General features: G+C 71.5%; 216 protein-coding genes, 1 tRNA gene and 1 pseudogene. 130 read left to right on the top strand and 88 right to left on the bottom strand.

The window, feature by feature from the left end; all coding sequences use genetic code 11:
- Positions 1 to 91 precede the first annotated feature (91 nt).
- The gene (locus ABD714_RS14920; RefSeq protein WP_344813173.1) at positions 92 to 3460 is read left to right on the top strand and encodes a PAS domain-containing hybrid sensor histidine kinase/response regulator; all 3369 of its coding nucleotides are present in this window, start codon (positions 92 to 94) and stop codon (positions 3458 to 3460) included.
- On the opposite strand, the gene ABD714_RS14915 is transcribed toward ABD714_RS14920, so the two are convergent.
- The 4 genes from ABD714_RS14915 to ABD714_RS14900 all read right to left on the bottom strand — a co-directional run bounded on the left by ABD714_RS14915 (position 3450) and on the right by ABD714_RS14900 (position 8678).
- Complete coding sequence (locus ABD714_RS14915; RefSeq protein ID WP_344813172.1) at positions 3450 to 4730, bottom strand: hypothetical protein; 1281 nt, start codon at positions 4728 to 4730, stop codon at positions 3450 to 3452. The two genes, ABD714_RS14920 and ABD714_RS14915, sit on opposite strands and share 11 nt — an antisense overlap.
- A gap of 131 nt (positions 4731 to 4861) precedes the next feature.
- Positions 4862 to 6199 (bottom strand): pyridoxal phosphate-dependent decarboxylase family protein, encoded by a 1338-nt coding sequence (locus ABD714_RS14910; RefSeq protein WP_344813171.1) that lies wholly within the window; start codon positions 6197 to 6199, stop codon positions 4862 to 4864.
- A gap of 85 nt (positions 6200 to 6284) precedes the next feature.
- Complete coding sequence (locus ABD714_RS14905; RefSeq protein WP_344813170.1) at positions 6285 to 7142, bottom strand: response regulator transcription factor; 858 nt, start codon at positions 7140 to 7142, stop codon at positions 6285 to 6287.
- Between the two features lie 72 nt (positions 7143 to 7214).
- On the bottom strand, positions 7215 to 8678 hold the full coding sequence (locus tag ABD714_RS14900) for a GuaB1 family IMP dehydrogenase-related protein (protein WP_344813169.1): 1464 nt from the start codon (positions 8676 to 8678) through the stop codon (positions 7215 to 7217).
- 45 nt (positions 8679 to 8723) lie between these two features.
- Here ABD714_RS14900 and ABD714_RS14895 point away from each other — a divergent pair, with 45 nt between their 5' ends.
- Positions 8724 to 9761: a glutathione S-transferase family protein gene (locus ABD714_RS14895; protein WP_344813168.1), complete on the top strand. Its 1038-nt coding sequence runs from the start codon at positions 8724 to 8726 to the stop codon at positions 9759 to 9761.
- A gap of 85 nt (positions 9762 to 9846) precedes the next feature.
- Here the strand turns inward: ABD714_RS14895 and ABD714_RS14890 are convergent, their stop codons facing one another.
- Together ABD714_RS14890 and ABD714_RS14885 are read right to left on the bottom strand one after the other, a co-directional pair.
- Positions 9847 to 10422, bottom strand: coding sequence for a histone deacetylase (locus tag ABD714_RS14890; protein ID WP_344813167.1), 576 nt, complete (start codon positions 10420 to 10422; stop codon positions 9847 to 9849).
- Positions 10415 to 11635 (bottom strand): MFS transporter, encoded by a 1221-nt coding sequence (locus ABD714_RS14885; protein ID WP_344813166.1) that lies wholly within the window; start codon positions 11633 to 11635, stop codon positions 10415 to 10417. Before ABD714_RS14885 ends, ABD714_RS14890 begins: the two co-directional genes overlap by 8 nt.
- A gap of 100 nt (positions 11636 to 11735) precedes the next feature.
- On the opposite strand from ABD714_RS14885, the gene ABD714_RS14880 reads away from it, so the two are divergent.
- The 8 genes from ABD714_RS14880 (at position 11736) to ABD714_RS14845 (ending at position 17153) form a co-directional block, all read left to right on the top strand.
- The gene (locus ABD714_RS14880) at positions 11736 to 11975 is read left to right on the top strand and encodes a hypothetical protein (protein ID WP_344813165.1); all 240 of its coding nucleotides are present in this window, start codon (positions 11736 to 11738) and stop codon (positions 11973 to 11975) included.
- A 2-nt stretch (positions 11976 to 11977) separates the two neighbouring features.
- Positions 11978 to 12274, top strand: a complete 297-nt coding sequence (locus tag ABD714_RS14875; protein ID WP_344813164.1) for a hypothetical protein — start codon at positions 11978 to 11980, stop codon at positions 12272 to 12274.
- 57 nt (positions 12275 to 12331) lie between these two features.
- A complete protein-coding gene (locus ABD714_RS14870; protein ID WP_344813163.1) occupies positions 12332 to 12634 on the top strand; it encodes an urease subunit gamma in 303 nt (100 codons plus the stop codon).
- A gap of 13 nt (positions 12635 to 12647) precedes the next feature.
- Entirely contained in the window at positions 12648 to 12986 is a 339-nt protein-coding gene (gene ureB, locus ABD714_RS14865; protein ID WP_344813162.1) for an urease subunit beta, read from the top strand.
- On the top strand, positions 12983 to 14686 hold the full coding sequence (locus tag ABD714_RS14860) for an urease subunit alpha (protein WP_344813161.1): 1704 nt from the start codon (positions 12983 to 12985) through the stop codon (positions 14684 to 14686). The genes ureB and ABD714_RS14860 overlap by 4 nt, the downstream gene beginning before the upstream one ends.
- 229 nt (positions 14687 to 14915) lie before the next feature.
- A complete protein-coding gene (locus tag ABD714_RS14855; RefSeq protein ID WP_344813160.1) occupies positions 14916 to 15680 on the top strand; it encodes an urease accessory protein UreF in 765 nt (254 codons plus the stop codon).
- Positions 15673 to 16431 carry an urease accessory protein UreG gene (gene ureG, locus ABD714_RS14850; RefSeq protein WP_344813159.1) on the top strand — a complete coding sequence of 253 codons (759 nt, stop codon included), beginning with the start codon at positions 15673 to 15675 and terminating at the stop codon, positions 16429 to 16431. Before ABD714_RS14855 ends, ureG begins: the two co-directional genes overlap by 8 nt.
- 32 nt (positions 16432 to 16463) lie before the next feature.
- Positions 16464 to 17153, top strand: coding sequence for an urease accessory protein UreD (locus ABD714_RS14845; RefSeq protein ID WP_344813158.1), 690 nt, complete (start codon positions 16464 to 16466; stop codon positions 17151 to 17153).
- 13 nt (positions 17154 to 17166) lie between these two features.
- On the opposite strand, the gene ABD714_RS14840 is transcribed toward ABD714_RS14845, so the two are convergent.
- From ABD714_RS14840 to ABD714_RS14815, 6 genes are all read right to left on the bottom strand, one after another.
- Positions 17167 to 18057 (bottom strand): hypothetical protein, encoded by an 891-nt coding sequence (locus ABD714_RS14840; RefSeq protein WP_344813157.1) that lies wholly within the window; start codon positions 18055 to 18057, stop codon positions 17167 to 17169.
- Positions 18058 to 18282: 225 nt separating this feature from the next.
- Positions 18283 to 20070, bottom strand: coding sequence for a cytochrome bc1 complex cytochrome b subunit (gene qcrB / locus ABD714_RS14835; protein ID WP_344813156.1), 1788 nt, complete (start codon positions 20068 to 20070; stop codon positions 18283 to 18285).
- On the bottom strand, positions 20070 to 21173 hold the full coding sequence (gene qcrA / locus ABD714_RS14830) for a cytochrome bc1 complex Rieske iron-sulfur subunit (RefSeq protein ID WP_344813155.1): 1104 nt from the start codon (positions 21171 to 21173) through the stop codon (positions 20070 to 20072). Before qcrA ends, qcrB begins: the two co-directional genes overlap by 1 nt.
- On the bottom strand, positions 21170 to 21985 hold the full coding sequence (qcrC, locus tag ABD714_RS14825) for a cytochrome bc1 complex diheme cytochrome c subunit (RefSeq protein WP_344813154.1): 816 nt from the start codon (positions 21983 to 21985) through the stop codon (positions 21170 to 21172). The genes qcrA and qcrC overlap by 4 nt, the downstream gene beginning before the upstream one ends.
- Before the next feature lie 101 nt (positions 21986 to 22086).
- On the bottom strand, positions 22087 to 22797 hold the full coding sequence (gene ctaE, locus ABD714_RS14820) for an aa3-type cytochrome oxidase subunit III (protein ID WP_486348154.1): 711 nt from the start codon (positions 22795 to 22797) through the stop codon (positions 22087 to 22089).
- A 143-nt stretch (positions 22798 to 22940) separates the two neighbouring features.
- Entirely contained in the window at positions 22941 to 23480 is a 540-nt protein-coding gene (locus ABD714_RS14815) for a hypothetical protein (RefSeq protein ID WP_344813153.1), read from the bottom strand.
- Positions 23481 to 23526: 46 nt separating this feature from the next.
- On the opposite strand from ABD714_RS14815, the gene ABD714_RS14810 reads away from it, so the two are divergent.
- Both ABD714_RS14810 and trpD read left to right on the top strand, forming a co-directional pair.
- The gene (locus ABD714_RS14810; RefSeq protein WP_344813152.1) at positions 23527 to 23994 is read left to right on the top strand and encodes a response regulator transcription factor; all 468 of its coding nucleotides are present in this window, start codon (positions 23527 to 23529) and stop codon (positions 23992 to 23994) included.
- A 1-nt stretch (position 23995) separates the two neighbouring features.
- A complete protein-coding gene (trpD, locus tag ABD714_RS14805) occupies positions 23996 to 25048 on the top strand; it encodes an anthranilate phosphoribosyltransferase (protein WP_344813151.1) in 1053 nt (350 codons plus the stop codon).
- 142 nt (positions 25049 to 25190) lie between these two features.
- On the opposite strand, the gene ABD714_RS14800 is transcribed toward trpD, so the two are convergent.
- Positions 25191 to 26030: a DUF2510 domain-containing protein gene (locus ABD714_RS14800; protein WP_344813150.1), complete on the bottom strand. Its 840-nt coding sequence runs from the start codon at positions 26028 to 26030 to the stop codon at positions 25191 to 25193.
- Positions 26031 to 26139: 109 nt separating this feature from the next.
- On the opposite strand from ABD714_RS14800, the gene ABD714_RS14795 reads away from it, so the two are divergent.
- Positions 26140 to 26556, top strand: coding sequence for a pilus assembly protein CpaE (locus ABD714_RS14795; protein ID WP_344813149.1), 417 nt, complete (start codon positions 26140 to 26142; stop codon positions 26554 to 26556).
- Here the strand turns inward: ABD714_RS14795 and ABD714_RS14790 are convergent.
- The 3 genes from ABD714_RS14790 to ABD714_RS14780 form a co-directional block, all read right to left on the bottom strand.
- Positions 26520 to 27254, bottom strand: coding sequence for an A24 family peptidase (locus tag ABD714_RS14790; protein WP_344813148.1), 735 nt, complete (start codon positions 27252 to 27254; stop codon positions 26520 to 26522). The genes ABD714_RS14795 and ABD714_RS14790 overlap by 37 nt on opposite strands.
- Before the next feature lie 13 nt (positions 27255 to 27267).
- On the bottom strand, positions 27268 to 27768 hold the full coding sequence (locus ABD714_RS14785; RefSeq protein ID WP_344813147.1) for a hypothetical protein: 501 nt from the start codon (positions 27766 to 27768) through the stop codon (positions 27268 to 27270).
- A gap of 138 nt (positions 27769 to 27906) precedes the next feature.
- Entirely contained in the window at positions 27907 to 28950 is a 1044-nt protein-coding gene (locus tag ABD714_RS14780; protein ID WP_344813146.1) for a hypothetical protein, read from the bottom strand.
- A 201-nt stretch (positions 28951 to 29151) separates the two neighbouring features.
- Here ABD714_RS14780 and ABD714_RS14775 point away from each other — a divergent pair, with 201 nt between their 5' ends.
- A complete protein-coding gene (locus ABD714_RS14775; protein WP_344813145.1) occupies positions 29152 to 29667 on the top strand; it encodes a peptidylprolyl isomerase in 516 nt (171 codons plus the stop codon).
- Positions 29668 to 29686: 19 nt separating this feature from the next.
- A complete protein-coding gene (locus ABD714_RS14770; RefSeq protein WP_344813144.1) occupies positions 29687 to 30526 on the top strand; it encodes a rhomboid family intramembrane serine protease in 840 nt (279 codons plus the stop codon).
- Between the two features lie 38 nt (positions 30527 to 30564).
- On the opposite strand, the gene ABD714_RS14765 is transcribed toward ABD714_RS14770, so the two are convergent.
- From ABD714_RS14765 to ABD714_RS14750, 4 genes are all read right to left on the bottom strand, one after another.
- The gene (locus ABD714_RS14765; RefSeq protein WP_344813143.1) at positions 30565 to 30723 is read right to left on the bottom strand and encodes a hypothetical protein; all 159 of its coding nucleotides are present in this window, start codon (positions 30721 to 30723) and stop codon (positions 30565 to 30567) included.
- Entirely contained in the window at positions 30720 to 30998 is a 279-nt protein-coding gene (locus ABD714_RS14760) for an Lrp/AsnC family transcriptional regulator (protein ID WP_344813142.1), read from the bottom strand. The genes ABD714_RS14765 and ABD714_RS14760 overlap by 4 nt, the downstream gene beginning before the upstream one ends.
- Positions 30999 to 31163: 165 nt before the next feature.
- Positions 31164 to 32882, bottom strand: a complete 1719-nt coding sequence (locus ABD714_RS14755; RefSeq protein WP_344813141.1) for a DEDD exonuclease domain-containing protein — start codon at positions 32880 to 32882, stop codon at positions 31164 to 31166.
- Between the two features lie 118 nt (positions 32883 to 33000).
- Positions 33001 to 33819: a methyltransferase domain-containing protein gene (locus ABD714_RS14750; RefSeq protein WP_344813140.1), complete on the bottom strand. Its 819-nt coding sequence runs from the start codon at positions 33817 to 33819 to the stop codon at positions 33001 to 33003.
- Positions 33820 to 34025: 206 nt separating this feature from the next.
- On the opposite strand from ABD714_RS14750, the gene ABD714_RS14745 reads away from it, so the two are divergent.
- The 6 genes from ABD714_RS14745 to ABD714_RS14720 all read left to right on the top strand — a co-directional run bounded on the left by ABD714_RS14745 (position 34026) and on the right by ABD714_RS14720 (position 39521).
- Positions 34026 to 34262: a hypothetical protein gene (locus tag ABD714_RS14745; protein ID WP_344813139.1), complete on the top strand. Its 237-nt coding sequence runs from the start codon at positions 34026 to 34028 to the stop codon at positions 34260 to 34262.
- 76 nt (positions 34263 to 34338) lie between these two features.
- A complete protein-coding gene (locus tag ABD714_RS14740) occupies positions 34339 to 35433 on the top strand; it encodes a C40 family peptidase (RefSeq protein ID WP_344813138.1) in 1095 nt (364 codons plus the stop codon).
- Between the two features lie 215 nt (positions 35434 to 35648).
- On the top strand, positions 35649 to 36743 hold the full coding sequence (locus ABD714_RS14735; RefSeq protein ID WP_344813137.1) for a hypothetical protein: 1095 nt from the start codon (positions 35649 to 35651) through the stop codon (positions 36741 to 36743).
- Positions 36740 to 37906: a glycosyltransferase family 4 protein gene (locus tag ABD714_RS14730; RefSeq protein ID WP_344813136.1), complete on the top strand. Its 1167-nt coding sequence runs from the start codon at positions 36740 to 36742 to the stop codon at positions 37904 to 37906. The genes ABD714_RS14735 and ABD714_RS14730 overlap by 4 nt, the downstream gene beginning before the upstream one ends.
- A 44-nt stretch (positions 37907 to 37950) precedes the next feature.
- On the top strand, positions 37951 to 38379 hold the full coding sequence (locus ABD714_RS14725) for an SRPBCC family protein (protein WP_344813135.1): 429 nt from the start codon (positions 37951 to 37953) through the stop codon (positions 38377 to 38379).
- Between the two features lie 95 nt (positions 38380 to 38474).
- A complete protein-coding gene (locus ABD714_RS14720) occupies positions 38475 to 39521 on the top strand; it encodes an ROK family glucokinase (RefSeq protein ID WP_344813583.1) in 1047 nt (348 codons plus the stop codon).
- On the opposite strand, the gene ABD714_RS14715 is transcribed toward ABD714_RS14720, so the two are convergent.
- From ABD714_RS14715 to ABD714_RS14705, 3 genes are all read right to left on the bottom strand, one after another.
- Positions 39466 to 39945 (bottom strand): hypothetical protein, encoded by a 480-nt coding sequence (locus tag ABD714_RS14715; RefSeq protein WP_344813134.1) that lies wholly within the window; start codon positions 39943 to 39945, stop codon positions 39466 to 39468. The two genes, ABD714_RS14720 and ABD714_RS14715, sit on opposite strands and share 56 nt — an antisense overlap.
- Before the next feature lie 83 nt (positions 39946 to 40028).
- The gene (locus ABD714_RS14710; RefSeq protein WP_344813133.1) at positions 40029 to 40955 is read right to left on the bottom strand and encodes a C40 family peptidase; all 927 of its coding nucleotides are present in this window, start codon (positions 40953 to 40955) and stop codon (positions 40029 to 40031) included.
- A 151-nt stretch (positions 40956 to 41106) separates the two neighbouring features.
- Positions 41107 to 41967, bottom strand: coding sequence for an alpha/beta hydrolase (locus ABD714_RS14705; protein ID WP_344813131.1), 861 nt, complete (start codon positions 41965 to 41967; stop codon positions 41107 to 41109).
- Positions 41968 to 42026: 59 nt separating this feature from the next.
- Between ABD714_RS14705 and ABD714_RS14700 the strand changes: the two genes are divergently transcribed.
- The 6 genes from ABD714_RS14700 to ABD714_RS14675 all read left to right on the top strand — a co-directional run bounded on the left by ABD714_RS14700 (position 42027) and on the right by ABD714_RS14675 (position 47766).
- The gene (locus tag ABD714_RS14700) at positions 42027 to 42860 is read left to right on the top strand and encodes a lysophospholipid acyltransferase family protein (RefSeq protein WP_344813130.1); all 834 of its coding nucleotides are present in this window, start codon (positions 42027 to 42029) and stop codon (positions 42858 to 42860) included.
- Positions 42861 to 43030: 170 nt separating this feature from the next.
- Entirely contained in the window at positions 43031 to 43738 is a 708-nt protein-coding gene (locus ABD714_RS14695) for a lysophospholipid acyltransferase family protein (RefSeq protein ID WP_344813582.1), read from the top strand.
- Between the two features lie 64 nt (positions 43739 to 43802).
- Positions 43803 to 45197 carry a class II 3-deoxy-7-phosphoheptulonate synthase gene (locus ABD714_RS14690; protein ID WP_344813129.1) on the top strand — a complete coding sequence of 465 codons (1395 nt, stop codon included), beginning with the start codon at positions 43803 to 43805 and terminating at the stop codon, positions 45195 to 45197.
- A 35-nt stretch (positions 45198 to 45232) separates the two neighbouring features.
- Positions 45233 to 46255 carry a threonine aldolase family protein gene (locus tag ABD714_RS14685; RefSeq protein WP_344813128.1) on the top strand — a complete coding sequence of 341 codons (1023 nt, stop codon included), beginning with the start codon at positions 45233 to 45235 and terminating at the stop codon, positions 46253 to 46255.
- 166 nt (positions 46256 to 46421) lie between these two features.
- Positions 46422 to 47075, top strand: a complete 654-nt coding sequence (locus tag ABD714_RS14680) for an MBL fold metallo-hydrolase (protein ID WP_344813127.1) — start codon at positions 46422 to 46424, stop codon at positions 47073 to 47075.
- Complete coding sequence (locus tag ABD714_RS14675; protein WP_344813126.1) at positions 47065 to 47766, top strand: SDR family oxidoreductase; 702 nt, start codon at positions 47065 to 47067, stop codon at positions 47764 to 47766. Before ABD714_RS14680 ends, ABD714_RS14675 begins: the two co-directional genes overlap by 11 nt.
- Here the strand turns inward: ABD714_RS14675 and ABD714_RS14670 are convergent.
- From ABD714_RS14670 to thiO, 6 genes and pseudogenes are all read right to left on the bottom strand, one after another.
- A complete protein-coding gene (locus ABD714_RS14670) occupies positions 47763 to 48632 on the bottom strand; it encodes a DMT family transporter (protein ID WP_344813125.1) in 870 nt (289 codons plus the stop codon). The two genes, ABD714_RS14675 and ABD714_RS14670, sit on opposite strands and share 4 nt — an antisense overlap.
- Positions 48633 to 48648: 16 nt before the next feature.
- Entirely contained in the window at positions 48649 to 48840 is a 192-nt protein-coding gene (locus tag ABD714_RS23095) for a PASTA domain-containing protein (protein WP_425562406.1), read from the bottom strand.
- A 30-nt stretch (positions 48841 to 48870) separates the two neighbouring features.
- Positions 48871 to 50700 (bottom strand): annotated as a pseudogene (gene pknB, locus ABD714_RS14665) (Stk1 family PASTA domain-containing Ser/Thr kinase); the annotation flags it as partial.
- A 137-nt stretch (positions 50701 to 50837) separates the two neighbouring features.
- Positions 50838 to 51617, bottom strand: a complete 780-nt coding sequence (locus ABD714_RS14660) for a thiazole synthase (protein ID WP_344813123.1) — start codon at positions 51615 to 51617, stop codon at positions 50838 to 50840.
- A 28-nt stretch (positions 51618 to 51645) separates the two neighbouring features.
- On the bottom strand, positions 51646 to 51849 hold the full coding sequence (gene thiS / locus ABD714_RS14655) for a sulfur carrier protein ThiS (protein WP_344813122.1): 204 nt from the start codon (positions 51847 to 51849) through the stop codon (positions 51646 to 51648).
- A complete protein-coding gene (gene thiO, locus ABD714_RS14650) occupies positions 51843 to 53060 on the bottom strand; it encodes a glycine oxidase ThiO (RefSeq protein ID WP_344813121.1) in 1218 nt (405 codons plus the stop codon). Before thiO ends, thiS begins: the two co-directional genes overlap by 7 nt.
- A 204-nt stretch (positions 53061 to 53264) precedes the next feature.
- Between thiO and thiE the strand changes: the two genes are divergently transcribed.
- From thiE to ABD714_RS14635, 3 genes are read left to right on the top strand one after another with little or no spacing between them, the layout of a single operon-like run.
- Positions 53265 to 53999 carry a thiamine phosphate synthase gene (gene thiE / locus ABD714_RS14645; protein ID WP_344813120.1) on the top strand — a complete coding sequence of 245 codons (735 nt, stop codon included), beginning with the start codon at positions 53265 to 53267 and terminating at the stop codon, positions 53997 to 53999.
- A 14-nt stretch (positions 54000 to 54013) separates the two neighbouring features.
- Complete coding sequence (locus ABD714_RS14640; protein ID WP_344813119.1) at positions 54014 to 54541, top strand: guanyl-specific ribonuclease; 528 nt, start codon at positions 54014 to 54016, stop codon at positions 54539 to 54541.
- On the top strand, positions 54538 to 54930 hold the full coding sequence (locus ABD714_RS14635) for a barstar family protein (protein ID WP_344813118.1): 393 nt from the start codon (positions 54538 to 54540) through the stop codon (positions 54928 to 54930). The genes ABD714_RS14640 and ABD714_RS14635 overlap by 4 nt, the downstream gene beginning before the upstream one ends.
- 189 nt (positions 54931 to 55119) lie before the next feature.
- Here ABD714_RS14635 and ABD714_RS14630 read toward each other — a convergent pair whose 3' ends face one another.
- Positions 55120 to 56256 (bottom strand): polyprenyl synthetase family protein, encoded by a 1137-nt coding sequence (locus tag ABD714_RS14630; protein WP_344813117.1) that lies wholly within the window; start codon positions 56254 to 56256, stop codon positions 55120 to 55122.
- A 48-nt stretch (positions 56257 to 56304) separates the two neighbouring features.
- Here ABD714_RS14630 and metF point away from each other — a divergent pair, with 48 nt between their 5' ends.
- Positions 56305 to 57222 (top strand): methylenetetrahydrofolate reductase [NAD(P)H], encoded by a 918-nt coding sequence (metF, locus tag ABD714_RS14625; protein ID WP_344813116.1) that lies wholly within the window; start codon positions 56305 to 56307, stop codon positions 57220 to 57222.
- 84 nt (positions 57223 to 57306) lie between these two features.
- Here the strand turns inward: metF and ABD714_RS14620 are convergent, their stop codons facing one another.
- Together ABD714_RS14620 and ABD714_RS14615 are read right to left on the bottom strand one after the other, a co-directional pair.
- Complete coding sequence (locus ABD714_RS14620; RefSeq protein WP_344813115.1) at positions 57307 to 59466, bottom strand: HelD family protein; 2160 nt, start codon at positions 59464 to 59466, stop codon at positions 57307 to 57309.
- Positions 59467 to 59546: 80 nt separating this feature from the next.
- Complete coding sequence (locus ABD714_RS14615) at positions 59547 to 60887, bottom strand: FAD-dependent oxidoreductase (RefSeq protein WP_344813114.1); 1341 nt, start codon at positions 60885 to 60887, stop codon at positions 59547 to 59549.
- A 94-nt stretch (positions 60888 to 60981) separates the two neighbouring features.
- Between ABD714_RS14615 and ABD714_RS14610 the strand changes: the two genes are divergently transcribed.
- The 6 genes from ABD714_RS14610 to ABD714_RS14585 all read left to right on the top strand — a co-directional run bounded on the left by ABD714_RS14610 (position 60982) and on the right by ABD714_RS14585 (position 66200).
- Positions 60982 to 61965: a carbohydrate kinase family protein gene (locus ABD714_RS14610; protein WP_344813113.1), complete on the top strand. Its 984-nt coding sequence runs from the start codon at positions 60982 to 60984 to the stop codon at positions 61963 to 61965.
- A gap of 23 nt (positions 61966 to 61988) precedes the next feature.
- Positions 61989 to 62267 (top strand): Rdx family protein, encoded by a 279-nt coding sequence (locus ABD714_RS14605; protein ID WP_344813112.1) that lies wholly within the window; start codon positions 61989 to 61991, stop codon positions 62265 to 62267.
- Positions 62268 to 62388: 121 nt separating this feature from the next.
- The gene (locus tag ABD714_RS14600; RefSeq protein WP_344813111.1) at positions 62389 to 63141 is read left to right on the top strand and encodes a PIG-L deacetylase family protein; all 753 of its coding nucleotides are present in this window, start codon (positions 62389 to 62391) and stop codon (positions 63139 to 63141) included.
- Between the two features lie 381 nt (positions 63142 to 63522).
- Positions 63523 to 64236 (top strand): class I SAM-dependent methyltransferase, encoded by a 714-nt coding sequence (locus tag ABD714_RS14595; protein ID WP_344813110.1) that lies wholly within the window; start codon positions 63523 to 63525, stop codon positions 64234 to 64236.
- 73 nt (positions 64237 to 64309) lie between these two features.
- Positions 64310 to 65587: a DNA polymerase IV gene (dinB, locus tag ABD714_RS14590; protein WP_344813109.1), complete on the top strand. Its 1278-nt coding sequence runs from the start codon at positions 64310 to 64312 to the stop codon at positions 65585 to 65587.
- A gap of 202 nt (positions 65588 to 65789) precedes the next feature.
- On the top strand, positions 65790 to 66200 hold the full coding sequence (locus ABD714_RS14585) for a DUF3040 domain-containing protein (protein WP_344813107.1): 411 nt from the start codon (positions 65790 to 65792) through the stop codon (positions 66198 to 66200).
- A 416-nt stretch (positions 66201 to 66616) separates the two neighbouring features.
- Here ABD714_RS14585 and ABD714_RS14580 read toward each other — a convergent pair whose 3' ends face one another.
- The 4 genes from ABD714_RS14580 to ABD714_RS14565 all read right to left on the bottom strand — a co-directional run bounded on the left by ABD714_RS14580 (position 66617) and on the right by ABD714_RS14565 (position 72593).
- Positions 66617 to 67579, bottom strand: a complete 963-nt coding sequence (locus ABD714_RS14580) for a DUF559 domain-containing protein (protein WP_344813106.1) — start codon at positions 67577 to 67579, stop codon at positions 66617 to 66619.
- Between the two features lie 579 nt (positions 67580 to 68158).
- The gene (locus tag ABD714_RS14575) at positions 68159 to 70375 is read right to left on the bottom strand and encodes a transglutaminase TgpA family protein (protein ID WP_344813105.1); all 2217 of its coding nucleotides are present in this window, start codon (positions 70373 to 70375) and stop codon (positions 68159 to 68161) included.
- Positions 70375 to 71655 carry a DUF58 domain-containing protein gene (locus ABD714_RS14570; protein WP_344813104.1) on the bottom strand — a complete coding sequence of 427 codons (1281 nt, stop codon included), beginning with the start codon at positions 71653 to 71655 and terminating at the stop codon, positions 70375 to 70377. The genes ABD714_RS14575 and ABD714_RS14570 overlap by 1 nt, the downstream gene beginning before the upstream one ends.
- 17 nt (positions 71656 to 71672) lie before the next feature.
- Entirely contained in the window at positions 71673 to 72593 is a 921-nt protein-coding gene (locus ABD714_RS14565; protein WP_344813578.1) for an AAA family ATPase, read from the bottom strand.
- A gap of 426 nt (positions 72594 to 73019) precedes the next feature.
- On the opposite strand from ABD714_RS14565, the gene mraZ reads away from it, so the two are divergent.
- From mraZ to ABD714_RS14385, 36 genes are all read left to right on the top strand, one after another.
- On the top strand, positions 73020 to 73448 hold the full coding sequence (gene mraZ, locus ABD714_RS14560; RefSeq protein ID WP_344813576.1) for a division/cell wall cluster transcriptional repressor MraZ: 429 nt from the start codon (positions 73020 to 73022) through the stop codon (positions 73446 to 73448).
- Between the two features lie 310 nt (positions 73449 to 73758).
- The gene (rsmH, locus tag ABD714_RS14555; protein WP_344813103.1) at positions 73759 to 74754 is read left to right on the top strand and encodes a 16S rRNA (cytosine(1402)-N(4))-methyltransferase RsmH; all 996 of its coding nucleotides are present in this window, start codon (positions 73759 to 73761) and stop codon (positions 74752 to 74754) included.
- The gene (gene ftsL / locus ABD714_RS14550; protein WP_344813102.1) at positions 74751 to 75461 is read left to right on the top strand and encodes a cell division protein FtsL; all 711 of its coding nucleotides are present in this window, start codon (positions 74751 to 74753) and stop codon (positions 75459 to 75461) included. Before rsmH ends, ftsL begins: the two co-directional genes overlap by 4 nt.
- Positions 75461 to 77446, top strand: a complete 1986-nt coding sequence (locus ABD714_RS14545; protein ID WP_344813101.1) for a peptidoglycan D,D-transpeptidase FtsI family protein — start codon at positions 75461 to 75463, stop codon at positions 77444 to 77446. The genes ftsL and ABD714_RS14545 overlap by 1 nt, the downstream gene beginning before the upstream one ends.
- Positions 77447 to 77503: 57 nt before the next feature.
- A complete protein-coding gene (locus ABD714_RS14540) occupies positions 77504 to 79138 on the top strand; it encodes a UDP-N-acetylmuramoyl-L-alanyl-D-glutamate--2,6-diaminopimelate ligase (protein WP_344813100.1) in 1635 nt (544 codons plus the stop codon).
- Positions 79135 to 80607 (top strand): UDP-N-acetylmuramoyl-tripeptide--D-alanyl-D-alanine ligase, encoded by a 1473-nt coding sequence (locus tag ABD714_RS14535; protein ID WP_344813099.1) that lies wholly within the window; start codon positions 79135 to 79137, stop codon positions 80605 to 80607. Before ABD714_RS14540 ends, ABD714_RS14535 begins: the two co-directional genes overlap by 4 nt.
- A 2-nt stretch (positions 80608 to 80609) precedes the next feature.
- Positions 80610 to 81695, top strand: coding sequence for a phospho-N-acetylmuramoyl-pentapeptide-transferase (gene mraY, locus ABD714_RS14530; protein ID WP_344813098.1), 1086 nt, complete (start codon positions 80610 to 80612; stop codon positions 81693 to 81695).
- A gap of 10 nt (positions 81696 to 81705) precedes the next feature.
- Entirely contained in the window at positions 81706 to 83145 is a 1440-nt protein-coding gene (murD, locus tag ABD714_RS14525) for a UDP-N-acetylmuramoyl-L-alanine--D-glutamate ligase (RefSeq protein WP_344813097.1), read from the top strand.
- A gap of 11 nt (positions 83146 to 83156) precedes the next feature.
- Positions 83157 to 84473, top strand: coding sequence for a putative lipid II flippase FtsW (gene ftsW, locus ABD714_RS14520; RefSeq protein ID WP_344813096.1), 1317 nt, complete (start codon positions 83157 to 83159; stop codon positions 84471 to 84473).
- A complete protein-coding gene (locus tag ABD714_RS14515; protein ID WP_344813095.1) occupies positions 84470 to 85618 on the top strand; it encodes a UDP-N-acetylglucosamine--N-acetylmuramyl-(pentapeptide) pyrophosphoryl-undecaprenol N-acetylglucosamine transferase in 1149 nt (382 codons plus the stop codon). The genes ftsW and ABD714_RS14515 overlap by 4 nt, the downstream gene beginning before the upstream one ends.
- Positions 85618 to 87036 (top strand): UDP-N-acetylmuramate--L-alanine ligase, encoded by a 1419-nt coding sequence (gene murC, locus ABD714_RS14510; protein WP_344813094.1) that lies wholly within the window; start codon positions 85618 to 85620, stop codon positions 87034 to 87036. Before ABD714_RS14515 ends, murC begins: the two co-directional genes overlap by 1 nt.
- 28 nt (positions 87037 to 87064) lie before the next feature.
- Positions 87065 to 87793, top strand: coding sequence for a cell division protein FtsQ/DivIB (locus tag ABD714_RS14505; RefSeq protein ID WP_344813093.1), 729 nt, complete (start codon positions 87065 to 87067; stop codon positions 87791 to 87793).
- Between the two features lie 411 nt (positions 87794 to 88204).
- Positions 88205 to 89386: a cell division protein FtsZ gene (gene ftsZ / locus ABD714_RS14500; RefSeq protein ID WP_344813092.1), complete on the top strand. Its 1182-nt coding sequence runs from the start codon at positions 88205 to 88207 to the stop codon at positions 89384 to 89386.
- Positions 89387 to 89584: 198 nt separating this feature from the next.
- Complete coding sequence (locus tag ABD714_RS14495; protein ID WP_344813091.1) at positions 89585 to 90154, top strand: cell division protein SepF; 570 nt, start codon at positions 89585 to 89587, stop codon at positions 90152 to 90154.
- 50 nt (positions 90155 to 90204) lie between these two features.
- Positions 90205 to 90495, top strand: coding sequence for a YggT family protein (locus ABD714_RS14490; protein ID WP_344813090.1), 291 nt, complete (start codon positions 90205 to 90207; stop codon positions 90493 to 90495).
- 354 nt (positions 90496 to 90849) lie between these two features.
- Positions 90850 to 91761: a DivIVA domain-containing protein gene (locus ABD714_RS14485; protein ID WP_344813089.1), complete on the top strand. Its 912-nt coding sequence runs from the start codon at positions 90850 to 90852 to the stop codon at positions 91759 to 91761.
- Positions 91762 to 92024: 263 nt separating this feature from the next.
- On the top strand, positions 92025 to 92486 hold the full coding sequence (locus tag ABD714_RS14480; RefSeq protein WP_344813088.1) for a TraR/DksA family transcriptional regulator: 462 nt from the start codon (positions 92025 to 92027) through the stop codon (positions 92484 to 92486).
- A gap of 35 nt (positions 92487 to 92521) precedes the next feature.
- Positions 92522 to 93100, top strand: coding sequence for a signal peptidase II (locus ABD714_RS14475; protein WP_344813087.1), 579 nt, complete (start codon positions 92522 to 92524; stop codon positions 93098 to 93100).
- Between the two features lie 35 nt (positions 93101 to 93135).
- Positions 93136 to 94059, top strand: coding sequence for an RluA family pseudouridine synthase (locus ABD714_RS14470; protein WP_344813086.1), 924 nt, complete (start codon positions 93136 to 93138; stop codon positions 94057 to 94059).
- A gap of 66 nt (positions 94060 to 94125) precedes the next feature.
- On the top strand, positions 94126 to 95541 hold the full coding sequence (gene pyk / locus ABD714_RS14465) for a pyruvate kinase (protein WP_344813085.1): 1416 nt from the start codon (positions 94126 to 94128) through the stop codon (positions 95539 to 95541).
- A gap of 169 nt (positions 95542 to 95710) precedes the next feature.
- Positions 95711 to 95793, top strand: a tRNA-Leu gene (locus tag ABD714_RS14460).
- A gap of 124 nt (positions 95794 to 95917) precedes the next feature.
- On the top strand, positions 95918 to 96538 hold the full coding sequence (locus ABD714_RS14455) for an ANTAR domain-containing response regulator (RefSeq protein WP_344813084.1): 621 nt from the start codon (positions 95918 to 95920) through the stop codon (positions 96536 to 96538).
- Between the two features lie 177 nt (positions 96539 to 96715).
- Complete coding sequence (locus ABD714_RS14450) at positions 96716 to 97924, top strand: branched-chain amino acid ABC transporter substrate-binding protein (protein ID WP_344813083.1); 1209 nt, start codon at positions 96716 to 96718, stop codon at positions 97922 to 97924.
- A gap of 128 nt (positions 97925 to 98052) precedes the next feature.
- Positions 98053 to 98988 carry a branched-chain amino acid ABC transporter permease gene (locus tag ABD714_RS14445; RefSeq protein WP_344813082.1) on the top strand — a complete coding sequence of 312 codons (936 nt, stop codon included), beginning with the start codon at positions 98053 to 98055 and terminating at the stop codon, positions 98986 to 98988.
- Complete coding sequence (locus tag ABD714_RS14440) at positions 98985 to 100703, top strand: branched-chain amino acid ABC transporter permease (protein ID WP_344813081.1); 1719 nt, start codon at positions 98985 to 98987, stop codon at positions 100701 to 100703. Before ABD714_RS14445 ends, ABD714_RS14440 begins: the two co-directional genes overlap by 4 nt.
- The gene (locus tag ABD714_RS14435; RefSeq protein ID WP_344813080.1) at positions 100700 to 101560 is read left to right on the top strand and encodes an ABC transporter ATP-binding protein; all 861 of its coding nucleotides are present in this window, start codon (positions 100700 to 100702) and stop codon (positions 101558 to 101560) included. The genes ABD714_RS14440 and ABD714_RS14435 overlap by 4 nt, the downstream gene beginning before the upstream one ends.
- On the top strand, positions 101553 to 102260 hold the full coding sequence (locus ABD714_RS14430) for an ABC transporter ATP-binding protein (protein WP_344813079.1): 708 nt from the start codon (positions 101553 to 101555) through the stop codon (positions 102258 to 102260). Before ABD714_RS14435 ends, ABD714_RS14430 begins: the two co-directional genes overlap by 8 nt.
- 448 nt (positions 102261 to 102708) lie before the next feature.
- Entirely contained in the window at positions 102709 to 105453 is a 2745-nt protein-coding gene (gene polA, locus ABD714_RS14425) for a DNA polymerase I (protein WP_344813078.1), read from the top strand.
- A 148-nt stretch (positions 105454 to 105601) separates the two neighbouring features.
- Positions 105602 to 105733: a hypothetical protein gene (locus ABD714_RS14420; protein WP_344813077.1), complete on the top strand. Its 132-nt coding sequence runs from the start codon at positions 105602 to 105604 to the stop codon at positions 105731 to 105733.
- Between the two features lie 146 nt (positions 105734 to 105879).
- Positions 105880 to 107223 carry a dicarboxylate/amino acid:cation symporter gene (locus ABD714_RS14415; RefSeq protein ID WP_344813076.1) on the top strand — a complete coding sequence of 448 codons (1344 nt, stop codon included), beginning with the start codon at positions 105880 to 105882 and terminating at the stop codon, positions 107221 to 107223.
- Between the two features lie 287 nt (positions 107224 to 107510).
- On the top strand, positions 107511 to 109004 hold the full coding sequence (rpsA, locus tag ABD714_RS14410; RefSeq protein ID WP_344813075.1) for a 30S ribosomal protein S1: 1494 nt from the start codon (positions 107511 to 107513) through the stop codon (positions 109002 to 109004).
- A gap of 146 nt (positions 109005 to 109150) precedes the next feature.
- The gene (gene coaE, locus ABD714_RS14405) at positions 109151 to 109753 is read left to right on the top strand and encodes a dephospho-CoA kinase (protein ID WP_344813074.1); all 603 of its coding nucleotides are present in this window, start codon (positions 109151 to 109153) and stop codon (positions 109751 to 109753) included.
- 89 nt (positions 109754 to 109842) lie between these two features.
- Positions 109843 to 111204 carry a PrsW family glutamic-type intramembrane protease gene (locus ABD714_RS14400; RefSeq protein ID WP_344813073.1) on the top strand — a complete coding sequence of 454 codons (1362 nt, stop codon included), beginning with the start codon at positions 109843 to 109845 and terminating at the stop codon, positions 111202 to 111204.
- Positions 111201 to 112316, top strand: a complete 1116-nt coding sequence (locus ABD714_RS14395) for a hypothetical protein (protein ID WP_344813072.1) — start codon at positions 111201 to 111203, stop codon at positions 112314 to 112316. Before ABD714_RS14400 ends, ABD714_RS14395 begins: the two co-directional genes overlap by 4 nt.
- 463 nt (positions 112317 to 112779) lie before the next feature.
- The gene (gene uvrB / locus ABD714_RS14390) at positions 112780 to 114879 is read left to right on the top strand and encodes an excinuclease ABC subunit UvrB (protein WP_344813071.1); all 2100 of its coding nucleotides are present in this window, start codon (positions 112780 to 112782) and stop codon (positions 114877 to 114879) included.
- Between the two features lie 473 nt (positions 114880 to 115352).
- The gene (locus tag ABD714_RS14385; RefSeq protein ID WP_344813070.1) at positions 115353 to 116366 is read left to right on the top strand and encodes a TerC family protein; all 1014 of its coding nucleotides are present in this window, start codon (positions 115353 to 115355) and stop codon (positions 116364 to 116366) included.
- Positions 116367 to 116456: 90 nt separating this feature from the next.
- Here ABD714_RS14385 and lon read toward each other — a convergent pair whose 3' ends face one another.
- Positions 116457 to 118826, bottom strand: coding sequence for an endopeptidase La (gene lon / locus ABD714_RS14380; RefSeq protein ID WP_344813069.1), 2370 nt, complete (start codon positions 118824 to 118826; stop codon positions 116457 to 116459).
- Between the two features lie 155 nt (positions 118827 to 118981).
- Here lon and ABD714_RS14375 point away from each other — a divergent pair, with 155 nt between their 5' ends.
- The 4 genes from ABD714_RS14375 (at position 118982) to ABD714_RS14360 (ending at position 124378) form a co-directional block, all read left to right on the top strand.
- Positions 118982 to 119866 (top strand): aminoglycoside phosphotransferase family protein, encoded by an 885-nt coding sequence (locus ABD714_RS14375; RefSeq protein WP_344813068.1) that lies wholly within the window; start codon positions 118982 to 118984, stop codon positions 119864 to 119866.
- 128 nt (positions 119867 to 119994) lie between these two features.
- Entirely contained in the window at positions 119995 to 120939 is a 945-nt protein-coding gene (locus ABD714_RS14370; RefSeq protein WP_344813067.1) for a phosphotransferase family protein, read from the top strand.
- A 113-nt stretch (positions 120940 to 121052) separates the two neighbouring features.
- Positions 121053 to 122561 carry an ABC transporter transmembrane domain-containing protein gene (locus ABD714_RS14365; RefSeq protein WP_344813066.1) on the top strand — a complete coding sequence of 503 codons (1509 nt, stop codon included), beginning with the start codon at positions 121053 to 121055 and terminating at the stop codon, positions 122559 to 122561.
- On the top strand, positions 122558 to 124378 hold the full coding sequence (locus ABD714_RS14360) for an ABC transporter ATP-binding protein (RefSeq protein ID WP_344813065.1): 1821 nt from the start codon (positions 122558 to 122560) through the stop codon (positions 124376 to 124378). Before ABD714_RS14365 ends, ABD714_RS14360 begins: the two co-directional genes overlap by 4 nt.
- Positions 124379 to 124572: 194 nt before the next feature.
- Here ABD714_RS14360 and ABD714_RS14355 read toward each other — a convergent pair whose 3' ends face one another.
- Complete coding sequence (locus ABD714_RS14355) at positions 124573 to 126513, bottom strand: glycoside hydrolase family 127 protein (RefSeq protein WP_344813064.1); 1941 nt, start codon at positions 126511 to 126513, stop codon at positions 124573 to 124575.
- Between the two features lie 222 nt (positions 126514 to 126735).
- Between ABD714_RS14355 and ABD714_RS14350 the strand changes: the two genes are divergently transcribed.
- Together ABD714_RS14350 and ABD714_RS14345 are read left to right on the top strand one after the other, a co-directional pair.
- Positions 126736 to 127707, top strand: coding sequence for an RNA polymerase subunit sigma-70 (locus ABD714_RS14350; protein ID WP_344813063.1), 972 nt, complete (start codon positions 126736 to 126738; stop codon positions 127705 to 127707).
- On the top strand, positions 127677 to 127823 hold the full coding sequence (locus ABD714_RS14345) for a hypothetical protein (RefSeq protein WP_344813062.1): 147 nt from the start codon (positions 127677 to 127679) through the stop codon (positions 127821 to 127823). The genes ABD714_RS14350 and ABD714_RS14345 overlap by 31 nt, the downstream gene beginning before the upstream one ends.
- A gap of 221 nt (positions 127824 to 128044) precedes the next feature.
- Here ABD714_RS14345 and ABD714_RS14340 read toward each other — a convergent pair whose 3' ends face one another.
- The 5 genes from ABD714_RS14340 to ABD714_RS14320 all read right to left on the bottom strand — a co-directional run bounded on the left by ABD714_RS14340 (position 128045) and on the right by ABD714_RS14320 (position 132414).
- Positions 128045 to 128401 carry a VOC family protein gene (locus ABD714_RS14340; protein WP_344813061.1) on the bottom strand — a complete coding sequence of 119 codons (357 nt, stop codon included), beginning with the start codon at positions 128399 to 128401 and terminating at the stop codon, positions 128045 to 128047.
- A 49-nt stretch (positions 128402 to 128450) separates the two neighbouring features.
- A complete protein-coding gene (locus ABD714_RS14335; RefSeq protein ID WP_344813060.1) occupies positions 128451 to 129029 on the bottom strand; it encodes a GNAT family N-acetyltransferase in 579 nt (192 codons plus the stop codon).
- A 63-nt stretch (positions 129030 to 129092) separates the two neighbouring features.
- Entirely contained in the window at positions 129093 to 130664 is a 1572-nt protein-coding gene (locus ABD714_RS14330; RefSeq protein WP_344813059.1) for a hypothetical protein, read from the bottom strand.
- Positions 130665 to 130751: 87 nt separating this feature from the next.
- Entirely contained in the window at positions 130752 to 131990 is a 1239-nt protein-coding gene (locus ABD714_RS14325) for an RNA polymerase sigma factor (protein WP_344813058.1), read from the bottom strand.
- Positions 131991 to 132021: 31 nt separating this feature from the next.
- Positions 132022 to 132414, bottom strand: coding sequence for a YciI family protein (locus tag ABD714_RS14320; RefSeq protein WP_344813057.1), 393 nt, complete (start codon positions 132412 to 132414; stop codon positions 132022 to 132024).
- 154 nt (positions 132415 to 132568) lie between these two features.
- Here ABD714_RS14320 and ABD714_RS14315 point away from each other — a divergent pair, with 154 nt between their 5' ends.
- The 3 genes from ABD714_RS14315 (at position 132569) to ABD714_RS14305 (ending at position 134988) form a co-directional block, all read left to right on the top strand.
- Positions 132569 to 133249, top strand: a complete 681-nt coding sequence (locus ABD714_RS14315) for a M23 family metallopeptidase (RefSeq protein ID WP_344813056.1) — start codon at positions 132569 to 132571, stop codon at positions 133247 to 133249.
- Between the two features lie 54 nt (positions 133250 to 133303).
- A complete protein-coding gene (locus ABD714_RS14310) occupies positions 133304 to 133960 on the top strand; it encodes a DsbA family oxidoreductase (protein WP_344813055.1) in 657 nt (218 codons plus the stop codon).
- Positions 133961 to 134121: 161 nt separating this feature from the next.
- Positions 134122 to 134988, top strand: a complete 867-nt coding sequence (locus ABD714_RS14305) for a phytanoyl-CoA dioxygenase family protein (protein WP_344813054.1) — start codon at positions 134122 to 134124, stop codon at positions 134986 to 134988.
- Between the two features lie 19 nt (positions 134989 to 135007).
- Here the strand turns inward: ABD714_RS14305 and ABD714_RS14300 are convergent, their stop codons facing one another.
- The 6 genes from ABD714_RS14300 to ABD714_RS14275 form a co-directional block, all read right to left on the bottom strand.
- Positions 135008 to 137452, bottom strand: coding sequence for an ABC transporter permease (locus ABD714_RS14300; RefSeq protein WP_344813053.1), 2445 nt, complete (start codon positions 137450 to 137452; stop codon positions 135008 to 135010).
- Position 137453: 1 nt separating this feature from the next.
- Positions 137454 to 138221, bottom strand: coding sequence for an ABC transporter ATP-binding protein (locus ABD714_RS14295; RefSeq protein ID WP_344813052.1), 768 nt, complete (start codon positions 138219 to 138221; stop codon positions 137454 to 137456).
- A gap of 111 nt (positions 138222 to 138332) precedes the next feature.
- Positions 138333 to 138998, bottom strand: a complete 666-nt coding sequence (locus ABD714_RS14290) for a response regulator transcription factor (protein ID WP_344813051.1) — start codon at positions 138996 to 138998, stop codon at positions 138333 to 138335.
- Positions 138995 to 140257 carry a sensor histidine kinase gene (locus ABD714_RS14285; protein WP_344813050.1) on the bottom strand — a complete coding sequence of 421 codons (1263 nt, stop codon included), beginning with the start codon at positions 140255 to 140257 and terminating at the stop codon, positions 138995 to 138997. Before ABD714_RS14285 ends, ABD714_RS14290 begins: the two co-directional genes overlap by 4 nt.
- A 91-nt stretch (positions 140258 to 140348) precedes the next feature.
- Entirely contained in the window at positions 140349 to 141038 is a 690-nt protein-coding gene (locus ABD714_RS14280) for an HAD family hydrolase (RefSeq protein ID WP_344813049.1), read from the bottom strand.
- 31 nt (positions 141039 to 141069) lie between these two features.
- The gene (locus ABD714_RS14275) at positions 141070 to 141480 is read right to left on the bottom strand and encodes a hypothetical protein (RefSeq protein ID WP_344813048.1); all 411 of its coding nucleotides are present in this window, start codon (positions 141478 to 141480) and stop codon (positions 141070 to 141072) included.
- Between the two features lie 166 nt (positions 141481 to 141646).
- Here ABD714_RS14275 and ABD714_RS14270 point away from each other — a divergent pair, with 166 nt between their 5' ends.
- Positions 141647 to 143236, top strand: a complete 1590-nt coding sequence (locus ABD714_RS14270) for a molybdopterin-dependent oxidoreductase (protein ID WP_344813047.1) — start codon at positions 141647 to 141649, stop codon at positions 143234 to 143236.
- Positions 143237 to 143313: 77 nt separating this feature from the next.
- Here ABD714_RS14270 and ABD714_RS14265 read toward each other — a convergent pair whose 3' ends face one another.
- Genes ABD714_RS14265 through ABD714_RS14255 form a run of 3 tightly spaced genes read right to left on the bottom strand, consistent with a single transcriptional unit; the run spans position 143314 to position 145654 of the window.
- Positions 143314 to 144210, bottom strand: a complete 897-nt coding sequence (locus ABD714_RS14265) for an LLM class flavin-dependent oxidoreductase (RefSeq protein WP_344813046.1) — start codon at positions 144208 to 144210, stop codon at positions 143314 to 143316.
- A gap of 59 nt (positions 144211 to 144269) precedes the next feature.
- Positions 144270 to 144872, bottom strand: coding sequence for a GNAT family N-acetyltransferase (locus ABD714_RS14260; RefSeq protein ID WP_344813045.1), 603 nt, complete (start codon positions 144870 to 144872; stop codon positions 144270 to 144272).
- Between the two features lie 20 nt (positions 144873 to 144892).
- Complete coding sequence (locus ABD714_RS14255; RefSeq protein ID WP_344813044.1) at positions 144893 to 145654, bottom strand: HpcH/HpaI aldolase family protein; 762 nt, start codon at positions 145652 to 145654, stop codon at positions 144893 to 144895.
- A 254-nt stretch (positions 145655 to 145908) separates the two neighbouring features.
- On the opposite strand from ABD714_RS14255, the gene ABD714_RS14250 reads away from it, so the two are divergent.
- Both ABD714_RS14250 and ABD714_RS14245 read left to right on the top strand, forming a co-directional pair.
- Positions 145909 to 147054: a sensor histidine kinase gene (locus tag ABD714_RS14250; RefSeq protein ID WP_344813043.1), complete on the top strand. Its 1146-nt coding sequence runs from the start codon at positions 145909 to 145911 to the stop codon at positions 147052 to 147054.
- Positions 147051 to 147698 (top strand): response regulator, encoded by a 648-nt coding sequence (locus tag ABD714_RS14245; RefSeq protein WP_344813042.1) that lies wholly within the window; start codon positions 147051 to 147053, stop codon positions 147696 to 147698. The genes ABD714_RS14250 and ABD714_RS14245 overlap by 4 nt, the downstream gene beginning before the upstream one ends.
- Positions 147699 to 147827: 129 nt before the next feature.
- On the opposite strand, the gene ABD714_RS14240 is transcribed toward ABD714_RS14245, so the two are convergent.
- The 3 genes from ABD714_RS14240 to ABD714_RS14230 form a co-directional block, all read right to left on the bottom strand.
- Positions 147828 to 148685, bottom strand: coding sequence for a PHP domain-containing protein (locus ABD714_RS14240; RefSeq protein ID WP_344813041.1), 858 nt, complete (start codon positions 148683 to 148685; stop codon positions 147828 to 147830).
- 192 nt (positions 148686 to 148877) lie between these two features.
- On the bottom strand, positions 148878 to 149015 hold the full coding sequence (locus ABD714_RS14235) for a hypothetical protein (protein WP_344813040.1): 138 nt from the start codon (positions 149013 to 149015) through the stop codon (positions 148878 to 148880).
- A 166-nt stretch (positions 149016 to 149181) separates the two neighbouring features.
- Positions 149182 to 149832: a DUF305 domain-containing protein gene (locus ABD714_RS14230; RefSeq protein WP_344813039.1), complete on the bottom strand. Its 651-nt coding sequence runs from the start codon at positions 149830 to 149832 to the stop codon at positions 149182 to 149184.
- A gap of 1022 nt (positions 149833 to 150854) precedes the next feature.
- Here ABD714_RS14230 and ABD714_RS14225 point away from each other — a divergent pair.
- The 7 genes from ABD714_RS14225 (at position 150855) to ABD714_RS14195 (ending at position 157697) form a co-directional block, all read left to right on the top strand.
- The gene (locus ABD714_RS14225) at positions 150855 to 152861 is read left to right on the top strand and encodes a heavy metal translocating P-type ATPase (RefSeq protein WP_344813575.1); all 2007 of its coding nucleotides are present in this window, start codon (positions 150855 to 150857) and stop codon (positions 152859 to 152861) included.
- Between the two features lie 44 nt (positions 152862 to 152905).
- Complete coding sequence (locus ABD714_RS14220; RefSeq protein WP_344813038.1) at positions 152906 to 153064, top strand: ribbon-helix-helix domain-containing protein; 159 nt, start codon at positions 152906 to 152908, stop codon at positions 153062 to 153064.
- Positions 153061 to 153843: a VOC family protein gene (locus tag ABD714_RS14215; protein WP_344813037.1), complete on the top strand. Its 783-nt coding sequence runs from the start codon at positions 153061 to 153063 to the stop codon at positions 153841 to 153843. The genes ABD714_RS14220 and ABD714_RS14215 overlap by 4 nt, the downstream gene beginning before the upstream one ends.
- A gap of 270 nt (positions 153844 to 154113) precedes the next feature.
- Positions 154114 to 154485, top strand: coding sequence for a hypothetical protein (locus tag ABD714_RS14210; RefSeq protein WP_344813036.1), 372 nt, complete (start codon positions 154114 to 154116; stop codon positions 154483 to 154485).
- 106 nt (positions 154486 to 154591) lie between these two features.
- Positions 154592 to 155521 (top strand): alpha/beta fold hydrolase, encoded by a 930-nt coding sequence (locus ABD714_RS14205; protein ID WP_344813035.1) that lies wholly within the window; start codon positions 154592 to 154594, stop codon positions 155519 to 155521.
- Between the two features lie 99 nt (positions 155522 to 155620).
- Positions 155621 to 156937: an LssY C-terminal domain-containing protein gene (locus ABD714_RS14200; RefSeq protein WP_344813034.1), complete on the top strand. Its 1317-nt coding sequence runs from the start codon at positions 155621 to 155623 to the stop codon at positions 156935 to 156937.
- Position 156938: 1 nt separating this feature from the next.
- Positions 156939 to 157697 carry an ABC transporter permease gene (locus ABD714_RS14195; RefSeq protein WP_344813033.1) on the top strand — a complete coding sequence of 253 codons (759 nt, stop codon included), beginning with the start codon at positions 156939 to 156941 and terminating at the stop codon, positions 157695 to 157697.
- Between the two features lie 13 nt (positions 157698 to 157710).
- On the opposite strand, the gene ABD714_RS14190 is transcribed toward ABD714_RS14195, so the two are convergent.
- Together ABD714_RS14190 and ABD714_RS14185 are read right to left on the bottom strand one after the other, a co-directional pair.
- The gene (locus ABD714_RS14190) at positions 157711 to 158376 is read right to left on the bottom strand and encodes an MBL fold metallo-hydrolase (RefSeq protein ID WP_344813032.1); all 666 of its coding nucleotides are present in this window, start codon (positions 158374 to 158376) and stop codon (positions 157711 to 157713) included.
- 67 nt (positions 158377 to 158443) lie between these two features.
- Positions 158444 to 159181, bottom strand: a complete 738-nt coding sequence (locus ABD714_RS14185; RefSeq protein ID WP_344813031.1) for a maleylpyruvate isomerase family mycothiol-dependent enzyme — start codon at positions 159179 to 159181, stop codon at positions 158444 to 158446.
- Positions 159182 to 159207: 26 nt separating this feature from the next.
- On the opposite strand from ABD714_RS14185, the gene uvrA reads away from it, so the two are divergent.
- A complete protein-coding gene (uvrA, locus tag ABD714_RS14180) occupies positions 159208 to 162351 on the top strand; it encodes an excinuclease ABC subunit UvrA (protein WP_425562400.1) in 3144 nt (1047 codons plus the stop codon).
- Between the two features lie 106 nt (positions 162352 to 162457).
- Here the strand turns inward: uvrA and ABD714_RS14175 are convergent, their stop codons facing one another.
- Both ABD714_RS14175 and ABD714_RS14170 read right to left on the bottom strand, forming a co-directional pair.
- Positions 162458 to 163792 carry an ABC transporter substrate-binding protein gene (locus ABD714_RS14175; protein WP_344813030.1) on the bottom strand — a complete coding sequence of 445 codons (1335 nt, stop codon included), beginning with the start codon at positions 163790 to 163792 and terminating at the stop codon, positions 162458 to 162460.
- Between the two features lie 73 nt (positions 163793 to 163865).
- Positions 163866 to 164645 (bottom strand): phytanoyl-CoA dioxygenase family protein, encoded by a 780-nt coding sequence (locus ABD714_RS14170; protein ID WP_344813029.1) that lies wholly within the window; start codon positions 164643 to 164645, stop codon positions 163866 to 163868.
- A 155-nt stretch (positions 164646 to 164800) separates the two neighbouring features.
- On the opposite strand from ABD714_RS14170, the gene ABD714_RS14165 reads away from it, so the two are divergent.
- From ABD714_RS14165 to ABD714_RS14110, 12 genes are all read left to right on the top strand, one after another.
- Positions 164801 to 165616 carry a helix-turn-helix transcriptional regulator gene (locus tag ABD714_RS14165; RefSeq protein WP_344813028.1) on the top strand — a complete coding sequence of 272 codons (816 nt, stop codon included), beginning with the start codon at positions 164801 to 164803 and terminating at the stop codon, positions 165614 to 165616.
- Positions 165617 to 165703: 87 nt separating this feature from the next.
- Complete coding sequence (locus ABD714_RS14160) at positions 165704 to 166279, top strand: Rieske (2Fe-2S) protein (protein WP_344813027.1); 576 nt, start codon at positions 165704 to 165706, stop codon at positions 166277 to 166279.
- 62 nt (positions 166280 to 166341) lie between these two features.
- On the top strand, positions 166342 to 168339 hold the full coding sequence (gene uvrC / locus ABD714_RS14155; protein ID WP_344813026.1) for an excinuclease ABC subunit UvrC: 1998 nt from the start codon (positions 166342 to 166344) through the stop codon (positions 168337 to 168339).
- Between the two features lie 96 nt (positions 168340 to 168435).
- Positions 168436 to 169284 carry an RNase adapter RapZ gene (rapZ, locus tag ABD714_RS14150; protein WP_344813571.1) on the top strand — a complete coding sequence of 283 codons (849 nt, stop codon included), beginning with the start codon at positions 168436 to 168438 and terminating at the stop codon, positions 169282 to 169284.
- A gap of 4 nt (positions 169285 to 169288) precedes the next feature.
- A complete protein-coding gene (locus ABD714_RS14145; RefSeq protein ID WP_344813025.1) occupies positions 169289 to 170293 on the top strand; it encodes a gluconeogenesis factor YvcK family protein in 1005 nt (334 codons plus the stop codon).
- A gap of 126 nt (positions 170294 to 170419) precedes the next feature.
- Complete coding sequence (gene whiA / locus ABD714_RS14140; protein ID WP_344813024.1) at positions 170420 to 171406, top strand: DNA-binding protein WhiA; 987 nt, start codon at positions 170420 to 170422, stop codon at positions 171404 to 171406.
- Positions 171407 to 171578: 172 nt separating this feature from the next.
- Positions 171579 to 172574, top strand: coding sequence for a type I glyceraldehyde-3-phosphate dehydrogenase (gap, locus tag ABD714_RS14135; protein WP_344813023.1), 996 nt, complete (start codon positions 171579 to 171581; stop codon positions 172572 to 172574).
- Positions 172575 to 172718: 144 nt separating this feature from the next.
- Entirely contained in the window at positions 172719 to 173945 is a 1227-nt protein-coding gene (locus tag ABD714_RS14130) for a phosphoglycerate kinase (protein WP_344813022.1), read from the top strand.
- Positions 173942 to 174730 (top strand): triose-phosphate isomerase, encoded by a 789-nt coding sequence (gene tpiA, locus ABD714_RS14125; protein WP_344813021.1) that lies wholly within the window; start codon positions 173942 to 173944, stop codon positions 174728 to 174730. The genes ABD714_RS14130 and tpiA overlap by 4 nt, the downstream gene beginning before the upstream one ends.
- Positions 174731 to 174818: 88 nt before the next feature.
- The gene (gene secG, locus ABD714_RS14120; protein ID WP_344813570.1) at positions 174819 to 175064 is read left to right on the top strand and encodes a preprotein translocase subunit SecG; all 246 of its coding nucleotides are present in this window, start codon (positions 174819 to 174821) and stop codon (positions 175062 to 175064) included.
- A 91-nt stretch (positions 175065 to 175155) separates the two neighbouring features.
- Positions 175156 to 175512: an RNA polymerase-binding protein RbpA gene (locus ABD714_RS14115; protein ID WP_344813020.1), complete on the top strand. Its 357-nt coding sequence runs from the start codon at positions 175156 to 175158 to the stop codon at positions 175510 to 175512.
- A gap of 131 nt (positions 175513 to 175643) precedes the next feature.
- Positions 175644 to 176603, top strand: coding sequence for a hypothetical protein (locus ABD714_RS14110; protein WP_344813019.1), 960 nt, complete (start codon positions 175644 to 175646; stop codon positions 176601 to 176603).
- Between the two features lie 35 nt (positions 176604 to 176638).
- Here the strand turns inward: ABD714_RS14110 and pgl are convergent, their stop codons facing one another.
- The 5 genes from pgl to tkt form a co-directional block, all read right to left on the bottom strand.
- Positions 176639 to 177379, bottom strand: a complete 741-nt coding sequence (gene pgl, locus ABD714_RS14105; protein ID WP_344813018.1) for a 6-phosphogluconolactonase — start codon at positions 177377 to 177379, stop codon at positions 176639 to 176641.
- A 3-nt stretch (positions 177380 to 177382) separates the two neighbouring features.
- A complete protein-coding gene (locus ABD714_RS14100; protein ID WP_344813017.1) occupies positions 177383 to 178555 on the bottom strand; it encodes a glucose-6-phosphate dehydrogenase assembly protein OpcA in 1173 nt (390 codons plus the stop codon).
- Complete coding sequence (gene zwf / locus ABD714_RS14095; RefSeq protein ID WP_344813569.1) at positions 178552 to 180036, bottom strand: glucose-6-phosphate dehydrogenase; 1485 nt, start codon at positions 180034 to 180036, stop codon at positions 178552 to 178554. Before zwf ends, ABD714_RS14100 begins: the two co-directional genes overlap by 4 nt.
- Positions 180037 to 180092: 56 nt before the next feature.
- Entirely contained in the window at positions 180093 to 181211 is a 1119-nt protein-coding gene (gene tal / locus ABD714_RS14090) for a transaldolase (RefSeq protein WP_344813016.1), read from the bottom strand.
- A 71-nt stretch (positions 181212 to 181282) separates the two neighbouring features.
- A complete protein-coding gene (gene tkt / locus ABD714_RS14085; protein WP_344813015.1) occupies positions 181283 to 183487 on the bottom strand; it encodes a transketolase in 2205 nt (734 codons plus the stop codon).
- Between the two features lie 248 nt (positions 183488 to 183735).
- Between tkt and ABD714_RS14080 the strand changes: the two genes are divergently transcribed.
- Both ABD714_RS14080 and ABD714_RS14075 read left to right on the top strand, forming a co-directional pair.
- Positions 183736 to 184707, top strand: coding sequence for a heme o synthase (locus tag ABD714_RS14080; protein WP_425562399.1), 972 nt, complete (start codon positions 183736 to 183738; stop codon positions 184705 to 184707).
- Between the two features lie 9 nt (positions 184708 to 184716).
- On the top strand, positions 184717 to 185232 hold the full coding sequence (locus ABD714_RS14075; protein ID WP_344813014.1) for a 2'-5' RNA ligase family protein: 516 nt from the start codon (positions 184717 to 184719) through the stop codon (positions 185230 to 185232).
- Here the strand turns inward: ABD714_RS14075 and ABD714_RS14070 are convergent.
- The 5 genes from ABD714_RS14070 to ABD714_RS14050 are packed head-to-tail and all read right to left on the bottom strand — an operon-like array spanning position 185229 to position 189049.
- Entirely contained in the window at positions 185229 to 186218 is a 990-nt protein-coding gene (locus tag ABD714_RS14070) for a COX15/CtaA family protein (RefSeq protein WP_344813013.1), read from the bottom strand. The two genes, ABD714_RS14075 and ABD714_RS14070, sit on opposite strands and share 4 nt — an antisense overlap.
- The gene (locus ABD714_RS14065) at positions 186215 to 186988 is read right to left on the bottom strand and encodes an ABC transporter permease (protein ID WP_344813012.1); all 774 of its coding nucleotides are present in this window, start codon (positions 186986 to 186988) and stop codon (positions 186215 to 186217) included. Before ABD714_RS14065 ends, ABD714_RS14070 begins: the two co-directional genes overlap by 4 nt.
- The gene (locus tag ABD714_RS14060) at positions 186985 to 187701 is read right to left on the bottom strand and encodes an ABC transporter ATP-binding protein (protein ID WP_344813011.1); all 717 of its coding nucleotides are present in this window, start codon (positions 187699 to 187701) and stop codon (positions 186985 to 186987) included. Before ABD714_RS14060 ends, ABD714_RS14065 begins: the two co-directional genes overlap by 4 nt.
- Positions 187702 to 187720: 19 nt before the next feature.
- On the bottom strand, positions 187721 to 188806 hold the full coding sequence (locus ABD714_RS14055; protein ID WP_344813010.1) for an ATP-dependent DNA ligase: 1086 nt from the start codon (positions 188804 to 188806) through the stop codon (positions 187721 to 187723).
- 45 nt (positions 188807 to 188851) lie between these two features.
- A complete protein-coding gene (locus tag ABD714_RS14050) occupies positions 188852 to 189049 on the bottom strand; it encodes a hypothetical protein (RefSeq protein ID WP_344813009.1) in 198 nt (65 codons plus the stop codon).
- Positions 189050 to 189312: 263 nt separating this feature from the next.
- On the opposite strand from ABD714_RS14050, the gene ABD714_RS14045 reads away from it, so the two are divergent.
- From ABD714_RS14045 to ABD714_RS14010, 8 genes are read left to right on the top strand one after another with little or no spacing between them, the layout of a single operon-like run.
- A complete protein-coding gene (locus ABD714_RS14045) occupies positions 189313 to 190044 on the top strand; it encodes a helix-turn-helix transcriptional regulator (protein WP_425562405.1) in 732 nt (243 codons plus the stop codon).
- 1 nt (position 190045) lies between these two features.
- Positions 190046 to 191536, top strand: a complete 1491-nt coding sequence (gene sufB, locus ABD714_RS14040; protein WP_344813007.1) for a Fe-S cluster assembly protein SufB — start codon at positions 190046 to 190048, stop codon at positions 191534 to 191536.
- A 43-nt stretch (positions 191537 to 191579) separates the two neighbouring features.
- Positions 191580 to 192836: a Fe-S cluster assembly protein SufD gene (gene sufD, locus ABD714_RS14035; protein WP_344813006.1), complete on the top strand. Its 1257-nt coding sequence runs from the start codon at positions 191580 to 191582 to the stop codon at positions 192834 to 192836.
- Positions 192833 to 193177 (top strand): non-heme iron oxygenase ferredoxin subunit, encoded by a 345-nt coding sequence (locus ABD714_RS14030; protein WP_344813005.1) that lies wholly within the window; start codon positions 192833 to 192835, stop codon positions 193175 to 193177. The genes sufD and ABD714_RS14030 overlap by 4 nt, the downstream gene beginning before the upstream one ends.
- A gap of 3 nt (positions 193178 to 193180) precedes the next feature.
- A complete protein-coding gene (gene sufC / locus ABD714_RS14025) occupies positions 193181 to 193972 on the top strand; it encodes a Fe-S cluster assembly ATPase SufC (protein ID WP_344813004.1) in 792 nt (263 codons plus the stop codon).
- 47 nt (positions 193973 to 194019) lie between these two features.
- Complete coding sequence (locus tag ABD714_RS14020) at positions 194020 to 195258, top strand: cysteine desulfurase (RefSeq protein WP_344813566.1); 1239 nt, start codon at positions 194020 to 194022, stop codon at positions 195256 to 195258.
- Entirely contained in the window at positions 195255 to 195713 is a 459-nt protein-coding gene (gene sufU, locus ABD714_RS14015; RefSeq protein WP_344813003.1) for a Fe-S cluster assembly sulfur transfer protein SufU, read from the top strand. Before ABD714_RS14020 ends, sufU begins: the two co-directional genes overlap by 4 nt.
- Complete coding sequence (locus tag ABD714_RS14010; RefSeq protein ID WP_344813002.1) at positions 195710 to 196144, top strand: metal-sulfur cluster assembly factor; 435 nt, start codon at positions 195710 to 195712, stop codon at positions 196142 to 196144. Before sufU ends, ABD714_RS14010 begins: the two co-directional genes overlap by 4 nt.
- 31 nt (positions 196145 to 196175) lie before the next feature.
- On the opposite strand, the gene ABD714_RS14005 is transcribed toward ABD714_RS14010, so the two are convergent.
- From ABD714_RS14005 to ABD714_RS13990, 4 genes are all read right to left on the bottom strand, one after another.
- Positions 196176 to 196595 (bottom strand): DUF1810 domain-containing protein, encoded by a 420-nt coding sequence (locus ABD714_RS14005; RefSeq protein ID WP_344813001.1) that lies wholly within the window; start codon positions 196593 to 196595, stop codon positions 196176 to 196178.
- Positions 196596 to 196624: 29 nt separating this feature from the next.
- The gene (locus ABD714_RS14000; RefSeq protein WP_344813000.1) at positions 196625 to 197197 is read right to left on the bottom strand and encodes a hypothetical protein; all 573 of its coding nucleotides are present in this window, start codon (positions 197195 to 197197) and stop codon (positions 196625 to 196627) included.
- Positions 197198 to 197233: 36 nt separating this feature from the next.
- Positions 197234 to 198982 (bottom strand): HNH endonuclease, encoded by a 1749-nt coding sequence (locus tag ABD714_RS13995; protein ID WP_344812999.1) that lies wholly within the window; start codon positions 198980 to 198982, stop codon positions 197234 to 197236.
- 332 nt (positions 198983 to 199314) lie between these two features.
- Positions 199315 to 200163 (bottom strand): oxygenase MpaB family protein, encoded by an 849-nt coding sequence (locus tag ABD714_RS13990; RefSeq protein ID WP_344812998.1) that lies wholly within the window; start codon positions 200161 to 200163, stop codon positions 199315 to 199317.
- Positions 200164 to 200255: 92 nt separating this feature from the next.
- On the opposite strand from ABD714_RS13990, the gene abc-f reads away from it, so the two are divergent.
- The 3 genes from abc-f (at position 200256) to ABD714_RS13975 (ending at position 203663) form a co-directional block, all read left to right on the top strand.
- Positions 200256 to 201854 carry a ribosomal protection-like ABC-F family protein gene (abc-f, locus tag ABD714_RS13985; RefSeq protein ID WP_344812997.1) on the top strand — a complete coding sequence of 533 codons (1599 nt, stop codon included), beginning with the start codon at positions 200256 to 200258 and terminating at the stop codon, positions 201852 to 201854.
- Positions 201855 to 202068: 214 nt separating this feature from the next.
- Positions 202069 to 202848, top strand: coding sequence for a helix-turn-helix domain-containing protein (locus ABD714_RS23090; protein ID WP_425562398.1), 780 nt, complete (start codon positions 202069 to 202071; stop codon positions 202846 to 202848).
- A gap of 20 nt (positions 202849 to 202868) precedes the next feature.
- A complete protein-coding gene (locus ABD714_RS13975) occupies positions 202869 to 203663 on the top strand; it encodes an enoyl-CoA hydratase/isomerase family protein (protein WP_344812996.1) in 795 nt (264 codons plus the stop codon).
- Here the strand turns inward: ABD714_RS13975 and ABD714_RS13970 are convergent.
- The 4 genes from ABD714_RS13970 to ABD714_RS13955 are packed head-to-tail and all read right to left on the bottom strand — an operon-like array spanning position 203644 to position 206371.
- Positions 203644 to 204495 (bottom strand): putative RNA methyltransferase, encoded by an 852-nt coding sequence (locus ABD714_RS13970; protein ID WP_344812995.1) that lies wholly within the window; start codon positions 204493 to 204495, stop codon positions 203644 to 203646. The genes ABD714_RS13975 and ABD714_RS13970 overlap by 20 nt on opposite strands.
- Entirely contained in the window at positions 204492 to 205253 is a 762-nt protein-coding gene (locus tag ABD714_RS13965; protein ID WP_344812994.1) for an SDR family oxidoreductase, read from the bottom strand. The genes ABD714_RS13970 and ABD714_RS13965 overlap by 4 nt, the downstream gene beginning before the upstream one ends.
- Positions 205254 to 205294: 41 nt before the next feature.
- On the bottom strand, positions 205295 to 206071 hold the full coding sequence (locus ABD714_RS13960; RefSeq protein WP_344812993.1) for an SURF1 family cytochrome oxidase biogenesis protein: 777 nt from the start codon (positions 206069 to 206071) through the stop codon (positions 205295 to 205297).
- Positions 206072 to 206080: 9 nt separating this feature from the next.
- Complete coding sequence (locus tag ABD714_RS13955; RefSeq protein ID WP_344812992.1) at positions 206081 to 206371, bottom strand: DUF6457 domain-containing protein; 291 nt, start codon at positions 206369 to 206371, stop codon at positions 206081 to 206083.
- 45 nt (positions 206372 to 206416) lie between these two features.
- On the opposite strand from ABD714_RS13955, the gene fdhD reads away from it, so the two are divergent.
- The 3 genes from fdhD to moaA are packed head-to-tail and all read left to right on the top strand — an operon-like array spanning position 206417 to position 208950.
- Positions 206417 to 207262, top strand: a complete 846-nt coding sequence (gene fdhD, locus ABD714_RS13950) for a formate dehydrogenase accessory sulfurtransferase FdhD (protein ID WP_344812990.1) — start codon at positions 206417 to 206419, stop codon at positions 207260 to 207262.
- Between the two features lie 35 nt (positions 207263 to 207297).
- Complete coding sequence (locus ABD714_RS13945) at positions 207298 to 207849, top strand: DoxX family membrane protein (protein ID WP_344812988.1); 552 nt, start codon at positions 207298 to 207300, stop codon at positions 207847 to 207849.
- A 9-nt stretch (positions 207850 to 207858) separates the two neighbouring features.
- The gene (moaA, locus tag ABD714_RS13940) at positions 207859 to 208950 is read left to right on the top strand and encodes a GTP 3',8-cyclase MoaA (RefSeq protein WP_425562397.1); all 1092 of its coding nucleotides are present in this window, start codon (positions 207859 to 207861) and stop codon (positions 208948 to 208950) included.
- Here the strand turns inward: moaA and ABD714_RS13935 are convergent.
- Positions 208947 to 209231 (bottom strand): acetone carboxylase, encoded by a 285-nt coding sequence (locus tag ABD714_RS13935; protein ID WP_344812987.1) that lies wholly within the window; start codon positions 209229 to 209231, stop codon positions 208947 to 208949. The genes moaA and ABD714_RS13935 overlap by 4 nt on opposite strands.
- On the bottom strand, positions 209215 to 209658 hold the full coding sequence (locus ABD714_RS13930) for a DUF3099 domain-containing protein (RefSeq protein ID WP_344812986.1): 444 nt from the start codon (positions 209656 to 209658) through the stop codon (positions 209215 to 209217). Before ABD714_RS13930 ends, ABD714_RS13935 begins: the two co-directional genes overlap by 17 nt.
- Before the next feature lie 89 nt (positions 209659 to 209747).
- Here ABD714_RS13930 and ABD714_RS13925 point away from each other — a divergent pair, with 89 nt between their 5' ends.
- The 3 genes from ABD714_RS13925 to ABD714_RS13915 all read left to right on the top strand — a co-directional run bounded on the left by ABD714_RS13925 (position 209748) and on the right by ABD714_RS13915 (position 213096).
- Positions 209748 to 210494, top strand: a complete 747-nt coding sequence (locus ABD714_RS13925) for a beta-ketoacyl-ACP reductase (RefSeq protein ID WP_344812985.1) — start codon at positions 209748 to 209750, stop codon at positions 210492 to 210494.
- A 78-nt stretch (positions 210495 to 210572) separates the two neighbouring features.
- Positions 210573 to 211343, top strand: a complete 771-nt coding sequence (fabI, locus tag ABD714_RS13920) for an enoyl-ACP reductase FabI (RefSeq protein WP_344812984.1) — start codon at positions 210573 to 210575, stop codon at positions 211341 to 211343.
- A 4-nt stretch (positions 211344 to 211347) separates the two neighbouring features.
- Complete coding sequence (locus tag ABD714_RS13915) at positions 211348 to 213096, top strand: Mur ligase family protein (RefSeq protein WP_344812983.1); 1749 nt, start codon at positions 211348 to 211350, stop codon at positions 213094 to 213096.
- A 48-nt stretch (positions 213097 to 213144) separates the two neighbouring features.
- On the opposite strand, the gene cphA is transcribed toward ABD714_RS13915, so the two are convergent.
- From cphA to ABD714_RS13900, 3 genes are all read right to left on the bottom strand, one after another.
- Positions 213145 to 215964, bottom strand: coding sequence for a cyanophycin synthetase (cphA, locus tag ABD714_RS13910; RefSeq protein ID WP_344812982.1), 2820 nt, complete (start codon positions 215962 to 215964; stop codon positions 213145 to 213147).
- A 131-nt stretch (positions 215965 to 216095) separates the two neighbouring features.
- Positions 216096 to 217046 (bottom strand): cyanophycinase, encoded by a 951-nt coding sequence (locus ABD714_RS13905; protein WP_344812980.1) that lies wholly within the window; start codon positions 217044 to 217046, stop codon positions 216096 to 216098.
- A 31-nt stretch (positions 217047 to 217077) separates the two neighbouring features.
- Complete coding sequence (locus ABD714_RS13900; RefSeq protein ID WP_344812979.1) at positions 217078 to 217797, bottom strand: hypothetical protein; 720 nt, start codon at positions 217795 to 217797, stop codon at positions 217078 to 217080.
- Between the two features lie 76 nt (positions 217798 to 217873).
- On the opposite strand from ABD714_RS13900, the gene ABD714_RS13895 reads away from it, so the two are divergent.
- The 4 genes from ABD714_RS13895 to ABD714_RS13880 all read left to right on the top strand — a co-directional run bounded on the left by ABD714_RS13895 (position 217874) and on the right by ABD714_RS13880 (position 221292).
- The gene (locus ABD714_RS13895; protein ID WP_344812977.1) at positions 217874 to 218659 is read left to right on the top strand and encodes an ABC transporter ATP-binding protein; all 786 of its coding nucleotides are present in this window, start codon (positions 217874 to 217876) and stop codon (positions 218657 to 218659) included.
- Between the two features lie 71 nt (positions 218660 to 218730).
- A complete protein-coding gene (locus ABD714_RS13890) occupies positions 218731 to 219207 on the top strand; it encodes an NfeD family protein (RefSeq protein ID WP_425562396.1) in 477 nt (158 codons plus the stop codon).
- A 100-nt stretch (positions 219208 to 219307) separates the two neighbouring features.
- Positions 219308 to 220528 carry an SPFH domain-containing protein gene (locus tag ABD714_RS13885; protein WP_425562404.1) on the top strand — a complete coding sequence of 407 codons (1221 nt, stop codon included), beginning with the start codon at positions 219308 to 219310 and terminating at the stop codon, positions 220526 to 220528.
- Positions 220525 to 221292 (top strand): sulfite exporter TauE/SafE family protein, encoded by a 768-nt coding sequence (locus ABD714_RS13880; protein ID WP_344812975.1) that lies wholly within the window; start codon positions 220525 to 220527, stop codon positions 221290 to 221292. The genes ABD714_RS13885 and ABD714_RS13880 overlap by 4 nt, the downstream gene beginning before the upstream one ends.
- A gap of 98 nt (positions 221293 to 221390) precedes the next feature.
- Here the strand turns inward: ABD714_RS13880 and ABD714_RS13875 are convergent, their stop codons facing one another.
- The 3 genes from ABD714_RS13875 to ABD714_RS13865 form a co-directional block, all read right to left on the bottom strand.
- Positions 221391 to 221939 carry a YbaK/EbsC family protein gene (locus ABD714_RS13875; RefSeq protein WP_344812974.1) on the bottom strand — a complete coding sequence of 183 codons (549 nt, stop codon included), beginning with the start codon at positions 221937 to 221939 and terminating at the stop codon, positions 221391 to 221393.
- A 92-nt stretch (positions 221940 to 222031) separates the two neighbouring features.
- Positions 222032 to 222598, bottom strand: a complete 567-nt coding sequence (locus tag ABD714_RS13870; RefSeq protein WP_344812973.1) for a hypothetical protein — start codon at positions 222596 to 222598, stop codon at positions 222032 to 222034.
- Positions 222595 to 223230 carry a hypothetical protein gene (locus ABD714_RS13865; protein WP_344812972.1) on the bottom strand — a complete coding sequence of 212 codons (636 nt, stop codon included), beginning with the start codon at positions 223228 to 223230 and terminating at the stop codon, positions 222595 to 222597. The genes ABD714_RS13870 and ABD714_RS13865 overlap by 4 nt, the downstream gene beginning before the upstream one ends.
- A gap of 102 nt (positions 223231 to 223332) precedes the next feature.
- Here ABD714_RS13865 and ABD714_RS13860 point away from each other — a divergent pair, with 102 nt between their 5' ends.
- Positions 223333 to 224163 carry a TrmH family RNA methyltransferase gene (locus tag ABD714_RS13860; RefSeq protein ID WP_425562395.1) on the top strand — a complete coding sequence of 277 codons (831 nt, stop codon included), beginning with the start codon at positions 223333 to 223335 and terminating at the stop codon, positions 224161 to 224163.
- An 87-nt stretch (positions 224164 to 224250) separates the two neighbouring features.
- Here the strand turns inward: ABD714_RS13860 and def are convergent, their stop codons facing one another.
- Entirely contained in the window at positions 224251 to 224871 is a 621-nt protein-coding gene (gene def, locus ABD714_RS13855; protein ID WP_344812971.1) for a peptide deformylase, read from the bottom strand.
- A complete protein-coding gene (locus tag ABD714_RS13850) occupies positions 224868 to 225938 on the bottom strand; it encodes a lactonase family protein (RefSeq protein ID WP_344812970.1) in 1071 nt (356 codons plus the stop codon). The genes def and ABD714_RS13850 overlap by 4 nt, the downstream gene beginning before the upstream one ends.
- 49 nt (positions 225939 to 225987) lie before the next feature.
- Here ABD714_RS13850 and ABD714_RS13845 point away from each other — a divergent pair, with 49 nt between their 5' ends.
- A complete protein-coding gene (locus ABD714_RS13845; RefSeq protein WP_344812969.1) occupies positions 225988 to 226923 on the top strand; it encodes a tyrosine recombinase XerC in 936 nt (311 codons plus the stop codon).
- Positions 226924 to 226992: 69 nt separating this feature from the next.
- Here the strand turns inward: ABD714_RS13845 and ABD714_RS13840 are convergent, their stop codons facing one another.
- Positions 226993 to 227958 carry a M23 family metallopeptidase gene (locus ABD714_RS13840; protein WP_344812968.1) on the bottom strand — a complete coding sequence of 322 codons (966 nt, stop codon included), beginning with the start codon at positions 227956 to 227958 and terminating at the stop codon, positions 226993 to 226995.
- Positions 227959 to 228160 lie beyond the last annotated feature (202 nt).

Below are 228160 nucleotides of genomic sequence, written 5' to 3'. Positions count from 1 at the left end.
GGCCCGATGAGAGAAGAGTTCTGACCGTATGGATCGCACTGGTCCGTCACTCGATCGTCCGCCGCGCCCTGGCACCGTCGCCGCGACGCCGGTGGCCCTGCTCCTCCGGCTCGGCCTCGGCTGGCTCGTCGTCATCGCGGGAGTCACTGCGCTGCTGGCCGTCGGCGATCCGTCGTCGATGCAGTCCCAGCTCCTGAGCAGCGTCGCCGTCCTCGGGGCGATCACCTTCGGTCTCGTCTGCAGCATCCGTGCGGCCCGCCGGCGCACCGCGGCGCGTACCGCCTGGACGCTGATGTCCGTCGGGTTCGGCCTCGGTGCCCTGGGCCAGCTCGGCTGGGTCTCCAGCGCGCTGACCGCCGCCGAGGCCGCGCCGTCGGCGATCGGCGACACGATCGCGTTCCTGGGCTACTTCCTGCCCACGCTGATGGCGATGTTCGCCTTCCCCCGGCGGGCGGAGCTGCTGATCTCGCGCTACCGCCAGATCCTCGACGTGCTGGTCATCTCCCTCGGCGTCATCCTGATCAGCGAGGCGTCGGTGCTGGGGTCGGTCCTGGCCCGGACCGACTACAGCAGCCTGGCCGGCTGGTTGCACATGGCCTACCTGATCGCCGACATCACCATCTGCGCCCTGGTGCTCTGCCTGGGGATGCGTCAGCCGCCCGGCGACCGGTCGACCTGGTTCTTCCTCGGCACCGGGCTGCTGGTGGTGGCCGTCAGCGACAGCATCTACGTCCGTGCGCTCACCGAGGGCAGCGAGTACCTGATGTCCACCCCGCTGGCGGCGGGCTGGATGATCGGGCCGGTGCTGATCGGCCTGGCCACCTTCGTCCCGATGACCGGGCGGACGTCACGGGGCCGGGACTACACCCTGTTGCTCCAGCTGCTGCCGTACGTGCCGGTGGTGGGCGCCCTGGTGCTGGTCTTCTGGCGCGCGGGGGAGTGGCAGCCCTACTTCCTCGTCACGGCCGGGCTGCTGGTGGTCGCGGTGATGACCCGGCAGGTGATGATCGTGTACGAGAACGTGAGCCTGACCCGGGACCTGGAGGGCAAGGTCGCCAGCCGCACGGCGGAGCTCACCACGCTCGGCTCGATCGTGACCTCCTCGACGGACGCCATCGTGGGCATCTCCCGGGACAACCGCATCACCGCCTGGAACCCGGCCGCCGAGCGTCTCTACGGGCACCCGGCCGACACGGTGCTGCACTCCTCGCCCGACTTCCTGCTCGAGCGCACGGGCACGACCACCCGGGAGCTGCTCGACCGGGCCGACCAGGGTGACCGGCTCGACGGCTTCGAGATCGACTGGTCGGGACCCGACGGGAGGGTCGTCCCCGTCGCCATGACGGTGTCGCCGATCGTCGGGACCGACGGGGTGGAAGGCGTGTCGGTCTTCGCCCAGGACATCACCGAGCGTCGTCGGGAGGCGCAGGCGCTGGAGCAGGCCCGGGAGGACGCGCTGGCCTCCTCCCGGCTCAAGTCGGAGTTCCTGGCCACCATGAGCCACGAGATCCGGACGCCGATGAACGCCGTGATCGGTCTGACCTCGCTGCTGCTGGAGACCGAGCTCGACCCGACCCAGCGGATGTACACCGAGGGCGTGAACAGCGCCGGCGACGCCCTGCTCACGGTGATCGACGACATCCTCGACTTCTCCAAGCTGGAGGCCGGCAAGGTCGTGCTGGACCAGTCGGACTTCAGCCTCCGCCTACTCGTCGACGAGGTCGGCGCCCTGCTGGCGCCAGCGGCCTCGGGCAAGGGCCTGGAGCTGATCGCCTACTGCCACCCCGACGTCCCGGCCGCCGTGCACGGCGACTCGGGCCGGATCCGGCAGGTCCTGCTCAACCTGGTGTCCAACGCGGTCAAGTTCACCGCGACCGGTGAGGTGATCCTCAAGGTCGTCATGCTCAGCGGTGACCGGGACCGTGCCCGCCTGCGCTTCGAGGTGATCGACACCGGCATCGGGATCGCCGAGAAGGACCAGGGCCGTCTCTTCGAGTCGTTCTCCCAGGCCGACGCGTCGACCACCCGGCGCTTCGGTGGGACCGGCCTCGGCCTGGCCATCTCCCGGCGACTGGTGGAGGTGATGGGGGGCACGATCACGCTCGAGAGCGAGGTGGACGTCGGCAGCACCTTCGCGGTGGAGATCACGCTCCGCACGGCCACCAAGCCGCAGCCGTTCATCGACGCGTTCAGCGACGAGCTGCTCGTCGGTCTGCGGGTCCTCGTGGTGGACGACAACTCCACCAACCGCACCCTGCTCGAGACCCAGCTCGAGTCCTGGCGGCTGCTCCCCGAGGTCGCCGACACCGTGCCCCGGGCGTTCGAGATGCTGCGGTCCGCCGCGATGCTGGGGAAGCCGTACGACATCGCGGCCCTGGATGCCCACATGCCCGACACCGACGGGCTCGAGCTCGCGCGCCGGGTCACGGCCGACCCGGTGCTGCAGGGCCTGCCGATGATCATGCTGACCTCGGGCCTCTATCCCGAGCCGGCGGCGATGCGCAGCCTGGGCATCACGCAGTGGTTGCCGAAGCCGGTCCGCAGCGCGGACCTGTTCGACCGTCTGGTCCGGCTGATGGCGCCGCGGGAGAAGGAGCTGCACGCGCGCCGCAGCTACCTCCTGGACCCTCGGCCGCCGGTGGGTGCCGGGGCGGCGCTGCTGCTGGTGGAGGACAGCCTGGTCAGTCAGGTCGTCCTCACCGAGCTCGTCACCGGTCTGGGGTTCGTCGTCGAGTCCGTCCGGGACGGGGCCGCCGCTCTGGGTGCGCTGGCGACCAGGGAGTTCGCCGCCGTGCTGCTGGCCATGGACACACCGGGCGCCGACGGCTACGGGACGGTTCGGGCGATCCGCGAGCTCGACCGTTCCGGCCGCCGGACCCCGGTCGTCGGTCTCCTGACGCACGTGACGACCGAGGAGCGCGAACGGTGCCTGGCCGCCGGGGTCGAGCGGTTGCTGTTCCGACCCGTCGACAGCACGGACCTGGCGACCGTCCTGTCCGGGATACCGCGATCGGCAGTGGTCGAGCAGACGCCGCCTCCGCAGCAGCCGAGCGCCTCGCCGGAGGACGGGGTGATCGACACCAGCCGGCTCGACGACCTGGCGGAGCTGGTCGCCGCCGACGGCACGAGCCTGGTGGTCACGATGATCGACTCCTACGTGCGGCGGAGCGCCGAACGCGGCGACAGCCTGCAGCGGGCCGCCGCCGACAGCGACCGGGAGGCCGTCATCGCCATCGCGCACGAGCTGAAGGGTTCCTCGGGCACCATCGGGGCGCAGCGGGTGATGCGCAGCGCCTCCGCCGTCGAGCGGCACGCACGCGCCGGATCCGACCCCTCCCCCGAGGCGATCGCGGAGCTGTTGACCGAGATGGACGTGGCCGTGCAGGAGCTGACCGCCCGGGCCGGTCAGTTCGGTCAGCCCGGACCGCCCGACCTGCGGACGGCCTCGATCAGCGGGTGATCGGGTAGCGCAGCCAGATGTTGGCCTCGACGTACCGGCCGATGTCGGCCTCGTGGTCGACGTGCAAGGGGGACAGCCCGCCCTCGATCACGTACTCGCCGCTGCCCGGGAGCGGGGCGCCGAGCCAGCCCTCCCACTCGGCCACGGTGCCGGTGACGACCATCGACTCGTGGGCGATGCCGAGGACCTCGGCCCCGCGGCGCACGTGCAGCCGCAGCCACGGGTCGAGGTACTGGCCGTCCGACCGGGTCCAGCCGACGTAGTCCGCCATCGAGATCAGGGGGTAGTGCCTCTTCTGGGTGGGTCGCAGGGGCGCGATCACCGAGTGCCCCCCGAAGCGGGCCGCGCTCTCCTTCAAGGCGTCCATCAGCTGCTCGGCCAGACCACGACCCGTCCGGCTCGCCGCGACCGTGACCGACAGGGCGCACAGGGTGTCCGGTTCGCCGCCGGACGCGAGGAACCGGTGGCCCGACCTGATGGCGTCGTCCCAGCCCGCCGGCAACGACTCGGTCCGGCCGTCCCAGGCCAGCGGCAGCGAGAGACCGACGCCGCAGAGTGCGCCCTCGTGGTCGAGCAGCAGCAGCTGGTGGTCGGGGATGCTGAGCAGCAGGCCCTCGAGGTCGACGTCGTGCCCACCGGTCTCGGTCAGGGTGTAGGCCGGCCACTGCTCGGCGAGCAGCGCCCGGACGTCCTCCACCAGGTCCGGACGCTCGGCGAGCGAGGAGATGACGAACGGGCCCTCGGCGGGAGAGTGCCGGTAGTCGGCGACGAAGTAGGTCTGGGTGTCGCCGGGGAGGACGCCGACGCTGCCGGAGAACATGCGCTCGATCCGCCGACCGATCCCGCGCGCCATGCCCCAACCGCAGATGTCGAAGCCGATCACGCCGTGAGCCTTCGCCAGCCGCCGGTTGACGGCCCCCGCCATCAGGCTCAGCGCGGCGGAGCGTCGGTGCTCGACGTCCACGAACGTGTAGCCGAGGTAGAACAGCGTCCCGGCGGCCGCCTCGGCCGGGAAGCGGAGCCGGTAGAAGGTCGGGTTGATCCAGGGGATCGCGTCAAGCTCGGTGGTCAGCGTGGTCATGGCCACCACGCGGCCGTCGTCGTCGACGACGACGTGCTTCTCCAGGCGGCCGTCGCGCATCTCGTCGCGGAACTCCTCCAGACTCAGCACGTGCCGCGCGGCCGCCTCGACCAGGAGCACCTCCCAGGCGCCGGCGTACCGCGGGTAGAGGTCCTCGATGGTCTCGTGCGACAGGACGGGCATCATCATCGACTGCATCGCGGGTGGGAGCTCCTGGCTGGACGAGGATCGCGGGACTGCTTCGGGTGGGAGTGGCTGCATCGTCAGGCTATCGGTCCGGCCCCCTGCGGATCGTCGCCCGACGGTCGGTACGGAACCCATCAGCGGGTCTGCCGGAGGATCTCGCGGACGACGTCCATGGACGTGTCCGGATGCAGGAAGGCGAAGCGACCGACGGTCTCGCCCTCCCACAGCGACGGAGGGACGAATGCGGTCCCGTCCCGGTGCAACCGCCGCGACCAGACGAGGTAGTCGTCGGGTCCCCAGCCCCGACGGCGGAACAGCACGATGCCGAGCTCGGGCTCGCGGATCAGCTCGAGGTGGTCCTCCTGGGCGATCAGCTCGGCGGTCTCCCGAGCCAGGCGCACCGCGACCTCGACCGCGTCCCGGTAGGCGTCGACCCCGTGCACGGCCAGGGAGAACCACAGCGGCAGACCCCGCGCCCGCCGGGTCAGGTGGTAGGCGTAGTCGGTCGGGTTCCACTCGGAGTCCTCGGTCCGGAGGGCGTCCAGGTAGGGGGCGTGCTGGGTGTGCGTCGCCCGGGCGAGCACCGGCTGCCGGTAGAGCAGCGCGCAGCAGTCGTACGGGGCGAACAGCCACTTGTGCGGATCGAGGATGAAGGAGTCGGCCAGCTCCAGACCGCGGTACCGGTCGCGCAGCGACGGCGCGAAGATGCCGGCACCGCCGTAGGCGCCGTCCACGTGGAACCACCACTGGTGCTCGCGGGCCAGGGCTCCCACCCCGGCCAGGTCGTCGACGATCCCGGCGTTCGCGGTGCCGGCGGTGGCGACGACGGCGGCGACGTCGCTCAGGTCGGGGTCCTCGGCGAGGGCGGCGCTGACGGCCCCGGCGGTGAGCCGGTGGTCGGGGGTGCGCACGACGAGGGCGTCCATCTCCAGCAGCCGGAGTGTGCTGGTGATCGAGGAGTGGGCTTCGGTCCCGACGACGACCCGCAGGCGCCGGCGGCCGTCACCGGCCCGACGCTTGGCCGTCTCCCGTGCCACCGCCAGGGCGGACAGGTTGCCGGCGGACCCGCCGGAGACGAAGCAGCCACCCGCGCCGGTGGGGAGTCCGGCCTCGCCGGCGATCAGCCGCAGCACCGAGTTCTCCGCCGCCACGGCACCGGACGCCTCCAGCCAGGAGATCCCCTGCAGCGACGCGGAGGAGAGCAGCGCGTCGAACACCAGACTCGCCTTGGTCGGGGCCGCCGGGATGAAGCCGAGGAAGCGCGAGCTGTCGGTGGAGATCACGTTGGGGGCCACGACGGAGCTGTAGACGTCCAGCACCTCGTCGGGATCGCGGCCGTGCCGACCGATGACCCCGGCCAGCAGCCCGTCCAGCTCAGCCATGGTCTTCGTGCCCCGGTCCAGCGGCACCGGATCCCGGCGGAGGCGACCGTCCGCGTACGCCAGGACGTGGCGGATCATCTGGTCTGTCACGTCGTCGACGCGGTGCACCGGGCTGGACCTCTCTGGGTCAGGCGGGGGAGGGTGTGCCTCTGGACTGGTCGGGGGTTCGGGTCGGTCAGCCCGGGCGGGACTCGGCCAACCGGTAGCCCACGCCGCGGACGGTCTCGATGAAACGCGGCGAGCTGACCGGGTCGTTGAGCTTGCGGCGCAGGTTGGCCATGTGGACCTCCACGGCCCGCCGGTCCGCGTCGGCGACGTAGCCGCCGGGCGACTCGCCGCGCAGCTCCAGCGCGAGGGAGTCCTTGCTGATCACCCGACGCCGACCCTCCATCAGCGCCAGCAGCAGGTCGAACTCGCTCCGGGTCAGCTCGACGGCCCGCCCGCCGAGCTCGCACAGCCACATCTCCGGGTGGATCCGCAACCCGTTGTGGCTGATCCAGCCCTCCTCCGTGGAGTCACGTCCGGCGGCCGCCGTCGTGCCAGCGGTCCCCGGCGCCGGGGTGGACCCCGAGCCTGCGGTGCCGGTGCCGCTCGGTGCGGCGCCGGCGGCGGCACCCGTGGTGGGCGCGGCGTCGGCGCTCGACCCGGCGCCGCGGGGAGTCTGTCGGCGCAGCATGGCCTCGATCCGGGCGCGCAGCTCGCGGGGGCGGAACGGCTTGGTCAGGTAGTCGTCGGCGCCGGCGTCCAGGCCCATCAAGGTGTCGATCTCCTCGTCGCGGGCCGACAGCATGATCACGTACGTGTTGGAGAAGGCGCGGATCCGGCGGGCCACCTCGAAGCCGTCGATACCGGGCAGGCTGACGTCCAGGGTGGTGAGGATGGGCTGGTGCTCGCGGACCGCGTTGATGCCCTCGATCCCGGTCGCCGCCGCCACGCAGGTGAAACCCGCCTCGTGCAGGATCGCCATCAGCAGGTTCCGTACGTCGGCGTCGTCCTCGATGACCACGGCATGGCGGTCGGCACCCATCGACATGCGCCTACCGTACTAACCCGGGGCCGCCGGCCGGAGGGTGGTCACCGCTTCGACGCCGATCGCGTCTATTTCCTACCAGGACGCGTGCAGGGGCCGGCCCTCGTCGTAGCCGGTCGGCGACTGGACCCCGACCACGGCCAGGTCCGCGAACTCCTCCAGGCTGGTCGCGCCCGCGTACGTGCAGCTGCTCCGCACCCCGGCCACGATCGAGTCGATCAGGTCCTCCACGCTCGGCCGCTCCGGGTCGAGGAACATCCGGGAGGTGGAGATGCCTTCCTCGAACAGGCCGGCCCGGGCGCGGTCGTACGCCCCGGCGTCCTTGGTCCGCATCTTCACGGCGCGGGCCGAGGCCATCCCGAACGACTCCTTGTAGAGCCGTCCCTGGGCGTCGGTGAGCAGGTTGCCGGTGCTCTCGTACGTCCCCGCGAACCAGGAACCGATCATCACCGACCCCGCTCCGGCCGCCAACGCGAGAGCGACGTCACGGGGGTAGCGCACCCCGCCGTCGGCCCAGACGGAGGCGCCGACCTCGCGGGCCGCCACCGCGCACTCCAGCACGGCGCTGAACTGCGGTCGACCGACACCGGTCATCATCCGGGTGGTGCACATGGCTCCCGGTCCGACCCCGACCTTGATCACGTCGGCGCCGGCCTCGGCGAGGTCCCGGACGCCGTCGGCCGTGACCACGTTCCCGGCGGCCAGCGGGATGGAGCGACCCGTCCGGTCCCGGAGCCGGTCCCGGACGTCACGAACGGCCTTGAGCGCCTGCAGCATCTTCTCCTGGTGGCCGTGGGCGGTGTCGACGACGAGCACGTCGACGCCGGCGTCCAGCAGCCGCTCCGCCCGTCCCGCCACGTCGCCGTTGATGCCGACGGCGGCTCCGAGGATCAGTCGGCCCGCCGGGTCGACGGCGGGCTGGTAGAGGGTCGAGCGCAGGGCGTGCTTGCGGGTCATCACCCCGATCAGGCGGTCCTGCGACATCACCAGCGCCGCCTCGAGGTGGCTCGCGTTGAGAGCGGCGAAGATCTCCGTCGGCGACTGGTCGGCGTCGACGATCAGCACGTCGGCCGACATCACCTCGTGGACCTGGGCGAAGCGGTCGACCCCGGCCGCGTCGGCCTCGCTCAGCGTGCCCAGCGGCTTGTCGTCCTCGACCACCACCACCAGCCCGTGCGCCCGCTTGGGCAGGAGGGAGAGGGCCTGTCCCACCGGGGTGTGCGGCGTGACCCGGATCGGGGTGTCGAAGACGGGGTGCGAGCCCTTGACCTTGTCGACGACCTCGGCCACGACGTCGGTCGGGATGTCCTGCGGGATGATCGCCACCCCGCCGCGGCGGGCGACGGTCTCGGCCATCCGACGCCCGGAGACCGCTGTCATGTTGGCCACCACCAGCGGGATGGTGGTGCCGACGCCGTCGGTGCTGCGCAGGTCGACGTCGAGCCGGGAGGTGACCGACGACCGCCTCGGCACCATGAAGACGTCGGAGTAGGTCAGGTCGTACGTGGGCGGGGACTCGAGGAAACGCACGTCCCGCATTCTCGCCGACAACCTCCCGCTGGCCCAACCTCCTAGGCTGGCGGCATGGCTGACGATCAGTACTCGACCAAGGGCGCGTACGTGTCCGGCGGAGCCGAGTTCACCCGCGACACCAACTACATCCCGACCCGGATCACCCGGGACGGCCGCGACGGCTACCCGGTGGAGGCCGGTCGTTACCGGCTGATCGCTGCGCGTGCCTGTCCGTGGGCGAACCGGACGCTGATCGTGCGGCGCCTGCTCGGTCTGGAGGACGCCATCTCCCTCGGCCTGTGCGGACCCACCCATGACGTCCGGTCGTGGACGTTCGACCTCGATCCCGGTGGCGTCGACCCGGTGCTGGGCTACGAGCGGTTGCAGCAGGCCTACTTCGCCCGCTTCCCCGACTACCCCAAGGGCATCACCGTGCCGGCGCTGGTCGACATCCCGACCAAGGCGGTGGTCACCAACGACTACCCGCAGATCACCCTCGACTTCAGCACCGAGTGGGTCGAGCACCACCGGGCCGGCGCTCCGGACCTCTACCCCGAGCCGTTGCGGGACGAGATCGACGCGGTCAGCAAGCGCGTGTTCACCGAGGTGAACAACGGCGTCTACCGGTGCGGTTTCGCCGGCTCCCAGGAGGCGTACGACTCCGCGTACGACCGGTTGTTCACCGCGCTGGACTGGCTGTCGGACCGACTGGCCGACCAGCGCTACCTGGTGGGAGACACCATCACCGAGGCCGACGTGCGGCTGTTCACCACCCTGGCCCGCTTCGACGCGGTCTACCACGGTCACTTCAAGTGCAACCGGCAGAAGCTGGCCGAGATGCCGGTGCTGTGGGCGTACGCGCGGGACCTGTTCCAGACCCCGGGGTTCGGCGACACCACCGACTTCACCCAGATCAAACGGCACTACTACGTCGTGCACACCGACATCAACCCGACCCAGATCGTGCCGAACGGGCCGGACCTGTCGAACTGGCTGACCTCGCACGGCCGCGAGCAGCTGGGTGGGCGGCCGTTCGGTGACGGCACGCCGCCGGGACCGCCGCAACCCGCCGAGGTCGTGCCCGCCGAGGACTGGGTGCCGGTCGGCTGAGCGGCGTCGATCCCCGTGCGCCGGGCCGTCACCGCAGTCGTCGTGCTGGCCCGGTGGAAGGCGTGCTGAGCGCGCCGACGGCGGGTCAGGAGCCGCTGACGGCGCGGGCCGCGTCGAGGTAGGCCACGACGGTGTCGTCGCTCAGCCGGTGACACTCGCGCAGGCCCCGGGCGATGGTGGCCAGGTAGCCGGGTGCCGGTGGGTTCGGCGCGAGCCCGTGGTCGACGGGCGCGGTGAAGGTCAGCACCGGGTGCTGCTCCAGCTGGCCGACCAGGTGCAGGGTCTCGTAGCGGCCCGGACCGTACGAGTGCCGCCGCCCGGCGAGCACGGGAGCCAGATCGAGGTCCGTCCCGGGGTCGCGCCGCATCTCCTGCGCGGCCAGGTCGGAGAACTGCGCCGCCGAGAGGCGGTAGGCGCGGGCGTACACGGTGCCGGGGGCGTCCGGGTCGTAGAACGCCATGCCCCCGCCCCAGGTGAGCGACCGGCCGGCGAAGTAGATGCGCCCCGGCAGCAGCAACGGGCGGTCGTCGCTCGGCGGCCGCGGGTCCCGGGCGCCGGGGTAGTGCCGCGCCGCGCCCACGGGTCGCCCCCCGGACAGGTACGTGGTGAACCGGTCCCGGGCCAGGTTCGACCCGTACGCGGCGTACCAGAGATCAGTCACGCGCCGGACGCCTCTCGGCCGGAGCCAGCAGCCCGGCGAACGCGACCGCCAGCACCCCCAGGGCGGCGGGGACGACGAACGCCCAGCGCAGCCCGACGGCGTCGGCCACCAGCCCGATCAGCGGTGGCGTGGCCAGGAAGCCGAGCCGCATCATCCACCCCGAGACGGCCAGCCCGAACCCGCGGGGCAGCCCGGGAAGCTCGTCGGCCGCCTGCATGGCCAACGGGATCAGGACGGCGATGCCCAGACCGACGACACCGAAGCCGATCACCGCCGCGACGACGCTGGGAGTGGCCAGCACGACACCGAAACCGGCCACGGTCAAGATCCCGCCCACCCGGCTGACCCCGCGGGGCCCGAACCGGGTCACGAGGGGATCGCCGGCGAACCGGCCGACGATCATGGCCGTCTGCATGGCCACGAAGACCGCACCGCCCACCGCCGCCGTGGTCTGCAGGTCACCGGTCAGGTAGAGCGCGCCCCAGGTGTTGCCGGCGTCCTCACCGGCCGCGCCGGCCAGCCCGACCAGGCAGACGAGCAGCAGTCGGGCGACCACCCCGGGGGTGACGCGCGGCGTCCGGCCACCGGGATCGGTCCGACTCCCGTCGGTCTCCTCGTCCTGGAGGTGGGAGCGGCTCGGCCCGGCGGCCGGCTCGTGACCCGGCAGCAGCAGGCGGGCGACCAGCAGCAGGGCGACCGCGAACAGCACCCCGGTGAGCAGCAGGTGCCACCGGACCGGCACCCCCAGACCGGCGAAGAGCGAGCCGATCAACCCTCCGACGACGGCACCGACGCTCCACAGCCCGTGCAGACCGGTGATGATGGACGTCCCCAGCCGCCGCTGGACCCACAGGCCCTGGGCGTTGTTGGCGATGTCGATCAGAGCGTCGACCAGCCCGACGCACAAGAACACGGCGGCCAGCGCGAGCCAGCTGGACGCCCACCCCACCCCGACGAGCAGAGCGGACATGGCCAGCGACGCGACGACGATCACCCGCTTCGAGGTCCAGCGGGTGACTGCGACCCCGGCCAGCAGTCCCGAGAGCAGCGCGCCGAGCGGCCACGCCGCCACGGCTGCGCCGAAGGCCGTCTTGTCGAGGTCGAGCTCGGCCACGATCTCGGGATAGCGGGGGACCAGGTTGGCGAAGGTCAGACCGTTGATGGCGAAGGTCGCGCCCACGGCGTAGCGGGCTCGGCGTACACGGTCGACCATGTCCGCCATCCTCCCAGCCGGGCAGCGTGGCGACGGCCTCGTCGGGGATCGCCGGTCTCCGGAATAGAACCTGTGTTCACATCGGGTCTATCCTGACGCCGTGGACCTCCAGCCGCGTGCGCCGACCGGCTGGCACGTCTGGGTCACCGGCAACGGGGGCTACGGCGCACCCACCCCGGGGGTGGTGGTGCAGTGGCAGTACCTGCCGGTGCACAACGCGACCGCGACCGGCTGGGCGGCGCTGGTGGTGCACGTCCCGTTCGAGGGAGCCGTGGCGATGGAGTGGGTTCCCGCGGAGCGGATCGAGCCGATCGTCGATCCCGCCCCGCAGGAGCGCTGACGATGGCGGCGGGCCGACGGCACGTCTGGGTGGCGGTGCCGGGCGGGATCCGGCTGCCCGGGCTGGTGGTGGCGTGGCAGCGCGACGGGGACGGCTGGCAGGCCCACGTCGCCCTTGTCCGCGACGATGCCGTCCTGCTGCGCTGGGTCTCGGCGGCGGATCTCCGCCCGGTCGCCGACGATCGCTGGGGGTTGTCGGCGGCAGCCAGAACCGGCGCCCGCGACCACCGTCCGCCCGGCCGTACGGCTCCGGTGCCGGGCCGCGAGGGCCGCAACGCCGACGAAACAATCGGCGACTAGCGTGGCGCCTGCTGCGGGCGCCGACGGGCGCCTCCGTTTCGTCGAAGGAGACCGTGCATGAACCTGGCTCCGTCGGACACCGAGAAGCTGTTGATGGCGGTGGCGGGGATGATCGCCCGCGACCGGCTGGAGCGGGGTGTGAAGCTCAACTACCCGGAGTCGGTGGCGCTGCTCAGCACCTGGGTGATCGAGCGCGCCCGCGACGGCGTCGGCGTCGAGGAGCTGATGACCACCGGTCGCGAGGTGCTGACCCGGGCTCAGGTGATGGACGGGGTCGCGGACATGATCACCGACGTCCAGGTCGAGGCGACCTTCCCGGACGGGCGCAAGCTCGTCACCCTGCACGAGCCGATCCAGTGAGGGGGCGAGCCTGATGAGCGGGACGAGCAGCAGCGGACCGGGTGCGATCAGGGTGGCCCCCGGTGACCTGGAGCTGAACGCCGATCGCGGACCGGCCGAGCGGGGCGAGCTGACCTTCACCAACGTCGCCGACCGACCGATCCAGATCGGCTCCCACATCCACCTGCCGGACGTGAACCCCGGCCTCGAGTTCGACCGGTCCGCAGCCCAGGGGTTCCGCCTCGACATCGCTTCCGGGACGTCGGTCCGGTTCGAGCCGGGCGTCTCCCGCACGGTCGGGGTCGTCGCCCTGCGGGGACGGCGGCTGGTCCCCGGGATCCAGCTCCGTACGAGCGGGGGCGGTGCCGCGTGAGCCGGATCAGCCGGGACGACTACGCCGCGCTCTACGGGCCGACCGCCGGCGACCAGATCCGGCTCGGTGACACCGACCTGTGGATCGAGATCGAGACCGACCTCACCTTCGGTGGCGAGGAGTCGGTCTTCGGCGGCGGCAAGTCGATCCGGGAGTCGATGAACCAGTCGCTGGCGTCCTCGGCCGAGGGCGCCGTGGACACGGTGATCACCAACGCGGTGATCCTGGACCACTGGGGCATCGTCCGGGCCGACATCGGCATCAAGGACGGGCGGATCGTCGGCATCGGCCGCAGCGGCAACCCCGACATCGCCGACGGGGTGGATCCGGCGCTGGTGATCGGACCGGGCACCGACGTGATCTCCGGCGAGGGCAAGATCCTCACCGCCGGCGGCTTCGACTCGCACGTGCACTTCCTCTCGCCGTCGCAGATCGTCGAGGCGCTGGCGGCCGGGCTGACCACCCTGGGTGGCGGCGGCACCGGTCCGTCGGAGGGCTCCAAGGCCACGACCGTCACGCCCGGCGCGTGGCACCTGAAGCAGTTCCACCGCTCCCTGGACGCCTTCCCGGTCAACCTGCTGGTGCTCGGCAAGGGCAACACCGTGGCCGCGTCGGCGTTCGAGGAGCAGGCGCTGGCCGGCGCCGGCGGCTACAAGGTGCACGAGGACTGGGGGTCCACCCCCGCTGCCGTCGACGCGGCCCTGACCGGGGCGGAGCGCTGGGGGCTGCAGGTCGCCCTGCACTCCGACTCGCTCAACGAGGCCGGGTTCGTGGCGTCGACGATCGGGGCCTTCCGTGGCCGTACGATCTCGGCCTTCCACGTGGAGGGAGCCGGGGGCGGGCACGCGCCGGACATCCTGACCATCGCCGGGCTGCCGAACGTGCTGCCCGGTTCCACCAACCCGACGCTGCCGCACACGGTCAACACCGTCGCCGAGCACCTCGACATGCTGATGGTCTGCCACCACCTCAACCCGGCCGTGCCGGAGGACCTGGCCTTCGCCGAGTCGCGGATCCGGGCCACCACGATCGCCGCCGAGGACCACCTGCACGACCTCGGGGCGATCTCGATCACCTCCTCCGACGCCCAGGCGATGGGTCGGATCGGGGAGGTGATCACCCGGACCTGGCAGGTCGCGCACCTGATGAAGCAGGTCCGCGGCGACCTGGCCGGTGGCCTGCCCGCGGACAACTTCCGGGCGCGCCGCTACGTGGCCAAGTACACGATCAACCCTGCGATCTCCCACGGTGTCGACCACGAGATCGGCTCGATCGAGGTCGGCAAGCTGGCCGACCTCGTGCTCTGGGAGCCGAAGTTCTTCGGGGTCAGCCCCAGCGTGGTGATCAAGGGGGGCGGCATCGTGGTCGGCGCGCTCGGCGACCCGAACGCCTCCATCCCCACCCCGCAGCCCGTGCTGATGCGGCCGGCTCTGTACGGTCCGGGTGCGTCGCACCTGTCGCAGACGTACGTGGCTCCGGCCGCGCTGGAGGCGGGCCTGGCCGCCGAGCTGTGTCTGAGTCGCAGTCTGGTGGCGATCCGCCCGACCCGGGACGTGACCAAGGCGGACATGATCAACAACGACGCGCTGCCGGCCATCGAGATCGACCCGGAGACGCACGCCATCACCATCGACGGCGACCTCATCACCCCCGCCCCGGCCACCGAGCTGCCGCTCGCCCAGCTGTACAAGCTGTTCTGAGGGCGGGGTCCCTGATGACGATCGTGGCTGCGCGCAGCTCGCACGGCGCCGCGCCGGTGTCAGAACTTTCCGTCAGTCGACGGAATCTGCGGGCTGGGGTGGGGCCGGGTGCCGAGTTTTCCGTCAGTCGACGGAATCTGCGGGCTGGGGTGGGGCCAGGTGCTGAGTTTTCCGTCAGTCGACGGCATGTTCGTGCAGGCCGTCGCCGGGCGGGGTGCGGTGACCTGACATGAGTGCTGCCTACCTGAGCCTGCTGCTGGCCGATGGTCGGCTGCCGACGGGTGCTCACACCCAGTCGGCCGGACTCGAGCCGGCCCTGAACCACGGGCTGCGACTGGATCGAGTGCCGGACTACCTGGTCGCCCGGCTGAGCACCGTGACCGAGGTGGAGGCGGCCGCCGCGGTCATCGCCCGTCGGCACTGGCTGGCCGACCCGGCCGTACCGACCGACCCGGCCGTACCGACCGACCCGGCCGTACCGACCGACCCGGCCGTACCGACCGACCCGGCCGAACCGGCCGTACCGACCGACCCGGCCGTACCGACCATGAAGGTCGTGGACCGGGCCTGGCGGGTCCGGACGGCCTCGGCCGCTCTGCGGGACGCCTCGGACCTGCTGGGCCGCAGCTATCTGCGGTTGGCCGCGACGGTGTGGCCCCGACTGGCCCCGCTGACCGCGAACCGGGTCGCCTGGTGTCGGGCGGTCGTGATCGGGGCCACGGCGGCCGAGGCAGGTCTGGACGGTGCGCAGACCGCCCGGCTGATCGGCTTCGACGAGGTCCAGACGGTGATCGCCGCCGCGGTGAAGCTGCAGCCGTTCGACCCGTCCGTCGCGGTGGCCTGGGCGGTGGCGGCCGGGCACGTGGTCGAGGCGATGGTCGCCCGGGTCGCCGAGCTGAGCCAGGTGGACGAGATCCCCGCGTACGCCGCCCCGCAGATCGAGCACTGGGCCGAGCTGCACACCCGAACCGAGAGGCGCCTGTTCCGTGCTTGAGCACTCCCACCCCGATGTCCAGCGGTCCCTGCGGTTGGGGGTGGCCGGTCCGGTCGGCACCGGCAAGAGCTCGCTGATCGCGCTGCTCTGCCGCGAGCTCGGCACCGAGCTCAGTCTCGGTGTGATCACCAACGACATCTACACCGACGAGGACGCCCGCTTCCTGCGCTCGGCCGGGGTGCTGGCGCCGGAGCGCATCCGAGCGGTCGAGACCGGAGCCTGCCCGCACACCGCGATCCGCGACGACGTCAGCCAGAACCTGCTGGCGGTGGAGGACCTGGAGCAGGATTTCACCCCCGTCGACGTGGTGCTGGTCGAGTCAGGCGGGGACAACCTGACCGCCACGTTCTCACCGGCGCTGGTCGATGCGCAGTTCTTCGTGCTCGATGTGGCGGGTGGGGGCGACGTGGCGCGCAAGGGCGGCCCCGGGATCGCCGGGGCCGATGTGCTGATCGTCAACAAGACCGATCTCGCGCCGTACGTCGGGGTGGATGTCGAGCAGATGGTCCGGGACGCCTCAGCGGCCCGTGAGGGTCGTACGGTGATCGCCCTGTCACGGACGGACCCGACGTCCATCGCCCGGGTGCGGACCTGGGTGCTGGACACCTTGGCGGAGTTCCGGTCCGGCGCGCTCCGTCCCCGGGACCCGGGTCCGATGGCGCCCCACGCCCACGCGGACGGCACCGTGCACACCCACGCGGACGATTCCGTGCATCCCCACGGGGACGCCGGTCGGGGTCACGAGCACTGACGAAGCCGGTGCCGACCGTGACGACGACGAGGGTGAGCGTCGAGGTCCGCGACGGCCACCATCAGGTGCGCACCCGCGCCGGTCTGCTGCGGGCCCAGCGGCTGCACGGACCCGTCGACCGGGCCCGGGTCGCGCTCGTCGGACAGACCGCGCTGCTGCTGGGCGGGGACGAGGTCGGTCTGGAGATCGAGGTCGGCCCCGGGGCGACGCTGGAGCTGTCCGACATCGCGGGAACCGTCGCCTACCACGGGCGGGGGAGGGCGGCGTCCTGGCACACCGGCATCCGGTTGGGCCTGGGCGCTCGGCTGAGCTACGCCGGCGCCCCGTTCGTCCTCAGCGACGGGTCGGACGTGACCCGGACCCTGGCTGTCGACCTGGCGGACGGGGCCGCGGCCCGGTGGCGGGAGACGTTGGTGTTCGGACGGGCGGGCGAGCTCGGCGGCCGGTTGGACGCCACCACCGTGGTGCGCCGCGAGGGTGCCGAGATCTGTCGGGAGCGGCTGCTGCTCGACCCGGTGACGCGTGCGCGGCCCGGTGTTCTGGCCGACGTACACGTGATCGACTCGGTGCTGGTGTTCGGTGAGACACCGTCGACCGGGGCACCAGCCGCCGGGTCGGGCGAGCCCGGGCCGGACGGTCTGGTGACCTACCGGTTGCTGGAGGCCGGCAGCACCCTGTCCCGCTTCCTGGGGACGAGCCTGGCGGACTCACCGCTCGGCTGAGACCGGGGTCCGGTCAGCCGCCCGCGCCGTTGCCGGTGTCGCCGGGCTCCGCCGCCCCGCTGCTGGACGCCGACGGAGTAGCGGCCGAGCTCGGCTGCGTGCTGGTCGACGGCTCCGCGCTCTGGCTCGGCTCGGTCGTCGGCTCGGCGGACCCGGTCGGCTGGCTGGACGGTGCCACGCTGGGCTCGGCGCTGGCCGTCGTCGAGGGCTCGGCCGTCGGCGACGAGGAGGTCTCCGCGGAGGGGGCCTGGACCGGTGTGTCAGTGCCACCCGAACGACCCTCACCGACCTGGGTGAGGGTGGTTCCCTGGCCGCCGGAGACAGCCTGGCCACTGACCAGCTCGAAGGCCGTGATGCCGGCGACGGCCAGCAGGAAGACCGCGGCGATGCTGATCAGGATGGCCTTCCACGGTCGCCGCGCGACCGGCCGACCGGCCGCGTCGACGTCGGCGGCGGTGGCCTCCGGCTGGGGTGAGGGGGGAGCGATGGCTGCCGCCGGCTGCGTGACGGTCCAGTCGCCCCAACCGTCGGCCGCGCCGTCGCCCGCTGCCCGGAGATCGACCGGCCGGGCTTCTGTCGCGCCAGTCCCCACCGCGGTGGTGTCGGCCGGCACGGAGGTGACCGCTACCGCGGTTCCCCCGACCCGACCGACGAAGGCCGAGGAGAGCCTGTTCCGGGTGTGCTTGAGCGAGGCGGTGTAGAGAGAACCGGCCGTGCCGGCCACGACGCTGCCGATGGCCGCGCCGAACACGGTGCCGGCGACGCCGAGGCGGGCGCCGATCACGGCGGCCGTCATGGCCGCGAGGGCGCCACCGACCAGCTGCGTGGCCGACAGCTCCAGCAGGCGGGGTTTCGGCTCGGCCGGCTCCTGCGCGGAGGGGGTCAGGGTCTTGGTGTCAGTCATGGGTGAGGCGAGTTCCTGGGGATTCGGGAGTCGGGCTTCGGTCCTGCCCCGGAGGGCGGCGGACGCCCCTGTCCAACTTGACCAACGTGACCCACCTGCCGATCGTTACCCGGCGGCCGTCCGGGGTGACCAAACCCACACCCTACGCCGAACCGCGACGGAAGGACCGGAACGCAGCGACGCCCCGCCCGGAAGGGCGAGGCGTCACTGGTGGATCAGCTGCGATCAGTCCTGGGAGCGGGCTCCCGAGCCGGCTCCGACCTCGCGGGTGCCGTGACCGTTGCTGTGCCCGTTGCCGTTGCCGTTGCCGTGCCCGTTGCCGATCTCGCCGTGACCGTTGCCGTCGGCGTGGTCGTCGTCGTGGTGGTGGGCGGCCGCCTCGAGCTCGGCCCGGGTCGGCTTCCGCAGCGCGTCCAGGTACCAGAAGCGGCTGGCCTTGCGGCGACGCTGCTCGGCCTTGAGCTCCTTGTCGGAGAGGTCGCCCTGCTCCGAGACCGGGGCCAGGGCGAGCGGCGCGACGTGCTGGGTGAGGGTGTACGCCTCGTCCTGGCTGATCGGCTCGTGCGCCTCGGAGTAGCCGCCCGACGGGTCGCGCACGATGATGGCGCTCTCCGACCCGTGCAGCAACCGCTCCTCGTCCGAGCGCTGGAGACCGATGCAGATCCGCTTGGTGATGATGAAGGCGATCACCGGTCCGGCGAAGACCATCACCCGCAGGAAGTAGGTGACCGAGTTCAACGACACGTGGAACTGGGTGGCGATCAGGTCGTTGCCACCACCGATCCAGAACAGCCCGTAGCAGGTCATCGCGGCCACCCCGAACGCCGTCCGGGTGGGGACGTTCCGCGGGCGGTCGAGGATGTGGTGCTCGGCCTTGTCGCCGGTGACCCACTGCTCGACGAACGGGTAGACGATCATCGAGACCGCCATCAGACCCATCAGCCCGAGGCCGGGGATCGCCACGTTCCACGACCAGGTGGTGTTGCCGATGTGGGACTCCCAGTTCGGCATGATCCGGATCGCGCCCTCGACGAAGCCCATGTACCAGTCGGGCTGGCTGCCCGCGGTCACCTGGGCGGGGTTGTACGGGCCGTACGTCCACAGCGGGTTGATCTGCATCAGCCCGCCCATCAAGGTGATGACCCCGAAGACGATGAAGAAGAAGCCACCCGCCTTGGCCATGTAGACCGGGAAGACCGGGTAGCCGACGACGTTGCCGTCGTTGCGGCCGGGGCCCGGGTACTGGGTGTGCTTGTGGTAGACCACGAGCGCCAGGTGGGCCGCGATCAGACCGAGCAGCACAGCCGGGATGAGCAGGATGTGCGCCATGTAGAGGCGGGCCACGATCAGCGAGCCGGGGAACTCCCCGCCGAAGACGAACATCTCCGCCCAGGTGCCGATGATGGGAATCGCCCTGACCAGGCCGTCGACGAACCGCAGGCCCGTTCCGGAGAGCAGGTCATCGGGCAGCGAGTAGCCGGCGAAGCCCTCGATGAGGCCGATGAACAGGAGGCTGACCCCGATCACCCAGTTGATCTCGCGCGGCTTGCGGAACGCACCGGTGAAGAAGATGCGCAGGCTGTGGGCCAGCATCGCCGCGAGGAACAGCATGGCTGCCCAGTGGTGCATCTGCCGGATCAGCAGACCGCCGCGGATGTCGAAGGAGATCGCCAGCGTGGACTCGAAGGCCTCCGACATCTGCAGACCGCGGAGCAGCTGGTAGGTGCCCTCGTACTCGACCTCCGCCATCGACGGCTTGAACCACAGGGTCAGGAAGACGCCGGTGAGCAGCAGGATGACGAACGAGTAGAGCGCGACCTCACCGAGCAGGAACGACCAGTGGTCGGGGAACACCTTGCGGATGAAGGGTCGGCTGAGCTTGGCCACGCCCACCCGCTCGTCGGCCCACTTGGCGGGGCCGGCGGCGACCTTGAACACGGGTCCGAGCTGCTTGGGTGGGGTCTCGGCCGCCACGGACGAGCCGGCGGAGACGGTGGGTGCGGGCTTGGCCATCAGTTATCACCCTGCTGGAAGTCATTGCGGGAGTCCCGCTCGAAGTAGCTCGGGCCGGTGGGCACGTTGAAGCCGTCCCGGGCCACGAGATACCCCTCGGCGTCGACGGTGATCGGGAGCTGGGGGAGGGACCGGGCGGCGGGTCCGAAGACCACGACACCGGAGTCGCCCAGATCGAACGTCGACTGGTGGCAGGGGCACAGCAGGTGGTGCGTCTGCTGTTCCCACAGGCTGATCGGGCACCCGACGTGGGTGCAGATCTTGGAGTAGCACAGGATCCCGCCGACCTGCCAGTCCTGGCGCGAGTCGGGGATCTTGATCGTGTTCGGGTTCATCCGGACGACGATGATGGAGGCCTTGGCCTTCTCCTGCAGGAACTCGGTCCCGTGCAGGTCCTGCAGGTTCTCGGGCTGGGCGTTGATCAGCTGGCCGATCTGGATCTGGTCGGCCTTGATCGGGACGTACGTGACGTCGTTGACCAGCCGGATGCCCTCTTTCCAGATCGTCGTGGCGATGGTCCGGTCGATGAACTTCCGCGTCGGCCAGGGACCGAGGTCGGCCAGCAGGACGACGCCGGGCAGCGCGACGAGCCCGAGGGCGCCGAGCAGGCTGCGCCCCAGCACCTTGCGCCGGGTGATGCCGGACTCGGCGATCCCCTGCTCGAGGATCGCGACCGTCTCCTCGCGCTCCTCGTCGCTGGAGGACGCACCGTGGCGGTAGTCGACCGCCTCGTGGTCGTCCATCAGCTGGCGGGCCCACTGGATCGCGCCGACGCCGATGAGCACCAGCGCCAGCCCGAGCGTGAGTCCGAAGACCAGGTGCTGGAGGCCGGTGTGCAGCGGCCCGAAGTCGATGTAGGCGTCCTTCGGGATGGCGAAGTAGCTGACCACGAAGATGATCGCCAGCACCGGCACCAGGCCGAACATGGTGGCCACCTGCCGGGTCGCCCGGTCGGCGGCGTCCTCGTCGACGTCGGTGAGCCGGGGCAGGTGCTCCGGCTCGCCGGGGTCCGGCACGGGGAACCTGGGGTCGTCGACGGTGGTGGCCAGCTCGCGGCCACCGCCCCCGTGGCTGTCGCCGGTGCGGTGCTCCAGATCGGTCATCGCGCCTTCACTCCCTTCGCTGCGATCCAGATCGCGAACAGGACGAGGACCCCGAGACCGGCGACCCAGGCCCACAGGCCCTCGGCCACCGGGCCGAGTCCACCGAGCCCGAGACCACCGCGGTTGGGCTGCTCGTGCAGCTCGTTGAGGTAGCCGATGATGGCCCGCTTGTCCTCGACGGTCAGCACGCCGTTGGAGAACACCGGCATCTGCTGCGGGCCGGTCAGCATGGCCGTGTACAGGTGCAGGTTGCTGACGTCGAACAGGGACGGGGCGTACTTGCCGTTCGGCAGCGCACCGCCAGCACCCTCGAAGTTGTGGCAGGCCGAGCAGTTGGTGCGGAACAGCTCGCCACCGCGGGCGATCTCTTCCTCGCTGAGGCCGGCCGGGTCGTACTGCTCAGGCTCCGGGATGGCCGGACCCGGGCCGAGGGTGGCGACGTACGCCGCCATGGCCAGGACCTCGTCCTCGGTGAACTGGCTCGGCTTGACCTCCGCCTGCGGTCCGGGGTGGGCCATCGGCATCCGGCCGGTAGCCACCTGGAACTCCACCGCCGCGGCTCCGACGCCGACCAGCGGGGGACCCTGGATGGAGCCGGACACCTGGCCCTCGCCGTTCAGACCGTGGCACGAGGCGCAGGACACGGTGAACAGCGCCTTGCCTTCGGCCACCTGCTGGCTGGTGCCGGTGTCGGCCGCCGACTTCGTGCTCGGCGCCATGGCCGAGTAGAGAGCGCCCATGACGAGCAGCGCGAACACCAGCACCAGCCCGCGGGCTGCCGGGTGCCGTCGTCTTGCGGTCAGGAATCGCACGTGGGGGTCCCTCTCGGTTGTGCTGTCGAGGCGCTTCCGCGGACGGGAATTGCACTCGTCTGGTCATTCAGTTGTGCGGCCGGGCGTGGATGCGCCCGACGTCAGCGAAGCAGGTAGATCACACCGAACAGCGCGATCCAGACGACGTCGACGAAGTGCCAGTAGTAGGACACGACGACGGCGCTGACGGCCTGTTCGTGGGTGAAGGTGCGAGCCAGGTAGGTCCGCCCCAGGAAGAGGACGAAGGCGATCAGCCCGCCGGTCACGTGCAGGCCGTGGAAGCCGGTGGCCAGGAAGAAGGCCGACCAGTAGACGTTGGTCGAGATGGTGGCGCCCTCGGAGAACAGCGCCGCGTACTCGTAGACCTGACCGCCGATGAAGAAGGACCCCATCATGAAGGTCAGGATGTACCACTCGCGCAGGCCCCAGGTCTTGATGGCGGCCAGGGAGCCGGTCCGCTTGACCTGGCCCCGCTCGGCGGCGAAGACGCCCATCTGGCAGGTGAAGGAGCTGGCCACCAGGACGGTGGTGTTGACGACGGCGAACGGGATGTTCAGCATCTCCGTCGACGCCTGCCACAGGGGCTCGGTGCCGTTGAGAGCCGCCTGGCCGTTGGTCACGTTGCGGATCGTGAAGTAGGCCGCGAAGAGCGCCGCGAAGAACATCAGCTCCGACGCCAACCAGACGATCGTGCCGACGGCGACCATGTCGGGGCGGCCCTCGTGCCCCCGCAGGCGCGACTGGGGGATGCGATGCAGCGCGCCGCGCGGCTTGATCATCGAGCCGCTGACCTCGTGTGTATGAAGAGCCACGAGGTCATTATTGCCGTACGACACCACCAGGTCACTCCGGGGCACGCACAGGAGCCGCCGATGGGGCGTCCCGCCGCTCACGGACGCCTCTCACCGTGCCCCTTGGGACCCGTTCTGTGACCTCCCGGAGACCTCCGAAAGCCTCAGACGCCCCCGTAGCTGTCGATCCGGGTCCGGGCCCGGAAGGTCAGCGCCAGCAGCAGCAGCCCGGTGAGCGCCAGCACGGCCCAGGCGGGACCGAGGTGCGCGTCGACGCCCAGGGCGCCGAGGCGCACGGCGCCCAGCCAGAGCAGCGCGGTGGCGAGCACGAGCACCCAGCCGGCCAGGTGCAGCGGCCAGAAGAGGAACGTGTTGATCTCGTCCATCAGCAGGGCCACCAGGGTCACCAGGCCCACGACCACCCCGACCTGCTGGAGCGTCACGGCGACGCTGAAGACGTTCAGCCACGTACCCAGCGCACCGGGGTCGGCTCCGGTGTAGAAGCTGGGCATCTCGGTCGGGTCGAGGCTGCGAGCCAGCCCGGCGGCACCCCAGAGACCACGGGTCACGGTGACCGGCTCGATCTGGGTGTTCAGCGAGGTGATCGTCAGGTAGGGCAGCAGGCAGCCCAGGACACCGAGCCCGAGCGGCACGGCGACCTGGATCAGGCGGGAGCGGTCGATCGTGAGGTTGGCGACGGCCATTCGGCTACGATCCCATGGCACACCGCCGGAGGAGGACGTGGACACGATGACCGATGAGGCCCAGCACACCGACCCGAGCGTGGGAGCGGCGCGCGAGCTGGTGATCCTGCTCTACGCCTCGGACCGCACGGTCCGGGAGAACGTCCGCTTCACCCTGGGTCGCAAGGTGGCCGCCGACCTGGCGCCGATCCAGGTGCAGGAGGTGGCCACGCAGCCGGCCGTGCTGGCCGCGATGGACCGCGGCGGCATCGACCTGGTCATCCTGGACGGCGAGGCCGTGCCCGGCGGCATGGGTCTGTGCCGGCAGCTCAAGGACGAGATCTTCCCCTGCCCGCCGGTCCTGGTCCTGACGGCGCGGCGGGACGACGCCTGGTTGGCCACCTGGTCCCGGGCGGACGGCGTGGTGCCGCACCCGGTCGACCCGCTCCGCCTGCCCGCCGTCGTCGCCACGCTGCTGCGGACGCCCGACCGCACCAGCACGAGCACCGACGTCGTCCCGGTCGGTCCTGCCTGACATGCCGACTGCAGGCGGCCGCCCGGCGGAACTCACCTGGTCGCAGGTCCTCGGGCCGCTGGTGGCCGGGCAGGATCTTCCCGGTGAGGCGACCGCCTGGGCGATGGAACGGTTGCTGAGCGGGGAAGCCACACCGGCCCAGCAGGCGGCGTTCGTCGTGGCGTTGCGGTGCAAGGGCGAGACGGTGGCCGAGCTGGCCGGGCTGGCCGACACGATGCTCGACTTCGCCACACCCATCGAGGTGCCGGGTCCGGCCGTGGACGTCGTGGGTTCCGGGGGAGACCGGGCCAACACGGTGAACCTGTCGACCATGGCGGCCATCGTGGCGGCGGCGGCGGGCGGCCGCGTGGTCAAGCACGGCAACCGGGCCGCCTCGTCGGCCTGCGGCGCCGCCGACGTCCTCGAGGCGCTGGGCGTGGCCCTGGACCTGCCCCCCGAACGCCAGGCCGAGGTCGTGGCCGAGGTCGGGATCGGTTTCCTGTTCGCACCGCTCTACCACCCCGCCCTGCGACACGCCGTCTGGCGCCGGGAGCTCGGCATCCCGACCACCTTCAACTTCCTCGGTCCGTTGGCGAACCCGGCCCAGCCGGTCGCCCAGGCGGTCGGGGTGGCGGACGTGCGGATGGCCGGTCTGATGGCGGGCGTGTTCGCCGGCCGCGGTCAGCGCGGTCTGGTGGTCCACGGCGGCGACGGGCTGGACGAGCTGACCACGACCACCACCTCGACGGTCTGGGTCTACGCCGACGGGGAGGTCCGGGAGCGGGAGCTCGACCCCGCGCACCTGGGCATCGCGCGGGCCGAGGTCGCCGACCTGGTCGGGGGGGACGCCGCCACCAACGCCGCGGTGGTCCGCGACCTGCTCGCCGGCCGCACCGGGCCGGTTCGTGACATCGTCACCCTGAACGCGGCGGCGGCGCTGGTGGCCCTCGACGGCCCGGTGGCCGACGATCTCGACGCGCAGCTGGCCGGGGGTCTGGAACGCGCCCGCGCCGCGATCGACTCCGGGGCCGGGCAGGCCAAGCTGGAGGACTGGGTCGCCGCCACCCGGCGCTGACGGTGCTCGCTCCGCTCGGCCGCTCACGGTGCTCGCTCCGCTCGGCCGCCGACGGTGCTCGCTCCGCTCGGCCGCGGATCGCGCGCGGACCCGGCGGTGGTCGAGGGATCTGGGGTGCTGGCGTGGAGCGAGCACCAGGGGCTCAGTTGATGCGGAGGGACGCCAGTGAGCCGGCGGCGAGGGCACGGACCTGCTCGCTGGCGTCGTCGGGAACCGAGCTGAACGCGACCACGACCGAGCCGTCGTCCAGGCGGATCAGGATCGCGGTCACGTCGTCGTAGCGGCTGGGCAGCCCGGCGATGTCGTACGCCACCTGGGCCGTGACCCGGACACCGCCGTGGCCGTCGACCGAGTGGTCGGACACGTCGACGTCGCGGACCTCCGTCGGGCCCGAGCCGTAGACCTTGTCGGCCAGCTCGCGGACAGTGGTCTCGGAGTCCTCGTCCAGGTCGAAGTCGGCGGCCAGACGGTCGCTGACCGAGGCCAGGCAGGTCATCGCCGTCCAGCCGGCGCGCTGGTCGGTGGGTGCGTGCACGGTGGCCTCCGCGAGGAAGACGACGTCGAGGACGCCCGGAACCTGGTGCGTCCCGCCGGACACCTTGTAGGGCGCCGGGGGCAGATCCAGGGTGACCGGACCGATGCTGGCCCGGCGGGCGCGCTCGTCGAGCTGACCGCCGACGGACGCCGCCGCCTCGTCGGGTTCCCGCCCGGGGCCGGACGCCGGTCCGGACCACAGGAGCAGCAACGCCCCCGCGGAGGTGGTCAGCACGAGGGCGACGACGACGGTCCAGGCGACGGCACGCACCATCCGCGACTGCCGCCGAGGTGGGACGACCGGGCCGGTCCCGTCGGGTGCGGGAGCGTACGCGTGGTCGGCGGTGTGGTCGGTCCAGGTGGTGCCGTCCCACCAGCGGAAACCCTCGTCGACCGGGGCGTCGTCGGCGGGGTCGGGATACCAACCCGGTCGCGGCGTCGTGGTCACGGCACCGAGATTAGTTGGCTCTCCGCAAGGCTCCGGTCGGTCGCGGCACGACCAGGGCGGCGGGCCGCAGCGCCCCGACCGTCACGGACCGGCTGGCTAGGCTCGCTGCATGATCTCTCGAGAGCTCGCCCGTGAGCTCGGGCCGCACCTGTCCTGGCAGCCGCACAACGGTGACCTGTTCTTCATCCCGCGCCCGGAGATCGCGGACTCCGTGTTCTGCGTCAGCGACATGGTGGTGGAGCTGATCACCCGCAACGGTGAGACGCGCTTCCACTTCAACGGGACGGTCGAGTGGGCACTCGACTCGGTCGAGGTCGAGGACGTGGTCTGGCTCCCGCGCGAGGAGCAGCTGCGCGAGCAGCTGGGTGAGCACTTCCTGTCGATGGACGCCGGCCCGGACGGGTTCGTCGTCTCGGTCAGCGGACCGGGCCGTGCCCACCACACCGAGCCGGAGCCGTCGGCGGCCGACGCGTACGGGCGGGCACTGCTCTACGTGGTCAGCCAGGCCACCAGCATGGCCAGGTAGGCGCCGGCCAGGATCGCCGGCGCGTACGCGAAGGCGCCCCGCCGGCCCAGCGCCAGCCGGCCGACTCCCACCAGCGCGCCGACCAGGCTGCCGAGGACGAGCGCCCAGGCCAGCACCGACCAGTCCACCGACGCGGTGGCCGCCCCGACCAGTGGGGCGTACCGGACGTCGCCGAAGCCGAACCCGCCCCGGCTGAACCACCAGACCGCGCCGAACACCGCCCCGGCCAGGACGAACCCGGCGAGACCGCGCAGCAGCAGGTCCGCGCCGCCGAGCACCGCCCCGAGCGCGAGGGCGATCGCCGTGGCGGCCCAGGCCGGCCGGGTCAGCGGCAGCGGCAACCAGGTCGTCCGGGCGTCGACCGCCGCCAGCAGCACGCCGAACGTGGCCAGCACCAGCCAGCCGGGCAGGGTCGCCGGCGGCGCCAGCAGCGCGGCGGCCAACGCGGTCACCGCCCCCAGGGCGGCCACGACCGCGGCGAAGGCACGGGTGGCCAGAGCCGCGTACGGAACCTTCCGGTCCGGGTCGGTCCCCGCCGCGGAGGCCGCTGCCGGTGGCGGGCTCACGCCCGGTGCGGACGGCGCCGACGGTGCGGCCGGATCCGTGGGCTCCGGCAACCGGCGCAGGACCGCGGGTGTCGCGGCGAACAGGACCAGCCCCGTGACCAGCGCCAGCCCCAGCGCGACCGGCACCGTCATCGCGTCGGCCGGGTCAGGCGACGGCGATGTGGGGACCGGCGAGGTCCTGGTCGGTCTCCCACTGCTCGTACGCCGCCGCGACCGTCAGCGCGACCAGCTGCGAGCAGGTAGCCGACCCGCGGCCGATGACCCGCTCCAGGACCGGGATGGCGAGACCGAGGTCGTCGGCCAGCCGCTCCACCGACCAGCCGGCCGCGGTCATCGCCCTGAGCCGGTAGCGGCTCGCCCGCACGGGCACCGGCCGGTGGCGGATGGACCGTGCCTCCGTGACGGTGATGCGCAGCAGACGCCGACCGGTGTCGCCGCAGATCCGTCGCATCACGCGCCCCCGCCGACCGTGGGCCAGGTGCGCCACCGACCGCACGCTGACCCCGGCCAGGCGGGCCACCACGGGCTCTGTGAGCCCGGCGGCCAGCAGGAGCGTCAGGTGCGCCCGGAAGGGCGCGGCGTCGACCCACACGCCCTCGGCGTCGGGGTCGTAGGAAAAGAGAATCGGCTGCAGCGCTGGTGTCACGGTTCCTCCTGATCGGGCCTCTGTGAAGAGAAGGCCTTGTCGGAGGTGCCGCTGTGAGCGCTGCAGCCGATGTTTCTTGGCTCAGGTGTCGCCGGTTCGTGGGAGGTGTCGTCCCGGTCACCGACGTGTCGTCCGTCGCTACTTGGTGTTGTCGTCCTTGTTCTCGGTGTCGCCCGACGCGGATGCCTCGCCACCGTCGGTGTCGGCGTCCTCGGGGGGCTGGGTGCCCTCGGGGGCCTCGTCGTCGACGGCGTCGGGGTCGACGTCCTCGCCGCTCTCCGAACCCAGCTCGACCTCCGACTCGACCGGAGCCTGGTCGCTGTCGGCCTCGTCGGAGATCTCCTCCTCGAGTCCGTCGACGGCCGACGTGTCGTCGTCGGTCTCGACCGCGGTGACCGCGTTGGCGCTGGCGGCCGACGTGGGGTCGGTGGCCGCCGACCAGGTGCTGGCCGGTGACGTGGCCGGACCGGCGGGGGCCGAAGGCTTCGGGACGTACGGCGCAGTGGGGCGAGCTGCCTGCCAGTCGGCGTCGGAGCTGCCGAGCAGCTTGCGGGCGACGATGGCGGCGATGCCGCCGACGGCGAGCACGATGGCCAGCCGCTTCAGCCACCGGCTCTTCGGCTTCGGCGCGACGACCTCACCCCGGGCGGCGGCCACGACGGCCTTGCCCCGGCCACTGGCCTCCGCGACGACGGCCTTGCCGCGATCGGTCGCCTCGACCACGATCGGCGCCGCCGCCGCGGCCGCCAGGGCCTCGGCCAGCTTGGGGAAGACGTCGTCGTGCATCTTGCTCTTGGCGGCCTCCACGGCCGGCGGGACCTTGTCCAGGGCGTCCTCGAAGGCCGGCCCGAACTTCTCCACGGCGTCGTGGGCGACCTGGGCGCCACGCTGCCTGGCCGACTTGGCGTACGGGCCGACGGTCTCGCTGACCTGGTGCGCGTAGGGGCCGACCTTCTCGCCGACGGTCTCGCTGACCTGCTGGGCGTAGGGACTGACGGTGTCCACGACCCGGTCCCTGGCCTGCTGGGCGTAGGGGCTGAAGGCGTCCGCCGCCTGGTGGGCCAGAGGTCCGACCCGGTCCGCGGCCGCGCTGATCCGATCAGCCGCGAGATGAGCGAAGTCCTGCACCGCCGGCAGTACCTCCTCGGTCACCACCTCGGCTGGGCTGTTCTTCTTCCCCATCACATTCCTCCATCATCAAGTGCGGCAGTAGATCCCGTGTGCATGAGCGGGACGTCAGGCTCGAACCACCGTACCGGTCCACCGGTCGTCCGGTCAGGGCCGGTGGTCCTCTCCGTGCACGAGACGTCTTGTCCGCGCATGACAGGATGGCTGCCGATCTCCTCGACCGTCGACGGAGACTGACGGAAGGTACGACGACCGGTGCCCACCACGGCGACGCTGCACACCAACCACGGCGACATCACGATCAACCTGTTCCCCGATCACGCCCCCAAGACGGTGGCCAACTTCGTCGGTCTGGCGTCGGGCACCAAGGAGTACGCCGACCCGGAGACCGGTGCGCCGACCAAGGGCAAGTTCTACGACGGTCTGGTCTTCCACCGGGTCATCGACGGCTTCATGATCCAGGGCGGCTGCCCGCTGGGCACCGGCACCGGCGGCCCCGGCTACGCCTTCGCCGACGAGTTCCACCCCGACCTGGCCTTCAACAAGCCCTACCTGCTGGCCATGGCCAACGCCGGGCCCGGCACCAACGGGTCGCAGTTCTTCATCACCGTCGGCCCGACGCCGCACCTGAACCGCAAGCACACGATCTTCGGCGAGGTGGCCGACCAGGCCGGCCGCGACGTGGTCGACGCGATCGCCCGCGTGAAGGTCGGTCGGATGGATCGCCCGGCGGAGCCCGTGGTGATCGAGTCCGTCGACATCAGCGAGTGACCTCACCCCGACCAGCGTCGTGAGCGAGCCCGGGCCGAGCTTCACCGCCCCGAACTTCACCGGTTGCTACCGGCACCCGGATCGGATGACCGGCATCACCTGCCAGCGGTGCCGACGTCCGATCTGCGGGGAGTGCATGACGGAGGCGTCGGTCGGCTTCCAGTGCCCGCGCTGCGTGGGGCTGGGCCGGGTGACCGGCCGCCAGCCCCGGACACGGTTCGGTGCCAGCATCCGGCCCGGGGGTGCGCTGGCGACGAAGGTCCTGATGGGGACCTTCGTCGCTGTCTGGTTGATCGACCTGGTCACCGGCGGTCTGGCCTCCGGCCTGCTCGCGATGAGCAACAGCTACGTGTCCTTCGGTCAGTTCTGGCGGCTGGTGACGACCTCCTTCGTCTCGGGCCAGCTGCTCGGCGTGCTGATGAACCTGCTCGTGCTCTGGCTCGCCGGCCGCGCCCTGGAGTCGGAGCTGGGCAGCTGGCGTTTCAGCCTGCTGTTCCTGGCCTCGGGATTCGGGGGGGCGACCCTGTTCTTCCTGCTGGCACCGTCGTCGTCCTGGTCGATCGGCGCCGCGTCGGCGATCGTCGGTCTGCTGGCCGCCAACACGATCGGCAAGGCCAAGACCGGCGAAGACGTCCGACCCGACATCGGCCTGCTCGTCCTGCTCGTGCTCTACGCCGTGCTGGTCGGGTTCTCCAGCTTCGGCTGGGTCAGCCTGATCGGCGGCATCATCGTGGGCGGGGTGTCGGGCGCGATCCTGGCGTACGCCCCCCGTCAGAACCGGATGGCCGTCCAGCTCGTCGGCATGCTCGCGCTGGTGGCCGTCTGCCTCGGTCTCGTGGTGGCGAAGATCGCGCTCTGACCGCGCAGGTCGGAGGCCCACCCGGCCCGGACCGGGCCTCAGGTCCGGCTGACGCTCGGGACCGGGACCGGTTCGTAGGACGGTGGGCGCACCACCGAGAGCAGGATGACCAGCGTCGCGACGAACGCGACGACCAGGATGCCCAGCACGATCAGCAGGGCCCGCGGGAGACGCGCTGACGGGGCGGTGGGGCTCACGCGTCGCCGAGGGCGAACGCGGCTTCCAGGTCGTGGCTGGAGTAGGCCCGGAACGCGATGTGGGTCTCGGTCTCGCGCACGCCGACCACCTTGTTCAGGCGGTCGGCGACCACCTCGGCCACCTGTTCGTGCCCGGACACGCGCACCAGGACGATGAGGTCGATGGCGCCGGTGACGGAGTACACCTCACTCACCCCGGCCAGGGCCGCGATCTCCTCGGCGATCTCGGGGATCCGGGCCACATCGGCCTTGACGAAGACGATCGCGGTCAGCATGCCGCCATCTTATGGACACCCGGTCTGTCGGCACGGGGTCGGTCGCCACGGGTTGTCGACAAGGTCGATCACCGCAGGATGTCGGTCGAGCAGGGTCCCATCGACGGACCCCACCACCGATGGGCCACCACCTGACGTCGGGTTGTCGGTGCCGAGGCGACAGCTCTACGAGCCGACGCCGAGCTCGCTGACCAGGCCGGGGTGGTCGAGGGTCGCGTGCAGCGGCCAGGCCCAGTCGCCGGTGAGCTCCATCAGCCGCGAGCCTGGTTGCTCCAGCCACGCGGCGATGCGCTCGGTCTCCTCGATGCCCGCGGCCGGCAGCGGGCCCACCGGCGGGAGCACCGTCTCGGCGGTGGCCCGGACGGCCCGCGCGACCACCTGCGGCACGTCGCCGGGCCGAGCGACACCGGCGGCCGCCAACCGGCCGTACCGGATCACGTGGATCTCCCAGTCGTCGTCGGTCCGCCGCGCGGCGACGATCTCGGGGCAGGCGGCCAGGCTGCGCACCCGGTGGAACCGCACACCCGTCCGGATCAGCGTGTCGAGGCGCCCGCGGACGGTGGCCGCCTCCTCGAACCGCTGCTCCTCGGCCAGTCGGCGCAGCCGGTCGCGGAGGCCGTGCACCGCGGGCCGGACGTCCTGGGCGAGCGCCGTGCGGACCTGCTCGACCAGGTCGCCGTACCCGTCCACGGAGATCTTGCCCGTGCACGGCGCGGCGCAGCGGTCCATGTCGGCCAGGGCACAGGCCGGCGACGGCCGCCGGGTGCTGAGCCGCTGGGTGCACTGCCGGATCGGGAACCCGTCGTAGACCGCCAGCACCACCTCCTCGGCCGACTTCCGCCGGCGGAACGGACCGAAGTAGGTGGCGCCGTCGTCGCGTACGGCTCGCACCACGCTCAGCCGCGGGAACGCCTCCTCGGTGATCTTGATCCACAGGTTCCGCTCCGGGAACTTGGAGCGCCGGTTGTAGCGGGGGGCGTGACTGGCGATCAGCCGGAGCTCGACGACCTCGGCCTGCAGGGGGGTGGCGCAGGGGACGGCCTCGACCCCGGTGGCGACCCGCACCATCTCCTCCATCCGCGGCCGTTTCTCGGCGGCGGTGAAGTACGTCCGCACCCGGCGACGGATGTTGCGGGAGGTGCCCACGTACAGCACCTCGCGGGCGTCGTCCCGCTCGCTGACGAACAGGTACACCCCCGGCTGCTCGGGCAGGTCCTGGGCCCAGGTGCGCTTGGCCCGACGCTGCGGCGACACCCGACGGGTGAACTCCCGCAGGTCCTCGATGGTGTGCACGCCGAGGTTGCCGACCCGTTCGATCAGCGCGTGCAGCACGTCGACGGTGGCCTCGGCGTCGGTGAGGGCGCGGTGGTTGGGCCTCGTGGGGGACTTGACGTGCTGGGCGAGGGTCGACAGCCGGCAGTTGGGCACCTCGTCGCGCAGCAGGATGGCCCGCGCCAGGGCGGCCGTGTCGAGCACGGGCCACTTCGGGTACGGGTAGCCGAGAGCCTCGCACCCCCGGCGGAGGAAGCCGGTGTCGAACGGCGCGTTGTGGGCCACGATCACGGTGTTCTCGGCGAAGGCCAGGAAGGACGGCAGCACCTCGGTGAGCGGGGGAGCGTCGGCCACCATGGTGTTGGTGATGCCGGTGAGCACGGCGATCAGGGGCGGGATGTGGCTCTTCGGGTTGACCAGCGTCTGGAACCGGCCCAGCACCTCGCCGCCCCGGACCTTCACCGCACCGAACTCGGTGATCGAGTCCGTCTCGGCGCCACCGGTCGTCTCCAGGTCCACGACGCAGAAGGTCACCTGGGACAGGTGCGTGCCGAGATCCTCGAAGGAGTCCTGCAGGCTCGCCCCGGCTGCGGTGGCCCTCGTCGCGGTCATGGGCCGAAAACTAGAGGCAGCCTCCGACACTGCTGTCGTTCCTCGCTTCGCCGCACGGCCGCTCGCGACGGCGCCTGCCTCACTCGCTTCGCTGCCTGGCCGCTCGCGACGGGAGAGGTCAGGGGACCTCGGCCAGCAGCTCGCCGTGCAGGACGGCGAACCAGGCGTCGGGCTGGTCGCCCCACCACCGCCAACCGGCGGAGAGCTCGGCCAGCTCGGTCGCGTCGGACAGACCGGCCTGCAGCGCCTGGGCGGCGAAGTCGGAGCGGACCACCCGCTCGGCCCAGGTCTGCGACCACCAGGCCACGTCCCCGGGGTCGGCGAAGCACCAGGTCGATGCGGTGTACGTCACGTCGGAGAACCCCGCCCGCTGCGCCCAGTGCCGCAGTCGACGGGCCGCGTCCGGCTCCCCGCCCGCGGCGTGGGCGACCTGGTGGTAGAGCTCGAGCCAGCGGTCCAACCGGGGATCGGACGGGTACCACGTCATCGCTGCGTAGTCGGCGTCCCGGGCCGCGACCAGACCCCCCGCCCGGACGACCCGCCGCATCTCGGTCAGCGCGGCCACCGGATCGGAGAGGTGCTGCAGGACCTGGTGCGCGTGGGCGACGTCGAAGGAGTCGTCGGCGTACGTCAGCGAGTAGACGTTGCCGATCTCGAGGGTGATCCGGTCGATCTGCCGCTCCTCGGCCAGGGCCAGGGTCGCGGTGACGGCCTTCTCGGCGCTGTCGATGCCGGTCACCCAGCCGTCGCTCAGCCGCTCCGCGAGATCGACGGTGATGGTGCCGGGCCCCGTCCCGACGTCGAGCAACCGGTCCTGGGGCCGCAGACGGGGGAGGAGATAGCCCGCTGAGTTCTCCGCCGTACGCCACTGGTGCGACCGCAGGACGGACGCGTGGTGGCCGTGGGCGTAGCGATCGGGCTCCCGGACGTCGTTCATGCCACCAGTCTCTCGCCGACCGGCCGGCCGCCGGGGATCGTCAACGGATGCAGTTGTCACCGACATCGGGGACGAGATCATTCGTTGAGTGCCAGGCCCGCGGCGAGTGAGCAGTCCGAGCACTGTCAGAGGGCTCGGGCAGGGTGTGCCGCAGATCGGATCCTGCCGCGGGTGGGCCGGCAACGAGGTGGGATGAGGTGGGTGTGATGGACACGATGCACGTGGACTGCGACTCGTGCGTGGCGCGGGGACCGGCGTGCTCGGACTGCGTGGTCACGGTGCTGCTGGGGTCACCCCAGCACGGCGTGGACCTGGACGCCGACGAGCAGCAGGCGCTGGCCGAGCTCGCCCGAGCGGGACTCGTGCCGCCCCTGCGTCTGATCCCGGGGGCCCGTCGGGCCCAGGCGGTGCAGAGTCCGCTGGAGTGGACCGAATCGGGCTGATCGGAAACCCTGTCAGGATGCTGTGAAGTTCGCGGAACGATTTTGTGGTGACCATTCCGTGACCTAATCTGATCGGGTGACCTCACGGAGTTCCGAGGCCGTCCACGTCGGGGGACGTCTGCGCGGATATGCACGCACCGCCGCCCTCGGACTGTCGGCGTTGGCGCTGACCGGTGCCCTCGTGACCGCTCCTCAGCTCGCGCAGGCAGACCCGCCGCTGACGGTCGAAGAGGCCAAGGCCCAGATCGCTCAGCTCGAGACCGAGGCCGCTGCCATCGACCAGGAGTACGTGGGCGTCAAGCAGGGTCTGGCGCAGAGTCAGGCCACGCTCAAGCTGAAGAAGGCCGACGTCAAGACCCAGACCACCAAGGTCGAGCGTCTGCGCAAGCAGGCCGGTCAGGTCGCTCTGGCCCAGTTCCAGAACCGTCACCTCGACACGGCGGCGAAGCTGCTGCTCAGCGATGACACCGAAGACTTCCTGAGCCAGGTCTCCACGGTCGAGAAGCTCAGCGAGAACCAGAACGCCTCCCTCCAGGACTTCCAGGAGGAGCAGGCCAAGCTCACCGAGCTGGAGCGGTCGACCGAGACGGAGACGGCCCAGCTCACGAAGGAGCAGGCCGAGCTGGACAAGCTGCGGACCTCCTCCGACAGCAAGATCGCCGAGTCCAAGACCGTGCTGGCCAAGCTGACCGAGGAAGAGCGGCAGCGGATCGCCGCCGAGGAGCAGAAGGCGCGCGAAGAGGCGCAGGCTGCCGCCGAGGGCGGCGCCGTCAGTCCGGCCGGCACCTCCACGGCGACCGACACCGTCACCGACGGCTCCGGCAAGGGCGCTCGCGCCCTCGCGTTCGCGAAGTCCCAGCTGGGCAAGCCCTACCGGTTCGCCTCCGCCGGCCCGAGCTCCTACGACTGCTCGGGTCTGACCTCGGCGGCCTGGTCCAAGGTCGGCGTCTCGCTGCCCCGCACGTCTCAGAGCCAGATCGGTGTCGGTCGGTCGGTTGCGAAGTCCGATCTGCAGCCGGGTGACCTGGTCTTCTACTACGGGTCCAGCCCCACCCACGTCGGCCTCTACGCCGGCAACGGGCAGATCATCCACTCACCGCGCCCGGGCAAGAGCGTCGAGTACGCCTCGCTGGACTCCATGCCGTTCTCCGGCGCGCGCCGACCCGGCTGAGCGCCACCCTTCGTCGAGGAGCCTCCCCGCAGGGGCCCTCGGTCCTCCGGCTCACGTCGTGGGCGCTGGTCGTCGGTCTCCTGGTGGGCTGCTCCGTCGGCGTCCAGGGCGACCGTCCCCGCGCGTCGGACCCAGCCACCGCTAGCGCCGCCTCCACGGCCGCACCGATCGACCGCGGCCGCTCCGAGCGGACCCAGAGGCTGCTGGACGACTTCGTGGCCACAGCCCGACGGGGTGGCAGCACCGCCGCCCTGGTCTCCGCGCGTGATCCGGTGTTCGCCGCCCGGGCGGCCGTCTGGGCCGCCAACCTCGGTCGTGTCGACTGGTCGCAGATGAGCTGGACGGCGGGCACCCGCTCGACCGATCTCGCTCCGTCCTCGCGGACGGCTCCCGGCGCCTGGGTGCAGTCGGTCGTGGTCCGGTGGGCGCTCCCTGGTCAGGCGCGGGTGGCTCAGGAGGAGCTCTGGCTCACCTTCGCCGACGAGGCGGGGGCGGACGGTGGCCCAGCGACCATCGTGATCGCGGGGGACGGCGCCGGACCGCGCGGTGACGCCCCGGCCCCGATCTGGTGGCAGCAGGCGGTGACGCTGCAGCGCGCCGGCTCGACGCTGCTCCTGACCGCTCGTCCGGCCGGGACCTGGCTCGAGGAGGCGGCGGCGGCTCGCGACGCCGTACGGAAGCGAATCGGCACCGCCGACCGTGACCCGGACGGGCCGCTGGTGGTGGAGCTGCCGCAGAGTCGCGCGGTCTTCGAGCAGACCCTGGGGGTGACCAGCACCTCGTACGCGGGAGTGGCCGCCGCCGCCTGGCCGATGGGTCCGGAGACCTCGTCGGCACCGATCCACGTCGTCGTGAACCCGGAGCTGACAGCTCAGCTGAGCGACCTCGGACGCGAGGTGCTGCTCACCCACGAGGCCGTGCACGTCGCGACCCGGTCACCCGGGTCACCCGCCCCCACCTGGCTCGTCGAGGGCTACGCCGATCAGATCGCCTACCGCGCCCATCCGGCCGGCCGCGCTCCGGCGGAGAAGGCGGTCCGCGAGCTCGTCCGGGAGAAGGGGGCGCCGAGCACCTGGCCGACGGAGGCGGACTTCGCCCCGGACGCCGCCGATCTGGACCTCGCCTACGACCTGGCCTGGACGGCCGCCCGCTCCATCGCCTCGGCGTACGGAGACGACGCCCTGAACCGCTTCTACGCCGCCCTCGACCGCGGCGAATCGATGGAGGAGGCGGCGGAGCGGATCGGGACCACGCCGAAGCAGCTCCGCCAGCGGTGGCGGGCCGATCTGGCCGACCTGGCGGGCCGATGACGACACTCGTGGTCACCAACGACTTCCCGCCGCGGATCGGCGGCATCGAGTCGTTCGTGGCGCACGCCTGCCGCTTCCTCGACGACGACGTCGCCGTGCTCACCTCGACCGCCCCCGGCGCGGACGCGTTCGACGCCGCGGCAGGGTTCCCGGTCGAGCGCCTGCCCGGCCCCTTGCTGCCGGGACCGCGAGCCGCGTCCGAGGCCGTCGACCTGCTCCGGCGCACCGGCGCCGACCGGGTGCTCTTCGGCGCTGCTGCCCCCCTCGCGCTCCTCGCCCCCGCTCTCCGCGCCGCCGGCGCCGAGCGGATCGTCGCCCTGACCCACGGTCACGAGACCTGGTGGGCGACCCTCCCGGGCTCGCGCGCGCTGCTGCGACGGATCGGCGACGAGGTGGACGTGCTGACGACCATCTCCGACTACGTGACCGACCGGATCTCAGCGGCCCTGAGCCCGGCCGGGCGCGCGAAGCTCGTCCGGCTGCCCCCACCGGTCGACCTCGACGTGTTCCGCCACACCGCGCCATCTTCTGGAGCACCAGCGACGACCATCGCGGAGATCGGCACAGAAGTCGGGGCGGCCCGGGTGGTGGGGGTCGGGCGGATGGTCCGGCGGAAGGGGTTCGACACCCTGCTGCAGGCCTGGGCCCGCCTGCCGGGACCAGCTGTCCGGACGTCTTCGGCCCTCGGTCCCGAGCTGGTGCTGGTGGGGGACGGCCCGGAGCGGCCGCGACTGGAGCGCCAGGTCCGGCGGGAGGGTATCGCCGGGGTGGTCTTCACCGGGGCGCTCGACCAGGCCGGGGTCCTGGCCGCGCTGCGACGGTCCGACGTGTTCGCGCTGCCGTACCGCAGTCGGCTCGGAGGTCTCGACCCCGAAGGTCTCGGCCTGGCCGCCCTGGAAGCGGCGGCGTGCGGTATCCCGGTGGTGGTCGGACGCTCCGGTGGGGCGCCGGAGACCGTCCGGCACGGCCGCACCGGCTACGTGGTCGCGCCCGACGACCCGTACGAGCTGGCGGCCAGGCTCGGCGACCTGCTCAGCGACCCGCAGCACGCCCGAGCGCTGGGTGCCGCCGGGCGCGGCCTCGTCGCTGAGCGCTACGGTGCCGCGCAGGCGCGGCGCGTGCTCCGGGCGGCCCTCGATCTGCCCGACGTCGCTACTGTGTGAGGTCGAGTGCGGGTGCTCACGACCCGCTGGGGAAAGGGAGTCACGTGGCCGATCAGACCAGGGACAGCATCGAGATCGCGGCCTCACCCGATGAGGTGATGACCGTGATCGCCGACGTGGCGTCCTATCCGGAGTGGGTGTCGGCGATGAAGCAGGTCGACGTCCTGACCAGCCACCCCGACGGCAAGCCCGACCACGTCAAGGTCAACCTCGAGCACTCGGTCGTCTCCGACGTCTACACGCTGGCCTACCGGTGGCAGACCGACTCCGTGAGCTGGCACCTGGTCGAGGGTCAGCTGCTCAAGGCGATGGACGGGTCCTACGAGCTGGTCCCGTCGGCGAAGGGCACCAAGGTCACGTACGCGCTGTCGGTCGACGTCCGGATGCCGATGATCGGAATGTTCCGGCGCAAGGCCGAGAAGACGATCATCGACGGTGCGCTGAAGGACCTCAAGCGGCGGGTGGAAGGCTGAACGTCACGGCCGCGACGCCGGCCGAGGGACCTGCCGGACGACCGGGCCACCGGTCGCCGCCGGAGTCGTGGGTCGACGGTCCGCTCAGCGTCGGGATCGACATCGGCGGCACCAAGGTCGCCGCGGGGGTGGTCGATGCCCGCGGCACGATCCTCGAGCGGCTGCAGGTGCCCACGCCCTCGCACAGCCCGCAGGCCGTCGAGGACGCCATCGTCGACCTGGTGAGCCGGCTCCGGGCCGGTCACGCCGGGGTCGTGTCGGCCGGCATCGGCGCGGCCGGCTGGGTCGACAACACCCAGTCGATCGTCCGGTTCTCCCCGCACCTGGCCTGGCGGGAGGAGCCGCTCCGGGAGCGGCTGCGGGAGCGCATCGACCTGCCGCTGATCGTCGACAACGACGCGAACGCCGCCGCGTGGGCGGAGTACCGGTTCGGGGCCGGGCAGGGGTCGTCGGTGATGGTCTGCATCACCCTGGGCACGGGCATCGGCGGCGGGCTCGTCATCAACGGTGACCTGTTCCGCGGCACCTACGGCATGGCCGGTGAGTGGGGCCACATGATCAGCGTCCCCGGCGGGCACCGCTGCGAGTGCGGCAACCGCGGCTGCTGGGAGCAGTACGCCTCCGGCAACGCCCTCGTCCGGGAGGCCCGCGAGCTGGTGGGGAGCAACTCCCCGCTGGCCTACCGCCTGCTGGAGATGCTGGGTGGGGACCCCGACACGATCACCGGACCCGGTGTCACGGCCGCGGCGGTCGAGGGGGAGCAGACCGCGATCGAGCTGCTGGCCGACGTGGGTCAGTGGCTGGGTCAGGGGATCGCCAACCTGGCTGCGGCGCTCGACCCCGATCTGGTGGTCATCGGTGGCGGGGTCAGCGCCGCCGGGGACCTGCTGCTGCAACCCGCTCGACAGATGTTCGCCCGGACCCTGACCGGTCGTGGCTTCCGCCAGCAGGCGCGGCTGGAGCTAGCTCACTTCCGCAACGACGCCGGCCTGATCGGGGCGGCCGACCTGGCCCGGCACGCGATCCTCGACCCGCCGATGGCCGACCGGGGCGGCTTCTGGCCCGGCCGGGGACGTCGGCTCCGGCTCAGAGGACGGCGCCGTCTCCTGCGTCGGGCGGGCGTTGACGAGGCAGCCGACTGACCAGCAGCGCGAAGCCGCCGACGAAGCCGAGGATCCCGGCCCACACCGCCCAGGTCGGCAGCACGATCCCGACAGCCGTCGCGAGGACCGTCAGCACCGCGTAGCCCAGTCCGAGCCAGCCGACCAGCACGGGCCAGGCCGGCCGGGGGAGGGGCGGTGTCGGACCGGGCTCGTAGCTCTCGACCGGACCAGGATCCACCTCGTCGTCGGGGTCGGGAGCGGGCAGCGAGCGCGTGGTCGGGGAGCTCGCGGGTCGGTCGGGCGGGCGCGGTGCCGGGGTCTCGAACACCGATCCCGGGGCCGGTGTCCGGCCGGGGACCGGGCCCTCCCACTCGTGGTCGGGACGGTCCGAGGTCAGGTGGTAGCCCGCGATCAGCTCGGCGAAGGCCCGGTCCACCGACTCCTTGTCGTCAGGGTCGGTCATCGACGGGGCCTCTCACGACGAACGAGCGAGACCGCAGAGCGCGACCGGCCAGCTCGGTCATGGGCGGAGCCTCTCGGGAGTGGTCAGCCCGGTCGGACCGCACCGGCGTACGGCATCGAGCTGATCCTGCTGTAGGAGACGGTCTTGCCCGGGCGAGGGGCGTTGAGGACCATCCCGTTGCCAGCGTACAGACCGACGTGGCTGGGGCGGGAGCCGTAGAAGAACACCAGGTCGCCCAGCCGCAGGTCCGACCGCGCCACGCGCTGCCCGATCCTGACCTGCGTGTACGTGGTCCTGGGGATGCTGATCCCGGCGGCGCGCCAGGCGGCCTGGGTCAGACCCGAGCAGTCCCAGCGGTTCGGCCCGGTGGCGCCGAACACGTACGGCTCGCCGAGCTGGGCGCGGCCGAAGGCCAGGGCGATCTCGCCGCGGGTGGTGCCCGAGACCGGCGCGGGAGCGGCGATCGGGGAGGCGCCGGGAGGCGCGGCCGCCGTGCCGTCGAGCGACTCGGCGAGGTAGGCCGCTGACACCCACCGCAGGGTGCCGCGGTGCCGGAACTCGGCGTACCCCGCGACGTAGCGACCCGTCACGGTGATCGCGCTGCCGTCGGGGAGCTCGGACACCACACGGTGACGGGCGCCGGGGCCGGAGCGGATGTTGAGCTCGGCGGTGGCGATCCGGCTGCCGGCGGTGGGCAACGTCGTCGGGGCTGCGGGGCGCGCTCCGGTCCGGTCCAGGTACTCCCCGTCCATGTAGGCGGTGGCGCCTCGGAAGCGCACCTTCACCCAGTCGCCGGTGGCATGGCCTGTCACGGTGATCTTCTGGCCGCGGACCAGCCGGCCCAGCAACGACGCCGAGGTGCTCGCTCCGCCGCGGATGTTCACCGTGGTGGTGGCGACGCCCGAGCTGGACGCCGCCTCGGCCGGGGCGATCCCGGTGCCGAAGGACAGGGCCACGGCACTGGCCAGGGTGGCGATCGCGGCGATCGACCGTCGGCCGGTTGGGGCCATCGTTCAACTCCTAAGTCACATCAGTCACACGAGACTGAGATTTCCTCAGGAGATTAACCACGCCCCAGTGGTCACAACAAGATCACGGGCGGTATTTCGACCAACTATGCAACTCGACACGCCGTCGACGTCGACATGAGGTCGAGAGTTCTCAGGCGGACAGACGCCGGAAGAACGAGGACGACGCCGAGAAGATCTCCGCGGCCTCGTAGTCCAGCGTCGCGACGTGGAAGCTGCGCGTGAGCCGGCGGAACTCCGCGTCGGCGGATCCGACCCGATCCTTCAGGAGGGCGACCGAGGAGGGGTCGACCACGTGGTCGGCGTCGGAACGGAAGACCAGCAGCGGCTGGGTGACCCGGTCCAGGTGCGCGACCACGTCGGCCCAGAGCTTGGTCTGCGAGTGCAGCGCGTGCAGCGGGTTGCGGTCGTAGGCGATCTCCCGGGCCGCGGGATCGGAGACGTCGTTGCCGATCGCGGCCAGCGACGGCACCAGGTGGTGCAGCACCGGCAGGATCCGCATCCGCGGGTCGGTGATGTTGATGGCCGGGTTGACCAGCACCAGTCCCGCCACGGCGGCACCGTGCTGCTCGGCCAGCCGGAGGCCGAGGGCCCCGCCCATGGACAGGGCGGCGATGAACACCTGGTCGCACCGGTCCCGCAGATCGGCGAACGCGGCGTCGGCGTGCGCGTACCAGTCCGTCCAGGCCGTCTGGTTGAGCTCGCGCCAGTGGGTGCCGTGGCCGGGCAGCCGGGGCAGCGAGACGGTGAACCCGTCCGCCTCCAGGTGCTCGGCCCACGGGCGCAGCGACTGCGGGGTGCCGGTGAAGCCGTGGATCAGCAGCACCCCGACGGGGCCAGAGCCACCTTCGTACGGCTGCACCGCCGGGTCGTCGGCCAGGGCCGGTGGCAGGGGGCCGTCACGCCGCCCCGGCGGGGTGTCCTCCCGCCGACCACGGAGCCGGTCGAGCAGTCGGACGACGGGTCGGAGGGCCGAGCCCAGCACGGACGTCACGTGCGCATGGTGGCACAGATGGGATTAGGCTCACTCCGAATCTGGGCTTCGGAGGCGCGTTGTTCTACTGGATCTTCAAGTGGTCGCTGTTCTTGCCGGTCGTCCGGCTGGTGTGGCGACCCCGGGTGACGGGTCTGGAGAACATCCCCGAGTCCGGCCCGGCCGTCGTGGTCTGCAACCACACCTCGGCCGTCGAGACGTTCATCGTGCCAGCGGTGATCTCGCGCCGGCTCACCTTCCCGGCCAAGGCCGAGCTGTTCGCGGAGGGCGGCGGTCCGTTCACGCGGCTGGTCGCCTGGTTCCTCACCGTCGTCGGCCAGGTGCCGATGGACCGCTCCGGCGGACGGGCCAGTGCGGGCAGCATGGACAGCGTGCTGCAGGTGCTCAGGAACGGTGAGCTGCTGGCCATCTTCCCCGAGGGCACGCGGTCCCCGGACGGCCGTCTCTACAAGGGCAAGACGGGAGTGGCCCGTCTGGTGCTGCGGGCCCGGGTGCCGATCATCCCCATCGGCATCCGCGACACCCGCCTGCAGCGGACCAAGCGGCTCCGCATCCCCTACTACCGCCGCGCCAAGATCTCCATCGGGAAGCCGATCGACTTCGACCGCTACGCCAGCGTGGCGGCCGACCGCACCGTCCTGCGTCACGTCACCGACGAGATCATGGCCGCGGTGCAGCAGCAGTCCGGCCAGGAGTACGTGGACGCGTACGGCGCCTCGGTCAAGGCGGCGCTGGCCGACGGCCGGCAGCTGCCGTCGGCGGTCGTGGTGGCCCGGCCCGGTCTGGGTCGCCCCGTCCCGCCCGTGCCCTCGGACCCCATCGCCGGGACGCCGCTCGCGTCGGCCGAGCCCGCCTCCGACACCACCGCCACCGTCGAGGACGTGACCGCGTGAGCGATCCGGCGGGCGCCGACGACACGTCCGCCCGCCGGCGCCGGGACGCCGAGAAGCGGGCCCGGCTGGTGGCCCGGTCGCGGGCCCGGCGATCGGGGTCGGGGGCCGAGCTGGAGGTGGTCCGGGCCGACGAGGACGACAACGGGGAGGGCCGCGGCCTCTACTGGGTGATGCGCAACGTGCTGCTCGGCCCGCCGGTGAAGAGGATCTTCTCCCCGATCGTCGAGGGGGCCGACCACGTGCCGGCCAAGGGCGGTGCGATCCTCGCGGCCAACCACCTCTCCTTCGCGGACTGGGTGTTCATGCCGCTGGCGCTCGACCGCCGGATCACCTTCGTGGCCAAGTCCGACTACTTCACCGGCGAGGGGGTGAAGGGCTGGGCCCAGCGCCGCTTCTTCGCCGGCACCGGCCAGGTGCCGATCGACCGCAGCGGCGGTCGGGCGTCGGAAGGTGCGTTGCGGGCCGGGATGAAGGTGCTGGCCCGGGGGGACCTGTTCGGCATCTTCCCCGAGGGCACCCGCAGCCACGACGGACGGCTCTACAAGGGCCGGACCGGGGTCGCCCGGATGGCCCTGGAGGCCCAGGTGCCGGTGATCCCGGTGGCCGTGATCGGCACCGACGCGATAGCCCCGCCCGGCAAGCTGCTGAGCAAGGTGATGAGCCCGACGGTCCGTTTCGGCACCCCGCTCGACTTCTCCCGCTACGAGGGGATGAGCGGCGACCGGTTCATCCTGCGCTCGGTCACCGACGAGATCATGTACGCGATCATGGAGCTGTCGGGCCAGGAGTACGTCGACATGTACGCCCCGACGGCCAAGGAGCTGGCCGCCAAGCAGGCCAAGCAGGACGAGGCGGACGAGGTCTCGCCGCAGGCCTGAGGCGGCCGGTCCCACAGCCCGGTAAACCGGATCCGGCCGACGTCGGCACGTCTACAGTTGGCGGGTGCCCGACAACCCGCCCATTCCCACCCTGGACGAGCTCCACGCGCTCAAGCCGTTGCAGCAGCCCACGTACGACGACGCCGCCGAGGTCGACGAGGTCGTCGCCCGGCTGCGGTCGCTGCCGCCGCTGGTGTTCGCCGGGGAGTGCGACAACCTGCGCGACAAGATGGCCAGCGTGGCCGCGGGTGAGTCGTTCATCCTGCAGGGCGGCGACTGCGCCGAGACCTTCGACGGGGTGACCGCGGCCAACATCCAGGGCAAGCTGCGCACCCTGCTGTCCATGGCGGTCGTGCTCACGTACGCCGCCCAGGTCCCGATCGTCAAGATCGGGAGGATGGCCGGGCAGTACACCAAGCCCCGCTCGGCGGCCACCGAGACCCGCGGTGACGTGACCCTGCCCGCCTACCGGGGTGACGCGGTCAACGGCTTCCCGTTCACCGAGCAGGCCCGCCGGCACGACCCGCAGCGGCTGCTCGGCGTCTACAACGCCTCGGCGGCCACCTTGAACCTGGTGCGCGCCTTCGTCACCGGCGGTTTCGCCCACCTGCGCAGCGTGCACCACTGGAACGCCGACTTCGCCAAGAGCTCGGCCGCCAGCGTGCAGTACCAGACGCTGGCCGGGGAGATCGACCGGGCGCTCGCCTTCATGGTGTCCTGCGGCATCGACGACGACGTGTTCAACACCGTCGACTTCTTCGCCAGCCACGAGGCGCTCAGCCTCGAGTACGAGCACGCCATGACCCGGACCGACTCGCGGACGCACCTGCCGTACAACGTGTCCGGGCACTTCCTCTGGGTCGGCGAACGGACCCGTCAGCTCGAGGGCGCCCACATCGAGCTGTTGCGGCACGTGCGCAACCCGCTGGGGGTGAAGCTCGGTCCGACCACCACCGCGGACACCGCGCTGGAGCTCGCCGACCGGCTCGACCCCGATCACGAGCCCGGTCGGATCACCTTCATCACCCGGATGGGGGCGCACCGGGTCCGCGACCTGCTGCCCGACATCGTCGCCAAGGTGACCGCCAGCGGGCGCCAGGTCGCCTGGGTCTGCGACCCGATGCACGGCAACACGTTCGAGGCCCGCAACGGCTTCAAGACCCGGGCGTTCTCCGACGTGATCACCGAGCTCAACGGGTTCTTCGACGTGCACGAGGAGCTGGGCACCTGGCCCGGTGGTGTCCACGTCGAGCTGACCGGCGACGACGTCACCGAGTGCGTCGGGGGCAGCGACGACCTGGTCGAGGCCGATCTGGTCAACCGCTACGAGACGCTCTGCGATCCGCGGCTCAACCGCAACCAGTCGCTGGAGCTCGCCTTCCTGGTCGCCGAGCGGCTGACCACCGGGCGGATCCGTCGGACCAACGCCGTGCAGTCGTTCGTCCCGGTCTCCTTCTGAGGCCGGTCCTGCCCGTCCCGCCCGAGAGGCTTCGCGTGATCGACCTGCGCTCTGACACCGTGACCGTCCCCACCCCCGCCATGCGGGAGTCGATGCTCGCGGCTCCCGTCGGTGACGACGTGTACGGCGAGGACCCGACGGTGATCGCGTTGGAGCAGCGCACGGCCGAGCTCCTCGGCCACGAGGCGGGTCTGTTCTGCAGCACCGGGTCGCTGGCCAACCTGCTCGGCGTGCGGCTGCTGGTCGAGCCGGGCCAAGAGGTCGTCTGCGACGTCGGCGCCCACATCGCCCGCGCCGAGATGGGGGCCCATGCGGCCGTGCACGGGCTCACCATGCGCACGGTGCCGTCGGTCGCCGGTCTCGTCGACGTCGACGCGTACGCCGGGGTGGTTGCTCCGAACGCCGGCCCGTACCTGGTCTCGACCGCGGCGGTCGCGGTGGAGAACACCCACAACTTCGGCGGCGGGACCGTCCAGTCGTACGACAGGTTGGTGGCGCTGGGGGAGCTGTGCCGGGCCGAAGGTCTGAGCTACCACCTCGACGGCGCCCGCCTCTGGAACGCGCACGTGGCCACCGGGGTCTCGCTGAGCGCGTACGGCAGCCTGTTCGACACCGTCAGCGTCTGCTTCTCCAAGGGTCTCGGGGCGCCTGTCGGCTCGGTGCTGGTCAGCTCGGCGGCCCGGATCGCCCAGGCCCGGATCTGGCGCAAGCGCCTGGGCGGCGGCTGGCGGCAGGCCGGCATCCTGGCCGCCGGTGCGCTGCACGCCCTGGACCACCACGTCGACCGACTGGTCGAGGACCACGCCGCCGCCGCCGCCTTCGCCGCCGCGGTCGGCGAGGCAGCCCCGACCGCCGTCGACGTGGCCGCCGTGCAGACCAACATCGTGGTGCTGAACACCGGTGACCTCCCCGCCGCCCAGGTGGCCGCGGCCGCCAAGGACCAGGGGGTGTGGGTCTCGGCCCTCGGCCCCCGGATGGTCCGGGCGGTCACCCACCTGGACGTGACCGTCGACGAGGCCCGTACGGCGGGCGGGATCCTCGGCCGCCTGCTCGGCTGAGCCTCCTGGCGGGGACCGGTCCTGTGTCGACCGACCACCGTGCCACGCGACGTCCTCGGAAGGCCAGCACCGATGCCGAACCGATGTCTGGGGGAGTCCCGGCACCCTCATCGGTGACCAGATTCCCCCGTGGGGTCGGCTCCGACCGACTGGGTAGGTTGGCGGCATGCGGATCACACACCTCGGCCACTCGGCCGTGCTCGTCGAGACCGACGACGCACGCGTCCTGATCGACCCGGGCAACTTCTCGGACTCCTGGCACGGTCTCACCGACCTCGACGCGATCTTGATCACCCACAGCCACCCCGACCACGCCGACCCCGAGCACCTCCCCGCTCTGGTGCAGGCCAACCCCCAGGCGAAGGTCTACGTCGAGCCGTCGATCGTGCTGGCCGAGGAGTCGGGCAGCTTTCCCGGCATCGGTGCCGACGACCTCGCCGCCGGTGAGCAGGTGGTGATCGGCGACCTGCTGGTGACCGCTGTCGGCGGGCAGCACGCCGTCATCCACCGCGACATCCCGATGATCGGCAACGTCGGCTTCGTGCTCCGGTCCGAGGGGCAGCCCACGCTGTTCCACCCGGGCGACGCCCTCACCGCCGTCCCGAGCGGGGTCGACATCCTGGCCGTGCCGATGATGGGGCCCTGGGCCGCCATGAAGGAGACCATCGACTTCGTCCGCGAGGTCGGCGCGCTGGAGGGCTTCCCGATCCACGACGAGCTCCTCAACGACCGCGGCCGCGGACTCATCTACGGCCGGGTGGACGCCATGACCAGCACCCGGATGACCGACCTGCGAGGCGGCTCGACCCATGAGTTCTGAGACTTCCGAGACGGTGACCGTGCAGTCGGGAGAGCGGTCCGGACGGCGGGTCTTCTTCGCCGGCGGGCACGGTCAGATCGCCCTGCTCGCCCAGCGCCGGCTGGCCGCCGAGGGTCACCGTCCGGTCGGCCTGATCCGTCGGCCGGAGCACGCCGACGACCTGCGGGCCGTCGGCGCCGAGGCGGTCGTGTTCGACCTGGAGAGCCAGACCGCGGCCGAGCTGGCCGAGATCATCACCGGGGCCGACGCCCTGGTGTTCGCCGCCGGGGCCGGGCCGAACAGCGGCCCGGGGCGGAAGATGACCGTCGACCGTGATGGCGCGATCCTGCTGGCCGACGCCGCCGAGCTGGCCGGTGTCCGACGCTACGTGGTCATCTCCGCGCTGGAGGCGGACGACTTCGTCGTCGGCTCGGAAGAGGTGTTCCAGATCTACCTGCGGGCCAAGGCCGAGGCGGATGAGATCGTTCGGTCCCGCGAGCTCGACTGGACCATCGTCCGTCCCGGCGGGCTCACCGACGCCGACGCCACCGGCTCGGTGCAGGTCGCCGACCGCACCGGGCGCGGGCAGATCCCCCGCGACGACGTGGCCGAGGTCGTGACCCGGCTGGTGGTGGACGGCACCGGCGTACGCCGGCAGTTCGAGGTGATCTCCGGCGACACCCCCCTCAGGGAGGCCCTCGCCGCGCTCTAGCTTCTGACGACGCGGCGCTGGGGAGCGAGCTCCACCAGGTACATGGCTGCCAGGATCGCTCCGCCGCCGATGATCATGCGGCCGGTCACGCCCTCACCGCCGAAGGCGACCGCGAACGCGGCGGCCCAGACGGGTTCCATGGCCATGATCACGGCGGCCCGGGCTGCCTCCACCCGGGCCTGGGCCCAGGTCTGCAGCAGCATGGTGAGCGCTCCGGCGATCAGCGCGAGGTAGATCACGATCGCCCAGTCGGTGCCCGACGCGGGCAGCTGGATCCCTCCCGGCACGGCGGCGACACCGCAGACGACTGCGATGGTGGCCATCTGCACAGCACTGAGCGCCCACGCCGTACCCGGTTCGCTCATCCGCCCCAGCGCGACGATGTGCAGCGCGTAGACGACAGCGGACGCGACGGTGAGCAGCTCGCCGTAGCCGATGGCGAATCCCTGCAGGGACAGCACGCCCAGCCCGGCGGTGGCGAGCACCGACGCGGCCCAGACCGCCGGCGGGATCCGGGTCCGCAGGATCAGCGCGGAGAGCAGCGGTGTGAGCACCACGTAGAGACCGGTGAGGAAGCCCGACACGCTGGCCGCGGTCTGGGCGAGACCGAAGGTCTGCAGCAGCTGGGCGACGCCGTAGAGGAGCCCGAGCAGCAGACCGCGTCGCAGGGTGGTGGTCGACATCCGCAGCCGGGGTCCGGCGATCACGGCCAGAGCGACGGCGGCGATGGCGAAGCGCAGGGCCAGCAGATCCGGGACGGGGATCCGGGTGACCACGTCCTTGATCATGAAGAAGGTCGAGCCCCAGGCCGCTGTCATCGCCAGCAGGGCGATCAGCGGACCGAGCTCGTCCCGTCGCAGGGCCACCGGTGACGCGCTCCGGCTAGACGACGTACAAGGTGATCGTCGAGCCCTTCGGGGCCTCGCTCTTGGCACTCGGCTTGGAGTAGACCACGTAGCCGATGCCGATGTAGTTCACCGCCACGGCCTGCACCTTGGTCTTGAAGCCGGCGGCCGTCATCGCCTTCTTGGCCGCGTCGACGCCCATGCTGCGGACGTTCGGGATGGTCACCATGACCGGCCCGAGGGACTCCTTGACCGTGATGCTGTCGCCCTTCACCCCGGTGCCCTTGTCGGGTGACTGGCTGATCACCGCACCCTTGGTGACGGTGTCGGAGTTCGCGGTGGTGATCTTGACCTTGAAACCGGCCTCGGTCAGGGCCGCCTTGGCCGTGGCGGCGCTCTTGCCCGTGTAGTCGGCGATCTTGATCGGTTGGGGGCCCTTGGAGACGGTCAGCTCGACGGTGGCGCCCGACTTCAGCTTGGCGCCGGGCGCGTACGAGGCGCTGAGGACGATCCCCTTGGCGACCTTGGGTGAGAAGGACTGGTCGACGCTGCCGAGGGTCAGGTTCGCGTCCTTGATCGCGGCGGCGGCGGCGGCCTGGCCGAGACCGACGACCTTCGGCATCGCGTACCGCTCCGGACCCTTGGACACGACCGCGGTGATCGAGCCACCGTCCGGCACCTTGGTGCCGGCCACCGGGTCGGTGTCCATCACCAGCCCGGGCGCGACGGTCTCGGAGAACCGGTCCACGAAGTCGATCTGCAGACCCTCCTGCTGGGCGACCGTGGCGGCCTCGGTCTGGGGCAGTGCGGTCAGCGCCGGTGTGGCGGTGAACCGGCCCTCGGTCAGATACCAGCCCGCGAGGGCCGCGATCGCGGTCAGCATCAGCACCAGCAGCACGATCAGCCAGCCCCGCCGGCGACGGGCTCCCTCGCGGTCCCGCCGCGAGGCCAGCCGGTCGCCGGAGACGTACGTCGGGGCCGGGTTGTAGGACGACTCGCCCGCCGAGGCGCCGGGCACGGCGGGGGGCGGGGCGTCGCGCACGGTGGGCGGCGACGTCGGGGTCATCCCGCGCTGCTGCACGATCCGCGGCGGCCCGACCGGTGGCGCGCCGGGCGGCGGGACCAGCTGGGTGAGCTCGGCGTTCGGGTCGACCCCCGGCGGCAGGGCGGCCGAGAGGTCGGAGCGCTGCAGCACGCTGAGGTCCTGGGTCAGCTCCGGGTCGTCGGGCAGACCGTCGCGCAGCGCCGCCCGCACCCGGCGCACCTGGGACAGGAACACCTTGCCGTCGTGCGGCCGGGCGTCGGGGTTGCGGGCCGTGGCGCCGGTGACCAGCGCGTCCAGGTAGGGCGGGATCTGGCCGGCGGTGCAGAACTGCGACGGGGGCGGGACGTCGTTGTGGACGTGGGCGTACGCGACCTGGATCGGGGTGTCGCCGACGTGGGGCTTGCGTCCGGTCAGCATCTCGAACAGCACGACGCCGGCGCTGTAGACGTCGGAGCGCGGACCGGCCCGACCGGACAGCACCAGCTCCGGCGGCAGGTAGGAGACGGTACCGATGAGCAGTCCCTGGGTCGCGGTCGAGGTCTGCGCCGAGATGGCCTTGGCCAGCCCGAAGTCGACCACCTTGATCTGCCCGCGCTCGGACAGCAGCACGTTCTCCGGCTTGACGTCGCGGTGCACCAGACCGGCCTCGTGCGCGGCGGCCAGGGCCCCGAGCACCGGCTCGATGATGTCCAGCGCGCGCTCCGGCGGCAGCGGCGCCTCGTGGTTCAAGATGTCGCGGAGGGTCCGACCCTCGACGTACTCCATCACGATGTACGGCCGGCCGTCGTCGTGGCCCTGGTCGAAGACCGACACCACGTTGGGGTGCGAGAGCTTCGCGGCCGAGCGGGCCTCGTGGTCGAACTTCCGGGCGAACTCGGCGTCGTCGCCCAGACCGATGTGCATCACCTTGACCGCCACGGTCCGGGTCAGCCGGATGTCGGTGGCGATGTAGACGGTGGCCATGCCGCCGCGGGCCAACCGGTGGGTGATCTGGTAGCGACCGTCGAGCAGCTGACCCACCAGGGGGTCACCGACACTCGTCATGGTCACGCCTGCTCCGAACACGATGGGGGAAGTCGGCCCGGTGCTGGATGACACAGGGACCTTCGGCCGAGTTTAGGCACGGGGGAGGGTCGAGCCGGGGATGCCGCGCCGAGGCGAGGCTCCATGGCACGCGCCGGTCAGTCGATGCGTCCGGCACTCGTCGAGGACGCCTCGGCGTAGCGGCGGACCGGGATCCGACCCGCCCCGCGGGCCAGCCGACCCGCCCGGACGGCGTACCGCATGGCCTCGGCCATCGCCACGGGCCGCTCGGCCCGGGTGACCGCGGAGGCCAGCAGCACGGCATCGCACCCGAGCTCCATGGCCAGGGCCGCTTCCGACGCGGTGCCGATCCCGGCGTCGAGGATCACCGGGACCCTGGCCGCCTCGACGATGAGCTCGATGTTGTGCGGGTTGCGGATGCCCAGGCCGGAACCGATCGGAGCGCCCAGCGGCATCACCGCCGCGCAGCCCGCGGCCTCCAGCCTGCGGGCCAGGATCGGGTCGTCGTTGGTGTACGGCAGCACCACGAAGCCGTCGGCGACGAGCCGCTCCGCGGCGTCCAGCAGCTCGATCGGGTCGGGGAGCAGCGTGATCTCGTCGGCGATCACCTCGAGCTTCACCCAGTCGGTCTCCAGCGCCTCGCGGGCCAGCTGGGCAGTCAGCACCGCCTCGGCCGCGGAGTAGCAGCCGGCCGTGTTCGGCAGGATCGCGATGCCGTGCCGGTCCAGCACGTCCAGCACCGACCCGGGGGCGCTGGGGTCGACCCGGCGCATGGCCACGGTGGTCAGCTCGGTGCCGGACGCCAGCAGCGCAGCCTCCATCACCTCGAGGCTGGGTGCTCCGCCGGTCCCCATCACCAGCCGCGAGGTGAACGAGCGGCCGGCGATCACCAGCGGATCGGTCGGCTCGGCGGTCACCGGGTCCCTGCGTACGCCGCTCGTCAGCTCAACCACCCTGCACCGCCGTGACGATCTCCACCCGTGCTCCTTCGGTCAGGGCCGTCTCCGCCACCCGGGCCCGCGGCACCACCGTGCCGTCGACGGCGACCGCCACGCCCCGGCGGGGAGTCTCGTCCCCGTCGCCGACGACCTCGTGCAGCCTGGTGCCGGCGGACACCTCGCGCCGCTCGCCGTTGACGAAGATCAGCATCGGCGGTCCTCTTCGCGGTGACCGGCTGCGACCGGGTCGACGCGCCCGCGGTCGATGCGCTCGCGGTCGATGCGCTTTCGGTCGAAACGCTCCGGGCCGAACGGTGCGGCCACGTCGAGCACGCGGTCGTGCAGCACCAGCTCGGCCACCACGTCGGCGGTGATCGGGGTGAGCAGCACCCCGTTGCGGTGGTGACCGGTGGCCAGCACCAGGCCCTCCAGCACGCCCCGCCCGAGGATCGGCGCGTTGTCCGGGGTGCCCGGTCGGTAGCCGACGGACGCCTCCGCCAGCACGTACTCGGTGCTCATCGGGATGGCCAGTCGAGCGTCGCGCAACAGCTCGTACACCCCGCCAGCGGTCACCCGCCGGTCGAAGCCGAGCTCCTCGACGGTCGCGCCGACGACGACCTCGCGGCCGCCGTCCCGGGGCACCAGGTAGATCTCGGTCCCGCGGGTGAAGGCCCGGACCACGACGCCGGGCTGGGGGAAGCGCCCCGGATCCAGCCGGAGGATCTGGCCCTTGACCGGTCGTACCGGGACCGGCGGGATCCCGGTGACCTGACCCGCCCAGGCGCCGTTGGCCAGCACCACCGTCGGCGCCGACACCGACGTCCCGTCGGCCAGCACGACACCGGTGACCCGGTCGGCCGCACTGGCGACGTGGTGGACGAACCCGGCGGCGGCCCGCACGCCGACCCGTTCTCCCGCCGCCGTCAGAGCGGCCAGCAGCTGCCGGTTGTCGCAGCTGGCGTCGCCCGGGACCAGGAGGCCGGCGCGGACGGTGGGGGCGAGCAACGGCTCGATCGTGCGCGCCTCGCGGCTGGTCAGCCGGCTCGACTCCAGACCGAGCCGACCCAGGTAGGCCGCCAGCGTGGCCAGTCGCGCGGCGTCGTCGGCGTCGTAGGCGATCGAGAGGGTGGGGCCGGCACGGAGACCGCTGGGTAGACCACTGGCCTGCTCGACCTCGGCGGCGAAGGACGGGTAGCGCTGCATCGAGGCCAGGTTGAGACCGAGGAGGACCTCCTCGGTGAACGTGGTCTCGGTGACGGGGGCGAGCATCCCGGCCGCGACCGTGGACGCCGCGGCCGCCGTCTCGCCGCCCACCACGACCACGTCCAGACCGGCGGCGGCCAGCCGCCAGGCCGAGGCCCGGCCCATCAGCCCGCCGCCGATGACGACCACGTCGGCGGTCGCGGGCTGGGTGTCGGTCATGCCGTCAGTCTAGGAACCCCCGGCTCACGGCCCGGAGATCGGTAGGGTCGCGGACATGACGGTGATGTTCGGTCGCGCTCCGCGCTCGGCGGTCCCGCGCTCCGCGCCGTCTCGCTCGTTCGGCGCGATCCCGTACGACCAGGGACGCGTCGCCCGCCAGTACTCATCAGACAGGTGCTCCTGCCCTCCCGAGAGGCTCCACTCATGAACGTACTCATGGGGCTGCAAGCCCGGCTGCGCCTGGCCCGGCTCTACCTGTGCACGGACGCCCGGACCGAACGGGGTGATCTGGCCGAGTTCTGTGAGGCGGTGTTCGCCGGCGGGGTGGACATCCTGCAGATCCGGCAGAAGGACATGGACGCCGAGGAGGAGCTCGAGGCGCTGCAGGTGGCCCGGCGGGCGGCCGAGCGGCACCGGGCCCTGGTCTGTGTGAACGACTCAGCGCAGCTGGCCGAGCGCTTCTCGGCCGACGTGCTGCACCTCGGTCAGACCGACGGGTCGTCCCGTCGGGCGCGGCGGCGGCTGCACCGCTGGGCGATGATCGGTCGGTCCACCCACGCCCCCGACCAGACCGACCGGGCGATCGCCGACGACGACGCCGACTACTTCTGCGTCGGTCCGGTGTACGCGACGTCGACGAAGCCCGACTACGAGCCGGTCGGGCTTGACCTGGTCCGCTACGCCGCTCGGGTCGCTCCGCCGCACGACCTCGCCGCCAAGCCGTGGTTCGCCATCGGAGGCATCGACGAGGGCGTGCTCGACGACGTGCTGACCGCCGGCGCCCGCCGGGTCTGCGTGGTCCGCGCCCTCACGCTGGCCGACGACCCGGAGGCCGCGGCCCGCTCGCTGAGCTCCCGGCTGCGGGACGCCTGGCGGGCCGACCCGGCGATGGAGCAGTTCACCCTGGGCGCCGCCGGCTTCACCGGTCCCGCCCGGTGACACCCCCGGTGCCCGTGAACCGTACGGTCGCCAGGGTCGGCGCCATCCTCACCGCCGTCGCGGTGGTGGTGCTGCTGGTCTACGCGCTGCAGGCGGGCGGTCCGACGCCGACAGCGGGCCCGACGGACGCCGTTCCCACCGCGACCACCGCGAGCTCAACGGGACGGAGTGTCGACCGGACCCCGACGACGGGCCGGGCCACCGCGACGGCTCGGACGACGACGGCTCCCCGCTCGAGCAGCCTGCCCAGCCCCAGTGACGGGCTGGCGTGGGTGCGGCTCGCCGACCTACCCGTCCAGGCCCGCCAGACGGTCGCCCTGATCGACGCCGGCGGCCCCTTCCCGTACGCCAAGGACGGCGCCACGTTCAACAACTTCGAGGGCGTGCTGCCGAAGCGGGCCCGCGGCTACTACCGGGAGTACACGGTGCGGACGCCGGGGGAGCGGGACCGTGGCGCCCGGCGGATCGTCACCGGCGACCGGGACCGTGAGCTGTTCTACACCGCCGACCACTACGACACGTTCGCGCGGGTGCAGCGATGACGGCACCGGGGATGACGGCACCGGGCGGCGAGCCCGAGCGGACGGGTCTGGCCGCCGGGCGAGGCGGGGTCTACCGGGTCGTCGCGGCCGCCGACGACGTCGAGACGCAGCTGGCTTCTGACGGCTGGCGGGTGGCGGTGCTGCCCGAGGTGGCCCGGAGTCGCGACTTCTACGCCGCCCTGCGCACGAGCCTGGACCTGCCGGACTGGACCGGGGCCAACCTGGATGCCCTGTGGGACGTGCTCACCGACATGACCGAGCCGACCGCCCTGGTCTGGCCGAGCCACGCCATGTTCGCGGTGGCCCGGCCGGGTCCCTGGCGACGGATCCTCGACGTGCTGGAGGAGCGGGCGGCCCAGGACCCGCCGTTCGCGGTCGTCCTGACCTGAGGCGGCGGCGGTATCCGGGACAGACGCGGGTCTCGATCGCTGGGTGCACCCCGACACGCCTGGGTGCGGTCCATCGAGCCGCTGCTTTGGCCCGCCTCCGGTTCCTGACCGGGGCCCATACCTCCCCCCTCAGGTGCTCCGGTGGACCGCTGCCGCGGCTCAGGCGCTCCGGTGGACCGCTGCCGCGGCTCAGGCGCTCCGGTGGACCGCTGCCGCGGCCAGGGTGGTGAGTCCCTGCCGACCCGCGGGGCTGATCTCAGGTCCGGCCAGAGCCGCGACCGCCTCGTCGTAGTAGGTAGCGATCATCGACTCCACCGCTTCGTGCGCGCCGGAGTCCACGATCACCTGCTGCAGGGCGGCGACGCCGGCGGCGTCCAGGGCGGGGTCACCCAGGCGGTCGCTCAGCAGCCGCCGCCCGCTGTCGTCGGTGCGGGCCATGGCGGCAGCGATCAGCACGGTCCGCTTGCCCTCGCGCAGGTCGTCACCGACCGGCTTGCCGGTCAGCTCGGGATCGCCGAAGACACCGAGCAGGTCGTCGCGGAACTGGAAGGCGCGTCCGAGTGGCGACCCGTAGGCGGCCAGGGCATCCAGCAGCGTGGACGACCCGCCACCGATCACGGCGCCGAGCTGAGCCGGGCGGTAGACGGTGTACCGGGCGGACTTGTACTCCACCACCCGGTTGGCGGCGAGCAGCTCGGCGTCCGGGTCGGAGCCGAGGGCCAGCGACTGGGCGGCCACGTCCAGGTACTGCCCGCAGGTCACCTCGGTCCGCATCGACTGGGCGATCGCCAACGCCCCCGGGACCGACGCCGCAGGCAGCCCGGCGCGCTCCAGCATCTCCACCGACCACATCACCAGCAGGTCCCCGAGCAGGATGGCCCCGGCGCGACCGAAGGTCTCGGGGTCCCCGAGCCGACCGTCGGCCAGGTGCCGGCCCTCGAGCTCCCGGTGGGCCGACAGCGCCCCCCGACGGGTGTCCGAGCCGTCCATCACGTCGTCGTGCACCAGGGCACTCCCGTGCAACAGCTCCAGGCTCGCCGCAGCGGTGAGCAGGGGCTCGGTGGCGTCGGTCTGATCCCGCACCGGGCCCAGTCCGGCGGCAGCGACGTAGCCCCAGGCGCAGAACGCGGGCCGCAGCCGCTTGCCGCCGGCCAGCAGCCGAGCGGCCAGGTCCACGAGGGTCCCGACCTCGGGTTGCAGCTCACTCAGCCGGGACTCCTGCTCCTCCAGGAACGTCGTGATCCGGTCCTGGATCGCTGACCGGAACGGTTCACCGAGAGGGTGGCTGGGGTCCAGCAGGAGCGGGATGTCGGGGGCTTCGACCACATGGTGAGCCTACGGAGCGCGTGGGAGCCCCGTCGTTAGGGTGACGGAATGGCCGGTCCGCTCTCGTACGCGTCACGTCCGCCGACCGTGGCCGACCTGCTGACCGCCGGCGACCGGCCGCTCTTCTCCTTCGAGCTGTTCCCGCCGAAGGACGACGACCAGGCCCGGGTGCTGTGGGACACGGTGCGTCGGCTGGAGGCGCTGGCGCCCGACTTCGTCTCGGTGACCTACGGTGCGAGCGGGTCCACCCGGGACCGCACCATCGACGTCACCCGGGCCATCGCCGAGCAGACCACTCTGCGGACGATGGCGCACCTGACCTGCGCCAGCCAGGCCAGGGACCGGCTCCGGCGCGTGGTGGGCGCGTACGCCGACGCCGGCATCCGACACATCCTGACCATCCGGGGCGACATGCCCGGTGGACCGACGCAGCCGTGGGTCCGCGAGCCCGACGGGTTGGCCAACGCCACCGAGCTGGTCGAGCTGGTAGCCACCCTCGGCGACTTCTGCATCGGCGTGGCCGCCTTCCCCGACCTGCATCCCGAGCGCAAGGACGCCGCCCTGGACGCCCGGGTGCTGGTGGAGAAGGAGCGGGCCGGGGCGGGCTTCGCCATCAGCCAGCTGTTCTTCACTGCCGAGCGCTACTTCGAGCTGGTGGACCGGGTCCGGTCGTCGGGGTCGGACCTGCCGATCATCCCCGGCATCATGCCGGTCACCCGGCTGAGCCAGATCCAGCGGTTCGCCGAGCTCTCCGGAGCCGACCTGCCCCGCTTCGTGGTGGACCGGCTGAACGCGGCCGGCGACGACCCCGCCGCCGTCCGTCGGGTCGGGGTGGAGCTGGCCACCGAGCTCAGCCGGCAGCTGCTGGAGGGCGGTGCGCCGGGTCTGCACTTCATCACCATGAACCGCTCCACGGCGACGCTGGAGATCCTGCAGGGTGTCGACACCCTGACCCGGACGCGCTGAGGTCACGAGCGTGACCCACCCGGACCTGCGCGGGAGCGCCGCGTCCGGGGGCGTTCGTGACCAGCGGGGAGCAGGACCAGGGTGTCAGCCCAGGTTCCGCCGCCACAGCGGGTCGGGCCTCAGGTCGAGGGTGACCAGGCGCTGGGTCGGTCGGGTCAACGCCACGTAGAGCGAACGCAAACCGCCGGCCGACTCCGCCACGATCGTGTCCGGGTCGACGACCAGGACCCCGTCGTACTCCAGGCCCTTGGCCTGCAGGGCCGTCACCACGATCACCCGCTCGTCGGACCCCTCGGGGGCGTCCTGCAGGGCGCGGACCACGGCGGCCAGCCGTGACGGCGGGGCGACCACCCCGACAGTGCCTTCGACCGCCCCGAGCAGGGCCCGTACCGCGTCCCGGACGCCGTCGCCGAGGTCCGCGGCGGTGAGCAGCTCCGGAGCCACCCCGGTGGAGCGGACCGCCTGGGGCAGATCGGCCTCCGGGTAGGCGTGCACCACGACCTGTGCAGCCAGGTCGAACACCTCGGACGGAGACCGGTAGTTGGTGCTCATCCGGTAGCGACGGACCGGAGCTCCGCCCACCAGCTCGGTCAGGGCCCGCTCGGTCTCCCGGCCATCCGGCCAGGAGCTCTGGGCCGGGTCGCCGACGATGGTCCAGCTCGCGCTCGGTCCGCGGCGGCGCAGCATCCGCCACTGCATCGGCGTGATGTCCTGAGCCTCGTCCACCAGGATGTGCGCGAACGTGTCGTGCGGGGTGGCGAACGGGTCGATCTCGCGCTTCGGGGCCAGCCGCTCCATCGTGGTGACCAGCTCGGCGATCTCGGTGTCGTCGTCGGCGAAGAGGGAGATCTCCCGCTCCTCCGGCTCGGGCAGCGGACCGAGGCGGTGCACGAGCTCGTCCAGCAGGGCGGCGTCGGCGATGGTCCAGGCGCGTCCGTCGGGCCGGTCGCGGAAGGACGCGCTGAGCAGCTCGGCGTCGTCGGCGCTCAGGATGCCGGCGGTCACCCGCTCGGTCATGCTGCGGGAGGCGAGCCGGGCCAGGGTGTCGGTGGCGTCCACCCGCGGCCACCAGGCGTTGGTGAACACCGTGAAGGCGGCGTTGTCGGTGATCTTCTCGTCGAACTCGTCCCGCTCCAGGTCGATGTCGCCCCGCTTGCGCCACAGGGCGTTGAGGAGCGCCTTCTCCGCGGGCTCGCGCCCGGCGTTGAGCTTGGTGTGACCCAGCACATCGGCCCGGATCCGGCTGAGCTCGTCGGCCCTGAGACGGAGCACGTCGCCCTGCAGCGTGACGAACAGCTCCCGCGGCACGTCCTGCCACGGCTCGTTGACCAGCCGCTTCAGCACCGCGACCATCCGCAGGCTGCCCTTGAGGGTGGCGACCGCGGCGGTGTCGGTGCGCTCGCCGCGCAGGTCCACCACGTCGGCGGCGACCCCGCCGATCGAGCGCAGCGTGACCGCGTCCTCGCCCAGCGACGGGAGCACCCGCTCGATGTAGTTCATGAAGACCTGGCTCGGACCGACGACCAGCACCCCACCGTTCTCGAACCGGCGGCGGTGGGAGTAGAGCAGGAACGCGGCGCGGTGCAGGGCGACGACGGTCTTCCCGGTGCCGGGGCCGCCGGAGATCATCGTGAAGCCCTGCCAGGGCGCGCGGATGGCCTCGTCCTGCTCGGCCTGGATGGTGGCCACGATGTCGCGCATCTGCGGACCACGGGCCCGGCTCAACGCCGCCATCAGGGCACCCTCGCCGACCACCACCAGATCCTCGTCGGAACCCTCGCCGAGCAGATCGTCCTCGATGCCGATCACCCGGTCGCCCGAGCAGCGCAACACCCGTCGGCGGACGACGTCCATCGGGTTGACCGGGGTGGCCCGGTAGAACGGCTCGGCGGCGGGGGCGCGCCAGTCGATGACCAGCGGCTCGTAATCGGCGTCGCGGACCCCGATCCGGCCCACGTAGCGGATCTCGCCGTCGGTGCGGTCCAGTCGACCGAACACCAGTCCCTCGTGCTCGGCGTCGAGGACGGCCAGCCGCTTGGCGGCCTGGAACGCGAAGACGTCGCGCTCGTACAGGCCTGTGCCGTCCTCCTCGCGCACGAAGCTGCCTCGGTCGGACTTGTAGAGGTCGGCACCCTGGTCGGCCACGTGCTGGGCCGAACGGGTGGCCTCAGCGAGCCGCGAGTAGACGAGATCCACGTGCGCCTGCTCGACCGCCAGCTCGTGCTCCAGCGTCGATTGCTTCAAGAAGAACCTGGCCTCACTGCGGTACTGCCGAAAACGGACGACTCACTCTACTCGCGCGCCGTACCGAGTTCGAGCCGATGTCAGCCGATCAGATCGTGGGCCGCGTACGAGGCGAGGGCGCCCGACAGCACCGTGGCGGCCGGGCTGTTCCCGGCCGGGGACCACGGCCCGGCGAGCAGCAGCCGATCCACGCCGCTGCGGACGGGCGGGCGGTCCAGCCAGCTGTCGAATCCCCGCCAGGCGGCGCCGGCCCCGGGGTCGGGCGCTCGGTGCTGCCAGTCGTGCACCGAGTGCAGGGTCCCCGCCGTGACCGGTCGCCGGTAGGTCACGGTCGGGACGCCGCCGGCGTCGAGGGTGACCGTCTCCTGCACGCGTCCGCGGGACCAGTCGTCGGTGGCCGGCCGCAGCTCGTGGGTGACCTGCGGCGCCGCCGCCGGTGTCAGGCGGCGGAGGTGGCGACGCAGGGCGCGGGCCCGGAAGCGGGGGAGTCCCGCGGCCGGCAGCTGCCACGGGTCCGCGGTCCAGATCACGGCGGCGGCGGTCAGCCGCTCGTGGGTGGTGACCACACCCCGGGCACGCCCCTGGTCCAGGTCGAGCACGTCCACCCGTTCGTTCAGGCGGATGTCGACCCGGCGCACCCGCGCGCGTTCGATCAGGGCGTCCGTCAGGGTCGAGCTGCGCCCGGTGCGGTCACGGTGGTCGTCGACGCAGTCCGACTGCAGCGTCCAGCGACCGAAGCGGCGCTCGATGGACTGGGAGACCGCACACCAGGCCGGGGTGGTCTCCGGCTCTCCGCCCTGGCGGTAGGCGCCCGCGCGCAGCACCGCGGCGAGGTGCGGGTGGTCGATCTCCCGGGCCAGGTCGGCGACCGTCCGGTCCTGCTCGATCCGTCGACGGACGGGTCCGGTCAGCTCGGCCTTGCCGGTCAGCTCCGCCTCCCACCCCAGCTTGCGGACCGTCTGCCAGACGTCGTCCAGCTGGTCGACGAGGCGGCGCCACCGGTCGGCCACGGCCGTGCCGTACGCCTGCTCGTGCTCGGCGAACAGCTCGCCCCGGTCGGTGGGCCAACGGAGCTCGGCGCCGTCGGCGAAGACGTACGTGGCCGGCTCGGCTGCGGACAGGGCGACCGCCGAGCGGTCGAACTCCTCGACCAGGGTCCGGCCGCTCTTGCGGAACAGGTCGCGCCAGGGGGCCGGGAACTCCAGCACGGGGGGTGCGTCGTCGAGGACCACGCTGCCGCCGGGGAGCTCCAGCGTCCGCGAGGCCCATCGGCCGCCGAGCCGGTCGGAGGCCTCGTAGAGCCGGACCGGGTGGCGGGCCTTGGTCAGCCGCAGGGCGGCGGCCAACCCGGCGAGTCCGCCGCCGACCACGACCACCGGCGGCCCGTCGACCGTCCGCCGTGCTCTCGCCGTCGCTGTCACAGTCGGTCAGCGTAATGGCGGCGGTCCGGGCCGGACCGCGCCGGGGATCGCCCGCGTGCCGCCGTCGCCGGGAACGGGCCGTTACGCTGCCGCCGTGCAGATCGCCGTGACCGGATCCATCGCCATGGACCACCTGATGACCTTCCCGGGTCGGTTCGCCGAGTCGCTCGTGGTCGAGCACCTGGACAAGATCTCGCTGAGCTTCCTGGTGGAGGACCTGCAGATCAAGCGCGGCGGCATCGCGCCCAACGTGTCCTTCGGACTGGCCGCACTGGGCCTGAGCCCGCTGCTGGTCGGCTCGGTCGGGGAGGACTTCGGCGAGTACCGCGCCTGGCTCGACCGGCACGGCGTGCTGACCTGGCCGGTGCACGTCTCCGAGACCAAGCACACAGCCCGGTTCGTCTGCACCACCGACGCCGACAACGCCCAGATCGGCTCGTTCTACACCGGGGCGATGGCCGAGGCCCGGCAGATCGAGCTGGCCCCGATCGCCGCCAGGGTGGGCGGACTGGACCTGGTGATCATCTCCCCGAACGACCCCGAGGCGATGCAGCGGCACACCGACGAGTGCCGCTCCCGGGGCTACCGGTTCATCGCCGACCCGTCCCAGCAGATGGCCTGGCTGGACGGTCCGGAGATCATCCGCCTCATCGACGGCGCCGACTACTTGTTCTCCAACGACTACGAGGACACCCTGATCACCCAGAAGACCGGCTGGTCGCACGAGGAGATCGTGTCCCGGGTCGGGGTCCGGGTGATGACCCGGGGGCGCCGGGGGGCCCGGGTCGAGGTGGCCGGCCAGGAGCCGATCGACGTACCGATCGCGCAGGAGACGGCGAAGCGCGATCCCACCGGTGTCGGTGACGCCTTCCGGGCCGGCTTCATCGCCGGGCTCTCCTGGGGCGTCTCGCTCGAGCGCTGCGCGCAGATCGGCTCGATGCTGTCGGCGTACGCGGTCGCCGTGGTCGGCACCCAGGAGTACCGCTTCAACTCCTCGTTCGGCCGACGGTTCGCCGAGGCGTACGGCGACGAGGCGCTCGCCGACATCACGCCGCACCTGACCGGTCTGCGCCTGTGACGGACGCCGCGGACACCGGGTCGGTGGCCGCACCGCGCCTGGTGATCACGTACTGCACCCAGTGCCGGTGGCTGCTCCGGGCCGCGTGGGTCGCGCAGGAGCTGCTGACCACGTTCACCACCGACCTCGGCGAGGTCGCCCTGCGGCCGGGGGTCGGTGGCGTGTTCACCGTCGCGCTGGACGACGAGCTGCTGTGGGACCGTGCCCGCGACGGCGGCTTCCCCGAGATCCCCCCGCTCAAGCGGCTGGTCCGGGATCGCGTCGCCCCCGCCCGTTCCCTCGGTCACACGGACTCTGTGTGACGGCGCTGCTCGACTCTTCTTGACGGCGCTGCTCGCCCGCGCTTCGGGGCCTGAGAGATCGTCGCGGGCTTGTGCTGCGCCAGAGAATCGTTCCGGCCAGCGCCTGACTAGGCTCCGGGACATGACCGACGAGACCGCACCCGAACCGTTCAGCCCCGTCGACGAGAGCTGGGAGCGCGCCCTGTGCGTGGTCGCGCATCCGGATGATCTCGAGTTCGGCGCAGCCGCGGCGGTGGCCCGCTGGACGGACCAGGGCAAGACCGTCGCGTACGCGATGGTCACCAGCGGCGAAGCCGGGATCGACGGGATGAGCCCGGACGAGTGCCGGGTGGTGCGGGAGGCCGAGCAGGTCGAGTCCGGTCGGATCGTCGGTGTGGACGTGGTCGAGTTCCTCGGTCAGCCGGACGGCGTGCTCGAGTACGGCGTCGCGCTGCGGAAGGTGATCTGCGCGGCGGTCCGGCGGCACCAGCCCGAGATCGTCATCACCAACAACTTCCGGCCCACCTGGGGTGGCCGGTCGCTCAACCAGGCCGACCACATCGCAGTCGGCGCGGCCACCCTGGACGCCGTCCGCGATGCCGGCAACCGCTGGGTGTTCCACGACCAGATCGCCGCCGGGCTGCACCCCTGGGGCGGCGTCCGGCAGGTGTGGGCCGCCGGGTCACCCGAGGGGAAGCACGCTGTCGAGACGACCGCCACGTTCGACCGCGGGGTGGCGTCGCTCGAGGCGCACCGCGCCTACATCGACGGACTCGGCTGGGAGTTCTTCGATCCCCGCGAGTTCCTCGAGGGCGCGGCCCGGCCCACGGGAACCCGGCTCGGCGTACCCCTGGCCACGTCGTTCGAGGTGTTCTCGATGGGGTGGGGTGAGTGACCGGTCCGTGACCTGGGGAGCCGGCGTCGCAACGTTCGCATCACGAACGACGCGCCGCGATGTCGGTGCTCGACACCCTGTCGGTGGCGGCGTGTAGCGTAGGTCCTGGTTCGAACGCGATTTCGATTCAGGGCTTGGGGAAGACCTGACCAGAGATGTCGATCGAGCTGACGCAGTGATTCGCGCCTGCGTGCCCGGGCTGGTCCCGGCACGAACGGACCTCGACCCCCGTGCGTGCCGGGCCTCCCGATGGGCGACCTGGTCTCAGCCGCTCTCGTTCGAGGGCAGCAGAAGGCGACGGACGCCGGGACCGCGCCGCGGGCTCGGTGCGCGAGCGCGCCGGATAGCCTCACGGGAGAGCCAGTCACCGAGGAGGACCACGTGTCGGACCCGCGTCGCCGCCGATCCGTCTCCCAGACGCATCTGGACGACCTGCTCACCGCGCAGCTCGCCGCCTGGGCGCTGGATCACCCGGGCCGCGACGTGGTGGACCTCGGGGGCGGCACCGGGGGGATGGCGATGGACCTGGCGGCGGACGGCTACCGGGTCCGGGTGGTGGACCCCAGCCCGGACGCGTTGGCCGCGTTGGAGCGCCGTACGGCCGAGCGGGGGCTGGCCGACCGGGTCAGCGCGGTCCAGGGTGACGCCACCGAGCTGGTCGACCTGATCGGGACCGAGAGCGCCGACCTGGTGGTGTGCCACAAGGTGCTCGAGGTGGTGGAGGACCCGGCGGAGGCCCTGGCCGCCATCGCCAGCGTGCTGCGCCCCGGGGGTGCCCTGAGTCTGGTGGTGGCTCAGCGGCACGCGGCCGTGCTGACCCAGGCCCTGGCCGGTCACATCGCGCAGGCCCGGAGGATCTGGAACGACCCACGATGGTTCGACCGCGAGAGCGTCCTCGCCGCGGTCGCCGCCGCGGGTCTGGAGGTGCGGGCGACCCACGGTGTCGGCACCGTGGCGGGCCACGTCACCGAGTCGGTGCTGGAGGCCGCGTCGGGTGGGCAGGCCGAGCTCCTGGAGCTGGAGACCGAGGTGGCCGCCGACCCCGCCTTCCAGGCCGTCGCGCCGCACCTGCATCTCTTCGCCGTGAAGCGGTGAGCCCGCTTTGTCGACAAGAATCGGCGAACACCCGGGTCGTGACCGACGAATAGAACCTGTGTACGATAACTGTGTGACCGGCCGCATCATCATGCACGTCGACATGGACGCGTTCTACGCCTCGGTCGAGCTGCGCCGCCGGCCCGACCTGCGCGGGACCCCGGTCATCGTCGGCGGCTATCCCCGGGGGGTGGTGCTGTCGGCGACGTACGAAGCGCGCGCCTTCGGAGTCCGGTCCGGGATGGCGTCCTCGCAGGCCATGCGGCTCGCGCCCAACGCGACCTTCCTCAGTCCGGACTTCGACGCGTACAGCTCGGTCTCCGCCGGGATCGGAGCGGTGTTCCGCTCGATCACCTCCGTCGTCGAGGCGGCCTCGATCGATGAGGCCTACCTGGATGTGACCGGTTCGCGGCGGATGTTCGGGACGCCGGTCGAGATCGGCGAGCACGTGCGCGCCGTGGTCGCCGACGAGCAACAGATCTCCTGCTCCGTCGGCATCGGTCCCACCAAGTTCGTGGCCAAGGTGGCCTCCAAGCAGGCCAAGCCGGACGGCCTGGTGGAGGTCCTACCCGACGGGGTGGCGGCGTTCCTGCACCCGCTGCCGGTCGAGGAGATGTGGGGCGTGGGGGTCAAGACCGCCGAGCGCCTGCACAACCTCGGCATCAGCACCGTCGGGGATCTGGCCCACACCCCGCGCGGCGGGCTGCGACGGACGTTCGGTCCGCACGCCGGGGGGATGCTGCGGGAGCTGGCCTGGGGTCGCGACGGTCGCCGGGTGGTGGTCACCGAGCCGGAGCGGAGCATCGGCTCGCAGGAGACGTTCGGGGCCGACAGCGACGACGGTCACGTGGTGCGCCGCGAGCTGCTGCGGATGGCCGACAAGACCGCCGGTCGGATGCGCAAGGCGGGACTGGTCGGCCGGACCGTGTCGCTCTCGGTCCGGTTCGCCGATTTCGCCGAGCTGACCAGGTCCATCACGCTGTCGTCGCCGACGGCGGTCACCGACGAGATCTACGCCGCCGCCCTCGGTCTGTACGAGCGGCTGGCCCTGGACCGTCCGCGGGTCCGCCGGGTGGGGGTCCGGGTCGAGGGGCTCGTGCCGGCGGAGAAGGCCTGCGTCCAGCCGACCCTGATCGAGCCGGAGCAGGGTTGGCGGGAGGCTGACCGGGCGGTCGACGCGGCGGTCGGCCGCTTCGGACCCGGGGCGGTGCAGCGGGCCGTCCTGACCCGGCGGATCTCGCGCCCGCCGTCGCCGACCTGGCAACCGCGCGGAGGCCTGGCCGGCGAGGGCGAAGCGGACCCGGCCGTTCCTCCGGGGCCGCAGATCCGAGAGATCCGGAACGGTGTCTGAGGGATCCCGGGGAGTCCTCACAGGGTCTGGAGAACGAGTCGAGAGCGTTACCACAGGAGAGTTTCGCTCGACACCCACGACACATACACTTGCGACACCAATGGCGTTGCTCTCGGGGTCGTGAATCCGGATCCGGGGTCCGTGCCGAACACTGAGCGCGTACAGTCAGAGTAAGCGCACGACGAGACATGGGAGGTGGCCGATGGCCCTCTCAGAAGAAGAGCAGCGGCTTCTCGAGCAGATGGAAGCGGCCCTGGCCGCCGAGGACCCCAAGCTGGTGAACACGCTGCGCGGAACCGGGGTGCGCAAGCTCCATCGGCGCCGGGCCGCGATAGCGGGTGTCGGCTTCTTCGTGGGTCTTGCCCTGCTGGTCGTCGGCCTGTATCTGATGTCCAGCGGCCCGATCGGCTACGTCGGTCTCAGCCTCCTGGGCTTCGGCATCATGGTCGCCGCCGCCGTGACCGCGATCTACTCCTGGCAGCACGTGGGCACCAGCGCCCCGGCCCGGGGCGGCGAGCGTGCCCGAGCCCCGCAGGGATCCGCCACTGACGGATCGTTCATGGACAAGATGGAGGAGCGCTGGCGTCGCCGGCGCGACGAGTCCGGCTTCTGAGCCCTCTCCGTCTGCACCACCACCCAGCCGTCGGCTGAGCTCACCGCTCCCGGCGGCTGTCGTGCGTCTGGGGGCTGGTCGATCCTGGTGAGGTCGTCGATCCGGTCGATTCCGTCGATTCCGTCGGGCGTGACTGGGGCGATTCGCTGAACCGGGTGGACGTTGGTGGCTCGGTGGTGAGTTCTGGTGGCTGAGCGCGTGGCGGGTGTGCCGTTTGGCTCGGGGGCGGGTTCTGGCTGCCCTGGCGCGAGTCGGGTCTGCCGTTGGTGGCTCGGGGGTGGGTTCTGATGTCTGGGCGTGTGGCGATGTCTGCCCGTGAGTGGTCCCATGGTGGCCTCAGTGCGAGCCACTGATTGTCACCCGCGGGCGCCGCGATCCGTGCCGGGTGAGGGTTCTCGACCGGGCGCCAGGCTTACTCAGCCAGCGCCGTTACCCGCGAAACGCTCGGGGAAGTGCTGCTTCCACTCGGGCCGCCACCGGCCCGGCGGGTGGCCGCCGGCGTCGCGCAGGGCGTCAGCAACGCGCCGCAAGGTCCGTGCGGGGTCGCGGTAGATGCCGCGCGACGTCACCTGAACCAGCGTGTAGCCGAGTCGCTCCAGCTCCTCACGCCGGTGGATGTCCGAGTCGCGCTGGTCCAGCTCCCCGTGCTGCTCGCCGTCGTACTCGATGATCAGCTTCAGAGCCAGGTAGCACATGTCGAAGCGGCGATCCCACTCTCCGTGGAGGTCGCGCAAGATGACGTTGACCTTCGGTTCGGGAAGCCCGGCGAGGACGAGAAGCATCCGCAGGCGCGTCTCCATCGGGGAGTCGACACCGGCGCGGACGTAACCGAGGGCGCGCCTCGCTCTCCTCGCCCCAGCACCGGTCATGTCGCCCACCGACCGCTTGAGCGACTCGAGAGTGGCCCGGCCCTTCCTGAGCATCGCGTCGCCGGCGATGACGAGATCGACCAGACCGAGTCCGGCGGCGGCCAGCTCGCAGAAGACCTGGGCCGGCGTCGACAGCCGTATGCCGTTGCGGACCGTCGTCCCGCCTCGCACGGTCACGGGCTGGTGGGTGAGGACGCCGCGGCGGCGATTTCGGCCCTGGGACTTCGCCGTGGTCACATGCACGAGGCCGTCGACAGGCACCGGGATGCCCCACAGCTCGGCAGCCGTGTGATGACTCGCATAGGCGTCCGGCCCGGTGCGGTCCAGGGCTGCAGCCGTCCGTACCTCGGCGGTCACCGCGACCGACGAGCACACGTAGGTGTCGTGGAACAGCCGCTGGTACGCGGGCGTTCGCAGCTTGCCCTCGGCGATCCCAGCCGCGCGGGCGTCGGCGCGACTGAAAGGAGCGCGCGGATTGAACGTGGTCTTGGTTGGAGCCTTCGTCGTCACGTTCCTACAACTAAGGACGTTCGCGCCAATCGTTCACGATTGTCCACAGGCCGAGGCTCGGTGTGAGCGTCTGTGGACAACGCGCCCGTTCCTGGGTTCCGCAGGTTCGCTGTTCGACGATTCCGTACGTGCGGCTCGGAGGCCGGGTGACACCAATGAGTCACAACCGCCAGATACGCCGCGGCGGAACCACCCGATGTCGCCGGGAAGTCATGTCCGGTGGTCCGGCGGGCGGAGCCGGGGACCGGATGTCGCCGGGAAGTCAGGTCCGGTGGTCCGGTACGGGGAGCCCGGGACCGGATGGCGCCGGGAAGTCAGGTCCGGTGGTCCGGTACGGGGAGCCCGGGACCGGATGGCGCCGGGAAGTCAGGTCCGGTGGTCCGGTACGGGGAGCCCGGGACCGGATGTCGCCCGGAAGTCACGTCCGGTGGTCTGGGCAAGCGCACCCCGGGATCGGATGGCGCCGGGAAGTCACGTCCGGTGGTCCGGTACGTGAACCCCGGGACCGGATGGCGCCGGGAAGTCACGTCCGGTGATCCGGGCCAGCCGACCAACCGAGACCGAGACCGAGTCCTTGAGTCAGGCCCTCGGTCGCCGGAACAGCGACTTGGGTGCCACCGTGGCGAGCCAGCGGCGCCACCGGGAGGGCGGGGCCAGGCCGCGGCGGATCTGCCGGGTGACGGCGGGCAGGTCGTCGAGCGCGGCGCCGTCGAGCGAGCGGGAGTAGCGGCCCTGCTCGACCAGCACCGCGACCCGACCCATGGCCGCCGACTCCTCGGCGTCCAGCCGATGACCGACCGTCGAGCCGATCGAGCGTGGTGAGCCCTCCGGCCAGCTGCCGCCGTAGTCGATGACGGAGTCCCGGAGCTCGGCCCAGACGTCCTCGACGACGTCCTCGGGAGCACCTTCGCCCGTCAGCCGGGCCGAGCGCCGGCGGAAGCGGATGGTCGCCGGCGCCGCCAGGACCAGCAGCGCGAGCAGGCCGATGCCGGATCCGATCAGGGTCTGGCGCCAGGGCACGCCGGCTCCGGCGCCTGCATCCTCCGGACCGGCGGAGGGTGCGGCCGAGGGGGCCTCGCTGGGGGCGGCGGTCTCCGCCGACGGCTCCTCGCTCGGGTTCAGCGACTCCTCGTCGCTCGGGGCGTCCGACCCGGGCACGGTCCAGGCGGGTGGGGTGCCGGTGACGCTGGCCGGGGTCGGCTCGAAGCGCACCCAGCCGTACCCGGCGAAGAAGAGCTCCGGCCAGGCGTGCATGTCGCGGATCGACACCTCCCAGGTGTTGTCCTCGACCCGCTCACCGGGCAGGAAGCCGACGGCCACCCGCGACGGGATCCCGACCTCGCGCGCCATCATGGCCATCGACGCGGCGAACTGCTCGCAGTAGCCGCGGCGGTCGCGGAGCAGGAAGTTCTCCAGCGCCCGGTAGCCGCTGCCCGGCAGCGGCTCGGTGCTGTAGGTGAAATCGGGTCCGCGCAGGAACTCCTGGATGGCCCACGCCTTGGCTGCGTCGGTGTCGGCCCCCTTCGTCACCTCGCGGGTCAGTTCCTTCAGGTCGTCGGGCAGATCGGCCGGGAGGATGGAGGTGATGGTGCTGTCGGCCGGGGTGCCGGCCACGGCCCGGGCCAGCGCCGTGGCGTCCGGATCCAGGTCGACGCTCTGCACGTCGTACGAGAGGTTGCGGATGGCTTCGTCGCGGGCGTTCCGGGCGGACGACAGCATGATCAGCGAGTTCGGGTCGTAGGCCCAGTCGCCGGCGACGGACACCGACCGGGGCGCGTACGGGAGCGGGAGGTACTCCGAACCGAAGTCGAGCACCGAGATCTGGGTGTTCCGCACGTCGCCACCCTCACCGCTCACCCCGGGGATCTGCGGCAGCCGCGTGCCGCCCTCCAGCCGCATCTGCACGTTGCGCCAGCCGCTGGCGTCGAACTGGGGGAGCGAGGCCATCCGCAGGTAGAGCCCGCCCGGCCTGTCGCTGGTGTAGCGGATGACCACGGTGTCCGCACCCTGGTTGAGGTTGCGGCGCAGATCCAGCGTGGGGTCGGTCAGCTGCAGCGGCCCGTTCCCGCCGGGCCCGTTGCCGATCCCCAGACCGGGGAGGGCGAGCGTGGGCAGGGCGAGGCCGAGCACGGCGGTCACGGCCAGGGCCGGCGCCCCGATCAGACCGGCCGCCCGCCACACCATCGGCGTCGCGGTGCCGAAGCCGTCCGCGGAGTCGCGGGACAGCCCTCGGGTCCAGCGACCGGTCCGGTTGAGGCCGTCGGCCACCAGGATGCCGAGGTAGCCGAAGGCGAGGCAGGCGAAGGGCACGATGCCGGTGTCGATCCCCAGACCGATGGCCGGGACGACGAACGCGGCCGCCGGCGGGGCGATGCCCCAGGCCGGTCGTTCGAGCCCGCTGACCAGCAGGTCCGTCAGCACGAAGATCAACCCGATCACCGACACGAAGATGACTTTCACCCCGGCGTCGGTGTCCATCGGGGCCGCCTGCGTCTGCATGTGCTCGATGCCCTGGCGCCACAGGTCGACGTAGTGGGCGTACCACGCCTCGCCCCGACCGGGGGCGAACGACGACAGCACGAAGAGCAGCACCGCCAACAGGGCGAGCTGAGCGGCGAGCACGAACCCGGTGGTGAGCCGCGCCCGTCGCAGCCCCACGGTGACCGCGGCCAGCACCAGCACGACGAACCAGGACTGACCGAGGTAGGAGCTGTCGGTGGTGAGCGGACCCGCGGTGAAGCTGATCAGCAGCACGGCCACGGTGGTGGCCAGGATGAACCGGTCGCTGGAGCGCATCAGGCTCCCATCCCGGCCAGCGAACCGGCGCCGAGCCGGTCCAGGCCCGACCAGGCCTGGGCGACGCTCAGCCCACGCTCGACGCCGACGACCCGCCACTGGTTCTCGATCAGGATCTCGGTGGCCAGCTCGTGCTGGCGGCGCGTCCGCTCACTGGTCGGCTCGTCGCTGAAGGTGTCGATGTCGAGCACCATCGCCAGCCCCTGGGCGCGGTTGCGTCGCAGCCGGAGGAGGGAGTTCGCGTCCTCGGGCGTCATCCGGCCCATGATCGCCACCACCAGCTGTCCGGCCTTGTCCACGTCAGCGGCCTGCACCGCGTAGTGGATGCTGGACGTCGCCCGGCCGCGCAGATCGGTCAGCCGGCTGAGCGCGAGATCGCTCGAGGTGGAGCTGTGCTGACCCAGCTGACCCGAGATGTGCATCGAGCCGTCGGGTTCGTAGATCTCCACCCCGAACCCGTCGTCGAGGAAGTGCACCGCCACGGAGGCCGCGGCCGAGACCGCCCACTCCAGTGAGCTGTGCATGCCGCGCCCGGCGTGGGCGCCCACGCGCGCGTCCAGCAGCACGCTGGCGGTGGGGTCCCAGGCCTGCTCCTCGCGACGAACCATGAGATCGCCGCGCCGGGCGGTGGACCGCCAGTGGATCCGCCGCCGGTCGTCGCCTTGGCGGTACTCGCGGACCAGCACGTCGTCCTGTCCGGTGACACCGACCCGGTGCGGGCGGGCCTCGCCGGCGCTACCCGCCCCGCCGGCCGAGCGCATCGCGGGGAGGATCTCCACCACGGGGGTGATCATCACCTCCGAGGTGGCCTGGAAGTGGCGGTCCAGCTGCACCAGCCCGAACGGGTCGGTGGTGCGCACCATCAGGGGTCCGGTGCGGAACCGACCGCGGACCCGGCCGAGCATCGGGTACTCGATCTCGCGTCGCCAGCTGAGATCGGCCTTGTCCACCACGAACCGGGGCCGGTTGCCGAGCTCGGGTGGGACGGAGTCCTCGAGCAGCAGGATGCCGGCGGGCAGCCGCCCTTCCTGGCCGAGGGTGATCCGGCCGCGCATCGGTGACCCGAGGGGCACCCGGGAGGGCTCGACGCTGCGCTCGCAGGACAGCCGCAGCCGCGCCCGGGCGACCAGCACCGCCGCGATGGCCGGCAGCGCGAGCAGCAGCAGGCCGATGCGCATCACGTCGCGTTGACCGGCCACCATCGCTCCGAGGACGATCAGCAGGCCGATCACCAGGAAGACGTGCCCGCGGGCGGTGAACAGCCGCCATGGTCTGCGCATGCTCACCGTTCCGTGCTTCAGCGGTGGTCGGGCAGGTGCACCGAGGCGACCAGGTGGGACACCACCTCGTCGACGGTCCGACGGGCGAGCTGGGCGTCGGTGGACGGCAGCACCCGGTGCGCGAGCACCGCGGTGGCCAGTCCGGCGACGTCGTCGGGGCTCACGTAGTCGCGCCCGGCCAGGGCCGCTGCCGCCCGGCTGACCCTGAGCAGCTGCAACGTCGCGCGGGGGGAGGCGCCGAGCCGCAGCTCGCGGGAGGTGCGGGTCGCGTTGACCACCTGGACGAGGTAGTGCTTGACCGCCGGGCTCACGTAGACACCCTTGACCGCGTCGATGAGCCCCTTGACCGTCGCCCCGTCGGTGACCGGGGTGAGGTCGCCGAGCGGGTCGGACGTGCCGTGCGAGTCCAGCATGGCCAGCTCGGCGTTCGGGGTGGGGTAGCCGATGGCGATCCGGGCGGTGAAGCGGTCGCGCTGCGCCTCGGGGAGGGGGTAGGTCCCCTCCATCTCGATCGGGTTCTGGGTGGCGACCACCATGAACGGCCGTTCGAGCAGGTACGTCGTCCCGTCCACGCTGACCTGGCGCTCCTCCATCGACTCCAGCAGTGCGGACTGGGTCTTCGGTGAGGCGCGGTTGATCTCGTCCCCGACCACGATGTTGGCGAAGATGCCGCCCGGCTTGAACTCGAAGTCGCGGGTCTCCTGGTTGTACACGGAGACCCCGGTGATGTCGGAGGGCAGCAGGTCGGGAGTGAACTGCAGCCGGCGTACGGAGCAGTCGATGGAGCGGCCGAGAGCCTTGGCCAGCATCGTCTTCCCGACCCCGGGCACGTCCTCGACGAGGAGGTGGCCCTCCGCCAGGAGCACCGTCAGGGCCAGGTCGACGGCGGCGCGCTTGCCCTCGATCACGGACTCGATGGCGGTCCGCACCCGACCCATGACCTCGACGACGTCGCCCAGTGACAACTGGTCCGTCGCGCTGCGCTGGTAACTGAGTGTCACTCGGCCTCCCGCCCCTCGGCGCCCGGTGAACGCCGGACAGGTCATCTCGCACCTTACGTGCTGCTGCCCGGCAACCGTAGGGAGTCGAAGCAAGTGCTCGGCCATGCAGACAGCGGACCGCCCGCGTGGAGTGTGCGGTGCGGGCCAGGCGCGGAAACCGCCAGTGGTCGGGAAACGCACGCCGGGGGCCGGGTGCAGGGGGCGCAAGCCGTCAGTGGTCGGGAAACGCGCAGCTCCACGGGTGTGGGAGCGAGCGAAGGGGTCTGAGGGGGTCGAACCGGTGTCAAGTGGAGTGAAGTGGAGTACAGTGGCGCGAAGTGGAGGGAATAGGGCGGTAGGTGGAGCGAGGAGGTGCGGAACGGCATGTTCCTCGGCACCCACACACCGCGCCTGGACGAGAAGGGACGGCTGATCTTGCCCGCGAAGTTCCGTGACGAGCTGGCCCCCGGCCTGGTCATCACGCGAGGGCAGGACCGGTGCCTGGCGATCTGGCCGATGGAGGCCTTCATCGCCCAGACCAGTGATCTGCGAGCGGCGTCCTCCAGCAGTAAGCAGGTCCGGGACTACCAGCGGATGCTCGCCTCGGGGGCGTCCGACGAGGTGCCCGACAAGCAGGGGCGGATCACCATCCCGCCGCACCTGCGGGCGTACGCCGGACTCGACAAGGAGTGCGTCGTGGTCGGAGCGATGAACCGGGTGGAGGTCTGGGACGCGACGTCCTGGAGCGCTTACTCCACCCAGCAGGAGTCGGAGTTCGCCGACATGAACGACGAGGGTTTCCCGGGGCTGTGAGCCCGGACCGGGAGACGAGGCACGAGCAGGGCTGAGCAGCAGGACGCACGAACAGCAGGAAGCACGAACAGCAGGAAGCACGAACAGCAGGAAGCACGAACAGCAGGAAGCACGAACAGCAGGAAGCACGAACAGCAGGAAGCACGGAGAACGGCGCGTACGACGAGGCTTCAACCCGCAGGTCCTAGTGCCCTGGCACACCTTCCCCGGTGCCAGGTCACGATCCGCGGGTCTCGGGTTGAAACCTGGCCGTACGGGCCGTTCGTCATCGGCAGGGCACGAGCACGGCGCAGGACGACGAAGGGTCGAGATGGCAACCCCACCCATCCCACCGCGGCACGACCCGGTGATGCTGGACGAGATCGTGGCCGTGCTGGCCCCGGTGCTCGTGGAGCGTGATCCCGCAGACCCGCCTGTCCTGGTCGACTGCACCCTCGGTCTCGGCGGTCACGCCGAAGCGCTGCTCCGGGCCTGCCCCGACGCCCACCTGATCGGTCTCGACCGGGACCCGGCCGCCTTGGCGCTCGCGGCCGAGCGGCTCGCCCCGTACGCGGACCGGACGACGTTCGTCGAGGCGGTCTACGACGAGCTCGCCGAGGTGCTGGCCCGCCTCGGCCACCCCCGGGTACAGGGGGTGCTGCTCGATCTCGGACTGTCCTCCTTGCAGATCGACGACACCAGCCGCGGCTTCGCGTACGCGGTCGACGCCCCCCTCGACATGCGGATGGACGGCCAGCAGGAGCTGACCGCGGCCGAGGTGCTCAACACCTACAGCGCCCGCGAGCTGACCCGGATCCTGCGCACCTACGGGGAGGAGCGGTTCGCCGACCGGATCGCCCGCCGGATCGTCGCCGTCCGCACCGACCAGCCCTTCGACACCTCTGCCCGTCTGGTGGAGGTCCTCGACCGGTCCATCCCCGCCGCCGTGCGCAAGACCGGTGGGCACCCGGCCAAGCGGACCTTCCAGGCGCTCCGGATAGAGGTGAACGGCGAGCTCGACGCGCTGGAGTCGGTGCTGCCGCAGGCCGTCGCTGCCCTCGCCCTCGGCGGACGGATCGCCGTGCTCGCCTACCACTCGCTCGAGGACCGCCTGGTCAAGCAGGTGCTCGCCGCCGGCGCCCGGGAGACCGCGCCGCCGGGGCTGCCGGTGGTGCCGGAGGAGTACCAGCCGCGGCTGAAGCTGCTGACCCGCGGCGCGGCCAAGCCGACCGAGGCCGAGATCGCCGCCAACCGCCGGGCCGCCTCGGCCCGGTTCCGCGCCGCCGAACGGATCCGCGAGCCGCAGGGACGGAGGACCGTCGCGTGAGCGCCCTGTGGGCACCGCTCCAGGCGCCGGCCGACGACCGGTCCGACCGGGCCCCGAACGGCCGGCTCGGGCGGGGACTGCGATCGGTCCCGCCGCTGCCGGCCCGGATGGCCCGGATCCCGTTCATCACCGTGCTGATCGCCATCTTCGGGGTCGGCATGGTCGGTCTGCTGGTGGTCAACACCTCGCTGCAGAACCAGGCGTTCGAGTCCCGGGCCCTGAACCGGCAGGCCGTCCAGCTGGTCTACGCGGAGGCCGAGCTGCAGTCCCAGCTCAACCAGGCCCGGTCGCCCGATCAGGTGGCGGCCAAGGCCTCGGCGCTCGGGATGCGGGCGAACCCGTACCCGGCGTTCCTGGTCGTGCCCTCGGGCAAGGTGATCGGCGAGCAGCACCGGATCACCGGCGACGAGATGAAGGGGCTGATCGTCAAGACCCCCGCCCAGCTCGCCGCCGAGAAGGCGGAGCGGGAGGCCAAGGCGCGGGCCAAGGCGGCCGCCGCTGCGGCGAAGAAGAAGGCCGAGGCGGCAGCGGCGCAGAAGGCAGCCGCGGAGAAGGCGGCTGCCGACGCAGCGAAGAAGACGCAGGCCGAGGCCACTGCCCGCCAGCAGGCGGCCGCCGCGGCCGCCCAGCAGAAGGCCGCTCAGGCCGCGCAGCAGAAGGCCGCCGAGGCCGCGAAGAAGAAGTCCCGGCAGGGTGGGGGTAACTGATGGCCGAGCGGCGACCACACCCGGCGGCGGGCCGGCAGCTGCGGAGCGGCGCGACCAAGACCAGCACCACCGGTCGGGTCCGGGCGCGGGCGACCGAGCCACGGGCCGCTGGCGCGCGGGGCGACAGCCAGCCGCGTCCGAACCGGGCGACGACGCCGCGCACCCACGGCCGGCACGGTGACGCCGGTCGGACCCTCCGCGACGGCAGCGCCTCGCGTCCGGCCCCGCGCCGGCGGGGTCGCAAGAAGGTGCTGCGGGTCCCGCTGGCCAACGGCGGGCGTCGGCTGCACGTCGTGTTGATCATGCTCGCCATGGGGCTGTCCCTGTGTGCCGGACGGCTGCTGCAGCTGCAGGGGTTCGACTCCTCGGCGTACGCGGCGGAGTCGGCCGCGGCACTGACCCAGAAGCTGCCCCTGCTGCCGTCCCGGGGCGACATCACCGACCGCAACGGCACCGTGCTGGCCGCCACCGAGCCGGCCGTGGCCGTCACCGCCGATCCGGGTCTGACCAGCAAGCGCCCCGGCGAGTTCGCCGACGTGATCGCGCCCTACCTGGGGATGACGGTGAACGAGCTGAACCCGTTGCTGACCAAGCCGAACACCCGCTTCGTGTACCTGAAGAAGAAGGTGCCGGCGATGACGTACAGCCGGATGGCGGCGGCGCTGGCCGAACGCAACCTGTACGGCATCTTCCGCGAGAACGACCCGATCCGGACCTACCCGACCGGCACCCTGGCCGGCTCGATCGTCGGCTTCGTCAATCCCGACGGGGTCGGGGTGGAGGGGCTGGAGTACAAGCTGAACAAGCAGCTGGCCGGTGTCGAGGGCCAGGAGGAGTACGAGAGCGCCCCCAACGGCAGCAAGATCCCGTTGGGCACGAGCAAGATCACGCCGGCCCAGAACGGCTACGACTACCAGCTGACCCTGGACTCGGAGCTGCAGTGGGTGGCGCAGCGACGGGTCGCGCAGGCGGTCAAGGCCAACAAGGCCGACTTCGGGTTCGCGATCACCATGAACATCAAGACCGGTGAGGTCCTGGCGATGGCGCAGGCACCGAGCTACGACGCGACGAAGCCGTTGAAGGACCAGAAGTACCGCAACCTGCAGGCGCTCACCGCGCCGTACGAACCGGGCAGCGTGCAGAAGGTCCTGACCGCCGCCGCCCTGATCGACTCCGGCACGGTCAACGAGTCGACCCGGCTGGAGATCCCGAACCGGTTGCCGTCGGGCCCGTACGAGATCAAGGACCACTTCGAGCACGACGACGACTACAAGCTGAACATGCGCGGGGTGATCGCGAAGTCCTCCAACATCGGCACCGTGATGCTGTCTCGTCAGATGGCGACCGCGGACCTGCACGCCTACCTGCAGAGCTTCGGCCTGGGCGCCCGGACCGGGATCGAGCTGCCGGGGGAGGACATCGGCATCCTGCCCGGGGCGCAGATGCAGGGACTGACCCGCGACCGGGTCGCCTTCGGTCAGGGGCTCACGGTCACCGGCATCCAGGAGATCTCGGCCATCGCCGGCCTGGTCAACGGGGGCGTCTACAACCCGCCGACGATCATCAAGGGCGCCACCGACAGCAACGGCAAGCCGGTCGCGCTGCCGGTCAAGGACCCCCGTCGGATCGTGTCGAGCGACACCTCGACCCACGTCCGCGACCTGATGCGGGCCGTCGTGGACAACTCGGGCAAGACCGCCGCCCTGCGCCTCGACGGCTACACCAGCGGGGGCAAGACCGGCACCGCCCAGCGCGGCACGAGCAAGGGGTACAAGGGCTACATCACGTCCTACATCGGCTACGCGCCGCTGAACGACCCGCAGATCATGACGTACGTGGTGGTCAACAACCCCAAGGGCGCCGACCCCACCGGCACCCAGGTGGCGGCCCCGGTCTACCGCGACATCATGCAGTTCGCTCTGCCGCGCTACTCGGTGGAGCCGACCAAGACGTCGGTGCTGAAGCCGAAGAAGATCTCCTGGTGACCGGCGTCGTGAGCGGCTGTCGGGACGACTCCGCCGTGGACTCGGTACCGTCGGACCGTGGTCGGAGCTGACGGCAGCGGTGAGCCGCCGAGCCTGCGCCCCACCGGGCTGAGCGGGGTCGGCTGGTCCGACGTGTGCGACGTCCTGCAGCTGTCGACGGGTCCGGTGGCGCGGGCCACCGTCGCCGACCTCCGGGTGAGCGGCCTGACCGCGGACTCCCGGCTGGTCCACCCCGGGGACCTCTACGTCGCCGCGCCCGGCGCCACCGTGCACGGCGCGGACTTCACGGCGGAGGCGATAGACCGCGGTGCCGTCGCGGTGCTGACCGACCCCGCCGGCGTGGACCGGGCGCTGGCGGGGTCGGGGTCGGCTCCGGTGGCCGTCGTCGACCGACCGCGGGCGCTGATCCCGGCGCTGGCGGATCGGATCTACGACCACCCGAGCCGACGGCTGCGGCTGTTCGGGATCACCGGGACCAACGGCAAGACGACCACGGCCTACCTGCTGCAGGCGGCTCTGCGGGCCGCCGGGCTGCGGGTCGGGTTGATCGGCACCATCGGCTTCCAGGTCGACGACCGACCGCTGGCGGCACGCCGGACCACCGTGACCACGCCCGAGGCTGCCGAGCTGCACGCCCTGCTGGCGGTGATGCTGGAACAGGGGGCCGACGCGGTCGTGATGGAGGTGTCCTCCCACGCCCTTGCCCTGGGCCGGGTCGACGGGTTGCGCTTCGCGGTGGCCGCCTTCACCAACTTCGGCAGCGACCACCTCGACTTCCACGGTGACGTCGGCTCCTACTTCGCGGCCAAGGCGTCCCTGTTCACCGCCGAACGGGCCGACGGCGCCGTGATCAGCATCGACGACGCCCGCGGTCCGGAGCTCGTCGACCGGTCCCGCCGGGAGGGTCTGGACCCGGTGCGTTCGGTCAGCCTGGACGGTGCCGCCGACTACACCGTGCGGCTGCGCGAGGACGCCGCCGGAGGGCGGACGACCGTGACGGCCGGCACGCCGACGGCAGACGTACGCTTCGCGCTCGGTCTGCCGGGGGAGTTCAACGTCCGCAACGCCCTGACCGCGCTGGCCATGGCCGACCTGGTCGGCGTGGACCTCGAGCGCGCGGCGGCCGGGCTGGCCGACGCCGTGGTCCCGGGGCGGATGCAGCGGGTGGACTTGGGTGACGGCGCTCCCACCGTGTTCGTCGACTTCGCCCACACACCCCAGGCGGTCAGCGCCGTGCTGGCCGGGTTGGGTGGTCGGCGACGGATCGTGGTGCTCGGCTGCGGGGGGGACCGCGACCCCGAGAAGCGGGGTCCGATGGGGGCCGCGGCGGCCGAGGCGGCCGAGCTCGTCGTGGTCACCGACGACAACCCGCGCAGCGAGGACCCGGTGGCGATCCGCGCGCAGGTGCTGGCCGGCGCCCGGGCCGAGGCGGGGCGGACCGATCACGCCGTGCAGGTGGTCGACGGCGGCCCGCGGCGGGACGCGATCGCCACCGCCCTGGCCGCTGCCGGGCCCGGCGACGTGGTGGCCGTGCTCGGCAAGGGCCACGAGCGGGGCCAGGAGGTGGCCGGTCGGGTGCTGCCGTTCGCCGACGAGGACGCCATCCGTGAGGTCTGGACCGCACTCCACCCGTCCGCGGTGTCTGACCGGACGGCCACCGCGTCTGACAGCTCCGAACGGGTGCACCGATGATCCCGGTGACGGTCCGCGAGGTGGCCGAGCTGCTCGGCGCCGACGTCGTACGGGCGGTTGAGGCGCCCGACGCCCTCGACCGTACGGTCGCCGGCCTGGCTGTCGACTCCCGGCAGGTCGGTGACGGGACGTTGTTCCTGGCCCTTCCCGGCGAGCACGTGGACGGCCACGACTACGTGACCGCGGCTCTCGGACGGGGGGCCGCGGCGGCGCTGACCGCACGTCCGGTCGCCGGGGCTCCCGGTCCGTGCCTCGTGGTCGCGGACCCGCTGGTGGCCGCCGGTCGGCTGGCCCGTGACCAGGTCGACCGGGGCGCGGCCGCCGGGCTCCGGGTGGCGGCGATCACCGGTTCGGCGGGCAAGACCTCGACCAAGGACCTGCTGGCCCAGGTGCTCGAGCTGGACGGTCCGACCGTCGCGCCGGTCGGCAACCTGAACAACGAGCTCGGGCTGCCGCTCACCGTCGCCCGGATCACGCCGGACACCCGCTACCTGGTGGCCGAGATGGGTGCTCGCGGGGTGGGCCACGTGGCCTACCTGTGCACGATCGCGCCACCGCAGGTGGCCACCGTCCTGAACGTCGGCTCTGCGCACGTGGGCGAGTTCGGCAGCCAGCAGCTGATCGCTGTGGCCAAGGGGGAGATCGTCGAGGCGCTGCCGGCCGAGGGCACCGCGGTGCTGACCACCGACGACCCCCTGGTCTGGGCGATGCGGGAGCGGACGGCTGCGCGGCTGCTGGCCACCAGCGTGCGGGCCGAGCCGGCCGGATCCGATGCCGTCTGGGCGGGCGACGTGGTGGCCGACGCCTTCGGGTGCTGTGCGTTCACCCTGCACGAGAAGCGCGACGGTGTGGCCGCGGCGCCGGTGCGGGTGCAGCTCGGCGTCTCCGGTCGTCACCAGGTGGCGAACGCGGTGGCCGCCGCCGCCCTGGCCCGGGCGCTCGGGGTGCCGGCGGACACGGTGGTCCGCGGACTGGCCGGGGCCCGCCCTCGCTCCCGGTGGCGGATGGAGCTCGGCCGCCGGGCCGACGGGACCCTGGTCGTCAACGACGCGTACAACGCCAACCCGGAGTCGATGCGTGCGGCCCTGGACACCGTCGCCGGGATGCTCGCCGACCGACCCGGCGCCGTGGGGTGGGCGGTGCTCGGGGACATGCTCGAGCTGGGGGGCACCGCCGACGCGGAGCACCGGAGCCTGGGGGTATACGCGGCCGACCACGGGCTGTCCCGGGTGATCGCGCTGGGGGAGTTCGCCGAGGCGGTCGTGGCCGGCGCCGAGCACGCCGGGACGGCCGTCCGGGCCGAGGTGGCCGGCGACCGCGACGACGCCGTACGGCGGGTGCTGGCCGGGGTCGCGCCCGGTGACGTGATTCTGGTCAAGGCGTCCCGTGGCTTAGCCTTGGACACCGTGGCAGCCGCCCTGGTGGCCGCCGATCCGGTGGGTCCCGACGACGAACAGGGTGAGGGCTAAGCGTGAAGACGATCGTTTTCGCGGGCGGCCTGGCTCTCATCGGCACCCTGCTCGGCACCCGTCTCGCCATCCGGTTCCTGGTCCAGAAGGGCTACGGGCAGCTGATCCGCGACGACGGGCCCACGTCGCACCACGTCAAGCGCGGGACCCCGACGATGGGTGGTCTGGTGATCATCGCCGCCGTCCTGGTCGCCTACTTCGGCAGCCACCTGCTGACCTGGACGGGGCCGTCGGCGTCGGCCCTGCTGATCCTGTTCCTGTTCACCGGGCTGGGTGCTGTCGGCTTCCTCGACGACTGGCTGAAGATCCGCAACCAGCGTTCGCTCGGGCTGCGGAGCAAGGCCAAGATCGCCGGCCAGTCGCTGGTGGCCATCGTCTTCGCGCTGCTGTCACTGCAGTTCCCCGACGAGCGCGGCATCACCCCCGCCTCGCAGTACATCTCCTTCCTGCGCGACATCGACTTCCTCAAGCTGCCGGTGTTCCTGGTGGTCATCTGGGTGATCCTGCTGATCGCCGCCGCCAGCAACGGGGTGAACCTGACCGACGGGCTGGACGGTCTGGCCACCGGGGCGAGCACGATGATCTTCGGGGCGTTCACCCTGGTGAACATCTGGCAGTACAACCAGTCCTGCGCCTACACCGCGTCGGCCGGACCGAAGTGCTACGAGGTCCGGGACCCGTACGACCTGGCGGTGGTGGCGATCGCGCTCGCCGGTGCGTGCTTCGGTTTCCTGTGGTGGAACGCGGAGCCGGCCAAGATCTTCATGGGCGACACCGGTTCGCTGTCCCTGGGCGGAGCCCTGGCCGGGCTGGCCATCTTCACCCGCACCGAGCTGCTGCTGATCATCCTCGGCGGTCTGCTGGTGATCGAGGTGATGTCGGTGATCCTGCAGACCAGCTACTTCAAGGCGACGCGGCGGATGACCGGCACGCCCCGACGGCTGTTCAAGATGACACCGATCCACCACCACTTCGAGCTGCTGGGCTGGGCCCAGGTGACCATCGTGATGCGGTTCTGGATCATCTGCGGGCTGTTCGTCTCGGCCGCGCTGGGCATCTTCTACGCCGAGTGGGTCGCAGGAACGTGAGGACGCAGTCGTGACGAGCCTGCCGTGGCTGGCCACGGCCGACGGAGCCTCACCCTGGCCGCAGGCCACCGTGCTGGTGACCGGGCTGGGTGTCTCCGGTTTCGCCGCCGCCGACGGGCTGCTGGAGTTCGGTGCCCGGGTCGTGGTGGTGGAGGACACCGCCAGCGAGGTCAACGCCGACAAGGCCGAGCTGCTGCGCACGCTCGGGGCCGACGTCCGGCTGGGTCCCGGGTCGAGCGCGCTGCGACCCGACGACATCGACCTGGTGGTCACCACCGGTTGGAGCCCCCGCCACCCGCTGCTGGCCGCCGCGGCGGCGGCCGGGATCGGCATCTGGAGCGAGCCGGAGCTGGCCTGGCGTCTCGGCCGCCCGAAGCGGCCGGTGCCGTGGCTCGGCATCACCGGGACCAACGGCAAGACCACCACCACCCAGATGCTGGAGTCGATGCTGCTGGCCGCCGGTCTGCGGACCGCCGCCGTCGGCAACATCGGCCGACCGGTGATGGAGACGGTGCTCGACCCCGAGCCGTACGACGTGCTGGCCGTGGAGCTGTCCAGCCACCAGCTGCACTGGTCGCACTCGCTGTCGCTGCACTCCGCGGTGGTGCTGAACCTGCAGCCCGACCACCTCGAGTGGCACGGGGGAGCGGCGGGCTACCGGGACGCCAAGGCGCGCATCTACGAGCGCGTCCAGATCGCCTGCGTCTACAACGACGCGGACCCGGCCACCGAGCGGATGGTGGAGGACGCCGACGTGATCGAAGGGGCCCGGGCCATCGGCTTCACCCTCGGCATCCCGGGCCTGTCCATGCTGGGGGTGGTCGACGACCTGCTGGTCGACCGGGCGTTCATCGAGCAGCGCCGCGACTCGGCGCTGGAGCTGGCCTCGGTCGCCGACGTCAACCCGGCCGCGCCGCACAACGTGGCCAACGCGCTGGCCGCGGCGGCCCTGGCCCGCGCCTTCGGGGTCCGCGCCGGCGCGGTCCGCGACGGTCTGCGGGGGGTCCGGGTGGCGGCGCACAAGATCGAGACGGTGCTGGTCCGCGACGAGATCACGTTCGTCGACGACTCCAAGGCCACCAACCCACACGCCGCCGACGCCGCCCTGCGCGCCTTCGCCTCGGTGGTCTGGATCGCCGGCGGGCAGGCGAAGGGCACCACGTTCGACGACCTCGTGGTCGCGCACCGCGACCGGCTGCGCGGGGCTGTGCTGCTCGGCGTGGACCGGGCCGTGGTCGCCGACGCGCTGCGCCGACACGCGCCAGATGTCCCGGTGATCACGATCGAGGACACCGAAGATGGAGCGATGGCGCAAGCCGTAGCGGCCGCCGTCTCCCTGGCCCGTCCGGGGGACACGGTGCTGCTGGCTCCGGGATGCGCCAGCTTGGACATGTACCGCGACTACGCCGCCCGAGGGGACGCCTTCGCCGCGGCCGTACGCACTGGGTGAGGAGTGACCGCGTGGCGACTGTGACGCCGGGACGCACCGGACGGACCGCCGCGAAGAGCTCCCGCTCCAGCACGACGGCGGGGTCCCGCCCGACGAAGACCGACATCGCGCCGACCCCCACCCGGAGCCTGCGGCTGTGGCTGCAGGCGGTGCTGGACCGACCGCTGACCAGCTACCACCTGGTGCTCGGTTCGGCCTCGATCCTGGTGGCCCTCGGGCTGATGATGGTGCTGTCCGCCTCCAGCGTCAGCGCGTTCATGATCTACGACGACGCCTACTTCTACGTGAAGCGGCAGGCGATGTTCCTGGTCATGGGGGTCGTCGGGGCTATCGCGCTGGTCCGGATGCCGCACCACGTGCTCCGCGTGCTGGGCTGGTTCGGCGTGGCCCTGGCCACCCTGCTGCTGATCTTGACCTACACCGCCCTGGGCTTCGAGAGCGGTGGCAACCGGAACTGGATCGACCTCGGGTTCACCTCCATCCAGCCGTCCGAGTTCGCCAAGCTGGCCATGATCATCTGGGGCGCCGACGTGCTGGCCCGCAAGGACAAGCTGCTCGACCAGCCCCGGCACCTGCTCATCCCGTACCTGCCCGTCTGCGGCATCTTGATCCTGCTGGTGGTCTTCCAGGGCGACGCGGGCACGGCGGTCGTGATGGGGTCGATCATGGTCGGCGTCCTGTTCGTCGTCGGCACCCCGATGCGGGTGCTGGCGACCCTGGGGTTCTGCGCCGTCGGGGGCGTGGTCGCGCTCTTCGTCACCAGCCCCGTCCGGATGCGGCGGCTGGCGGCCTTCCTGGACCCGACCGCCGACCTGAACGGGGCCAACGACCAGGCCAACGCCGGCATGTGGGCCATCGCCTCCGGCGGCTGGTGGGGACAGGGCCTCGGCGGCAGCCGGCAGAAGTGGGGCGGTCTGCCCGTCGCCCACTCCGACTTCATCTTCGCCGTCATCGGGGAGGAGCTCGGTCTGTTCGGCAGCCTGATCGTGCTCGCCCTGTTCCTCGTGCTGGGCTACGCCGGGCTGCGGATCGCGTCCCGCAGCGACGACGCGTTCCGCCGGTACGCCGCCGCCGGGGTGACGATCTGGTTCATGGTGCAGGCCCTCATCAACCTGGCCGTGGTGCTGCGGCTGCTGCCCATCGCCGGTGTCCCGCTGCCGCTGGTCTCCTACGGCGGCTCGGCCCTGATCGCCAACCTGCTGGCGCTGGGCGTGCTGCTCTCCTGCGCCCGACACGAACCGGACGCGCGCACGCTGCTGGCGTCCCGTACCCGCTCGACCAAGCCCCGGGTCAGTGCCGTGGTCGGCTCCCGACGGAAGTCGGCATGAGTCCTGCGCGCCCCGCTGCTGAGGTCAGCGTCGTGCTGGCGGGCGGCGGCTCGGCCGGGCACACCTCGCCGCTGATCGCGACGGCGCACCAGATCGCCCGACTGGCTCCCGACGCGGTGGTGACGGCGGTGGGCACGGCCCGCGGTCTGGAGACCTCGGTGGTGCCGGCCGCCGGGCTGACCCTCGAGCTGATCCCGCCGGTGCCGCTGCCGCGCAAGCCGGGTCGGGACCTGCTGCTGGTGCCGGCGCGGATGCGGGGTGCCGTGTCCGAGGCGGGGCGGCTGCTCGACCGGCTCCACGCCGACGTCGTGCTCGGTTTCGGCGGGTACGTGTCCACCCCCGTCTACCTGGCGGCCCGGCGCCGCCGGGTGCCCATCGTCATCCACGAGCAGAACGCCCTGCCCGGTCTGGCCAACCGGCTGGCGGCCCGCTTCAGCGACCACGTGTTCACCGCGTTCCCCGACACGCCCCTGCCTGGCGCCACCTGCATCGGGCTGCCCCTGCGCAGCGACATCACCGAGCTCGACCGGGGGGCCGGGCGGGCCGCGGCCCGCGCGTCGTTCGGGTTGCCTCCGGACGGGCAGGTGCTGCTGGTCAGCGGGGGGTCGCAGGGGGCCGTGAGCCTCAACCGGGCCGTCCTGGGGGCGCGAGCGGCCCTGCTGGCCGCCGGGATCTCGGTGCTGCACGCGGTCGGACCGCGGAACCTGACCGACGACCTGGTCACGGCGGCCGACGAGGCCACCGGAGCCGTCTACCGACCCCTCGCCTACATCGAGGCGATGGACGTGGCGTACGCGGCGAGCGACCTGATGCTGGGCCGCTGCGGGGCCAGCACCGTGCTGGAGACCGCGGCGGTCGGACTGCCGGCGGTGTTCGTGCCCTACCCGCACGGCAACGGCGAGCAGGCCCGCAACGCCGCCGGCGTGGTCTCGTCCGGCGGCGGGATGCTGCTGGCCGACGCCGACTGCACCCCGGCGTGGGTCACCGACCAGGTCCCGAGCCTGATCCGTCCCGACGTGCTCCGGGGAATGTCGGCGGCCCTGGCCGGTGTTGGCCACAGGGACGCGGCGACCGTGCTGGCGCGCGAGACGCTGCGGGTGGCGGGCTGGGCCGGCGCCGACGACGCGGAAGGACGAACGAGCTGATGGGGTTGTTGACACCGGTCGAGCTGGTCGAGGTGAGCGAGCTGGGGGCTGTCCACTTCATCGCCATCGGTGGCTCGGGCATGAACGGGGTGGCCTCCGCCCTGGTCCAGCTCGGCGTCGAGGTGAGCGGCAGCGACCGGCAGGACTCGAAGTACCTCCAGGCGCTGGCGGCGCAGGGCGCCCGGGTGCACATCGGCCACGACGCCACCCAGCTCGGCGACGCCCGCACGGTGGTCGCCTCGTCGGCCATCCGGGAGGACAACCCCGAGCTGGCCGAGGCGCGCCGGCGGGGACTGCGGGTGCTGCACCGCAGCGCCGCGCTCGGCTCGATCATGCTCGGCCGACGCGGGGTCGCGGTCGCCGGCACCCACGGCAAGACCACCACCACCGCGATGGTGTCGCACCTGCTCACCCGCGTCGGGGCCGACCCGTCGTACGTGATCGGCGGCGCCCTGACCGGGGCGAGCACGGGTGGGCACATCGGCGGCGGTGACGCCTTCGTGGTCGAGGCCGACGAGTCCGACGGCTCCTTCCTGCAGTACCCGGCCGAGATCGCCGTGGTCACCAACGTCGACCCCGACCACCTGTCCAACTGGGGGAGCGCGGAGAACTACGCCGACGGCTTCCTCCGCTTCGCCACCGCCCCGTCGTTGCGTCTGCTGGTGGTCAGTGCCGACGACCCCGGCGCTGTCGCGCTGACCGAGCGGGTGCGCACCGCGGGCGGCACCGGACCGACGATCATCACGTACGGCGGGAGCCCCACCGCCGACGTCCGGATCACCGACGCCACCTTCGCCGGGACCGGATCCACCTTCACCCTCGACGGCGCGCCGGTCCGGCTGGACGTGCCGGGGGCCTACAACGTCTGGAACGCGGCGGCGGCGTACGCGGTGGCCCGCCACCTCGGGGTCGACCCTGCCGCGGCGCGGGCCGCGCTGGAGACCTACGGCGGGACCTACCGACGCTTCCAGCTGGTCGGCACCGTCGACGACATCCGGGTCTACGACGACTACGCCCACCACCCGACCGAGGTGGCGAACACGCTGCGGGCCGCCCGGACCGGTGTCGCCGACAGCGGCGGTCGGGTCGTGGTCTGCTACCAGCCGCACCTCTACACCCGGACCCGGGACTTCTGGCGGGAGCTGGCGGCCGCCCTCGAGATCGCCGACCAGGCGGTCGTGATGGACGTCTGCGGCGACCGGGAGGACCCGATCCCCGGCATCGACGGCGCGCTGGTGGCCGAGGCGGTCGCCCCCGGCACCGCCGAGGTCACCTACGAGCCGGACTGGGATGCCGCTGCGCCCGCCGTGGCCCGGATCGCCCGTCCGGGCGACCTGGTCATCACCGTGGGCTGCGGCGACGTGACGAAGGTGGCGCCGCTGATCGTGGACGCCCTCCGGCACGAGCGGGGTGCCTGATGGCCCGACACCGCCGGGTGCGTCTCTCATGAGCGCCGCCACCCAGACCCGACCGCCGTCCGTGGCCGACGGCAAGCGGCAGAAGCGACCCCGGGGCCGCCGGGTCTGGCCGCTCGTCCTCGTCGGCGTGCTGGTCCTCGCGCTGATCGGCGGTCTGGTCTGGCTGGTGGGCTTCTCGTCGGTGCTGGCCGCCCACCAGGTCCAGGTCAGCGGGCTGAAGACGCTCACCCGGGCGGAGGTGACCGTCAAGGCCGGCGTGCCGCTCGGGGTACCGCTCGCCCGGCAGGACCTGTCCGCGGTCGCCGGTCGGATCGCGACCTTCCCGCAGGCCGAGAACGTGGTGGTGGAGCGCTCGTGGCCGAACACCGTGTCCATCACCGTGACCGAGCGGACCCCCGTGTTCGCCGTCCGCTACGCCAACCTGTACGTCCTGGTGGACAAGCACGGCATCCCGTACCTGACCGTCAGCAAGCGGCCGTCCGACCTGCCGCTCGCCGCCGCCAGCCAGGACGACCGCGCCAGTCTGACCGAGATCGCCGTGGTGTCCCGCGAGCTGACCAAGAAGCTGCGCGACCAGGTCGTCACGATCCGCGCCGACTCCCCGTACGCGCTGGTGCTGGTGCTCGACTCGGGCGTGGAGATCGCCTGGGGCACGTCCGACCAGTCCGCGCTCAAGGGCCAGGTGGCCCTGGCGCTGCTGAAGCAGGACCCCAAGTCGATCGACGTCTCCGCCCCGCACAACCCGGCTGTGAGATGACGCGTTCGATGACGCCGCTCGCTGACGCCCGCGCCGGGTCCCGGCTCCGTCGTCGTCGTCGAGCAACGAAGAGCGTGTTGCTCTGCTCCTCCTCCGTTCGCCGGGGCGCGGTCGTCGGCCGCTCACGACGTCGGCTGACGCCGCTCGCTGACGTGATCTCCACCAGTTCGTGACCTTGTGAGACGCCTACATAACGATTGAGCCTCAAGGTCAACTTCAGGGTCAGCAATAAGGCCGTTTTCGGGACCCACTGGCGTGTCCGAGGGCCTCGTGTGGACAGTGGTTGAGCCCCCTGACTAGCGTGGCCGACGCGGCGTCATCACCTCTGTTTCCTTCCCCCGTAGACCTGAGGTCCCGACTTTCGCGCGCACGAAAGCGTCCACAGCTACAGCAACCAGAGGCAGGAACCACGTGGTCTCGGCATCACAGAACTACTTGGCCATCATCAAGGTCGTCGGCGTCGGCGGAGGCGGGGTCAACGCCGTCAACCGGATGATCGAAGCCGGCCTCCGTGGGGTCGAGTTCATCGCGGTCAACACCGACGCCCAGGCGCTCCTGATGAGCGACGCCGACGTCAAGCTCGACATCGGTCGCGAGCTCACCCGCGGTCTCGGTGCCGGCGCGGACCCGGACAAGGGCCGGCAGGCCGCCGAGGACCACGCCCAGGACATCGAGGACGCCCTCAAGGGCGCCGACATGGTGTTCGTCACCGCCGGCGAGGGTGGCGGCACCGGCACCGGTGGTGCTCCGGTCGTGGCCAGGATCGCCCGAGCGCTGGGTGCCCTGACCATCGGTGTGGTGACCCGCCCGTTCTCCTTCGAGGGCAAGCGCCGGTCCAGCCAGGCGGACCAGGGGATCAGCAACCTCCGCGAGGAGGTCGACACCCTGATCACCATCCCGAACGACAAGCTCCTCCAGATGGTCGATCACCAGATCGCCATCCTGGATGCGTTCAAGCAGGCCGACCAGGTGCTGATGCAGGGTGTGCAGGGCATCACCGACTTGATCACCACCCCGGGTCTGATCAACCTCGACTTCGCCGACGTCAAGGCGGTCATGTCCAACGCCGGTTCGGCGCTGATGGGCATCGGCTCCGCCCGGGGCGAGGACCGGGCCCGCGCGGCGGCCGAGATGGCCGTCTCGTCGCCGCTGCTGGAGGCCAGCATCGACGGCGCCCACGGTGTGCTGCTGTCGATCGCCGGTGGCTCCGACCTCGGTCTGTTCGAGGTCTCCGCGGCGGCCGACCTGATCCAGAACGCGGCCAGCGAGGACGCCAACATCATCTTCGGCACCGTGATCGACGACGCCCTGGGCGACGAGGTCCGGGTGACGGTGATCGCCGCCGGCTTCGATGGTGGCCAGCCACCGCGCCGGCAGCCCGGCATCAGCCGGGCCAGCGACCTGCGGAGCTCCCGGCCGGCCCCCGCGTCCAGCTACGCACCCACCCCCGAGCCCGAGCGGCCCGCTCCGAGCCCGGCGCCGACCGGGTCGAGCCCGCAGGCCGCACCGCGTCCGTCCACGCCTGCGAGCTCGTGGCCGCCGGCTCCGGCCGCCGACGACGACGACCTCGACGTCCCGGACTTCCTCAAGTAGTCAGCACCGGACGCGCCGGTACGGGACTCGTTCTCGTGCCAGCGCGTTCGTGCTCCCAGCGCTCGAACCCCACCCCGGCCGTTGCCGGCCGCGGTCGATCCGACCGCGTGTCGTCACCGGACGATCCCCGGACGACCGGTTCCGGACGGTAAGGTCGAGCGCGAACCTGGACCTGCACGGACGGTAAGGAACTCATCCATGGCCGAAAGACTGAAGCGGGCAGCTGCCTGGCTCGGACTGGTGACTGACGACCGGTACGGGCAGTACGACGAGGCCGACGGTGAGCAGACCGAAGGCATCAGCCGCGACGAGCTGGTCGGAGCCGACCAGACCGCAGCCAAGCCCACCGCGTCCGGCTGGAACGTCGGGCCCGAGACCGAGCCCCGGCCCGCCGGTGGCAGCGTCACCCCGCTCGAGACCAAGCGGCCCGTCGTCGCCTCGACGGTGGCGACTGCGGCCCCGATCGTGGCCCCGACCCCCCGGACGGACCCCATGTCGCGCATCATCACCGTGCACCCCCGGACCTACAACGAGGCTCGGACCATCGGTGAGCACTTCCGCGACGGCGTGCCGGTGATCATGAACCTGTCCGAGATGGAGGACGTCGACGCCAAGCGTCTCGTCGACTTCGCCGCTGGTCTCATCTTTGGTCTCCGTGGCAGTATCGAACGTGTCACCAGCAAGGTGTTCCTGCTCTCCCCGCCCAACGTGAACGTGACGGCGGAGGACAAGGAACGCATTGCAGGCGGGTTCTTCAACCAGAGCTGAGCTCCCGGCCGGTGACGACAACCGACACGGACTGAGGGACTCACGGACGCATGTTCATCATCGGAACGGTCATCGGCTGGGTGCTGTGGATCTTCCTCCTGGTGCTCTTCGCCCGGATGATCCTGTCCTGGATCCCCGTCCTGGTCCGCGACTGGCAGCCGCGCGGCCCGATGCTGGTCGCCGCTGAGGTCATCTACTCCGTCACCGACCCGCCGCTGCGGGCCCTGCGCAGGGTGCTCAAGCCCGTCCGGATCGGCAACATGATGCTCGATCTCGCCTTCATCGGTCTGGCCATCGGCGTCAGCATCCTGATGCAGGTCAACCGGGCTGTCTTCTTCTGAGCTATCGCTCTCGCTGCTCGGCCGCGCTCTTGACCGTTCGTTCGTCGTCGGCGGCGAAGGACGAAAAGCGTGTCCTCCACCCCCCCTCCTGCACGTCCGGTCGCGCGGCCTTCCGCTGCGAGAGCGATGTGCCGGACCACCACCGCTCCCGACTTCCGGTGAGCGACCCCACGGTTACTCACCTGCTCTGTCTCAACCTCTGCGCTGACGCGCCGACCGGGTGACTTCGGTCGCAGTCGGGCCGGTGGCTGTTGTCGCGGGGCGCGTTGCGGGTGGGGAGCGCTACGGTGGGGCGGGCTGATTCCCGGGGTTGGGGTCGGTCGATGTGATGACGAGAAACAACTGAGGTGGACGATGACGCTCTCGCTGGACGACGTACGCAACAAGCGGTTCCGGATGGCTCGCAAGTCGGGCTACGAGGTGCTCGAGGTGGATGAGTTCGTCGACGAGGTCGAGGTGGCCTTCGAGCAGCTCACCGAGGAGAACCAGAACCTCAAGAAGCAGATCGAGGCGTTGAAGGGCACGGCCGCCCCGGAGCCGGTGGCGGCTGCCTCCGCACCGACCGGGCCCGCGGAGCCGGAGACGATCGTCGTCACCACCGCTCCGGAGGCGAGCTCCGCGGTCGTCCGGCTGGTCAGCCTCTCCGCCGAGCAGGCCGAGCGGCTGGTCAGCGAGGCGACCGCCGAGGCCGAGGAGATCCGGAGCACGGCCACCACCGCCGCCCAGGAGCTCACCGGTGACGCCCAGGTGCGCGCCGACCGCATCCGGGCCGAAGCCGAGGAGGCCGCCGAGCGGGTCCAGGCCGAGGCCAGGAGCCGCGCCGACAACCTGGACGACGAGATCTCCGGTCGGCGCTCCGAGCTGCTGGACGGGTTGCACGCGGAGCGGGACGGCCTGCAGGCGGCGGTCGGACAGCTGCGTGACTTCGAGGCGACCTTCCGGGCCAACCTGGCGAACGAGCTGCGGGCCCACACGGCTGCGGTCGAGTCCGGCCACGCCCAGCCGTCCGAGGTGCCTTCGCTGGCCGAGCCGGCAGCCGTCAGCGCGGCCGCCGACCGGTCGTCCGGAACGGACACCACGACGAGCGACGCGCCCGCTGACACGGCCCCGGACGACTCTGCCGCGGACAGCGCCACCGCGACGGAGACCGGAGCCGACGCCGGGCAGGAGGCCTCGGTGTTCCCGTCCGACGACCCGTCCGACGAGGGCGACACGAAGACCAGCGACACCCCGCGGCTCGACGCGCTGCTCGGCGACCAGCGCTGAGCCAGCCCGGCTGAGCCAGCCCGTCAGGGCCAGCCCGTCAGGACGAGCGCCTCAGGGCGGCACGAAACCCCCCGAACCGCCCGGCCGATCCCGGCCGGGCGGTTCCTGCGTGCACACCGTCTGCGCGACGTCGTCGCGGCACCATCGCATTTGGGTAAGAATCCGGACCGGTCGTTGAAGAACCCCGTGGCAGGCCCTAAGGTTCGTGCGACGAACGCAGCAGCGCGGCTCCAGCCGCGTCGCTCCACCGAGGGGATGTACCCATGACCACGACGCGGGCCACCGCCGACGACAAGAACGCGGGCGAGAACCAGCCGGTTCCCGTGGACGCGGCGAGCCTGCCCGTGCGCGACGGCGAGGATCCCTGGACCGACGACGAGGTCGCCGAGGTCCGGCAGACCCTGGCCGAGGACATCGAGCGCTTCGCCAGCCAGCTGGAGATCTCCGAGGCCGAGCTGGTCGGGTTGCTGCGTGACGGCAACGAGGGCGCCGGTCGTGATCCCGCTGACGTCGGCTCGGCGAACTTCGAGCGGGACGCCGAGATGTCGCTGGCCAACAACGCCCGGGAGATGCTGGACCAGTCGCGTCTGGCGCTGCGTCACATCGAGCAGGGCGCCTACGGCCGCTGCGACAACTGCGGTCAGCCCATCGGCAAGGGTCGACTGCTGGCGTTCCCCCGCGCGACTCTGTGCGTCACCTGCAAGCAGCGGGAAGAGCGCCGATAAGCACGGATGCCCCGTCCGGCGCGTACCGGCGTCGGATGCGACTGATCTTCGTCGTCATCGCTGCGGGTGGCCTGTTGATCGACCAGCTGACGAAGATCCTCGCGGTCCGCTGGCTCGACCCCGCCGATCCGCCGGTCCTGCTGGGCGGGCTGCTCACGCTGCGGCTGATCCGCAACCCCGGAGCGGCGTTCAGCCTCGGGGAGAACTTCACCATCGTCTTCGCGCTGCTGGCGATCGCGGTCGTCTCCTTCGTGCTGGTCAGGCTGGCGCCCAAGATCAACCACCCGGGCTGGGCCGTCGCCCTCGGGCTGCTCGCGGCCGGGGTGAGCGGCAACCTGATGGACCGGATCTTCCGGACGCCGGGTTTCCTGCGCGGCCACGTGGTCGACTTCTTTCAGCTGCCCCGGTTCGCGATCTTCAACGTCGCCGACGTCTGCATCACCTCGGCCGCGGTCCTGATCATGATCCTGGCGGTGATCAAGAACGTCGGGATCGAGGGTGAGCGCTACACCAAGGAGGGTCCCGGCGACCGTGGTCGGCGCAGCGCCGAGCTGCGGACCGAGACCGCCGTCACCGGTGAGGAACCGCCCACGCGCCCGGACCGGGAGTCCTGAGTGAGCCGTACGGATTCTGCGACAGGACCGTCGACGTGACCGAGTCCCGGGTGCTGTTGGTCCCCGAGGGCCTGGAGGGGGAGCGGGTGGACGCCGCCCTCGCCCGGATGCTGGGGCTCTCCCGCAGCCGGGTCGCGGACCTGGCGGCGACCGGAGGGGTGCTGCTGGACGGCGCCGTGGCCGGGAAGTCCGATCGGGTCCATGCGGGCGCGCTGCTCGAGGTGACCCTGGACGAGCCGCGGACCGCGGTCGTGCAGCCGATGACCGCGCCGGGACTCACGATCGTCTACGACGACCACGACATCGTGGTGATCGACAAGCCCGTCGGCGTGGCCGCCCACCCGAGCGTGGGCTGGAGCGGACCGACCGTCCTCGGGCACCTGGCGGCCGCCGGGTTCCGGATCTCGACCTCCGGCGTCCCGGAGCGGCAGGGGATCGTCCAGCGCCTCGACGTCGGCACGTCGGGGCTGATGGTGGTGGCCAAGAGCGAGCTCGCCTACACCGGGCTGAAGCGGGCCTTCCGCTCCCGGACGGTCGACAAGACGTACCACACGCTGGTCCAGGGACATCCCGACCCGTTCGTCGGCACCATCGACGCACCCATCGGACGGCACCCCAGCGCGGAGTACAAGATGGCCATCACCGCGGGCGGACGGCACAGCGTCACCCACTACGAGACACTGCACGCGTTCGTCGGGACCACGCTGCTCGAGGTGCACCTGGAGACCGGCCGCACCCACCAGATCCGGGTGCACATGGCCGCCATCCGGCACCCCTGCGTCGGTGACCCGATGTACGGCGGCGACCCGGTCCTGGCCGCCCGGCTCGGGCTCGAGCGCCAGTGGCTGCACGCCGTCGGGCTCGGTTTCGTGCACCCGGTGCGCAACGAGCAGGTCACCTTCAGCTCCGAGTATCCCGCCGACCTGCGGAACGCCCTGGACGTCGTCGCCCGGGCCTGAGCCGACCGGCCGCCCACGGGGATGGGTGTGGCGACAGGGTCCAGGTCCCTTCTGTAGGGTCGCCTCGTGCGTAGAGCAAACATCGTGTGCACGCTCGGCCCGGCCTCGTCCGCGCCTGAGCGACTCGTCGAGCTGGTGGAGGCCGGGATGGATGTCGCCCGGCTCAACATGAGCCATGGCGACTATTCCGACCACAAGGCCAATCTGGACAACGTCCGGGCGGCATCGAAGTCGGTGGGACGTCCGGTGGGCGTGCTCGCCGACCTCCAGGGCCCCAAGATCCGTCTCGGCCGGTTCGCCAACGGCAAGGAGGTGCTGGTCGACGGTGCCACCTTCACCATCACCGTCGACGACATCCAGGGGACCGTCGACCGGTGCTCGACGACCTACAAGGGGCTGACCGGAGACGTGCGCCCGGGCGACAGCATCCTGATCGATGACGGTCGCCTCGCGCTCGAGGCCGTGGAGGTCACCGAGACCGACGTGGTGACCAAGGTCGTCGTCGGCGGTGCCGTCAGCAACAACAAGGGCATCAACCTGCCCGGTGTGGCGGTCAGCGTGCCGGCCATGAGCGAGAAGGACATCGCGGACCTGCGCTGGGCACTGCAGAACGGTGTCGACATGATCGCGCTGTCCTTCGTCCGCAGCGCCTCCGACATCGACATCGTGCACCAGGTGATGGACGAGGAGGGCAAGCGCCTGCCCGTCATCGCCAAGCTGGAGAAGCCGCAGGCCATCGACAACCTCGACGAGATCATCGACGCGTTCGACGCGTTCATGGTCGCCCGCGGCGACCTCGGGGTGGAGCTCCCGCTGGAGGAGGTGCCGCTGGTCCAGAAGCAGATCGTCACCGCCGCCCGCCGGTGGGCCAAGCCGGTGATCGTGGCCACCCAGATGCTGGAGTCGATGATCTCCGCACCGCGGCCCACCCGTGCAGAGGCGTCCGACGTCGCCAACGCCATCCTCGACGGCGCCGACGCCGTGATGCTGTCCGGCGAGACCAGCGTCGGGGAGTACCCGGTGCTGACCGTACAGACCATGGCCCGGATCGTGGCCAACACCGAGGACCACGGGTTGGAGCAGCTGCAGAACATCGACTGGGACCCGCACACCACCAGCGGGGTCATCACCAAGGCGGCGGCCGAGGTCGCGCAGCGGATCGACGCGAAGTTCCTAGTCGCCTTCACCCACTCGGGTGACTCCGCCCGCCGGCTGTCCCGGCTGCGGTCGCCCATCCCGATCCTGGCCTTCACCCCGATCGAGCAGACCCGCGCGACCCTCACGCTCAACTGGGGTGTGGAGTCGTTCCTGGTCCCGATGGTGTCCCACACCGACGACATGATCCGTCAGGTCGACAAGGCCCTGATGGAGAGCGACCTGATCGCTGAGGGTGAGCGGGTCGTCATCGTCGCCGGCTCCCCGCCCGGGGTCGCCGGGCACACCAACATGATCCGGGTCCGCCGGATCGGCGCCCCGCTCTGACCCCAGCCGGCGGCTGACGCACGCCTGCGGCTCCTGGCGCCCGTGGACCACCACGGGCGCGGGCGTACGCCGTGGTGCGTCGGCGCGGCCGGGGCGGGGATCGTGGGTCGCGACCGACCGGTGGCCCGTAGTAACGTACGACCCCGCGGCAGGCGCCGCAGCTGCTCCCGCCGGGGTGGCGGAATGGCATACGCGGACGGCTCAAAACCGTTTGTCCGCAAGGACATGGGGGTTCGACTCCCCTCCCCGGCACGCTCAGGTCCCCTTCCCGGTACGCGCAGGTCCCCGGGGCGGCGCGCCCGGTCGGCGCCCCTGGGGTAGACCACCGGGGTGCGAGGACTGCTGGCCGTCGGCCGTGCTGGCTAGAGTGACCCCCGTGACGACAGATGAAGCCAACACCGGCGAGACCGAAGCTCCGACGCGAGTGGTGGTGGCCGAGGACGAGGTGCTGATCCGCCTGGACCTCGTCGAGATGCTGACCGAAGAGGGCTACGACGTGGTCGGCCAGGCCGGCGACGGTGAGGCGGCCGTGGAGCTGACCACCCAGCTGCGCCCGGACCTGGTCGTGATGGACGTGAAGATGCCCAAGCTCGACGGCATCAGCGCGGCCGAGAAGATCGCCAGCGAGCGGATCGCCCCGGTGGTCATGCTGACCGCCTTCAGCCAGCGGGAGCTGGTCGACCGGGCCCGGCAGGCGGGCGCCATGGCCTACGTCGTCAAGCCGTTCGGCAAGGCCGACCTGATCCCGGCCATCGAGATCGCCCGCGCCCGGTTCGCCGAGATCACCGCTGTCGAGGCCGAGGTCGAGGACCTGACCGAGCGGTTGGAGTCGCGCAAGGCCGTCGACCGGGCGAAGGGCATGCTGCAGACCGGTCTCGGTCTGACCGAGCCCGAGGCGTTCCGGTGGATCCAGAAGACCGCCATGGACCTCCGCAAGTCGATGCGCGAGGTGGCCGAAGGCGTCATCGAGCACGGTGCCGGAGCCAAGAAGAAGTAGCGGATCGGCCCCCCGGGGCATTCAGTCGTGTAACGAACTGGCAACACGACCGCTAAACCTGACGTTCCGCTGAGATTCCGCGCTTACTGTGCAGATGCTCGCGGAATCGTCAGGCCGTCATCCAGTCGTTGTCCGGCCCGCGAGCACGCAGCGAACCCCTCCAGGAGGAGAACGAACGTGCGAAAGCATCGGCTCATAGCCGTCGGAGCCACCCTGCTCGCGGCCACCCTGTCCATGTCCGCTTGTGGCAGCCGCGCCGAAGAGGGCGGCACCACCGGAGAGTCCAGCAACAAGGTCGCCAAGATCGGCGTCATCGCTCCGCTGTCGGGGGATCTGTCAGCGCTGGGTCTGGGTATCCGCAACTCGGTGAACCTGGCCATCAAGCAGGCCAACGACTCGAACGCGATCCCGGGCTGGACCCTGGAGCTCGCGGCCGAGGACGACGAGGCCAAGCCCGACGTCGGCAAGAACGCCGCCACCAAGCTCGCCGGTGACGACGAGGTGGTCGGTGTGGTCGGCACGCTGAACTCCTCGGTCGCCCAGTCGGTGCAGCCGGTGCTCGCCTCCGCGAACATCGCCATGGTGTCGCCGGCCAACACCAACCCGACGCTGACCCAGGGCGCGGACCTGACCGCGCCGAAGCGCACCTACCCGAACTACTTCCGCACCTGCACCACCGACGCCGTCCAGGGCCCGTTCGCCGCGAACTACCTGATCGGCGCGGACATGAAGGACGTCGCCACCATCCACGACAAGAAGGCGTACGGCCAGGGTCTGGTCGCCGCCTTCACCACCGCCCTGGAGTCCGGTGGCGGCAAGATCGTCGCGGCCGAGACCATCAACCCCGATGACAAGGACTTCTCCGCCGTCATCAACAAGGTGAAGTCGGCCAACCCCAAGGCCGTCTACTACGGCGGTGAGTACCCGCAGGCCGGTCCGCTGAGCCAGCAGATGAAGGCTGCCGGTCTCAACGTCCCGCTGATGGGTGGCGACGGGATCTTCGACCCCGCGTTCATCGAGCTGGCCGGCAAGTCCTCCGACGGTGACCTGGCCACCTCGGTGGGTGCCCCGACCGAGTCCCTGCCGTCGGCCAAGGCCTTCGTCGACGCCTACACCGCCGGCGGCTTCTCGGAGCCCTACGCGGCCTACGGTGCCTACGCCTTCGATGCCGCCAACGCCATCATCAACGGCCTGAAGGTGTCCCTCAAGGACGCCTCCGACGCCAAGTCGGCCCGCGAGGCCACCGTCACCGCGATCGGCGGAGTGTCCTTCGACGGTGCGACCGGTCCGGTCGCCTTCGACGAGTTCGGTGACACGAAGACCAAGGTGCTGACCGTCTACAAGGTCACCGGCGGCAAGTGGGTCGCCGACAAGACCGGTAGCTAGTCGTCAGTGACAGCGGCGGGTGGTGCTCAGCACCACCCGCCGCTGTCGTCAGCCCTGCAACACGGCCCGCTCGGACCATGCCGGTCCGGCGGCCGTCCACGTCGGTCACATCGCCACGGAGGCCCTGCATGGACGTGCTCCAACAGCTGATCAACGGTTTGTCCCTGGGAGCGCTGTACGCCCTGATCGCCGTCGGCTACACCGTCGTCTACGGCATCATCCAGCTCATCAACTTCGCCCACGGCGAGATCTTCATGATCGGCGCGTTCGGCGCCTTCGCCACCTGGTTCATCGTGCCCGGCACCTCGACGTCGCTGGTGCTGCTGCCGATCATGCTGATCGGTGGCATGGCGGCCGCCGTCGGGGTCGCGCTGCTGACCGAGCGGTTCGCCTACCGCCCGCTGCGGAACGCGCCCCGGCTCGCGCCGCTGATCACCGCGATCGGTGTCTCGGTCTTCCTGCAGGAGGCCATCCGGCTGTTCTTCGGCCGACTGCCCGGGTTCCCCGACTCCAAGCGGGCCATCCCGTTCCCGCAGATCGACTTCGTCACCGGCCCGGCCATCCAGCTGGGCAGCCTGACGATCCAGCGCGCCGCCCTGCTCACCTTGGTGATGCTGGCCGTCTGCACGGTGTTCCTCTACTTCTTCGTCAACAAGTCCCGACTCGGTCGGGCGATGCAGGCCACCTCGCAGGATCCCGACACCGCCCGGCTGATGGGCATCAACGTGGACCGGATCATCATGGTCGCGTTCGCGGTGGGCGCGGCGCTGGCGGCGGTCGCCGGTCTGGCGTACGGGCTCCGCTACACCAACATCGACTTCAAGATGGGCTTCCTGGCCGGTCTCAAGGCGTTCACGGCCGCTGTCCTCGGTGGCATCGGCAACATCAACGGTGCCGTGGTCGGCGGTCTCGTCCTCGGTGTGGTGGAGGTCCTCGCGACCTACATCCCCGAGCCGTTCGGCGGCTCGGCCTGGAAGGACGTCTGGGCCTTCATCCTGCTGATCCTGGTCCTGGTCTTCAGACCCCAGGGCCTGCTGGGTGCGAGGGTGGTGGACCGGGCATGAAGATCCCCAACCCCCTCACCCCTGAGCTCCAGCAGCGGACCACCGGCACCGGCCGGATCCTGGCGCTGGTCGGCGGCGTGATCATGATCGCCGCACCGTTCCTGCCGTGGGCGTACGGTCGCAGTGCGCTCGACAACATGACGGTGCTCGGCTACCCGTCCCCGATGCAGTTCCTCTTCCTGGTGCTGGGTCTGCTCGTGGTCGGGTTCCTGGTCGGCTCCCACCTCTACCTCAAGCGCCGCCGCAAGCGTCGCGTCGGTTGGGTGCGCGGGGCCAAGTCGGCCGCCACCGGCGGTCTGATCTACATCGTCCTCATCATCATCAGCATCGCGGTCGAGCTCGAGGGCCTGGTGAACGTCGAGTACGGCGGCTGGGTCGCTCTGATCGGGGCCGGGCTGGCCTTCGTCGGCACCAAGCTGATGCTGGCCGACCGGGCGCCCAACCTGGGCGGCCTGGTGGCGAAGCCGTGGATCGAGATCATCTGCGTCGCTGCCGTGATGGCGCTGGCGCTGTTCGGTGCGGCCTTCGCGCTGAACATGGACGACGGCGGCTCCTTCGTCTCGTTCCTCGGTTTCATCGGCGCGATCATCGCGGTGCTCTTCACCTCCGGCGTGATGGGCTTCCTCTCCAGCTGCACCCAGCGGCACCGCAAGGTGCTGATCCTCTCGGCCTTCGTGGTGGCCTTCGCCTTCCCGCTGACCCAGGGCGGCTCGGACGCGAACATGTCGATCGCCACCCAGGTGATCATCTTCGCGGCCACGGCCATGGGTCTGAACATCGTGGTCGGTCTGGCCGGGCTGCTCGACCTCGGCTACATCGCCTTCCTGGGGGCGGGCGCCTTCACGGCGGCGATCTTGTCGAAGTCGGCGTTCGCCACGATCGACTGGCACCCGCCGTTCATCGTGGTGGTGCTCATCAGCGGCTGCGTCTCGGCCACCCTGGGCCTGATCATCGGCTCCCCGACGCTGCGGGTGTCGGGGGACTACCTGGCGATCGTGACCCTCGCCTTCGGGGAGATCTTCCGGATCTCGATGATCAACCTGGACGGCACTGACGGACCGGACCTGACCCACGGGTCCAACGGCATCCCCGGGGTGCCCGACCTGAACCTGTTCGGATTCGACTTCGGCGACACCCACGTCCTGTTCGGCATCCCGCTGGGCCGGTTCTCCAACTACTACTTCCTGCTGCTGCTGGTCATCGGACTGATCATCCTGGTCTTCGTCCGGCTCAACAACAGCCGGATCGGCCGTGGCTGGGTGGCCATCCGCGAGGACGAGAAGGCCGCCGAGGCCATGGGCGTCAACGTCTTCGGCCTGAAGCTGTTCGCCTTCGCCGGCGGCGCCTTCCTGGCCGGGGTGGCCGGGTCGGTCAAGGCTCACGTCGACGTGTCGGTGACCCCGGACCAGTACGTGTTCCTGGAGTCGGCGTTCCTGCTGGCCGCCATCGTGCTGGGCGGCATGGGCACCGTCCTCGGGGTGCTGATCGGCGCGACCATCCTCAAGCTGATGCCCGAGAAGCTCCGCTTCGTCAGCGAGTACCGACTGCTGATCTTCGGTCTGCTGCTGGTCTTGATGATGCGGTTCCGGCCGGAGGGTCTGGTGCCCAACCAGCGCCGCCAGCTGGAGTTCCACGACGACGACGAGGACCTGGTCGATCGGATCGAGGAAGAGGTCGAGGAGACCGGGCTCGTCAAGGGAGGGGGGGCGTCATGACCGCCACGAGCGCGTACGACCAGTCCGCCGGCGCCGCCGGGGAGGTGATCCTGCAGGCCGAGGACGTCACCATGAGGTTCGGGGGCCTGACAGCTGTCGACTCGGTGAACTTCACGGTCCGCCGCGGCGAGATCATGGGGTTGATCGGTCCGAACGGGGCCGGCAAGACCACGTTCTTCAACTGCCTCACCGGGCTCTACCTGCCGACCAGCGGGCGGGTGGTCTTCGACGGCGCCGTGCTGCCGCCCAAGCCCCGCAAGGTCGTGATGGCCGGCATGGCCCGCACGTTCCAGAACATCCGGCTCTTCGGCAACATGACCGCGCTCGAGAACGTGATGGTCGGGCGCTACTGCCGGACCACCACCGGACCGTTCACCTCGATCATCCGCGGACCCAAGTTCCGCCGGGACGAGAAGGCCGTGCGGGAGCGGTCGCAGGAGCTGCTGGACTTCGTCGGTCTCGGCCACACCACCGACCACCTGGCCCGCAACCTCCCGTACGGCGATCAGCGTCGGCTCGAGATCGCCCGCGCCCTGGCCACCGACCCGAAGCTCATCCTGCTGGACGAGCCGACCGCCGGGATGAACCCGCAGGAGACCCGGCAGGCCGAGGAGCTGGTCTTCCGGATCCGCGACACGGGACTGGCGGTGGTGGTGATCGAGCACGACATGCGGTTCATCTTCAACCTGTGCGACCGGGTGCTCTGCCTGGTGCAGGGCCGGACCCTGATCGAGGGCACGCCCGCCGAGGTGCAGAGCGACCCGCGGGTGATCGAGGCCTACATCGGCACCGGACCGGAGGACGCCACCGAACCGGACCGGGCGGCGGACGGCAGCGAGGGGAGCCGAGATGCTTGAGATCAAGGACCTGAAGGTCGCGTACGGACGGGTGCGCGCGGTGAAGGGGATCTCGTTCACCGTCGAGGAGGGCCAGGTCGTCACCCTGGTCGGCACGAACGGGGCCGGCAAGACGACCACGCTGCGCACGATCTCCGGGCTGATCAAGCCGGAGGCGGGGGAGATCTGGTTCCAGGGGAAGCGGATCGACGCCACCCCGGCGCACGAGATCACCGTCCTCGGGTTGGCGCACTCGCCGGAGGGGCGGCGGATCTTCCCGCGGCTGACCGTCGAGGACAACCTGATGCTCGGGGCGTTCGCCCGCCGGGACAAGGCGGGGGTGGCCAGCGACCTGGACCGCGCCTTCGATCTGTTCCCCATCCTCAAGGAGCGGCGGTCGCAGCCGGCCGGGACGTTCTCCGGAGGCGAGCAGCAGATGCTGGCCATCGGCCGGGCCATGATGAGCCGGCCGAAGCTGCTGATGCTGGACGAGCCGTCGATGGGTCTCTCGCCGCTGATGATGCAGAAGATCATGGCGACGATCGTCGAGCTGAAGAAGGAGGGTGTCACCATCCTGCTGGTCGAGCAGAACGCCCAGGCCGCGTTGTCACTGGCCGACTACGGCTACGTGCTGGAGGTCGGCCAGATCGTGCTGCAGAACACCGGCAAGGCGTTGCTCGTGGATGAGAACGTCCGCAAGGCGTACCTCGGCGAGGACTGACACCCGTACGCGCTTGGTTGTGTTTCGGTGTGGGGTCGGTCGGTGTATCGGGGTGGGCGGCGGCGGTCGCGTCCTGCCCACCTCGCTCTGCTTCGCAGGCTCCGCGCCGCTCGGAACGCCCACCACTCCCTGACGCGACCGCCGCCGCCCACCCCGACCTTCGTCCTGTCGTCGCCTTCGCCCTCACCTCGGCCCGTTCCGTCGTAGGAATGGCTGACCCTCACCCCTGAGCTTGGCGGACGTGCTGCTCCACTCGTGAGGCTGATTCCCGCACCCTCTTGTCGCCGGTGCACCGGCTGGACGGCGATGCACCGGCAATAAGGGGTGCAGTGACGGCGGGAGGGTGCAGAGGTGCGGACGGGGTGCGGCTGGTGAGCGCCGCCGCCGGCTCCTGCGGGCGTACCGGCGTGGGTCGGGGATGTCGGTGGGCGCGGATAGAGTCCTCTGCGTGCCTGCTGCGAAGAAGAGTGCTGCCCCGGCGGCGGTGACGCCGACCCGTCCGAAGCTGCTGCTGATCGACGGGCACTCGGTGGCGTATCGGGCGTTCTTCGCGCTGCCGGTGGAGAACTTCTCCACCCAGACCGGCCAGCACACGAACGGCGTCTTCGGGTTCACCTCGATGCTCATCAACGTGTTGCGGGACGAGGCCCCGACCCACCTGGCGGTGGCGTTCGACGTGTCCCGCAAGACGTTCCGGTCCGAGCTCTACGTGGACTACAAGGCCAACCGGTCGGCGAGCCCGGACGAGTTCAAGGGGCAGGTGGACCTGGTCAAGGAGGTCCTCGACGCCCTGAACGTGCCGCACCTCGGGGTGGAGGGGTTCGAGGCCGACGACGTCATCGCCACGCTGGCCACGGAGGCCCAGGAGGCCGACTACGACGTCCTCATCTGCACGGGGGACCGGGACGCGTTCCAGCTGGTCAGTGAGCGCGTCACCGTGCTCTACCCGCGCAAGGGGGTCTCCGACCTCGCCCGGATGACGCCGTCGGCGGTCGAGGAGCGCTACTTCGTCGCTCCCGACCGTTATCCCGAGCTGGCCGCGCTGGTGGGGGAGTCCAGCGACAACCTGCCCGGCATCCCCGGCGTCGGTCCCAAGACCGCGGCCAAGTGGCTGACCACGTACGACGGCCTGGACAACCTCATCACCCACGCCGGTGAGCTGAAGGGCAAGGCCGCCGACGCGTTCAAGGAGCGGATCGACGCGGTCCGGCTCAACCGCCAGGTCAACGCGCTCATCCGCGACCTCGACCTGCCGCTGGGCATCGACGACTTCGAACGCCGGCCCTGGGACCGGGAGGCCACCCACCAGCTGTTCGACCAGCTGGAGTTCCGGGTGCTGCGGGACCGGCTGCTGGAGGCGCTGCCCAACGAGGAGATCGTGCCCGAGGGCGGCTTCGAGCTGTCCGGCGTCATCCTGGAGCCCGGCGAGCTGGCGGCCTGGCTCGCCGAGCACGCGGCGGGCGACCGGACGGGACTGGACGTGATCGGGCACTGGGGCTCGGGCACGGGGGACATCCGCGCCCTCGCACTGGCCGCCGGTGACGGTGCGGCGGCGTACGTGGACGTCACCGAGCTGCTGCCCGCGGACGAGAACGCGCTCGCCGCCTGGTTGGCCGACCCGGGCAAGCGCAAGGCCATGCACGACGCCAAGGGCGCGTTGCTGGCGCTCTGGGCCCGCGGTTGGGAGGTGGCCGGACTGACCTCCGACACCCAGCTCGCGGCCTACCTGGTGCGTCCCGACCAGCGCACCTTCGACCTGGCCGACCTGACCATCCGCTACCTCAAGCGCGAGCTCAAGGTCGACGCCGGCCCCGACGCCCTGGACGCCACCGCCGACGACCAGCTCGCCCTCGACTTCGGCGACGACGACTCGGGCGCGGAGGTGGCGGCCGAGGCGGCGATGGTGCGCGCCCGCGCGGTCATCGACCTGGCCGACGCCTTGGACTCCGACGTCGAGGCCCACAACGGGACGAGCCTGCTCTACGGCGTCGAGCTGCCCCTGCAGCGCACGCTGGCCCGGATGGAGCAGACCGGGGTGGCCGTCGACGTCGGCCTGCTGGAGGCGTTGGAGGCGGAGTTCGACTCCACCGTCAACCGGGCCGCCGACGAGGCGTTCCGGATCCTCGGCAAGCAGGTCAACCTCGGCTCGCCCAAGCAGCTGCAGGTCGTGCTGTTCGACGAGCTGAAGATGCCGAAGACCCGCCGGACGCGGACCGGCTACACCACCGACGCGGAGGCCCTGCAGCAGCTCTACGCGAAGACCGAGCACCCGTTCCTGGCCCAGATGCTCATCCACCGTGACGCCATCCGGCTGCGGCAGACAGTCGAGGGTCTGCTCAAGTCGGTGGCCGACGACGGCCGGATCCACACCACGTACGTGCAGACCATCGCCGCCACCGGCCGGCTGTCCAGCACCGACCCCAACCTGCAGAACATCCCGATCCGCACCGAGGAGGGACGGCGCATCCGGGAGGCGTTCGTGGTCGGCGAGGGCTACGAGTCGCTGATGAGCGCCGACTACTCGCAGATCGAGATGCGGATCATGGCCCACGTGAGCGAGGACGCCGTCCTGATCGAGGCGTTCAAGTCCGGGATGGACTTCCACACCGTCACCGCGTCACGGGTCTTCGGCGTCGCCCCCGACGAGGTGTCACCGGCCGAGCGGGCCAAGATCAAGGCGATGAACTACGGCCTGGCGTACGGGCTGAGCGCCTTCGGTCTGAGCCAGCAGCTCAGCATCGACACCTCCGAGGCCAAGGCGCTGATGGAGGAGTACTTCGAGCGGTTCGGGGGGGTGCGCGACTACCTGCGCTCGCTCGTGGTCGACGCCCGTCGGACGGAGTACACCGAGACGCTCCTCGGCCGGCGGCGCTACCTGCCGGACCTGATGAGCGACAACCGGCAGCGGCGCGAGATGGCGGAGCGGATGGCGCTCAACGCCCCCATCCAGGGGTCGGCCGCCGACATCATCAAGGTCGCGATGCTGGACGTCGAGAAGGCCCTGGCCGATGCGGGGATGCGCAGCCGGATGCTGCTGCAGGTGCACGACGAGCTGGTGTTCGAGATCGCCGCGGGTGAGGCCGAGTCCCTGACGGCGTTGGTCCGCGACAAGATGGGTCACGCCGTGGAGATGGAGGTCCCGCTGGACGTGTCGGTCGGCATCGGGCACTCCTGGCACGCCGCCGCTCACTGACCCATCGGGGAGTGCAGCGCCTCTCGCGCCTCGATCCCACCCCCGGATCTCCACCGGGAGTCCACCAACGGGTGGTGTCGTCGTCGTGCCGTTCGCCGAAGACTGGACAGCGTCCTGATCCGCTCCAGATCCTCTCGGAGGAAGTCCCGTGAACACCCTCGACACCGTCGCACTCATCGCCCTGGTCATCGTCCTCGTGCTGGCCCGCAGCCTGACCTGGCATGCGCCTGGCGCGGGACCTGAGCACCGGGTGAGAACTGAGGGTCGACAACCGGAATAGCGGGCCCGGAACGGCGGTTGCGCGATCACGTGGCTGTGAACTGCTGGGCCAGGCGAGTGATCGACCTGTGCCGTCTCGAGATCGAAGGCTGTCGTCGGCGTCTCCGCTGATCTCCTTCATCCGCACCCGTCAGAAAGCACCGTCTCGTGTCTTCTTCCTCTGTCCACGTCGACGCGCCCGCCCGGCGTCGCACCTTCCCCTTCTGGGCGCAGGTCCTGCTCGGCCTGGGCCTCGGCCTGCTGCTGGGCTTCCTCGCCCGCACCTTCTCGCTGGACTGGCTGGCGGCCACCCTCAAGACCGTCGGTGGCACGTTCGTCTCCCTGCTGCAGGTGATCGTGGTCCCGCTGGTCCTGACCGCGATCATCGTGAGCATCGCCAACCTGCGTCAGGTGGCCAATGCCGCCAAGCTCGCCGTCCAGACGCTGATCTGGTTCGCGGTGACCGCCCTGATCGCGGTCACCATCGGCATCACGCTGGGGCTCCTCACCAACCCCGGGGCCAACGCGACCATCGGCACCGCCGGTGCGGAGGCACCCGGCCGGACCGGTTCCTGGCTGGACTTCCTCGCCTCTGTCGTCCCGGCCAACATCCTGGGCCTGGAGTCCGACTCCAGCGGCCTGTCGTTCAACGTGCTGCAGCTGGTCGTGCTGGGCATCGTGCTCGGCGCCGCCGCGCTGGCCGTGGGGGAGCCGGCCGAGCCGTTCCTCGGCGTGGTCCGCAGCGGTCTGGCCATCTTCCAGAAGATCACCTGGTGGATCATCAAGCTCGCCCCGATCGGCACCGCCGGTCTGATCGGGCGGGCCGTGGCCGACTACGGCTGGGACCTGATCGCGCCGCTCGCCGTGTTCACCATCGACGTCTACGTGGGGTGCCTGATAGTGCTCTTCGTGGTCTACCCGCTGCTGGCCCGCGCCCACGGCCTGAAGCCGAGCCGGTTCTTCGCCGGAGCCTGGCCGGCCATCTCGTTCGCGTTCGTGTCCCGCAGCTCGGTCGGCACCCTGCCGCTGACCCAGCGGGTCGTCACCCGGAACCTGGGCGTCTCGGAGAACTACGCGTCGTTCGCGGTGCCGCTGGGCGCGACCACCAAGATGGACGGCTGCGCCGCGATCTACCCGGCGCTGGCCGCCATCACGGTCGCCCAGCTGTTCGGCGTCCAGCTGGGTGTGACCGACTACCTGCTGATCGCCTTCGTCTCCGTGGTGGGCTCCGCCGCGACGGCCGGCATCACCGGCGCCGTCGTGATGCTCACCCTGACCCTGTCCACCCTGGGTCTCCCGCTCGAAGGAGTGGGTCTGCTCCTGGCCATCGACCCGATCCTGGACATGATCCGGACCGCCACCAACGTGGCCGGTCAGGCGCTGATCCCGACCATCGTGGCCAAGCGCAACGGTCTGCTCGACCTGGACGTCTACGACTCGGCCAACATCGACTCCATCGACGACGCGGGCGACACCCGGACCGTCCGGGAGCCGGTGCTCGCCGGCAGCTGACCCACAAGGGGGGGCTCAGCGGGCTGCGCTGGTGCGACACGCCGGACCTCAGCCGTTGAGTCCCCTTTTCGGGTCAGCCGTCCACGACGACGCGCGGTTTGACCGCTCTTCGCACGACTAGGTATTCTGGAGTGTCGCTGTGGCCTGCGCGATCTCAGACGGAGTAGGTCACGCTCGTACGAGCCCCAGGATCGTCGTCGGTTTCAACGCTCGCCTCGGTTGGTTGGTTTGGTACGGACCGGGCTGCAGCGCGCACACACGAGTCCCATCTATCGGAGCTTCACTACATGACGTCCTCTCTCGAGGCACCACCCCAGGTCGCAATCGACGACTTCGACTCACCCGAAGCCTTCCTCGCCGCCATTGACGCGACCATCAAGTACTTCAACGACGGTGACATCGTCACCGGCACCGTCGTCAAGGTCGACCGGGACGAGGTCCTCCTCGACATCGGTTACAAGACCGAAGGGGTCATCCCCTCCAAAGAGCTCTCGATCAAGCACGACGTCGACCCCTTCGATGTGGTCAGCGTCGGTGACGAGATCGAAGCTCTCGTCCAGCAGAAAGAGGACAAAGAGGGTCGCCTGATCCTGTCCAAGAAGCGGGCGCAGTACGAGCGCGCCTGGGGCACGATCGAGCGGATCAAGGAAGAGGACGGCGTCGTCACCGGTTCGGTGATCGAGGTCGTCAAGGGCGGCCTGATCCTCGACATCGGTCTCCGCGGCTTCCTGCCCGCCTCGCTGGTCGAGATGCGCCGGGTCCGGGACCTCCAGCCGTACGTCGGCCAGGAGCTCGAGGCCAAGATCATCGAGCTGGACAAGAACCGCAACAACGTGGTGCTGTCCCGCCGGGCGTGGCTCGAGCAGACCCAGTCCGAGGTGCGCCAGAACTTCCTCACCCAGCTCCAGAAGGGGCAGATCCGCAAGGGTGTCGTGTCCTCGATCGTCAACTTCGGTGCCTTCGTGGACCTGGGTGGCGTCGACGGCCTGGTGCACGTCTCCGAGCTGTCCTGGAAGCACATCGACCACCCCTCCGAGGTGGTCGAGGTGGGCCAGGAGGTCACCGTCGAGGTGCTGGACGTCGACATGGACCGCGAGCGCGTCTCGCTGTCGTTGAAGGCGACCCAGGAGGATCCGTGGCAGGCCTTCGCCCGGACCCACCAGATCGGGCAGATCGTGCCCGGCAAGGTCACCAAGCTGGTGCCGTTCGGCGCGTTCGTCCGGGTGGAAGAGGGCATCGAGGGTCTGGTGCACGTCTCCGAGCTGGCCGAGCGTCACGTGGAGATCCCGGAGCAGGTCGTCCAGGTCAACGACGACGTGATGGTCAAGATCATCGACATCGATCTCGAGCGTCGCCGGATCTCGCTGTCGCTGAAGCAGGCCAACGAGGGTGTGGACGCCCACGCCGAGGAGTTCGACCCCACGCTGTACGGCATGGCGGCGAGCTACGACGACCAGGGCAACTACCTCTACCCCGACGGCTTCGACCCCGAGTCGGGCGAGTGGCTCGAGGGCTACGAGGATCAGCGCGCAGCCTGGGAGACCCAGTACGCCGAGGCGCACCAGCGCTGGGAGGCGCACAAGAAGCAGGTCGAGGAGGCCGCCAACGAGGCGACCAACGCGGCCAGCAGCGCGGGCTCCGCGTCGTACTCCTCGTCGACCAACGACAGCCGCCCTGCGGCCTCGTCGTCGTCGTCGTCCTCTGCGGTGCCGGAGGGCTCGCTGGCCTCCGATGAGGCGCTGCAGGCTCTGCGGGAGAAGCTCACCGGCGGCGGCGCCTGATCGGCCCGCTCGTCTGATCGACCTCGACGGCCCCCGTGCGCTCCGGCGCACGGGGGCCGTTCGGCGTCCCCGGCCGGTCGCGTCGCGGGCCTGCGGTCCCGGGGTGCCCGTCGCCCCCGGATGGCGGAGCCCGTACCCTTCCCGTCGTGCTGCGCGTGGGACTGACCGGGGGGATCGCCTCGGGCAAGACGGCGGTCTCCGACGCCCTGGCCGCGCGGGGAGCGGTGATCATCGACGCCGACCTGCTGGCGCGCGAGGTGGTCGAGCCGGGGACGCCCGGGCTCGCCGCCGTCGTCGAGCGGTTCGGTGCCGAGGTGCTGACCGGGGACGGCGTCCTGGACCGCGCGGCCCTCGGCACCGTGGTGTTCGCCGATCCCACCGCCCGACGGGACCTGGAGGCCATCATCCACCCGGCCGTACGCGCTCGGGCGGCCGCGATCGAGGCAGCCGCCGATCCCGACGCGGTCGTGGTGCACGTGATCCCGCTGCTGGTGGAGACCGGGCAGCAGGCCGACTTCGACCTGCTCGTCGTCGTCGACGTGGCACCGGAGGTGCAGCGGGAGCGGCTGCAGCGACGCAACGGACTCGACACCGACGCCGCGGAGGCGCGGATCGCGGCCCAGGCGAGCAGGGCGGACCGGCTCTCGGTCGCCGACTTCGTCCTCGACAACAGTGCGACCCCGGCGGACCTGATCGATCAGGTCGACTCTTTGTGGCCCGATCTCCGAGCCCGCGCCACCGCCGGCTGACATACTCTCTGGCAACTCACGCGGGGTGCCGACGTCCAGCCGGCCCCGATCTCGACCCCAGTGCCAGCTTTCTGGAGGAGGACTGTCCGTTGAACTGTCCCCGTTGTCATGCCGAGCTACCCGACGTCGCGCACTTCTGCCACGTCTGCGGTCAGGACGTCCGCTCCGACGACCTCACCCGGCGCCGTTCCTTCGCAGCCAAGCCCGATGAACCGGTCGCCTCGTTCGCGCTGGTGTCCACGATCATGCCGCGGGGGGCCGGGGAGCGGCCGCAGACCTATCGCCTGGCGCTCACCATCGCCCTGGTGGTGGCGCTGGTCGCGGCGATCTTCGGGGCGCTCCCGATCGCCATCCTGGTGGCGGCGTTCGCGATCCCGATCGTCTACATCGCCTACCTCTACGACGTGAACCTGTGGGAGGACGAGCCCCTCCCGGTCACCGGGCTGGCGTTCGGGCTCACCGGGGTGCTGGCCATCCTCTTCACCCTCCTGGTGATGAGGCTGCAGACGCCGACCGTCCCGACCACGTCGCTGGACGGCAGCAGCCTCACCGATGGTCCGAGCCTGTGGACGTTCCTGCTCGTCGCGCTGGTGGTGCCGATCGTCGGCGAGGCGATCCGCCAGGTCGGCCCGGTGCTGCTGGCCAGCCGGCCCGAGTTCGACGACCTGATGGACGGGCTCACCTTCGGCGTCATCAGCGGGGTCGCCTACGCCAGCTTCGACACCATCGTGCGCTTCTGGGACCTGCTCATCGGCGGTCGGGTCGAGGCCGACCCCGGTCTGTGGATGTCGTTGGTCTTCCTGCACGGCTTCGTCAAGCCGCTGGTGCTGGGCACCGCGACCGGTATCGCCTGCGCCGAGTACTCCGGGTTGGGTCGCGGTTACGACGGCTTCACCCCCCGCTACTACCGCGGGGTCGTGGAGGCCGTGCTGGCCAACGTCGGCTTCTGGGGCGGGATCTACCTGTTCTCCTTCGTCGGCAACCCGACGATGGCGGTGGTCCTGAGCACCGGATGGGGCCTGCTGATCCTGGGCATCCTCATCCTGCGGGTCCGCAACGTGCTGCACACCGGCCTGATGGAGGCCGCGCTGGAGCGCTCGGCCCGCGACCAGGGTGTCGGTGAGACCGGCGAGCTGCGGTTCTGCCTCCACTGCGAGATGCCCCTGCTGGACCACGCGTCGTTCTGCACCGCCTGCGGCACCGCCGTACGGGCGCAGGCGAAGCCACACAAGACGGCGGTCTCGGCGACGGTCGGCGCCGACCGGGGAGCCGGCCGGCCGGCCGACCAGCAGCTGGCCCAGGCCGGATCTACCCCCGCCGTGCCGGCCGCCACCGGAGCCGCCGCCGGCGACGTCGGCACGCCACCGACGCCGCCCCCACCGCCGGGTTCGACCAGCGCTGGTGACGACGCCCGGAACCGGTTCTACGACGACGAGGAGGGCCGGGCATGAGCCAGAATCCTCCGTGGCCGCCGCAGGGCCAGGGCTCACCGCAGGATCCACGCGGCTACCCGCAGCAGCCCCCACAGGGTGGCGGGTACCCGCCGCAGGGCGGTCGGCCGGGCAACCCCCAGCAGGGCTACCCGCAGCAGGGCTACCCGCAGCAAGGTGGGCAGCAGGGCTACCCGCAGCAAGGTGGGCAGCAGGGCTACCCGCAGCAGGGTGGGCAGCAGGGCTACCCGCAGCAGGGCTACCCACAGGGCGGCCAGTCGGGCCAGGGGCCCTACCAGCCGCAGGGCTACGCCGGACCGTTCCAGGGGCAACCGCAGGGTGGCTACCCGCCCCAGGGCCAGGGTGGCTACCAACCGCCGCCCTCCACCGGCGGGCCGGCCGGGCCGGCCGGGCCCTCGCCTCGCAAGAGCACCGGGCTGATCCTCGGCATCGTGGTGGCGGCCGTCGTGCTGCTGGTCGCGGTCGGCGGCATCATCATGGCGTTGAGTGGTGGTGACGACGAGCCGGTCAGCACCATCACGCCCGCTCCCCAGCCCACCCCCACCGGCGACCCGTCGACCCAGCCGACGACGGAGCCGAGCCCGCAGCCGACCGAGCCGTCGAACGCCCCGTCGACCAACCAGCCGTCCGGCAACCCGACCCAGGCGCCGAGCGGTGACACGGTCGATCTGGGCAACGGGGTCAAGCTGACCCCGGCGCCGGACTGGCAGGTACGCAGCGAGAAGGGTGGCGCCGCCCAGCTGGTCAACGGCCGGGACATCTTCGTCGGCATCGTGGCGAAGCTGCCGGCGGACAGCAACGCCTCGCAGACGTGCGACGCGTACCACCGCGACATCGGCAAGGAGTACACCAACAGCAAGTTCGCGGACCCGAAGAAGGTCGATCTCGGCACCAAGAAGCTGAGCGGGGCGACGTGCTCGGCGCAGGTGACGGTGGCGAACGGTGGGAATGCGATCCAGGTCTACATCTTCTCCCTGGTGTCGATCCGCACCGACGGTCTGGCCGTCGTCGGCTCGCTCTACTTCACCGAGGACTCCGACACGGCCTCGCTCGACAAGGACTTCACCGCGATGGTCAACTCCATGCTGAAGGGCCAGTCCGCCGGCGGCTGACACCCGTGGCGAGCGGCCGCTTCCTCGCGAGCGGCCGCTCCCTCGCGAGCGGCCGCGGGTGGAGCGCCGGCGCTGTCTGGACCGACGAGGGAGCAGACATGCTTCTCCGTCTGCGAGCGAGGAGGGAAATCAGGGACAGTCAGCGCGCAGCGGAGCAGCGAGTGACAACCCGTCGCGAGCGGCCGCGAAGCGGAGCGCCGTCCCTGACTGGACCGACGAGGGAGCAGACACGCTTCTCCGTCTGCGAGCGAGGAGGGAAGTCAGGGACAGTCAGCGCGCGGCGGAGCAGCGAGTGACAACCCGTCGCGAGCGGCCGCGAAGCGGAGCGCCGGCGCTGTCTGGACCGACGAGGGAGCAGACATGCTTCTCCGTCTGCGAGCGAGGAGGGAAGGCAGGGCCCTCAGCGCGGAGTGAGCAGCGAGTGACGAGAACACTGTCGGTGGTGGGTCGTACGCTTCGAGCCATGCGTCCGATCGAAGACCTCATGCGCACTGTCGCACCGCTGAAGGTGGTCAGCGACTTCGAGCCGTCCGGTGACCAGCCGACGGCCATCGCCGATCTGGAACAGCGGATCAAGGCCGGCGAGAACGACGTCGTGCTGCTCGGCGCCACCGGCACCGGCAAGACCGCGACAGTGGCCTGGCTGGCCGAGCGGCTGCAACGGCCGCTCTTGGTGATGCAGCCCAACAAGACGCTGGCGGCGCAGTTCGCCAACGAGCTGCGGCAGTTCTTCCCCAAGAACGCGGTGGAGTACTTCGTCTCCTACTACGACTACTACCAACCCGAGGCGTACGTCCCGCAGACCGACACCTACATCGAGAAGGACTCGTCCCTCAACGAGGAGGTCGAGCGGCTCCGGCACTCGGCCACCAACTCGCTGCTGACCCGGCGTGACGTGATCGTGGTCGCCACGGTGTCGGCGATCTACGGTCTGGGCACCCCGCAGGAGTACGTCGACCGGATGGTCAAGCTGCGGGTGGGGGAGGAGATGGACCGGGACAGCCTGCTGCGGCGGCTCGTCGGCATCCAGTACGCGCGCAACGACCTGTCCGGCGCGCGGGGGACCTTCCGGGTCCGCGGCGACACCCTCGAGGTCTTCCCGATGTACGAGGAGCTGGCGGTCCGGATCGAGTTCTTCGGCGAGGAGATCGAGAACCTCTCCACCCTGCACCCGCTGACCGGCGAGGTGGTCACCGACCACGACCAGGAGGTCTATTTGTTCCCGGCCAGCCACTACGTGGCGGGACCGGAGCGGATGGAGCGGGCGATCGGCGGCATCGAGACCGAGCTGGGAGCGCGGCTGAGCGAGCTGGAGTCCCAGCAGAAGCTGCTCGAGGCGCAGCGGCTGCGGATGCGGACGTCGTACGACATCGAGATGATGCGGCAGATCGGCACCTGCTCGGGGATCGAGAACTACTCCCGGCACATCGACGGTCGCGGGCCGGGCACCGCTCCGCACTGCCTGCTGGACTACTTCCCGGAGGACTTCCTGCTGGTCGTGGACGAGTCGCACGTGACCGTGCCGCAGATCGGCGGGATGTACGAGGGGGACATGTCCCGCAAGCGGACCCTGGTCGACCACGGCTTCCGGTTGCCGAGCGCGATGGACAACCGGCCGCTGCGGTTCGAGGAGTTCGTCGACCGGATCGGTCAGACCGTCTACCTGTCGGCGACCCCGGGCAACTACGAGCTGGCCAAGTCGGACGGCTACGTGGAGCAGCTCATCCGGCCGACCGGACTGATCGACCCCGAGGTCATCGTCAAGCCGACCCAGGGCCAGATCGACGACCTGATGGCCGAGATCCGGCTCCGGGCCGACAAGAACGAGCGGGTGCTGGTCACCACCTTGACCAAGAAGATGGCCGAGGACCTCACCGACTACCTGCTCGAGCACAAGATCCGCACCCGCTACCTGCACTCCGAGGTCGACACGATGCAGCGGATCACGCTGCTGCGCGAGCTGCGGATGGGGGAGTACGACGTGCTCGTCGGCATCAACCTGCTGCGGGAGGGTCTCGACCTGCCGGAGGTGTCCCTGGTGTCCATCCTCGACGCCGACAAGGAGGGCTTCCTGCGCAGCGCCAAGAGCCTGATCCAGACCATCGGCCGCGCGGCGCGCAACGTGTCCGGGCAGGTCCACATGTACGCCGACCGGATCACCGACTCGATGGAGGCGGCGATCGACGAGACCAACCGACGCCGCGAGAAGCAGGTGGCCTACAACCTGGCCAACGGCATCGACCCCACCCCGCTGCGCAAGAAGATCGCCGACATCACCGACCTGCTGGCGCGCGAGGACGCCGACACCGACGAGCTGTTCAGCGGCCGCAACGGCCGCCGGCAGAAGACGATGGTGCCGAGCCTGGGCATGAAGGACGCGAGCAAGACCGCCCGCAACCTGGCCGGCATCCCGGCCGGCGACCTCGCCGACCTCATCCAGGACCTGACCGCCCAGATGCACGCCGCGGCCGCCGACCTCCAGTTCGAGGTCGCCGCCAGGCTGCGCGATGAGATCTCCGACCTCAAGAAGGAGCTGCGTCAGATGGTGGAGGCGAGACGCTGAGTTCTTCTGGGGGCCGGTGTCGCCGTCGCGGGATGAGTTCCGCCCACCTCGCTCCGCAAGCTCCGCTCGGAGCGCCCGCCACACCCGAACTCACCCCGCGACGGCCACACGTCTGGCGCCCCACGCAGCATCTCGAGAGGGCTGGGTGGCGGTGGCCGTCATCGGACGTGTGTCGACTGGCTGACCGCGTGCTCCCAGCGCTGGCGGGCCCCCGGCGGGCTGGTCCGGCGACCACTATGTACGGAAGATTTCCTCAGGTGAGGATCGGCTGAGATACTTCAGGTCGGAGGGGAGTATTCCTCAACGCGTCGTGTCGTCACCACGGACACCCCCAAGACCCTTTGTCACCGCTGACCGAGCGGGTCGGTCGGGGTGCGCCCGGTGCGACGGCTGGCCTAGTCTGGGCTGGTGGAAGAGACCTCCGGGACCTCGTCGTTCTCGGATCCTCGTCTTGGAAAGGGCCCCCATCGCCCATGAACATCCACCTGTACACCTGGATCATCACCGTGGTGGTGATGATCGCCGTGCTGGCCGTCGACCTGCTGATCATCGGTCGACGACCGCACGAGCCGTCCATGAAGGAAGCCGGCATCTTCGTCGGTGTCTTCGTCGGGCTGGCCATCCTCTTCGGACTGGGTGTCTGGGCCCTGTCGGGTCCCAGGTACGCCGGTGAGTTCTTCGCCGGCTGGCTGACCGAGTACAGCCTGTCGATCGACAACCTGTTCATCTTCATCATCATGGGCGCGATGAAGGTGCCCCGGCACCTGCAGCAGTTCGCTCTGATGGTCGGCATCATCTTGGCCCTGGTCTTCCGCGGCATCTTCATCGCGCTGGGCGCGGCGGCCATCAACCGGTTCTCGTGGGTCTTCTTCCTGTTCGGCGCCTTCCTCATCTACACCGCCGTCAAGCTCGTCATCGACTACCGCAGCCACGACGACGAGGGCGACGACATGCCCGACAACCCGCTGATGCGGCTGGTCAAGCGACGCTTCAAGTCCGTCGACGAGTACCACGGCACGAAGCTGACGGTGAATCTGGACGGTGCCCGCTACATCACCCCGATGCTGTTCGTCATCGTGGCGCTGGGCTCGACCGACCTGCTGTTCGCGCTGGACTCGATCCCCGCCATCTACGGACTGACCCAGGAGCCCTACCTGGTGTTCACGGCCAACGTGTTCGCGTTGATGGGTCTGCGTCAGCTCTACTTCCTCATCGGCGGGCTGCTGAAGCGGCTGGTCTACCTGTCGCTCGGTCTGTCGGTCATCCTCGCCTTCATCGGCGTCAAGCTGGTGCTGCACGCGATGCACACCTACCACTGGGCCGACTGGGCGCCCTGGGGTGGCGAGATCCCCATCTGGGTGTCTCTGACGGTCATCGTCGTCACCCTGGTCGTCACCACCGTGGCCAGCCTGGTCAAGAGCCGGTACGACGACGACCAGCGGCCCGATCGGGAGCAGGAGCCGACCGGCACGACCACCGAGAGCTGACCAGCTCGGCACCCCGAGAACGACGAACGGCCTCCCCCACCGGGGGAGGCCGTTCGTCGTGGTGGCCGGCTCAGCTGGCCGTGAGTCGGCTCAGGCGGCGTCGGCGGTCCGGGACTCCGCCGCGGCCGGCGCGAGCGCCAGCCGGACGATCGCCGCGACGTCGGTCATCGGCTTGACGTCGATCGCGGCCAGCACCTCCTCGGGGACCTCGTCGAGATCCGGCTCGTTGCGCTGCGGCACGAACACGGTGGTGAGCCCGGCTCGCTGGGCGGCGAGCAGCTTCTGCTTCACCCCGCCGATCGGCAGCACCCGGCCGTTGAGGGTGACCTCACCGGTCATGCCCACGTCGGACCGCACGGGGCGGCCGGTAGCCATCGAGACCAGGGCCGTGACCATGGTGACGCCGGCCGACGGTCCGTCCTTCGGCACCGCTCCGGCGGGGACGTGGACGTGGATGTCGCGGTCCAGCGCCGTACGGTCGGTGATCCCGAGCTCCTCGGCGTGCGCCCGCACGTAGCTCCACGCGATCTGCGCCGACTCCTTCATCACGTCGCCGAGCTGACCGGTCAGGGTCAGGCTGCCGCGCCGCCGCTCGCCGACCGGGACCGCCGCCACCGGGGTGTCCGCCGCCGCCTCGATGAACAGCACGTCGCCGCCCAGCCCGGTGACCGCGAGACCGGTGGCCACGCCGGGCACCGAGGTGCGCTCGTGAGCCTCCGGGGTGAACCGTGGCCGACCCAGGAACCGCTTCAGGTTGTCGCGCTCGACGACCACCTTGGCGGGGTTCTCACCGGCCGCGACCAGCTCGGTCGCCGCCTTGCGCAGGGCCTTGGCCAACAGCCGCTCCAGCTGCCGTACGCCGGGCTCGCGGGTGTAGTTCGCCGCGATCTCCCGCAGGGCGCTGTCGGTGATCTCCACCTCGTCAGCGGTGAGCGCCGCCAGCTCCTGCTGCTTGGGCAGCAGGTAGTCCCGGGCGATGGCGATCTTGTCGTCCTCGGTGTAGCCGTCGAGGCTGACCAGCTCCATCCGGTCCAGCAGCGGCTGCGGGATCGACTCGAGCACGTTCGCCGTGGCCAGGAACACCACGTCGGACAGGTCGAGGTCGACCTCCAGGTAGTGGTCCCGGAACGTGTGGTTCTGGGCCGGGTCGAGCACCTCGAGCAACGCCGCGCTCGGATCCCCGCGGTAGTCGGAGCCGACCTTGTCGATCTCGTCCAGCAGCACCACCGGGTTCATCGACCCGGCTTCGGTGATGGCCCGGACGATGCGACCGGGGAGCGCGCCGACGTAGGTGCGCCGGTGCCCGCGGATCTCGGCCTCGTCGCGGACCCCACCGAGGGCGACCCGGACGAACTTCCGGCCGAGCGCCCGGGCGACGGACTCCCCGAGCGAGGTCTTGCCGACGCCGGGGGGACCGACCAGGGCCAGCACCGCGCCGGAACCGCGACCGCCGACGACCTCGAGACCGCGGCGGGCGCGACGGGACCGGATCGCCAGGTACTCCACGATCCTCTCCTTGACGTCGTCCAGGCCGTGGTGGTCGGCGTCCAGCACGGCCCGCGCGGCGACGATGTCGTCGGAGTCGGTCGTGGTGGTGCCCCAGGGGAGGTCGAGGATCGTGTCCAGCCAGGTGCGCAGGTAACCGGCCTCGGGGCTCTGGTCGCTGCCCCGTTCGAGCTTGGCGACCTCGCGGAGAGCGGCCTTGCGCACGTCCTCGGGCAGATCGGCTTCCTCGACCCGGGTGCGGTAGTCCTGGGCGCCGTCGGGCTCGTCCTCACCGAGCTCCTTGCGGATGGCGTTGAGCTGCTGACGGAGCAGGAACTCCCGCTGGCTCTTGTCCATGCCCTCACGGACGTCGGAGGCGATCTTGTCGTTGACCTCGATCTCGGCGAGGTGGTCCTTGGTCCAGCCGATCAGGGCGGTGAGCCGCTCGGCGACGTCGGGCGTCTCCAGCAGCTGCATCTTCTGCTCGTCGGTCAGGTACGGGGCGTAGCCGGCGAGGTCGGCCAGGTTGGAGGGGTCCGTGACCCGGTTGACCGTCTCGATGACCTGCCAGGCGTCGCGCCGCTGCAGGGAGGCGATCACCAGCGCCTTGTAGTCGTTGGCCAGGGTGCGGACGGCGTCGGAGTGGTCGGCGTCCTCCAGCACGTCCTCGGCCTCCACCCACAGGGCGGCGCCGGGTCCGGTGACGCCGGAGCCGATCTTGACGCGACGCTCGGCCCGGATCACGGCGGCGGACTGGCCGGTGGCTGTCCGCCCCAGCTGCACGATCGTGGCCACCACGCCGTAGCGGGCGTACCGGTCGTCCAGGCGGGGCGCGACCAGCAGCTCGTCGTCGCTGCTCGACTGCGCCGCGTCGACCGCGGCCCGGGCGGTGTCATCGAGCTCGATCGGCACGACCATGCCGGGGAGGACGACCAGATCGGTCAAGAAGAGAACAGGAAGTTGAGTCGTGGTCATGCAGATGCCTCCAGGATCGAAGGTCGCTCGTAGGGTTGAGCGACATCCACTCAAGGCCCGTCCCAGGCGATTTGTTCCTCGTTCACCGTGGGCGAACAGCCGTCACCCGGCCCTGCGGTCCCCGTCTGCACCCAGGCCCTCTACCGTGACGCTCGATGATCGCTGTGCCAGAGACGTTCCGGCAGATGCCCCGGTGGTGGCACGACCGGGCCGGGCGCGAGTGGCTCGACCAGCTACCGACTCTGGTGACCGAGCTGTGCCGTCGGTGGAACCTGCAGGTCGACGGCGACCCGCTCCATGGCTCGAACGTCCTGGTCGTCCCCGTCCGCCACGACCGCGAGGTTGCCGTGGTGCGGCTGTCACCCCCGGGTGACGACGTCACCGAGGAGGCGGCCGCGTTGCGGTGGTGGGCCGGCCGAGGAACGGTCCGGCTGTTCGACCTCGACGTCGGCTCCCGCGCCATGCTGCTGGAACGGCTGTCGACGTCGCGCAGCCTGCAGTCCGAGCCTCTGTCCGACGCCGTTCCGGCCATCGCGGGGCTGGTACGCGAGCTGGCGGTACCGGCCCGGCCGGACACGACCTCGACCGCAGCCGTCGCCGCCGGCCAGGTCGCCACGGCCGAGGAGCACTGGCGGGGACTCGCCGGCCCGACTCCCCGAGCCCAGCTCGACACGGCGATCCAGCTCGCCGACCGGCTGGCCCACGGGCAGCCGGACGACCTGGCCGTCAACGGCGACCTGCACTGCGAACAGGTCCTGGCGGCTGACCGAGCGCCCTGGCTGGTCGTCGACCCGGTCCTGCTCCGCGGTGATCCCGAGTACGACTTCGGCAGGGTCTTGTGGTCACGGCTGGACGAGCTGCCCACCGATGCCGAGGTCGTCGCCCTGTTCGACGTCTTCGTGCAGACCGCCCGCGTCCCCGTCGAACGGGCTCGGAGCTGGGTCGTGGTCCGGTCGATGGCGTACCTCTTGTGGGGCCTGCCGCGCGGACTCACCTGGGATCCGCCCAAGTGCCGCCGCCTTCTCGACATCTTCTGCTGACCGCTCGATCGGCCCCGCTGGCGCTGTGATCCGGTTGCGACTGCGCGGTCTCCGCTGGAGACTTCGGCTCATGGTGCGACGCTCCTCTGTACGCGGCCTTCCGAGCCGGTAAGCGGTCCTTCGAGCCGATGAACCACAGCGCCGAGGGCGAAGATCCGCCGGCCGAGGTCCTGGTCGACGTCGCCAGGGCGGTCGCGGCCGAGGTCACGGTTCTCAGACGCCTGCCCGGAGGCGTCAACGGGGGTGCCTGGCACGTCGAGCTGGCCGGACGGGCACCGGCCGTGCTCAAAGCCGTGCCCCGGGCGCACGGCCACCACCTGGACGAGACGTGGCGAGCCCAGCGAGTGGTCGAGCACATGCGTGGACTGGGCTATCCCACTCCGGCTTGGCTCGGGGTGGGGGCCACAGCCACGCGGGTGTGGCACCTGATGGACTTCGTCGACGCGGCTCCCGCACCCGAGCTGACCGCGTCCCTCGTCGAGCAGCTGAGGGAGATCATCGAGCTCCAGGCGGGCCAGGCCTCGCAGCCCTACGACCACTGGTCGTACGCCTGGCGGGTCGCCACCGGTGCGGGGTCGACCGTCGCCGGGCTGGATCTCCACGAGACGTCGGAACAGTCGCTTCTCCGGCGGTCCCTGGCCAGGCTCCCCGGGCACTCTCCCGTCGTCGCGGCCCTGGTCGAGCGTCTCCGGTTGGCGTGCGCCGACGTCCCGCCGCCCCCGGGGGCACCCGACATGGTCCATGCCGATCTCGCCACCCCCGGCAACATCCTCGTCCGTGACGGAGTGGTGGTGGCGGTCGTCGATCTCGGGAACGCCGGTAGCGGCACGCGGGCGACTGATCTCATGGCCCTGGTGTGGTACTCGTTCCGGGATCCGTCGCTGGAGGGTGTCCGGGGGCGGCTGTGGACGAGGATCGTCGACCTGGTCGGCTGGGAGGGAGCGACGGTGCTCGCAGCGTCACACATCCTGCACATGCTCGAGATCCCCGTCCGGGCGGGGCGTCACGAGCTCGTTCCCGGGGTTGCCGAGCGCGGCCATCGCACGCTCGACGAGCTGAACGCACGTCGCTGACCGTCGGCGGTCGCATACCATCCGAGGTCATGCCTGGTGGAGCCCGAACGTCTGTCTCGGACAGCGTCGTCGACTATGCGGCGCTGCCCGGGCCGGGCGGGCGCCGATCCATCATGCCCGCGGTGGATGCCCGTGCCTGGACGCTCAAGGTCGCCCTGTCCCAGCGGCCGTGGAGCTTCGTCGCCTCGATCGCCATGGCGGGCGCGTTCGTCTGCAACGGCCTGACCCCGGTGGTGGTCGGCCACGCCGTCGACGAGGCCATCGCCACGTCGTCGCTGGGAAGGCTGGGTTTCTGGCTGCTGGTGCTGGCGGGACTCTACCTCGTCGCCGTCGGCGTGAACTGGGTCGCGCGCTACATGCTGGTCCGGAGCCAGCAGCTGGTGAGCCACGACCTCCGCACCATGGTCACCGACCGGATCCAGGATCCGCGCGGGTTCGCGGGCCGTGAGCGCACGGCCGGCGGACTGCTGCTGATCGCGTCCTCCGACACCGCACGGGTGGGCGAGATCGTGATGATGACGGTGATGCCGGTGGCCGAGGCGGCGTCGATCACGTACGGCGCGATCGTCATGTTCACGATCAACCCGTGGCTCAGCGTCGCGACCCTGCTCGGTGGGCCGCTGCTGGTGATCGTGGCTCTGCGGGTGGGCCGGCCGCTGCAGGACCGCTCGGTCACCCGCCAGCAGGCCATGGCCCAGGCCGCGGCCACCGCCGAGGACGTGGTCCAGGGACTGCGCATCCTCAAGGGTCTGGGCGCCATCCTCACCGTTCGCCGCCGCTACGACGAGGTGTCCGAGACCGCGTACGCCTCGACGATCCGAGCCAACGCCGCCGAGGCGCGGCTGAACGGTGTCACCGGGGCCACCGGCGCGCTCTTCGTCTCCGCCCTCGGTATCGCCGCGGGGGCGCTCGCCCTCCAGGGGAGCGTGACGATCGGCCAGCTGATCACCGTCGTGGGCCTGACCCAGTTCCTGATCACGCCGATGACGATGCTGGGTCGCAACCTCGCCTCCCGCTGGGCCTCGGCCGAGGCGTCCGGGCAGCGCATCCGTGAGGTCCTCGGCGCCGACTTCGAACGGACCCAGGAGGGGGACGCCGCCCGGACCAGCCACGTCATCGACGCGCTGCCCCCAGGTCTCACCGTGGTCCGCGGGGTCGCCCACGAGGTGGTGTCCCGGCTCGAGAACCTGCCGCGGGCCCGGGTGGTCGTCGCCCCGCACGCCGCCGACCTGTTCGACGGGATCGTGGCGGACAACGTGCATCCCGACCGGTCCGTGGCCGTGTCTGCTCTCCACGTCGCCTGCTGCGAGGACATCCCCGAGGGTCCCGACAAGCGGGTGGGTGAGGGCGGGCGGATGCTGTCCGGCGGTCAGCGCCAGCGGGTGGCCCTGGCTCGCTCCGTGGCCTTCGACCCCGAGGTCCTCGTCCTGCAGGACCCGACCACGGCCGTCGACTCGGTGACCGAGCAGAGCATCGCCGAGCGGCTGTCGCGCCGACGGACCGGCAAGGTCACGCTCGTGCTCAGCGAGGCTCCCGCCTGGCACGCCGTGGCGGACCAGCACCTGAGCGTGGCGGATCTGCTCGACCTCACCGACGGCCTGGCGGGGAAGGAGAGCCGATGAGGGCGACGACCACGAGCGGTGCCCCCGCCGCCGATGCGCCGCCGGGTCTGCGGTTCCCCCTGGCCACGGTCCGGCAGGTGCGCCGGGAGGTGGCCCGGCAGGTCGGCCGGGTCCGCCACGCGAGGTGGTGGTTCCTGCTGGCGGTGGTGCTGCTCGCGCTGGGCTCGTACGCCACCGTGCTGGTGCCTCAGCTCATGGGCCGGATCGTCGACCTGGTGCTGGGGGAGGGCACGCCCGGGTCCCTGTGGGGGATCGGCGCCACGCTGGTGGCCCTGTCCGTCGCCGGCGCCGCCCTGAGTGCAGTCGGCTTCTCGCTGGTGGCGCGCCTGTCCGAGCGCGTGATCGCCACACTGCGCCAGGACATGGTCGGCACCGCCCTGGGGCTCCCGACCCACCAGGTGGAGGACGCCGGCACCGGTGACCTGGTCAGCCGGTCGACCGATGACGTGGCCGAGCTGTCCGCCGCCGTCACCGAGACCCTGCCCACCCTGTCCACGTCGCTGTTCTCCATCGCCGCGACGGTGATCGCCCTGTCGGTGCTGGACTGGCACTTCCTGGTCATCCCGGTCGTCGTCGCGCCGGTGTACTACGTGGCGGCGCGCAGGTACCTCGCCCGGGCCCCGCAGCGTTACGCGGTCGAGCGTGCGGCGATGGCCGAACGGGCCCGCCGGGTGCTCGAGGCGATCCGGGGCCGGGCGACGGTGCGGGCCTTCTCGATGGAGGACCGCATGCACACCGAGATCGAGGGCGCCTCCTGGAACGTGGTTCGCAAGGCGATCACCGCCCGCACCACGATGCTCGTGCTCAACACCTGGATGCTCGGGGTCGAGTTCCTGATGCTGACGCTGGCCCTGGCGGTCGGGTACTACCTGGTCACCGCGGACGCGCTGACGGTGGGGGCGGTGACGGGCGCGGTGCTGATGATCATCCAGACGCGCGGTCCGGTGAACATGCTCATGCGGGTGCTCGATGTGGTCCAGTCCGGGTACGCCTCACTGGCCCGCATCGTGGGGGTGGTCGCCGACCCGCCCGTCCCGGTGCCCGACAGCGGCGCCGACGCCCCGCGGGGACGGGTCGAGCTGCGGGCGGTCAGCTTCAGCTACGGCGGCGGCTGGGCCGTCCGCGCCGTGGATCTCACCATCGACCCGGGGGAGACCGTGGCCGTCGTCGGAGCGTCCGGCGCCGGGAAGACCACGGTCGCGGCGCTGGTGGCCGGACTGCGGGTGCCGGACTCCGGTGTGGTGCTCGTCGACGGGCACCCGGTGTCCCGGCTCTCCGACCGCGAACGCGTGGCCCGGATCGCCACGGTCAGCCAGGAGGTGCACGTCTTCTCCGGGACCCTGCGCCAGGACCTCACGCTGGCCAAGCCGGACGCCAGCGACGCCGATCTCCTGGCGGCGCTCGACCGGGTTCGCGCCCGTTCCTGGTTCGATCGTCTGCACGCGGGTCTCGACACCGTGGTGGGCTCCCGCGGACTCCAGCTGGAACCCGTCGCCGCGCAGCAGCTGGCGCTGGCCCGCATCCTGCTCCTCGACCCCGCCATCGTCGTCATGGACGAGGCCACCGCCGAAGCCGGTTCGGCGGGAGCCGGCGCTCTGGAGGACGCTGCCGACGAGGTCACCCGGGGTCGATCGGCCCTGGTGGTGGCCCACCGCCTCGACCAGGCGTCGCGGGCCGATCTCATCCTCGTGATGGACGGTGGCGAGATCGTCGAACGGGGGACGCACGAGCAGCTGCTCGCCCGCCCCGGGGTCTACCACCGGCTCTGGACGACCTGGAGCGCCGGCCGCCGTGAGCTGGACGTCGATCCGGTCTGACCCTCGAGCGACGTCGTCGCGGAGGCGTGCTCGGACGCGGGCGGGGCGCAGGGGGGCAGCAGCCGCCACCCCCACGTTCGACGGGCCGCTCCACGTCCCCGGCGCCTCGGCCGTTCCCACCGGGATGCGCCCGCGACAGGACCTCGACCGGCCCGGTCGCCGAGGCGAGTGGCAGCCGGGTGGCCGTGCCGCGGTCAGCTGGTGGGCACCCAGACCCGCATCGGTCCCGGTTCGCGGTTGCCCCAGGTGAAGTAGGGCACGGCCACCAGCGGGATCGGCTCGGCCGCCCGGTCCTCGTCCGCGCCCGTCGCCGAACCGTACGGCCACCAACCCACCGGATGGGGGCGTCGCCGCCCTCCCAACCGCAGCGTCACCGCGCCGCCGATCGTCTCGGGCCCGGCCTGGTCGACCGCCGCGGCGGCCGGATCCAGCACCACGTCGTCCAGTCGGGTGCCGGGGTGGTCGGCGCCCTCCAGGCAGTACACGAGGGGGCCGCGCTCGACGGCCGCGCTGCCCCGGAGCGCGTCGACCCGGGGATCGGGGGCCGTGAACCGGACGTCCAGCGGCAGCTGCAGCTCGACCACGGCCCCCGGCGCCCAGGAGCGGGTGAGCCGCAGCCACCCGTCGACCGCCGCGGCGTCGACGGGCTCGCCGTCGACCGACAGGGAGACCTCGTCCGCCCAGGACGGCACCCGCAGGGCCAGCTCCCACTCGGCCGCCGGCGCGTCGGCCACCGTCACCCGGACCGTGCCGTCCCACGGGTAGTCGGTGGTCACCTCGAGTGCGACCTCGCCGGCCGCCGTCGCGGCTGTCCAGCGGCCGGTCACGTACTGGTGGAGCGCGACCCCGGCGTCGGCGGACAGGGCCACGTAGTGCTCCAACGACGCCAGCAGCCGCATCACGTTCGGCGGGCAGCAGGCGCAGTGGAACCAGGGCACCCGGGCGTAGTCCTGGTCGTGCCCGGTGCCGACGTGATCATCACGGACCTGCAGCGGGTTGGCGTAGATGTAGCGCTGTCCGTCCAGCGACGTCCCGGCCAGGAAACCGTTGTAGAGCGTGCGTTCCAGCAGGTCGGCGTACTTCGCCTCACCGGTGATCATCAGCATCCGCTGGCCGAACATGATCGACGCGATGGCCGCGCAGGTCTCGCAGTAGCTGCGTTCGCTCGGCAGCTCGTACGGGTCCCCGAACGCCTCGTCGCTGTGGTGGGCGCCGATGCCGCCGGTCAGGTAGGTCTTGGTCGCCACCATCTCGGCCCACAGCCGCTCGGCCGCCCGCCGGAGGCTCTCGTCACCGGTCTCGGCGTAGACGTCGGCGACACCGGCCAGCAGGTAGAGCTGGCGGACGGCGTGGCCGGTGACCGCCTCCGCCTCGCGGATCGGGGTGTGGTCCTGCCAGTACTGACGGCCGAACCGGCCGTCAGGGAGCAGCCCGTGCCCGTGGCGGTCGAGGAAGTAGGCCGCCCTGGCCAGGTAGCGCTCGTCCCCGGTCTCGCGATGCAGCTCCACCAGGGCGGTCTCGATCTCGGCGTGCCCGCAGATGCCGTCGATCCTGCCCTCCTCGGTGCCGAAGGTGTCGACGACCAGGTCCGCGACGCGACGGGCGATGGCCAGCACCCCCGGGTCACCGCCCGCACGATGGACGGCGACGGCCGCCTGGATCAGGTGACCGGCGCAGTAGAGCTCATGCCCCCAGTCGAGCTGCACGAAGCGTTCGCCGGGGAAGCGCACCTGGAAGTGGGAGTTCAGGTAGCCGTCCGACTGCTGTGCCGCCACGAGGAGCTCGGCGGTCGCGGCGAGCTGGTCGCGCAGCCGCTCGGCCAGCGGCGCAGCGAGGTCCGGGTCCGCGAGCAGCCACCCCACCGCCTCCAGCCACTTGTAGACGTCGCTGTCGAGGAACGGCAGCTCGTTGACGTACGCGCCGTCGGACCGGCCGGCGGCCAGCTCCAGGTCGTGGAAGTTGCCGGCCTCGTGGAGCCGGTCCCAGGCCTCGGGAACACTGACCTCACGGTTGATCCGGCGGCGCTCCGCCCACAGACCGCCGGTGATGCGACCCGACGTGACCGGTCGCAGCAGGTAGCGGCTCGCAGGGGTGGCGCGGATCGGTCCGGAACCGACGGGGGAGGGCTCAGACACGGGTTGGTCCTCTCGGGCAGGCGTGGGGCGGGACGGGGGGAGCACCCGACGTCCATCAGCACCCTCTCGGGTGGCCAGATCGTGAGTGTGGTGATGTGCTCATCGCGTCCTGCGATGCAGCGGGTGCTCAGGTCGCGGTAGCGACGATAGTCGTCGAGCGATGCGTTCTGTCGCCGCCGGCCGTCCATACCTGCGAGAGCACCCGGCGACCTAGGAGACACCATGACGACCATCGACGACCGACCCGAACGTCCACCGGCCGGGCTCCTCGGCGCCGACGAAGCCGACTTCATCGCCGCCGCCCGCACCGACGACACGGCCCGGTTCGCCGTGCTCACCGAGCGCTTCCGCCGGGACCTGCTCGCCCACTGCTACCGGATGCTCGCCTCCTACGACGACGCCCAGGACCTGACCCAGGAGACGCTGCTGCGGGCGTGGTCCAGGCGGGACTCCTTCCAGGGCCGGGCTTCGCTGCGGACGTGGCTGTTCCGGATCGCCACCAACGTCTGCCTGGACTTCCTGGAGAAGCGCCGCGACCGCACCCCGGTCCCCATCGAGCTGCAGGGTGCCGGGGGGAGGGGGACCGAGGTTCTCCACCTGCAGCCCTGGCCGCGGAGCGGTCCCGAGGACCCGTACGAGCAGACGGTGGCACGCGAGACCATCGAGCTCGCCTTCATCGTGGCCGTGCAGCACCTCCCCCCGCGCCAGCGGGCGGTGCTGATCCTCCGCGACGTGCTCGGCTGGTCCGGCCAGCAGACCGCCGACGCCCTGGATCTCACGCTGGCGTCCACCACCAGCGCGCTGCAGCGCGCGCGGGCCACCATGCGCACCCACCTGCCGCCGGGTCGGCTCGACTGGAACGGCCGTACCGGGCACGGGCTGACCGCCGACGAGCAGCGGTTGGTGTCGGCCTACGTCCGCGCGACCCAGGACCTCGACATCGACGGTCTCCGTGTCCTGCTGCGCGAGGACCTGCGCTTCGCGATGCCACCCCAGCCGGGCACGTGGGTCGGTCGCGACGAGATCGTGGCGGACTGGCTCGCGCAGGGCTTCGGCACCGGTGAGCTCGCCGACGTCAGCTGTCTGACGACGACCGCGAACGGTCAGCCGGCGGTGGCGGCGTACCGGCGGCGGCCGGGTGCCCGGCGCCACGAGGCGCTGTCATGGACGTGCTCCGCATCGAGGGCGGCCTGATCGCGGAGGTCACGATCTTCGGCAGCGAGGTCTTCGCGGCGTTCGGTCTGCCCCTCGAGCTGCCCACCGTCCCGTCCCGACCTGCCGTCGACCGCTCGGCGGAGGCCGCGCGATGACCACCACCCCGATCACGGTCACGCCGTCGTGATCGGCGGCGATGGGGCGGCGTGGTTTCCGTGAGCTGGACGTGCCCGGCAGCGAGGGTCAGCGGACCGTGCTCGGGCCGGATTCCGAGCTGGTCCGGCTGACCCACGAGGCCGAACCCTGGCGACCCTGCCGCCGCTCCGGCACCCGCCGCCCCCGGCGCGGCGGATCCGCCCGGCGGACAACCGCACCCTCAGGCGACGCAGAGGCAGAACGGGTGCCCGGCCGGGTCGAGGAACACGCGGAAGGTCGTCCCCGGCTGGTGCTGGTGCTTCACCGCGCCGAGCGCGAGCACGGCGCGTTCGGCGTCGTCGAGGTCGTCGACGGTCACGTCGAGGTGCATCTGCTGCGGCGCGGTCTGCGACGGCCAGTCCGGCGGGACGTAGCCCTCGACCTGCTGGAAGCCGAGCGAGTCGCCGTACTCGGCCCGGATCTCGGCCCAGTCGTCCTCGACCTTCACCGGCCAGTCGAGCAGGGCACCGTAGAAGGTCGCGAGGGACGCCGGATCCGGGCAGTCGAGCACGGTCTGGGGAAAGCGGGCGATGGCCATGGCGACAACCTAGAGCCGAGGACCGACACACTCCTCGTCCGCCAGCGGATCACCGTGGTCCGCGATCCCCCGAGGTCGGTCGCGCTTCGGCGGGGTGGTCTCCGCGCTCGCGGACGGCGAGCAGGGTGTGGCCGTGGACCGAGGAGGGGGCGATCCGGCCGGTCACGGCGAAACCGAGCTTCCGCAGGACCCGCCGCGACGCGGTGTTCCAGTCCCAGACACCCGCCCACAGCCGCCGGAAGCCCGCACCGTCGGCCCAGGAGACCGCGGCGCGGGCCGCCTCGGTGGCGTGACCCCGCCCCTGCGCGCTCCGCAGCAGCTCGTACGCCAGCTCGGGCTCCTCCGGGGACCCGTTGCCGTGGGCGATCAGCCCGCAGTAGCCGAGGACGTCCCCCGAGCCGCGCCGCACCACTGTCAACAGCCGGAGCGGCTGCTGCGCGGGTTCCGTTCGGAGCCGGTCGGCGATGTCCTCGACCGTCGGGCGACCGTCCGCCCCGATCCGGCGGTGGGGCGGCACCCGGTCGTCCCGTTCGGTCCACAACGTACGGAAGGTCGTGGCGTCGGCGGGCTCGCCCGCCCGCAGCACCAGTCGCTCGGTCTCCAGCCGGAGGAGGACCGGCGTCGCCATGAGGGGAGTATGTCAGCGGCCGGCCCGCCGGCGGCGCCCAGCGCCCGAGCGGACGTGGTCCGCTCAGGTGGTGCCGCCGTGGACCCCCGCGACGGCTCCGGCGAAGCGGCTCGCACCGCCCGCCGGGAGACCGCCGACGCCGGGGATCCAGGCCCGCGGCGCCCCGCCGAGCGGGATCACCGCCGCCATGCCCGCGGCGTTGCCCACGTCGTCCGGCACCCCGATGATCCACGCCCGCTCTGTCGCGCCGTTGACGAACGCGAGGGTCTTCCCGAACTGGTCCCCGGCCTCGACCGCCCCTGGCACACCCGCGGTGTCCTGCGTGTAGGTCGTCTCGGCGTCGAGATCGGTGACGGGGAACGACTGCACGGCGCCCTGGTCGACAGCGGTGCCGTCCTCGCCCGGGACGCTCACGGCGAGCCGTGTCGTCGGGTCACCGGGGCCGGGGGCCGCGAAGGCGAGCTGGTCACCGAAGAGATCACCCGGCTCGCTGACCCCGGACACTCCGGCGGTGTCCTGCGTCAGGTTCACCCCGGGAGTGAGCGTGACGTTGTTCGAGCTGAACAGCTGCACGGCGCCCGCGTTGCTGTCGCTGCCCACGTCCTCGCCGGGGACGCCGACCGCGAGCCGGCTCGTGGCCCCGACCCGGACCGTGTCCACGCCGCGCCCGAACTGGTCTCCGGCCTCGGCCGCACCCGGCACCCCGGGGGAGTCCTGGTGGATGTCCTGACTGCCGGGGTACTCCTCGTCGTAGACGTCCTTGACGACGATGACCGAGCCGGCGTCGACCACGGAGCCGATGTCCTCCTGGGGCACGCCGACCACCAGGTCGACGGTGGTGTTCGCCGCGCCCCCGGTGCTCAGCAGCAGGCCGATCGAGACGGCGGCGCCGAACCGGTCGCCGGCCTCGGCGGAGCCGGGAACTCCGGTCGTGTTCTGGCTGACCGTGCTGGCGACGTTGCCGCCGTCCAGGGCGTGCAGGACACCGACCCACCCGGCATCGGGGACCCCGTCGACGTCGCCGCCGGGTACGCCGATGGCGAGCGCGAAGGCGTCCGGGGCGGGGGTGCCGCCCTGTCCGACGTCCTCCAGGGCGTCGACCGCGGAGCCGAACCGGTCGCCGGCGGCGATCATGGTGCCGGGGAAGTCGTTCTGGGTGAGCTGGCGGGAGGCAGGGCCGGCCCCGAGGCCGCCCACCCCTCCCCAGACGATCTGGACGTAGCCGGAGTCGACCTGGCCGTTGATGTCCTCCGACGGGGTCCCGACGACGAGGTCGGTGAAGCCGTCGCAGGCGAGATCGGCCACACTCAGCGCGGAACCGAAGCGGTCCCCCGTCTCGGCCACACCGCCGACGGTGCCGGCGCCCTGGACGAGGGTGCCCCGGCCCCCTTCGCCGATCCGACCGTCGGCGTCGCCGTAGAGGACGATCACCCGTCCGGCCTGGGTCTGGCCCCCGACGGTCGCGTACGGGTCCGCCACGACGGTGTCGGACCGAGCGTCCCCGTTGAAGTCGGACCGGAGTCCCGGGCTGCAGCCGTCGGCGGAGGCGTGCGCGGGCACGAGGGACAGCGGCCCGATCGCGATCGCGGCGAGCAGACCGCCAGCGACGCTGCCGAGGGCACTTCGAGTGATCATCCGGGACTCCGATGGCTGGAGGATGTTGCTGAGAGGACCCGGCACCCGACGTGGTGATACCGCGGACCCGAAGGAGATCCGGCGATCTCAGGTGAGCGCCTCGCACCGCTGGTGGAGGTAGCGCTGTTCGGCGATGCTCGTGGCCAGGCGGGCGGCCTCGGCGTACGCGAGCCGGGCCTCCGCCGGCCGCCCCGCCAGCGCCAGCAGGTGCGCACGGACCGCGGGGAGCCGGTGGCTGTGACGGAGCTCCGCTGACGTCGCCAGCGGTTCGACCATCTCCAGGCCGGCCTCGGGACCCTGCACCATGGCCACGGCGACGGCGTGGTTCAGCCGCACCACCGGACCGGGGTCCTGCTCGGCCAGCATCCGGTAGAGCAGCTCGATCTGGGCCCAGTCGGTGTCCTCGGCCCGCTCGGCTTCCGCGTGCACGGCGGCGATGGCGGCCTGCAGCTGGTAGGGCCCGACGGGGCCGACGGGCAGCGCCGCCTCGACCAGGGCTACGCCTTCCCGGATCCGGCCCCGGTCCCAGCGGCGACGGTCCTGCCGGTCCAGCGGGATCAGCGACCCGTCGTCGTCCAGCCGCGCCGCCCGGCGGGCGTCGGTCAGCACCATCAGCGCGAGCAGACCGGCCACCTCCCCGTCCGCCGGTAGCCGCGCCCGCAGCCAGCGGGTGAGCCGGATGGCCTCCTCGCTGAGGGACACGTCGTAGAGGTCGCGACCGGCGCTGCTCAGGTGGCCCTCGGTGAACACCACGTAGAGCACCTGGGTCACCGCCGCCACACGGGCGGGCAGCTCGGTGACCGGCGGCACCGCGAACGGCTGGTCGAGCTTCCGCAACCGGGTCTTCGCCCGGCTGATCCGCTGCGCCATGGTGGCCTCGGGCACCAGGAACGCGCGGGCGATCTGGGCGGTGGTCAGCCCGCCGAGCGCCCTGAGGGTCAGGGCGACCTGGTTCGGGCGGGACAGCGCGGGGTGGCAGCACAGCAGCAGGAGCAGCACCGAGTCATCCACCGTCCCGGCGTCCTCATCCGCTCCGGGCGTCTTCCGACGGTCCGTCGGTGTCCGCTGCAGGTCGAGGTGCTCCCGCCCGGTCCGGGCCGACTCCGACCGCACCTGGTCGATCAGCCGCCGGGAGGCGACAGTGGTCAGCCAGGCGTCGGGACGGTCGGGGACCCCTTGGCTGGGCCACTGCTGGTACGCGGCCAGCAACGCCTCCTGCAGGGCGTCCTCCGCCGCGGCGAAGTCACCGAAGCGGCGCACCAGGGCAGCCAGGACCTGCGGCGCGTACGCCCGCCACAGGTCCTCCGGGGGCGGCTGCAGGCTCATCGCGTCCCGCTCGACAGTGCCACGGACCCGGTCAGTGGTCGTCGCCGCCGGCCCACATCGCCGGTCGGAGCTCGACCGTGCCCCCGGGCTGGGTGAAGTGGGCGGCGATCTCCTCCGCCCGCTCCCGGGTGGCGCAGTCGATCAGGAAGAAGCCGGCCAGGTGCTCCTTGGTCTCGGCGTACGGTCCGTCGGTGGTCAGGTGCGCCTCCGGGGTCCAGCGGAACAGGGTGGCCGACGCCGGGTCGGCGAGCGCCTCGGCGACGACGAACTCCCCGGACGCGGAGATCTCCTCCATCAGCGCCTCGAAGCCGCGGTCCATCTCGGCGTGCTCCTCGCTCGGCAGCGCCCGGCCCTCCTCGGTGAACTGCTGGGTGGGGTGACCCCAGGGCTGGGGGTTGCTGTGGATCAGGATCACGTACTTCACGGTTGACTCCTCGTGCTCGCGGCTCCGGATGAGCCTGACATCTCCAGGTCGGAGCCGGCCAGTCGATCTCGACACCCCTGGGCGAGGTTCTGCGTCGGCGTCCCGGGCGTCGGAACCCGGGGGCCGTCACCCCCGCCCGGCGTACGGTGGGCCGATGCTGCCCGACGAGGGGCCGGACGCCCGGTCACCGGTGCTGCTGGTGCTGCCGTTCCACGGACGCTGGCAGGCGCGCAACAGTCCCGCCCGCCGAGTTCCGAGCCACGGGACGCACCGGTTCGGCGTCACCTACGCCATCGACTTCGTCGCGGTCGACCACCACGACCGCTCGGCACCGGCGTCATGGCGGTCGGCGCTGTCGGTCGAGCCGCCGGAGGTCTTCCACGGCTTCGGCCTGCCGGTCCTGGCTCCCGCCCGTGGCACGGTCGTCCTCAGCCACGACGGCGAGCCCGATCACGTCGCCCGGCGGTCACTGCTCGCCCAGATCCCGTACGCGTTGAGCCAGGCCGCCCGGGTCCGGGCGGGGGCTCCGGCGGTGGCCGGCAACCACGTGGTGCTCGCCCTCGGCGCGACGGGACCGTTCGTGCTGCTCGCCCACCTGCGTCGCGGCACCGTCTCGGTGTCTCCCGGGGACGAGCTGGAGGTCGGGACGCCTGTGGGGGAGTGCGGCAACTCGGGCAACAGCACGGAGCCGCACGTGCACGTCCAGGTCACCGACTCCGTCCGATGGGCCACCGCACGCGGGTTGCCGATCTCCTTCCGCCGCGCCGGTGTCGAAGCGGGGGATGGCTCGGCCGGCTGGCTGCCGGCGGAGGCGGAGGTCGTCGACGCCGGCTGAGGTCCACCGCCCGCTCCGGGAATGGCGGGGCGGGGCTCGCGCGTTCACCGACACGTGAGCCAACCGATCAAGGTCGACATCTGGTCCGACATCCAGTGCCCCTGGTGCTACATCGGCAAGCGCAAGTTCGAGGCGGCCGTGGCTGCGGAGGGCGCCGACGTGGAGGTCGAGTACCACTCCTTCGAGCTCGCGCCCGACACGCCCGTGGACTTCGCCGGATCGCCGCTGGACTACCTGAGTGAGCGCAAGGGGATCGCCCCCGAGCAGGCGCAGACCATGATCGACCGGGTGGTCGGGATCGCGGCGGCGGTGGACCTCGACTACCACTACGAGACCATCCACCAGACCAACACCGTGCTGGCCCACGAGCTGCTGCACCTTGCCAAGGCGCACGGTCGCCAGGCCGAGCTGAAGGAACGGCTGCTGGCTGCCTACTTCGTCGAGGGTCGGCACGTCGGGCGGGTCGAGGACCTGGCCGACCTGGCCGCCGAGGTCGGGCTGGACCGCACCGAGGTGGTGGCCGCCCTCACCGACCACCGCTACCAGGCCGACGTGAAGGCCGATGTCGCGCAGGCAGCGGCGTACGGGATCAACGGCGTCCCGTTCTACGTCTTCGACCAGAAGTACGGGGTGTCGGGGGCGCAGGAGACGGAGACCTTCCGGCAGGTGCTCGAGCAGGTCCGCGCCGAGGCCGGGCAGCCGATCGCGTGACCGAGCCGTCGCGCGGACCGGTGACCCCCCGGTCGCTCATCAGCCTCGGGGACCAGGCGTCCGGTGACGTCTGCGTGGACGGCTGGTGCGGTCCGGCCGACACCGGTCCGTCTGACACTCGTCCGGCAACTCAGGTCCCAGCGGCAGAAGGAGGATCGTCCATGATCACGATCACCCCGACCGACCGGGAGCGGGGCACCGGCGTGCTCTCCGACGAACACCGGCGGGTCGCCGCCGACGCGCTCCGGACCGACGGCCTGGTGGTGCTGGCCGACGTCGTCGATCCGGCCCACCTGGACGTCCTGCACGAGCGGATGATCGCCGACCTGGACGCGTTGCGCGCCCGGCCGGACACGCCCTACAACTGGAACGCCGGCAACCTGCAGCAGGACCCACCGCCGTTCCCGCCCTACCTGTTCGCCGACGTGCTGCTGAACCCGTACGTGATCGCGGTGACGTCGGACCTGCTCGGTCCCGGGCTGAAGAACGTCATGTACGGCGGCAACACGGCCCTGCCGGGCGACCAGCGCCAGCCGGTGCACGCCGACACGGGTCACCTGTGGCCGCTGGACGCGTTGGAGGTCGCCCACCCGGCGGCCCAGCTGGTGGTCAACGTGGCCACTGTCGACGTCTCGCCGGCCAACGGGGCCACCGAGCTCTGGCCCGGCACCCACCGCGAGCTCGGGGTCGGCATCGGCGACGACATCACCATCGACGCCGAGCGGCTGGCCGCCCGCCGCGCGGTGGCGCCGCCCTTCCAGCCGACGTTGCGACGCGGCAGCATGCTGATCCGCGACATCCGCCTCTGGCACGCCGGGATGCCGAACACCACGTCCCGGCCCCGGCCCATGCTGGCGATGATCCACAGCAGCGCGTGGCTGCAGACCGGCACCCCGCTCCGGTTCCCCACCGGCACGGAGTCCTTCTTCGCGCACCCGGTGCTGACCACGGCGGCGCGCTTCACCGACGAGCCCATCGACCACATCGCCGCGCCGCACGGCTTCGCGTTCGACGGCCTCACCGGCTGAACCCGCCGCCGCGGCGTGCTCAGGCCTCGGCCAGAGCCTCGACCGGCCGGGCGCGCGCCGCCTGGCGGCCCGGTGCGACCGACGCGAGCGCTCCGGCGACGACGGCGACGGCGACGACCACCGCCGTCTGACGGCCGGAGACGGCGAACCTGATCTCGGCGAAACCACCCTCCGCCGCCATGGCTGCCGTGCCGATCATCCCGAACCCGATCCCGGCGAGGACCCCGACGCCGGCACCGACCAGCGCCAGCAGCACCGCCTCGGCGACCAGCATCCCGCGCAGCTGTCGCCGCTGGAGACCCAGAGCCCGCAGCAGGGCGGACTCACGACTCCGCTCGATGACCGACAGCGCCAACGAGTTGCCCATCCCGACCAGGGCGATCACCACGGCCACAGCCGTCAGCGCGGTCGCGATCTGCAGCAGCGCCGTGAGCACGCTGGTGATGGCGGCCACCTGCTCGAGGGACCCACCCACCTCGAGCCGCGGATGGGCGGCTGCGACCGAGCGGATGCCGTTCATCACCGCAGCGGGGTCGGCGCGCTCGCCGGCGGCAGCCCACACCGCCGTCACCGGGGCGTCGGGAGCGACCCGCTCGAGCGCCTGGGTGGTGATCACCAACGAGCCCGCGTCGGCGACGTCGCTGGCCCGCAGCACGAAGGTCGACGACCTCGGCCCCACCGTGACCTGGACGCGGTCCCCGTCGGCCCGGCCGAGCATCTCCAGGGTGAACGGGTGCGCCAGGGCCGTGTCGTCGTCGAGCTGGCCGAGCCCGGCGGCGACGACCGCTCCGGCGTCGGCTCCGAGCCCGTCGAGCCGGACCGTCGCGGCCGCGGTGGACGCCTGGGCCGAGGGCACGGCGAGGGCGGCGCGGACGTCGGGCAGCGCCCGGACACCGGGCAGCACGTCGGCGGGCAGGACACCGCTCGGCGCTCGGACGACGGCGTCGACCGGGAACTCGTGGCGCACCGAGGCGAGGGTGCTGCTCTGGATGCTGGCCGCCCCGACCTGCAGCGTGACGATCAGCCCGACGCCCAGCATCAGCGACGCGCACACGGCGGCCGCCCGGGCCGGGTTGCGCACCGTGTTCGCCGCCGCCAGACGAAGGCTCGGACGGCTCCCCTGCAGCAGCCGGGACGCACCACGGAACACCGGCGGAAGGTAGACCGGGGCGAGCCCGATGACGGCCGTGGCCAGCAGTGCGGAGCCGGCGACGCCGAGGAGCAGGGCGCCGCTGCCACCGCGGAGCAGCCCCAGGGTGACCAGGCCGGCCCCCAGCACACCCAGGGCGGAGCCGACGCTCCCGCGGACGAGAACCGAGCGGCGAGCGGCGCCCACGTCGGCCACAGGTCGCAGGGCGTCCAACGGACTGACCACCATCGCCCGCCGCGCAGGAGCCAGGGCCGACACGAGGGTGACCACGACGCCGGCGAACCCGACCAGCACCAGGGGCAACGGCCGTAGCGCCAGACCGCCCGCCAGCGACCCGGAGATCGCCGCTCCCACCGCCGCGACGACGATGCCGAGGGCGAGGCCGACCACCGAGCCGGCCAGGCCCACCAGGAGGGCCTCCACGAGCAGGTTCCGGCCGACCTGTCCTCGGGTTGCCCCGACCGCTCGGAGCAGACCGATCTGCCGCCGCCGCTGCGCGACCACGATGCCGAAGATGTTGCTGATGATCATGGAGCCGACCAGCACGGCGATGCTGCCGAAGCCCAGCAGGAGATAGCGGATCACGTCCACCCCGCCGGTGAGCCCGGCCAGCTGGCGGGCGGCGAGGGCCTGGGAGGTCATCACCTCGGTCTCCGGCGGAAGGCGCTGCTCCAGGGCGGCGGCCAGGGCGGCTGGGTCCTCGCCGGGCCGGGCGAGGACCAGGTACTCCGTCGACCCGCCCGCCAGCAGCGGTGAGGCGGTTGTCACCACCCCACTGCTCTGCAGGTCGGAGAAGAGCGACGCCGACTCGTCGACGAGTCCCACCACCCGGAGGTCGCGCAGGTCGTCGGTGCCGTTCGCGGTGCCGGCCTGCACCCGGATGGTGTCGCCGACCCCGATCCGGGCCCGTTCGGCGGTCGCTCGGCCGAGACTGATCTCGTCGGCCCGCTCCGGCCAGGTCCCGGCCCGCAGGGTCATCCACTGGAGCCGGCGATCCTGGGGCCGCGAGCCGAGCTGCAGCAGACCGCGCTCCCCGGCGGCGCTGAAGTCCAGCCAGGTGGACCGGGCCCGTTCCACGGTGTCCACGCCGGGGGTGCCGGCGATGGCAGAGGTGAGGTTGCGCTCGTCGACCGGCCGCACGACGACGCTGCTGCCGGCGGTGCGGACCGCGACGGACCGCTGCAGCGCGGCCGACTCGGTGTCCACGAAGACGAGACAGGCGACCAGGAAGGCGACACTCAGCGCGACGGCCAGCAGGACGCCGAGCAGCCGGGTCGGATGAGCCCGGACCTCGGCCAGGGTGGTCTGCAGCACGTCAGGCTCCGACCTGGCTCAGCTCGACCCGGAGGGAGTCGGCGTCCGGACGATCGAGGTCGCCCACCAGCCGACCGTCGTTGATCAGCAGCGCGCGGTCGGCGTACGCCGCCGCCCCCGCGTCGTGGGTGACCATGACGATGGTCTGACCCAGCTCGCGGCTGGCCGTGCGCAGCTGGGAGAGCAGCACCTGACCGTTGGCGGAGTCCAGGGCTCCGGTGGGCTCGTCGGCGAAGATCACCGCGGGCTCGGTGATCAGGGCCCGGGCGATGGCGACGCGCTGCTGCTGCCCACCGGACAGCTCACCGGGCCGGTGCCCCAGGCGGTCGGACAGTCCCAGCGAGGCGCAGACCCGCTGCAGGCGGTCCTCGTCCACCGACCGTCCCGACAGGTCCAGCGGCAACAGGATGTTCTGCCGGGCGGTGAGGGTCGGCAGCAGGTTGAAGGACTGGAAGACGAAGCCGACCCGGGTCCGGCGCAGCAGGGTCAGCTCGGTGTCCCGCATCCGGCTGATCTCCTGCCCACCAAGGAAGACCCGGCCGTCGCTGATGGTGTCCAGTCCGGCCATGCAGTGCATCAGGGTGGACTTGCCCGACCCCGACGGTCCCATGATCGCGGTGAAGCTGCCGGTCGCGATCGCCACGCTGATCCCGTCCACGGCCCGGACGGCCTGCGGTCCGGTCCCGTAGGTCTTGACCAGGTTGAGGGTGCTGACGGCGATGGTGGCGCGTTCGGTGAGGAGGTCCGCGGCGGAGAGCGTCGAGTTCATGCCCCCAGCCTGGTCGGCACCGCCGCCGGGCGCATCGGAGCAGAGTCGTCCTCCTCGAGACCATGATCATCCCCTGGTCGGAGCCCGACGGTGATCACGTGCGCTGGCCGGTCAGCGAGGACGCGGGGCCAGACCGGTCTCGTACGCGAACAGGACCAGCCCGACGCGGTCGCGGACGACCAGCTTCGCGAGCAGGCGACCGATGTGGGTCTTCACCGTCCCCTCGGCGAGGTAGAGCCGTGCGCCGATCTCGGTGTTCGAGGCACCGTCGGCGATCTCCACCAGGACGTCGATCTCGCGTTCGGTCAGCACCGCCAGTCGCGGGTCGGGGCCGGTCGGCGCCGCCGTGCTGGGCAGTGTCGGCAGCACGTGGTCGAGCAGGCGCCGGGTGGCGCTGGGGGCCATCACCGCGTCCCCCGCCGCCACGTTGCGGATGGCCGAGAGCAGCTCGGCGGGCCGGGCGTCCTTGAGCAGGAATCCACTGGCCCCCGCCTTCAGACCGGCGTAGACGTACTCGTCGAGGTCGAAGGTGGTCAAGATCAAGACCTTGGGCGGCTGAGCCCGGGCCGTCAGTCGACGCGTCGCCTCGACCCCGTCCATCCGGGGCATCCGGATGTCCATCAGCACCACGTCGGCGGGTGTCCGCGACAAGGCGTCCACCGCCTGCTGGCCGTCGGCGGCCTCGCCGACCACCTCGAGGTCGTCCTCGGCTTCGATCAGCAACCGGAAGCCACCGCGGACGAGGGCCTGGTCGTCGACCAGGAAGACGGTGATCATGACGCACTCCGGGTGGCGGGGGCCGGTGCGGGCGGCATCAGCGGGAGGGAGGCCCGGACGGTGAAGCCGCAGCCGGGTCGGGGACGGGCGTCCAGCGTGCCGTGCAGCAGGGCCACCCGCTCGCCCATCCCGCGCAGGCCGTGACCGACGGCCGGCGGTGCGGTGCCGGTGGCCACCGGGTCGGCCGGTGCGGGTCCGGTCGCGGTGCTCCCGGGCCCGGTGGTGCCTCGGGCGGCGGCCCCCCGCCCGTCGTCGCTCACCTCGATCTCGATCGCGTCCGCGGTGTAGGCCACAGTGACCTGGCCGGTGGCCTGCGGTCCGGCGTGCTTGAGCACGTTGGTGATCGACTCCTGGACCACGCGGTACGCCGTGAGGCCGACGGCCGCGGACACCGAGGGGGCGGAGCCGAACGTGGTCAGCCGGAAGCGGTCGCCCGAGCGGGCCACGAGCTCCTCGATGTCGGCGACACCGGGGGAGGGGAGGTAGCTGGGATCGGACTCGCCGCCACGGAGCAGGTCGACGATGCGGCGCATCTCCGCCAGGGAGGTGCGTCCGGTCTCGGCGATGGTGTCGAGCACCTGAGCGCCGACCTCCGGCTTCCGGAGCACCACGGCCCGGCCGCCCTCGGCCTGGACCACGATCACCGACAGGGAGTGCGCCACGATGTCGTGCAGCTCGCGGGCGATCCGACTGCGCTCGTCGACCGCGACGGCCCGGGCCCGTTGCTCCTGCTCGGACAGCTCCAACCGGCGACGCTCGGAAGCGGCGCGCGTCTGCTGCTCGGTCGCCTCCAGCCGCTCCCGGAGCCGACGACCCAGCAGGTAGGCGCCGGCCACGATCGCCGCGCAGGCGGTCGCGGTGACGGCGAAGCCGACCAGGGCCCCGGAGGCAGTCAGACCCAGCCACCGGGCCGGGCCGATCGCCGCGCCGGCCAGACCGACCCACAGCGCCGCGGTGCCGGCCGCCGGGGTTCCGTAGCGAGCGACCGCGTACACGATCATGGGCACGACCACGATGCTCAGCGACGGTGCCGGCAGCAGCATCGCCTGGCCGAGAGCGATCGTCGTGGCGAGCACCAGGGCCAGGGTCGGGTGACTGCGGCGGACCAGCAGGGTGGCGGTCAGCAGAAAGGACAGCAGCCACGTCTCGACGTCCTCCCCGCCGGCGGCCACACCGCAGAACACGGTGACCGCCGCCGCCAGCAGGAAGTCGAACACCCAGCGGGGATCGCGGACGAGGGGCGGGGCGGGCGTGGTCATGACCGCGTCAGCCTAGGTGCGCGCCGCCTCGACCGCATCGGACCACGGTCTGACCTCGTCGAACCGGGGTGGCAGTCGGGGACGACCGCCGTCAGAGTCGGAGGTCGGCGACGCGGGCGATCGTCTCCACCCCGTCGTCGCCGATCCGGCCCGGCGAGGTCCCGGGGACGACGTGGACCGCGTGCAGGCCCGCAGCCCGGGCGGCGTCGATGTCGTTGGTGCGGTGGTCGCCCACCATCAGCACCTCGTGAGGCGGCAGCCCGAGGGCCCGGCAGGCCGCCTCGTACGCCAGGGGGGACGGCTTGGCGGCGGGGAGCTCCTCGGACACGCAGACCAGCAGCCGGGTGTCGCTCAGACCGATGGCCGCGAGCTTCGCCCGCTGCTGAACCGCCTGCCCGTTGGTGAGGACGCCGACCCGGTAGCCGCCGTCGAGGAGCCGCAGGACGAGCTCCGGTCCGCCGGGGACCGCCCGCCAGCTGACGCGGTAGTGCGCCAGGTAGGTGGCGAACTGCGCGTCGAGCTCCGCGTCCGACGCCTCGGCGAGGCTGAGGAAGGCGCGGACCCGCGCCCGCCGCTGGTCGAGCATGCCGATCTCACCCGCGGCGTAGCGGGCGAAGTGCTTCTCCTCCAGCGCCCGCCACCGGCCCACGGTGGTCTCGTCGTCGTCGCCCCACCCGGGCACGGACCTGACCAGGTGCCGGACCGCGGCCGCCGCCGCGGCGGAGTGGTCGAGGAGCGTGTCGTCGAGATCGAACAGCACACCACGGACGTCGTACGGCACGTCGGTCAACCTAGTGGTCCGGGGGCCGGCGTCAGCTCCCGGAGGCACGTCCCAGGTTGCTGATCACGCTGACCAGCAAGGCGATGCCGAACACGACCAGCGGGTAGAGCCAGACGCCCCAGCGGCGCGGCCGGCTCCAGGCGATCAGGCCGGTGACCAGACCGGCCATCAGGAACGGGAACAGGACGACCCCGGCCGTCTCCGGGTTCAGGTCGCCACCGGTGCCGATCAGCGCCACGACCAAGATCAGCAGGTAGAAGCCGCCCGCGAAGCCGAACGACCACGCGAAGGCACGCGGGTTCGCCCGGTAGCCGACCCACACCGGCCAGTCCGGCGGCGGCGGTCCCCAGGCGGGATCCGGCTGCCAGCCGGGCGGCGGGACCCAACCGTCCGGTGCGGCGGGCCAGTTGGGCGGGGGGTTGAAGCGACGTGCCAGAGCCATCGGGGGAGTGTGCCACCCGGGACGGTCACGGACCGAGCGGGCGGGCCGGGGGCGGTCGGGCCGTGGGCGAGCTCGGGGACGGTCACCCGTCGCGAGCTCGGGGACGGTCACCCGTCGCGAGCTGCCCGCCGTTGTGGAACGGCTCCAGCCGACGCAGGATGGGCGCATGACGCAAACGGCGCCCCGCGCCGAATCACCCCTCGCGCCCGCTGCCGACCCCCGGGCCTTCCCCACCGGTCGCTGGGCCGAGGTGTGCGGCGTCGTGGGTGGTCTGGCCGGCATGGCGATCGCCGATCTCCTGGCCTGGGCCCTCGCGCCGAGCGGCGCCCCGGTGCCGGCCGTGGGTTCCATGATCATCGACCTGCTGCCGGCGGGCCTGGTGAACTGGGGCAAGGAGACACTCGGCACGGCCGACAAGCCGGTGCTGCTGGTGATCATCGTGCTGGGCGTGCTGGCGCTGTGCGGCCTCGCCGGTCGGCTGGAGCAGCGCCGGGCGTACGGCGGGGGGCTGGTGTTCGCCGCCGTCGCCGCGGTCGGGTTGGTCGCGGTGCTGACCGGTGGCCAGTCGTCGATCCGCGCCGTCGTGCCCACAGTGGGTGGTCTGCTGCTCGGCTACCTGCTGCTGCGCGCGCTGATGCTGCGTCGGGAGCGCTGGTCCCTCGCGGCCGCCGGGCCGGACCCGGACGCCGCCAGGATGGCCCGGCGCACGTTCCTGCGCTGGACCGGTGTGGTCGCGGCCGCGGCGGCGGTCGGCGCGGTGGCCGGTCGGGCTCTGGTGGCCACCGCCGGGGCCGTGGAGGAGGCACGCTCGCGCTTCCGACTGCCGACCCCGACCCGTCGTGATCCGCTCCCCGCGGGGGTCGACCTGGGCCAGGAGGGACTGTCGCCGTACGTGACCCCGAATGCGGACTTCTACCGGATCGACACCGCTCTGCAGGTGCCGATCCTGTCGGCCGACGACTGGTCGTTGACGATCACCGGGATGGTGGACCGGGAGATCACCCTCAGCTTCGCCGATCTGGTCGCGCTGCCGCTGGTCGAGCACGTGGCCACGTTGACCTGCGTCTCCAACGAGGTGGGCGGTGACCTGATCGGCAACGCCGTCTGGCTGGGTCTGCCGATCCGTCAGCTGCTGGCCGAGGCCGGACCACGGGCCGGCGCCGACATGGTGCTGTCGACCAGCGAGGACGGCTGGACGGCAGGCACCCCGTTGGAGGCCCTGACCGACCCGGACCGGCTGGCTCTGCTGGCGGTCGGGATGAACGGCGAGGCGCTGCCCCTCGAGCACGGCTACCCCGTACGGATGGTCGTCCCGGGCCTGTACGGCTACGTGTCGGCCACCAAGTGGGTCCGTGAGCTCAAGGTGACGACCTTCGCCGAGGACCAGGGCTACTGGACTCCGCTCGGCTGGGCGGCCCAGGGCCCGATCAAGACGGGATCGCGGATCGACGTGCCCCGCAGGCGGTCGGCCGCGGCCGGCCCGGTGGTGGTGGCGGGCGTCGCCTGGGACCAGCACACCGGCATCGCCAAGGTCGAGGTCGGCATCGACGGCGACTGGCGGGAGGCGGAGCTGGCCGAGGTGACCGGGCCGGACACCTGGCGGCAGTGGCGCTACCGCTGGGACGCCACGCCGGGCAGTCACGAGGTAGCCGTCCGCGCTACCAACGCGGAGGGGTCGACCCAGACCGCGGACCTCGCCGCGCCGGCTCCGGACGGGGCCAGCGGCTGGCACACGATCACGGTCGACATCGGCTGACGCCGGTGACGCCGGTGACGCCGGTGCCGCCGGTGCCGCCGGTGCCGCCGGGACGGCGCTCCGGTCGACGCGTCGGCTCAGCCGGCGGCCAGCAGGGGCTTCACCTCCCGACCGAGGAACTCCACCAGACCGAGCAGATCGGGCTCGTCCCGGGTCGGCTGCACCGCAATGGTGGTCACGCCCAGCCCGGCCAACCGACGGAAGTCGGCGGCCACCTTTTCGGCGTCACCCGCGGAGCCGATGCCCGGGTCGGGCTCCTTGCCCCAGAACGGGATCTCGGCGTCCACCCGCTCCCGGGCCCCCGGACCCGTCGCCGTGATCGGGGCACTCACCATCGGCAGCGCGGGTGCACCCGGGTCGCGTCGCTGCCGGGCCGCGGACGCGATCGCGTAGGCGTCGGCGATCTCGGCGTCGGTGCGGGCGGCGCTGAGCAGGTAGACGTCGGCCAGCTCGCCGGCCAGGGCGACCGACTTGGGGCCGTCACCCCCGATGCCCAGCGCCGGCGGTTCGGCCGGCGGCCAGTCGAGGGTCACGGCGTCCAGCTGCACGTAGCGCCCGTTGACGCTGACCTCCTTCCCGGCCAGCAGGCGGCGGAGCGCCGTGGCGTACTCGCGGAGCAGCGTCAGCGGTGAGCCCACCCGGGCGCCGACCTGGCCCATCCAGGGCTGCACCCCGTGCCCGATCCCGGGCAGCAGCCGGCCGGGGAACAGCCGGGACAGGGTGGCGATCTCCATCGCGGTCAGGGCCACGTTGCGGAGCGGGACCGGCAGCAGCCCGATGCCCACCCGGACGGTGTCGGTCCAGGCCAGGGCAGCCGCGGCGGCGGCCACCCCGCTCTGCTTGAAGCAGTCCTCCCACACCCACAGGTCGTCGAGCCCGCACTCCTGGGCGGCCTGGGCCAGGTCACGGAGGTGCTCGGGGTGGAGGTACGGGACGTAGGTGATGCCGAGGCGCAGCTGGGAGGTGTCGGTCATCGGCCCATCGTGGCCGGTCCTGCCGACAGTGGCCAGGACCGGCGCCGGAAGGACCGTGGTCAGGGGCGGAGATCGAGCCGCATCACCCAGCGCGGCCGTCCACCGCTGCGCCCCGTCGTCGGTGCCACCCGGGCGAATCCGGCGGTCTCGAACAGCTCGACCGAGCCGACGTAGCCCGAGATCACGTCCACCCGGCCGCCGGCGGTCTCCACCGGATAGCCCTCCACCACCTCCGCCCCGTGGGCCCGGGCGTGCTCGACCGCTCCGGCCAGCAGGTGGTGGGCCAGCCCCCGCTTGCGGTACCCGGCTCGGACCACGAAGCAGACCGCCGGCCAGGCCGCCGCGTCGTCCAGGACGGGGATGGTCCGGGAGTGGAGCAGGCGCCGGTAGCTGGTGCGCGGTGCGATCGAGCACCAGCCGGCCACCACGTCGTCGACGTAGACGAGCACGCCCGGCCCGGGCTCGGTGGCGCACTCGGCGCGCATGTAGCCGGGGCGTTCCGCGTTCGTAGGCCGGCTGTCCCGGTACGACATGCACCAGCAGCCCCCGGCGTCGGGTCGCTGGGTGCCCACGACGGTGGCGAAGTCCTCGAACCGCCCGTACGCGGGCCGCACCTCGATCGTGGGCTCGTGGTCGGTCGGGTAGCGCGGCCTGGTCGCCATCCCGGCAGCGTACGGACGGCTCAGCGGCGGGCGGTCTCGAGGTGGGTCGCGGCGGCGGACACCAGGTGCCCGACGTCGTGGGCGACGGTGACCAGCGTGAAACCCTCGGCGAGACGCTGCGCAGCGACCTCCCCGCTCGGGGTGTGGATCCCGGCGATGATCCCGGCGGCCTCACAGGCCTCCCGGATCAGCACCAGGGCCGCCGCCAGGGCGTCGTCCGCCGCCGGGTCGCCGGGATAGGCGGCTCCCACCCCGAGCGCCAGATCGGACGGCCCGATGTAGATCCCGTCCAGGCCCGGGGTGGCGGCGATCTCCTCCACGGCGTGCAAGCCGGCCGATGTCTCGATCATGGCGAGCACCAGGACGGTGGCGTTCGCCTCGGTCGGAGCCGGGCCGATGCGCAGGTCGGACCGCAGCGGCCCGAACGACCGGATCCCGGCCGGCGGGTAGCGGCTCGCGGCCACGGCCGCCGCCGCGTCCTCGGCCGAGTTGACCAGGGGCACGATCACCCCCGCCGCGCCGGCGTCCAGCGCGCGCCCGATCGGGGTGGCGTGGTTGGCCTCCACCCGGACCAGACCGGAGGCGCCCGCGGCGGCGTCGACGGCGATCAGCGCTGCCGTCTGAGCCCGCCCGTCCAGCTCGCCGTGCTGGGCGTCGAGCACGACGTAGTCGTAGCCCACCCCGGCCAGCCGCTCGGTCAGCAGGGGACTGGCCAACGTCATCCAGTAGCCGACTACTGGCTGGTGGTTCCGGGCACGGTCGGCGAAGGCAGCAGCTGTCACGACGGCATTCTCCCCGGTCAGGGGCTTCCGCCGGCCGAGCGCCGGACCGGTCTCAGGCCTGAGCGAAGGATGATGGAGTGCGGAGCGGGTCGTCAGGCCTGGTGCGGTGTGCGGAGTGGCTCGGCGTCGAGGCCGGCGGCCAGGGGCAGCGGCCGCATCAGCCGGGAGGACCGGTGCGGCCCGGCCGTCGGGTCACCCGAGCTCTCGTCCTTTCGGTGGATACGCCGGGCCGTCGGACTGCCTACGCTGCTCAGATGGCCGCCGACGCACTCCGTTCGCTGTGGGTCGAACCTCGACCCACGAGTGCCCCGGACCGAGGGCCGCGGGACTGGGCCCTGGTCGCCGCGCTGGTCGGCTGGTCCGTGCTGGAGGTGGTTCTCCGTCAGGACCTGGCGCCACTGCCGCTGCTGCTGCTCGCGGCACTTGCGGTCATCGGCCCCCTGCTGTGGCGGCGCTCGCACCCGCTCGTCGCGGTGGCGTTCTCCTTCGGTGCGCTGACGATCGTCGACATCGTCAGGATCGTGACCGGGTCGCACGGCAGCCTGCTGAACAGCATGGCCGCGGCCCTGATCCTGACCTGGGCCCTGTTCCGGTGGGGGTCCGGTCGGGAAGCCGTCAGCGGCCTCGGGATCATCCTGCTCTGGCTGGCCATCACCAACGTCGCCGACACCACCAGCCCCGCGGATTCCGTTGCCGCGTACGGGTTCTTCCTGTTCGCCGCCGCACTCGGGGCCGCGATCCGTTATCGCGCGAAGATCCGCCTCCGGGACATCGATCAGGCCAAGGCCCGCGAACGCGAACAGCTCGCTCGTGAGCTCCACGACACCGTCGCCCACCACGTCTCGGGCATCGCCATCCAGGCCCAGGCAGGCCGTGCCATCGCGGCCTCCCACCCCGAGCGTGCCGTCGAGTCCCTTGCCGTCATCGAGGACGCAGCAACCCGTACGCTCACCGAGCTGCGCGCCATGGTCGGCGTGCTGCGCGCTCCGCAGGACACCGAGCTCGCGCCGCAGCCCGGCGTGGCCGAGGTCGGACAGCTCGCCGACGACGGCCGGACGCCTCCCCGGATCGAGGTGACGCTGGCCGGCCAGCTCGACGACCTCAGTCCGGCGGTCGGGGCCGCGATCTACCGCCTGGCCCAGGAGTCCATCACCAACGCTCGACGGCACGCCCGCCACGCGACCCGGATCACCGTCGCCGTCACCGGCGACGCCGACCACGTACGGCTGGCGATCGACGACGACGGTTCCGCCGCCGGTGGCCGCGCCCCAGCGGGCTACGGCCTGGTGGGCATGCGGGAACGCGCGACACTGCTCGGCGGCACCTTCCACGCGGGCCCCGCTGCCGAGCGGGGCTGGCGGGTCGAGGCCGTCCTGCCCCGAACCGGGGCGCCCCGATGAGCATCCGGGTCCTCATCGCCGACGACCAGCCCATCGTGCGCTCCGGGCTGACGATGCTGCTTGACGCCCAACCCGGCATCGAGGTGGTCGCCGCGGCCGCCGACGGGCGCGAGGCCGTACGCCTGGCGCTCCAGCTGCGCCCAGACGTCGGCCTGTTCGACATCCGCATGCCGCTGATGGACGGCATCGAAGCCACCCGACGTCTGGCGGGCCCCAATGTCACCGACCCCTTGCCCATCGTGATCATCACCACCTTCGACCTCGACGAGTACGTCCACGGCGCGCTCAAGGCCGGCGCCCGCGGCTTCCTGCTCAAGGACGCCGGACCCGCCCTGCTGACCCAGGCCATCCACGCCGCCGCCGACGGGGACGCGCTGATCGCCCCCAGCGTGACCGTCCGACTCCTCGCAGCGTTCGCCCAGGCACAGACCTCACCACCGAGGCAGCCGCTGGAACCGCTCACCGCCCGCGAGGAGGAGGTCCTCGTACCGGTGGCCCGAGGCCGAACCAACAACGAGATCGCCGGCGAGCTCTACATCACCCCCAGCACCGTGAAAGCCCACCTCGCCAGCGTGATGCGCAAGCTCAGCGCCCGCAACCGCGTCGAGGTCGCCATGTGGGCCCACGAGACCGGCCGCGTCTAGACCGTCGGAACGCTCGGTGCCGTCGGCTGCCGAACGCGCCGGCCTCCGCCAGATGCACCGAGTCCGGGCCCACCACCGTCGACCGAGACGGCGGTGTGCGCTGCTCGGCAGGCGCGATCGGACGCGCGTTCAGCGGGTCCAGAAGTCCTCGGGTCGCGATCCAGGAGAGAAGCCGACGTGGTCGAGCAGCGCGGTGGCCTCGTGGAAGTGCGCCGCGAGGCCTGTCGTTGCATGGTCGTCGCTCCCGAAGCTGACGGCGCGTCCGCCCTCCTCGGCCCACCACTGCGGGATCCACGGTCGCAGGGGACGCCCGGTGTTCATCTCGAGTGCACGCCCGGAGGAGGCGATAGCGCGCATGGCTTGCCGGAAACCGTCCTCGAACGGCCGGTGGTCGAAGGGGCCGTGCTCCTCGACGGGCCAGTAGCGGGCGGCGTAGTCGATGTGGGTGAAGACGTGGAAGTCTCCGCCGTCGACCATCGCCGGGATCTCTTGCAGATAGGCCCAGATCACCTCGGCCGGGTCCGAGAGCTCGCGGAACAGGGTCACCGGCTCACTACGGTGCCCGGCGTGCGGCAGGGTGTGCAGGGAGCCGTTCACTCGATCGAGCCCGGAGAGGTCGATGACGGCGTCGGCGGCACCGCCGTCGAGGTGCGGCTGACCGAGCTCGACCCCGGTGAGGATGCGGAGGTCAGTGAACTCGTGCCGACATCGCTCGACGGAGTCCAGGTAGCCGGCGACGTCGAGCGGCGGCGGCTGCATCCAGCCGTTCTGGTCGATCAGCAGGCGTTCATGGTCCGCGAAGTCCTCGGCGGCGGCTCGCCAACCGCTGAGGTCGAGGTGCTCGGTGAAGATCACCGCTGGTAGCCCGATGCGTACGGCCCGAGCGCAGGTGCGCCTCATGGTCCCGACTGCCGATGGCGACGTCGGGCCACCGGTGTCCCACGAGAACTCGCTGTGGACGTGGGTATCGGCCGGGAACGCTGCCATCACGCCACCGTCGCACGCGGGTGCACCGACTCCGGCGGCGGGTCAGGCTCGAGGCAGCCGTCGCCTCCGCCGTCCGCCGACTGGGCAGGGCAGTGGCCGGGAGCGACGACCGTTCTACCGAGGCGTGCACAGCCGGACGGTCAGAGGAACCCCGACACCCGACGGGACCCGCTCCACCACCTCGCCACAGGTTCAGTGGCGCTTGCGCTGATCCAGGGCGCGACGGATCCGGCTCTCCTTCTGACCGGTGATCTTTGCGATCAGCGGCACCCTGTAGCGGTAGGCGACCACGCCACCGACGATGAGGATGAGAAGAATCAGGAACGTCATGATCACTCCACGTGCGAGGCTGGTTCGGACTTTTCACGGTACCCGGGCACTCGGTGGTGACGACGTCGCCGCAACCCTGGCTCTGCCCTGAGATCACGGACTCCAGGTCGCCAGGTGGCTGGCTGGGTGGGGCCGATCGCCGTGAACGGCCCCACCCGGCGGGATGCTAGAGCTGCGTGAGCAGCTGGGTCATGACGGTGATCTCGGCCTGCTGGTCGGTGACGATCTGCTCGGCCAAGGTGAGCGCTTCGGGGCTGCGTCCGTTGGCGATCTCTTCCTGAGCCATCGTGATCGCGCCCTTGTGGTGGGTGATCATGCCGGTGAGGAACAGGCGAGCGGCGTCGTCACCGGTGGCTTGCTCGAGGGCGTCCATGTCGGTTTGGCTCATCATGCCGCCGCCCATGTCATGGTCCATGCCCATCGACGGGCTCGGGTCTTCGCCCCAACCGGCCAGCCAGCCGCTCATCTGCACGATCTCGGGACCTTGGGCGCCCTTGATCTGGATGGCCAGCCCGATGACGTCGGCGTCGATGCCGTCCTTGGCCACGATCAGGTCGCTCATGGCGACGGCCTGCCGGTGGTGCGGGATCATCGCCTGGGCGAACATGACGTCGGCGTCGTTGTGAGGGCCGGCTGCCGGGGTTCGGGTCATGGCCGGTGAGCTGGCGGTGGTGGGGTTGCCGGCGGACCCGTGGTCCATGCCGGGCATGGTCGACGTGTCGTGGGCGGAGCAGCCGGTGAGACTGGTCAGCACCAGGGCGGCCGCGACGACCAGACTGCCGCGCAGGTTGATGTTCGGGGTGATTCGAGAAGGCATGGCGTGCTCGTGCTCTCTGTGTGGATGGTGGGTTCAGCGCAGGTGGGGTCGGAGGGGCGAACCGGGTGAGGACGCGGACGACGAGTGGTCCTCCGGCTGCCTCGGGGCGGCCGGGTTCTCCGCTCAGGTACGGCTGATCGACATCTCCACAGGACTCAGGGGCCGGGGTCTGAAGCGTTCCCGGGGGCGGGGGACGGCTGGTTGGTTCGGCCGCGGCCGAAGGATCCCTCGTCCGGTCCGGGGGCGTGGGAGCAGGAGGCCGGCGGTGAGCAGGACCAGGGCCGCCAGGCAGGTGAGCGCCATCGTCGTGTGCCCGGCGCAACCGGGACAGCCGTCGTGCTCCCCGGAGACGAGATCTGTCCCGCCGAGGGCAGGGAGAGTGTGAGCGCGATCAGGTCCCGCATCGCCGGTGTGACCGGCAGCGTGCTGAGACCAATCGTCCGCGGTGACGGTCCCGACCCGGTCGCCGGAGGCAGGGTCGGCGGCGGTGTGGTTGCTGGACAGCTGGTGCATCGCCAGCAAGCTCAGTCCGACCGCCAGCACCGCGAGCCACAGGATCAGCCGGGACCGCGCGGCGTCGGCCGACGCCACTGCCCCGAACCACTGCATGGTCACACCGTAACCGGCTTCGATGGGAATACCCACGGGGTACCGTCGTTCTCGTCGATACCCCTAGGGGGTACCGACGGAAGGAGTATCAGGTGCCGGCGAGAGAGTTTCAGGAGCCCGGGATGTCCAGCTCCCCCAGAGAGCGCGCCGTGTCCAGTGGGGTCAGCGACCCCGGCGTCCTCCCCACCACCGGTCCGGCCGGCGAGAGCGCACGCGCCGGCCGTCACGACGGCGGAGTCGACGGGCACGACGCACACGCCGGCCCTGGTGGGCACGACGCACACGCCGGCCCTGGCGGGCACGACGCACACACTGGCCCTGGCGGGCACGACGCACACACTGGCCCTGGCGGGCACGACGCACACACCGGGCACGGCGGCCATGTCGGGCAGTTCCGGCGGTTGTTCTGGGTGATGCTGGTGCTGGCGGTTCCCGTGATCGGGTTCTCGCCGATGTTCGCGATGCTGCTCGGCTATGCCTTGCCCCCCGCCGCCTGGGTCGGCTGGGTCTCGCCCGTGCTGGGCACCGCGATGTACGGGTGGGGCGGCCGGCCGTTCCTGGCCGGCGCGGTGGGGGAGCTCCGCGCCCGACAGCCCGGGATGATGCTGCTGATCGCCCTGGCGATCTCTGTGGCCTTCCTCGCCTCCTGGGGAGCCGGCCTCGGCCTGCTCCACCACGATCTCGACTTCTGGTGGGAGCTGGCGCTGCTGATCGTGATCATGCTGCTCGGCCACTGGGTCGAGATGCGGTCGTTGGCCCAGACCACCTCGGCGCTGGACTCCCTGGCGGCACTGCTGCCCGACCGGGCAGAACGCGTCCTCGATCCCGGCAGCGACCGGACCGGCGCCGGTCAGTCCGGTACCGAGCTGGTCGATCCGGCCGCTCTGCGGGTCGGTGACCTGGTCGTGGTCCGCCCGGGCGGCCGGGTGCCCGCCGACGGCCGGATCCGGTTCGGCTCGGCCAGCATGGACGAGGCGATGATCACCGGCGAGTCCAGGGCCGTCCGTCGCGCCGAAGGGGATCAGGTGGTCGCCGGCACGGTGGCCACCGACTCCGGTCTGCGGGTCGCGATCACCGCCGTCGGCGACGACACCGCACTGGCCGGCATCCAACGCCTGGTCGCCGCTGCGCAGAGCTCCTCCTCGAGGGCGCAGCGGATCGCTGACCGGGCCGCCGCGTGGCTGTTCTGGTTCGCCTTGCTGGCCGGGGTGATCACTGCCGTCGCCTGGACGCTGCTCGGGCTCCCGGACCAGGCCGTGGTGCGCACCATCACGGTGCTGGTGATCGCCTGCCCCCACGCTCTCGGTCTGGCCATCCCGCTGGTGGTCTCCATCGCCACCGAACGTGCCGCCCGCGGCGGGGTGCTGGTCAAGGACCGGCTCGCGCTGGAGTCCATGCGGACCGTCACCACCGTGCTGTTCGACAAGACCGGCACCGTCACCAAGGGGCAGCCCAGCATCACCGGTCTCCACCCCGTGAGCCTCGACGAGGACGAGGTCCTCACCCTGGCGGCAAGCGCCGAAGCCGATTCCGAGCACCCCCTCGCCCGCGCCATCGTGACCGCCGCCGAGCACCGCGGGCTGCAGCTGCGGCCGGCGACCGACTTCGCCTCCTCGCCGGCCGTCGGGGTGTCCGCCACCGTCAGCGGGCACCACATCCAGGTCGGCGGCCCGACCTTGTTGGACCAGCACGGCGTCGCCGAGCTGGCCGTCGCGGAGCAGTGGCGCGGCGAGGGCGCGATCATCCTGCACGTCCTCGTCGACGGGGTGGTAGCCGGTGCCTTGAAGCTGGCCGACGAGATCCGGGACGAGTCACGGGCCGCTGTCCGGGCCCTGCACGAACGGAACGTGGAGGTGGTGATGATCACCGGCGACGCCGAGGCCGTGGCCGCTTCGGTCGCCGCCGAGCTCGGCATCGACAGGTACTTCGCCGGTGTCCGGCCCGAGGACAAGTCCGCCAAGGTCCAGCAGCTGCAGGACGAGGGTCAGCGGGTGGCGATGGTCGGCGACGGCGTCAACGACGCACCGGCCCTGGCGCAGGCCGACGTCGGCATCGCCATCGGCGCCGGCACCGACGTGGCCATCGCCTCGGCCGGCGTGATCCTGGCCAGCGACGATCCGCGGTCGGTGCTGTCGGTGATGGACCTGTCCACGGCGAGCTACCGCAAGATGAAGCAGAACCTGTGGTGGGCCGCCGGCTACAACCTGATCTCGGTGCCGCTCGCCGCCGGGGTCCTTGCCCCGCTCGGTTTCGTCTTGCCGATGTCGGTCGGCGCCATCTTGATGTCGCTGTCCACCGTCGTGGTTGCGGCCAACGCCCAGCTGCTCCGCCGCCTCGACCTCCGACCCGACGCCGTCGTCCCCGCCGACCGCCCCGCGACCGACGGGCAACGGCCTACGGCCGACACGGCGCACTCCTGAGCGCCGCACTGGTGCGGCAGAGCCTAGATTGCTAGCATCCTAGGATGGTCGAGAAGCCGCCCGCGAAAGTCCAGTTCAACGTCTACCTGCCACCCGACCTGGTGCGGTCGTTCAAGCACCGGGCCGTCGACGAGGGGCGCAGCCTGTCCGCGCTGGTCGAGACCGCTCTCGCCGACTACCTGTCCAGGAAGGCATCCCGATGACCCACCCGTACGCGATCTGGCCGCTCCGCTTCTCGCCGGACCCCGCGGGCATGATCGACTTCTACTCCCGGCTCGGGCTGCACCAGTCGCTGAGCCACGAGGCCGGCACCTTCGCGACGTTCGTGGGCCGGTCCGGCGCCCTAGGGGTCCATGACGCCCGCACGACGATGGCCGGCCCCGTCCCCGGTCACGCGGCCCTGAACCTGGCCACCAGCGATCTCGAGGCGGCCGCCGCCGAGCTGACCGGGATCGGCCACGAGGTCCGGCTCTGGGACGAGACCTACGGCAAGCAGGGCGTCGTGGTCGCCCGCGACGGGCGGGCCATCGGGCTCAACCAGGAGCGGCAGGAGGACCTGTACGGCGGCTACCACGAGCGGGCCGTGACACGTGTCCCGCTGCTCGACGTGGTGGCCGTCTGCTCCACCCCGGACCCGCGGGCCGAGGCCGTCTGGTTCGCCTCGTTCGGCTTCGTCGCCCCGTCCTACGACGACCCCTGGTGGATCGGGCTGCGGGCCGGAGCGCAGTCCGGCGTGCTCGGCATCCACGCCGGCGGGATCGACGCCCGCAAACCGCGACCCGCGGACGACGTGCTCGGGACCGCGTACGAGGTCAAGATCGGGTTCGAGACCCCGGAACCGCTGGTCGAGCTGGACGAACGGCTCCGGACCGCCGGTCTTGAGCCGCTCACGATCACGGACGGACCGCAGCCGCGCATCCTGCTCACCGATCCGGACGGCGACGAGGTCCAGATCCATCCGGCGCCGGGAGACGACTCCTAGACTCGTCGGGGTGACGACCGGCTCGGCGACCGACCTGCTGGTGCTGCACGCTGTCCGGCTCCTCGGGATGGCGGACGATCACCAGGTCAGCGGCCGCTTCCGGCTCGATCAGGCCACCGTCGCCGAGCTGCTGCTGGATTTCCAGGCGTACGGCTGGGTCAGTCGGGTCGACTTCGCCGGGACCGGTGGCTGGACCCTGACCCTCCAGGGCAGGCTCCGGAACGAGGTCCAGCTGGCGGCGGAGCTGGCCGGCTCCGGAGCCGCAGCCGGGTGGCCGCCGTGCACAGCGACTTCGGTCCCGTCAACGCGAGGCTGCTGCGGGCGAGCACCGACTGGCAGCTGCGTCCGACCGCGTCGCAGCCGCTCGCTGCCAACGTGCACGACGACCCCGACTGGGACGCTCGGGTGTTCGCCGACCTGACGCTGATCGGCGAGGAGTTGGCCGTGCTCGAACCGCGGCTGACGTCGGCGCTGACCCGCTTCACCGGCTACCACGATCGTTTCGCCGGTGCGCTCGACCGCGTGCGGGCCGGTGACACGTCCTGGGTGACCAAGGTGCGCGAGGACTCCTGCCACACGGTCTGGATGGAGCTGCACGAGGATCTGGTCGCCACCCTCGGTCTGGAGCGCGGCGCGAGCTGAGCCGCGCCCGCCGAAGATCCGGGGCCGGAGGGCGGCAGACCGATGAGTTCGTCGACGGCTGTCGGTCTACGCCAGGGCAGGCACACCAGCGACCTCGGAGGCAGCAATGAGCACGGCACCGACGCAGCACCACCTCGACGCCAACGGCGGGCGGCTCTACTACGAGGTGCGCGGCTCCGGTCCGCTGCTGCTCGTGGTCGGGCAGCCGATGACCAGCGCCCCGTTCGGACCGCTGGCCGACGACCTGGCGGCTGACCACACGGTCGTCACCTACGATCCGCACGGGGTGGGGGCGAGCACCGTGGAGGACCCGTCACTGCCCATCACCCCGGCGGTCGAGGCCGACGACCTGGCCGCCCTGATCGACGCGCTCGGGCGCGGCCCCGCCGCCCTGCTGGGCTCCAGCGGAGGTGCAGTGGCGGGACTCGCGCTCGCCGTACGGCACCCGGACAAGCTCACGACCCTGATCGCCCACGAGCCGCCGGTGACCGAGCTGGTGCCGGACGCCGCTCCGGTGCAGGCGGAGATCGACCGCATCCAGGACGCCTTCCGCACCGGCGGCTCCGGCGCCGCGTGGGGTGCGTTCGCGTCGCTGGTGATGCACCGCGGGCCGGTCCCGACCGACGGGGTTCCCCCGGCCGCCTGGCCGCCGCCCGGCGCCGACGGGGACCCTCAGTCGACGGACGACCCCCAGAGCGGTGGCCCTGCGCCGGGCGACCAGGCGGGCGATCCAGGCACGGAAGGTCCCCCCGAGCCGTCGGCCAAGCAGCTGGCCGACGACGAGCTGTTCTTCCTGCGGATGCTGAAGCCCTTCACCAGCTGGTCGCCCGACGTCGAGGCCCTGCGGGACGGGCCGGTGACCGTCCGGGTGGCGGTGGGAGCCGATTCGGGCGAGGAGCTGGCGCGGCGCTCGGCGGAGGCGTTGGCCGCGCGACTCGGACAGACGGCGGTCGTGTTCCCCAGTCACCACGCCGGCTTCATGGAGGATCCGACCGGCTTCGCCGCCGCGGTGCGCGCGGTCCTGTCCGCCCCTTAGCGATCCGCCCGTCAGCGATTCGCCGTCAGCGACTCACCCGGCAGCGACTCGTGGCCGGGCCGGATGCTCCCTCACTGCGCGATCGGCCAGACTGGGCGCATGGCTGACTCGCGACGCTCGGTGCGGCGACGGTCCGGTCTGATGGACAAGATCGACTCGGCCTTCTTCGCCTTCGCCGGACTGGCCTCGCTGTGGCTGGCCTACCTGCTCATCCGCGAGGGCGTCCGTCCCGGTTGGCCGCTGCTGCTCCTGGTCGCGTTCTGGGTCCTGTTCACGTACCTGCTGCTCCCGCGGCTGCACCGGATCCTGACCCACATCTATGTTCCCGGCTACTTCATCGGCCGGACCCGCACGGGGGACGGGCTGCTCGGCGACCCGGTCAACCTCGCGCTCCTCGGGCACGAGGGTCAGGTGCACGCGGCGATGACCGCGGCGGGTTGGACGCTGGCCGACGACCTCGACGCCCGGTCCGGTCGGGCGATGGTGACCGCCACCGTGGCCCGCCGGAGCTATCCGCAGGCGCCGGTCAGCCCCCTGATGCTGTTCGACCGCCAGCAGGACTTCGCGTACCAGCAGGAGGTCGGCGGCAGCACGTCCCAGCGGCACCATGTGCGGTTCTGGCGCTGCCCGGAGGGATGGCTGCTGCCGGGCGGCTACGCGGCGGACTGGTTGGCCGCCGGGACCTACGACAAGAGCGTCGGCTTCTCGCTGTTCACCTTCCAGGTCACGCACAAGATCGAGGCCGACACCGACATCGAACGCGACTTCGTGGTCCGTACGGTGCTCGAGGGGTCACCGGTCGCGACCGTCCGGGTGATCAGGGACTTCTCCACCGGCTACCACTCCCGCAACGGCGGGGGCGACCTGATCCAGACCGACGGCGACCTGCCCGTCCTCGACCTCCGCACCGTGCCCGCCGACGTGCTCGCCCCCGCCGACGAGAGCGACAGCCGGGACAAGCGGCCCGCGCAGACCGTGTTCGGTGCCGCGACCGCGGTGGTGCGCGGACTGGTCACCCTCGGCACAGCCGTGGCAGTGGTCCTGATGCGCGACCAGGCCGAGCTGACACTCGACGGGGATCTGCAGGGTGTGTCCGAGCTGGTCGTCATCATCGTGGTCGCGGCGGTCATCGGTCTGTTCGGCCTGGTCGACATCCTGCTCGGCGTGGCCACGTTCGTGGGACGCAACTGGGCCCGGCTGACCCTGATGCTCTACTCGGTCTTCGCCACCACCAGCGCCTTCATCTCCAGCGTCACGGGAGTCGAGGTGGCAGGTCTGGCGCAGCTGCCCACGATCGCCGGCGGCACCCTCGTGCTGCTCGCGCTCTCCAGCCACCGAGCACGCGAGTTCGCCGTCCGCGGTCGGCACCAGGCCACGGCGCTGGGGACCCGGGTGCTCGACGAGATCACGCCCTGACGTGCCCGGACAACCGGGACCGGCGCTGGTCGGCGCCCTGGTCCTGCTGCTCGTCCTGGCCGTCGCCGTCTCCTGGTTCGGCGGTCTCCGACGACAGCGGCAGCTCGGCGGCGCGGCCCTGCGGGCCACGCTCCAGCTCGTCGTGGTCGCCCTCGTCATCACCGCGGTCCTCGGCCACATCCTCTGGTCGGTGCTGTTCGGCGCGTTCATGCTCGCTGTCGCCACCGTGACCTCCGCCCGCCGGATCGAGGCCCCCCGGGCCTGGCCGTGGGTCGGGCTGGCGATCGTGGCCGGAGTGCTGCCGACGCTGGCGATCGTCTTCGCCTCGGGTGCGGTGCCGTTCACTGGAGCGTCCCTGGTGCCGGTGGCGGGCATCATCATCGGCGGTGGCATGACCGCCTGCTCGCTGACGGGTCGGCGGGTGTTCGCCGCCCTGCGGGACGAGCTGGGAACGTACGAGGCCGGTCTGGCCCTCGGGTTGACCCGGCCGGAGGCGATCGACGAGGTGATCGCCCGACACCTGCCGGAGGCGCTCGTCCCCGGCCTGGACCAGACCCGCACGGTCGGTCTGGTGACGCTGCCGGGAGCCTTCGTCGGGGTGCTGCTCGGCGGCGGTACGCCGGTCCAGGCGGCCGCGGCCCAGCTGCTCGTGCTGATCGGTCTGCTCGCCACCCAGACGATCATCGTGGTCGTCGCGGCCCGGCTGGTGCGGTCCGGACGGCTGCTGCCGAGCGAGCTGCGAACCCACCTGCCCGACTAGCGCGGACCGCGGCTCACCAACCTCTGGCGCGCCACTCCTCAACGTGGCCGCGCTCGGCGCCGAGCGTCGTGCCGTCGCCGTGGCCCGGGTACACCACCGTGCTGTCGTCGAAGCGGTTGAACACCTTCGCCTGGAGGTCATCCATCAAGGAGGCGAAGTCCTCCGGGCTGTTCGTCCTGCCCGGACCGCCGGGGAACAGGCTGTCACCGGTGAACAGGTGCACCACGCCGTCGCCGCCGGTGAAGGCCAAGGCGATCGAACCCGGGGTGTGCCCGACCAGCCCGATGACCTCGAGCACGCCGTCGCCGACCGTCACCTCGTCGCCGTCCCAGGCGCCGGTCAGACCCTCGACCCAGGCGCCGGTGGCGATGGCGTCCACGTCGGGACGCCCGCAGACCAGGGTGGCGCCGGTCGCCTCGGCCACGGACGGCAGCGCCTGCCAGTGGTCTCCGTGCCGGTGGGTCGTGACGATCACCGCGACCGGGCGACCGTCGATCAGCGACAGCAGCCGGGTGTCGTCCTCGGCGGCGTCGATGAGCACCGAGCCGCCGTCCTCCGGGGTCAGCAGGTAGGCGTTGTTGTCCATCGGGCCGACGCTGATCTTGGTCAGCGTCACCTGGTCGGAGAGCGCCAGGGTGAGTGCGGGTCCGCCGGGCTCGACGTGGTCCCGGCCGCTCACCGGTGTGCTCCCGCCCACGTGCGGTCGATCTCGATCATGCCGGGTCCTCTCGTCGCGGGGTGGTCGTTCAGAGACCGGGGAGCACCAGGCCGTCGGTGCCGCTGACGGTGTCCGGTCCCGCCCGCCCGGTGAGCCAGCCGAGCAGCGCCGGCGAGGAGCCGGTGACCCGACGCGCGTCGCCGGAGCTGCCGAGCGTGGTGCGGAAGCCGGAGTCGCTGACCAGCTCCAACCGGGGGAACTCGTCCCGCGCCCCCAACCGGTAGGCCGACCACTCCAGCAGCCACTCGGCGGTCTCGGGGTCCACGTCGGACACCCCGAAGCCGATGTCCAGGTCGACGTGGTGCAGCACCACCTCGGTCAGTCGGGCGAGGGGGAGCAGCCGGGCGACGACGCGCTGTCCGCCGCGGAGCTCGACCTCGGTGTCCCAGGCGCTGCCCGACCCGTTCTCGGCCCCGTCGTCGTCGAGGCCGGCGAAGGCCTCGATGAGGCGCTCGGCACTGGTGTCCAGGTCGACCTGCAGCTCCAGCCCGGTGCGGCCGGCGCCCTGCTCGATCTCGTCCTCGCGAACCTGCGGGGAGGCGTACATCTCCTGGCGGGTGCCGGTCCGGGCCCAGTCCACCAGCCGTCCCAGGGCGTCGGCCTGCCGAGCCAGGTGGGTGGCGACGTGGCCGCGGGTCCAGCGGGGGAGACTGCTCGGCCCGCGCCAGGCGTCCTGGTCGACCCCGATCGTGTCGCCCAGCAGCCGCTGGGTCGAGACCGTCACCAACGCCCGCACCGCTGTCAGCTTGTCCGAGGCCTCACTCATGCCGCCAACTTATCCGTAGCCGCTCGATGCGCGTCGCTCAGGATTCCGCTCTGTCAGTGGGCGCACATAGCATCGTCGACGTGACTGACCAGATCGTCGTGCGCGGTGCGCGAGAGCACAACCTGCGCAACATCTCGCTGGAGCTTCCGCGGGATGCCCTCATCGTCTTCACCGGCCTCTCCGGGTCGGGCAAGTCGAGTCTCGCGTTCGACACCATCTTCGCGGAGGGCCAGCGACGGTACGTGGAGTCGCTGTCGGCCTACGCCCGGCAGTTCCTCGGGCAGATGGACAAGCCCGACGTCGACTTCATCGAGGGGCTGTCGCCGGCGGTCTCCATCGACCAGAAGTCGACCAGCCGCAACCCGCGGTCCACAGTGGGCACCATCACCGAGGTGTACGACTACCTCCGGCTGCTCTACGCGCGGGCCGGTCGCCCGCACTGCCCGATCTGTGGTGAGCCGATCAGCCGGCAGTCGCCGCAGCAGATCGTCGACCGGCTGATGGCACTGCCCGAGGGGACCCGCTTCCAGGTGCTGGCGCCGGTGATCCGGGAGCGCAAGGGGGAGTACGCAGAGCTGTTCCGCCAGCTCGCCTCGCAGGGTTTCGCCCGGGCCCGGGTGGACGGCGCGACGGTGATGCTGACCGATCCGCCCGTCCTGGACAAGAAGTACAAGCACTCCATCGACGTCGTCGTCGACCGCCTCGCGGTCAAGCCCACCGTCAAGCAGCGGCTCACCGACTCGGTGGAGACCTCGCTCGGGCTGACCCAGGGCATCGTCACCGTCGACTTCGTCGACCTCGACGCCAAAGACCCGATGCGGGAGCGGCGCTACTCCGAGAAGCTGGCCTGCCCCAACGACCACGACATCGCGATCGACGAGCTCGAGCCGCGGCAGTTCTCGTTCAACGGTCCCTGGGGTGCCTGCCCGGAGTGCTCGGGGCTGGGCACCCGGATGGAGGTCGATCCCGAGCTGCTCGTGCCCGACGACGAGAAGAGCCTGGACGAGGGGGCCATCGCGCCCTGGGCGTCGGCCCACGTGGCCGACTACTTCCAGCGGCTGATCGCCTCGCTGGCCGAGGAGACCGGCTTCAGCACCACGGTGCCCTGGCACTCGCTGCCGGCGGCGGCCAAGAAGGTCCTGCTGTTCGGGGTGCCCGGCCAGGTGCACGTCCGCTACCGCAACCGCTACGGCCGGGAGCGCAGCTACAACGCCAAGTACGAGGGCATCGTCCCCTACATCGAGCGGCGGCACGCCGAGGCCGAGACCGACACCTCCCGGGAGCGGTTCGCGGGCTACATGCGCGAGGTGCCCTGCACGGCCTGCCGCGGGGCCCGGTTGAAGCCGACCTCGCTGGCGGTCACCGTCGGGGACAAGAACATCGCCGAGGTCGCCTCGCTGTCCATCGACGAGGCAGCCACCTTCCTCTCCGGTCTGGAGCTGTCGGACCGGGAGAAGCAGATCGCCGAGCGGGTGCTCAAGGAGATCAACGAGCGGCTGAAGTTCCTGCTCGACGTCGGTCTGGACTACCTCTCGCTCAGTCGGCCGACCGCCAGCCTCTCGGGCGGCGAGGCGCAGCGGATCCGCCTGGCGACCCAGATCGGCTCCGGTCTGGTCGGGGTGCTCTACGTGCTGGACGAGCCGAGCATCGGTCTGCACCAGCGGGACAACCGCCGGCTGATCGAGACCCTGATCCGGCTCCGCGACCTGGGCAACACCCTGATCGTGGTCGAGCACGACGAGGACACGATCCGGGTGGCCGACTGGGCGGTCGACATCGGCCCGGGCGCCGGCGAGCACGGGGGCAACGTGGTCGTCTCCGGTCCGGTCTCGGAGCTGCTGGCCAGTGAGGAGTCGCTGACCGGCGCCTACCTGTCCGGCCGGCGGCAGATCGCCCTGCCCGGCCAGCGGCGACCGCGTCCCCGTGGCCGCGAGATCACCGTGCACCACGCCACCGAGCACAACCTGCAGGACGTGACGGTGAGCTTCCCGATCGGGCAGCTGATCGCGGTGACCGGGGTGTCCGGCTCCGGCAAGTCGACCCTGGTGAACTCGATCCTCTACAACGCCCTGGCCAAACGGATCTACAACGCCCGGGAGGTCCCCGGTCGGCACCGCTCGATCACCGGGGCCGACGAGATCGACAAGATCATCCACGTCGACCAGTCGCCGATCGGTCGGACCCCGCGGTCCAACCCGGCGACGTACACGGGCGTCTTCGACCACGTGCGCAAGCTGTTCGCCGAGACCCCGGAGGCGAAGGTCCGCGGTTATCAGCAGGGACGGTTCTCCTTCAACGTCAAGGGCGGCCGGTGCGAGAATTGCACCGGCGACGGCACGATCAAGATCGAGATGAACTTCCTCCCCGACGTGTACGTGCCGTGCGAGGTCTGCCACGGGGCGCGCTACAACCGGGAGACGCTGGAGGTGCACTACAAGGGCAAGACCATCTCCGAGGTCCTGGACATGTCGATCGAGGAGGGGGTCGAGTTCTTCGCCGCCCTGCCCGCCATCGCCCGGCACCTGAAGACGCTGAACGAGGTCGGGCTCGGCTACGTCCGACTCGGTCAGCCGGCCCCGACGCTGTCCGGCGGCGAGGCCCAGCGGGTGAAGCTGGCCAGCGAGCTCCAGAAGCGCTCCACCGGCCGCACGCTCTACGTGCTCGACGAGCCGACCACCGGACTGCACTTCGAGGACATCCGCAAGCTCCTCGGTGTGCTGGGTCGCCTGGTCGACAACGGCAACACGGTGGTGGTGATCGAGCACAACCTGGATGTGATCAAGACCGCCGACTGGCTGATCGACATGGGGCCGGAGGGCGGTTCCCGCGGTGGCACGGTGATCGGCGAGGGCACGCCGGAGCAGATCGCGGCCAACCCGCGGTCCTACACCGGCGAGTTCCTGCGTCCCATCCTCGAGGGGCGCGAGGTGCCGGTCGGACCGCACCAGCCGAGCCTGGTCGAGGCGCCGCGTCGGCCGCTGACCAAGGCGGCAGTGAAGAGAGCGGCGGCCGAGGCCAAGCGGACGGCGACGGCCGCGAAGAAGGCGGCGGCGAAGACCGCTGCCCAGGCTCCCGCGAAGAAGACCGTGGCCAAGCGCTCGCCGGCCAAGAAGACGGCCACGAAGACCGCGGCCCGGCGCTCGACGTCCGCGACGAGACTGGCCGGCTGAGCGGACGCTCAGGGGAGGCCGACGACGACACGCCGGCTTCCCCTCGGCGAGGGCATCCAGTTCATCCGTGCCGGAGGCGCGCGGTTGATCCGTGCCGGCCGTGACCTCAGGTGGTCAGGTTGGACGACACCTCGTCCACCACCTGCTGGCCGGCGTCCTTGGCCGAGGTCCGCCCGAAGAGCACCTCGGTGCTCAGCCGGGTCAGCACCAGGGGGAGGGTGCTGCCACCGGGCGGCACCACGATCGGTGTGGTGCCGAGCTCGGGCTCGATGTCGGCGATGAACCGGGCCACCGACTGCTGGGCCTCCGACAGCTTGGGCCTGATGGCCTCGAGCACCTCGGTGTTGGCCGGGATCCCGCGCTCGGCCAGGCAGATGTCGGCGCACTCCATCGAGTTGACCCACCAGTTGATCACCGCGACGGCGGCTTCGGGGTTGGACGAGCTGGCCGAGGCGGCCCAGAGCATCGCGGCCTTGTACCAGGCCTGCCGCTCCGTGGCCCGACCCGAACGGCTGGGGAAGCGCAGGATCCGCATCGTCTGGCCCGAGGCGTCGTTCACCGACTGGACCTGGTTGGACCAGTAGGGGCTGATGGCGGCGGTGCCGAGCACCAGGGCGCTCTGGTCGAGCGACTTACCCGCCTCCTCGCCGATCCGTGAGGCCGAGGGAAGGGCTTTGGCGTCGACGTAGCGCCTCATCAGGTCGAACCACTCGGCCACGTCGCCCGGCTCGAAGCCCAGACCGTTCTCGGTGAACAGCTCCTTGCCGTCCTGTCGCACGTAGGCCCCGAAGTAGGCGTCGCTGCCGAAGAAGGTGGTCATCCCGTAGACCTTGCCGCCGGTCCTCGAGGTCAGCTGCGCCGCCACCTCCAGGGCGTCCTCCCAGGTCCACGTGGTGTCGTCCGGCAGCTCGACCCCGGCCTCCTCGAACACGGCCGGGCTGGCCATCAGGATCGGGGTGTTGAGCCCGGCGTTCACCCCGTAGAGGGTGCCCTGGACCTGACCGGAGTCGGTGGTGCCCTGGGCGAACTTCGAGAGATCCAGGCCGTACTTCTCCAGCTCGAGCAGAGAGCCGCGCTGGGCGTACTCGCTGAGGTAACCGACCTCGTGCTGGATGACGTCGGGCATCGTCTTGCCGGCGGTCTGGGTGGCCAGCCGATCCCAGTAGCTCGCGAACTCGCCGGGCTGCGGACTGATCGTCACCCCGGGATTGGCTGTGGTGTACGCGGCGATCGCTGCGGTCGTGGCCTTGTCCCTGGTCGGGTTGCCCCACCAGGTCATCTGGAGGTCCGCCGACGTGGGGTCAGCCCCGCCGGGCGGCGCGGACGCGGGGCTGCACCCGGTCATCCCCAGGCCGGTCGCAGCCGCTGTCACCCCGGCGCCGATCAGGAACCGGCGCCGGCTCAGGGAGCTGGCGCGGGTGGTCGTGGTCTGGTCAGTCATCTGTTGCACTCCTCGTCGTTGATGGACCTGCAGCGCCGGACCGGGTCGGCCGGTCGGCGGGGGTCGGGGTCGGTCAACGCCCGAGGGCCTGGACCGGGGGGGTGGCCGAGCGGGGCTCGTCGACCAGCAGCCGCCAGGTGTCGGAGTCCTTGTCGTACCAGCTGACGTCGTCGCGGTGGTACTGCAGCGCATAGGCGACCCGCGGCTGGTCGGTGTGGTTGGTCCCCGAGCCGTGCACCGTCCAGCGGGTGAAGGCGACGGCGTCCCCCGCCCGCAGCCGGATCGGCAGGCAGGTCAACGGGTCCACGTCGACCTGCCGGTGGGTGTCGCCGTCGTCGCTGGGTCGCGAGTCGTGCTGTCGCCCGTGCGAGTCGGGCACGATCTGCAGGCACCCGTTCTCCGGGGTCATGTCGACCAGGGCGACCCAGATGTTCAACGACCCGGTGGCCGGCTCGTGCTGGGTGTAGTTGTTGTCCTGGTGGAAGTGCATCTCGCCACCGCCACCGCCGTTCTTGACTGCGGTGAAGGGGAGGTAGCGCACGGCAGGTCCGCCGATCAGGCGGGAGGCGACCGCGAGCGTGTCCGGGCCGTTGATCAGCCGGTCCAGAGCTGAGTCCGCCAGGTACTGGGAGCACTGCTGGAGCTTGTCCGCCGAGCCGTGGGCCGTGGTCAGCGACGCGCGCGGGGTGCCGTTGGCCTCGAGCACGGTCAGCACCTCCTCCCGGAGGAGGTCAGCGGCCGCGGGCGCGAGGAAGCCCGGCAGGGTGAGGTAGCCGTGGTCCTGGTAGAACCGCACCTCGCTGTCGGTCAGCAGCAGCGGACGTACCAGGGGCTCGTGCTCGAGGGTGGTCATGATCTCTCTTCCGTGAGGCGGTGTTCGTTCACTCTCCGGCAGCGGAGGAGCGGTGACCATGCACGTTGCGACCAGGTCTTTGCAGGATCGAACCAAGATCATGAGCCGGGATCCGAGGAGGTCACCACGGGGTCCGGTCACGTAGGGTCGTCTCTGTGGTCGCGGTCGGCGGGGCGTGGACGACGGACAGCACGGTGTTCTTGCACGGCGGGCACCGGGAGGAGTGCATCGACACCGTCGACAAGCAGTTCGGCTACCACACCGTCCAGCTGATGGCGCGCGGCTCGGTCGAGCTGTTCTACGGCACCACGCGCTACGAGATGGAAGGGCCGTGGCTGTGGCCGTGCTTCCCCGGACCGCGGATCCGCTTTCACGAGTGGCCCCGTGGACAGGCGTGGGAGCACCGCTGGCTGGCGGTGTCAGGCCCGCGGGTGGCGGACTGGGACGCGGCCGGGCTGTGGCCGCGGGCGCCGCTGCAGATCAGGCCCGACCAGACGGCGGGCTTCGTCGACACGCTGTCGGAGGCGATCAGGCTCTCTCGCCGACCGGAACGCCGGGCCCGGCTGCGGGCGGCCAACGTGCTGGAGCGCTTCCTGCTCGACTGGGCCGACGAGCGGAACAGCACCGACCCGGACGCGCCCTCCTGGCTCCCTCACGTCCTGTCGGTGCTGGCCAGCACGCACCAGCCCGACTACCGGGCGGTGGCGCAGGAGGTGAACATGTCGTTGAGCACGCTGCGCCGGCGGTTCCGGCAGGCGACTGGTGGCTCGTTGCACGACTACCACCTGGAGTCGCGAGTCCTCTCCGCCCAGCGACAGCTGGAGCTCTCGGACGATCCGATCAAGGTCGTGGCCGAGCGGCTGGGTTACCGGGACGTCTTCTACTTCACCCGCCAGTTCAGCCAGCGGGTCGGCGTCAGCCCCGCCGAGTTCCGCCGGGCGCGCGCCCGGGCCGATGACGAGGTCGGTTGATGAGGCGAGCCTTCACAGGCTCCTGACAGAGTCGGTTGGTTGAATCGTCATCCAACGAGCTACCCCGACCCCCTACGAGGAGCCCTCATGTCGACGACCACGCCGACCCCAACCGCTGAGGCGACGCCGCCCGCGACCACGACCGCCACCATGCCGACCACCTGCTGTGGACGCCGTACGGTGCTGCGGGCCGCCGGTCTGGTGGCCCTGTCCGGCGGGGCCGTCGCCCTGGCCGCCTGCAGCGCGGACTCCGCCACCACCGCACCGAGCGCCGGCGCCACGTCGGCTGAGCCCTCGGCGGCGGAGTCGTCCGCCGCTGCCTCACCCAGCGAGTCCGCCGCCAGCCCGTCGGCGGACGCCAGCAGCCAGGCGCCGGCCGGCACCACCGTGGCGATCTCCGAGGTGACCGTGGGCGGTGGCCTCGTGGTGGACGAGAAGTACGTCGTCACCCAGCCCAAGGACGGCGAGTTCAAGGCGTTCAGCGCGATCTGCACCCACCAGGGCTGTCCGGTCGGCTCGGTCGAGGACGGCGTGATCGTCTGCCCGTGCCACAACAGCCACTTCGACATCACGAGCGGCGACCCGGTCAGCGGCCCGGCCCAGGAACCGCTCCCGGCGGTCGAGTTCGTCACCTCCGGCGACTCGATCGTCATCACGGGCTAGTCAGTGACGACAAGCACCGAGTGACGACCAGCACTGTCCGGAAGTCCGCCTAGGCTGGCGACGTGCCACCCCGCGTCTCCTACCGTCCGGCTCCGGGATCGATTCCGGAGCAGCCGGGGGTCTACCGGTTCTCCGACGCGGACAACCGGGTCATCTACGTCGGTAAGGCCAAGAGCCTGCGGTCCCGGCTGAACTCCTACTTCGGTGACCCGGGTGGGCTGCACTACCGCACCCGGACCATGGTGCAGAGCGCGGCCAAGGTGGAGTGGACCGTGGTCCAGACGGAGACCGAGGCGCTCCAGCTCGAGTACTCCTGGATCAAGGAGTTCGACCCCCGGTTCAACGTCAAGTACCGGGACGACAAGTCCTACCCCTGGCTGTGCGTCACGCTGTCCGAGGAGTTCCCCCGGGTGATGGTGGGCCGTGGCCCCAAGCGCAAGGGCAACCGCTACTTCGGTCCCTACTCCCACGCCTGGGCGATCCGGGAGACCGTGGACCAGCTGCTCCGGGTGTTCCCGATGCGGTCCTGCCGCCCGGGGGTGTTCAAGAACCACCAGCAGATCGGCCGTCCCTGCCTGCTCGGGTACATCGGCAAGTGCGCGGCCCCCTGCGTCGGCAAGGTCGACGCCGCGGAGCACCGTGAGATCGTCGAGGACTTCTGCTCGTTCATGGCCAGCGACGGGACCGCGTACGTGAAGCGGCTGGAGACGCAGATGCGTCAGGCGAGCGACGAGCTGGAGTTCGAGCGGGCGGGCCGGTTGCGCGACGACATCGGCGCCCTGCAGAAGGCGATGGACCGCAACGCCGTCGTGTTCGAGGACCGCACCGACGCCGACGTGATCGCGCTGTCGGAGGACCCGCTCGAGGTGGCCGTGCAGATCTTCCACGTCCGCGGCGGGCGGATCCGCGGTGAGCGCGGTTGGGTCGCCGACCGGATGGACGACGGCGGGACGGACTCCCTGATCGAGGCCTTCCTGCTGCAGCTGTACGACGAGGTCGATCCCGCGGACCCCGACCCGAGCGCGGTGCCGCGGGAGATCCTGGTGCCGGTGCTGCCCACCTCGCTGGAGTCGCTGACCGAGCTGCTGACCCAGAAGCGCGGCTCGATCGTCCGCATCCGGGTGCCGCAACGCGGCGACAAGCGCGTCCTGATGGAGACCGTCACGCGCAACGCCGGGGAGGCGTTGATCCGGCACAAGACCAGCCGGGCGGGCGACCTGTCGACCCGGAACCGGGCACTGGAGGAGATCCAGGAGGCCCTCGAGCTGCCGACCGCACCGCTGCGGATGGAGTGCTACGACATCTCGAACCTGCAAGGCACCGAGGTGGTCGCCTCCATGGTGGTGTTCGAGGACGGGCTGCCGCGCAAGAGCGAGTACCGCCGCTTCGTGATCCGCTCGGTCGACGGCCAGAACGACGTGGCCGCCATGCACGAGGTGATCACCCGGCGGTTCCGCCGGCTGCTCGACGACCAGCGCTCGGCCGGCAGCAGCACCGGGAGCGGTCCGGTCGACGGCACCGACGGTGAGGGGCCGCTGCTCATCGACCCGACCACCGGCGCGCCCCGCCGGTTCGCGTACGCGCCGGCGCTGGTGGTCGTGGACGGTGGGCCACCGCAGGTCGCCGCCGCGGCGGCAGCCATGGACGAGCTCGGCATCCACGACGTCGCCCTCTGCGGTCTGGCCAAGCGGCTGGAGGAGGTGTGGCTGCCCGACAGCGACGTGCCGGTCATCCTGCCCCGCACCAGCGAGGGCCTCTACCTGCTGCAACGGCTCCGGGACGAAGCCCACCGGTTCGCGATCACCCACCACCGCTCGCGGCGGAGCAAGTCGATGGTGGAGTCGCTCCTCGACGACGTCCCCGGGCTCGGCGAGGTGAGGCGGAAGACGCTGCTGACCCACTTCGGGTCGCTGCGCAAGCTCCGGGCGGCGAGCGTCGAGGAGATCGCCCAGGTGCCCGGTTTCGGTCCGGTCCTCGCCTCGGCGATCAAGGCACAGCTCGACCGGGCGCCGGCCCGCGAGTCGGTGAACACGGCCACCGGCGAGATCATCCCGTCCTGACGGGATAATGATCCGGTGAGTAGTGATGCAGTCGTCCCGGCCGACGGGGAACGGGAGGTCCAGGAGTCGCCGGACGGTCCGGGTCCCGAGCCGTCGTTGCGACTCGTGGTGGTCACCGGCATGTCCGGGGCGGGGCGATCGACGGCGGCGAACGCGCTGGAGGATCTCGGCTGGTACGTGGTGGACAACCTGCCACCCACGGTCCTGCCCGAGGTGTGCACCCAAGCCAAGGAGAACGGCATCCACCGGCTCGCGGTCGTCCTGGACGTCCGCACGCGGTCGTTCTTCGAGCAGCTGCCGACGATGTTCACCGAGCTCGCCGCGGCCGGCACCATGCCGGAGATCCTCTTCCTGGAGGCCGCCGACGACGTGATCGTGCGCCGCCAGGAGTCGGTGCGCCGACCGCACCCGCTGCAGGGTGACGGCCGGCTGCTGGACGGCATCACCCGGGAGCGGGAGACCATCGCCACCCTGCGCGCGGCAGCGGACCTGGTGATCGACACGTCCTCGATCAACATCCACCAGCTGAGCTCGCGGGTCGCGCACGCGTACGGGGACTCCGCCGACGACGCCCTCCGCGTCACGGTGGTCTCGTTCGGCTTCAAGAACGGCATCCCGGTGGACGCCGACCTGGTCGTGGACGTCCGCTTCCTGCCCAACCCGCACTGGGTCCCCGAGCTGCGGCCGCAGACCGGACTCAGCGCACCGGTCCGGGACTACGTGCTCGCGCAGGACGGAGCCGACGAGTTCCTGCAGCGGCTGCAGGAGCTGCTCCAGGTCACCACCCAGGGCTACATCACCGAGGGCAAGCGCTTCGTCACGGTCGCGATCGGGTGCACCGGCGGCAAGCACCGCAGCACGGCGATGGCCGAGGAGTTCGGCCGACGGCTGCGTCAGGTGGGCCTGGCGACCAAGGTGCTGCACCGCGACGTGGGCCGAGAGTGATCCGATGACCAGGCCCGGTCAAGGACGACCGCCCCGCCGCACCACCCGTCCGACCCTCGGTCTGGGTCCGGTCGCGCTCCCCGCCGTGGTGGCGTTCGGCGGTGGTCACGGGCTGTCCGCGTCGTTGAGCGCACTCCGCCGGGTCACCGACCGGTTGACCGCGATCGTCACGGTGGCCGACGACGGGGGCTCCTCGGGTCGGCTGCGGGACGAGCTGAACTGCCTCCCACCGGGCGACCTGCGGATGGCCCTCGCGGCCCTGTGCGGGGACGACGAGTCCGGTCGGACGTGGGCGGACGTGCTGCAGTTCCGGTTCCCCGGCGAGGGTGATCTCGCCGGGCACGCGATCGGCAACCTGCTCATCGCCGGGCTCTGGGAGCGTCTGGGCGACCCCATCGCCGGCCTCGACATGGTCGCGCGGCTGCTGGGTGCCGAAGGCCGGGTGCTGCCGATGGCGGCGGTGCCGCTGGGGATCGTGGCCGAGGTCATCGGTCTCGACCCCCGGGCCCCCGACGAGGTCTCGACCGTGCACGGCCAGGCCCAGGTGGCCAAGACCACCGCGGAGGTGCGGGCCGTGCACCTCGTCCCGAGCGACCCGCCGGCCTGTCCCGAGTCGATCCAGGCGGTGCAGGAGGCCGACTGGGTGGTGCTCGGTCCGGGATCGTGGTTCACCTCGGTGATCCCGCACCTGCTGGTACCCGAGCTCGCCGACGCGATCTGCACCACCCCGGCCAGGCGGCTGCTGACCCTCAACCTCGAGCCGGCGGGGGAGACCGCCGGGTTCACCGCCGCCCGGCACGTGGAGCTGCTGGCCGAACACGCCCCGGACCTGCGGTTGGACGCGGTCCTGGCTGACCAGCGGTTCGCGTCGGACGACCCCCACCTCGCGGCCTGGGCGACCTCGCTGGGCGCCGAGCTGGTGGTGGCCGACCTCGGCGTCCGCGACGGGTCCCCCCGGCACGACCACCTCCGGCTGGCGTCGGCGTACGCGGAGATCATGGGCGTCTGACGGCGCGCTGAACCGGACCACCGCCGCTGCCGGGTCCGCACACCCGCCCGCACGACAGAGGCGACCGGTCGTCGTCAAGTCACCGTGGGGGCCGAGGCGGGCTCGTAGCCGTGGCAAGATGCTCGGATGGCGATGACGGCGCAGGTGAAGGCGGAGCTGGCGACGGTTAAGGTGACCCGACCGAGCAACCGCAAGGCCGAGATCGCTTCCACACTGCGGTTTGCGGGCGGTCTGCACATCGTCAGCGGCCGGATCGTGATCGAGGCCGAGCTGGACACCGGCGCGGCCGCCCGGCGGCTGCGGACCGAGGTCGGCGACGTGTTCGGCCACGACTCCGAGCTGGTCATCGTCAGCGGCTCGGGCATCCGGCGGGGCACCCGGTACGTGGTCCGGGTGATCAAGGACGGCTCGGCGCTGGCCCGGCAGACCGGTCTGGTCGACGGTCGCGGCCGCCCGGCCCGCGGACTGCCCGCCCAGATCGTCAGCGGCAGCCTCGGTGACTGCGAGGCCGCCTGGCGCGGGGCGTTCCTGGCCCACGGGTCGCTCACCGAACCGGGTCGCTCGATGGCCCTGGAGGTCACCTGCCCGGGCCCGGAGGCGGCGTTGGCCCTGGTCGGAGCCGCCCGCCGGCTGGGGATCGGGGCCAAGGCCCGCGAGGTCCGCAACATCGACCGGGTGGTGATCCGCGACGGGGACGCGATCGCCGCGCTGCTCACCCGGATGGGTGCCCACGACTCGGTGCTGATCTGGGAGGACCGCCGGATGCGCCGCGAGGTGCGCGCCTCGGCCAACCGGCTGGCCAACTTCGACGACGCCAACCTGCGCCGGTCCGCCCGAGCCGCGGTGGCCGCCGGCGCCCGGGTCGAGCGGGCGCTGGAGATCCTCGGCGAGGACGTGCCGGACCACCTCAAGGCCGCCGGGGTGCTGCGGATCGAGAACAAGCAGGCGAGCCTGGAGGAGCTGGGGCAGCTGCACAACCCGCAGCTCACCAAGGACGCCGTGGCAGGTCGGATCCGTCGGCTGCTGGCCACGGCCGACAAGCGGGCCGTCGAGCTGGGGATCCCGAACACCGAGGCCGGTCTCAGCGCCGACCTGCTCGACGACGGCGACTGAGCCGCCGGGTCGCCACACCACTCCTGCAACAGGTTCGATACCACCTCCACGACAGGGCTCCCCGGACCGGGTGAGACGAACGAACCACCGTTGGTGGCCCCGGCCAGGTTCGTTATGGTGGGACACGGCTCCCGATGACTGGGGCCGTTCCTGACCTGAGGAGAAGGCACGTATGACCGTACGAGTGGGAATCAACGGCTTCGGCCGGATCGGCCGGAACTTCTTCCGCGCCGCGCTCGCCTCCGGCGCTGACATCGAGGTAGTGGCCGTCAACGACCTGACCAGCAACGCCAGCCTGGCGAACCTGCTGAAGTACGACTCGATCCTGGGCCGGCTGCCCGGAGACGTCGTCGCCTCCGACACCGACATCTCGGTCGACGGCAAGTCGATCCGGGTCTTCGAGGAGCGCAACCCCGCCGACCTGCCCTGGGGTGACGTGGGCGCGGACATCGTGATCGAGTCCACCGGCATCTTCACCGACGCGACCAAGGCCAAGGCCCACATCGACGGCGGCGCCAAGAAGGTCATCATCTCCGCCCCGGCGAAGAACGAGGACCTGACCGTCGTGCTCGGCGTCAACGACTCGCTGTACGACCCGGCGCTGCACAACATCATCTCCAACGCGTCCTGCACCACCAACTGCCTCGGCCCGATGGCCAAGGCGCTGAACGACTCGGTGGGCATCGTCAAGGGTCTGATGACCACGATCCACGCCTACACCCAGGACCAGAACCTGCAGGACGGTCCGCACAGCGACCCGCGTCGCGCCCGTGCCGCCGCGCTGAACATGGTCCCGACCTCCACGGGTGCGGCCAAGGCCATCGGCCTGGTGCTGCCCGAGCTGAAGGGCAAGCTGGACGGCTTCGCCATCCGTGTTCCCACCCCGACCGGCTCCGCCACCGACCTGACGTTCCAGGCCGGCAAGGAGACCTCCGTCGAGGAGATCAACGCCGCCATCAAGGCAGCGGCGGACGGCAAGTACCTGAAGTACAGCGAGGCGCCGCTGGTGTCGACCGACATCGTCACCGATCCGGCCTCCTGCATCTTCGACGCGCCGCTCACCAAGGTGTCGGGTGACCTGGTCAAGGTCATCGGCTGGTACGACAACGAGTGGGGCTACTCCAACCGCCTGGTCGACCTCGTCGGTCTGGTCGGCAAGTCCCTCTGATCAACAGCGCCGGAGCCGGGTCGGTCCGACCAGTCACTGGTCGGGCTGCCCGGCTCCCGCGCGCTGGGGACCGGGGGCCCCGGTTCCTGCTCGACCTCGTGAGGGTGCTCACCCTCGTGAACGCGTACGGCTGCTGGAGGCATCGTGAAGTCGGTTGCTGATCTTGGCGACTTGCAGGGCAAGCGGGTTCTGATCCGCTGCGACATGAACGTCCCGTTGGATGGCGCTGAAACATCGCCTGACTCCGTCAGGACGATCACCGACGACGGTCGGATCAGGGCGTCACTGCCCACCCTCAACCAGCTCCGGGAAGCCGGGGCGAAGGTGATCATCCTCGCTCACCTGGGCCGGCCCAAGGGCGCGCCGGAGGCCAAGTACTCCCTGGCCCCGGCCGCGCAGCGGCTGTCGGAGCTGCTGGGGGCCGAGGTGCGCCTGGCCACCGACACCGTCGGGCCCTCGGCGACCGAGACCGTGGCCGCGCTGGCCGACGGCGACGTGGCCATGCTGGAGAACGTCCGGTTCGAGCCGGGCGAGACCTCGAAGGACGAGTCCGAGCGGGCCGCGCTGGCCGACCGGTACGCCGCCCTGGGCGACGTGTTCGTGTCCGACGGCTTCGGCGTGGTGCACCGCAAGCAGGCCTCGGTCTACGAGCTGGCGAAGCGGCTGCCCAGTGCGGCGGGCTCGCTGGTGGAGAACGAGGTCGAGGTGCTGAAGCGCCTGACCCAGGACCCCGCGCGACCGTACGTGGTCGTGCTCGGCGGCGCCAAGGTCTCCGACAAGCTCGCCGTGATCGCCAACCTGATCAAGACCGCCGACACGCTGGTGATCGGCGGCGGCATGCTCTTCACCTTCCTGGCCGCGCAGGGCTACCCGGTGGGCAAGAGCCTGCTGGAGGCCGACCAGATCGAGGCGGTCAAGGGCTACCTGAACGAGGCGGCGTCCGGCGGCAAGCAGATCGTGCTGCCCTCCGACATCGTCGTCGCGCCGGAGTTCAAGGCCGACAGCCCGGCCACCGTGGTGGCGGCCGACGCCATCCCGGACGACGAGCTGGGTCTGGACATCGGCCCGGAGTCGGCCAAGGTGTTCGCCTCGGTCGTGGCCGGGGCCAAGACGGTGTTCTGGAACGGTCCGATGGGCGTGGCCGAGTGGGAGGCGTTCGCCGGCGGGACCAAGGCGGTCGCTCAGGCGCTGACCGAGGTCGACGGCCTGTCAGTGGTCGGCGGCGGCGACTCGGCCGCCGCGGTCCGACACCTCGGCTTCGCCGACGACGACTTCGGTCACATCTCGACCGGTGGCGGCGCCAGCCTGGAGTACCTCGAAGGCAAGACGCTGCCCGGTGTGGCAGTCCTGGAAGAAGGAGAAGGCGCATGAGCCGCAAGCCGTTGATGGCCGGTAACTGGAAGATGAACCTGAACCACGTCGAAGCCGTGGGGTTGGTGCAGAAGCTGGCCTGGACCCTGGAGGACAAGAAGCACGACCCCGCCAGGAGCGAGGTCGTGGTGCTGCCGCCGTTCACCGACCTGCGGACGGTGCAGACCCTCGTCGAGGGCGACCGGCTGGAGCTCGCGTACGGCGCCCAGGACGTCTCGCCGCACCTGTCGGGGGCCTACACCGGCGACATCTCCGCGGACATGCTGGTCAAGCTCGGCTGCTCGTACGTGGCCGTCGGCCACTCCGAGCGCCGGGAGTACCACCACGAGACCGACGCCGTGGTCAACGCCAAGGCCGCGCAGGCGCTGAACCGCGGGCTGATCCCCATCGTCTGCGTCGGTGAGGGCCTGGAGGTCCGCAAGGCCGGCGAGCACGTGCCGTACACGCTGGCCCAGGTCGCCGGCTCCCTGGCCGAGCTGACCGCCGACCAGCTGGCCAAGGTCGTCATCGCGTACGAGCCCGTCTGGGCCATCGGCACCGGTGAGGTCGCCACCCCCGAGGACGCGCAGGAGGTCTGTGGCGCGATCCGCGGCTGGCTGACCGAGCACCACGGTCAGGCGGTGGCCGACCAGGTCCGGGTGCTCTACGGCGGCTCGGTCAAGGCCAACAACGTGGCGTCGATCATGGACAAGCCGGACGTTGACGGCGCCCTGGTCGGCGGCGCGAGCCTGAACGTCGACGAGTTCTCGGCGATCGCCCGGTTCTACGACCTGCCCAGCCTGTGATCGACCCGGTGGGGCCCGTCCGCGGGTTCTTCCGGACCGCACTCGGTGAGTTAGGCTAGCCCGCGTGATTTCGGGACCAATCGTGATGATGACCACACCGATCTTGATCTTCTCGATCGTGTTGGTCCTCACCAGCGTCGTCCTGTCCCTGTTCGTGCTCATGCACAAGGGACGGGGCGGCGGCATGTCTGACCTGTTCGGCGGCGGCATGTCGACGTCGATGGGCGGCGCCTCCGTCGCGGAGAAGAACCTCGACCGGCTGACGATCATCGTGTCGGTCATCTGGCTGGCGTGCATCGTCGCGCTCGGCCTGCTCTACAAGCTCGGCGCCTGAGGCGCGAGCGGACGCGAGTCCGTGAGATGGATCCGGACGCGAGTCCGAGCGTGTGATCCCATAAGGGTGACGTGACGAGGAAGGACGCAGGGTGACTGGTGGAAGTGCCATCCGCGGCAGCCGGGTAGGTGCCGGCCCCATGGGGGAGGCCGAACGGGGCGACGCCGCTCCTCGGCTGTATGTCTCCTACTACTGTGCGCACGGCCACGAGACCCGGCCCGCGTTCGCCGCGGACGCCCAGGTCCCGGAGACCTGGGACTGCCCTCGGTGCGGCCTGCCGTCCAACCTGGACTCCACGAACCCCCCGCCGCCGCCGAAGATCGAGCCGTACAAGACGCACCTCGCGTACGTGAAGGAGCGCCGCTCCGACGCGGAGGCGGCCGACATCCTGAAGGAAGCGCTCCAGGCGCTCCGTGACCGGCGTGCGGCCGGCGAGGTCATCTACTGATCCACTGAGTGGGGATTCGTCACCGACGACGGTGACGAATCCCCATCCACAGGGCCGGACCGCCGTCGAGCGGTGTCCACAGTTCTGCGCGCACCCCGGTCGAATCGGGCTGACGTCCTCAGTGTGAAGACATGCACCGTCGCATCGACCCACCCCCGGAGCTCCTGGCCCTGGCCGCCGCGCAGAGCGGTGTCATCAGTGGCGACCAAGCCGTGCAGCTCGGCTTCCCGCTGCGCGGTGTCGACCGCCTGGTGGCTCAGCAGCACTGGCGGCGCCTGACCCCCGGCGTCTTCTCGTTGGGTCCGGCTGCCCCTGGCTGGCACGGCCTCGCCTGGGCCGGCATCCTGCTCGGCGGCGACCGGGCTCGGCTCGGTTTCGCGGCCGCCGGGCACCTCTGGGGGCTGATCGAGGAGGCGCCGCGCCCGCTGACCGTCCTCGTCCCGACGAGTCGGCGGGTCTCGCGGGGTGCCGACTGGCTGATCCGGCGCGAGCGGGACACCACACGTGATCGCCGCAGTCCGGGGTCGCCACCCCGCACCACCATCGAGGACACCGTGGTCGACCTCTGCCGGGAGATCGAGGCCACCAGGGTGCTTGACCTGGTGACCCGGGCCGTGCAGGGCCGGTCGACGACAGCTCGGCGGTTGCTCGCCTGCGTCGAGCGGCGGGAGCGGGTCAGCCACCGCCGTCTGCTGCGCGACGTCCTCGGCGACGTGGCCGTAGGCGCCCAGTCGGCCCTCGAGCTGCGCTACCTGCGAGACGTCGAGCGCGCCCACGGCCTGCCGACGGCCACGCGCCAGGCACGAGCACGCCGAGGCGGTGCCTATCGCGACGCCCGCTACGACGAGTACGCCACGATCGTCGAGCTCGACGGTGGGATCCACGGCCGAGCACGGGAGCGGCTGCGGGACTCGCGTCGCGACAACGCCGCCCTGCTCGACGGCGAGGTCACGCTGAGGTACGGGTGGGCCGACGTCACCGAGCGGTCGTGCCTGGTCGCCCGGGAGGTGGCCGCCGTGCTCATCGCGCGCGGCTGGAACGGTCTGCCGACACGGTGTCCACGGTGCCGAGCGGATCTGTGGTCGTGGTGACGTCACGAACGCCGATCACCTGGTCCGGCGAGCCGTCAGAGAACGCCGCGCGAGACCAGGTTCGGCGGCAGGTCCGCGGCGGCGTCGCGGTCCAGCAGCCAGAGAGTCCGCTCCCGCCCGTGGGCGCCGGCGGCGGGGACCTGCAGCGGGCCGGCGCCGGAGAGCGCCAGTCGGGCTGCGGCGGCCTTGTCCGCGCCGGTCACGCAGAACCACACCTCGGCGGCCGAGTTGATCACCTCGAGCGTCAACGACGTACGCTCCGGCGGCGGCTTCGGGGACGCACGGACCGGGATGACCCTCCCGTCGGCGTAGGAGGACGGGTGCTCGGGGAACAACGAGGCGACGTGGCCGTCCGGTCCCATCCCCAGCAGGCAGATGTCCAGGGCCGTGTGTCCCAGCTCGGCCTCGTAGGCCTCGGCCGCCCCGTCGAGGTCCAGCCCGTCGCCGGAGGCCGGCATCGGGTGCACGCGCGTGAGGTCGAGGGGCAACGTGGACAGGGCCGACAGCGCCTGCCGGGCGTTGCGGTCGTCGTCATCGGCGGGCACGAACCGCTCGTCGCCCCACCAGAGCCCGATCCGGCTCCAGTCCACGGCCGAGCTGCGGCCCTCCTGGCCCATCCGCTGGTAGGCCTGGGTGGCGATCCGGCCGCCGGTCAGGGCGATCTCGGGGATGCGGGGCTCACGCTGGATCTCCAGCAGGCGCGACATCAGCCGCGCGGCCAGCGCCTCCGCGACCGCATCGGCACTGCTGTGGACGAGGACCTCGGCGGCAACCACGGCTCAGTCCCCCCCGGTTCCGGCGGTCTTCGTGGCCGCCCGCTTCCGCGCCGGCGCCTTCGTCGCCGGCACCGACTTCCGGGCCGGTGTCGACTTCTTCGCCGGTGCGGCCTTGGCGGCTGGGGTCTTCTTGGCGGCCGGGGTGTTCTTGGTGGCCGTCTTCGTCGCCGCCTTGGTGGCCGAGCGCCCCGGCAGGGTCTCGGTCGCTACCGCGCGGGTGCTGGCCGCCTTCTTCGCCGATGGGCGGGCTGCCGCGGTGCGGGCGGGGGATGCCCCGTCCTGGTAACGCTGAAGTGCCAGCAGCGCGTGAGCGTAGACGTCGTCGTCGTCCATCCGCCGGAGCTCCTCGGTGATGAGGTCCGTGGTGTCCCGACGCTTCAGGGCGACCAGGCGCTCGGGCTGACCCGGCACCGTGTACGAGGCCAGCAGACCGTCGGAGCGGGTGATAGCGATGTCACCGGCCGCCGTGGCCATCCGCACCGCCGTCATGCCCGGTCCGGCGGTGATCTTCCGCGTGACCTTCACCTTCAGACAGGACTGCAGCCAGGCCGCGAGCAGGTCGGCCGACGGGCTGTTCCGCTCCGCCTCGACCGTCGCCCCGAGGATCTTGGCCGGGTACTGGTCGAGGGCGGCGGCCAGCAGCGCCCGCCAGCGGGTCAGCCGCGTCCAGGACAGGTCGGTGTCCCCGGGTTGGTAGTCCCGGGCCCGCGCCCGGAGCTCGGCCAGGGGCCGCTTCGCGGCCGCGGCGTCGGTGACGCGGCGGACCGACAGCGAAGCGAGCTCGTCGTTGACCCCCTGAGCCGGCGCCTTGCCCGGCCACCAGATGACGACGGGGGAGTCCGGGAGCAGCAACGGCCGGACCACCGACGCCGGGTGTGAGGCCAGCGGTCCGCGCATCCGCAGCACCACGACCTCCCCGGGCGTCCCCTCGCCGATCCGGAGCTCGGCGTCCAGGCTGGCCGTGCGACCGGTGGCCGTCACGATGAGCAGGATCCGGGCGGGGTGCTCCCGGCCGGACTCCATCGCCGCCTGGAGGGCCGACTCGTACTCCTTCTCCTCGCAGACCACGAGCAGGGTCAGCACCATGCCCATCGTCGGGCTGCCGGCGTTCCGCCGGGCCCGCAGCAGGGCGGCGGAGATCTTGGCGGTGGTGGTCTCAGGCAGAGCGATGATCATGGACGCCTCCAGACGTGGCCGTCGCGGGCGAGCATCTCGTTGGCGCAGGTGGGCCCCCAGCCGCCGGGCTCGTAGTCCTCCGGCGGGGTGTCCAGACTCGCCCAGTAGTCCAGGATCGGGTCCAGGATCTGCCAGGACAGCTCGACCTCCTCGTGCTGCGGGAAGAGCGGCGGGTCACCGAGCAGCACGTCCAGGATCAACCGCTCGTACGCCTCCGGGGAGGACTCGGTGAACGAGCCGCCGTACGCGAAGTCCATGTTCACCTCGCGGATCTCCATCTGGGTCCCGGGCACCTTGGCCCCGAACCGCAGCGTCACGCCCTCGTCGGGCTGGATCCGCAGGACCAGGGCGTTGTAGCCGAGCTCCTCGGTGTCGGTGGCCGTGAACGGCAGGTGCGGCGCGCGCTTGAAACCGAGCGCGATCTCGGTCACCCGTCGGGCCAGCCGCTTGCCGGTCCGCAGGTAGAACGGCACGCCGGCCCAACGCCGGTTGTCGATGTCGACCCGGATGGCGGCGTACGTCTCGGTCGTGGTGCTGGCCGGGATCCCCTTCTCCTCCAGGTAACCGGCCACCTTGGCCCCGCCCTGCCAGCCACCGCGGTAGCGACCGCGGGCCGTGTGCAGGTCCATCCGCTCCGGCGGTCGGGCCGCCGCGAGCACCTTCTGCTTCTCCGCCCGGAGCTGAGCCGCCTCGAACGAGGTGGGTTCCTCCATGGCGGTCAGCGCCAGCAGCTGGAGCAGGTGGTTCTGGATCACGTCGCGCGCGATGCCGATGCCGTCGAAGTAGCCGGCGCGGCCGCCGATGCCGATGTCCTCGGCCATCGTGATCTGCACGTGGTCGACGTAGTTGTTGTTCCAGACCGGCTCGAACAGCTGGTTGGCGAAGCGCAGCGCCAGCAGGTTCTGGACGGTCTCCTTGCCCAGGTAGTGGTCGATCCGGAACACCGAGGACGACGGGAAGACGCTCGAGACGACCCGGTTGAGCTCGCGGGCGCTGGCCAGGTCATGACCGAACGGCTTCTCGATCACCACCCGGCTCCACTGTCCGGACTGCTGCTCGGCCAGACCGTGCTCACGGAGCTGGTCGACCACGGTCTGGAACAGTCCCGGCGGGATGGAGAGGTAGAACGCGTGGTTGCCGCCGGTGCCGCGGGCCTCGTCCAGCTCGGAGATGGTGTCCCGCAACCGACGGACGGAGTCGTCGTCGCCGATCTCACCGGGCACGAACCGGATCCCCTCGGAGAGCTGCTTCCAGACCTCCTCCCGGAACGGCGTGCGGGCATGCTGGCGGACCGCGTCGTGCACGATCTTGGCGAAGTCCTGGTGCTCCCACTCCCGGCGGGCGAACCCGACGAGGGCGAAGCCGGGCGGCAGCAGACCGCGGTTGGCCAGGTCGTAGACCGCCGGCATCAGCTTCTTGGTCGACAGGTCACCGGTGACGCCGAAGATCACCAGCACACAGGGCCCGGCGATCCGCGGCATCCGGCGGTCGAGTGGGTCACGCAGCGGGTTGGCCCCACGCGCGGCGAGCGGAGTTGTCACTCCTTGCCCGCCCCCTTCTCGTCGAGCGCGGTCTTGACCGTCTCCACCAGCTCGGCCCAGGACTTGTCGAACTTGTCGACGCCTTCCTCCTCCAGCACCTCGGTGACCTCGTCGTAGGAGATGCCGAGAGCCTCCAGCGCGGCCATGGTCTCGCGGGCCTCGTCGGCCCGCCCGGTGACCTGGTCGCCCTTCACCTCGCCGTGGTCGGCGAAGGCCTGCAGCGTCTTCTCCGGCATGGTGTTGACCGTGCCGGGCACGACCAGCTCGGTGACGTAGAGCGTGTCGGGCAGGTTCGGGTCCTTGACCCCGGTCGAGGCCCACAGCGGCCGCTGCTTGTGGGCGCCCTGAGCGGCCAGCGCCTCCCAGCGCTCGCCGGCGAACGTCTTCTCGAACAGCTCGTACGCCAGCCGGGCGTTCGCGATGGCGGCCTTGCTCTTCAGCGCCGTGGCCTCGTCGGTCCCGATGGCGTCGAGCCGCTTGTCGTACTCGGTGTCGACCCGGGAGACGAAGAACGAGGCCACCGAGTGGATCGTGCTCAGGTCATGGCCCTTGGCGGCGGCCTGCTCCAGTCCGGAGAGGTAGGCGTCGATGACGGCCTCGTAGCGGCCGAGGGAGAAGATCAGCGTCACGTTGACGCTGATCGCCTCGCCGATCACCTTGGTGATGGCGGGGATCCCGGCCAGGGTGGCCGGGATCTTGATCAGCAGATTGGGCCGGTCGACGATCTTCCACAGGTCCTTCGCCTGGGCCTCGGTGGCGTCGCTGTCGCGGGCCAGACCCGGCTCGACCTCGATGGACACCCGCCCGTCCACCCCGTCGGTCGCGGCGGCGGTGGCCGCGAGCACGTCGCAGGCGTCCCGCACGTCGTCGGTGGTGAGGGCCTTGATGGCGTCCTCGACCGTGCTGCCCCGGGCGGCCAGCTCGGCGGTCTGCCCGTCGTAGGCGTCGCCCTTGGAGAGCGCGGAGGCGAAGATCGTGGGGTTGGTGGTGACCCCGACGACCGACGACTCCGCGACCAGCTCGGCCAGGTTGTCGGTCCGCAACCGCTCCCGGGAGAGGTCGTCCAGCCAGATGGATACGCCCGCGTCCGCGAGGGCCTTCAGTCGTTCACTCATCGTCGTTCCTCGATTCGTCTCGTCCTGGCCGGCTGCGGGCCCCCGGCGGAGGCGGGCAGTGGTGCGGAGGGTCAGTTCTCGCCTTCGGAGGCCTCGCCCGCGTCGGCGGGGCCGACCGGGCCGCTGGCGGCCTCCTCGACCGTGGTGGTCGTGGCTGCGGTGGTCTCGGTGGCGGCGGCCAGGCTCTCCCGGGCGGCTGCGGCCACCGTCTCGGGGGTGAACCCGAACTCGGTGAACAGCACGCCCGCGGCGGCGCTGGCGCCGTAGTGGTTGAGGGACACGATCCGGCCGGCGTCGCCGACGATGTCGCGCCAACCCAGGCCGATGCCGGCCTCGACGCTGACCCGTGCCGTGACCGACGGCGGGAAGACCGAGTCCCGGTAGGCCTGGTCCTGCTCGTCGAACCACTCCCGGCACGGCATCGAGACCACCCGGGCCGCCACGCCGTCGGCGGCGAGCAGCTCGGCGGCGGCGACCGCGAGCTGCACCTCCGAGCCGGTGCCGACCAGGATCACGTCCGGGGTCGTCTCGCTGTCCTTGAGCACGTACGCGCCCTTGGCCACCCCGGAGACGTCGGCGAAGCCGTCGGTGCCGCGGGGGACGGTGGGCACGTTCTGCCGGGTCAGGATGAGACCCGCGGGCCGGTCGTTGTGCTCCAGGATCGTGGCCCAGGCCTCGGCGGTCTCGTTGCCGTCGGCGGGCCGGACCACGTCCAGCCCGGGGATGGCCCGCAGGGCGGCGACGTGCTCGATCGGCTGGTGGGTCGGACCGTCCTCGCCGACACCGATGGAGTCGTGGGTCCACACGTAGGTGACCGGGGTGCGCATCAGCGCCGACAGCCGGACCGCTCCGCGCATGTAGTCGGAGAAGACCAGGAACGTGCCGCCGTACGGGCGGGTGCCGCCGTGCACGGCGATGCCGTTCATGATCGAGCCCATGGCGTGCTCGCGGATGCCGAAGTGGAGGGTCCGGCCGTACGGGTTGCCGGGGAACTTCTTGGACTGCCGGTCGGTGGGCAGGAAGCTCGGCTCGCCCTCCATGGTCGTGTTGTTGGAGCCGGCCAGGTCGGCCGAGCCGCCCCAGAGCTCGGGCAGGGGAGCGGCCAGCGCGGCCAGGACCTTCCCGGAGGCGGCCCGGGTGGCGACACCCTTCGGATCGGCCTCGAACACCGGCAGCGCGTCCCGCCAGCCGGCCGGCAGCTCACGCCTGGTCAGCCGGTCGTGCAGCGCCTTGCCCTCGGGGTTGGCGGCCGCCCAGGCGTCGTAGGAGGTCTGCCACTCGGCGCGCGCCGCCTGACCGCGCTCGACCAGACCGCGGGTGTGGGCCAGCACCTCGTCGGAGACCTCGAAGGTCTGCGCCGGGTCGAAGCCGAGCAGCTCCTTGGTGGCGGCGATCTCGTCGTCGCCCAGCGCGGAGCCGTGCGAGCCGCCGGTGCCCTGCGCCTTGGGGGTCGGCCAGGCGATGATCGTCTTCAGCTCGATGAAGCTCGGCCGGTCGGTGACCTCCTCGGCCGCCGCCACGGCGGCGCTGAGGGCGGCGACGTCCTCGACGTAGGAGGTGTCCCCCTGGGTCCAGTCCACGGTCTGGACGTGCCAGCCGTACGCCGCGTACCGGGCGGCGGTGTCCTCGCTGAGGGCGATGTTGGTGTCGTCCTCGATGGAGATCCGGTTGCTGTCGTAGATCAGCGTCAGGTTGCCCAGCCGCTGGGTGCCGGCCAGCGACGACGCCTCGCCGGAGACGCCTTCCTGGATGTCGCCGTCGGAGCAGAGCGCGTAGATGTGGTGGTCGAACGGCGACTCACCCGGGGCGGCGTCAGGATCGAGCAGACCCCGCTCCCGCCGGGCCGCCATCGCCATGCCCACGGCGTTGGCCACGCCCTGCCCGAGCGGACCGGTGGTGATCTCCACCCCGTCGGTGTGGCCGTACTCGGGGTGGCCCGGGGTCAGCGAGCCCCAGGTGCGCAGCGCCTTCAGGTCGTCGAGCTCGAGGCCGAAACCGCCCAGGTAGAGCTGGATGTACTGGGTCAGCGAGGAGTGTCCACAGGACAGGACGAACCGGTCCCGGCCGGGCCAGTGCGGCTCCGACGGGTCGTGCCGCATCACCTTCTGGTAGAGCAGGTAGGCCACCGGGGCCAGGCTGATCGCCGTCCCGGGGTGCCCGTTGCCCACCTTCTGCACCGCGTCGGCGGCGAGCAGCCGGACGGTGTCGATGGCTTGCACATCGAGATCGGTCCAACCCTCCGGCAGGACGGGTGCGGTGGCCTGGCGAGAATTCACGAGGATGATCCTTCCGATGGCGGGCACGCGGATCCGACTCTGGCTGCGCGTACGCGAAGGCATGTTCACCGAGAGCCTATCGAGCCGGCCGCCGGGGCTTCACCCGCCCGTCGACGTCGGACGCCCGACCGGTGGCGGGTGTCACCACCGGTGGACGTGAGAATCTGGCGATCCCGCCCTAGACTCACCCAGGACCATCGGACCACCCCCGGACCGGCGGCTTCGCGGAGACGAGAGAGACTTCCCTGGTGACGAGCATCGACGTGTCCGGGACGGCGTCGGCTGACGACACCGTGACCACCGAGCCCGTCGCCGTGCGGGGGGTCGTGACGGCCCGTTGGCGAGACGTGGTCTCGGCCTACGTCGGATTGACCAAACCGCGCATCATCGAGCTGCTCCTGGTCACCACCGTGCCGGTGATGTTCCTGGCCGCTGGCGGGGTCCCGCCGCTGCTCCTGGTGCTGTCCACGCTGGTGGGTGGCTGCCTGGCCGCTGCCAGCGCGAACGTCTTCAACTGCGTCCTGGACCGCGACATCGACGAGCAGATGCGGCGTACGCGTCGTCGTCCGCTGCCCCGCCACGCGGTGTCACCGGCCGCCGCGACCGCCTTCGGTTTCGTGCTCGGACTCGCGGCGACGCTCTGGCTCGGCTACTTCGTCAACTGGATGTCGGCGCTGCTCGCGCTGACCGCGAACGTGTTCTACGTCTTCGTCTACACGATGATCTTGAAGCGGCGGACCTCGCAGAACATCGTCTGGGGAGGCATCGCCGGCTGCTTCCCGCCCCTGATCGGCTGGACGGCGGTGACCGGCTCGATCGCCCTGGCGCCGTTCATCCTGTTCGCCGTGGTGTTCTTCTGGACCCCGCCCCACACCTGGGCGCTGGCGCTGCGCTACCGCGAGGACTACGCCGGCGCCGGGGTGCCGATGCTGCCGGTGGTCAAGGAGGCGCCCGAGGTCGCGCGGCAGATCCTGGTTTACTCCGTGCTCACCGTGGCCGTGTCCCTGGCGCTGTGGCCGATCGCCCCGACCGGCTGGCTCTACCCCCTGGTCGCCGCCGTCGCCGGCGCCGCCCTGATCTGGGAGTCGGTCGGTCTGCTGCGGCGGGCGAACGCCGGGCTCCGGGATGCCGCGCTCAAGCCGATGCGTCTGTTCCACTGGTCGAACTCCTACCTGGCGCTGCTGTTCGTGGCCGCGGCCGTCGACCCGCTGCTGTTCTGAGGCCCACGGGTGGCCCAGTCGGTCGAGCTGCTGCTGGACGGCGACACCGACGCCTCGGTCCGGGCGCAGTGGTTGCGCCTGCACGAGGCCGGGCTGCCCAGCGAGCACCGACCGGGACACACCGGGTCGCACCGGCCCCACGTCACCTTGTTCGCTGGCGCGTCGGTGCCCGAACCGGAGTCGGAGCTGACTGCCCTGCTGGCCGCGGCGCCCGGGTTGCCGGTGGTGGTCGGCTCGGTGCTGCTGTTCGGCCCGCGCCGAGGCCAGTTCGTGGTCGTCCGTCAGCTGGTGCCGAGCGTGGCGCTGCTGAGGCTGCAGGAGGCGGTGGCGTCCTGGTGCGGCGCGCTCCGCGGCGGTCAGTTCGGACCCGGCCACTGGACGGCGCACCTGACCCTGGCCAGGCGGGCCCGCGCAGAGGACCTGCCCGCTATGCTGGCGCTGTTGCCCGCGGAGACCGAGACCGCGACAGTCGCCGGCGTCCGCCGTTGGGACGGCAGCGCCAAGCGGGACTGGCGTCTGATCTAGCGGTCGCCTTGTCTCCCGCTCGCCTGGTCTGAGGGTCGCCTGGTCTGACGGTCGACGGACCCGGCGGCCGCTGTGTCCAGCGGCTGCAGGGGCCGGGCGGCGGGGGAGACGGCGCGCACCGAGAAGCGCAGGTTGGCCACGGCGGCGATGCTGAGGGCGGCGCCGAGCAGGTGCAGCCCGACCAGACCGATGGGCAGACCCAGGTGGTACTGGCTGAGCCCGATCGCCGCCTGGATCACCTCGACGCCCAGCAGCAGCCAGACCGCCCGGCTGCGGGCCAGCCAGAGGGCGACCACCGTGCCGGCGATGGCGGCGTAGACGGCGTAGGCGTGGACGTGGGCGATCAGCACGATGTCCCACCCCGTCCGGCGGGCGTCCAGGTCACCGGCGTGCGGGCCGGAGCCGGTGGTCATCGTGCCCAGCCAGACCGCCACCCACATGGCCAGGAAGGTGAACGTGACCACGCCCGCAGTCAGCGGGCGCACAGGTCGGCGATCCCACCGGAAGGCGGCGCGGACCAGCCAGACCGACAAGGTGATCAGGACCATCGACAGCAGGAAGTGCAGCGCCACGACGAACGGGTTGAGCTGGGTCAGCACCGTGATGCCGCCGATGATGCCTTGCGCCGGGATCCCCAGGGCCATGGCGGTGGCGACCCGGCGGGACCCCCGCCGCGGACGCAGACTGGTCCGCATCGCGGTCACCCAGGTGAGGACGGCGATGACGATCAGCACGAAGGTGAGCAGCCGGTTGCCGAACTCGATGGCGCCGTGCAGCCCGAGCTCGGGATGGGCGATGTAGGCGTCGTCGGTGCAGCGCGGCCAGGTCGGGCAGCCCAGACCGGAGGCGGTCAGCCGGACCACGCCCCCGGTGACCACGATGAGGATGTTGGCCACCAGCGAGGCGATGGCCCAGCGGCGCAGCGCGGTCTCCCCGGTCACCAGGCGCAGCACGCCCGTCGCGGGCGAGCGGGGCGGTGCGGTCATGAGGTCCATCGGAATCCCTTCCAGGCGGCGAGGAGTCCGAGTCCGCACCAGATGAGCAGCGACAGCAGCGGCCACAGGGGCGTGTCGCCCACGCCGTACGCCCGCAGCCCCTCGCCGAGGGCGGCCGTGGGCAGCAGGGCGACGACGGAGGACAGGACACCGGGGTAGCGGTCGAGCGGCAGCACCAGGGCACCGCCGGCGAGCAGCAGCACGTAGATGACGTTGGCCAGGGCCAGGGTGGCCTCGGCGCGCAACCGGCCGGCGAGCGCCAGCGCGAGGCCGCTGAAGGCGATCCCGGCCAGGATGACGGCGACCACGGCGAGCAGCAGACCGAGGGGAGCGACGGTCGGCCGCCAGCCCAGGGCCGACGCGACCAGCCCGATGACCACGAGCTGGGCCAGTACGACCGCGGCGGTGGCCAGGGCCTTGCCGGTCAGCAGCCCGGTCCGCCCCAACGGCGTGCAAGCCAGCCGCTCCAGCACGCCGTACCGACGCTCGAAGCCGGTGCTGATGGCCACCGAGGTGAAGGCCGACGACCAGACGGCCAGGGCCAGCACCGACGGGGCCAGCACGGTGAGATCGCCGAAGGAGCCGCCGACGATCCGGCCCAGCACGAGCAGGCCGACCGGGATGACCAGGGCCAGCAGCAGCTGCTCGCCGTTGCGGACCAGCAGGGTCGCCTCCGTCCGGGCCTGACGCAGCACCCGGCGTGCTGGTGGGGCGGCTCCGGGCGCGGGGGTGAGGTCGAGCGCGACCGCGGGGGCGGTCATCGGGTCGCCCCGTGGGTGTGGGCGAGGAAGACGTCCTCGAGGCTCTGGTCACCGCTGGTCAGCGCGGAGACGGTGCCGGACACGCTCACGCGGCCGGCGTCGACGATGTAGACGTGGTCGGCCAGCGCCTGGGCCTCGTCCATCGCGTGGGTGGTCAGCACGATGGCCACGCCGGCCGCACGGAGCTCGTCGAGCAGCGACCAGGTGGCGCGTCGGGCGTGCGGGTCCATCCCGGCTGTCGGCTCGTCCAGGAACACCAGCTCCGGCCGACCGATCAGGGCACCGGCCAGGTTGACGGCCTGCTGCTGGCCCCCCGAGAGCCGGCGGTACGGCGTGCGGGCGAAGGCGTCGATGCCGCAGCGGCGGACCAGGGCGTCGACGTCGTGGGGGCGGGCGTACAGCCCGGCGAGGTGCTCCAGCAGCTCGACCGCACGGATCCCGGACCAGGCGCCGGTGCTCTGCGGCATCAGACCCACCCGGGCGGCGACCTCGGCGCTGCCGGCCGGTCGCCCGAGCACGGTCACGGCGCCCGCGTCTGGGGACAGCAGGCCGGTGCAGCAGCGGATCAGGGTGGTCTTGCCCGCCCCGTTCGGACCGAGCACCGCGGTGAGCCGACCCGGGGCCGCGGACAGCGACAGCCCGTCGAGCACGGCGCGACCGCCGAGCGTCACCGACAGGCGGTCGACCACCAGGGCGGCAACGGGAGCGGTCACCCGGCGAGTCTAGTGAGTCTCAGAGTGCCGGTTTCTCGTCCGGCCCAGTGGCGAGGATGTCGGCCAGGTCGAACTTCACCGGCTCCTCCAGCTGCTCGTACGTGCACGAGGCCGGCTCGCGGTCGGGCCGCCAGCGGTTGAACTGGGCGGTGTGCCGGAATCGGACGCCCTCCATGTGCTCGTAGCGGACCTCGACCACCAGGTCCGGTCGCAGCGGCACGAAGGACAGGTCCTTGCCGTTGTTCCAGCGGCTGCCGGCGGAGTTCTGCGGGGTCCGGTTGCCTTCCTCCTGCTTCGCCCAGGCCCAGGGGTGGTCGTCGAACGTGGTCACCATCGGCTGCAGCTCGGTGAAGAGCTCTTTGCGCCGAGCGGCGGGGAAGGCGCCGATCACCCCGACCGACACCAGCACCCCGGCGTCGTCGTACAGGCCGAGGAGCAGCGAACCGATGCTGTCCGGCCCGCTCTTGTGCACCCGGTAGCCGGCGACGACGCAGTCGGCGGTGCGGGTGTGCTTGATCTTGAACATGGTCCGCTTGTCGGGCAGGTAGTTGCCGGCGAGCGGCTTGGCCACGACCCCGTCCAGGCCGGCGCCCTCGAACTGCTCGAACCAGTCCTGGGCCACTGCGGGATCTCGGGTGATCGGGGTGAGGTGAATCGGTGCCTGTGCGGCGCTGAGGGCCTGCTCGAGCGCGGCGCGACGTTCCGCGAACGGGCGTTTGGTGTAGTCGATGTCGTCCACGGCGAGCAGGTCGAAGGCGATGAAGGTGGCCGGGGTCTGCTCCGCCAGGAGCTTGATCCGGCTGGCCGCCGGGTGGATGCGTTGCTGCAGCACCTCGAACTCCAGCCGATCGCCCTGGACGACCACGATCTCGCCGTCGACCACGCACTTCTCCGGCAGGTTCGCCTTGACCGCCTCGACGATCTCCGGGAAGTAGCGGGTCATCGGCTTCTCGTTGCGGGAACCGATCTCGACCTCGTCGCCATCACGGAACACGATGGACCTGAAGCCGTCCCACTTCGGCTCGAACGCCAGATCGCCGGTCGGGATCTGGGGCACGGACTTGGCCAGCATCGGCTTGACCGGCGGCATGACGGGCAGCTGCATGGCCTCATTGTGCTCGGCCGAGCCGACAGTCGAACCTCGGACAGATCAGGACGAGGTCAGGGCCTGCAGCGTTTCGAGCACGTCCCGCTCCAGAGCGCGCATCGACTGCACCTCCCCGGCGGCGATCCAGCGTACGAAGGCGGTCCGGAACACCGAGACCGCCAGGTGGGCGGTGAGCCCGAGCTGGACGCGGTACGCGAGAATCCGAGGTGCCAGCGACAGCGCCTGCAGGAGATCGTGCAAGCTTTCCAGGACGACCTGACCGACGCCGACCGACGCCGGAGGGCGAGCGCGGACGACTGGCTCCAGGACGACCCGGCCTGCCCAGATGAGCGGTGAGGCGCTGCTGTTCGAGGTGCCGACGTCGCCGCCACCGGCGGTGTGGTCGGGCCGTCGAACGTGAGCCGGACCACTAAGGATGGCCTTCCTTGAATGGTTCCAGGTAATAAGAGCACACTGGTGTTGTGAAAACCGCCCAGAACGTCTCCGACGTGCCTGGGACGACGCTGCCCGCAGGACCGGCGGCCCTCGACGGGCGGGAGTCCGACGAGTCGACCCGTGAGCGGGTGGCTCGGTCCATCCTGGAGCACGGCCCCTCCACCGCGGTCGCCTTGGCCGAGCGGCTCGGGCTGACTCCGGCGGCGATCCGTCGACACCTCGACGTGCTGGTCGAGCGCGGTCACCTGGTCGCCCGCGAGCAGCGCACCTACGGCGCTCGCGGACGCGGCCGACCGGCGAAGGTGTTCGCCCTGACCGACGCGGGCCGGAACGGCTTCTACGCCGCGTACGACGATCTCGCCGTCCAGCTGCTGGAGTTCCTGTCCGCTCAGTCCGGGGACGAAGCGGTGGAGAAGTTCGCCGCCAGCCGGGTCGCGGCCATGGAGTCGCGCTACGCCCCGCTGCTCAGCGACGTCCCCGAGGGCAGCAGCAGCGCTCAGGTGCTGGCCGACGCCCTGACCGGTGACGGGTTCGTGGCCTCGATCCGGCCGTCCGTGGCGGGGGAGCAGCTCTGTCAGCACCACTGCCCGGTCGCGCACGTGGCCGAGCGTTTCCCCCAGCTGTGCGAGGCCGAGACCGAGGCCTTCGCCCGGTTGATCGGCGGCCCCGTCCAGCGCCTGGCCACCATCGCCCACGGCGACGGTGTCTGCACGACGCACATCCCGCACGTCAGCACCAACCCACAGCGCCGGTCCGACCCCCTCGCCGCCGGCACCGAGCAGACCAGCGAAAGGCCTTGATATGACCCAGATCATCGACCCGACCCCGACGCAGGATGCCCCCTCATCAGCGCCGACCTCGGCGACCGGCTTCGTCGGCACCGGCGAGACCCAGGACCAGCACCTGGATGCGCTCGGTCGCTACCAGTGGGGTTGGTCGGACTCCGACGTCGCGGGTGAGACCGCCACGCGTGGCCTGACCCCGGAGGTCGTGGCCAACATCTCGGCCCTGAAGAGCGAGCCGCAGTGGATGCTCGACCTGCGGATGAAGGGCCACAAGCTCTTCGGTCGCAAGCCGATGCCCACCTGGGGTGCCGAGCTCGACGGGATCGACTTCGACAACATCAAGTACTTCGTCCGGTCGACCGAGAAGCAGGCGACCAGCTGGGACGACCTGCCGGCCGACATCAAGAACACCTACGACAAGCTGGGCATCCCGGAGGCCGAGAAGGCCCGGTTGGTGTCCGGTGTCGCAGCCCAGTACGAGTCCGAGGTGGTCTACCACAAGATCAACGAGGAGCTGGAGAAGCAGGGGGTCATCTTCCTCGACACCGATACGGCGCTCAAGGAGCACCCGGAGCTCTTCGCCGAGTACTTCGGCACCGTCATCCCGGTGGGCGACAACAAGTTCGCCGCACTGAACACGGCCGTCTGGTCGGGCGGCTCGTTCATCTACGTGCCGAAGGGCGTGCACGTGGAGATCCCGCTGCAGGCCTACTTCCGGATCAACACCGAGAACATGGGCCAGTTCGAGCGCACCCTGATCATCGTCGACGAGGGCGCGTACGTGCACTACGTCGAGGGCTGCACGGCGCCGATCTACTCCTCGGACTCGCTGCACAGCGCCGTGGTGGAGATCATCGTCAAGAAGGGCGCGCGCTGCCGCTACACCACCATCCAGAACTGGTCGAACAACGTCTACAACCTGGTGACCAAGCGCGCGACCTGCGAGGAGGGCGCCACCATGGAGTGGATCGACGGCAACATCGGCTCCAAGGTCACCATGAAGTACCCGGCCGTCTACCTGATGGGCGAGCACGCCCGCGGCGAGACGCTGTCGATCGCCTTCGCGGGTGAGGGCCAGCACCAGGACGCCGGCTCGAAGATGGTGCACTGCGCGCCGCACACGTCGAGCTCGATCATCTCGAAGTCGGTGGCCCGCGGCGGTGGCCGCACCTCCTACCGCGGCCTGGTGCAGGTGCTCGAAGGCGCCTCGCACTCCAAGTCGGTGGTGAAGTGCGACGCGCTGCTGGTCGACCAGATCAGCCGCTCCGACACCTACCCGTACGTGGACGTCCGGGAGGACGACGTGTCGATGGCGCACGAGGCGACCGTCTCGAAGGTGAGCGACGACCAGCTCTTCTACCTGATGAGCCGCGGCCTGGGCGAGGACGAGGCGATGGCCATGATCGTCCGGGGCTTCGTGGAGCCCATCGCCAAGGAGCTCCCGATGGAGTACGCGCTGGAGCTGAACCGGCTGATCGAGCTGCAGATGGAGGGCGCGGTCGGCTGACCGCAGCTCCGGAATCCGCACTGCCAGAAAGTGAACTGAACGCATGACTGTTGTAGATGAGGCTGCCCCCAGCCCCCTGAGCTCGGCGCCCAACGTGGCCGGTGCGGTCGAGACCACCGACACGGTGGCCAGCCACCTGCACCCGGCCGGCTCCTGGGCCGTCGAGGACCATCCGGTCCCCAACGGGCTGGAGGAGGTGTGGCGTTTCACGCCGCTCAAGCGGCTCCGGAAGCTGCACGCCGATGCCCCGCTGGGCACCGGGTCGGTCACGGTGGACTCCAGTGCCCACGACGACCTGTCGATCCGTACGGTGTCGGGCGCGGAGCTCGCCGACTGGCGGGGTCTGTCCGGCTACGTGCCGATCGACCGCACGAGTGCGCGCGTCTTCGCCGAGACCGACACCAGCCTCGTCGTCGAGGTGCCGGCCGAGGTCCAGGCGATCAAGCCGATCGTGATCACCCTGCACGGCAACGGGATCGACGCGGCCGGGTCCGGCGTGGCCGAGGGCGGTCACCTGGTGATCAAGCTGGGTCGGTTCGCCAGGGCCACCGTGCTGCTGGTGCACGACGGCTCGGCGACGTACGGCCAGGTCGTGGAGATCGTGCTGGAGGACGGCGCCGAGGCGACCGTCACCACCATCCAGAACTGGGCCGATGACACGGTCCACCTGGCCCAGCACGCCGCGAAGATCGGACGGGACGCCACCCTCAAGCACGTGGCGGTCACCTTCGGTGGCGACGTCGTCCGGATCAACGCGGGTGTGGAGTACGCCGCCCCCGGCGGCACCGCCGAGATGCTCGGTCTCTACTTCGTCGACGCCGGTCAGCACCTCGAGCACCGGCTGTTCGTCGACCACAACCAGCCGAGGACCCGGTCCAACGTGGACTACCGCGGGGCTCTGCAGGGCAAGGGTGCGCACTCGGTCTGGATCGGCGACGTGCTGATCCGCAAGGTGGCCGAGGGCATCGAGACGTACGAGTCGAACAAGAACCTGGTCCTCACCGACGGCTGTCGGGCCGACTCGGTTCCGAACCTGGAGATCGAGACCGGCGAGATCGCCGGCGCCGGTCACGCCTCGACCACGGGGCGGTTCGACGACGAGCAGCTGTTCTACCTGCGCAGCCGCGGCATCGACGAGGCGGAGGCCCGCCGGCTGGTCGTGCACGGGTTCTTCGCCGACATCATCCGCCGGATCGGCGTGCCCTCGATCGAGGAGACGCTGCTGACCGCCCTGGAGGCCGAGCTCGCGATCACGGTCGGTGCGCCGGCCGGGGCCGCCGTCGACGGTGGGACGGCATGACGCTGATCCGTGCGTGCGCGGTCGCCGACCTCGCCCCCGAGTCCGCCGTGGCGGTCGAGGTGGACGGTGTCGACGTGGCCGTCGTGCGCTCCGGCGACCGCTTCTACGCGATAGCCGACGAGTGCAGCCACGCCGCCATCCCCCTGTCCGAGGGCGATGTGGGCGACGGCGAGATCGAGTGCTACCTGCACGGCTCGCGCTTCGACCTCGGCACCGGCCGCCCCCTCGGTCTGCCCGCCACCGAAGCGGTGGCGGTCTACCGCTGCCGCGTGGTCGACGACGAGATCCTCGTCGACCTCACCGCCTCCCCTGACCTCACCACCGCACCACAGGAGTCCTGAACCATGTCCACACTCGAGATCCGCGACCTGCACGTGTCGGTCAACACCGAGGCCGGTGAGAAGGAGATCCTCAAGGGGGTCGACCTGACCATCCGCAGCGGCGAGACGCACGCGATCATGGGCCCGAACGGGTCCGGCAAGTCCACCCTGGCCTACTCGATCGCCGGTCACCCGAAGTACACGATCACCTCCGGGACCGTCACCCTGGACGGCCGGGACCTGTTGACCCTGAGCGTCGACGAGCGTGCGCGGGCCGGGTTGTTCCTGGCCATGCAGTACCCGGTCGAGGTGCCGGGAGTGTCGGTGGCCAACTTCCTGCGCACGGCCAAGACGGCCATCGACGGCGAGGCGCCGAAGCTGCGCACCTGGGTCAAGGACGTCAACGGCGCCATGGACCGGGTCCAGATGGACCGCGAGTTCGCCCAGCGCAGCGTCAACGAGGGCTTCTCCGGTGGCGAGAAGAAGCGTCACGAGATCGTCCAGCTGGAGCTGCTCAACCCGCAGTTCGCGATCTTGGACGAGACCGACTCCGGGCTCGACATCGACGCCCTGCGGGTGGTTTCCGAGGGTGTCAACCGCTTCTCCGCCCAGGGCGATCGCGGCGTGCTGCTGATCACCCACTACACGCGGATCCTCCGCTACATCAAGCCCGATTTCGTGCACGTCTTCGTGGCCGGTCGGGTGGCCGAGCAGGGCGGGGCCGAGCTGGCCGAGCGTCTCGAGGCGGAGGGCTACGACCGGTACGTCCGGGCGGCTGCCGCCGCGACCGCGGGCGCGGGTGTGGAGCGGGTCTGATGAGCGCACCCGCGGTGTCGGCTCCGGCGGCGGAGGTGGTCGATGAGATCGCCTTCGACGTCGACGCGCTCCGGGCCGACTTCCCGATCCTGGAGCGGGAGGTCGACGGTCGGCCGCTGGTTTACCTCGACAGCGCGAACACCTCGCAGAAGCCCCGGTGCGTGGTCGAGGCGATCGAGGACCACTACCTCAACCACAACGCCAACGTGGCGCGCGCCATGCACGTGCTGGGGGCGGAGGCGACGGCGGCGTTCGAGGGCGGCCGACAGGCGGTCGCCTCCTTCATCGGGGCCACGCGTCCCGAGGAGGTGATCTTCACCAAGAACGCTTCCGAGGCGCTGAACCTCTGCGCCCACACGCTGGGTGCGCGCTTGCGGCCGGGCGACGAGATCGTCATCTCGGTGATGGAGCACCACTCCAACATCGTGCCGTGGCAGCTGCTGGCCGAGCGTACGGGCGCCACCCTCCGCTGGTTCGACGTGACCGAGGAGGGCCGGCTGGACCTGGCCGGGGCCGCCGCGTCGGGGCTGGTGAACGAGCGGACCAAGATCATCTCGGTGGCGTACGTGTCCAACGTGCTCGGCACCGTCAACCCGGTCCGGGAGATCGTCGCGCTGGGTCACGCCGTCGGGGCGACGGTCGTGCTGGACGCGTCGCAGGCCGTCCCGCAGCTGCCCGTCGACGTGACCGCCCTCGGCGCGGACCTGGTCGCCTTCACCGGCCACAAGATGGTCGGTCCGACCGGGATCGGCGTGCTGTGGGGCCGCTACGACCTGTTGGCCGAGCTGCCGCCCTTCCTCGGCGGCGGCGAGATGATCGAGGTGGTCAAGATGACCGGCTCGACCTTCGCCGCACCGCCGCACCGCTTCGAGGCGGGTACGCCGCCGATCGCGCAGGCCGTGGGGCTGGGGGCGGCCGTCGGCTACCTGTCCGCCATCGGCATGTCGGCGATCGCCGCGCACGAGCAGGAGATCACCGCGTACGCGCTGGAGGGCCTGAAGACCGTGCCGGGACTGCGGATCATCGGTCCCAGCGAGCCGGTCGACCGTGGGGGAGCTGTGGCGTTCACGCTGCCCGACATCCACCCGCACGACATCAGCCAGCTGCTCGACAGCCGGGGGATCGCCGTTCGTGGCGGTCACCACTGCGCGCGGCCGCTGCACGAGCGGTTCGGGGTGCAGTCCTCGACCCGGGCGTCGTTCTACCTGTACACGACAGCGGCCGAGATCGACGCCCTGGTGGACGGTCTGGGCTACACGCAGCGCTTCTTCGGAGGGGGACGATGAAGGTCGAGGACCTCTACCAGGAGATCATCCTGGATCACTACCGGGCCAAGCACCACAGCGGTCTGCGGGAGCCGTACGAGGCCGAGGTGCACCACGTGAACCCCAGCTGCGGCGACGAGGTGACGCTCCGGCTGCACGTCAGCGACGGGGTGGTCAGCGACGTGTCGTACGAGGGTGTGGGCTGCTCGATCTCGCAGGCCTCGACCTCGGTGATGACCGATCTGGTGATCGGTCAGCCGGTGGCCGAGGGACTCGCGCTGCACGAGGAGTTCCTGACCATGATGCAGAGCAAGGGAACGTACGAGCCGGACGAGGAGCAGCTGGAGGACGCCGTAGCGTTCGTCGGTGTCGCTCGCTTCCCGGCTCGGGTGAAGTGCGCACTGCTCGGCTGGTCGGCGTTCAAGGACGCCGCCCTGCGGACGGGTGTGCAGGAGACGACGGAGGGACGATCATGACCGACACGACCGAGACCCGTGAGACGACCAGCACCGGGCAGGTGCCGACCGAGGAGACCGTACGGCCGTCGGACCGGGTGGTCGACCAGCTGCCCGACGTCGACCTGACCGAGCTCAGCGGAGCCGGGAGCGAGGAGGACCTCTGGGAGGCCCTCAAGGACGTGGTGGATCCCGAGCTCGGGATCAACGTCGTCGACCTGGGCCTGATCTACGGACTGCACCTGGAACCCGACAACACGCTCACGATCGACATGACGCTGACCTCGGCGGCCTGTCCGCTCACCGACGTGATCGAGGACCAGACCAACACCGCCCTCGAGGGTCTGGTCAACGGCTTCGCGATCAACTGGGTGTGGATGCCGCCGTGGGGCCTGGAGAAGATCACCGACGACGGTCGCGATCAGCTGCGGGCGCTCGGCTTCAACGTCTGACCGTCGCCGGGACTCCCGCCGGCGGTCGGGGTCACAGCCGCTCCAGCGTGGCGGGGTCCTCGGCGCCGTCGAAGAACGCGTCCAGCACCGTACGGAACACGGCCTGGCTCTCGTCGGCATGCGCGAAGAGCGTCATCGACGAGCCCAGCTTGATCGCGTCGATGCCCCCGAGGATCTGCTCCGCGCTGCGGTCGCGGTGCGTCAGCACCGACTCGGCCGCGGTCACGAGCCGGGGTCCGAGCACCGGGTGGGTCAGGTACGCGCGGGCCTCGCCGAGATCGCTGAGGGCATACCGCTGCGCCATCGCGCTGCGGCCGAGACCGGCGATCTGCGGGAACACGAACCACATCCAGTGGCTGGTCTTGCGTCCGGCGCGGAGCTCGCGCAGGGCCTGGTCGTAGGTGCCGCCGGCGTCCTGCGCGGCGACGAAGTGCTCGAGGTCGTGGGTCACGGGACCGATCGTCGCACGACCCGGTCAGGTCAGACGGCGGCGGCGAACGTCTCGATGGCGGTGAGGGCGTCGTCTAGCGCGACCAGCGATCCCCGCCAGTCCGCTCGGTGCAGCGCGTGGTCGACCTCGGCGAGTTCCAGCACCGTCTGGTCGCTGGGTCGGCCGGAGGGGTTCGCCCACAGCCGGTCGGAGGCCCCGCCGATCAGCAACGACGGGGCCGCGTAGTGGCTCAAGGCGTCGGCGACGAACGGGTCGGTCATCACCGGGGTCAGCCAGATCGCCGGGTAGCCGCGGTCCGACGCCCACGCCGCCGCGTACGAACCCAGGGACTTCGCCAGCACCAGCGTCTGCCCATCGCCGGCTTCGGCGTCGAGCAGCTGCGCGCCACGTTCGACGAAGCTCCGGCACTCGGCGTCGGTGATGCCGCCGGCGTCCCACCGCATGGTGGTGACCTCCCATCCCACCTGGACGAGGACCTGACAGGCCCAGAACAGGGCGGGATGGTCGACGGTGTACCCACCGCCAGGAAGCACGAGAGCGCTCCCGCGCACCTCCCCGGGCGGGGAGGCGAACCAGGGCCTGACCTCGTAGCGATCTCCCACCCCTGCAGTATGTCCGGCCCGCGCCGACGTACGTGGTCAGGCGAGCGGCACGGTCGCAGCTGTGTGCCAGACCTGGTGGGCCCAGTGGCGGTCGCCGAGTAGGAGGGTGCCTTGGTTGGTGGTGAGGGCGACGAGTCCCTCGGGTGAGCGCCACAGGTAGGTGCCGAGGTCGGGTTGTCGGGCTTGCCAGCCGCCGAGGGTCTTCGCCCGGTGCTCGGTCCGGGTCAGCGGTCCGAGGTTGCCCAGGCTGGTTTGGCCGGGTGGCCCGTTGCCGGTGTGGGGGATGGTGTGGTCCAGGTCGAGCCGGCCACCGGTGCTGATGGTGGTGGCGGGGCTGAACGGCCGCACCGATCCGGGATGCCGCACGGTCATGGCCTGCCGCAGTCGTTGGGGGATCTCGTAGGCGTCGACCGCCGCAGTGGTGGCCGGGTCGAGGACGGGTCGGATCGTGATTGTCGGATCGGCTTGGGTCAGCCAGTGCCGGAACTGGTCGAGGGTGATCGGGCCGTGGTCGGTGCGGACCACTCCGTGCTGCTCGAACAGGGTCTGGTCGGTGACGTGGACGTGGATCACCACACGCGGTCCAGATCCGCTGGTCTCTTCCGGCGCGAACGGGCGCGGATCGAACCGGGAACCCACCGGTGGACGGCGGAACGCGACCGGCACGAGGTCTGTTGTCGCTGATTCATGATCACGAGCCGATTCCGGGGTCGGCGCCGCGACGACGGCGGGCTCGTCGGGCGAGCTCTCGACACCGTCGCGCTGCCGCCGGAACCAAGCCAGATCAGCATCGTCGACCGGCGGTTCCTCCGGCGCGGGCTCCTCGGCCGGACCCGCGTGTTGGCTGGTCCAGCAGTCGTCGTCGAGATCATCAAGCGTTGGCTGGTGGACGTTGCCGTGGCTCGCGGTCTCCCACCCAGCCGTCGGCAGATCATCGGCCCACGGGTCGGTCGGATCTGCTTGGTGCGCGGCAACCTGCTCGTCCGGGGTCTGGTGGACGTCCGGCTGGTCGGCGTGGCGGGCCAGCAGGTCCCGCAGCCGCGGCTGGTAGGCGATGATCCCGACCGCCTTCGACCGGCGGACCGCGACCGGGTCCTCATCTCCGTCCTCGGCCAGACACTCCGCCACCCGGTCCACCAACGCCAGGAATGCTGTCGCATCGCCCGCCTCGACCCGCGCCACCAGGGTGCGGAGCCCGTCACCGGACTGGGTGGCCCGCACATCCCGTTGCGCCGCCGCCCGCGCCGCGCGTTGCTGGTAGGTCTTCTCGTCGACCTGCAACAGGGTGGCGTCCAGCAGCTTCTCGAACCGGCCCCAGGCCAGCAGCTCGACCTGGCCGGTCACGACCGCGTCGACCGCTGCCGCTGCGACCGGGGACAGCTCACTGGTCCGGTGGGCAACCTCCCGGGCCTTCCACGCCAGCATCTCCCCGGCCTTGACCCGTTCCCACAGCCTCGGCAGCCGGTGCCGGATGTTCACGGCGTCCCCGATCAGCAGCCGGGCCGCAGCCACGCTCGACCGCTGCGCCAACGCCAACGACGACGGACAGGTCTCCGCCACCAACGGGGTGCCGAGCGGACCCATCCGCACGAACCGGTCCAGCAACACCGACGACTCCCGATCAGCCTGCTCGGGATCCGTGGTCTCGCCGTGGCAGTCCGCCCACGCCGCCGCCAGCTGCAGCTTGCGGCACCCCACCCGCCGCTCGGTCGCGTGGTTGTCCGCAGCCAGGCTGAGCAGCGCACCCGGATCCCCGAGCGACTCCTCCAACCACTGTTCGAACATAAAGACGATTATATTCGAACCGGCACTCCTGGCCTAGACCCAGGAGCGAGATCTTCTTTGTGTAGCAGGGGATCTGGCCCACGGAGTCAACCAGAAGACGGCTCGCGGCTGACGGTCGTGCCTCCCGACCAGGAGTCGCGAGCCGGTCAGTGACGGCGGTGGCGACCTTGTCGTGCAGATCATGCTGTATCGGCTCAGGTTGGTGAATCGGCTGAACGCATCCCAGGCGCGCGGCCGTCGGACTGGCTGGTCGATTCGAGGACGTCACTGATCTGAGTCCACGACGCACCACGGAGCCCGAGACGACTCTGCGACTTGGGTGAAGGTCGACCTCAAGCAGGCGTGAGGGCCCAACGCAGACCGGCCAGGGTGGTCCGGGTGACGGGTCGGCTGATCACCCGATCGGTGATCGGCAACGTCGGGAGCTCCAGCATGGCGCGGGACCAGATCGGGAGCGTGGCGATCGCCCCGGCCGTCATGGAGCGGTAGCCGACCTGCTCGAACGTGGAGAGCGGCGGGTGCTTCAGCAGCAGCTCCCGGGCTTCCCGCGCCTCGTCGGTCATCCGGAGTCCCGGACGGTACGCCGCGAGCGCGTCCGCCAGCTCGGCGACGGTGGTCGGCGGTTCGAGCACACCGAGCCGGCGTGCGGTCCCGGCCGCCTGCTCCACATAGCGATCGCGCTCGGTCGCGCTGAGCGGCGACGCGCCGAACTGGTCGTGGGTGGTCAGGAAGCTGTCGATCTCGGCGACGTGCACCCAGGCCAGGAGCTCCGGCTCGTCGGCCCGGTAGGGCAGTCCGTCCGCTGTGTGTCCCTCGATCCGGCTGTGGATCCGGTTGATCGCGGTGATCATCCGCTCGGCGGCCGGAACCGTGCCGTACGTGGTGGTGGCCAGGAAGGCGCTGGTGCGCTGGAGCCGACCCCACGGGTCCCCACGGAAGCCGGAGTGCTGGCTGACCGCCGCCATCGCCCGGGGATGCAGCGACTGCAGCAGCAGTGCGCGGATGCCGCCGACGAACATCGAGGCATCGGCGTGCACCCGCCAGATCGGGTCCTCCGGGCTGAACCAGCGTGGTCCGGCGGCCTCGAAGATGCGCGTGTGGGCGGCCTCGAAGTCCGGGCCGGCGATCCGACGTCGGACCACGGCGGCCATCCCCGTACGGAGGCGAGCGATGAACGTCACACAGGTGTTTCCCCGTGAGCGGCGGTCGCGGACGCAGCCAGCCGGTCAGCGGGTTTGGGTCCCGGCCCCAGATGTGGAACCGTTGACCCGCCATGCTGGTAGCCAGAGACCTCGAGATCCGCGCGGGTGCGCGCCTGCTGCTGGAGCATGCCACTTTCCAGATCGCCACCGGCGACAAGATCGGCCTCGTCGGCCGCAATGGAGCCGGCAAGACCACCCTCACCAAGATCCTCGCGGGTGAGGCGGCCCCGGCCGCCGGTTCGGTGACCCCCGGCGGTCAGGTCGGTTACCTGCCGCAGGACCCGCGCACCGGCGACCTGGACGTGCTGGCCAAAAACCGCATCCTGTCGGCTCGGGGCCTTGACTCCGTGGTGGCCCGGCTGCGGGACGCCGAGGTGGCGATGGCCGACGACTCACCCGAGGTGCAGGACCGGGCGATGGCGAAGTACGCCCGCGCGGAGGCCGAGCTGGCCGCCGCTGGAGGCTACGCCGCCGAGTCCGAGGCTGCGCGGATCGCGAGCAACCTGGGGCTCCAGGAGCGGGTGCTGCACCAGCCCCTGCGGACCCTGTCGGGCGGCCAGCGCCGCCGGGTCGAGCTCGCCCGGATCCTGTTCTCCGGCGCGGAGACGCTGTTGCTGGACGAGCCCACCAACCACCTGGACGCCGACTCGATCGGCTGGTTGCGCAGCTACCTGCAGGGTTACGGCGGCGGTCTGATCGTGATCAGCCACGACGTCGGGCTGCTGGCGGCCACGGTGACCAAGGTGTTCCACCTGGACGCGAACCGGGCCGAGCTCGACATCTACGCGATGGACTGGAAGCGCTACCTGCAGCAGCGGGAGACCGACGAGAAGCGTCGCCGTCGGGAGCGGATGAACGCCGAGCGCAAGGCCGACCAGCTGATGACCCAGGCCGACAAGATGCGCGCCAAGGCGACCAAGGCCGTGGCCGCCCAGAACATGGCGCGCAGGGCCGAGCGGCTGCTGGCAGGCATCGAGGGCGAGCGGGTGGCCGACCGCGTGGCCAAGATCAGGTTCCCCGACCCGGCTCCGAGCGGCAAGACCCCGTTGACGGCCGTCGACCTGAGCAAGTCCTACGGCTCGCTCGAGGTCTTCACCGGTGTCGACCTCGCCATCGACCGAGGGAGTCAGGTCGTCATCCTCGGCCTCAACGGGGCGGGGAAGACCACGCTGCTGAGGATCCTGGCCGGGGTCGAGGAGTCCGACACCGGTGAGGTGCGCCCGGGTCACGGGCTCCGGTTGGGCTACTACGCCCAGGAGCACGAGACCCTCGACACCTCCCGCAGCGTGCTGGCCAACATGAAGACGGCGGCGCCGCACCTCAACGACACCGACGTCCGGAAGGTGCTCGGTTCGTTCCTGTTCTCCGGCGACGACGTGGACAAGCCGGCGTCCGTGCTCTCCGGGGGCGAGAAGACCCGACTGGCGCTGGCCGTGCTGGTGGTGTCCAGCGCGAACGTGCTGCTGCTGGACGAGCCGACCAACAACCTGGATCCGGCCTCCCGGGCCGAGGTGCTGGACGCCATCCGGCGGTACGCCGGGGCCGTCGTCCTGGTCACCCACGACGAGGGCGCCGTCGACGCGCTCGACCCGGATCGGGTGCTGCTGCTGCCCGACGGCGTCGAGGACCTGTGGAACCCGGACTACGCGGATCTGATCACCCTCGCCTGAGATCAGCCCCGTCTGATCGTCCGTCCCCGGAGACGTGCCGACGGGGTCGTCCGATGATCATCGGACGCTCGGCGATCATGGACCTCTCCGTCCGGCCGACCCGCCGTGAGCCATGATCATTGCCCGCAGGGGGCAGTAATTGTGCGGGAAAGGTGCTAGAAAGTGACTGATCGGTGATCTTCGTCTGATCAGTCACCCTGCTCGAGGAGGCGCAATGGCCAAGGTTGTCAGAGGCACCCGGATCACGGGGGCGCAGCGCGAGACGCTCGCCGCGCAGTACGCCAAGAAGTACGAGTCCGGGCAGAGCATCCGCAAGATCGCCGAGTCGGCGGGCCGGTCCTTCGGCTTCGTGCACGGGGTCCTGGTCGAGCACGGTGTGGTCCTGCGCGGCCGTGGTGGCGCCACCCGAGGTGCGAAGCGGGCGGCGAGTGGCGCAGCCAAGAAGGCGAGCACCGGCACCTCGGCGGCGACCCCGGCGCAGAAGACAGCGGCGCAGAAGACAGCGGCGAAGAAGGCCCCGGCGAAGAAGGCCCCCGCGAAGACGACCGCGAAGAAGGCGGCGGTCGACACGTCAGCGACGGCCGCTTCCACCAAGACCGCAGCGGCGAAGAAGGCGACGCCGGCGAAGAAGTCGTCGGCCACCAAGGCAGCGGGCAAGGTGGCGGCGTCAGCCCCGGCGAAGGCGACCGCCACGAAGGCCGCCAAGACCAGCCCGGCCAAGAGCAGCCCCGCCAAGACGACGACGAAGAAGTCCGCCGCCAAGGCGACCCCGGCGAAGGCCGCGGCCACGACGTCGGCGGCCAAGGCACCGCCGGCCACGTCCGCGGCGAAGAAGTCGTCGGCGAAGTCTGCGCCCAGCGCGGCTGCGAAGAAGACGTCGGCCACGAAGTCGTCGGCCGGCAAGGCCGCCGCCAAGGCACCCGCGGCCACGACCTCGACGACCAAGACGGCGGCCAAGAAGACCACCAAGAAGGCGGCGGCGAAGAAGAGCTGAACCCGACCGGCGCCTCTCCCGTGGAGGAGATCTCGCTGCCGGGCGGGGTCGAGCTGGTTCTCGACGAGAACCGTCGGACCGCTCGGGTCCGGCTCGACCGCCCGGACGTCCGCAACGCCCAGACGATGGCCACCTGGTCGGCTCTGGCCCGGGCGGCCGACCTGATCCGCGCCCGGGACGCGATCTCCGTGGTGGTGCTGAGCGGGGCCGGCCCCGACTTCAGCGCCGGGCTGGACCTGCGGATGCTGCGCGGCGACGCCCCGGCGGGTGAGGGTGACGTGCGGGAGCTGCTGGGCCGCGACGATGCCGGTGTCCGCGGCGCCATCGCGGACTTCCAGAGGGGTTTCACCTGCTGGCGGGAGCTGCCGGCGATCGTCGTCGCGGTGATCACCGGGCGCGCGGTCGGAGCCGGCTTCCAGCTGGCCCTCGCCGCCGACCTGCGCATCCTCAGCGAGGACGCGGTCCTGGTGATGGCCGAAGCCCGGTTGGGCCTCGTGCCCGACCTCGGCGGCACCCGGCGGTTGATGGAGATCGTCGGCTACGCGCACGCCCTGGAGATCTGTGCCACCGCTGGACCGGTGGACGCGCGTCGGGCCGAGCGGCTGGGACTGGCGAACGCCGTGGTGCCGAACGAGGATCTGGACGCCGCCGTCGAGCGGCAGCTCGACGCCCTTCGCGCCGTCGACCCTGTCGTCTCCCGTGCGGTCAAGACCCTGATGGTCGGCGCCACCGCTTCCACCCCGGCCGAGCAGCTGGCGGCCGAGCGAGCGGCTCAGGTCCCGCTGCTCCGGAAGATCACCGGGACCAGCGGGTGATCACGCAGGAGAGCGTCACGGGCCGGGGCCAGGCCAGCGCTGCGGCGGCGGCGCGGACCTGGTCGACCCGGGTGTGGAAGGCGTTCGGCCCCATCAGGATCGAGCGGACGGCGTCGTCGGCGGTCCACGGGTCGACCTGCTCGACCAGCTGCTGATCGGCAGTGGTCAGCCCCGCCGCTCTGAAGACCTCGATCAGCCGTTGCTCCTTGTCCTCCTGCACCCCCAGCAGACCGAACGTCCCCCGCAGCTCGGCGAGGTGATGAGCACCGGGCGTCACCGTGATCACGCAGCCGTCGGGTCGGAGCACCCGCGCGAACTCGACGGCGTTGCGGGGGGAGAAGACGCTGAGCACGACGTCCACGCCGTCATCGACCACGGGTAGCGCACCCCACGCGTCGGCCGTGGCGACCGCCAGCCGTGGATGCCGGCGGGCGGCCCGCCGACAGGCGGCCACCGAGATGTCCAGCCCGAGCGCGCGGGCCTCGGGTCGGACGTCGAGCACGGCGGCCGCGTAGTGACCGGTGCCGGTGCCGACGTCGACCACATCGCGCGCCGCGGGCGGCGACGCGGCGGCCAGTGCGTCGGACAGCACCGCGTACCGACCGGAGTCCAGCAGCTCGGCCCGGGCCGCGACCATCGCGGGGGAGTCCGCGTGCGGCGGCTGGGCGGCACCGGTCAGGTTCACGTACCCCTGCCGGGCGAGGTCGAAGGCGTGCCCCCGGTCGCACCGTACGGTCGCCGCCGTCAGCGAGAAGGCTCCGCCGCAGCGGGGGCACCGCAGCAGGTCGATCGCCTCCGCCAGCGCCGCGGGCACGGCGCGGCTCCCGGTCACAGCGCCCGGGTCGCGCCGCCGTCCACGGCCACCACGCTGCCGGTGAGGTACGAGGCGGCGGGCGAGAGGAGGAACGCCGCCACGGACCCGAACTTCTCGGGGCGGCCGTAGCGACGCAGCGGGATGGTCTGCTCGGCGGCCGTCCGGGCCGCCGCGGGGTCGTCGGCCAGCTGGTCGAGGTGCTTGACCCGGTCCGTCTCCACCCGGCCGGGCAGCAGGGCCACCACGCGGGTGCCGTCCGGACCGAGCTCGTCGGCCAGCTGCTTGACCAGCATGGCCAGCCCCGGCCGCAGTCCGTTCGACACCGCGAGGCCACCGACCGGTGCCTTGACCGAGGTCGACAGCACCCAGGCGATGGCCAGGTCGTCGGCGGTGCCGTGCGCCACCACGGCGCGGGTCACTCGCAGCGCCGCCAGGAAGACCGACTCGAACCCCGCCACCCAGTCGCTGTCGGGCGTGCCCAGGGCGCTCCCGGGCGCCGGCCCGCCCGCGCTGACCAGGGCCCCGTCCAGCCGTCCCCAGGTGTCCAGGGCGAGCCGGCAGGCGTTCTCGGCGGTGGCCGGGTCGGCCAGGTCCGCGGTGAGGGAGACAGCCTGCTCGACTCCGAAGGCCGCCACGACCTCGGTGAGCACGTCGTCGCGGCGGGCGACCAGCACCACCTTGGCCCCCTCCGTGACCAGCTGCTGGGCCGTGGCCCGGCCCAGGCCGCTGCTCGCGGCGGTGACGACGAAGACTCGATCACGCAATCCCAGATCCATGCCCCGATCCTGGCACGGGCGTCGGCGGGACCGGCGGGTGATCAGGTGTCGGCCGGTGTGCGCTGCCGCTCGCCCTCGGCCTCGGCGGCCGCCTTCTCCCGGGCCGTGCGCCGGTCACGCAGGTCGGAGCGGATGAACACCACGATTCCGAGGATCCCGATGCCCGCGAACATGAACCACTGCATCGCGTACCAGAAGTGCGGCCCGCTGGTGAGCTCGGGCACGGCGACCGGGACGAAGCCGCCCTCCTGACCGGGACTGACCTCGATCGCGCTGATGAAGCCGTTGGCGACCGGGTAGCCGACGGCCGGTGCCAGCGCATCGGAGTTGATCAGGCGCACCGAGCCGTTCACCGGGCTGACGGCCCCCTGGCGGCCCAGCTCGTTGCGCCGGACGTAACCGAGCACGCGCACCTCGCCCGCCGGCGGCGGCGGCCCCGCAGCGGGGATCCCGGTGCCCGGCACGACCTGGATGAACCCCCGGTCGACCAGCACCGAACCGGTGGCGGTACGGAGCGGGGTGACGACCACGTAGCCGCGGTCCTCGCCGTTGTTGCGGTTGCGGACCACGAACTGGTGGTCGCCGTCGAAGGTGCCGGTGGCGGTGACGCGCTGCCACTGGTCGGCGTCGACGATCACCCGGTCGAAGACCTGCTCGTACGGCCTGACCGGCGCCTGCTCGTTGCTGATGGTGGTGGCGTTGCGGTTCTCGCGCTCGGCGAGCCGGCGCAGCTGCCACTCACCGAGGTTCACGAACACGACGGCGAGGGCCACCACGAAGACGACCAGCAGCGCCCATCGCATCCACAGCCGTCGCACGCCCCCAGGTTAGGCGCTCTCGTGACCCGTCGGCGGATCCGCGGTGGGCGGCTCGGTCGCCGCCGGTGCGGCGTCGCCGAGAGCCAGGGTCGTGACACTCGCTGCCGCGCCACCCAGGGACTGGCCGCGACCGACCGCCACGCCGACCAGGAAGCTGGTGAGGGGAGCCGCCAGCCGCTCCACCTCGTGGGCGGAGTCACGAGCCAGGTCGAGCAGGGTGTGGATGCTGTTGTTGTCGAGCTCGACGTCGGTGATGCCGAGCTCCTCGGAGACGGCGTCCAGCCAGGTGCTGAGCTCCACGGTCTCACTCCTCGTCGTCTTGGGGCGGTTTGGTTGGATGTTCTCATGGGGCGGGTGACGCAGCGGCGGGCGGTGGTGCGCGTGGGGGTGAACCGACCCGGGCGGACGGTGGACACCGTCGCGGTCGAGGAGCCGCTGGAGATCCGGCTCGACGGTCGGGCGTTCCAGGTGACGATGCGCACACCCGGTGACGACATCGACCTCGTGCACGGTCTGCTGCACAGCGAGCAGGTGATCGCCGAGGCGGCCCACGTGGTGCTCGCCCGCTACTGCGCCGGCACCGGACCCGACGGCGTCAACACCTACAACGTCGTGGACGTCACCCTGGGTGACGGGGCGGTGCCACCGGACCCGGGCCTGCAGCGCAACGTGCTCACGTCGAGCGCCTGCGGGGTGTGTGGAGCCACCAGCATCGACGCGGTCACCCGGGTCGCCCGGCACGCCCTGTCGCACGTCGAGGTGAGCAGCGAGGTGCTGCTGGCGGCACCGGCCCTGGTCCGGCCGCAGCAGACCGTCTTCGACAAGACCGGTGGCGTGCACGCCGCCGCCCTGCTCGGTCGCGACGGCCGGGTCCTCTGCGTACGGGAGGACGTCGGCCGCCACAACGCCGTGGACAAGGTGATCGGCTGGGCGCTGCGGCAGGACCGGCTGCCGCTGACGGACGCGATCCTCTACGTCTCCAGCCGCGCCTCGTTCGAGGTCACCCAGAAGGCGGTGCTGGCCGGGATCGGGGTGCTGGTCGCGGTGTCCGCCCCCAGCTCCCTGGCCGTCGAGCTGGCCGAGCGGGTCGGTCTCACCCTGGCCGGGTTCGTCCGTGGCGACTCGATGAACCTCTACACCCACCCCGAGCGCGTCCGGCAGGGGGCCGAGGTCACCGCCGCCGTGCCGTGACATAGCGTCGAGTCTCCGCGACGAGGGAGGCCGACATGGCGGTACACCACACCAACCGTTCCACGACCCGCGATCTGGGTCTGCTGCTGCTCCGGGTCGGATTGGGCAGCGCGTTGTTCGCCCACGGCGCGCAGAAGCTGTTCGGCTGGTTCGGGGGCGGCGGGGTCGAAGGCACCGCCGAGTTCCTGGGCTCAGCCGGCTTCGAGCCGCCGAAGCTGAACGCCGCGCTGGCCGGCGCCGGCGAGGCGGGCTCGGGGGTGCTGCTGGCGCTCGGTCTGGGCACCGGTCCCGCCGCGGCGGCCGCTACCGCCACCATGGTCACCGCCGGCAGCGTGCACGCACCGAACGGCTTCTTCGGCCAGTCCGGCGGCTACGAGCTCCCGGCCACCTACGCGCTGGCGGCGACCGCGCTCGCCCTCGCCGGCCCCGGCCGGCTCTCGCTGGACCACGCCACCGGCCACGTGCTCTCCCGCTCCGCCCTGACCTGGCTCGCCTACGCCGGGGCGGCCGCCGGGGCCGCGTACACGATCTGGAGCCGGCGGGCGACCCTGGAGGCGCGCGCGGACGCCGAGGACGACGCGACCTAGACTTCCCGAGTGACGACCCTGCTGCCCGTGCCCCGGATCCGCGCTGCGGACCCGGTTCCCGGGCCCGCGCCGATGCGGCCCCTGGGGGACGCGTACGGGCGGGTGGCCACCGATCTGCGGGTGTCGCTCACCGATCGCTGCAACCTGCGGTGCCAGTACTGCATGCCGGCCGAGGGCCTGGACTGGTTGCCCCGTGCCGACGTGCTGACCGACGAGGAGACCCTGCGGCTGATCCGGGTGGGGGTCACCCGCCTGGGGATCACCACCGTGCGGCTGACCGGCGGCGAACCGCTGCTGCGTCGCGACCTCGAGTGGCTGGTCGCGGCGATCGCCGACCTGGACCCGGCGCCCGCCATCGCCCTGACCACCAACGGCATCGGGCTCGCCGAGCGCGCCGCCACGCTCGCCGCAGCGGGGCTGACCCGGATCAACATCTCGTTGGACACCCTCGATCCGCAGACGTTCAAGCAGATCACCCGCCGGCCCCGGCTGGCCGACGTGCTGGCCGGTGTCGAGGCCTCCGTGGCCGCCGGACTGGTGCCGGTCAAGATCAACACCGTGCTGCTGCGCGGCGTCAACGACCACGAGGCGTACCCGCTGCTGGAGTGGGCGTTGCGGACGGGGGTTCAGCTCCGGTTCATCGAGCAGATGCCGCTCGACGCGCAGCACGCCTGGAGCCGCCAGGAGATGATCACCGCCGACGAGATCCGGGAACGGCTGTCGGCCCACGTCACGCTGGTGGAGGACGAGGGGGACCGGGCGCGCCGGGGGAGCGCCCCGGCCGAGCTGTTCCGCGTCCGGGGGACCGAGCACATGGACGGGGTCGAGGGTGACGATCACCGCGTGGGCATCATCGCGTCGGTGAGCAAGCCGTTCTGCGGATCCTGCGACCGGGTCCGGCTGACCGCCGACGGCCAGCTCCGCAACTGCCTGTTCGCCCGCACCGAGTCCGACCTGCGGGCCACCCTGCGCGCCGGGGCCACGGACGAGGAGCTGGCCGAGCAGTGGGTCCGTGCGGTGGCCACCAAACGGCCCGGCCACGGCATCGACGACCCGTCGTTCCTGCAGCCCGACCGCCCCATGTCGGCCATCGGCGGTTAACCGCCGGCTGCGTCCTCAGGCAGGTCCTCGACCTCGCGCAGGAACCCACGGGAGGTCAGGAACGACGTCAGCGAGGCGCGGTGGTCGGGACAGGCCAGCCAGTGCTTGCGCCGGTCGTCGGGATGGATCTTGGGGTTGTTCCAGCGCAGGTCGTACGCCGCCGTCGAGCGGCATCCCCTGGCCGAGCACACCAACCCGTCAGGTCCCACCGGCAGCGGGTCGACGCCGCGCACGGCGTCCGACCCCTGCACCAGGGGCCCCGAGTCAGGCGACCCGGTCATCGGGCTCCTCGACCTCGCCGTCGATCACGTCACCGGTGATGACGTCGCCGCTGACCAGCTGGGGTCGCTCACCCCCGGTCGTGACGGCCGGGGCATCGCTCGGCACTCCACCGTTGACGGCGTCCTCGGGGTCGCGCTGGTGCGACTGGTTCGCGAAGATGACGGCGACGTAGGGCAGGAACACGGCCCCGGCGAACAGGACCCAGCGGAACACCCCGGGGACGAAGATCATCGCGATGAAGCAGCCGGTGCGGAAGGCCATGGTGATGGCGTAGCGCCGCTGCCGGGTGGACTGCTCCAGGCTGCGGGCCGACCGGGCGTTGGTGATGACGGAGGTGGAGCCGAACGCGACACCACCACCCGAACGGGAGCCGGTCGGACGATCGGCGCGTCGCTCGGGTCCCAAGCGGTCGTCGGCTCCGGTCACGACACAACCCTACGTCGCTCGTCACCGCGGCCGCCCGGCAGACCGACCGACCGTGGCAGAGGCCCTGGGGGACTGGATAGGTTGACCCCGTGAGTGACGACGAAGCGACTCCGGACACGAGCCCGACCACCACCGCCCGCGTGGTGCTGGTCACCGGCGGCAGCAAGGGCATCGGCCGCGGCATCGCCCAGCGGCTGCACGCCGCAGGTCACCGGGTGGCCGCCACCTACCGCAGTGGCGACGTCCCGGAGGGGGTGCTCGGCGTCCGGTGCGACATCACCGATCCCGGCCAGGTGGACGCGGCCTTCACCGAGGTGGAGAGCGCTCTCGGCCCGGTCGAGGTGCTGGTGGCCAACGCCGGCATCACCCGCGACACCCTGCTGATGCGGATGAGTGACGACGACTGGTCCTCGGTGATCGAGACCAACCTGACCGGTTCGTTCCGCGTGGCCAAGCGGGCGACCCGCGCCATGATGCGCGCACGGTTCGGCCGGATGATCTTCATCTCGTCGGTGGTCGGCCAGCTCGGCTCGGCCGGGCAGGTGAACTACTCCGCCTCCAAGTCCGGCCTGGTGGGCCTGGCGCGCTCGCTGGCCCGGGAGCTGGGCTCCCGCGGGGTGACCGCCAACGTGGTCGCCCCCGGCTTCATCGAGACCGACATGACAGCGGTGCTGGCCGACGACCTGGTGAAGAAGTACACCGACCAGATCCCGCTGGGCCGGCTCGGGGCGGTGGACGACATCGCGGCCACCATCGAGTTCCTGGCCTCCGACGCGGCCGGTTACATCACGGGCGCCCTGATCCCGGTGGACGGCGGGTTGGGAATGGGTCACTGAGAGTTTTCGACGGCAGCCGCCGCGGCGGATGCACCGATCCGTACGACACGCACACACCGAGCACGCGGAGGGACAGCAGTGGGAATCCTTGAGGGCAAGAACATCCTGGTCGCCGGAGTGACCCTGGACACATCGATCGCCTTCCACGTGGCGCGGATCGCCCAGGCCGAGGGGGCGAACGTGATCGTCTCCAACTTCGGCCGCGCCATGAGCCTGACCGGACGGGTGATCAAGAAGCTCGACCCGGTGCCGCCGCTGCTGGAGGTCGACGTCACCAACGCCGATCACCTGGCCGGTCTGGCGGACGCCGTCGGCGAGCACGTGGACCGGCTCGACGGCGTGGTCCACTCCCTGGCCTTCGCCAACCCCGAGACCGCCCTGGGGGGGAAGTTCCTGACCACGCCCTACCCGGACGTGTCGACGGCCATGCACGTCTCGGCCTACTCCTTCACCTCCCTGGCCATGGCCGTGAAGCCGCTGCTGGCGAACCCGGCGTCGGTGGTCGGGCTCACGTTCGACGCCACCATCTCCTGGCCCGTGTACGACTGGATGGGGGTGGCCAAGGCGGCCCTGGAGAGCACCAGCCGCTACCTGGCGCGCTACCTCGGCCCAGACGGGGTCCGGGTGAACCTGGTGGCCGCCGGTCCGTTGCAGACCCTGGCCAAGAAGGCGATCGGCGGAGCCGACGAGTTCGACACCATCTGGGCCCAGCGGGCCCCGATCGGCTGGGACCCCAAGGACCAGGAGCCGACGGCCAAGGCCGTGGTCGCCCTGCTCAGCGACTGGTTCCCGGCGACGACGGGGGAGATCATCCACGTCGACGGCGGCGTGCACGCGATGGGCGCCTGAGCCGGTGACCGGGGGCGCGGCGGGGTCGCTGGTCGAGGTGCGGCTGCTCGACGGACCGAACCTCTACTTCCCGCGGCCCGCCGCGAAGGTCACGCTGGACATCAGCGCGCTGCTCGAGCTCGACCTCGGTCAGGCGCAGCGGTTCGCCGCCGACGTCGGGTTGACCCGGTCCCGCCCAGGGCCGGTCGACTCGGCCTTCCGGCAGCGGTTCGCCGCCCGGGCCGTGGCGCATCTGGTCCGCCGGCTGGCGCTGGCCGGGGGGGTGCGGCGCCTGGCCGTACGGTCCCGGCCCGGCACCGAGGTCACCGAGCTGGTGGTCGCCTACCCGTGGCGCAACTCGGCCCGGGCCGAGATGCTGGCCGACGGCGTGGCGGCGGTGCTGGACGCGGTCGGCTCCGAGGGCGGGTCCGGGGTCGCCACCGTGCTGGAGCAGGCGGCCGAACGGCTGTCGCGCACCCCGCCCGGTTCGGCGCCGGAGCTGATCAGACCGCGGATCCCCGTCGTGGCGGTGACCGGGACCAACGGCAAGACCACCACCTCGCGGATGCTGGGCTTCATCGCGCAGCGGACGGGGCTCTCGGTGGGCTGGTCGAGCACCGACGGCGTCTACCTCAACGGGGAGCTGGTCGAGGCCGGCGACTACTCCGGACCGAGCGGGGCGGGTCAGGTGCTGCGCCAGCCGGGGGTCCAGCTGGCGGTGACCGAGACGGCTCGCGGAGGCATCCTGCGGCGCGGAGTTGGCGTGGCCTGGAACGACGTCTCCGTGGTGACCAACATCAGCGCTGACCATCTCGGCGTCGGCGGCATCGAGACGCTCGACCAGCTGGCCGAGGTGAAGGCGGTGATCACCAGGATCACCCGGCCCTCCGGCTGGTGCGTGCTCAACGGTGACGACCCGCGGACGTTCGCGATGCGGCTGGGCACCAAGGCGCGAGTCTGGGTGTTCACCCTCGACCCGAACTCGCCGGCCGCTCGCGCCGTCATCGATGACGGGGGTCGGGTGACGACGGTGATCGACGGCTGGGTGTCGGTGCTGCAGCCCGGCTCGGACCCGCTGCCGGTCGTGCCGGTGACCGACGTGGGGATGACCCTCGCCGGTCTGAGCCGGGTCAACATCGAGAACACCCTCGCCGTCACGTCAGCGGCGCTGGCCATCGGCCTGAGTGCCGAGGACGTCGCCGACGGGCTCCGCGCGTTCGACCCGGGGGAGGACAACCCGGGTCGGATGAACGTCTGGACGGTGCCCGTGCCCGGTGGTGACGGCGAGGACCGGGGCGGCGAGATCAGCGTGGTGATCGATCTGGCCCACAACGAGGCCGGGCTGCAGGCGCTGATCGAGATCGCCCGCGGCATCAAGCCGCCCGAGGCCCGGTTGCTGCTCGGCGTCGGCACGGCGGGTGACCGTACGGACGACGTGTTCGTCACGCTGGGCGAGATCGCCGCGCTGGCCGCCGACGTGGTCGAGATCGTCCACAAGGACGAGTACCTGCGGGGGCGGCCGATGGCCGAGCTCGGGGCGCTCATCAAGGAGGGTGCCGAGCACGCGGGCACGACCGTCGTCCGGGAGCACGCGGGCGAGGTCGACGGGCTGGCCTCCCTGGTCGGGCAGGCCCGCGACGGCGACGTGGTCGCGGTGATGACCCACCAGGACCGCGCCCAGGTGGACTCCTGGCTGGTCGAGCACGGGGGCCGCCGGGACGCGGTGGCCGACCTGCGGCGGAAGGTGCAGCGGGCGGCACCGGGCCGGGGCTGAACACCCCAGCCCGCGATGACGTCGCCGCTGACGAGAACCCGTACGAGCTCAGAACAGTGCGGGCTCGGTGCTTCCGGGATCGGAGTCGGCGGCACTGGCCACGAAGTCCGGGTCGGACACGGAGTTCGTGCTGGCGTGGTCGTCCCGCCGAGCGCCCGGCTGGGCCTGCCGGCCGTAGCTCTCCAGCTCCGACATCACCGAGGCGTGCTGGTCGACGCAGACCACGATCAGGTCGCCCGGGTTGGACCGGGCGATGGCGTGCCGGGTCGCCTCGAGCTCGTCCAGGACGATCTCGACCTGCTTGGCCCGGACCCCCTCGCCCATCGCGGTGCGCACCCCCTCGGCGATCAGGTCCGCGACCTCGCCGCGCTGGCGGCCCCGCAGGCTGACGTCCTCGCGGACGATCACCACGTCGAAGTGCTGGGCCGCGATGGCCCCCAGCTCGCGCATGTCGGAGTCGCGACGGTCGCCGGCGGTGGCGATGACACCGATCCGGCTGACCTTGCCCAGCTCGGAGGCCTTGTCCAGGGTCACGGCGGTCTTGTCCACGAAGTCACCCAGCATCCGCAGGCCGGGCGCGTTGTGGGCGTAGTCGACGATGACCGTACGACCCTCGACCTGCACCTCGTTCAACCGGCCGGGGGACAGGTAGTAGTTGGTCGAGAACGAGCGCAGACCCTGCCGGATGTCGTGCAGCGAGGCCCCGGCCGCGAACGCCGCGGCGGCCGCCGCCATGGCGTTCTGCACGTTCATGGTGGCCCGGCCGCCGAAGGTGGCGGGCAGCAGGTGGGTCCAGGCCAGCTGCATGGCCCGGCGACCCTCCTTCACCACGATCATGTCGCCGAGCTCGCTGCGCTCCAGCACCACCGCGCGACCACCACGACGGCAGTGGTCGTCGACCGACTCCCACACCTCGCTGCCCGGCTCCGACAAGGTGAACCAGACCACTCGGCCCGAGCAGCGGCGGCGCATGGCCCGGACCAGCGGGTCGTCGGCGTTGAGCACCGCGTACCCGTTGCGGGGGACGGCTTCGACCACGACGGCCTTGACGTCGGCCAGCTGCTCGAGGGTGTCGATGCCGCGCAGACCGAGGTGATCGGGCTGCACGTTGAGCACCACCCCGACGTCGTTGCGCTCGTAGCCCAGGCCTTCCCGCAGGATGCCGCCGCGGGCGACCTCGAACATGGCGAAGTCGACACGGGGGTTCTGCAGCACCATCTTGGCCGAGCGCGGTCCCGAGGCGTCGGCCCTGATCACCAGTCGCTCGTCGATGACCACGCCGTCGGTGGAGGTCATGCCCACCTTGCGCCCGATGCCCTTGAAGATGTGCGCGATCATCCGCGAGGTGGTGGTCTTGCCGTTGGTGCCGGTGACCGCCACGATCGGGATCCGGCTGGGGGAGCCGGGTGGGAAGAGCATGTCGATGACCGGCTTGGCGATGTACTGCGGGTCGCCGACGGTGGGGTGGGTGTGCATCCGGAAGCCGGGGGCGGCGTTGACCTCGCAGATCGCCCCGCCGGTCTCCCGCACCGGCTGGGTGATGTCGGGGGCGATGAAGTCGATGCCGGCGATGTCGAGACCGATCACCCGGGCCGCCTCCTCGGCGATCTCGATGTTCTCCGGGTGCGCCTCCAGGGTCCGGTCGATCGAGATGCCACCGGTGGACATGTTGCCGGTCAGCGTCAGCTTGATCATCTCACCGGCCGGCGGCACCTCGTCCATCCCGAAACCCTGCTGGGCCACGAGATCGACGGCCGCCCGGTCGATCTTGATCTTGGTCAGCACTTTCTCGTGCCCGACGCCGCGGCGCGGGTCGGCATTGGTCCGGTCCACCAGCTCGGTGATGGTCGACGTGCCGTCGCCGACCACGTGGGCCGGCACCCGCTCGGCGATCGCGGCGATCTTCCCGTCGATGACCAGGCAGCGGTAGTCCTTGCCGGTGACGTAGGACTCGACGATCACGAGTCCGTTGCGGGACTCCTCCTGCGCCACCGCGAAACCGGCTCGGACCGCCTCGGCGTCGTTCAGGTCCAAGATCACGCCGCGCCCGTGGTTGCCGTCCAGCGGCTTGACCACCACCGGGTAGCCGGTCCGTTCGGCCAGCCGGACCGCGTCGTCGGCCTCGCGGACGGACGCCGACCTCGGGACCGGCAGACCGGCCGAGGCCAGCAGCGTCAGGGTGAGCTCCTTGTTGCTGGCGATGTCCACCGCCACCGAGGAGGTGTTGGAGGTCATGGTGGCGCGGATGCGCTTCTGGTGCACGCCCTGGCCCAGCTGCACCAGCGAGGAGCTGTTCAGCCGGATGAACGGGATGTCGCGGCTGACCGCCTCGTCGATGATGGCCTGGGTCGAGGGGCCGAAGGCCGTGCGCTCCCCACGGATGATGAACGTCTCCAGCTCGGCCTCGAAGTCGAACGCGGGGTCGTGCTCGACCAGGTCGTTCACCAGCCGGACGGCGAGCTCACCGGCCGCCAGGCCGACCTTCTCGTCGGAGTACGCGAAGATCACGTTGTACTGGCCGCGGACGCCCTTCACACCGCGGGTCTTGCCCCGGCGCATGTCGTGCCCGACGGCCTGCTGCAGCTGCAGAGCCACGTGCTCGGACACGTGGCCCAGCCAGGTGCCCTCCTCCAGCCGCTCCACGAAGCCGCCCCGGCGACCGCGGCTGCAGGTGTGGTTGCGCAACCCCGGCAACCGTTCCAGCAGGCCTTCGGTGAAGCCGGGGATCAGGTTGGTGGGGAAGTCCTCCAGGACGCCCAGGTCCACGACCAGCTGGATGGCCGGCTCGTAGTGCCAGACGTTGGGTCCCCGGTACACCCGGCTGGACACGATCCGCAGGTCCGGACGGGGCGTGGCGCTGTCGGTCACGGGGTGTCTCCTCACGGCCCGGCATCGCCGGGCGTCATGGTGGGCGTCGGTGGTACGCCGCTGATCCTTCCACCTGGCGGCCAGCGGTGTCTGCGGGTCCCCGAGCCGGTCAGGACGGCAGGTGAGCCGGCCTAATGGCGCTGACCCCGCCGCAGCCGGCGGGCGTAGTGGGTGGGGGAGATGCCCTCGGCGGCGATGTCGCGGGCCAGGCCCCGGAGGTCGGACTCGGCGGCACGGACCTCGGCCACCTCGGCGTCCGGCAGTGGCTCGACGTGCTGCACCAGGGTCCGCCGGGACAGGTCGAACCGGCTGCCCGCCGGCAGCACGTGGATGGTCGCCCCGGACACCAGCAGCGGTGCGGTGCGCTGTGCGGCATAGGCGTTGCTGATCAGGTGGGTGCCGTCCACCACCGTCACGGCGCCGCGCCCGACCACCTCCAGCTGGTCGCCGTCTCGGACCACCGCGGCGGTGTCCTCGTCGACGCCGATGCCCAGCAGGGAAGGTGACTGGGCGACCAGCGACAGCAGTCGGCCGTAGCGGTTCCGCTGCTCGAAGTGCTGGTCGACGACGGCGCCACGCAGCAGCCCCAGGCCCACCGACAGCTGGCTCATCCGCTGCTTGGGGGTTGAACCGCCGCTGCCGAAGGCGATCATGTGGTCGGCCACGATGCTGGCTCCGGCCGACGTGCCGCCCACGGCGGCACCGCGGGCGTACGCGGCGTGGATGGCGTCGGCGAAGGGGGTGCCGATGATGAAGTTGCTGAGCTTCAGCTGGTTGCCACCGGTCATGAAGACGCCGGTCGCGTCGTCCAGCCGGGCGGCCAGCTCCGGGTCCTGGGCATCGGCCCGGCTGTCGGGCCGGACGGCCTCCACCGAAGCGGCCCCGAGCGCGCGGAACACGGCCTGGTAGACCTCGACCACCTCCGGCCCCAGGGAGGAGGCGCTCGGCACCACCACGATCCGGGCCCGCTCGCCGCCGGCCGCCGTCACGAACGCGCGAAGCACGCTGCGGCGTCGCAGCTTGGCCTCGGCCCCGCCGATGGCGAACAGGGTGCCCGCCGTGCCCGTCTCCCGCTCGTCCATGGCGGACAGGATACGGACTGTCGGGCGGTGCTCAGTCCTGCTCGACACCGAGCCAGCTGACGGCGGCGACCAGGGCCTGAGCCGCCGCCTCCCGCACCGAGAGCAGGGCCGCGCGCCGACGGTCCGCCTCGTACACCGAGATGCTGGTGCCGTCACCGTCCAGGGCGGCCGCGCTCGCCAGCCACAGGCGGGCCGCCCGGTCGGCGGCCAACCGCTGGCGCGGCGGATAACCCGGGGCCAGCTCGAGCACGGTGTCCTTCGGCCGCCTGCCGCCGGCCACATCCAGGTCGGTCAGGTCCCTGGCCGCCCGCAGCACCGTCTCGCTCAGCTCCCGCTCCGCCTCGTACGCCGTCGGCACCGCCCCCGGTCGCTCGGCCGGCAGCACCTCCCACTGCAGGGCCGGACCCACCCGGTGCGGGACCAGGGCCAGACCGCCCCCGGTGGCGACCACCGCCGACCCGGCGGCCAGGGCGGCCCGGACGAGCTCCGGCGGACCCTGCAGCGGGGCCAGCCGACCCGGCCCCGGGAGCGCCAGCAACCACGGCCGGCCGGGATGGGCGAGCAGCTCCTCGAACACCTCGGGCAGCGGGGCGGCGGCCCACGGGTCGACCCCGATCAGGCCCTGCGGGTCGACCACGTGATGGGCCAGGTCGGTGCCCTGGACGGCGAACGGGGCCCGCTCGCGCAGCCTCGGGTCGAGGGCGGCGGCGTTCAGGTAGCTGACCAGACGGACCGCGGCGAGCAACGTCACCAGCGCAGCATAGGAGGGCGTGGCCGTGGGCTCGGCGTGCGGCGGCGGGCCGGTCCCCGCCTGTAGGTTTGCCCTCATGGTGGCAGTGGTGGACCTGGCCGGGGTGGGCATCGTCCGAGGCGGATCGACCCTGTTGGACGACATCACGGTGCGGATCGACGAGAGCGACCGCTGGGTGGTGATCGGCCCGAACGGGGCCGGCAAGACCACCTTGCTCCAGGTCCTCGGGGCCCAGATCCACCCGACCACCGGCGTCGCGGGTCTGCTCGGCGAGGTGCTCGGCACGGTGGACGTGTTCGAGCTGCGACCGCGGATCGGCATCACCTCGGCCGCGCTGGCCGAGCGGATCCCGCGGAGCGAGCGGGTGCACGACGTGGTCGTCTCCGCGTCGTACGCCGTGCTCGGCCGCTGGCGGGAGGACTACGACGAGCTGGACCACCAGCGCGCGGACGAGCTGCTCGGCCAGCTCGGCATCGGCGGTCTGGTCGACCGCACCTTCGGGACGCTGAGCGAGGGCGAACGGAAGCGCGTGCAGATCGCCCGGGCGCTGATGACCGACCCCGAGCTGCTGCTGCTGGACGAGCCCGCGGCCGGCCTGGACCTGTCGGGCCGCGAGGCCCTGGTGCGCACCCTGTCCGACCTGGCGCAGGACCCGTACGCGCCCGCTTCGGTGCTGGTCACCCACCACGTGGAGGAGATCCCGGCCGGCATCACGCACGCGCTGCTGCTCAAGGGCGGCCGGCTGGTCGCCGCCGGACCGGTCGACGACACCCTGACCGCCGAGAACCTCTCAGCCACCTTCGACCTGCCACTCAGCCTGTCGCGGACGGACGGCCGCTGGGCCGCCCGGGCCCGCCGATGACGGTCCTCTGAGGCGCCCGACGGGTTTCGGCCGTCTGGCAGGATGGACAGACGCAGGAAAGGCATCGCGACGTGGGAGTCAACTTGACCGACTGGTTGGGAGAGCACGCCTGGGCCCTCTGGCTCGGGCTCGCCGCCCTGCTCGCGGTCGCCGAGATCCTGTCGCTGGACCTGGTGTTGATCATGCTCGCGGTGGGTGCCCTCGCGGGTGCCGGCACGGCGGTGATCGCCCCCGGGCTGTGGTGGCTGCAGATCGTGGTCGCGCTGGCCGTCTCGGTCGCGACCCTGATGCTGCTGCGACCCACCTTGATCGACAAGGTCCGCAGCCTGCCGGGTTACCGTTCGTCCGCCGACACCATGGTCGGCAGCTCGGGCGTCGCGGTCTCGGCGATCTCGGCGCAGGGCGGCGAGATCAAGGTGGCGGGCCAGAGCTGGTCGGCCCGCACGATGGTCCCCGGTCAGGTGATCGACGCGGGCAGCGAGGTCGAGGTGTACGAGGTCGACGGCGCGATCGCCGTGGTCTACCCGAAGCACGGCGAGCTGCCCTGAGGGTGGTCGTCCGGGTAGCGGTCACGACACTGCGGCGTGGCCCGACCGACTGGTACGACAGAGGTAGAAGCTGACGTGAAACGGGTGAGACAAGATGGATCTGGCAGTGCTGATCGCGATCGTGGCCGTGGCGGTGTTCGTCGCGATGTTCCTCGCGGCGACGGTGAAGGTCATCCGACAACAGCAGATCGGTGTCGTCGAGCGGCTGGGTAAGTTCCACCGGACCCTGGAGCCGGGACCGCACCTGGTGATCCCGGTGTTCGACCGGGTGCGCTACACGCTCGACATGCGCGAGGCAGTGGTCCCGTTCCCGCCACAGGGAGTGATCACCGAGGACAACCTGATGGTGGGCATCGACTCGGTGATCTACTACCAGATCCTCGACGCCCGGCGGGCCGCGTACGAGGCCCAGGACTACATCAAGGCCATCGAGCAGCTGACCATGACCACGCTGCGCAACATCATCGGTGGGCTGGATCTCGAGCAGACGCTCACCAGCCGCGAGGAGATCAACCAGAAGCTGCGGGTGGTGCTGGACGAGGCGACCGGCAAGTGGGGCATCAAGGTGAACCGCGTCGAGCTGCGGGCCATCGACCCGCCGGCGACGATCCGTGACGCGATGGAGAAGGGCGCCCGGGCTGAGCGGGACAAGCGAGCCTCGATCCTGATCGCCGAGGGGCAGCGTCAGTCGCAGATCCTCGCCGCCGGCGGTGAGAAGGAGTCCTCCATCCTGCGCGCCCAGGGTGACCGCGAGGCAGCCGTGCTCCGGGCCCAGGCCGATCGCCAGGCCCAGATGCTGCGGGCGGAGGGTGAGGCGCAGGCCATCTCCACCGTCTTCAACGCGATCCACGCGGGCGAGCCCGACCAGGCGCTGCTGTCCTACCAGTACATGCAGATGCTGCCGACGTTGGCCCGGGGTGACTCCAACAAGCTCTGGATCGTGCCCAGCGAGATCGGCAAGGCCCTGGAGGGTCTGGGCGGCACCCTCGGTTCGCTGACCGAGGGTTTCACCGGGTCGACGGCCGCGCCGGCCCGGGACAAGGGCAAGTTCACGGCACCGGAGAAGGTGGACGTCCAGGCCGAGATCACCCAGCAGGCCAAGGAGGCGGCCGCCGAGTCCGAGCGGATCGTCGAGGCGGCCATCGCCGAGGCCCAGGAGCTCGAGCGGACCGGTCGGCCGAAGGCCGCTTCCCTCTCGGCGCCGACCGAGGTGCGCGGGATCGGCACGGGTCAGCAGCCCGCGCCGACCGACGCCGCTCCGGCACAGGACACCCAGCCGGGTCCCGAGTTCAGCGAACCTGACGGCTCCCAGCTGAGGTGAGCTGGTGGGAGCTGCTGCTCGTCGCACTGGCGGGCGGCGGTGCCGGCCTGATCAACGCGGTGGTCGGCACGGGCACGTTGATCACCTTCCCGACCCTGCTGGCGCTGGGGGTCCCTCCGGTCCTGGCCAACGTCTCCAACAGCATCGGGCTGGCCCCAGGATCGCTGTCGGCCGCGCTGGCCAGCAAGCCCGATCTGGTGGGCCAGCGGGACCGCATCATCCGGTACGGGGCGGCGTCGCTGCTCGGCAGCATCGTGGGGGCGTTCCTGCTCCTGTGGCTGCCGCCGTCGGCGTTCACGGCGATCGTGCCGGTGCTGATCGGTCTGGGTTGCGTCCTGGTGATCATCGGGCCGTGGCTGACCCGGCGGATCGCCGCCCGCCGTGAGCGGCTGGGGGTGACCGGCGTGTCCGCCGTCGGCCCGCCGTGGCTGTTCGCCGCGATCGTCTTCACCGGCATGTACGGCGGTTACTTCGGCGCCGCCCAGGGGGTTCTGGTGATGGCGATCATGGGCATCGCCGTGGCCGAGACGCTGCCGCGGATCAACGGGCTGAAGAACGTGCTGGTGATGACGGCCAACGCGGTCGCCGGGATCGTCTTCGTGATCATCTCCGAGGTCGACTGGTGGATCGTGCTGGCCCTGGCCGTCGGTTCGGTGCTGGGGGCCCAGGTCGGGGCGAGGATCGGCCGGAAGCTCCCGCCGGTGGTCTACCGGGTGGTGATCGTGGCGGTGGGCGTCGTCGCCATCGTCACGCTGGTGCGCTGACGTCGCTCACCGCGGAGTCGCCGCCTCAGCAACGTTCCAGCAAGCCTGACGTGCTCTCAGGCCACGTGTGCGGATCCTGCGGTGCCGGGGACGTCTCGTCAGGCGGCGGTGGACGGCAGGGCCAGCTCCAGCACCGTCACTCCGGGCAGGCCGGCGAGGGTCGCACCGCTGACGGCGATCTTGCTGCGCCGCAGACCGCTGCCGATCACCAGCCAGGGTCGGCGCACGACCGCCGCGTCGACCAGGACCGGCCACTCCGCCGGCAACCCGACGGGGGTGATGCCGCCGTACTCCATCCCGGTCTGGGTGACGGCGTCCGCCGTCGGGTCGAAGGAGATCTTGCGGACGTCCAGGTGCTTGCGCACCGTCTTGTTGATGTCGGCGCGGTCGCTCGCCAGCACCAGGCAGGCCGCTGTCGTGGTCGTGTCCGCCCGTCGCCCGGCGACCACCACGCAGTTGGCCGAGGCGTCCAGGCCGATCTCGTACGCCGCGCAGAACGCCGCCGTGTCGGCCAGCGACGGGTCGATCGCGGCGACGAAGAGCGGCGCGCCCGTGCGGGTCAGGGCGGCCGCCACCGGAGACGCGAGCAGATCGAGGCGGTCGGCGGCAGGGTGCCAGGTCAGGGTGCCCAGAGCGGGAGCGGTCACCCTCCGACCGTAGTGGTCGGCACCGGGTGGCGGGTCGACCCGATGAGGTGTCGACCGGCGCCGCTCCCTCCGGCCGCTTGCTGGGCGGCTGCTCAGATCAGCCCGGCCAGCACCCACGCGCACGCGGCGGCCCAGCCGAGACTGGCGAAGGTGCCGATGATGAAGCGCTCGCCGGCCCCGGTGTCCGCGCCGGACAGGGTGCGCAGCTCGGGGTAGCGCGCGAGTCCCTTGACGGCGATGATCGCCGCCAGCCCCTCGGGCCAGCCCGCGACGAGGGTGCCCAGCAGGGCCAGACGTTCGAGGGCGCCGATCCAGGCGCCGCCGCGCAGCACGTCCCGCTGCACCCGGGCGGTGGTCGTCGCGGCCGCACTGGCCAGACCCAGGACGCAGGTCGTGACCGCCCCGCCGCCCAGCACCGTCACGGCCGCGGAGAGCACGACGGCCACCCAGCGCCACGGTCCCACCAGCGGTGTGGCGGAGACCGTCAGCACCGCGGTGACCCCCACCACCAGCACCAGCGCGGCCAGGACGACGAGCTGGACGCGACGACGTTGCCGAGCTGCCGGCCAGGGCCCGGACCCGGCCGGCCACCAGACCCACGAGGCGACGATGACGACCAGCAGCCACCCGATCAGCACCGCCACCGTGGCGGCCGTCACGCCGCCGACCCCGTCCGTCCGGGGGTGTCATCGCCGGCCCTGGCGTCGGCTCGGGCGAGCAGCCGAGCCGCGACCGGTCGGGCGGCGACGTCCAGCGACCACTGCGCCGCACTCAGCCGCTGTTGCGCGGCCTGCCGGCTGACGCCGAGACGCTCGCCGATCTCGGTCTGGGTGAGTCCGCCCTCGGCGAGGTCGGTCGCCGCCCATCCGGCTGCGCTGCGTCGCCCGCGCAGGGCCAGCAGGAGGTCCAGCACCACTTCGGCCTCCTCCCCCTCGTCCACCGCCGGGGCGGTCGCGACGACCCGCAGGTGACCGGGCCGCTCCTTGGCTTCGTCCACGGCCCGCCGGGCCGCGACGAAGGCCGGGCCGCGTGCCTCGCGCAGATCGGCGGGCGTCGGCTCCTCGACCGGACCGATCCCCACGCCCACGTGCCAGTCGCCGTCCCGCATGAGCACGAGGATGGCGGTCACCACCGACAACGGCTCCCCGCTGACCAGGAGCTGGAACTCGTCACCGACGGTCCGCGTCACCGGCACCCCGGGGAGCCGGGCGGCCAGCGCGGTCATGACCGTGCCCACCAGGTCCTGTCGCCGGCGGGAACCGATCTGGTCGACCGTGAGCACGTACGCCATCTGTCAAGCCTAGAACCTTGCATAGGCGAAGAGCAAGGCTGAAGACTTGACCGTTGCCGGAAGGCGATCCGGCAGCATGGCCCCGTGAGTGACCATGGCCCCGTGAGCCCGCAGCCTGCCCGATCGGCGCCGACACCGATCCACGACTCCGACGACCCGCGGCTGGCCGACTACGTGCGGCTGCGGGACACCTCGCTGCGACGCCACCTGGAGTCCACCCACGGGTTGTTCATCGCCGAGGGGGAGAAGGTCATCCGCCGAGCCGTCGAGGCCGGCTACCGGCCCCGGTCGTTCCTGCTGGCCGAGCGGTGGCTCCCAGGCCTCGCCGACGTGCTGGGAGGCTGGCCGGAAGCCCCGGTCTACGTGGTCGAGGAGGCGCTCGCCGAGCAGGTGACCGGCTTCCACGTGCACCGTGGTGCCCTGGCCTCGCTGCACCGCGAGGTCCGGCACACCGTCGACGACCTGCTGACCTCGACGCGGCTGGTGGTGATCGAGGACGTGGTCGACCACACCAACGTCGGAGCCGTGCTGCGCAACGCCGCCGCCCTCGGCTGGGAGGGTGCGCTGCTGGCGCCCCGGGCGGCCGACCCCCTCTACCGCCGGTCGGTCAAGGTCAGCATGGGGGCGGTGTTCAGCCTGCCCTGGGCGCGCCTGGACGACTGGGCGGGTGCCCCCGACCTGCTGCGGCGAGCCGGGTTCACGACAGTGGCTCTGACCCTGGCCGACGACGCCGTCGACCTGGCGGTGGTGGCCGAACGGCTGCGCGCACGACCGCAGAAGGTCGCCATCCTGCTCGGCACCGAGGGGGCGGGCCTGTCGCACCGCTGGACGGCGGGCGCGGACGTGCGCGCGGTCATCCCCATGCGTGCCGGCATCGATTCGCTGAACGTGGCCGCCGCCTCGGCGGTGGCCTGCTACGTGCTGGGTGGGTGATCCGGAGGCGCCACCCGGCGCCGCGGGGCGCGCCGGATGTACGGCGAGCGGTCCGGCCGTGAGCCGGCGGCCCGTCCCCGCTCGGCCTCAGTGGTCGTCCGGCTCCCCGTCCTCGTCCTCGTCCTCGTCGGACGGGAGCTTGGGAGAGACCGGCCAGTCGACGGGGTAGAGGTCCGACAGCTCCTCGTGCCGCTGGTACAGCTTCTTGCGGGCCCGGCCGGCCAGCCGGTCGCCGAACACCATGCCGTTGAGGTGATCGGTCTCGTGCTGGAGGCACCGGGCTAGCAGTCCGGTGCCGACCACCTCGACCGTGTCGCCGTACGCGTCCAGACCTCGGCAGACGGCGTGGTCGGGTCGGGCGAGCTCCCCGTACGCGCCGGGGAGGGACAGGCAGCCCTCCTCGGCCTTGTCCAGCTGACGGTCCTTGCCCTCCGGCAGGGTGACCACCGGGTTGCAGATCACGCCGACGTGACGGCGGTGGTCGTCGTCGGGGCAGTCGAAGACGAACACGGCCAGGTCGACACCGACCTGGTTGGCGGCCAGGCCGACGCCCTGGGCGGCCTCCATCGTGGCGAACATGTCCCGGACCAGCTCGTGCAGCCGGTCGTCGAAGGAGGTGACCTGGCGGGTGGGGGCGTGCATCACCGGGGTGCCCCAACGCGTGATCGGCAGGACCCGGCCGCCGCCGCGGAGCTCGGCCAGGCTCACGCGTCGGCCCTGTCGTCGGCCGCGTCGGTCGGCTGGTCGTCGTGCACCAGGACGACCCCGGTCGGGCTGGGGACGTTGACCAGCACGGCCTCGGTCGCCGGCGGCATCGGGCTCGCCTCGAACACCGCGACGGTGTCGCTGTTCTGGTTGCAGACCCAGAGCAGGCCGCCGTCAAGGGTGATGTCGCGGGGCCACGCTCCGCCACAGTCGAACTCCGTCACGGGGGTGAGGGTGTGGGCCGCCGGGTCGAGGTCGAAGACACCGATGGTGTCGACCCCGCGGTTGGCCACGTAGATGCGGGTGCCGTCCGTCGCGATGCCGGAGGGCTGGACGTGACCGTCCCGCCCGGAGGTGGCGACCCCGGTCGAGGTCCGCCAGTCCGCACCGTCCCGGGTGAGCACCCAGAGCTCGCCGCTCAGCTCACAGGCCACGACCAGGTGGTCCTGGGCGTGCACCAGGTGCCGTGGTCCGGAGCCCGCGGGCAGTCGGATCGGGTCATCGGTCGACAGCAGCAGCCCGTCGTCGCTGATCCGCAGGCGGAAGATCTGGTCGCCTCCCAGGTCGCAGCAGAGCACCTCGTCGCCGACCACGACGGCCTGGTGGGCGTGCGCCCCCTCCTGGCGGTCGCTCACCGGCCCGCTGCCGGACAGCTCGACGGTGTCGACGACCGCCGACAGGGTGCCGTTGTCGCCGATGGCGACGGTGGACAGCGAGCCCGAGCGGTAGCTGGCCACGATCGCGTGGGCGCCGTCGGGGGTGACCGCCACGTGGCACGCACCGTCGCCCGCGATCTCCACCGTGGACAGCAGCACCAGCGACCCGTCGGGGTCGTAGCGCAGGCTGCTCACGGTGCCGGGGGAGTTCTCGCCCGCCGCGAGGAGCAGGGGCCGGCTCGGGTGGTGGGTCAGCCAGGTGGGGGAGATGAGGGGGAGCGTGGAGGCCGGCTCGAGACGGACCCGTCGGGCCGACCCCGTGTTGAGCAGCGACGTGACTCCGGTCGCGTGGCCGTCGGACTCGGCCGAGTAGCCGCCGACGAAGACGTGACGCAGCGCTGAGGTGGAGGACACGCCGTCTTGGATATCACACGGGCGTACGGTGGGCCCGCAGAGTGGTCAGGTGGAGACGACCCCGGTGGAGGATCTGCCGCCGGTGCTGCGGCGGACGCTGGAGGACTACGTCGAGCACCTGACGCGCGACCGGGACCTGTCGGACCACACCGTGCGCGCCTACCGCGGTGACGTGCTCGACCTCTTCCTCCACCTGCAGCGGCTCGGGTCGACCGATCTGACCGGTCTCACCGTCCGGTCCCTGCGCTCCTGGCTGGCCAACCAGCAGACCCGCGGCCGGGCCCGGGGGACGCTCCAGCGACGGACGGCGGCGGTCCGCGTCTTCGGCCGGTGGGCCGTCCAGGCGGGCCGCCTCGATCAGGATCCGGCGGCAGCCCTGCGGTCGCCGAAGCGCGTACGGTCGCTGCCGCCCACCCTGGAGAGCGCCGACGCCGCGGCGATGCTCGCCGAGGCGCTGCAGGTCGTGGCCGAGGGCGGGGGACCCGCCGCCACCCGGGACGTCGCCATCCTCGAGCTGCTCTACGCCACCGGCATCCGGGTGTCCGAGCTGTGCGGCCTCGACCTGGGTGACGTCGACGACGAACGGCAGACGGTCCGGGTGCTCGGCAAGGGGAACAAGGAGCGGACCGTGCCGTACGGAGCCCCGGCGGCCCGCGCCCTGACCGACTGGCGGGCGGTGCGTGGTGCGTTGGCCTCACCCGAGGCCGGCGCGGCGGTCTTCGTCGGCGACCGGGGCAAGCGGATCGACCAGCGGGTGGTGCGCCGCATCGTGCACCGCGCTCTCCGTGTCGTCGACGGCGCCCCCGACCTCGGACCGCACGGACTCCGGCACGCCATGGCCACGCACCTGCTGGAGGGCGGCGCCGATCTGCGCAGCGTCCAGGAGCTGCTCGGCCACGCCTCGCTGGCCACCACGCAGATCTACACCCACGTCTCCGACGCCCGGCTGCGGTCGGCCTTCCAGCAGGCGCACCCGCGCGCCTGAGCTCCCGACGAGGACCGGCGGCCCACCCGCGGCCACCGCATCCACCCCGCTCGTCGCCGTCTCCGTCGCTCAGAACATCGACATCGGATTGGCCAACCGACCGCCCACCCAGAGCATCAGGTGCAGATGGCAGCCCGTCGAGTAGCCGGTGGAGCCCACGTAGCCCAGCAGCTGTCCCCGCCGGACGACCGTGCCGGGACGCACGACGTAGCGGGTGGCGTGGTTGTAACCCGTCCGGACGCGCCGACCGTCGATCTCGTGGTCGAGCATCAGGCGGTTCCCGTAGCCCGCGTTGGCGGACACGCTCGCCACCCGACCCGCCGCCGGCGCCCGGATGGGCGTGCCGCAGCCCGCGCCGAAGTCCGTGCCGTCATGCAGCTTCCAGACGTGCAGCACCGGGTGGAAGCGCATCCCGAACGGCGAGGTGATGCCACCGGGGACGGGCCGGGCGAAACCACCGCGCCCGGCGGGAACCACGGCGAAGGTGGCCACCTCCCGCTCCGCCACCCGCGCCTCCGCCGTGCGGCCGGCCGCACGGCGTCGCGCCACGGGTCGCTGGTCGGCCGGGAGCAGCCGCAGCACCGACTCGCCGCCGCCGACCAGCAGCAGCGGATCGAGATAGCTGTCGCCACGCTTGAGGCCCCAGTGCAGACACGACGAGCTGCAGTGCCCGCCGCGCCCGATCCGCCCGATCACCGCGCCGGCCCCGACCTCGTCACCCACCGCCGCCAGAGCGTCGACCGGTTCGTAGGTCGTCCGCACCGACCCGTGGTCCACCACGACCACCCCGCGTCCGGCGAGCCGGGCGGCGAAGGTGACCCGGCCGGGAGCCGCGGCCAGCACGGCCGAGCCCCGGTGGGCGGCCAGGTCGACCCCGCGGTGGCCGGCCAGCCACCGCTGGGCGGGCGGGTCGTAGCCGCCGACCACGGAGACGGCGCCGGTCAGCGGCCACTGACCCGTGGTCGGGATGACGTCGGCGGCCGCCGGTGCCCGGCTCCCGGCACCGAGCAGCGTCGCCAGGCCCAACAGGGTCACGATGATCCGTCTCACTCGCACGTCTCCACACTGCGGACGCCGTTGGATTTCGTACGCCCCCGCCGGAGATCTGTGGACGACGCTCGAAGGGAGATCTGGGCTGTGGACAACGTCTCCCGCGACCGGGTCGGCCCCCCCCTGCGCCGGCCGCCCCGGCGCCGGCCACCCCCAGGTCGGCCGCGGGCGCGCCGGCCGCGGGCCG

Origin of the sequence: Microlunatus aurantiacus (genome assembly GCF_039536605.1) — a bacterium.
Taxonomy (GTDB): domain Bacteria; phylum Actinomycetota; class Actinomycetes; order Propionibacteriales; family Propionibacteriaceae; genus Microlunatus; species Microlunatus aurantiacus.
This window is presented reverse-complemented; position numbering and strand designations above follow the sequence as displayed.

Excerpts from the sequence above, each read along its gene's own strand:
- ABD714_RS14295 (WP_344813052.1), bottom strand. The coding sequence starts at position 138,221 with ATGAACTCGACGCTCTCCGCCGCGGACCTCCTCACCGAACGCGCCACC.
- ABD714_RS14795 (WP_344813149.1), top strand. The coding sequence starts at position 26,140 with ATGATCTCTCGAGAGCTCGCCCGTGAGCTCGGGCCGCACCTGTCCTGG.
- secG (WP_344813570.1), top strand. The coding sequence starts at position 174,819 with ATGACCACACCGATCTTGATCTTCTCGATCGTGTTGGTCCTCACCAGC.
- ABD714_RS14840 (WP_344813157.1), bottom strand. The coding sequence starts at position 18,057 with ATGACTGACACCAAGACCCTGACCCCCTCCGCGCAGGAGCCGGCCGAG.
- ABD714_RS14010 (WP_344813002.1), top strand. The coding sequence starts at position 195,710 with ATGACCGACACGACCGAGACCCGTGAGACGACCAGCACCGGGCAGGTG.
- ABD714_RS13895 (WP_344812977.1), top strand. The coding sequence starts at position 217,874 with ATGGTGGCAGTGGTGGACCTGGCCGGGGTGGGCATCGTCCGAGGCGGA.
- ABD714_RS14370 (WP_344813067.1), top strand. The coding sequence starts at position 119,995 with ATGAACCACAGCGCCGAGGGCGAAGATCCGCCGGCCGAGGTCCTGGTC.
- ABD714_RS14335 (WP_344813060.1), bottom strand. The coding sequence starts at position 129,029 with ATGGCGACGCCGGTCCTCCTCCGGCTGGAGACCGAGCGACTGGTGCTG.
- ABD714_RS14475 (WP_344813087.1), top strand. The coding sequence starts at position 92,522 with ATGCGACTGATCTTCGTCGTCATCGCTGCGGGTGGCCTGTTGATCGAC.
- ABD714_RS14600 (WP_344813111.1), top strand. The coding sequence starts at position 62,389 with ATGACCGACGAGACCGCACCCGAACCGTTCAGCCCCGTCGACGAGAGC.
- ABD714_RS14570 (WP_344813104.1), bottom strand. The coding sequence starts at position 71,655 with ATGCGCAGACCATGGCGGCTGTTCACCGCCCGCGGGCACGTCTTCCTG.
- ABD714_RS14290 (WP_344813051.1), bottom strand. The coding sequence starts at position 138,998 with ATGATCACCGTCTTCCTGGTCGACGACCAGGCCCTCGTCCGCGGTGGC.
- ABD714_RS14325 (WP_344813058.1), bottom strand. The coding sequence starts at position 131,990 with ATGAGCCTGCAGCCGCCCCCGGAGGACCTGTGGCGGGCGTACGCGCCG.
- ABD714_RS14695 (WP_344813582.1), top strand. The coding sequence starts at position 43,031 with ATGCGCAACGTGCTGCTCGGCCCGCCGGTGAAGAGGATCTTCTCCCCG.
- ABD714_RS14145 (WP_344813025.1), top strand. The coding sequence starts at position 169,289 with ATGACCAGGCCCGGTCAAGGACGACCGCCCCGCCGCACCACCCGTCCG.
- ABD714_RS14855 (WP_344813160.1), top strand. The coding sequence starts at position 14,916 with ATGAGTGCTGCCTACCTGAGCCTGCTGCTGGCCGATGGTCGGCTGCCG.
- ABD714_RS14230 (WP_344813039.1), bottom strand. The coding sequence starts at position 149,832 with ATGCCTTCTCGAATCACCCCGAACATCAACCTGCGCGGCAGTCTGGTC.
- uvrA (WP_425562400.1), top strand. The coding sequence starts at position 159,208 with ATGCGCGTCGCTCAGGATTCCGCTCTGTCAGTGGGCGCACATAGCATC.
- ABD714_RS14395 (WP_344813072.1), top strand. The coding sequence starts at position 111,201 with ATGAGCCAGAATCCTCCGTGGCCGCCGCAGGGCCAGGGCTCACCGCAG.
- ABD714_RS14495 (WP_344813091.1), top strand. The coding sequence starts at position 89,585 with ATGGCCGAAAGACTGAAGCGGGCAGCTGCCTGGCTCGGACTGGTGACT.
- ABD714_RS14675 (WP_344813126.1), top strand. The coding sequence starts at position 47,065 with ATGAGTTCTGAGACTTCCGAGACGGTGACCGTGCAGTCGGGAGAGCGG.
- ABD714_RS14350 (WP_344813063.1), top strand. The coding sequence starts at position 126,736 with ATGACGACCATCGACGACCGACCCGAACGTCCACCGGCCGGGCTCCTC.
- sufD (WP_344813006.1), top strand. The coding sequence starts at position 191,580 with ATGACTGTTGTAGATGAGGCTGCCCCCAGCCCCCTGAGCTCGGCGCCC.
- ABD714_RS14915 (WP_344813172.1), bottom strand. The coding sequence starts at position 4,730 with ATGATGATGCCCGTCCTGTCGCACGAGACCATCGAGGACCTCTACCCG.
- ABD714_RS14340 (WP_344813061.1), bottom strand. The coding sequence starts at position 128,401 with ATGGCCATCGCCCGCTTTCCCCAGACCGTGCTCGACTGCCCGGATCCG.
- ABD714_RS13995 (WP_344812999.1), bottom strand. The coding sequence starts at position 198,982 with ATGTTCGAACAGTGGTTGGAGGAGTCGCTCGGGGATCCGGGTGCGCTG.
- mraZ (WP_344813576.1), top strand. The coding sequence starts at position 73,020 with ATGTTCCTCGGCACCCACACACCGCGCCTGGACGAGAAGGGACGGCTG.
- ABD714_RS13935 (WP_344812987.1), bottom strand. The coding sequence starts at position 209,231 with ATGACCGGGTCGCCTGACTCGGGGCCCCTGGTGCAGGGGTCGGACGCC.
- sufC (WP_344813004.1), top strand. The coding sequence starts at position 193,181 with ATGTCCACACTCGAGATCCGCGACCTGCACGTGTCGGTCAACACCGAG.
- ABD714_RS14160 (WP_344813027.1), top strand. The coding sequence starts at position 165,704 with ATGTCGACGACCACGCCGACCCCAACCGCTGAGGCGACGCCGCCCGCG.
- qcrB (WP_344813156.1), bottom strand. The coding sequence starts at position 20,070 with ATGGCCAAGCCCGCACCCACCGTCTCCGCCGGCTCGTCCGTGGCGGCC.
- ABD714_RS14815 (WP_344813153.1), bottom strand. The coding sequence starts at position 23,480 with ATGGCCGTCGCCAACCTCACGATCGACCGCTCCCGCCTGATCCAGGTC.
- ABD714_RS14710 (WP_344813133.1), bottom strand. The coding sequence starts at position 40,955 with ATGGCCCCAACCGGCCGACGGTCGATCGCCGCGATCGCCACCCTGGCC.
- ABD714_RS14265 (WP_344813046.1), bottom strand. The coding sequence starts at position 144,210 with ATGACCGACACCTCCCAGCTGCGCCTCGGCATCACCTACGTCCCGTAC.
- ABD714_RS14065 (WP_344813012.1), bottom strand. The coding sequence starts at position 186,988 with ATGACCGCCCCCGCGGTCGCGCTCGACCTCACCCCCGCGCCCGGAGCC.
- gap (WP_344813023.1), top strand. The coding sequence starts at position 171,579 with ATGACCGTACGAGTGGGAATCAACGGCTTCGGCCGGATCGGCCGGAAC.
- ABD714_RS13945 (WP_344812988.1), top strand. The coding sequence starts at position 207,298 with ATGGCGGTACACCACACCAACCGTTCCACGACCCGCGATCTGGGTCTG.
- ABD714_RS14435 (WP_344813080.1), top strand. The coding sequence starts at position 100,700 with ATGACCGCCACGAGCGCGTACGACCAGTCCGCCGGCGCCGCCGGGGAG.
- thiE (WP_344813120.1), top strand. The coding sequence starts at position 53,265 with ATGAACGTACTCATGGGGCTGCAAGCCCGGCTGCGCCTGGCCCGGCTC.
- sufU (WP_344813003.1), top strand. The coding sequence starts at position 195,255 with ATGAAGGTCGAGGACCTCTACCAGGAGATCATCCTGGATCACTACCGG.
- ABD714_RS14250 (WP_344813043.1), top strand. The coding sequence starts at position 145,909 with ATGGCCGCCGACGCACTCCGTTCGCTGTGGGTCGAACCTCGACCCACG.
- ABD714_RS14565 (WP_344813578.1), bottom strand. The coding sequence starts at position 72,593 with ATGGGTCGGGTGCGGACCGCCATCGAGTCCGTGATCGAGGGCAAGCGC.
- ABD714_RS14900 (WP_344813169.1), bottom strand. The coding sequence starts at position 8,678 with ATGCGGGACGTGCGTTTCCTCGAGTCCCCGCCCACGTACGACCTGACC.
- trpD (WP_344813151.1), top strand. The coding sequence starts at position 23,996 with ATGCCGACTGCAGGCGGCCGCCCGGCGGAACTCACCTGGTCGCAGGTC.
- ABD714_RS14430 (WP_344813079.1), top strand. The coding sequence starts at position 101,553 with ATGCTTGAGATCAAGGACCTGAAGGTCGCGTACGGACGGGTGCGCGCG.
- uvrB (WP_344813071.1), top strand. The coding sequence starts at position 112,780 with ATGCGTCCGATCGAAGACCTCATGCGCACTGTCGCACCGCTGAAGGTG.
- ABD714_RS14790 (WP_344813148.1), bottom strand. The coding sequence starts at position 27,254 with ATGACGGTGCCGGTCGCGCTGGGGCTGGCGCTGGTCACGGGGCTGGTC.
- ABD714_RS14885 (WP_344813166.1), bottom strand. The coding sequence starts at position 11,635 with ATGGTCGACCGTGTACGCCGAGCCCGCTACGCCGTGGGCGCGACCTTC.
- ABD714_RS14235 (WP_344813040.1), bottom strand. The coding sequence starts at position 149,015 with ATGACGTTCCTGATTCTTCTCATCCTCATCGTCGGTGGCGTGGTCGCC.
- abc-f (WP_344812997.1), top strand. The coding sequence starts at position 200,256 with ATGCTGGTAGCCAGAGACCTCGAGATCCGCGCGGGTGCGCGCCTGCTG.
- ABD714_RS14535 (WP_344813099.1), top strand. The coding sequence starts at position 79,135 with ATGATCCCGGTGACGGTCCGCGAGGTGGCCGAGCTGCTCGGCGCCGAC.
- ureB (WP_344813162.1), top strand. The coding sequence starts at position 12,648 with ATGAGCGGGACGAGCAGCAGCGGACCGGGTGCGATCAGGGTGGCCCCC.
- ABD714_RS14575 (WP_344813105.1), bottom strand. The coding sequence starts at position 70,375 with ATGCGCTCCAGCGACCGGTTCATCCTGGCCACCACCGTGGCCGTGCTG.
- tpiA (WP_344813021.1), top strand. The coding sequence starts at position 173,942 with ATGAGCCGCAAGCCGTTGATGGCCGGTAACTGGAAGATGAACCTGAAC.
- tal (WP_344813016.1), bottom strand. The coding sequence starts at position 181,211 with ATGAGTGAACGACTGAAGGCCCTCGCGGACGCGGGCGTATCCATCTGG.
- ABD714_RS14200 (WP_344813034.1), top strand. The coding sequence starts at position 155,621 with ATGGCTGACTCGCGACGCTCGGTGCGGCGACGGTCCGGTCTGATGGAC.
- ABD714_RS13865 (WP_344812972.1), bottom strand. The coding sequence starts at position 223,230 with ATGGCGTACGTGCTCACGGTCGACCAGATCGGTTCCCGCCGGCGACAG.
- rpsA (WP_344813075.1), top strand. The coding sequence starts at position 107,511 with ATGACGTCCTCTCTCGAGGCACCACCCCAGGTCGCAATCGACGACTTC.
- ABD714_RS13905 (WP_344812980.1), bottom strand. The coding sequence starts at position 217,046 with ATGGACGAGCGGGAGACGGGCACGGCGGGCACCCTGTTCGCCATCGGC.
- ABD714_RS14175 (WP_344813030.1), bottom strand. The coding sequence starts at position 163,792 with ATGACTGACCAGACCACGACCACCCGCGCCAGCTCCCTGAGCCGGCGC.
- ABD714_RS14780 (WP_344813146.1), bottom strand. The coding sequence starts at position 28,950 with ATGGGGAAGAAGAACAGCCCAGCCGAGGTGGTGACCGAGGAGGTACTG.
- whiA (WP_344813024.1), top strand. The coding sequence starts at position 170,420 with ATGGCGATGACGGCGCAGGTGAAGGCGGAGCTGGCGACGGTTAAGGTG.
- ABD714_RS14715 (WP_344813134.1), bottom strand. The coding sequence starts at position 39,945 with ATGACCGACCCTGACGACAAGGAGTCGGTGGACCGGGCCTTCGCCGAG.
- ABD714_RS14285 (WP_344813050.1), bottom strand. The coding sequence starts at position 140,257 with ATGACCACGCCCGCCCCGCCCCTCGTCCGCGATCCCCGCTGGGTGTTC.
- ABD714_RS14220 (WP_344813038.1), top strand. The coding sequence starts at position 152,906 with ATGGTCGAGAAGCCGCCCGCGAAAGTCCAGTTCAACGTCTACCTGCCA.
- ABD714_RS14745 (WP_344813139.1), top strand. The coding sequence starts at position 34,026 with ATGGACACGATGCACGTGGACTGCGACTCGTGCGTGGCGCGGGGACCG.
- ABD714_RS23090 (WP_425562398.1), top strand. The coding sequence starts at position 202,069 with ATGGCCAAGGTTGTCAGAGGCACCCGGATCACGGGGGCGCAGCGCGAG.
- ABD714_RS14755 (WP_344813141.1), bottom strand. The coding sequence starts at position 32,882 with ATGACCGCGACGAGGGCCACCGCAGCCGGGGCGAGCCTGCAGGACTCC.
- ABD714_RS14100 (WP_344813017.1), bottom strand. The coding sequence starts at position 178,555 with ATGATCATCGCTCTGCCTGAGACCACCACCGCCAAGATCTCCGCCGCC.
- ABD714_RS14490 (WP_344813090.1), top strand. The coding sequence starts at position 90,205 with ATGTTCATCATCGGAACGGTCATCGGCTGGGTGCTGTGGATCTTCCTC.
- ABD714_RS14170 (WP_344813029.1), bottom strand. The coding sequence starts at position 164,645 with ATGACCACCCTCGAGCACGAGCCCCTGGTACGTCCGCTGCTGCTGACC.
- thiO (WP_344813121.1), bottom strand. The coding sequence starts at position 53,060 with ATGACCGACACCCAGCCCGCGACCGCCGACGTGGTCGTCATCGGCGGC.
- ABD714_RS14870 (WP_344813163.1), top strand. The coding sequence starts at position 12,332 with ATGAACCTGGCTCCGTCGGACACCGAGAAGCTGTTGATGGCGGTGGCG.
- ABD714_RS14810 (WP_344813152.1), top strand. The coding sequence starts at position 23,527 with ATGACCGATGAGGCCCAGCACACCGACCCGAGCGTGGGAGCGGCGCGC.
- ABD714_RS14585 (WP_344813107.1), top strand. The coding sequence starts at position 65,790 with ATGGCCCTCTCAGAAGAAGAGCAGCGGCTTCTCGAGCAGATGGAAGCG.
- rsmH (WP_344813103.1), top strand. The coding sequence starts at position 73,759 with ATGGCAACCCCACCCATCCCACCGCGGCACGACCCGGTGATGCTGGAC.
- ABD714_RS14515 (WP_344813095.1), top strand. The coding sequence starts at position 84,470 with ATGAGTCCTGCGCGCCCCGCTGCTGAGGTCAGCGTCGTGCTGGCGGGC.
- ABD714_RS14905 (WP_344813170.1), bottom strand. The coding sequence starts at position 7,142 with ATGTCGATGGGTGCCGACCGCCATGCCGTGGTCATCGAGGACGACGCC.
- qcrA (WP_344813155.1), bottom strand. The coding sequence starts at position 21,173 with ATGACCGATCTGGAGCACCGCACCGGCGACAGCCACGGGGGCGGTGGC.
- lon (WP_344813069.1), bottom strand. The coding sequence starts at position 118,826 with ATGACCACGACTCAACTTCCTGTTCTCTTCTTGACCGATCTGGTCGTC.
- ABD714_RS14070 (WP_344813013.1), bottom strand. The coding sequence starts at position 186,218 with ATGACCGCACCGCCCCGCTCGCCCGCGACGGGCGTGCTGCGCCTGGTG.
- zwf (WP_344813569.1), bottom strand. The coding sequence starts at position 180,036 with ATGCCGCGGATCGCCGGGCCCTGTGTGCTGGTGATCTTCGGCGTCACC.
- ABD714_RS14315 (WP_344813056.1), top strand. The coding sequence starts at position 132,569 with ATGCTGCCCGACGAGGGGCCGGACGCCCGGTCACCGGTGCTGCTGGTG.
- murC (WP_344813094.1), top strand. The coding sequence starts at position 85,618 with ATGGGGTTGTTGACACCGGTCGAGCTGGTCGAGGTGAGCGAGCTGGGG.
- ABD714_RS14205 (WP_344813035.1), top strand. The coding sequence starts at position 154,592 with ATGAGCACGGCACCGACGCAGCACCACCTCGACGCCAACGGCGGGCGG.
- ABD714_RS14750 (WP_344813140.1), bottom strand. The coding sequence starts at position 33,819 with ATGAACGACGTCCGGGAGCCCGATCGCTACGCCCACGGCCACCACGCG.
- ABD714_RS14240 (WP_344813041.1), bottom strand. The coding sequence starts at position 148,685 with ATGGCAGCGTTCCCGGCCGATACCCACGTCCACAGCGAGTTCTCGTGG.
- ABD714_RS14375 (WP_344813068.1), top strand. The coding sequence starts at position 118,982 with ATGATCGCTGTGCCAGAGACGTTCCGGCAGATGCCCCGGTGGTGGCAC.
- ABD714_RS14365 (WP_344813066.1), top strand. The coding sequence starts at position 121,053 with ATGCCCGCGGTGGATGCCCGTGCCTGGACGCTCAAGGTCGCCCTGTCC.
- ABD714_RS14480 (WP_344813088.1), top strand. The coding sequence starts at position 92,025 with ATGACCACGACGCGGGCCACCGCCGACGACAAGAACGCGGGCGAGAAC.
- ABD714_RS14680 (WP_344813127.1), top strand. The coding sequence starts at position 46,422 with ATGCGGATCACACACCTCGGCCACTCGGCCGTGCTCGTCGAGACCGAC.
- ABD714_RS14730 (WP_344813136.1), top strand. The coding sequence starts at position 36,740 with ATGACGACACTCGTGGTCACCAACGACTTCCCGCCGCGGATCGGCGGC.
- ABD714_RS14385 (WP_344813070.1), top strand. The coding sequence starts at position 115,353 with ATGAACATCCACCTGTACACCTGGATCATCACCGTGGTGGTGATGATC.
- ABD714_RS14260 (WP_344813045.1), bottom strand. The coding sequence starts at position 144,872 with ATGGCGACCAGGCCGCGCTACCCGACCGACCACGAGCCCACGATCGAG.
- ABD714_RS14055 (WP_344813010.1), bottom strand. The coding sequence starts at position 188,806 with ATGCAGCTGCCCGTCATGCCGCCGGTCAAGCCGATGCTGGCCAAGTCC.
- fdhD (WP_344812990.1), top strand. The coding sequence starts at position 206,417 with ATGGGGCGGGTGACGCAGCGGCGGGCGGTGGTGCGCGTGGGGGTGAAC.
- ABD714_RS14245 (WP_344813042.1), top strand. The coding sequence starts at position 147,051 with ATGAGCATCCGGGTCCTCATCGCCGACGACCAGCCCATCGTGCGCTCC.
- sufB (WP_344813007.1), top strand. The coding sequence starts at position 190,046 with ATGACCCAGATCATCGACCCGACCCCGACGCAGGATGCCCCCTCATCA.
- ABD714_RS14445 (WP_344813082.1), top strand. The coding sequence starts at position 98,053 with ATGGACGTGCTCCAACAGCTGATCAACGGTTTGTCCCTGGGAGCGCTG.
- ABD714_RS14440 (WP_344813081.1), top strand. The coding sequence starts at position 98,985 with ATGAAGATCCCCAACCCCCTCACCCCTGAGCTCCAGCAGCGGACCACC.
- ABD714_RS14345 (WP_344813062.1), top strand. The coding sequence starts at position 127,677 with ATGGACGTGCTCCGCATCGAGGGCGGCCTGATCGCGGAGGTCACGATC.
- ABD714_RS14505 (WP_344813093.1), top strand. The coding sequence starts at position 87,065 with ATGAGCGCCGCCACCCAGACCCGACCGCCGTCCGTGGCCGACGGCAAG.
- ABD714_RS14760 (WP_344813142.1), bottom strand. The coding sequence starts at position 30,998 with ATGCTGACCGCGATCGTCTTCGTCAAGGCCGATGTGGCCCGGATCCCC.
- ABD714_RS14225 (WP_344813575.1), top strand. The coding sequence starts at position 150,855 with ATGCTGGTGCTGGCGGTTCCCGTGATCGGGTTCTCGCCGATGTTCGCG.
- ABD714_RS14360 (WP_344813065.1), top strand. The coding sequence starts at position 122,558 with ATGAGGGCGACGACCACGAGCGGTGCCCCCGCCGCCGATGCGCCGCCG.
- ABD714_RS23095 (WP_425562406.1), bottom strand. The coding sequence starts at position 48,840 with ATGGTGACCATCCCGAACGTCCGCAGCATGGGCGTCGACGCGGCCAAG.
- thiS (WP_344813122.1), bottom strand. The coding sequence starts at position 51,849 with ATGCTGATCTTCGTCAACGGCGAGCGGCGCGAGGTGTCCGCCGGCACC.
- ABD714_RS14270 (WP_344813047.1), top strand. The coding sequence starts at position 141,647 with ATGACGCAAACGGCGCCCCGCGCCGAATCACCCCTCGCGCCCGCTGCC.
- ABD714_RS14030 (WP_344813005.1), top strand. The coding sequence starts at position 192,833 with ATGACGCTGATCCGTGCGTGCGCGGTCGCCGACCTCGCCCCCGAGTCC.
- ABD714_RS14185 (WP_344813031.1), bottom strand. The coding sequence starts at position 159,181 with ATGAGTGAGGCCTCGGACAAGCTGACAGCGGTGCGGGCGTTGGTGACG.
- ABD714_RS14895 (WP_344813168.1), top strand. The coding sequence starts at position 8,724 with ATGGCTGACGATCAGTACTCGACCAAGGGCGCGTACGTGTCCGGCGGA.
- ABD714_RS14485 (WP_344813089.1), top strand. The coding sequence starts at position 90,850 with ATGACGCTCTCGCTGGACGACGTACGCAACAAGCGGTTCCGGATGGCT.
- ABD714_RS14330 (WP_344813059.1), bottom strand. The coding sequence starts at position 130,664 with ATGATCACTCGAAGTGCCCTCGGCAGCGTCGCTGGCGGTCTGCTCGCC.
- ABD714_RS13965 (WP_344812994.1), bottom strand. The coding sequence starts at position 205,253 with ATGGATCTGGGATTGCGTGATCGAGTCTTCGTCGTCACCGCCGCGAGC.
- ABD714_RS14545 (WP_344813101.1), top strand. The coding sequence starts at position 75,461 with ATGGCCGAGCGGCGACCACACCCGGCGGCGGGCCGGCAGCTGCGGAGC.
- ABD714_RS14215 (WP_344813037.1), top strand. The coding sequence starts at position 153,061 with ATGACCCACCCGTACGCGATCTGGCCGCTCCGCTTCTCGCCGGACCCC.
- ABD714_RS14110 (WP_344813019.1), top strand. The coding sequence starts at position 175,644 with ATGCACCGTCGCATCGACCCACCCCCGGAGCTCCTGGCCCTGGCCGCC.
- ABD714_RS14635 (WP_344813118.1), top strand. The coding sequence starts at position 54,538 with ATGACGGCACCGGGGATGACGGCACCGGGCGGCGAGCCCGAGCGGACG.
- ABD714_RS14875 (WP_344813164.1), top strand. The coding sequence starts at position 11,978 with ATGGCGGCGGGCCGACGGCACGTCTGGGTGGCGGTGCCGGGCGGGATC.
- ABD714_RS14305 (WP_344813054.1), top strand. The coding sequence starts at position 134,122 with ATGATCACGATCACCCCGACCGACCGGGAGCGGGGCACCGGCGTGCTC.
- metF (WP_344813116.1), top strand. The coding sequence starts at position 56,305 with ATGGCCGGTCCGCTCTCGTACGCGTCACGTCCGCCGACCGTGGCCGAC.
- ABD714_RS14275 (WP_344813048.1), bottom strand. The coding sequence starts at position 141,480 with ATGGCTCTGGCACGTCGCTTCAACCCCCCGCCCAACTGGCCCGCCGCA.